This is a genomic window from Caballeronia sp. SL1002 (assembly GCF_057814995.1).
The window spans coordinates 574411-805096 of record NZ_JBYMUW010000003.1; the positions used below are offsets into that span (position 1 = coordinate 574411).

The 230686-nt window shown below is 61.2% G+C and carries 195 protein-coding genes and 9 pseudogenes (1 of these 204 cut by a window edge); 112 read left to right on the top strand and 92 right to left on the bottom strand.

From position 1 onward, the window contains the following. Positions 1–453: 453 nt before the first annotated feature. Positions 454–1068 carry a hypothetical protein gene (locus tag AC3D25_RS20025; protein WP_488890188.1) on the bottom strand — a complete coding sequence of 205 codons (615 nt, stop codon included), beginning with the start codon at positions 1066–1068 and terminating at the stop codon, positions 454–456. A gap of 102 nt (positions 1069–1170) precedes the next feature. On the opposite strand from AC3D25_RS20025, the gene AC3D25_RS20030 reads away from it, so the two are divergent. After that, positions 1171–1551, top strand: a complete 381-nt coding sequence (locus AC3D25_RS20030) for a hypothetical protein (protein ID WP_488890189.1) — start codon at positions 1171–1173, stop codon at positions 1549–1551. A 417-nt stretch (positions 1552–1968) separates the two neighbouring features. Here AC3D25_RS20030 and AC3D25_RS20035 read toward each other — a convergent pair whose 3' ends face one another. Together AC3D25_RS20035 and prpR are read right to left on the bottom strand one after the other, a co-directional pair. Further along, positions 1969–2892, bottom strand: coding sequence for a sterol desaturase family protein (locus AC3D25_RS20035; protein ID WP_488890483.1), 924 nt, complete (start codon positions 2890–2892; stop codon positions 1969–1971). Between the two features lie 137 nt (positions 2893–3029). Then, the gene (prpR, locus tag AC3D25_RS20040) at positions 3030–4991 is read right to left on the bottom strand and encodes a propionate catabolism operon regulatory protein PrpR (protein ID WP_488890190.1); all 1962 of its coding nucleotides are present in this window, start codon (positions 4989–4991) and stop codon (positions 3030–3032) included. 194 nt (positions 4992–5185) lie between these two features. Between prpR and prpB the strand changes: the two genes are divergently transcribed. The 4 genes from prpB (at position 5186) to prpF (ending at position 11218) form a co-directional block, all read left to right on the top strand. Continuing rightward, on the top strand, positions 5186–6082 hold the full coding sequence (gene prpB / locus AC3D25_RS20045) for a methylisocitrate lyase (protein ID WP_488890191.1): 897 nt from the start codon (positions 5186–5188) through the stop codon (positions 6080–6082). Positions 6083–6127: 45 nt separating this feature from the next. Next, a complete protein-coding gene (gene prpC / locus AC3D25_RS20050; protein WP_488890192.1) occupies positions 6128–7294 on the top strand; it encodes a bifunctional 2-methylcitrate synthase/citrate synthase in 1167 nt (388 codons plus the stop codon). Between the two features lie 68 nt (positions 7295–7362). Then, positions 7363–9960, top strand: coding sequence for a Fe/S-dependent 2-methylisocitrate dehydratase AcnD (acnD, locus tag AC3D25_RS20055; RefSeq protein ID WP_488890193.1), 2598 nt, complete (start codon positions 7363–7365; stop codon positions 9958–9960). 61 nt (positions 9961–10021) lie between these two features. Then, a complete protein-coding gene (gene prpF, locus AC3D25_RS20060; RefSeq protein WP_488890194.1) occupies positions 10022–11218 on the top strand; it encodes a 2-methylaconitate cis-trans isomerase PrpF in 1197 nt (398 codons plus the stop codon). A 164-nt stretch (positions 11219–11382) separates the two neighbouring features. On the opposite strand, the gene AC3D25_RS20065 is transcribed toward prpF, so the two are convergent. Continuing rightward, positions 11383–11904 (bottom strand): hypothetical protein, encoded by a 522-nt coding sequence (locus AC3D25_RS20065; RefSeq protein ID WP_488890195.1) that lies wholly within the window; start codon positions 11902–11904, stop codon positions 11383–11385. A gap of 334 nt (positions 11905–12238) precedes the next feature. Here AC3D25_RS20065 and AC3D25_RS20070 point away from each other — a divergent pair, with 334 nt between their 5' ends. Next, a complete protein-coding gene (locus AC3D25_RS20070) occupies positions 12239–12883 on the top strand; it encodes an ureidoglycolate lyase (RefSeq protein WP_488890196.1) in 645 nt (214 codons plus the stop codon). A gap of 44 nt (positions 12884–12927) precedes the next feature. On the opposite strand, the gene AC3D25_RS20075 is transcribed toward AC3D25_RS20070, so the two are convergent. The 3 genes from AC3D25_RS20075 to AC3D25_RS20085 all read right to left on the bottom strand — a co-directional run bounded on the left by AC3D25_RS20075 (position 12928) and on the right by AC3D25_RS20085 (position 16757). Next, a complete protein-coding gene (locus AC3D25_RS20075; RefSeq protein ID WP_488890197.1) occupies positions 12928–14415 on the bottom strand; it encodes a SulP family inorganic anion transporter in 1488 nt (495 codons plus the stop codon). A gap of 1019 nt (positions 14416–15434) precedes the next feature. Beyond that, entirely contained in the window at positions 15435–16052 is a 618-nt protein-coding gene (locus AC3D25_RS20080) for a DJ-1/PfpI family protein (protein ID WP_488890198.1), read from the bottom strand. Positions 16053–16085: 33 nt separating this feature from the next. Continuing rightward, the gene (locus tag AC3D25_RS20085) at positions 16086–16757 is read right to left on the bottom strand and encodes a TetR/AcrR family transcriptional regulator (protein WP_488890199.1); all 672 of its coding nucleotides are present in this window, start codon (positions 16755–16757) and stop codon (positions 16086–16088) included. A 193-nt stretch (positions 16758–16950) separates the two neighbouring features. Here AC3D25_RS20085 and AC3D25_RS20090 point away from each other — a divergent pair, with 193 nt between their 5' ends. After that, positions 16951–17241 (top strand): hypothetical protein, encoded by a 291-nt coding sequence (locus AC3D25_RS20090; protein ID WP_488890200.1) that lies wholly within the window; start codon positions 16951–16953, stop codon positions 17239–17241. Between the two features lie 162 nt (positions 17242–17403). On the opposite strand, the gene AC3D25_RS20095 is transcribed toward AC3D25_RS20090, so the two are convergent. The 6 genes from AC3D25_RS20095 to AC3D25_RS20120 all read right to left on the bottom strand — a co-directional run bounded on the left by AC3D25_RS20095 (position 17404) and on the right by AC3D25_RS20120 (position 24414). After that, the gene (locus tag AC3D25_RS20095; protein WP_488890201.1) at positions 17404–17670 is read right to left on the bottom strand and encodes a hypothetical protein; all 267 of its coding nucleotides are present in this window, start codon (positions 17668–17670) and stop codon (positions 17404–17406) included. Continuing rightward, the gene (locus AC3D25_RS20100; RefSeq protein ID WP_488890202.1) at positions 17648–18175 is read right to left on the bottom strand and encodes an SET domain-containing protein; all 528 of its coding nucleotides are present in this window, start codon (positions 18173–18175) and stop codon (positions 17648–17650) included. The genes AC3D25_RS20095 and AC3D25_RS20100 overlap by 23 nt, the downstream gene beginning before the upstream one ends. Before the next feature lie 305 nt (positions 18176–18480). Further along, the gene (locus AC3D25_RS20105) at positions 18481–18756 is read right to left on the bottom strand and encodes an HU family DNA-binding protein (RefSeq protein ID WP_488890203.1); all 276 of its coding nucleotides are present in this window, start codon (positions 18754–18756) and stop codon (positions 18481–18483) included. Positions 18757–18911: 155 nt separating this feature from the next. Then, on the bottom strand, positions 18912–19337 hold the full coding sequence (locus AC3D25_RS20110) for a hypothetical protein (RefSeq protein WP_488890204.1): 426 nt from the start codon (positions 19335–19337) through the stop codon (positions 18912–18914). A 2879-nt stretch (positions 19338–22216) separates the two neighbouring features. Further along, positions 22217–23170 (bottom strand): ParB/RepB/Spo0J family partition protein, encoded by a 954-nt coding sequence (locus AC3D25_RS20115; protein ID WP_488890484.1) that lies wholly within the window; start codon positions 23168–23170, stop codon positions 22217–22219. A gap of 26 nt (positions 23171–23196) precedes the next feature. Further along, on the bottom strand, positions 23197–24414 hold the full coding sequence (locus AC3D25_RS20120) for a ParA family protein (RefSeq protein WP_488890205.1): 1218 nt from the start codon (positions 24412–24414) through the stop codon (positions 23197–23199). A gap of 1122 nt (positions 24415–25536) precedes the next feature. On the opposite strand from AC3D25_RS20120, the gene AC3D25_RS20125 reads away from it, so the two are divergent. After that, positions 25537–27027, top strand: coding sequence for a replication initiation protein (locus AC3D25_RS20125; RefSeq protein ID WP_488890206.1), 1491 nt, complete (start codon positions 25537–25539; stop codon positions 27025–27027). 27 nt (positions 27028–27054) lie between these two features. Here the strand turns inward: AC3D25_RS20125 and AC3D25_RS20130 are convergent, their stop codons facing one another. Continuing rightward, the gene (locus AC3D25_RS20130; protein WP_488890207.1) at positions 27055–27294 is read right to left on the bottom strand and encodes a hypothetical protein; all 240 of its coding nucleotides are present in this window, start codon (positions 27292–27294) and stop codon (positions 27055–27057) included. 113 nt (positions 27295–27407) lie between these two features. On the opposite strand from AC3D25_RS20130, the gene AC3D25_RS20135 reads away from it, so the two are divergent. Further along, positions 27408–27698, top strand: a complete 291-nt coding sequence (locus AC3D25_RS20135) for a hypothetical protein (protein WP_488890208.1) — start codon at positions 27408–27410, stop codon at positions 27696–27698. A 30-nt stretch (positions 27699–27728) separates the two neighbouring features. Here the strand turns inward: AC3D25_RS20135 and AC3D25_RS20140 are convergent, their stop codons facing one another. Then, complete coding sequence (locus AC3D25_RS20140; protein ID WP_488890209.1) at positions 27729–28544, bottom strand: PhzF family phenazine biosynthesis protein; 816 nt, start codon at positions 28542–28544, stop codon at positions 27729–27731. Positions 28545–28811: 267 nt separating this feature from the next. On the opposite strand from AC3D25_RS20140, the gene AC3D25_RS20145 reads away from it, so the two are divergent. Further along, a complete protein-coding gene (locus AC3D25_RS20145; RefSeq protein WP_488890210.1) occupies positions 28812–29069 on the top strand; it encodes a hypothetical protein in 258 nt (85 codons plus the stop codon). A 62-nt stretch (positions 29070–29131) separates the two neighbouring features. Here AC3D25_RS20145 and AC3D25_RS20150 read toward each other — a convergent pair whose 3' ends face one another. Genes AC3D25_RS20150 through AC3D25_RS20165 form a run of 4 tightly spaced genes read right to left on the bottom strand, consistent with a single transcriptional unit; the run spans position 29132 to position 33117 of the window. Then, a complete protein-coding gene (locus AC3D25_RS20150; RefSeq protein WP_488890211.1) occupies positions 29132–30205 on the bottom strand; it encodes an ABC transporter ATP-binding protein in 1074 nt (357 codons plus the stop codon). A gap of 25 nt (positions 30206–30230) precedes the next feature. Further along, the gene (locus AC3D25_RS20155; protein WP_488890212.1) at positions 30231–31100 is read right to left on the bottom strand and encodes an ABC transporter permease; all 870 of its coding nucleotides are present in this window, start codon (positions 31098–31100) and stop codon (positions 30231–30233) included. Further along, the gene (locus AC3D25_RS20160; RefSeq protein ID WP_488890213.1) at positions 31097–32026 is read right to left on the bottom strand and encodes an ABC transporter permease; all 930 of its coding nucleotides are present in this window, start codon (positions 32024–32026) and stop codon (positions 31097–31099) included. The genes AC3D25_RS20155 and AC3D25_RS20160 overlap by 4 nt, the downstream gene beginning before the upstream one ends. Next, positions 32023–33117 (bottom strand): extracellular solute-binding protein, encoded by a 1095-nt coding sequence (locus AC3D25_RS20165; RefSeq protein WP_488890214.1) that lies wholly within the window; start codon positions 33115–33117, stop codon positions 32023–32025. Before AC3D25_RS20165 ends, AC3D25_RS20160 begins: the two co-directional genes overlap by 4 nt. Positions 33118–33481: 364 nt before the next feature. Here AC3D25_RS20165 and AC3D25_RS20170 point away from each other — a divergent pair, with 364 nt between their 5' ends. Genes AC3D25_RS20170 through AC3D25_RS20180 form a run of 3 tightly spaced genes read left to right on the top strand, consistent with a single transcriptional unit; the run spans position 33482 to position 36264 of the window. Then, on the top strand, positions 33482–34954 hold the full coding sequence (locus AC3D25_RS20170; protein WP_488890215.1) for a TIR domain-containing protein: 1473 nt from the start codon (positions 33482–33484) through the stop codon (positions 34952–34954). 38 nt (positions 34955–34992) lie between these two features. Next, positions 34993–35481: an RT0821/Lpp0805 family surface protein gene (locus tag AC3D25_RS20175; RefSeq protein WP_488890216.1), complete on the top strand. Its 489-nt coding sequence runs from the start codon at positions 34993–34995 to the stop codon at positions 35479–35481. A 24-nt stretch (positions 35482–35505) separates the two neighbouring features. Beyond that, entirely contained in the window at positions 35506–36264 is a 759-nt protein-coding gene (locus tag AC3D25_RS20180; RefSeq protein WP_488890217.1) for a S1 family peptidase, read from the top strand. 96 nt (positions 36265–36360) lie between these two features. Here AC3D25_RS20180 and AC3D25_RS20185 read toward each other — a convergent pair whose 3' ends face one another. Together AC3D25_RS20185 and AC3D25_RS20190 are read right to left on the bottom strand one after the other, a co-directional pair. After that, on the bottom strand, positions 36361–37230 hold the full coding sequence (locus AC3D25_RS20185) for a tyrosine-protein phosphatase (protein ID WP_488890218.1): 870 nt from the start codon (positions 37228–37230) through the stop codon (positions 36361–36363). A 164-nt stretch (positions 37231–37394) separates the two neighbouring features. Then, positions 37395–38039, bottom strand: coding sequence for a TetR/AcrR family transcriptional regulator (locus tag AC3D25_RS20190; RefSeq protein WP_488890219.1), 645 nt, complete (start codon positions 38037–38039; stop codon positions 37395–37397). An 86-nt stretch (positions 38040–38125) separates the two neighbouring features. Here AC3D25_RS20190 and AC3D25_RS20195 point away from each other — a divergent pair, with 86 nt between their 5' ends. Beyond that, the gene (locus AC3D25_RS20195) at positions 38126–39001 is read left to right on the top strand and encodes an oxidoreductase (protein ID WP_488890220.1); all 876 of its coding nucleotides are present in this window, start codon (positions 38126–38128) and stop codon (positions 38999–39001) included. A gap of 15 nt (positions 39002–39016) precedes the next feature. On the opposite strand, the pseudogene AC3D25_RS20200 reads toward AC3D25_RS20195, so the two are convergent. Continuing rightward, positions 39017–39666, bottom strand: a pseudogene (locus tag AC3D25_RS20200) (Rossmann-fold NAD(P)-binding domain-containing protein); the annotation flags it as partial. Positions 39667–39927: 261 nt separating this feature from the next. Between AC3D25_RS20200 and AC3D25_RS20205 the strand changes: the two are divergent. From AC3D25_RS20205 to AC3D25_RS20215, 3 genes are read left to right on the top strand one after another with little or no spacing between them, the layout of a single operon-like run. Then, complete coding sequence (locus AC3D25_RS20205) at positions 39928–40386, top strand: (2Fe-2S)-binding protein (protein WP_488890485.1); 459 nt, start codon at positions 39928–39930, stop codon at positions 40384–40386. 10 nt (positions 40387–40396) lie between these two features. Continuing rightward, positions 40397–41401: an FAD binding domain-containing protein gene (locus AC3D25_RS20210; protein ID WP_488890221.1), complete on the top strand. Its 1005-nt coding sequence runs from the start codon at positions 40397–40399 to the stop codon at positions 41399–41401. 33 nt (positions 41402–41434) lie between these two features. Beyond that, entirely contained in the window at positions 41435–43669 is a 2235-nt protein-coding gene (locus AC3D25_RS20215; protein ID WP_488890222.1) for a xanthine dehydrogenase family protein molybdopterin-binding subunit, read from the top strand. Positions 43670–43686: 17 nt separating this feature from the next. On the opposite strand, the gene AC3D25_RS20220 is transcribed toward AC3D25_RS20215, so the two are convergent. The 8 genes from AC3D25_RS20220 to ftrA form a co-directional block, all read right to left on the bottom strand. Continuing rightward, the gene (locus tag AC3D25_RS20220; RefSeq protein WP_488890223.1) at positions 43687–46029 is read right to left on the bottom strand and encodes a hybrid sensor histidine kinase/response regulator; all 2343 of its coding nucleotides are present in this window, start codon (positions 46027–46029) and stop codon (positions 43687–43689) included. Between the two features lie 385 nt (positions 46030–46414). After that, positions 46415–47353 carry a Solitary outer membrane autotransporter beta-barrel domain gene (locus AC3D25_RS20225; protein ID WP_488890224.1) on the bottom strand — a complete coding sequence of 313 codons (939 nt, stop codon included), beginning with the start codon at positions 47351–47353 and terminating at the stop codon, positions 46415–46417. Between the two features lie 421 nt (positions 47354–47774). Next, on the bottom strand, positions 47775–48986 hold the full coding sequence (locus AC3D25_RS20230) for a c-type cytochrome (protein ID WP_488890225.1): 1212 nt from the start codon (positions 48984–48986) through the stop codon (positions 47775–47777). 71 nt (positions 48987–49057) lie between these two features. Then, positions 49058–50791, bottom strand: a complete 1734-nt coding sequence (locus AC3D25_RS20235) for a methanol/ethanol family PQQ-dependent dehydrogenase (protein WP_488890226.1) — start codon at positions 50789–50791, stop codon at positions 49058–49060. A 267-nt stretch (positions 50792–51058) separates the two neighbouring features. Further along, positions 51059–51346: a pyrroloquinoline quinone biosynthesis peptide chaperone PqqD gene (pqqD, locus tag AC3D25_RS20240; RefSeq protein WP_488890227.1), complete on the bottom strand. Its 288-nt coding sequence runs from the start codon at positions 51344–51346 to the stop codon at positions 51059–51061. Positions 51347–51416: 70 nt separating this feature from the next. Further along, positions 51417–51491 (bottom strand): pyrroloquinoline quinone precursor peptide PqqA, encoded by a 75-nt coding sequence (pqqA, locus tag AC3D25_RS20245; RefSeq protein WP_008347847.1) that lies wholly within the window; start codon positions 51489–51491, stop codon positions 51417–51419. Positions 51492–51708: 217 nt separating this feature from the next. After that, positions 51709–53667: a sigma-54-dependent Fis family transcriptional regulator gene (locus AC3D25_RS20250; protein WP_488890228.1), complete on the bottom strand. Its 1959-nt coding sequence runs from the start codon at positions 53665–53667 to the stop codon at positions 51709–51711. A gap of 144 nt (positions 53668–53811) precedes the next feature. Next, positions 53812–54777 carry a transcriptional regulator FtrA gene (ftrA, locus tag AC3D25_RS20255; RefSeq protein WP_488890229.1) on the bottom strand — a complete coding sequence of 322 codons (966 nt, stop codon included), beginning with the start codon at positions 54775–54777 and terminating at the stop codon, positions 53812–53814. 103 nt (positions 54778–54880) lie between these two features. Here ftrA and AC3D25_RS20260 point away from each other — a divergent pair, with 103 nt between their 5' ends. From AC3D25_RS20260 to AC3D25_RS20270, 3 genes are all read left to right on the top strand, one after another. Beyond that, a complete protein-coding gene (locus AC3D25_RS20260) occupies positions 54881–55300 on the top strand; it encodes a rhodanese-like domain-containing protein (RefSeq protein ID WP_488890230.1) in 420 nt (139 codons plus the stop codon). A 68-nt stretch (positions 55301–55368) separates the two neighbouring features. Continuing rightward, positions 55369–55674: an NIPSNAP family protein gene (locus tag AC3D25_RS20265; RefSeq protein ID WP_488890231.1), complete on the top strand. Its 306-nt coding sequence runs from the start codon at positions 55369–55371 to the stop codon at positions 55672–55674. 249 nt (positions 55675–55923) lie between these two features. Beyond that, a complete protein-coding gene (locus AC3D25_RS20270) occupies positions 55924–56346 on the top strand; it encodes a lysozyme inhibitor LprI family protein (RefSeq protein ID WP_488890232.1) in 423 nt (140 codons plus the stop codon). Positions 56347–56588: 242 nt separating this feature from the next. Here the strand turns inward: AC3D25_RS20270 and AC3D25_RS20275 are convergent, their stop codons facing one another. Further along, on the bottom strand, positions 56589–57422 hold the full coding sequence (locus tag AC3D25_RS20275; protein WP_488890233.1) for a class II glutamine amidotransferase: 834 nt from the start codon (positions 57420–57422) through the stop codon (positions 56589–56591). A gap of 169 nt (positions 57423–57591) precedes the next feature. Here AC3D25_RS20275 and AC3D25_RS20280 point away from each other — a divergent pair, with 169 nt between their 5' ends. The 12 genes from AC3D25_RS20280 (at position 57592) to AC3D25_RS20335 (ending at position 70935) form a co-directional block, all read left to right on the top strand. Further along, the gene (locus tag AC3D25_RS20280) at positions 57592–58095 is read left to right on the top strand and encodes a hypothetical protein (RefSeq protein WP_488890234.1); all 504 of its coding nucleotides are present in this window, start codon (positions 57592–57594) and stop codon (positions 58093–58095) included. 453 nt (positions 58096–58548) lie between these two features. Continuing rightward, entirely contained in the window at positions 58549–58758 is a 210-nt protein-coding gene (locus tag AC3D25_RS20285) for a hypothetical protein (protein WP_488890235.1), read from the top strand. Positions 58759–58828: 70 nt separating this feature from the next. Beyond that, positions 58829–59992 carry a DNA polymerase IV gene (gene dinB, locus AC3D25_RS20290; RefSeq protein WP_488890236.1) on the top strand — a complete coding sequence of 388 codons (1164 nt, stop codon included), beginning with the start codon at positions 58829–58831 and terminating at the stop codon, positions 59990–59992. A 114-nt stretch (positions 59993–60106) separates the two neighbouring features. After that, positions 60107–60691 (top strand): glutathione binding-like protein, encoded by a 585-nt coding sequence (locus tag AC3D25_RS20295; RefSeq protein WP_488890237.1) that lies wholly within the window; start codon positions 60107–60109, stop codon positions 60689–60691. Between the two features lie 121 nt (positions 60692–60812). After that, on the top strand, positions 60813–61802 hold the full coding sequence (locus tag AC3D25_RS20300) for a zinc-dependent alcohol dehydrogenase family protein (protein ID WP_488890238.1): 990 nt from the start codon (positions 60813–60815) through the stop codon (positions 61800–61802). A 306-nt stretch (positions 61803–62108) separates the two neighbouring features. After that, on the top strand, positions 62109–63119 hold the full coding sequence (locus tag AC3D25_RS20305) for a hypothetical protein (RefSeq protein ID WP_488890239.1): 1011 nt from the start codon (positions 62109–62111) through the stop codon (positions 63117–63119). A gap of 12 nt (positions 63120–63131) precedes the next feature. Continuing rightward, positions 63132–63569, top strand: coding sequence for a type 2 periplasmic-binding domain-containing protein (locus AC3D25_RS20310; protein ID WP_488890240.1), 438 nt, complete (start codon positions 63132–63134; stop codon positions 63567–63569). Between the two features lie 22 nt (positions 63570–63591). Further along, positions 63592–66798 (top strand): bifunctional diguanylate cyclase/phosphodiesterase, encoded by a 3207-nt coding sequence (locus AC3D25_RS20315; protein WP_488890241.1) that lies wholly within the window; start codon positions 63592–63594, stop codon positions 66796–66798. Positions 66799–66954: 156 nt separating this feature from the next. Continuing rightward, complete coding sequence (locus AC3D25_RS20320; RefSeq protein WP_488890242.1) at positions 66955–67461, top strand: sugar dehydrogenase complex small subunit; 507 nt, start codon at positions 66955–66957, stop codon at positions 67459–67461. A 21-nt stretch (positions 67462–67482) separates the two neighbouring features. Beyond that, positions 67483–69081, top strand: coding sequence for a GMC family oxidoreductase (locus tag AC3D25_RS20325; RefSeq protein WP_488890243.1), 1599 nt, complete (start codon positions 67483–67485; stop codon positions 69079–69081). Positions 69082–69089: 8 nt separating this feature from the next. Further along, positions 69090–70505: a c-type cytochrome gene (locus AC3D25_RS20330; protein WP_488890244.1), complete on the top strand. Its 1416-nt coding sequence runs from the start codon at positions 69090–69092 to the stop codon at positions 70503–70505. Between the two features lie 157 nt (positions 70506–70662). Further along, the gene (locus tag AC3D25_RS20335) at positions 70663–70935 is read left to right on the top strand and encodes a hypothetical protein (RefSeq protein ID WP_488890245.1); all 273 of its coding nucleotides are present in this window, start codon (positions 70663–70665) and stop codon (positions 70933–70935) included. A gap of 27 nt (positions 70936–70962) precedes the next feature. On the opposite strand, the gene AC3D25_RS20340 is transcribed toward AC3D25_RS20335, so the two are convergent. Together AC3D25_RS20340 and cls are read right to left on the bottom strand one after the other, a co-directional pair. Then, a complete protein-coding gene (locus tag AC3D25_RS20340; RefSeq protein WP_488890246.1) occupies positions 70963–71118 on the bottom strand; it encodes a hypothetical protein in 156 nt (51 codons plus the stop codon). A gap of 286 nt (positions 71119–71404) precedes the next feature. Next, positions 71405–72706: a cardiolipin synthase gene (gene cls, locus AC3D25_RS20345; protein ID WP_488890486.1), complete on the bottom strand. Its 1302-nt coding sequence runs from the start codon at positions 72704–72706 to the stop codon at positions 71405–71407. A gap of 726 nt (positions 72707–73432) precedes the next feature. On the opposite strand from cls, the gene AC3D25_RS20350 reads away from it, so the two are divergent. From AC3D25_RS20350 to AC3D25_RS20370, 5 genes are read left to right on the top strand one after another with little or no spacing between them, the layout of a single operon-like run. Beyond that, positions 73433–74536: an AI-2E family transporter gene (locus tag AC3D25_RS20350; protein WP_488890247.1), complete on the top strand. Its 1104-nt coding sequence runs from the start codon at positions 73433–73435 to the stop codon at positions 74534–74536. Beyond that, positions 74536–76095 carry a TolC family protein gene (locus AC3D25_RS20355; RefSeq protein ID WP_488890248.1) on the top strand — a complete coding sequence of 520 codons (1560 nt, stop codon included), beginning with the start codon at positions 74536–74538 and terminating at the stop codon, positions 76093–76095. The genes AC3D25_RS20350 and AC3D25_RS20355 overlap by 1 nt, the downstream gene beginning before the upstream one ends. Then, entirely contained in the window at positions 76092–77216 is a 1125-nt protein-coding gene (locus tag AC3D25_RS20360) for an HlyD family secretion protein (protein WP_488890249.1), read from the top strand. Before AC3D25_RS20355 ends, AC3D25_RS20360 begins: the two co-directional genes overlap by 4 nt. Positions 77217–77235: 19 nt before the next feature. Then, entirely contained in the window at positions 77236–78249 is a 1014-nt protein-coding gene (locus AC3D25_RS20365; RefSeq protein ID WP_488890250.1) for a DUF2955 domain-containing protein, read from the top strand. Positions 78250–78271: 22 nt separating this feature from the next. After that, a complete protein-coding gene (locus AC3D25_RS20370; RefSeq protein ID WP_488890487.1) occupies positions 78272–78652 on the top strand; it encodes a potassium channel family protein in 381 nt (126 codons plus the stop codon). Here AC3D25_RS20370 and AC3D25_RS20375 read toward each other — a convergent pair. Together AC3D25_RS20375 and AC3D25_RS20380 are read right to left on the bottom strand one after the other, a co-directional pair. After that, on the bottom strand, positions 78649–78927 hold the full coding sequence (locus tag AC3D25_RS20375) for an XRE family transcriptional regulator (RefSeq protein WP_488890251.1): 279 nt from the start codon (positions 78925–78927) through the stop codon (positions 78649–78651). The two genes, AC3D25_RS20370 and AC3D25_RS20375, sit on opposite strands and share 4 nt — an antisense overlap. Before the next feature lie 34 nt (positions 78928–78961). Then, positions 78962–79429, bottom strand: coding sequence for a CBS domain-containing protein (locus tag AC3D25_RS20380; RefSeq protein WP_488890252.1), 468 nt, complete (start codon positions 79427–79429; stop codon positions 78962–78964). Between the two features lie 119 nt (positions 79430–79548). Between AC3D25_RS20380 and AC3D25_RS20385 the strand changes: the two are divergent. Both AC3D25_RS20385 and AC3D25_RS20390 read left to right on the top strand, forming a co-directional pair. Further along, positions 79549–79764, top strand: a pseudogene (locus AC3D25_RS20385) (hypothetical protein); the annotation flags it as partial. Positions 79765–79941: 177 nt separating this feature from the next. After that, positions 79942–81249 carry a hypothetical protein gene (locus AC3D25_RS20390; protein WP_488890253.1) on the top strand — a complete coding sequence of 436 codons (1308 nt, stop codon included), beginning with the start codon at positions 79942–79944 and terminating at the stop codon, positions 81247–81249. Positions 81250–81257: 8 nt separating this feature from the next. Here AC3D25_RS20390 and AC3D25_RS20395 read toward each other — a convergent pair whose 3' ends face one another. After that, positions 81258–82532 (bottom strand): glucarate dehydratase family protein, encoded by a 1275-nt coding sequence (locus tag AC3D25_RS20395; protein WP_488890254.1) that lies wholly within the window; start codon positions 82530–82532, stop codon positions 81258–81260. Between the two features lie 187 nt (positions 82533–82719). Between AC3D25_RS20395 and AC3D25_RS20400 the strand changes: the two genes are divergently transcribed. The 3 genes from AC3D25_RS20400 (at position 82720) to AC3D25_RS20410 (ending at position 87024) form a co-directional block, all read left to right on the top strand. Continuing rightward, positions 82720–83424 (top strand): GntR family transcriptional regulator, encoded by a 705-nt coding sequence (locus AC3D25_RS20400; protein WP_488890488.1) that lies wholly within the window; start codon positions 82720–82722, stop codon positions 83422–83424. Between the two features lie 525 nt (positions 83425–83949). After that, the gene (locus AC3D25_RS20405; protein WP_488890489.1) at positions 83950–85161 is read left to right on the top strand and encodes a porin; all 1212 of its coding nucleotides are present in this window, start codon (positions 83950–83952) and stop codon (positions 85159–85161) included. A 96-nt stretch (positions 85162–85257) separates the two neighbouring features. After that, complete coding sequence (locus AC3D25_RS20410) at positions 85258–87024, top strand: tannase/feruloyl esterase family alpha/beta hydrolase (protein WP_488890255.1); 1767 nt, start codon at positions 85258–85260, stop codon at positions 87022–87024. Positions 87025–87112: 88 nt separating this feature from the next. Here the strand turns inward: AC3D25_RS20410 and AC3D25_RS20415 are convergent, their stop codons facing one another. The 3 genes from AC3D25_RS20415 to AC3D25_RS20425 form a co-directional block, all read right to left on the bottom strand. Then, the gene (locus AC3D25_RS20415) at positions 87113–88336 is read right to left on the bottom strand and encodes a DUF2252 domain-containing protein (RefSeq protein ID WP_488890256.1); all 1224 of its coding nucleotides are present in this window, start codon (positions 88334–88336) and stop codon (positions 87113–87115) included. A gap of 100 nt (positions 88337–88436) precedes the next feature. Then, positions 88437–90536 (bottom strand): putative bifunctional diguanylate cyclase/phosphodiesterase, encoded by a 2100-nt coding sequence (locus tag AC3D25_RS20420; protein ID WP_488890257.1) that lies wholly within the window; start codon positions 90534–90536, stop codon positions 88437–88439. 280 nt (positions 90537–90816) lie between these two features. Continuing rightward, the gene (locus AC3D25_RS20425) at positions 90817–91662 is read right to left on the bottom strand and encodes an alpha/beta fold hydrolase (RefSeq protein WP_488890258.1); all 846 of its coding nucleotides are present in this window, start codon (positions 91660–91662) and stop codon (positions 90817–90819) included. A 226-nt stretch (positions 91663–91888) separates the two neighbouring features. Between AC3D25_RS20425 and AC3D25_RS20430 the strand changes: the two genes are divergently transcribed. Next, complete coding sequence (locus tag AC3D25_RS20430) at positions 91889–92989, top strand: GlxA family transcriptional regulator (protein WP_488890259.1); 1101 nt, start codon at positions 91889–91891, stop codon at positions 92987–92989. Here AC3D25_RS20430 and AC3D25_RS20435 read toward each other — a convergent pair. Continuing rightward, positions 92941–93819 (bottom strand): NmrA/HSCARG family protein, encoded by an 879-nt coding sequence (locus AC3D25_RS20435; protein ID WP_488890260.1) that lies wholly within the window; start codon positions 93817–93819, stop codon positions 92941–92943. The genes AC3D25_RS20430 and AC3D25_RS20435 overlap by 49 nt on opposite strands. Before the next feature lie 113 nt (positions 93820–93932). Here AC3D25_RS20435 and AC3D25_RS20440 point away from each other — a divergent pair, with 113 nt between their 5' ends. Next, positions 93933–94820 carry a LysR family transcriptional regulator gene (locus AC3D25_RS20440; RefSeq protein WP_488890261.1) on the top strand — a complete coding sequence of 296 codons (888 nt, stop codon included), beginning with the start codon at positions 93933–93935 and terminating at the stop codon, positions 94818–94820. Here the strand turns inward: AC3D25_RS20440 and AC3D25_RS20445 are convergent. Beyond that, complete coding sequence (locus tag AC3D25_RS20445; RefSeq protein WP_488890262.1) at positions 94811–95425, bottom strand: TetR/AcrR family transcriptional regulator; 615 nt, start codon at positions 95423–95425, stop codon at positions 94811–94813. The two genes, AC3D25_RS20440 and AC3D25_RS20445, sit on opposite strands and share 10 nt — an antisense overlap. Positions 95426–95510: 85 nt before the next feature. Here AC3D25_RS20445 and AC3D25_RS20450 point away from each other — a divergent pair, with 85 nt between their 5' ends. From AC3D25_RS20450 to AC3D25_RS20475, 6 genes are all read left to right on the top strand, one after another. Further along, positions 95511–96626 (top strand): MBL fold metallo-hydrolase, encoded by a 1116-nt coding sequence (locus AC3D25_RS20450; RefSeq protein ID WP_488890263.1) that lies wholly within the window; start codon positions 95511–95513, stop codon positions 96624–96626. Positions 96627–96762: 136 nt separating this feature from the next. Further along, a complete protein-coding gene (locus AC3D25_RS20455; protein ID WP_488890264.1) occupies positions 96763–97638 on the top strand; it encodes a bile acid:sodium symporter family protein in 876 nt (291 codons plus the stop codon). 420 nt (positions 97639–98058) lie between these two features. Continuing rightward, entirely contained in the window at positions 98059–98568 is a 510-nt protein-coding gene (locus AC3D25_RS20460) for a Csu type fimbrial protein (RefSeq protein WP_488890490.1), read from the top strand. A 50-nt stretch (positions 98569–98618) separates the two neighbouring features. Then, positions 98619–99305, top strand: coding sequence for a fimbrial biogenesis chaperone (locus AC3D25_RS20465; protein ID WP_488890265.1), 687 nt, complete (start codon positions 98619–98621; stop codon positions 99303–99305). Positions 99306–99368: 63 nt separating this feature from the next. Continuing rightward, positions 99369–101804, top strand: a complete 2436-nt coding sequence (locus AC3D25_RS20470; protein ID WP_488890491.1) for a fimbria/pilus outer membrane usher protein — start codon at positions 99369–99371, stop codon at positions 101802–101804. Between the two features lie 42 nt (positions 101805–101846). Then, positions 101847–102815 (top strand): Csu type fimbrial protein, encoded by a 969-nt coding sequence (locus AC3D25_RS20475; protein WP_488890266.1) that lies wholly within the window; start codon positions 101847–101849, stop codon positions 102813–102815. A 31-nt stretch (positions 102816–102846) separates the two neighbouring features. Here the strand turns inward: AC3D25_RS20475 and AC3D25_RS20480 are convergent, their stop codons facing one another. After that, positions 102847–103152 carry a hypothetical protein gene (locus AC3D25_RS20480; RefSeq protein ID WP_488890267.1) on the bottom strand — a complete coding sequence of 102 codons (306 nt, stop codon included), beginning with the start codon at positions 103150–103152 and terminating at the stop codon, positions 102847–102849. A gap of 793 nt (positions 103153–103945) precedes the next feature. Here AC3D25_RS20480 and AC3D25_RS20485 point away from each other — a divergent pair. Then, on the top strand, positions 103946–105133 hold the full coding sequence (locus AC3D25_RS20485) for a hypothetical protein (RefSeq protein ID WP_488890268.1): 1188 nt from the start codon (positions 103946–103948) through the stop codon (positions 105131–105133). Positions 105134–105201: 68 nt separating this feature from the next. Here the strand turns inward: AC3D25_RS20485 and AC3D25_RS20490 are convergent, their stop codons facing one another. From AC3D25_RS20490 to AC3D25_RS20500, 3 genes are all read right to left on the bottom strand, one after another. After that, entirely contained in the window at positions 105202–106392 is a 1191-nt protein-coding gene (locus tag AC3D25_RS20490) for a porin (protein ID WP_488890269.1), read from the bottom strand. A gap of 1244 nt (positions 106393–107636) precedes the next feature. Continuing rightward, entirely contained in the window at positions 107637–107900 is a 264-nt protein-coding gene (locus AC3D25_RS20495) for a PAAR domain-containing protein (RefSeq protein WP_488890270.1), read from the bottom strand. Between the two features lie 428 nt (positions 107901–108328). Then, complete coding sequence (locus AC3D25_RS20500; protein WP_488890271.1) at positions 108329–108784, bottom strand: RHS repeat domain-containing protein; 456 nt, start codon at positions 108782–108784, stop codon at positions 108329–108331. Between the two features lie 82 nt (positions 108785–108866). Here AC3D25_RS20500 and AC3D25_RS20505 point away from each other — a divergent pair, with 82 nt between their 5' ends. Beyond that, positions 108867–108968, top strand: a complete 102-nt coding sequence (locus AC3D25_RS20505) for a SymE family type I addiction module toxin (protein WP_488890272.1) — start codon at positions 108867–108869, stop codon at positions 108966–108968. 82 nt (positions 108969–109050) lie between these two features. Here the strand turns inward: AC3D25_RS20505 and AC3D25_RS20510 are convergent, their stop codons facing one another. Both AC3D25_RS20510 and AC3D25_RS20515 read right to left on the bottom strand, forming a co-directional pair. Further along, on the bottom strand, positions 109051–109377 hold the full coding sequence (locus AC3D25_RS20510; protein WP_488890273.1) for a hypothetical protein: 327 nt from the start codon (positions 109375–109377) through the stop codon (positions 109051–109053). 108 nt (positions 109378–109485) lie between these two features. Next, positions 109486–109863 (bottom strand): hypothetical protein, encoded by a 378-nt coding sequence (locus AC3D25_RS20515; RefSeq protein ID WP_488890274.1) that lies wholly within the window; start codon positions 109861–109863, stop codon positions 109486–109488. A 211-nt stretch (positions 109864–110074) separates the two neighbouring features. Between AC3D25_RS20515 and AC3D25_RS20520 the strand changes: the two genes are divergently transcribed. Together AC3D25_RS20520 and AC3D25_RS20525 are read left to right on the top strand one after the other, a co-directional pair. Beyond that, positions 110075–110263, top strand: coding sequence for a hypothetical protein (locus AC3D25_RS20520; RefSeq protein ID WP_488890509.1), 189 nt, complete (start codon positions 110075–110077; stop codon positions 110261–110263). Further along, positions 110227–110307: a SymE family type I addiction module toxin gene (locus AC3D25_RS20525; protein ID WP_488890492.1), complete on the top strand. Its 81-nt coding sequence runs from the start codon at positions 110227–110229 to the stop codon at positions 110305–110307. The genes AC3D25_RS20520 and AC3D25_RS20525 overlap by 37 nt, the downstream gene beginning before the upstream one ends. Before the next feature lie 26 nt (positions 110308–110333). Here the strand turns inward: AC3D25_RS20525 and AC3D25_RS20530 are convergent, their stop codons facing one another. The 7 genes from AC3D25_RS20530 to AC3D25_RS20560 form a co-directional block, all read right to left on the bottom strand. Next, on the bottom strand, positions 110334–110609 hold the full coding sequence (locus tag AC3D25_RS20530; protein ID WP_488890275.1) for an Imm53 family immunity protein: 276 nt from the start codon (positions 110607–110609) through the stop codon (positions 110334–110336). A gap of 336 nt (positions 110610–110945) precedes the next feature. Continuing rightward, positions 110946–111422: a DUF4304 domain-containing protein gene (locus AC3D25_RS20535; RefSeq protein ID WP_488890276.1), complete on the bottom strand. Its 477-nt coding sequence runs from the start codon at positions 111420–111422 to the stop codon at positions 110946–110948. Beyond that, positions 111419–113902, bottom strand: a complete 2484-nt coding sequence (locus tag AC3D25_RS20540) for an RHS repeat-associated core domain-containing protein (RefSeq protein ID WP_488890277.1) — start codon at positions 113900–113902, stop codon at positions 111419–111421. The genes AC3D25_RS20535 and AC3D25_RS20540 overlap by 4 nt, the downstream gene beginning before the upstream one ends. A gap of 354 nt (positions 113903–114256) precedes the next feature. Then, a complete protein-coding gene (locus AC3D25_RS20545) occupies positions 114257–117427 on the bottom strand; it encodes a type I restriction endonuclease subunit R (protein ID WP_488890278.1) in 3171 nt (1056 codons plus the stop codon). Between the two features lies 1 nt (position 117428). Next, positions 117429–118637 carry a restriction endonuclease subunit S gene (locus tag AC3D25_RS20550; protein ID WP_488890279.1) on the bottom strand — a complete coding sequence of 403 codons (1209 nt, stop codon included), beginning with the start codon at positions 118635–118637 and terminating at the stop codon, positions 117429–117431. Beyond that, positions 118634–120193 (bottom strand): class I SAM-dependent DNA methyltransferase, encoded by a 1560-nt coding sequence (locus AC3D25_RS20555; protein WP_488890280.1) that lies wholly within the window; start codon positions 120191–120193, stop codon positions 118634–118636. Before AC3D25_RS20555 ends, AC3D25_RS20550 begins: the two co-directional genes overlap by 4 nt. 298 nt (positions 120194–120491) lie before the next feature. Next, complete coding sequence (locus AC3D25_RS20560) at positions 120492–121325, bottom strand: oxidoreductase (protein WP_488890281.1); 834 nt, start codon at positions 121323–121325, stop codon at positions 120492–120494. A 93-nt stretch (positions 121326–121418) separates the two neighbouring features. On the opposite strand from AC3D25_RS20560, the gene AC3D25_RS20565 reads away from it, so the two are divergent. Continuing rightward, on the top strand, positions 121419–122390 hold the full coding sequence (locus AC3D25_RS20565) for an AraC family transcriptional regulator (protein ID WP_488890282.1): 972 nt from the start codon (positions 121419–121421) through the stop codon (positions 122388–122390). Positions 122391–122418: 28 nt separating this feature from the next. Here AC3D25_RS20565 and AC3D25_RS20570 read toward each other — a convergent pair. Next, positions 122419–123871: pseudogene (locus tag AC3D25_RS20570) on the bottom strand (DHA2 family efflux MFS transporter permease subunit). Here AC3D25_RS20570 and AC3D25_RS20575 point away from each other — a divergent pair. From AC3D25_RS20575 to AC3D25_RS20600, 6 genes are all read left to right on the top strand, one after another. Continuing rightward, positions 123789–123959: a hypothetical protein gene (locus AC3D25_RS20575; protein ID WP_488890510.1), complete on the top strand. Its 171-nt coding sequence runs from the start codon at positions 123789–123791 to the stop codon at positions 123957–123959. The pseudogene AC3D25_RS20570 and the gene AC3D25_RS20575 overlap by 83 nt on opposite strands. 82 nt (positions 123960–124041) lie before the next feature. Further along, complete coding sequence (locus tag AC3D25_RS20580) at positions 124042–124494, top strand: MarR family winged helix-turn-helix transcriptional regulator (protein ID WP_488890283.1); 453 nt, start codon at positions 124042–124044, stop codon at positions 124492–124494. Positions 124495–124813: 319 nt separating this feature from the next. Continuing rightward, the gene (locus tag AC3D25_RS20585) at positions 124814–125911 is read left to right on the top strand and encodes a fatty acid desaturase family protein (protein ID WP_488890284.1); all 1098 of its coding nucleotides are present in this window, start codon (positions 124814–124816) and stop codon (positions 125909–125911) included. A gap of 1 nt (position 125912) precedes the next feature. Next, positions 125913–126257: a non-heme iron oxygenase ferredoxin subunit gene (locus AC3D25_RS20590; RefSeq protein WP_488890285.1), complete on the top strand. Its 345-nt coding sequence runs from the start codon at positions 125913–125915 to the stop codon at positions 126255–126257. Then, a complete protein-coding gene (locus AC3D25_RS20595; protein ID WP_488890286.1) occupies positions 126257–127501 on the top strand; it encodes an NAD(P)/FAD-dependent oxidoreductase in 1245 nt (414 codons plus the stop codon). Before AC3D25_RS20590 ends, AC3D25_RS20595 begins: the two co-directional genes overlap by 1 nt. Further along, complete coding sequence (locus AC3D25_RS20600) at positions 127498–128367, top strand: sugar phosphate isomerase/epimerase family protein (RefSeq protein WP_488890287.1); 870 nt, start codon at positions 127498–127500, stop codon at positions 128365–128367. Before AC3D25_RS20595 ends, AC3D25_RS20600 begins: the two co-directional genes overlap by 4 nt. On the opposite strand, the gene AC3D25_RS20605 is transcribed toward AC3D25_RS20600, so the two are convergent. Continuing rightward, entirely contained in the window at positions 128327–129334 is a 1008-nt protein-coding gene (locus AC3D25_RS20605; protein WP_488890288.1) for a LacI family DNA-binding transcriptional regulator, read from the bottom strand. The genes AC3D25_RS20600 and AC3D25_RS20605 overlap by 41 nt on opposite strands. Before the next feature lie 223 nt (positions 129335–129557). Here AC3D25_RS20605 and AC3D25_RS20610 point away from each other — a divergent pair, with 223 nt between their 5' ends. From AC3D25_RS20610 to AC3D25_RS20625, 4 genes are read left to right on the top strand one after another with little or no spacing between them, the layout of a single operon-like run. Next, positions 129558–130562, top strand: coding sequence for a sugar ABC transporter substrate-binding protein (locus AC3D25_RS20610; RefSeq protein WP_488890289.1), 1005 nt, complete (start codon positions 129558–129560; stop codon positions 130560–130562). Positions 130563–130572: 10 nt separating this feature from the next. Then, positions 130573–131553 (top strand): ABC transporter permease, encoded by a 981-nt coding sequence (locus AC3D25_RS20615; protein WP_488890290.1) that lies wholly within the window; start codon positions 130573–130575, stop codon positions 131551–131553. After that, positions 131550–132350, top strand: coding sequence for an ATP-binding cassette domain-containing protein (locus AC3D25_RS20620; protein ID WP_488890291.1), 801 nt, complete (start codon positions 131550–131552; stop codon positions 132348–132350). Before AC3D25_RS20615 ends, AC3D25_RS20620 begins: the two co-directional genes overlap by 4 nt. A 29-nt stretch (positions 132351–132379) precedes the next feature. Then, positions 132380–133189 (top strand): SDR family oxidoreductase, encoded by an 810-nt coding sequence (locus AC3D25_RS20625; protein ID WP_488890493.1) that lies wholly within the window; start codon positions 132380–132382, stop codon positions 133187–133189. 120 nt (positions 133190–133309) lie between these two features. On the opposite strand, the gene AC3D25_RS20630 is transcribed toward AC3D25_RS20625, so the two are convergent. Beyond that, complete coding sequence (locus AC3D25_RS20630) at positions 133310–133972, bottom strand: dihydrofolate reductase family protein (protein WP_488890292.1); 663 nt, start codon at positions 133970–133972, stop codon at positions 133310–133312. Positions 133973–134545: 573 nt separating this feature from the next. On the opposite strand from AC3D25_RS20630, the gene AC3D25_RS20635 reads away from it, so the two are divergent. The 3 genes from AC3D25_RS20635 to AC3D25_RS20645 all read left to right on the top strand — a co-directional run bounded on the left by AC3D25_RS20635 (position 134546) and on the right by AC3D25_RS20645 (position 138204). Continuing rightward, positions 134546–134755: a CbtB domain-containing protein gene (locus tag AC3D25_RS20635; RefSeq protein WP_488890293.1), complete on the top strand. Its 210-nt coding sequence runs from the start codon at positions 134546–134548 to the stop codon at positions 134753–134755. 12 nt (positions 134756–134767) lie between these two features. Beyond that, a complete protein-coding gene (locus AC3D25_RS20640; RefSeq protein ID WP_488890294.1) occupies positions 134768–135499 on the top strand; it encodes a CbtA family protein in 732 nt (243 codons plus the stop codon). 296 nt (positions 135500–135795) lie between these two features. Next, on the top strand, positions 135796–138204 hold the full coding sequence (locus tag AC3D25_RS20645; protein WP_488890295.1) for a glucose/quinate/shikimate family membrane-bound PQQ-dependent dehydrogenase: 2409 nt from the start codon (positions 135796–135798) through the stop codon (positions 138202–138204). 103 nt (positions 138205–138307) lie between these two features. Here AC3D25_RS20645 and AC3D25_RS20650 read toward each other — a convergent pair whose 3' ends face one another. Continuing rightward, on the bottom strand, positions 138308–139246 hold the full coding sequence (locus AC3D25_RS20650; protein ID WP_488890296.1) for a helix-turn-helix domain-containing protein: 939 nt from the start codon (positions 139244–139246) through the stop codon (positions 138308–138310). Positions 139247–139341: 95 nt separating this feature from the next. Here AC3D25_RS20650 and AC3D25_RS20655 point away from each other — a divergent pair, with 95 nt between their 5' ends. From AC3D25_RS20655 to AC3D25_RS20690, 8 genes are all read left to right on the top strand, one after another. Continuing rightward, positions 139342–140586, top strand: a complete 1245-nt coding sequence (locus AC3D25_RS20655; protein WP_488890297.1) for a DUF1479 domain-containing protein — start codon at positions 139342–139344, stop codon at positions 140584–140586. 269 nt (positions 140587–140855) lie between these two features. Beyond that, complete coding sequence (locus tag AC3D25_RS20660; RefSeq protein ID WP_488890298.1) at positions 140856–141272, top strand: NUDIX hydrolase; 417 nt, start codon at positions 140856–140858, stop codon at positions 141270–141272. Between the two features lie 112 nt (positions 141273–141384). After that, positions 141385–143118: a pyrrolo-quinoline quinone gene (locus AC3D25_RS20665; RefSeq protein ID WP_488890494.1), complete on the top strand. Its 1734-nt coding sequence runs from the start codon at positions 141385–141387 to the stop codon at positions 143116–143118. A 75-nt stretch (positions 143119–143193) separates the two neighbouring features. Continuing rightward, on the top strand, positions 143194–143526 hold the full coding sequence (locus AC3D25_RS20670) for a hypothetical protein (RefSeq protein ID WP_488890299.1): 333 nt from the start codon (positions 143194–143196) through the stop codon (positions 143524–143526). 166 nt (positions 143527–143692) lie between these two features. After that, positions 143693–143977, top strand: coding sequence for a hypothetical protein (locus tag AC3D25_RS20675; RefSeq protein ID WP_488890300.1), 285 nt, complete (start codon positions 143693–143695; stop codon positions 143975–143977). Positions 143978–144235: 258 nt separating this feature from the next. Next, positions 144236–145915 carry an ABC-F family ATP-binding cassette domain-containing protein gene (locus AC3D25_RS20680; RefSeq protein ID WP_488890301.1) on the top strand — a complete coding sequence of 560 codons (1680 nt, stop codon included), beginning with the start codon at positions 144236–144238 and terminating at the stop codon, positions 145913–145915. Positions 145916–146123: 208 nt separating this feature from the next. Next, positions 146124–148037, top strand: coding sequence for a potassium transporter Kup (locus tag AC3D25_RS20685; RefSeq protein ID WP_488890302.1), 1914 nt, complete (start codon positions 146124–146126; stop codon positions 148035–148037). Between the two features lie 544 nt (positions 148038–148581). Beyond that, complete coding sequence (locus tag AC3D25_RS20690) at positions 148582–149346, top strand: bestrophin-like domain (RefSeq protein WP_488890303.1); 765 nt, start codon at positions 148582–148584, stop codon at positions 149344–149346. A 26-nt stretch (positions 149347–149372) separates the two neighbouring features. Here the strand turns inward: AC3D25_RS20690 and AC3D25_RS20695 are convergent, their stop codons facing one another. Next, positions 149373–150260 (bottom strand): LysR family transcriptional regulator, encoded by an 888-nt coding sequence (locus AC3D25_RS20695; RefSeq protein ID WP_488890304.1) that lies wholly within the window; start codon positions 150258–150260, stop codon positions 149373–149375. Positions 150261–150432: 172 nt separating this feature from the next. On the opposite strand from AC3D25_RS20695, the gene AC3D25_RS20700 reads away from it, so the two are divergent. Beyond that, the gene (locus tag AC3D25_RS20700; protein WP_488890305.1) at positions 150433–151800 is read left to right on the top strand and encodes an amidohydrolase family protein; all 1368 of its coding nucleotides are present in this window, start codon (positions 150433–150435) and stop codon (positions 151798–151800) included. Positions 151801–151807: 7 nt separating this feature from the next. Here the strand turns inward: AC3D25_RS20700 and AC3D25_RS20705 are convergent, their stop codons facing one another. Then, on the bottom strand, positions 151808–152320 hold the full coding sequence (locus tag AC3D25_RS20705; protein WP_488890306.1) for a hypothetical protein: 513 nt from the start codon (positions 152318–152320) through the stop codon (positions 151808–151810). Positions 152321–152501: 181 nt separating this feature from the next. After that, a complete protein-coding gene (locus AC3D25_RS20710) occupies positions 152502–152870 on the bottom strand; it encodes an NUDIX hydrolase (RefSeq protein WP_488890307.1) in 369 nt (122 codons plus the stop codon). Between the two features lie 252 nt (positions 152871–153122). Between AC3D25_RS20710 and AC3D25_RS20715 the strand changes: the two genes are divergently transcribed. Both AC3D25_RS20715 and AC3D25_RS20720 read left to right on the top strand, forming a co-directional pair. After that, positions 153123–154052, top strand: coding sequence for a CHAD domain-containing protein (locus AC3D25_RS20715; RefSeq protein ID WP_488890495.1), 930 nt, complete (start codon positions 153123–153125; stop codon positions 154050–154052). 232 nt (positions 154053–154284) lie between these two features. Further along, entirely contained in the window at positions 154285–156621 is a 2337-nt protein-coding gene (locus AC3D25_RS20720; protein ID WP_488890308.1) for a two-partner secretion domain-containing protein, read from the top strand. 143 nt (positions 156622–156764) lie between these two features. On the opposite strand, the gene dld is transcribed toward AC3D25_RS20720, so the two are convergent. From dld to AC3D25_RS20735, 3 genes are all read right to left on the bottom strand, one after another. Next, on the bottom strand, positions 156765–158498 hold the full coding sequence (dld, locus tag AC3D25_RS20725; protein WP_488890309.1) for a D-lactate dehydrogenase: 1734 nt from the start codon (positions 158496–158498) through the stop codon (positions 156765–156767). Positions 158499–158699: 201 nt separating this feature from the next. Further along, a complete protein-coding gene (locus AC3D25_RS20730; RefSeq protein ID WP_488890310.1) occupies positions 158700–159506 on the bottom strand; it encodes an alpha/beta hydrolase in 807 nt (268 codons plus the stop codon). Between the two features lie 76 nt (positions 159507–159582). Continuing rightward, positions 159583–159918, bottom strand: a complete 336-nt coding sequence (locus tag AC3D25_RS20735) for a DUF4148 domain-containing protein (RefSeq protein WP_488890311.1) — start codon at positions 159916–159918, stop codon at positions 159583–159585. A 532-nt stretch (positions 159919–160450) separates the two neighbouring features. Between AC3D25_RS20735 and AC3D25_RS20740 the strand changes: the two genes are divergently transcribed. From AC3D25_RS20740 to AC3D25_RS20750, 3 genes are all read left to right on the top strand, one after another. After that, a complete protein-coding gene (locus AC3D25_RS20740; protein WP_488890312.1) occupies positions 160451–160837 on the top strand; it encodes a response regulator transcription factor in 387 nt (128 codons plus the stop codon). Positions 160838–160945: 108 nt separating this feature from the next. Continuing rightward, positions 160946–162793, top strand: coding sequence for a PAS domain-containing sensor histidine kinase (locus tag AC3D25_RS20745; protein ID WP_488890313.1), 1848 nt, complete (start codon positions 160946–160948; stop codon positions 162791–162793). After that, positions 162783–163454, top strand: a complete 672-nt coding sequence (locus tag AC3D25_RS20750; protein ID WP_488890314.1) for a response regulator transcription factor — start codon at positions 162783–162785, stop codon at positions 163452–163454. The genes AC3D25_RS20745 and AC3D25_RS20750 overlap by 11 nt, the downstream gene beginning before the upstream one ends. A 51-nt stretch (positions 163455–163505) precedes the next feature. On the opposite strand, the pseudogene AC3D25_RS20755 reads toward AC3D25_RS20750, so the two are convergent. Together AC3D25_RS20755 and AC3D25_RS20760 are read right to left on the bottom strand one after the other, a co-directional pair. After that, positions 163506–164459: pseudogene (locus AC3D25_RS20755) on the bottom strand (FAD-dependent monooxygenase); the annotation flags it as partial. Between the two features lie 93 nt (positions 164460–164552). Further along, positions 164553–165668: an aromatic ring-hydroxylating dioxygenase subunit alpha gene (locus tag AC3D25_RS20760; RefSeq protein ID WP_488890315.1), complete on the bottom strand. Its 1116-nt coding sequence runs from the start codon at positions 165666–165668 to the stop codon at positions 164553–164555. 262 nt (positions 165669–165930) lie between these two features. Between AC3D25_RS20760 and AC3D25_RS20765 the strand changes: the two genes are divergently transcribed. After that, positions 165931–166338 (top strand): ACT domain-containing protein, encoded by a 408-nt coding sequence (locus AC3D25_RS20765; protein WP_488890316.1) that lies wholly within the window; start codon positions 165931–165933, stop codon positions 166336–166338. A 49-nt stretch (positions 166339–166387) separates the two neighbouring features. Here the strand turns inward: AC3D25_RS20765 and AC3D25_RS20770 are convergent. From AC3D25_RS20770 to AC3D25_RS20790, 5 genes and pseudogenes are all read right to left on the bottom strand, one after another. Then, positions 166388–167074: pseudogene (locus AC3D25_RS20770) on the bottom strand (LysR substrate-binding domain-containing protein); the annotation flags it as partial. 30 nt (positions 167075–167104) lie between these two features. Further along, positions 167105–168352, bottom strand: a complete 1248-nt coding sequence (locus AC3D25_RS20775; RefSeq protein WP_488890317.1) for an enolase C-terminal domain-like protein — start codon at positions 168350–168352, stop codon at positions 167105–167107. 35 nt (positions 168353–168387) lie between these two features. Beyond that, positions 168388–169680 (bottom strand): MFS transporter, encoded by a 1293-nt coding sequence (locus AC3D25_RS20780; RefSeq protein ID WP_488890318.1) that lies wholly within the window; start codon positions 169678–169680, stop codon positions 168388–168390. 74 nt (positions 169681–169754) lie between these two features. Continuing rightward, complete coding sequence (locus AC3D25_RS20785) at positions 169755–170522, bottom strand: SDR family oxidoreductase (RefSeq protein ID WP_488890319.1); 768 nt, start codon at positions 170520–170522, stop codon at positions 169755–169757. Positions 170523–170646: 124 nt separating this feature from the next. Further along, the gene (locus AC3D25_RS20790; protein ID WP_488890320.1) at positions 170647–171366 is read right to left on the bottom strand and encodes a FadR/GntR family transcriptional regulator; all 720 of its coding nucleotides are present in this window, start codon (positions 171364–171366) and stop codon (positions 170647–170649) included. A gap of 242 nt (positions 171367–171608) precedes the next feature. On the opposite strand from AC3D25_RS20790, the gene pncA reads away from it, so the two are divergent. Further along, entirely contained in the window at positions 171609–172331 is a 723-nt protein-coding gene (gene pncA, locus AC3D25_RS20795; protein WP_488890496.1) for a bifunctional nicotinamidase/pyrazinamidase, read from the top strand. 132 nt (positions 172332–172463) lie between these two features. Here pncA and AC3D25_RS20800 read toward each other — a convergent pair. Continuing rightward, a pseudogene (locus AC3D25_RS20800) lies at positions 172464–172676 on the bottom strand (ester cyclase); the annotation flags it as partial. 146 nt (positions 172677–172822) lie between these two features. Here AC3D25_RS20800 and AC3D25_RS20805 point away from each other — a divergent pair. Continuing rightward, a complete protein-coding gene (locus tag AC3D25_RS20805) occupies positions 172823–173695 on the top strand; it encodes an AraC family transcriptional regulator (protein WP_488890321.1) in 873 nt (290 codons plus the stop codon). 19 nt (positions 173696–173714) lie between these two features. Here the strand turns inward: AC3D25_RS20805 and AC3D25_RS20810 are convergent, their stop codons facing one another. Then, positions 173715–174782 carry a GlxA family transcriptional regulator gene (locus tag AC3D25_RS20810; protein WP_488890322.1) on the bottom strand — a complete coding sequence of 356 codons (1068 nt, stop codon included), beginning with the start codon at positions 174780–174782 and terminating at the stop codon, positions 173715–173717. Between the two features lie 206 nt (positions 174783–174988). Between AC3D25_RS20810 and AC3D25_RS20815 the strand changes: the two genes are divergently transcribed. The 8 genes from AC3D25_RS20815 to AC3D25_RS20850 all read left to right on the top strand — a co-directional run bounded on the left by AC3D25_RS20815 (position 174989) and on the right by AC3D25_RS20850 (position 184625). After that, entirely contained in the window at positions 174989–176134 is a 1146-nt protein-coding gene (locus AC3D25_RS20815) for a branched-chain amino acid ABC transporter substrate-binding protein (RefSeq protein ID WP_488890323.1), read from the top strand. 5 nt (positions 176135–176139) lie between these two features. Further along, a complete protein-coding gene (locus AC3D25_RS20820; RefSeq protein WP_488890497.1) occupies positions 176140–177396 on the top strand; it encodes a D-amino acid dehydrogenase in 1257 nt (418 codons plus the stop codon). Next, positions 177393–178409: an asparaginase gene (locus tag AC3D25_RS20825; RefSeq protein WP_488890324.1), complete on the top strand. Its 1017-nt coding sequence runs from the start codon at positions 177393–177395 to the stop codon at positions 178407–178409. The genes AC3D25_RS20820 and AC3D25_RS20825 overlap by 4 nt, the downstream gene beginning before the upstream one ends. A gap of 91 nt (positions 178410–178500) precedes the next feature. Next, positions 178501–179628 carry an aminotransferase class V-fold PLP-dependent enzyme gene (locus AC3D25_RS20830; protein WP_488890325.1) on the top strand — a complete coding sequence of 376 codons (1128 nt, stop codon included), beginning with the start codon at positions 178501–178503 and terminating at the stop codon, positions 179626–179628. Between the two features lie 336 nt (positions 179629–179964). Beyond that, the gene (locus AC3D25_RS20835) at positions 179965–181092 is read left to right on the top strand and encodes a sugar ABC transporter substrate-binding protein (protein ID WP_488890326.1); all 1128 of its coding nucleotides are present in this window, start codon (positions 179965–179967) and stop codon (positions 181090–181092) included. 34 nt (positions 181093–181126) lie between these two features. Next, positions 181127–182677: a sugar ABC transporter ATP-binding protein gene (locus AC3D25_RS20840; protein WP_488890327.1), complete on the top strand. Its 1551-nt coding sequence runs from the start codon at positions 181127–181129 to the stop codon at positions 182675–182677. After that, positions 182674–183654 carry an ABC transporter permease gene (locus AC3D25_RS20845; RefSeq protein WP_488890328.1) on the top strand — a complete coding sequence of 327 codons (981 nt, stop codon included), beginning with the start codon at positions 182674–182676 and terminating at the stop codon, positions 183652–183654. Before AC3D25_RS20840 ends, AC3D25_RS20845 begins: the two co-directional genes overlap by 4 nt. After that, on the top strand, positions 183651–184625 hold the full coding sequence (locus AC3D25_RS20850; RefSeq protein WP_488890329.1) for an ABC transporter permease: 975 nt from the start codon (positions 183651–183653) through the stop codon (positions 184623–184625). The genes AC3D25_RS20845 and AC3D25_RS20850 overlap by 4 nt, the downstream gene beginning before the upstream one ends. 73 nt (positions 184626–184698) lie before the next feature. On the opposite strand, the gene AC3D25_RS20855 is transcribed toward AC3D25_RS20850, so the two are convergent. The 3 genes and pseudogenes from AC3D25_RS20855 to AC3D25_RS20865 form a co-directional block, all read right to left on the bottom strand. Continuing rightward, a complete protein-coding gene (locus AC3D25_RS20855; RefSeq protein ID WP_488890330.1) occupies positions 184699–185103 on the bottom strand; it encodes a nuclear transport factor 2 family protein in 405 nt (134 codons plus the stop codon). 101 nt (positions 185104–185204) lie between these two features. Continuing rightward, positions 185205–185804: an NADPH-dependent F420 reductase gene (locus AC3D25_RS20860; protein WP_488890331.1), complete on the bottom strand. Its 600-nt coding sequence runs from the start codon at positions 185802–185804 to the stop codon at positions 185205–185207. A 75-nt stretch (positions 185805–185879) separates the two neighbouring features. Beyond that, a pseudogene (locus AC3D25_RS20865) lies at positions 185880–186613 on the bottom strand (SDR family NAD(P)-dependent oxidoreductase). A gap of 105 nt (positions 186614–186718) precedes the next feature. Between AC3D25_RS20865 and AC3D25_RS20870 the strand changes: the two are divergent. Then, positions 186719–187684, top strand: coding sequence for a LysR family transcriptional regulator (locus AC3D25_RS20870; protein ID WP_488890332.1), 966 nt, complete (start codon positions 186719–186721; stop codon positions 187682–187684). A 133-nt stretch (positions 187685–187817) separates the two neighbouring features. After that, positions 187818–189386 (top strand): methyl-accepting chemotaxis protein, encoded by a 1569-nt coding sequence (locus AC3D25_RS20875; protein ID WP_488890333.1) that lies wholly within the window; start codon positions 187818–187820, stop codon positions 189384–189386. On the opposite strand, the gene AC3D25_RS20880 is transcribed toward AC3D25_RS20875, so the two are convergent. After that, positions 189367–189576, bottom strand: coding sequence for a hypothetical protein (locus AC3D25_RS20880; RefSeq protein WP_488890334.1), 210 nt, complete (start codon positions 189574–189576; stop codon positions 189367–189369). The genes AC3D25_RS20875 and AC3D25_RS20880 overlap by 20 nt on opposite strands. Positions 189577–189830: 254 nt before the next feature. On the opposite strand from AC3D25_RS20880, the gene AC3D25_RS20885 reads away from it, so the two are divergent. Next, positions 189831–191498 carry a Na/Pi cotransporter family protein gene (locus tag AC3D25_RS20885; RefSeq protein WP_488890498.1) on the top strand — a complete coding sequence of 556 codons (1668 nt, stop codon included), beginning with the start codon at positions 189831–189833 and terminating at the stop codon, positions 191496–191498. Positions 191499–191626: 128 nt separating this feature from the next. Here AC3D25_RS20885 and AC3D25_RS20890 read toward each other — a convergent pair whose 3' ends face one another. Together AC3D25_RS20890 and AC3D25_RS20895 are read right to left on the bottom strand one after the other, a co-directional pair. Continuing rightward, positions 191627–192526: an oxidoreductase gene (locus AC3D25_RS20890; RefSeq protein WP_488890335.1), complete on the bottom strand. Its 900-nt coding sequence runs from the start codon at positions 192524–192526 to the stop codon at positions 191627–191629. Between the two features lie 65 nt (positions 192527–192591). Next, on the bottom strand, positions 192592–193806 hold the full coding sequence (locus AC3D25_RS20895; protein WP_488890336.1) for an MFS transporter: 1215 nt from the start codon (positions 193804–193806) through the stop codon (positions 192592–192594). A gap of 134 nt (positions 193807–193940) precedes the next feature. Between AC3D25_RS20895 and AC3D25_RS20900 the strand changes: the two genes are divergently transcribed. Next, a complete protein-coding gene (locus AC3D25_RS20900) occupies positions 193941–194924 on the top strand; it encodes a LysR substrate-binding domain-containing protein (RefSeq protein WP_488890337.1) in 984 nt (327 codons plus the stop codon). Positions 194925–195185: 261 nt separating this feature from the next. On the opposite strand, the gene flhC is transcribed toward AC3D25_RS20900, so the two are convergent. Together flhC and flhD are read right to left on the bottom strand one after the other, a co-directional pair. Continuing rightward, entirely contained in the window at positions 195186–195794 is a 609-nt protein-coding gene (gene flhC, locus AC3D25_RS20905) for a flagellar transcriptional regulator FlhC (protein ID WP_488890338.1), read from the bottom strand. A gap of 14 nt (positions 195795–195808) precedes the next feature. Further along, positions 195809–196126: a flagellar transcriptional regulator FlhD gene (gene flhD, locus AC3D25_RS20910; protein WP_488886821.1), complete on the bottom strand. Its 318-nt coding sequence runs from the start codon at positions 196124–196126 to the stop codon at positions 195809–195811. A 528-nt stretch (positions 196127–196654) separates the two neighbouring features. Between flhD and AC3D25_RS20915 the strand changes: the two genes are divergently transcribed. From AC3D25_RS20915 to AC3D25_RS20925, 3 genes and pseudogenes are all read left to right on the top strand, one after another. Then, a complete protein-coding gene (locus AC3D25_RS20915; protein ID WP_488890339.1) occupies positions 196655–198055 on the top strand; it encodes a glycosyl hydrolase in 1401 nt (466 codons plus the stop codon). A 27-nt stretch (positions 198056–198082) separates the two neighbouring features. Further along, positions 198083–198238: pseudogene (tatA, locus tag AC3D25_RS20920) on the top strand (Sec-independent protein translocase subunit TatA); the annotation flags it as partial. A 52-nt stretch (positions 198239–198290) separates the two neighbouring features. Further along, positions 198291–198539: a hypothetical protein gene (locus AC3D25_RS20925; protein ID WP_488890340.1), complete on the top strand. Its 249-nt coding sequence runs from the start codon at positions 198291–198293 to the stop codon at positions 198537–198539. Between the two features lie 1024 nt (positions 198540–199563). Here the strand turns inward: AC3D25_RS20925 and AC3D25_RS20930 are convergent. After that, positions 199564–200892, bottom strand: a complete 1329-nt coding sequence (locus AC3D25_RS20930; RefSeq protein ID WP_488890499.1) for an NAD(P)/FAD-dependent oxidoreductase — start codon at positions 200890–200892, stop codon at positions 199564–199566. A 494-nt stretch (positions 200893–201386) separates the two neighbouring features. Between AC3D25_RS20930 and AC3D25_RS20935 the strand changes: the two genes are divergently transcribed. Both AC3D25_RS20935 and AC3D25_RS20940 read left to right on the top strand, forming a co-directional pair. After that, positions 201387–202685 (top strand): MFS transporter, encoded by a 1299-nt coding sequence (locus AC3D25_RS20935; RefSeq protein ID WP_488890341.1) that lies wholly within the window; start codon positions 201387–201389, stop codon positions 202683–202685. Between the two features lie 45 nt (positions 202686–202730). Further along, positions 202731–203513 (top strand): substrate-binding domain-containing protein, encoded by a 783-nt coding sequence (locus AC3D25_RS20940; RefSeq protein WP_488890342.1) that lies wholly within the window; start codon positions 202731–202733, stop codon positions 203511–203513. Between the two features lie 14 nt (positions 203514–203527). Here AC3D25_RS20940 and dctA read toward each other — a convergent pair whose 3' ends face one another. Both dctA and AC3D25_RS20950 read right to left on the bottom strand, forming a co-directional pair. Beyond that, positions 203528–204829: a C4-dicarboxylate transporter DctA gene (gene dctA / locus AC3D25_RS20945; RefSeq protein ID WP_488890343.1), complete on the bottom strand. Its 1302-nt coding sequence runs from the start codon at positions 204827–204829 to the stop codon at positions 203528–203530. Continuing rightward, positions 204826–205755, bottom strand: coding sequence for a LysR family transcriptional regulator (locus AC3D25_RS20950; protein WP_488890344.1), 930 nt, complete (start codon positions 205753–205755; stop codon positions 204826–204828). The genes dctA and AC3D25_RS20950 overlap by 4 nt, the downstream gene beginning before the upstream one ends. A 158-nt stretch (positions 205756–205913) precedes the next feature. Between AC3D25_RS20950 and AC3D25_RS20955 the strand changes: the two genes are divergently transcribed. From AC3D25_RS20955 to AC3D25_RS20970, 4 genes are all read left to right on the top strand, one after another. Further along, positions 205914–206351 (top strand): MarR family winged helix-turn-helix transcriptional regulator, encoded by a 438-nt coding sequence (locus tag AC3D25_RS20955; protein WP_488890345.1) that lies wholly within the window; start codon positions 205914–205916, stop codon positions 206349–206351. Positions 206352–206395: 44 nt separating this feature from the next. Continuing rightward, positions 206396–207910, top strand: coding sequence for an efflux transporter outer membrane subunit (locus tag AC3D25_RS20960; RefSeq protein ID WP_488890346.1), 1515 nt, complete (start codon positions 206396–206398; stop codon positions 207908–207910). A 42-nt stretch (positions 207911–207952) separates the two neighbouring features. Continuing rightward, positions 207953–209161, top strand: a complete 1209-nt coding sequence (locus tag AC3D25_RS20965; RefSeq protein ID WP_488890347.1) for an EmrA/EmrK family multidrug efflux transporter periplasmic adaptor subunit — start codon at positions 207953–207955, stop codon at positions 209159–209161. An 85-nt stretch (positions 209162–209246) separates the two neighbouring features. Beyond that, positions 209247–210806, top strand: a complete 1560-nt coding sequence (locus tag AC3D25_RS20970; RefSeq protein ID WP_488890348.1) for a DHA2 family efflux MFS transporter permease subunit — start codon at positions 209247–209249, stop codon at positions 210804–210806. A 151-nt stretch (positions 210807–210957) separates the two neighbouring features. On the opposite strand, the gene AC3D25_RS20975 is transcribed toward AC3D25_RS20970, so the two are convergent. Continuing rightward, on the bottom strand, positions 210958–212490 hold the full coding sequence (locus AC3D25_RS20975; RefSeq protein ID WP_488890349.1) for a methyl-accepting chemotaxis protein: 1533 nt from the start codon (positions 212488–212490) through the stop codon (positions 210958–210960). Between the two features lie 180 nt (positions 212491–212670). Here AC3D25_RS20975 and AC3D25_RS20980 point away from each other — a divergent pair. Further along, positions 212671–212970, top strand: a pseudogene (locus tag AC3D25_RS20980) (alkaline phosphatase family protein); the annotation flags it as partial. Between the two features lie 923 nt (positions 212971–213893). Here the strand turns inward: AC3D25_RS20980 and AC3D25_RS20985 are convergent. Both AC3D25_RS20985 and AC3D25_RS20990 read right to left on the bottom strand, forming a co-directional pair. Continuing rightward, positions 213894–215798: a hybrid sensor histidine kinase/response regulator gene (locus AC3D25_RS20985; protein WP_488890350.1), complete on the bottom strand. Its 1905-nt coding sequence runs from the start codon at positions 215796–215798 to the stop codon at positions 213894–213896. 672 nt (positions 215799–216470) lie between these two features. After that, the gene (locus AC3D25_RS20990) at positions 216471–218606 is read right to left on the bottom strand and encodes an FUSC family protein (RefSeq protein ID WP_488890351.1); all 2136 of its coding nucleotides are present in this window, start codon (positions 218604–218606) and stop codon (positions 216471–216473) included. A 203-nt stretch (positions 218607–218809) separates the two neighbouring features. Between AC3D25_RS20990 and AC3D25_RS20995 the strand changes: the two genes are divergently transcribed. The 3 genes from AC3D25_RS20995 (at position 218810) to AC3D25_RS21005 (ending at position 222634) form a co-directional block, all read left to right on the top strand. Continuing rightward, positions 218810–219790, top strand: a complete 981-nt coding sequence (locus AC3D25_RS20995; protein ID WP_488890352.1) for a LysR family transcriptional regulator — start codon at positions 218810–218812, stop codon at positions 219788–219790. A gap of 89 nt (positions 219791–219879) precedes the next feature. Next, positions 219880–220194: a DUF4148 domain-containing protein gene (locus AC3D25_RS21000; RefSeq protein ID WP_488890500.1), complete on the top strand. Its 315-nt coding sequence runs from the start codon at positions 219880–219882 to the stop codon at positions 220192–220194. 760 nt (positions 220195–220954) lie between these two features. After that, positions 220955–222634: a putative bifunctional diguanylate cyclase/phosphodiesterase gene (locus tag AC3D25_RS21005; RefSeq protein ID WP_488890353.1), complete on the top strand. Its 1680-nt coding sequence runs from the start codon at positions 220955–220957 to the stop codon at positions 222632–222634. Between the two features lie 124 nt (positions 222635–222758). Here the strand turns inward: AC3D25_RS21005 and AC3D25_RS21010 are convergent, their stop codons facing one another. Further along, a complete protein-coding gene (locus AC3D25_RS21010; protein ID WP_488890501.1) occupies positions 222759–223610 on the bottom strand; it encodes a LysR family transcriptional regulator in 852 nt (283 codons plus the stop codon). Positions 223611–223783: 173 nt separating this feature from the next. Here AC3D25_RS21010 and AC3D25_RS21015 point away from each other — a divergent pair, with 173 nt between their 5' ends. Together AC3D25_RS21015 and AC3D25_RS21020 are read left to right on the top strand one after the other, a co-directional pair. Further along, complete coding sequence (locus tag AC3D25_RS21015) at positions 223784–224098, top strand: EthD family reductase (protein ID WP_488890354.1); 315 nt, start codon at positions 223784–223786, stop codon at positions 224096–224098. A gap of 59 nt (positions 224099–224157) precedes the next feature. Beyond that, complete coding sequence (locus tag AC3D25_RS21020) at positions 224158–225168, top strand: alpha/beta hydrolase (RefSeq protein WP_488890355.1); 1011 nt, start codon at positions 224158–224160, stop codon at positions 225166–225168. A gap of 22 nt (positions 225169–225190) precedes the next feature. On the opposite strand, the gene AC3D25_RS21025 is transcribed toward AC3D25_RS21020, so the two are convergent. From AC3D25_RS21025 to AC3D25_RS21040, 4 genes are all read right to left on the bottom strand, one after another. Continuing rightward, positions 225191–225511, bottom strand: a complete 321-nt coding sequence (locus tag AC3D25_RS21025) for a hypothetical protein (RefSeq protein ID WP_488890356.1) — start codon at positions 225509–225511, stop codon at positions 225191–225193. A gap of 85 nt (positions 225512–225596) precedes the next feature. Continuing rightward, a complete protein-coding gene (locus AC3D25_RS21030) occupies positions 225597–226253 on the bottom strand; it encodes an O-methyltransferase (RefSeq protein ID WP_488890357.1) in 657 nt (218 codons plus the stop codon). Between the two features lie 57 nt (positions 226254–226310). Then, entirely contained in the window at positions 226311–227723 is a 1413-nt protein-coding gene (locus tag AC3D25_RS21035; protein ID WP_488890502.1) for an efflux transporter outer membrane subunit, read from the bottom strand. Positions 227724–227733: 10 nt separating this feature from the next. Further along, a protein-coding gene (locus AC3D25_RS21040; RefSeq protein ID WP_488890358.1) for an efflux RND transporter permease subunit crosses the window boundary here: on the bottom strand, positions 227734–230686 show its 3' portion. 233 nt of this gene lie beyond the right edge of the window; only the last 2953 of its 3186 coding nucleotides appear in the window; its start codon lies beyond the right edge, outside the window — the gene reads right to left on this strand; its stop codon occupies positions 227734–227736.

Below are 230686 nucleotides of genomic sequence, written 5' to 3' on the forward strand. Positions count from 1 at the left end.
GCGCATCCGCACATAGGGTTTGGCTTAGGTCCTCAGCCGCTAAAGCGGCTTCTTTGCCCTGATCTTTTGCCGGCGGCGTTAGCGGCATTCAGCGCTTCAGCGCATGCGTTTTCCCGTTGCGTAAGAGAACTAGTGTGGGTGGCAAGAATAGCGAACGATGCAAACGTTAGCCACTTTGCGAACGCTTGAGTCAGGTCGCACGAAACGTTTGCGAGATCGACGTTGAGAACTAGCGGCGTTGTCGTGCGAAGGGGATCGCGGGTGCGCTTAGACGGTCGCTTGTGTGAGCAATGCTTGAACGGTAGGACCCGTCGTCGAATTGCTAGGACCGATAGATTGAACTCTTAACTCGCGCAAAGCGACGAATCCCGAATCGATGGATCGGGACCGCGTCCATTGCACGATGCTCTCGCAATAACAGCAACGTCCCTTGTCGCTCACCTCGTTGGCAACTTACGCTTGCGTGCTGATCATGCCCGTGGTCTTGCCCGCTGCAAGCATCAGTTGGGCAAGTTCGGCCGTCGCGGTTTCGATCGCCGAGTTGATGCTTGAGATATCGTTCTGGAGACCGGACGTGGTCGCCGCTTGCTTGATGGCCTTGGCCTGATCGGCTGACAATTGCGCCGAGCCGGTGGAACTCGTGCCGTCGCTCGACTCCGCTGAACTGCTAGTCGCGGCGGAGGCACTGGACGATGCCGCGCCGCCCGATTGCGCGAGTCGTGCTTGCGCCGCTGCAAGCTGAGCTTTCAGCGCCTTGATCAGTTGTTCGAGCTGCTGCGTTTGAAGGTCGGACGTGCTCGAACTGCTGCTTGCGCCGCCACCGCCACCGCCGCCGCCGCCTGCGCCGCTGCTTGCCTGGGTCGCTTTCGACGAGCCCGCCGCGCTCGTACCGGAAGATGCCGACGACCCGGACGACGCCGACGCCGCGCTCGTCGCATCCGACTGCGAATCAGAAGACCCGGACGCTGACGCGGAAGCATCCGCAGAGGCGGCGGCCGCCGCGCTCGTAGCCGATGGACTGGCGGTGGTCTGCCATGCGGAAATGCTCGTGGAGCTTGTGATCTGCATCTGCGCACATCCTTTCAAATAATTTCGACGAAAGCGGGCCAGCACAGGCTGGCGCCAGCCTGAATCAATAACGGCAGAATGTTCGTCGATCTTTAATGCGCGATGAACCGAAAGACGAAGCGCCAGCCGAAAAAAACGGGCCGGCGCTCGGGCGTGACAGGCTATTCAGGCCAGTGTGAAGACCACGGCGCCGATCTCGGCGACCGGCGCGAAACTTCGAAAAAACCGGTACATCTGACCTTCGACGCTAATCTTGTTGATGCCCGACTGCGTGAGTTCAAGGATCTCGTTTCCGATAGCCGCCGCGATGGTTCCGCGCCCGGGCAGTTCTTCCTCGCCTGCGGGATCGCCCAAGTGGATGGAAAAAAGATCTGCGCCGCGACGCATCATCACGAGGGCCTTCCCTTCGTCGAGCGAGAGTTCGAGATACTCGGCCAGCACTCGGAGCGACTTTGGCGCATGCCCCGGCGAACCGCTAGTTGACTCTGACGTTAAAGTCATTTCATCGCCCCCTATTTAAAAACGCGCACCTTGATCCGGATTTTTATCCGACCGCAATCAGAAACTGGATACTCGCCGGAACGTCGCGGCTCGCTAATACTAACCGGCGACCGCGATTCGATTACGGACTCTTCATTGTTTGCATTTGCGCTCCCGAAACGCAATAAATTCATTATTCCTGCGGGGTTAAAAATACTAAGGTTTGCGCGGCGCGCGCCACCGAGCAGCGATACGGCTAGATCGGCGGCGATTATTCACTGTTGCACCGGCGCCCATCCGTCTGAAGCCACATCGCTGGAGAACCAGTTGCGGTGTGTCGGAAACTTGCGCGGGGTCTTTTTTGCCGTATGGGGAAAATTCTGACCGTTAGTTGCATTGAATCGCCCCGCAGCAATGCGGTCACCGACCTTGCGTAGCGGCCGGAACCGCGCGGCCCTCGGCCAGATTGCGCTCGCGCAGTGCTTCGGTCGTTTCGCCGGCGCCGTCAGCGCGCCAACCCGGCGGCCGGAGCACGTAACCGATCGCGTTCCACACGCTTTTCGCCGACGCGATATCCCGCGCGAGGCTGATCCAGTGCTCGAATTCGACGACAAGCGGATTACGCGAACGCGTCGGCGTGGTGAGGCCGTAGCGGCACGGTTCATCGGCGCGTTCTTCGACATATGTGCCGAACAGGCGGTCGAATATCACGAGCACGCCGCCGAAGTTCGCATCGAGATAATCGACATTCGACGCGTGGTGCACACGATGCGAGGAAGGCGTATTGAAAACGTATTCGAGCCAGCCGAGTTTCGGCGTCCAGGTGTTATGCAACCAGAACTGATAAAGCAGATTGAAACTCAGCGTCGCCAGCACGATTTCCGGACGCACGCCGAGCCAGACGAGCGGCGCGAAGAACATCGCCGAGCCGGTCAGCTTGCCGGTCAAGCCGAGCCGATAAGCGGACGAAAGCGTCAATTGATTCGGCGAGTGATGCACGGCATGCGTCGCCCAGAAAAAACGAATGCGGTGCGACGCGCGGTGATACCAGTAGTAGCAAAACTCCTGGCCGATAAAGAGCAGAAACACCATCAGCGCGCTGTTGAGCGTGACGGTGAATATCCGGTGATCCCAGGCGAGCGCGAAAATCGGCGTCGCGAGCGAAAGCGGCAGGAATGCGAGCAATTTGCGGCCGGCAATGTCGGCGAGCGAGATCCACACTTCATACCAATCGAAAGGCATGGCGCTGTCGCGCTGTTTGCGGGAGAGAACGATCGCCTCGATCAGCGAAACGCCGATGACGAACAACGTGACATATACCGCGATTTTTCCAATGGTCAGCATGATGGGCAGATAACGGGTGGGATGGGACGCGTTGTCTGCGGTAAATGCCGCCATCGCGCCGGGTGAAGCTAATGTAGTTGCCCGCCTCGTTAAAAACCACGCGAAAACTATGTCGCGGGATGTCATGCGCTTCGGGATCACTTCGCGTTCGTCGCGCCGTTCAGTTTCCGCCACAACGTCGTCTTGCTGATACCGAGGGCCGCGCAAACCGCTTCGCGATCGCCATTGAACGAAGCGAGCGCCGCGCGAATCTCGTCGGCTTCGACATGACGGCTGCGCTCGCGCAGCGTGAGACGTCCATCGCGTTCGGACGTATCGACGTTCAGCACTTCCGGCGCGATCGCGTAGAGATCGTCTCGCGTTAGCGCGTTTGCATCGAGACTGGTTTTGTCGGCCAGCTCGACCGCGATCCGCTCGATCACGTTCTGCAATTCACGTACGTTTCCCGGCCAGTTGTAGCCCGACAGCGGGTCGCCGACGTTCGCGAGCAAGCTCAGTGCGGTCTCGCGGTTCTTCAGCCGCGACTTGAGTTGCGGATCGCGCTTTGCCGCGTGCAGCAGAAACTCCACGGCAAGCAGAAGCACGTCGGCCGGACGCTCGCGCAGCGCCGGAAGCGCGATGTTGAGAATGTTGAGCCGATAGTAAAGGTCTGCCCGGAAAGTGCCCGCCGCGATGCCGGCCGTCAGCGCCCGGTGCGTCGCGGCGATGACGCGAATATCCACGCGCGTCGGCTCGGTGGATCCGAGGCGCACGACTTCGCGTTCCTGCAAGACGCGTAGAAGACGGCTCTGAAGCGTGAGCGGCATTTCGCCGATTTCATCGAGGAAGAGCGTGCCTCGATGCGCCGCTTCGATCAGCCCCGTCTTCCCGCCTTTGCGTGCGCCGGTAAACGCGCCCTCTTCATAGCCGAAAAGCTCGCTCTCCAGCAGCGATTCCGGAAACGCGCCGCAATTGATCGCGACGAACGCGAATTCGCGGCGCGCGCTCAACTGATGCAGGCTCTGCGCGACCATCTCCTTGCCCGTGCCGCTTTCTCCACGAATGAGCAATGTCGCGTTCGATTTCGCATAGCGCTGCACCAGCGAGCGAACGCGCTGCATCGACGCACTCTCGCCGATCAGATCGTCGATCTTGTAGCGCGCCGTGAATTGCTTCGTGCGCGGCGTCGAACGCAACGTCCGGTCGAGCCGCTCCACCGCGCGCGATTCCTGGAACGTCAGGACCGTGCCGGCGGCCATCCCGTTCGTCGCCAGCGGGCCGCGATGCACGACGTAGCTCACGCCGCGCACGGAGGCGAGCGAATCGCCATCGACTTCGGGCAACGACGCCGCCAGATCGGGCGCCAGTTCGGTCAACGTGCGGGCGACGGCCTCGTCGGGATCGATGCCGAGTACCGCGGCGAGCCGGCGATTGATCGACTCGACTCTGCCCTGAGCGTCGAGCGCGACGACGCCGTCGCGCATGTGCTGCAGCAAATTGTCGAGCCGATGACGGCGCATCGCTTCGCCGCGCATCGCCTGCGCGACTTCCAGCGCGGTATCGAACGCCGCCTTGACCGATGCGCGCGAGTAGAGAAACACGGCTTCGAGACCCGCGCGCGCGGCCAGATCCGTGACGAGTCCCGGGCCGACCACGGCGCCGACGCCACGATCGCGCAAATCGAGCACACACGATTCCGCGTCCTCCGCCGACTGATACGAGGCGAATTCGACATCGATGCCGTAGGCCGCGATGAATCGCCTGACTTCCTCCGGCGTTTCGCCGTGTGTGACGAGCGCGACCGAGCGAGCGGCGCGCCGTGCTCGCGCCAACGCATGCATCACGTCGAAACCCGTTGGGCTGATGAGCACCACCGGCACATCGACGCGCGTCTTCAGATACGCACCGTTCGATCCGCCCGCGACGATCACGTCCGGGCCATCCGCGCCCGCTGCCGCAATTTCGTGAACGGCATCTTCGAAACCGCCGGTAAGCACGCGCAATTCGGAGCGACGTTCGTATTCGCCGGTGATGTCGAGGAAGAGATGGCGCAGACGGCTGATGCTGACGGCCCAGAGTCTCGGCAGCGGGCGGCCTTCGGAAGACGTTGCGGAGGTCATGTGTACGGATCGGCAGGATTATTTCAGCCGTTCATTATGCGCGAGTAGTCTCGTTAATGAAATTGCCGATTTCATTCTTGAAACGCTTAACTTTTCCCGCGAAAAAATTATTCCATATAAAACAGAGACTTAGATAAACCAAAGCGCCTGGCCATTATCTTGCATTTAGAGAGGCCATCACTACAGGAGCAAGAATGAACTTCCCCGAATCGCAACTTGCCAGCCCGGGCCAAAAATTTCGCGTCGCCGTCGCCGAGTCTCAGCCGCTGCAAGTCGTCGGCGCGATCACGGCGTATGCCGCGAAGATGGCCGAAGCCGTCGGTTTCAAGGCGCTTTATCTCTCGGGCGGCGGCGTCGCGGCCAATTCGCTGGGCGTGCCCGATCTTGGCATCAGCACGATGGACGACGTGCTGACCGACGCGCGCCGCATTACCGATGCAAGCAGCCTGCCGCTGCTCGTCGATATCGATACCGGCTGGGGCGGCGCATTCAACATCGCGCGTACGGTCAAGTCGTTCATCAAGGCAGGCGTCGCCGCCGTGCATCTCGAAGATCAGGTCGGCCAGAAGCGTTGCGGTCATCGGCCGGGTAAAGAGGTCGTGACGACCGCGGAAATGGTCGATCGCGTGAAAGCCGCCGTCGATGCGCGAACGGACAGCGGGTTCGTCATCATGGCGCGAACCGATGCGGCCGGCTCGGAAGGCGTCGATGCGGCGATCGAGCGCGCGGTGGCTTACGTCGAGGCGGGCGCGGACATGATCTTTCCCGAGGCAATGCAATCGCTCGACGACTATCGCCGCTTCAAGGCCGCGGTCAAGGTGCCGATCCTCGCGAATCTGACGGAATTCGGCTCGACGCCGTTCTTCACCACGAGCGAGTTGCGCGACGCCGACGTCGATATCGCGTTGTACTGCTGCGGCGCCTATCGCGCGATGAACGCCGCCGCGCTGAACTTCTATCAGACGACGATGCGCGACGGAACGCAAAAAGCGGCGGTATCGACCATGCAGAGCCGCGCCGATCTGTATCAATACCTCGGCTATCACGCCTACGAAGACAAGCTCGACGCATTGTTCGCCGCAGCCAAATAAACTCGAAGCAACCTCGAAGCAACACTCGAAAAAGGAAGAGACAAAATGAGCGAAGCAGATAACAGCACGCCGAAAACCGGCGCGTTCAAACCGAAGAAATCGGTCGCGCTCTCGGGCGTGACGGCGGGCAATACCGCGCTGTGTACGGTCGGCCGCACGGGCAACGACCTGCACTATCGCGGATACGACATTCTCGATCTCGCTCGCGCCTGCGAGTTCGAGGAAATCGCTCACTTGCTGGTCCACGAAAAATTGCCGACGCAGGCCGAACTCACTGCGTACAAGACGAAGCTGAAGTCGCTGCGCGGCCTGCCCGCCAATCTCAAGCTCGCGCTCGAAACCGTGCCGGCGTCCGCGCATCCGATGGACGTGATGCGCACCAGCGTGTCCGTGCTCGGCACGGTGCTTCCCGAGAAAGACGATCACAGCGTGGCGGGCGCGCGCGATATCGCCGACCGCCTGATGGCTTCGCTCGGCTCGGCGCTGCTTTACTGGTATCACTATTCGCATAGCGGCAAGCGTATCGAGGTCGAAACCGACGACGATTCGATCGGCGGACATTTCCTGCATTTGCTGCACGGCGTCGCGCCTTCGAAGTCGTGGGTCGATGCGATGCATGTGTCGCTCAACCTGTACGCGGAACACGAGTTCAACGCTTCGACCTTCACGAGCCGCGTGATCGCCGGGACGGGTTCGGACTTCTATTCGGCGATCACCGGCGCGATCGGTGCGCTGCGCGGGCCGAAACACGGCGGCGCGAACGAAGCCGCGTTCGATATCCAGTCGCGCTATCCGACGCCGGACGAAGCGGAGGCCGATATCAAGCGCCGTGTCGAGAACAAGGAAGTGGTGATCGGCTTCGGCCATCCGGTGTATACAATTTCGGATCCGCGCAACGTCGTTATCAAGGATGTCGCGAAGAAGCTCTCGAAAGAGGCATCGAACATGAAGATGTTCGATATCGCCGAGCGGCTGGAAACGGTCATGTGGGACGCGAAGAAGATGTTCCCGAACCTCGACTGGTTCAGCGCCGTTTCCTATCACATGATGGGCGTGCCCACCTCGATGTTCACGCCGCTCTTCGTCAATTCGCGCACGGCCGGCTGGGCGGCGCACATCATCGAACAGCGTATCGACAACAAGATCATCCGCCCGAGCGCGAACTACACCGGCCCTGAAAACCTGCCCTTCGTGCCGCTCGCCAAGCGCTGACAGGGAAAGGGGCTTATCTTTCCGAGAAGCCCCTTGGCGTTCCCCACTACACACATTCTTCAGACGGTATGAACACAGCAAACCGCAAAGCTCTGCCAGGCACGCACCTGGACTTCTTCGACACGCGCGCCGTGGTCGATGCGCTCACGCCCGGCGCGTACGACACGCTGCCGTACACATCGCGCGTGCTGGCGGAGAACCTCGTGCGGCGTGCCGCGCCGCAAGCGCTCGCGGCGTCGCTCAGACAGATCATCGAACGCAAGCGCGATCTCGATTTTCCGTGGTTTCCGGCGCGCGTCGTCTGCCATGACATTCTCGGACAGACCGCGCTCGTCGATCTCGCCGGACTGCGCGACGCGATCGCTAGCCAAGGCGGCGATCCGGCGCTGGTCAACCCGGTCGTGCCGACGCAGCTCGTGGTCGATCATTCGCTCGCGGTCGAATGCGGCGGTTTCGATCCCGACGCGTTCGCGAAGAATCGCGCCATTGAAGACCGTCGCAACGAGGACCGCTTTCACTTCATCGACTGGACGAAGAAGGCGTTCAAGAACGTCGACGTGATTCCGCCGGGCAACGGCATCCTGCACCAGATCAATCTGGAGCGCATGAGCCCGGTCGTGCAGGTGAAAGACGGCATCGCGTTTCCGGACACGCTTGTCGGCACCGACTCGCACACGCCGATGGTCGATGCGCTCGGCGTGCTCGCCATCGGCGTGGGTGGGCTGGAAGCGGAAAGCGTGATGCTCGGGCGCGCGTCGTATATGCGGCTGCCGGATATCGTCGGTGTGAAACTCAGCGGCAAGCCGGGGCCGGGCATTACCGCGACCGACGTCGTGTTGTCGCTGACCGAGTTCCTGCGCAAGGAAAAAGTGGTCGGCGCGTATCTGGAGTTTTACGGCGAAGGCACCGCAAACCTCACGCTCGGCGACCGCGCGACGATCGCCAATATGGCGCCGGAGTTCGGCGCGACCGCCGCGATGTTCTACATCGACGACCAGACCATCAAGTATCTCAAGCTCACCGGTCGCGACGACGCGCTCGTGAGCCTCGTCGAAACCTACGCGAAGGAAACGGGTCTCTGGGCCGACAGCCTCGCGAATGCCGAATACGAGCGCGTGCTGACGTTCGATCTCTCGACCGTGGTTCGCACGCTCGCTGGGCCTTCCAATCCGCATCGCCGCCTGCCGGTAGCCGATCTCGCCGCGCGCGGCATCAGCGGCAAGGTGGAGAACGAGCCGGGCCTGATGCCGGACGGCGCGGTGATCATCGCCGCGATCACGAGCTGCACGAACACGAACAACCCGCGCAACATGATTGCCGCCGGGCTGCTCGCGCGCAACGCGAACCGGCTCGGCCTTGCGCGCAAGCCGTGGGTGAAAAGCTCGCTTGCGCCGGGTTCAAAAGCCGTCACGCTGTATCTCGAAGAAGCGGGTTTGATGCCGGAACTCGAAGAACTGGGCTTCGGTGTCGTCGCGTATGCGTGTACGTCGTGCAACGGCATGTCGGGCGCGCTCGATCCGGCGACGCAGCAGGAAATCGTCGAGCGCGATCTGTATGCCACCGCCGTGTTGTCGGGCAACCGCAACTTCGATGGCCGCATCCATCCGTATGCGAAGCAGGCGTTCCTCGCGTCGCCGCCGCTCGTGGTCGCCTACGCGATTGCCGGCACGATCCGCTTCGATATCGAGAAGGATGTTCTGGGCATCGACTCCGAGAACAATCCGGTGAGATTGCGGGACATCTGGCCGTCCGATGAAGAAATCGACGCGATGGTCGCATCGAGCGTCAAGCCCGAGCAGTTCCGGAAGGTGTACGAGCCGATGTTCGCGGTGTCCGTCGATACGGGACCGAAGGCCGAGCCGCTCTATGAATGGCGTGAGCAAAGCACGTACATCCGCCGTCCGCCGTATTGGGAAGGTGCGCTCGCGGGCGAGCGCAGCTTGACCGGCATGCGTGCGCTGGCCGTGCTCGGCGACAACATCACCACCGACCATCTGTCGCCGTCGAACGCGATTCTCGCGAACAGCGCCGCTGGCGAGTACCTGACGAAAATGGGCTTGCCGGAAGAGGACTTCAACTCGTATGCGACGCATCGCGGCGATCACCTGACCGCCCAGCGCGCGACGTTCGCGAATCCGACGCTCATCAACGAAATGGTGCTGGAAAACGGCAAGGTGAAGGCCGGATCGCTTGCGCGTATCGAACCCGAAGGCAAGGTCATGCGGATGTGGGAAGCCATCGAAACCTACATGGAGCGCAAGCAGCCGCTGATCGTGATCGCGGGCGCGGACTATGGACAAGGCTCGTCGCGCGACTGGGCCGCCAAGGGCGTGCGTCTTGCGGGCACGGAAGCGATCGTGGCCGAAGGATTCGAGCGGATTCACCGGACCAACCTGGTCGGCATGGGCGTGCTGCCGCTGGAGTTCAAGCCGGGCGTGAACCGCACGACGCTCGCTATCGACGGCACGGAAACCTTCGACGTAACCGGCGAGCGCAAGCCGCGCGCCGACCTCACGCTCGTGATTCACCGCAAGAACGGTGAGCGCGTCGACGTGCCGGTTACGTGCCGGCTCGATACCGCGGAAGAAGTATCCATCTACGAAGCGGGCGGCGTTTTGCAGCGATTCGCGCAGGACTTCCTCGAATCGTCGCAGGCAGCGGCCTGAGCTTCGCTCAAAGGCGGGCGCATCGCGCGCTCGCCTCACCCAATACGAACATTATTTCGCTATGACACACGCTCCGCAGATCAGGATCCCCGCCACCTACATGCGCGGCGGCACCAGCAAAGGCGTTTTTTTCCGGCTGCAGGATTTGCCCGAGGCGGCGCGCGTGCCGGGTGCGGCGCGCGATGCGCTGCTGTTGCGGGTCATCGGCAGTCCCGATCCCTACGGCAAGCAGATCGACGGAATGGGTTCCGCGACATCGAGCACGAGCAAGACGGTGATTATCGCGAAGAGCAGCAAGCCGGATCACGATGTCGATTATCTCTTCGGGCAAGTCGCGATCGATCGCGCGTTCATCGACTGGAGCGGCAACTGCGGCAACCTTTCCGCCGCCGTGGGTCCCTTTGCGATCACGAGCGGCCTGATCGATCCCGAGCGTGTGCCGGATAACGGCATCGCGACCGTCCGCATCTGGCAGGCGAATATCGGCAAGACGATCGTCGCGCATGTGCCGGTGACGAAAGGCGCAGTGCAGGAAACGGGCGACTTCGAACTCGACGGCGTCACCTTCCCCGCCGCCGAAGTCCAGCTCGAATTCCTCGACCCGGCCGCCGAGGACGACGGCTCGGGCGGCGCGATGTTCCCGACGGGCAATCTGATCGACGAGCTCGACATTCCGGGCATCGGCACCTTGCAAGCCACGCTGATCAACTCGGGCATTCCGACCATCTTCCTCAATGCCGACGCCATCGGCTATGCGGGCACGGAATTGCAGGACGCCATCAACGGCGATCCCAAGGCGCTCGCGATGTTCGAGACGATCCGCGCGCATGGCGCGGTCCGCATGGGCCTCATCAAGAATATCGACGCAATCGCGAGCCGGCAGCACACGCCGAAGATTGCGTTCGTCGCGAAACCTGCGCGCTATGCGTCGTCTAGCGGCAAGGAAGTCGGCGCGGGCGACGTCGATTTGCTGGTGCGCGCCATGTCGATGGGCAAGCTCCATCACGCGATGATGGGCACGGCGGCGGTCGCGATCGGCACGGCAGCCGCGATTCCCGGCACGCTCGTGAATCTCGCTGCGGGCGGCGAGAAACGCGACGCCGTGCGCTTCGGTCATCCGTCGGGCACGCTGCGTGTCGGCGCGCAGGCGGAATTTGTCGATGGCGAGTGGACGGTCGTCAAGGCGATCATGAGCCGGAGCGCCCGCGTGCTGATGGAAGGATGGGTGCGCGTGCCCGGCGATTCGCTCGCGGGGTGAAAGGCGCGGTGCTTTCGGACTATTAGCGCCACCAGGCGCTAACACCGGTCTGCGAGAGCAGAACTGGGACGCTCGCCGCGCGGCGATGGCCGGAAAGGCGCGGCGCGGTCGCAAGTTCGCACGCCGACGCCGACGCCGACAGCAGGAAGGCCGGCCGGGCGTCGCTAAAAGCCGCGCCGGACGGTAACCGTCGCGCCCGTGCTGTGCGAATGCAGGATCGCGAGGCGCGCGGTCGCGGAGAAGACCCACTGGTCGACGGTCACGGAGAGTTTTCGCTGCGGCTGTGCTCCGATCACGAGCGTCGTATTCGGCAAATCGACGAGCGATATCACCGGTGTCGTCGATGAACCCAGCCGGAGATAGCCCGATGTCGGCTGCGGAGAAAACTGGAGCGCCGGCGCGCTTTTAGCGGTGCCGAACTGGAGATCGCCGGTCACCTGCACGCTGTAGAAGTTTTCGATTTGCCGGTAAAACGGCGCGGCCTGGCTCGCCCGGTATTCCATTTCATAACGCTGCAAATAGCGTTCGGCCTCGGGAACGGATGGAACAACCTCCATGGGCAGAGGACCGATATTCGTCACGATCATCTCTCCAGGCGAGTCGATGACAAGACCGTCCGCGAACGCAACTTCGCCCAGCAGCAGAAGACATATTGCGCCGACAACCCTTTCGTTCAGGCACGACATGCGCATGCCTCCCATGAAGGAATTGAAACGTCACACTATTGAACGCTCTGTTTCCGACCGGCTATATCCGAACGAACTGCCTTTGCAGCTTTGCCTTTATCCAGACATTGTAGTCAGTCATTCGCATCTCGCCACTTCAATATGTAAAGCGGTCGCGCACCGGCGGCGGCGATGTCGAAGCGGTGACTTTTCGCTTTTGAATTGCGCATCCGGCGCGGTGTTTTTCAACGTCGCCGTTTCGTTTCGACGCCGGTTCGGAAGCTGTGTCCGAGCCATAAAAAAACGACCGCGCGCTCGTTGCGCCGGCCATTTTCGGCTCGTATAAACTCCCCGGATGAACCAACAAATCGACTACCTCAATCCCGATCTTCCCTCCGGTCTCCGACGTGTCGCGATGCCGGTGGTCGACGCAACCCCGGCGACGCTCGATGGCTATGGCAGGCTCGTCGCGGATCCGGGCGAATGCCCGATCGAGATAGTGCGGTGGCCGGCCGTGGGAACCAGGCCCATCGACCCGGGAACCGGCGATGAAGCCGGCACGACCGAAGGCACATTCGTGAGCGAATGGCGCGGGGACATTCTCTACGGCAGCAACGAGGCCGTGGGCGGCAAATACATCCTTGCCTATGCAAAGGAGCCGGAATCATCCCGCGACGACAGCGCCGACACACCGGAGCGCATGTTGCTCTGGCACGCGAACTATCATCCGGACGGCGGACAGCTTTTCTTCCCGCTCGACGGCCGGCCGTTCTACGTCCCGCTGGCATTACCCGGCGATGACATCGCGCCGGAGAAGTTCGTGTGCTTTCGCTTCGACGGACAGCAGGGTCTCTACATTCATCCGAATATCTGGCACGAAGGCGTGTTCGCGCTTCAGGGCACACAGCGCTTCTTCGACAAGCAGGGCGCCGTCCACGCGCGCGTCTCGGTCGACTTCGCCCGCGAGTTCGGCTGTCTGCTCGAAGCGCCGATCGCTTGACGCACGGGACGTCGGCCGCGAGCACGCGTGCGAATCACGCTGCGTCAGACGCTGATAAGCGTTACGCCGGCGCGTTCGAGAATGTGCTGGTTTCTCGTCGATAAATGCGCAAATCGCAAGCGCCTTCCCGCCTTCTGATAGCGGTCTTTCAGCGTTTCGAACGCGACGACGGCAGAATGATCGGCCACATGTAGATGCTTGCAATCGATGATGACTTCTTCGGCGTCGGCTTGAGGCTGAAAGAGTTCCTGGAAATGCGCGGTCGATGCGAAAAACAAGGTGCCATGCAGAACATAAGTGCGCGCGCCGTCATCGCTGTCGTTCACCTCGGCGCGTATTTCGCGCGCATGGTGCCAGGCGAAATTCAGCGCGGCGATGACGACGCCGCACAGGACGGCGATCGCGAGATCGGTCATGACCGTGATGACCGTCACGGCGACGATCACCAGCGCGTCGTTGCGGGGAACCTTGCCGAGCACCCCGAGCGATCGCCAGTCGAAGGTCTGCTGCGCGACAACGAGCATCACGCCGACAAGCGCAGCCAGCGGAATCTGCTCGATGAGCGGGGACAAGAACAGGATGAACAAGAGCAGCATGATCCCGCTCGTCGCGCCTGACAGGCGGCTCCGGCCGCCCGAGCTGAGATTGATCATGGTTTGACCGATCATCGCGCAACCGCCCATGCCGCCGAACAGACCCGACACCACGTTGGACACGCCGAGTGCGAGACATTCACGATTCGGCCGTCCGCGCGTCTCCGTAATTTCATCGGTGAGATTGAACGTCAGCAAGGTCTCCAGCAAACCCACGATGGCCATGAGAAGCGCGTAGGGAAAGACGATCCGGAACGTCTCCAGGTCATATGGTATTTGCGGCAGATGAAAGCTCGGAAAGGCGCCCGCGATATGCGCCATATCGCCCAGTGTGCGCGTCGGCAGATGCACGATCTGGCTAAGCAAGCCGACGCCGACGATGGCAACCAGCGCCGGCGGGACAGCCTTGGTGATTCGCGGCAGGAGATAGACGATCAGCATCGTCAGCGCGACCAGCCCGCACATGACCGCGAGCGGTGTCCCTTGCAACCAGACATCGCCTTGCGGAGTCGCGCGCTTGAAATGCTCCAGTTGCGCCATAGCGATGATGATCGCCAGACCGTTCACGAATCCGATCATCACCGGATGCGGCACCATTCGGATCAGCTTACCCAGACGCAACGCACCGAACAGCATCATGATCGCGCCGCTCAGGACGACGGCGGCCAGCAGGTATTGCGCGCCATGCTCGACAACAAGCGCAACGATGACGACCGCCATCGAGCCCGCGGCACCCGAGATCATGCCGGGCCTTCCGCCGAAGATGGCCGTCAGAGCGCAAATGATGAACGCGCCGTAAAGCCCCATTAGGGGATTCACGTGCGCGACCAACGCAAAGGCGATGCACTCGGGGACCAGTGCAAACGACGATGTAAGCCCCGCGAGTACATTGCCGGGAATGTTCGAGAGCCATTGCTCACGGACTGATTGGGTCTTCATTAACTCTGTTCCGCAGTCTGGTAAAAAGTACGCGGCGCGTGAAGCGCGCGAGAAACGCTGAATGTGCCAACGGGAGCACGTGGACCCGAAGTGCGGCGAAATGCGGCGCGACGCTTTGAAAGCGCGGCGTCGATCAAGGTCGAAAGCCGGAGTGCGTTGTTCGAATCTCGAACAAGCGAGCGCACACATACCCGAGAACCCCAAGCGGCAATCCGCTACGAACGGCGAGGAGTGCTCGAACAGCTACATGGGTATGTCGAGAAAGAAGCTGATGTGGGCGGAATGGAGCGAATTTCCGCTTGAATGCCAGGTAGTTTACCTTAGCCCGCGCGGACGCGTGAAAACTCATCAAAAATGTGGAAACCGCATACATCGGCTCCGGCGAGGCGATTTTTCTATGCGGTCTGCGCATCGCGAAGGGCACTTTTGTTCAATACGCGCTCGCGCTGAAAGCCTGGGTTTATTAGCACGCCGCGCATAGCGGCTGCAGTCACTTTCTTTGGCTAGCGCAAAGAAATTAACCAAAGAGAGCAGCTTATCCGTCTAAGTGTCCACCTCGAATAACCAGGCGGATAGGCGCGCAAGCTGATTCGGTTAGCATGCAGTCAACCTTATTGGCATAGCACTTGTCAGTTCCGTCCTCGCTGCGCTCGGACGACGGGCGTAACAAAGAACCGGCGCTTTGGTTTGGTTTGGCTTGGTTTGGTTTGGTTGTTCGGTTATGCCTTACCGGCAGGCATTTATGCCTGCGGGGATGAATGAGCGGCTCCGCTTTGTTTTGTGGCGCGATGGCCGAATCAGCTTGCGCACCACTCCGGGTTACGGGTCGTGATGGACACTTAGACGGTCACGCTGCTTTCTTTGGTTACTTTCTTTGCAGCAGCAAAGAAAGTGACTGCTGCCGCGCATAGCGGCGTGCTAATAGACCTACACGAAAGCAAGTTCACAGGAAGCGCAGGCACACAAGATCACAGAGCGCCAGCAACCCCGCGTGCATCGCCAAAAATCCACCCCAGAGATCAAACCATCGCCGGCGTATCGAACAAGAACGGAGCAATATTGCTCATCGCCCGCGCGACGTACTCATCTTTCTCGCCCACAGGTGCCACGTAATGAATCGCGCTAGCGGCTTCGTCCACGCCGACAAGCCGCGCGATAATCCACGCCGCGAGGTAATGAGAAGCGAGGCACCCGCCCGCCGTCGCGACGTTTCCACGCGCAAACATGGGCTGATTGAGAACATCGATCCCCGCCTCGATAACCCACGGCTTCGTGGTCAAATCCGTGCACGCGGGCACGTCTGCGAGCAAACCGAGTTTGGCAAGCACGAGTGTGCCCGAGCATTGCGCCGCGAGAAGCTGTCTCGATGAATCGAACTGCATTTGCGCCATCAGCGCCGGGTCCGCGACGACATCGCGCGTCCGCATGCCGCTTCCCACGATGACGGCATCCGCTTTATTGGCTTCCTGCAACGAGATGTGCGAGTGAAGCACGACGCCGTTCATCGAGCATACTTGCTCGGCCGGGCTCGCAATCGACACGCGCCAGCCCGGTCTTTTCACGCGGTTGAGAACGCCCAACGCGATAAGCGAATCGAGTTCGTTGAAACCTTCGAAAGTCAGTATGGCGATGTGCATGTGTCCGTCTGCTTTGTTGGTAAGACCTGCGCTTTACGACGCCCTCTTCTCAGCCGCCATGCGCGCCGCGACCTTGGCGCGGCCGGTTACCGGTAAAGCGGCAACGAAGGCATCGATCGCCGAATTCAGCTTTGCCCGGCCGGCGCCATCGTGGGCGTGGACGGCGAGGCCGGTGAACAGCACCGCGCACATCATCGACAACCCGTCGATGTCCACCGTCGGCGCGATTTCGCCGTCATCGACGGCCATCGCGATGCGCTTGCCGATCACGTCCACGATTTGCCGCTGCCGTTTGCGCAGCAACGCACGAAGCTCCGTCTGCTCCGCGCTGACGTTCAGCGTGCCCAGCATCACCATGCAGCCGCGTGGATGCGGACCGCGCGTGAACATATCGACACTACGCTTGAGCATCGCGGCCAGCGCGTCGCGGATATTGCGTGGCCCCGCCAACGCGGAGCGCGTGGCTTCGCCCTCGAGCGTCGAATAGAGATCGACGGCTTCGCGAAACAGGTCTTCCTTGCTGCCGAACGCGGCGTAGAGACTCGGCGAATTGATATGCATGGCCGCGGTCAGGTCGCTGATCGCGCAACCGTCGAAACCCTTCAGCCAGAACATTTCCATCGCGGATGCCAGCGCGGCGTCCCGGTCGAAGGCTCGCGGCCTGCCCGGCTTCTTCGACGCCACCGCATCGACTGGATCATTCATCGTTTTCTCCGTCTCCCTGATCGGGTCATGTCCGTATTGCTTTATTTTGTAACGAGCATAACAAAATCCTGGATTTGGGTCAATTTTTGAGGTTTAATATTGTGTATCGATCGACACATATTTAGGGCGTGAGTGTCGTCGCCCGACCAGGTGGTCACGGCATCTGCCCTTCTCAACAGAAATGGAACTCAATATGAAAACCGCAATTCGCACCTTGATTGCCGCCACTATCGCAGCGACCTCGCCAGCCGTGTTCGCACAGGCGCCGGCCGACGTCGGCCAGCAAACCGCCGCCGCGCCCGCGAAAAACTTCGATGTGTTTGTCGACAAGCCGACCGGCTTCACGTTCGTCAAACTGCCCGGCGGCTGGAAGTTTGCAGGCCAAGTCGGGCCGAACGACATGAAGCAATTGCCTTCGACGGTGCTGACGTCGGTCGTCCCCGATCAAACGATGCAAATGGCCGACGACCGCGTTCGCAAGTAAGCCGGTTCGCAGCGCTTCGTGACGTCTCGTCTAGCTGCGATTTTTTCCGCCGATGCGCGCGTGAGCGCAAAACAACGTGCGGCCGAGGCCCATCAAATAGTTGCTGATGGGCCTTTGCGATTCTGAATATCAGGCCGACCCATAACCGCCGCCGATAGCCGCTTAGTCGATATCCAGTGCGCTGAAGAGATCAGGCGTCGCCTCGCGCGCCGGTTGGGGCGGCGGAAGCTGACCGCTTCGGACCTGCGAGAGCGCGGCTGGCGGCAGCCAGGTCTCTTCCATTGCGGCGATACCATGCTCGATCATCTGCTGCAGGAAAAAGGACTGTTTACGTCCCGTCGTTTCTGCCAATAGTCGCAATCTCTGCTCGATCTGCGGATCGACGCGCACGGCAACGACTTTCAGTTTATTTTCCGCGCTCCTTTTCACTGCTTACTCCTGTGTTGAAATGCGGGCGGTCGAATCGCGAGTCGACGTTTATGCGACTCGCGGTCGATCGTGGGGCCAGCATTGTGCCTCGACATGCCGCCGATCCGCATCGACATGCATAAATTCGTTTGATTTCCGCCGTGCGACGCGCATCGACTTGCAACCGGTAGTCGATGAACAATTCTTCGCCCTTCTTGATCGAACGAAGCGCGCGGATGAATACGCGTTCGCCGTCCTGCTCCGCTTCGCAGTTTGGCGCGCAACTGTGGTTGAACCAGCGCGCGGAGTTGCCGCCTTGCGCGCCATCGATCACGCGTCCGTCGCCGAGGTCGAAGAAAAACGTGTGGCCGCCCTCGGCGTTGGAGCGCTCGTAGGCGCGTTGCGCGACCTTCCACGAAACGCGCCGCCCCTTGTATTCGATGACGGGCGATCCAGCGCGGAAAGCTGCGAGCGTGAACACGCCGCGGCCGTGTACGGGAGATTGGCGAACAACGATCCGACGCATTGAGTTTTGCCGATTGATCTGCGTTACAGCATCGTGATTGATCGAACGCCCGGATGGACGTCGCGTGACTTCTTTCGCCGGCAAAAGTAACGCGCGCCGATGCGGGGTGCGCTCGCGTGCCGCTGCGATCGTATTGTAGAAGTTCTGGGAGAAGCGCGCGGTCTGCGTGGCGATCCGGGCAATTCACCCGGACGGCGGCGAACGCCGAACCGCGGTGAAATGGATCAACCTGCTGCCTTGGGACGGACAGCTATTTTTAGCTCGGCGATCGCCCGAGCGTCACGGATTTCAACGAACGACCAAAATCACTTGTTGACGGCATCCTTGAATGCCTTGCCGGCCGTGAACTTCACCGTCTTCGACGCGGGGATATTGATCGCCTCGCCGGTCTTCGGGTTACGTCCGGTGCGTGCAGCGCGTGCGCCGGCCGCAAACGTGCCGAAGCCGATCAGTTGAACACTGTTGCCTTCGGCGACGGTCTTCGATACAGCGTCCAGTACCGCGTCGATTGCTTCGCCCGCTGCGATTTTGGTAATGCCTGCTTCGGTTGCAACCGCGTCGATCAGTTCCTGCTTGTTCATGGTGACCTCCTCTTCTTGATTAGTGCTGAGCCGCATTCGACTCGGCCCGCTACCTTACCGGACTTGCCGCCGGCGCGCAAAGGGCGCAAATATTGGCGATCGGTGGAAATTCGCGAGCCTTACGTTCCTTCGGCGCACTCTTGAATAAACGGAGATCACGCAGCGGAGCGCAAAAATGCGCTTCGCGGGGTCCATCGGCGTAACCAGCGCAGCGTTCCCTCGGCGATGTATACCAATACGGATGCCGCGTGCGGTGCGTTGACCGGTTCTGCGTTGCTGTCCGGTACGGTGTCGAGGGCGCTGGACGTGAGCGATGAATCTGCCGCATCGAGTGCCGAATCAGAGGACCAACTTTGATGCACGTTCGGCTCGGTAGAGATCGCTTGCGCGCTCGCGCAACGGCGGTTCAATCGTCGCCGCATCGACGATTCGTCGAGCAGCGTCCGCGCTTGTGACCATCCTTGTTCGTATTGCAAGGCGAAATGAATATCGCTGAAATCGTGAAAGCGGCCGGTATCGGCAAGCTCGTAGGCCAACGATTCGAGTCGGCTGAGCTTCCAGCTATCGAGCCCGCCAAGCACGCTCGATTGGTCGTGCGCGTCGGCGGTCGGTTGCGCGCGCCGGTTTTGCCAGGCTGTTCCCACTGCCAACCTCGTGGTGGTGTGATGGAAATCATCCTAACCTGACCCACCGGCTTCCAATGTCGCCCGCCTACCACAGCGTCTCAATAATTCTGGGTTGATTGTGGTGTTGATTGAGATTCGTTGCGGATTCGGATTCGGATTCAGGCGGTGCCGCGACGTCTTGCCGATGCACCGGCTAGATCGATGAACTTGCGGCGTCGGGGATGGAATATCGTGGCGCGAATCGACATCGATTGCAACGCGGGAACAGGCTCCGTCGCGGGAACGGCAGAGTGGCTGCCGTGGAGGTGCGTTGCGGCCTTATGCACTATCTCCGCATTAGGCCAATCGTGCGGATCAGTCCCAGTTCATATTCGGCGGAATCGCTACTTTTGTAAGGAGGTTACGGAATACGTAGCGGGTGCTACAACGGAGCCGCGCGATGCGTTTTTGAGCGGTAGGCGAGGGCTATGCGTCGTTTTGCTAGCGGAAAAGCGTTAATTCGCGTGAAACATTTGGTTTTATCGGGCCGAAAGGCTGCGGGAAACCTTTATCAGCTTGGCTCTGCGGTAATTCATTGAATTGATTCGATTGTTTCACGACCGGCGGGAACAATGAAGAAATGCGTTAGTTTGTGGCACTTCTGCGCTTGTTCTGATGTGTGAGTTGTTAGCGTAAGCGTGGGATTTCGTTCAATACGATAAGACGTGAGCCGGGCGAACGCCTGAAAGCTATTTGTAATTATGCTGACGCTTGCGCGGGGCAATCTTCGCGATTAGTTGGCATCGTATTGGTTGCGCGGCGCTTTGCTCGTTTTTCTCGTGTTGTACGGTTGAAGGTCGTCGTTCGGACAATGGTTTTTGAACTTGGATCCAAGCGATTCGGGTCCAGAGAGATTTCCAACTGCTCTAAGGTTGGGAGCTGTACTGGCGGAACTAGTTTCGCAAGACCCGGAGCATGCGTTGCTGCAGAGCATTGAGACTGTTTGCTTCGAAACATTCGCTGCACCGCCGCCGGTTCCGGAAACCGAAGTGGGACTAGCTGCCCGACGGGACCCTTGGCAATATCAACGATCCAGTTCGTGCGTGACCGCTGCCGCAATGAACGTGCGGCATGAGGCCGCCTCGCCGGACGTTCGATGGTGCCAACGAACTATGTCACTCGCGTCGCAACACGACGTCGCGCATTTGCTCTTCGGTTATCGTCCAGCCTTCCTTTCTGCGACTCCGTATGCGGCCGCTGGAACGCATCGCTATTTGTCGCGCTTCAACACTCCCTCTTGCCGGCAACTGTATGCGGAAGCCGCGCGATAGATTCTTCTCCTCGGTCCTAGCTGAGTTTCTCGCGCCTTCTCCAGATGCTCCCGTCGCCAGTGGGCTAACCATCTGGAACTGCCTGGCGCGACCAATGCCACGTTGCGGATTGGTGACCTCAATTATCCGAAACCTCGTACTGCGCGAGTGAATTTGAAAATGCGAAAACTATCTTGCTTGTGCGAACGCGGCCAATGGGGTCAAGGCCGATCTGGGTGCGGTGCGGCCGGGTAGCCTTATTGCCGGGCCATGCACCAGTGCGCAAACGCGGGGAAGGACGTGCAAGGGAAGCGCTCGCGCGCGTCGAAATGACGGATAGACTGCGGTGATCTCTCTCAAATAGGCGAACGAGCAAAAGAAATGCTGCCGCTGTGAACGCTCAGGCACTCTGCGATTTCCGGGTATGGGAACTTGATAGAAGCCCCTTTTCTCTCAGAAAAGCGATTTGAGAATAAACCGCTCCGTGTACAAATATCGCGTCGCTTAGTCTCGTTCCAATTTTTGATCGGACAGCACGGCAACAGCGCTGAGCCTCTTCGCAGTCGCGCGTTGGGTATCGCTCAACCAACTAACCGGGCGCTTAAAATATCGCGCCGATGCTCATTATCTAGTAGACCTGAGAACACCCGTCTGTAGGCGCTTGGGCGACCGTCGCTAAGATTGTTGTGTGACGAAGCCGCGCTCAGGTATGCAAGCAAAGAATGAGTTTTTGCGCCCTCGCCGCATTTCGATCTTGGGAAATCTTTCAAGTAGCAGCGGCGGCACTTGACTGAAGCCCAAGCCTAAAGCGGAGAAAGTTCCGCAAAGATTGCGCTTCGTCGAGCGGGGCAGCAGCTCACCAGGACTCTCGATTTTCGCCGTGATCTTCGATTCCGTTTTCGACGTGGTTTCTTTTATTTCGCGCGTTCTCTACCGCCACGAGCGTGGCATAGCCAAGTTCGGCCGGGCCGGATTATTCCGAGTCACGCTTGATTCTGAACTAGCATTGCGCATTGGCAGCTCGCTCGAAGTCGCTCTAGGAGACTTGCTCTACGACCCAACTGGGCAGGGACGTGGCAGCGAAGCGGCTGGCAATTTAGATGTAGTAACCGTGATTGGAAGAGTAGCTTCGATGGTCAAACGAGCGAAACGCCACGTAGCAATACGCGGCCGGAGTTTCCGAACGTCGTCGGTAGCTCGACCACAGTTTTAGGCAAGGACTAAATTGGCAGGGCTGAGGAGGGAAACGCCGCAGCACTGGAAAAACTTAGCTGCTGCGCTAGAGGACGTGCGCACATCTGCTCTGTAGCCACTCAAGAAACTAGTGCATCGTTCGTCTTATTAGCCGCCGACGCCAACGGATCCGACTGCACCGGTTGTCTTTAAACGGGCTATGCGATTTACAAGTGTCCCAAGTCGGGACACTCGCCTACAGGTCGAACACTCTCTATTTTTATCGCCACCTAAGTGTCCCGACTCGGGACACTCGGCCTCCGACGCTTTGCCACCTCCATCGCACAGCAATACCCAGTGTTGCAATCCGACCTATTGCCCTCTCGGTTGAGTCGAAAACAGCCGACCAATCACCTCTCTAATTTCTCTCTCCTGTTCCGCATTCAGCATTCCGGCCTTAATTTTCACAGTAAAGCTGCTCTCATCCTTCGTGATATTTCCGGCCTGCGCCTTGCCCGAAAAGAACTTGTCGATACTGCGGCCGACACCGTCTCCCACTGCCACAGGCTTAATTGCACGCGCGGCAATCGCACCCGCAAATTTGCTTTGATGCAGACGGCCATCCAGGACTTGCGGCCAAAGCTCTTCCGCAGCGCGCAATCCAACTTCACCATGCTTCTTCAAAGCCGTTACGATCTCATCCGCCGCCGACGCACCGATCAGGCCTGGTTGCAGATCAAGCTCCCGCTTAACGAACTCCGGAAGATTATCGAATGCGAAGAACCGATACAGGCCAGATCGCGACATCCCCAGTGCCTCAGCCATGCGCTTGCGATTCGGGAATTCCGACTCGGTGCGGCGGATGGACATTGACACTTCATAGTCAACAAGATCGTCACGGCTGATGTTTTCCACCAGCGCCAGCACTGCCATATCCTGATCGGTACATTCGGTCACGACCGCTTTAACTTCGTCCTGACCCAACAACTTATGAGCACGCCATCGCCGTTCGCCGGCAACTATCTGATAGCCGGACTCCACCCGCCGCACAACAACCGGCTGCATGAGTCCGACCTCGCGAATCGACTCAGCCAACTCGGCGAGTTTCGCCTCGTTGAAAACCCGCCGGGGCTGCCAAGGATTGGGGACAAGTTCAGCCACGAGGAGCTTCGATGACGTTCCTGTCGATTCAAGCTCCTTCACGCGCAACTGAGCTGCAGCCAGCGCGCCGGCCATACCCGGAGCAGTCTCGGTTCGATTAGACCGACGATTCGCGCTGGGCGTTCTTTCGTCAGTCGAACGAAGACCCGCCGTTTTCGCCAACATCTGCTCACGAATGTTATTGCTGTTGCTCACTGTGCAGGCCTCCATTGTTCGACGAATAAGTCATCAACCCACCGACAGTAGTCCACCAGCGGCTGCTTCACCCGGGCCAAAGACTTCGCCTGGCTGTGAGAGCTGCTGATATCAAAAACCGTGGTAAATGCAAGGGCGCCGGAACTCATCACGGAACTCGCGGGCACCTCGGACTGCGCGAGCCAGCTTCGGTACGCTCCCTGCGCCCACGTCCGCACCACCGGAGCTGCGGATGTATTGCTGTAATTCACTCGCGTCAGTAACACCGACACAAAGTCGTATTGCTTGTTGGCTTCGTACTTGATAAACGACTTGGCCACGTCCGAGAACAGCCGCCAGAACGAGAGTGAACTGAAGAAATCGAGATTCTCGGGGACCATCGGCATCACCATCGCGTCTGCCGCAAGTAACGCGTTCAGATTCAAATAGGATAAAGACGGAGACGTATCGAGCAAGATGTAATCGTAGTGGTTGCGCAATGGCGCAAGGCCTTCTCGGAGCACCTGCCAGAATCTAAAACCCGGCACTTTCATTTGCATCGCGGGAAGGTGATATTCCGCGCCGACGAGTTCCGTGTGAGCCGGGATAATGTCCAATCCATCCCAATAAGTTTTCTGCACTTTGCCCAACAGGCCGCCTTCGACCGTTTGATCGTAGAGGTAAGGCAGTACCGTATCGTCCGGAAAGACTTCTTTCTCAGCGTATAAACCGCACAGTTCGGATAGCGACGCCTGCGGGTCCAGATCGATCACCAGCACCTTCCGTCCGCGCAGACTTAAACCTTGGGCCAAGCACATCGTCGTGGTTGTTTTGGCCGATCCACCCTTCAGTTGGGAGGTGACGAGAACTTTGCCCTTGAATTCGCTCGGCCCCGCAACGAGCGGCGTCTGGTAAATGTCGGAGACCTGTTGCACCCAATGCCGGGCCTCAGGCAAAGTGAAAAGTCTGCTGCGGCTGCGCCCCGTGCCCGTGGATTGCCCTTCCGGCAGAACGCCATCGCCTTTTGTTGCAAGATACTGCACCTGTTGTCGAGTCAGTCCGCATAACTCCGCGATTTCCCCTGTCGTAAACATCGGCGCGGCCTTTCGGGGACGTGGAGCGAGAATCTGATCACGCAGTTCGGTCGCGTAATCCGTGACAACATCCGCGAAATCAGAGATTTCTTCGAGTGTCACCGTTCGCTTTATTGGCATCGGTTGGCTGATATTCGCCATTTCTGAGTTTTCCCTAAAAAAATACGCTAAACGGAGAATACAGGAAAACCGCATAAATAGGCTCAGATCGCGCGTAGGTGATTGACTTTAAGGCCTTAATTCATGAAATTTCGCAAATCTGCAGGCGTAGAAGCCAAGGCGCTTCGATCACAACTCACACAAAATCTCTCACCTTCGGCGCAGACCTCCGTCGTTCAGTGCTACAAGTACCGAACGACGGTGAGAGATTTTGTGCTTCCGTGGAAGCGCAGGCAATGGAAGCGGTCGAAAACTTCCACCAACCACTGTCAAGTTTGCGGTTTGACTCGATGGCGGGACACCTTTATTACGTTTTGCTTTCGCCGGTCGGCTACAAGTCTCACAAAGGTGAGAGATGTTGTGCACCTCTAATAGCGCCTCACTGAAGCCGGCGCCCTTCAGAGATGACTCTCCCGCCAATCTTGCACACTGGAGAAATCAATCAAGCCCTTTAAGCACGCGGATTCCGCTGAAAGTACACGCGGCACTAACACGTTTGTCTCAATGAGATAGCGATCGCTCGCTGAGAATCGCGTGCACACAATCTCTCACCTTTATCGACCAATCAAGAAGCCCAGTGCACAACACCCGCGCGGTTGCAGCGAGTGAACGTTGCAAAATCAACTTTCCAGTTGCAAATCCGTTGAGCATCGCGTCGGCTTACGCGAACACGTTTGAGAACTGGTTCGTAGGTTATCTTTTAAAAAAAACGAACTAACAAACCTACAGGAGCAACAAGACTCGTTATAAATCAGCGGGTTAATGCCAAAAGGTGAGACATTGTGTGCTGAAGGTGAGAGAAAATGTGCGTTTGAGGTGAGATTGGAGATCGCGCAAAGGAGATATCTAGAGGCGCAAGGTGAGAGTTAACTTCCAACAAAACCTAAAGGTGAGAGTTCTCCAATCCAGAGCTGTGGATAACAGAAAAAATCGATGAAAGTTCAATGACTTGCCTATAGCGGGCCGTTTCGAAGGTGAGACTTAATGTGCCAACGGTGAGAGATAGTGTGCGCGAACCGTCGACCAATTCAGAAGGTGAGACATTTTCATTGACTTCTCACCTTGGTAAACCTAAAGTCTGCTGAACTTTTTTAGGAAACCGGTATGGCCAGCGGTGTTGATCGGCGCGTGACCCCACTTCAGTTTGCGCTGGACCTTTTCGTCGAGATGGCGCCGACGAATCGCTCCATCGACGAAGCCGCGCCCGACAAAGACATCGGTTATCAAAAAAACCGCGTATTCGCGCGGATCATCGGATTGGGTCTTTCTGCGCGCCGCTTTGTCGATGCCGCTTATTTCATTGTTGCGCAAGATCCTGAAATCCAGGACAACTATGACGTCACGCTCAGCTTCTTTAAATGGCTGATGCGCTACGACAGCCGAAACAAGAAGCACTTTTCCAGCGTGATCCGCAGCGTGAAATCGTCGATGCTCGAAGTGATGAGCGCGCCGGTTGTATCCGTCGATTCCAGCGGCCGCATGCTGGAAGAGTCGGCAGAACCCGGCGAAGAAAAGGGCGGCCGTGGGGATCAGGGTCAGGGCGTCGAAATTGAAGACGAGGAAGGCGACTGGCTGGAACTGATCGGCCGCGTGAGCGTGAGGAATGGCCGGATCCGGTTCCGCGTTCCCGTGGAACTGCAGCGGCTTATCAAAGACCCGGAGAACTCCTATTGGAGCAGTCTTTTGGTGACCTCGCGCTTCACGCTCATTTATGCACGCGGTATCTACGATCATATTCTGCCCGCCGTTCCGAACGGCATGACGGACTGGTTGCCACTCGACCTCGTGCGCAATCTGCCCGGAAAGTCGTGGGCGAATAACGCCGAGTTCAAATACTTCAAGCGCGATTATCTGGAACCGGCAGTCGGTCAGATCAACGAATTGTCCGACATTGAACTGTCCTATGAGACTCGCGCCGGCACACCGGGCTCGCGCAAGAAAGACCAGATCCGCTTCAAACTCAAGCGCAAGGAAGCCGCCATCGCGACGAAGGCGGACATGCTCAATTCCGTCGCGCTTTTTATGACGCTCCAGAAAGAATTCGCGCTTTCCGATAGCCAGTTCGAGCGCATCGCGCAAAACCGCGCGGTTTGGACCGACGAGCGCATTCAGCAAGCAATCGAATATACGCGATGGAAAATACGGCAAGGCGAAAGGATCAAGACCGCCGCCGGCTACATGATGAAAGCGCTCTCGGACAATTACCGCGTTTCGGACGCCGATAAGCAAGTCGAGTTGATTCAGGCGCAACTGGTTGAAGCGGCGACGGCGCAGAAGGAGTCCAAATCCGAGCGGCAGAAGGCGGTCGAAGCCAGCGTGGCCGCGGTGACCGCGGCGGACGATCGTCGTCGGCACGAGGAGCTGCGCCTCGCGCGTGAGTTCTTCGACACCGCGGATAAAAACCCGCGGGAAGAACTGGTGCGCAAGTTCGTGGCATCGAGCACGATGGGCGTTCGCGCGATCGAGCGGCAAAATCTCAAACCCGCGCAGGTCACCGAGGCCAACATCCTGACCTTCCCCGACGTCGCGAACACGTTTATCCCGTTCGTTGCGGGCGAACTCAGAAAGGCCGGTCGACGCAGCGCGGCGCGGTGAATCGCGTTGCCGGGCGATCCTGCTTCGTTATGCAGCCACGCTATGTCGAGCAACCCGTTCAATCGAGTGCGCGCTGGAAGCGTGAGCATACGAGAGATGGCGCGCCATGGTTTGCGTCGGCGTCGCGCGGTCGCAGTCGGTCGGCACTCCAACGTCGGCGGTGAAGAGCGCGCGGTTCAGATCGATATCGATTGAAATCGCAAAATTTGAGGCGGGATGGTCGAGAGCTGAAGGTCGGAACGACAAGGTCTTCAACGCATCCGCCATGAACCCGAACCGCGGTACCACGCAAACCGAGGTACGCAACTAACGGTCCAGCCGTTTTCGCCACGCCGACAAAAGCCCTCGCGATGATCCGGTTACGTATCAATTACGTCGGCATGAATCCACTCCGCCCCTTGCAGCGCTTCCAGCGAGCGCGTGGCGTAGGCGCGGGACGCAACCCCGCGCTCATCGTCACCGTCACGCTGATGGCGCGCGGAACCGGCATGATCGGACTCGCGCCGACCTGCGAGATGATCGGATCCGCCGCGCCGATGCTCGTCGTGTTCGGCCGTCTGCTGCACGGCTTTTCGGCCACAGGCGAAGTTGGCGCAACCAAGCTTTTACGCGCCAGCGTGGGACATGCTGACGTGCGGCGCGATCAGCGTGCTCGGCATCGCGATGTATGACGAACGCCGGCCATTAGCCCGTCGAAGACGTCAGTCCGTTTGCGACGCTAGCTCGGGTACCTCGATAGTCCCTTCGAGATACTGCACCGCGTGGCCCGAAACGAGCACGCGGTCGTCTTCGATTTCACAGTGCAACACGCCGCTCCGGTCGGATGCCTGTAGCGCCACGAGTGTGTTCTTGCCGATCCGCTTCGACCACAACGGCGCAAGCGCCGCATGGATCGATCCGGTCACTGGGTCTTCAGCGCCGCCGTTAGCCGGCCAGAAGTAGCGCGAGACGAAATCGTGATGATCGCCCGGCGCGGTGACGACGACATCGCGCGGACCGAGTTTCGCGATCAGTTCGAGATCCGGCACGACTGAGCGGACCTCGGTTTCGTTGTCGTACATCGCGATGTACGCCTGCTGGCAGATGAAACATTCGCCGGGCCGGATCGACAGGCCGCGTACAAGTTCATCGGGAATCTCTTCGAGCCGCTCGCTGTCGCGCTGCGGAAAATTCATCTCGATGAGACCGTGCGCCCGTCGATTCACCGCGAACGGCCCGGTCGCTTTCGCATGAAAGACAAGTTGCTCGGTTTGAGAATGCTGTTGAAACAAGGCGAATGCGCTCGCGAGCGTGGCGTGCCCGCAGAACGCAATTTCCTTGATCGGCGAGAACCAGCGTATGTCGAAGCCGCCGTCGTACCGACGCACGATGAAGGCCGTTTCCGACAGGTTGTTCTCGCTGGCAATCGACTGCATCAGCGACTCGGGCAGCCACGTGTCGAGCGGAACGACGGCGGCATAGTTGCCTTTGAACACGTCGCTCGTGAATGCGTCTATCTGGTAGATCTGCAGCTTCATAGTGGGCGCTTGCCGGTGTGATGAATAGGTTCATCCTATGAGGCAAAACGCGCCGCGTACAGGGACACTTTTTCGCTCGCGCGGCAAAAAGCGGCTTGGCGTGATATCAAACGTGGGACTGGGTCACGCAACAGCAGAAGATGGGGCGCTCGCCGGTCTACGGCTATCACTTCGAGCAGACTTCGCCGTATAACCCGGTCGCGCCGCATTCGAAGGATGTTCAATACGTCTTCGGCAATTTGCCCGCGAAGGTCGCGGTGAGCGCAAGTGCGCAGGATCTGGCGCTCCGGCACGCTCCAGTCGTACTCGACCAACGTCGCGCTTGCTGCAGACCCGAACGGCAGCGGCCAACCGCAATGGCCTCGCTACGCTGGTGCGGGCACTCAGACGATGCGGCCCGGCGCGGTCATTCGGGCAGGCGCGAAAGAGGGCGCGGCGCGCTTGCAGTTTCTCGACCGGTTCCGCGCAAACGGACTGATCGATGTGACGCAGCACGAGCGCGGCGGATCTGCGTTGTACGTTTAAGCACCAGGCGCTTTATGGATGAGCGTTGCATCCGTAGCAACGCGGATTACGTGACGCGCAAATCAATGAACAGCCCTCGCCGCGATCAACTTGCACGCATGCGCGGGCAACTCCGCCAGCACCGGCATGCCCAGCGTAAGACCGGGCGTTTCGCGGGGCGTCGTGGCGGCGGTCAGCGTGAAGCCGGCGCAGTCGATCGTCGCTTCGAGCGTCGCCCCGACGTCGCGGATGAATCTGACCGTACCGGCCAGTTGATTCGGCTCGCTGGCAACCGACGCGGGACGCAGGCAGACGTCTTCCGGACGGATCAGAAGGCGGATGTCACCGGCCGCATCGGGCACGTGTGCGGGATTCGCCACTCTTATCCGCTGGCCGCCCGGCAGGCTCACACCGCCGCTGCCATCACGCGTGACCGGCAAGATGTTTCCCAGTCCGATGAAGTCCGCCACGAACTCGTTCACCGGATCCCGATAGATATCGAGCGGCTTGCCGACTTGCGCAATCCGTCCTTGCTCCATGACCACAATTTCATCGGCCATCGTCATTGCTTCGCGTTGATCGTGCGTGACCATTATCGTCGTGATGCCGAGGCGTTGCTGCAGCAAGCGGATTTCGACCTGCATGGCTTCGCGCAGTTTGGCGTCGAGCGCGGAGAGCGGTTCGTCGAGCAGCAACAATTTCGGCGACGAAGCGATCGCCCGCGCAATCGCCACACGTTGGCGCTGTCCGCCGGACAGTTGCGTGACCGGCCGGTTCGCCATGTGCGGCAACTGGATCAGATCGAGCAGTTCGGCCACACGCCGCGTTTGTGCGGCCTTAGCGGTCTTCCTGAGTTTCAGCGGATACGCGATATTTTCGGCGACGCTCATATGCGGAAACAGCGCCAGCGACTGGAACACCATGCCGAAGTCGCGCTGGTTCGCCGGCAAGCGCGTGATATCGCGGCCGGCAAACATCACGCTGCCGGAACTCGGCGTCTCAAGCCCCGCGATCATGCGCAGCAGGGTCGTCTTGCCGCAACCGGACGGACCGAGAAAGCAGACGAGCTTGCCGTCCGGGACGTTCAGGTCGACGTGATCCACGGCATACGCGGAATTGAAGCGCTTGGTCACGGCCTGAAGTGTCAGATGAGTCATGTCGATCCCTCGAATTTTTGCGCGCTCAGAGCGCCACGCCTTTGTCGCCGATCAGCTTTTCGAGCAGCCAGATCAGTGCGAAGTCGATCGCGACGATAAAGACGGCGAACGAAAACACCGTCGGATCGAGCGACGACACCGTGCGGCTGTAAAGCCACACCGGCAGCGTCATCGTGTTGATGCCATACAGGAAAAACGTCACCGTAAACTCGTTGAACGAGATGATGAAGGCGAACAGCATGCCCGCCAGAATGCCGGGACGCATCAGCGGCAGCACGACATCGAACATCGCGCGGCGCGGGCTCGCGCCCATCACGCACGCGGCTTCCTCGAACTCGGGGCCGATCGACGCCACCGACGCCGCGCAGTTCTTCACCGTGAACGGCAGCGCGAGAATCACGTGCGCGATGATGAGCCGAAAAATGCCAAGCTCGACCGGCAGCACGTTGAACACCAGCAGCAGCGACAACCCGAGCATCACAAGCGGATAGACGAGCGGCAATGCCACGAGTTGTTCGACCGCCGACTTGCCGCGAAACCGGTAGCGGCTCAACGCATACGCGGCGGGCACGGAGACGAGCGTCGCGATCAGCATCGTGGATACAGCGACGATCAGGCTCGTCGTCAAGGCGGTGCCCATCGACAGCACGTCGCTCGCGTCGGGCGAGACGAAGCTATGCCATGCCGCGCGATACCACTGCAGACTGTAGCCGGGCGGCGGGAACGCGAGCGTGTCGGATGCGCTGAACGACATGACGATCATCGTCAGGATCGGCAACGCGGCGAGGAAAAGGACAATGGCCGCGAGCAGCGCGGACGGTCTGCCGAGCTTGCCCGGCATGGTCGCGGGCAGCAGCCGGGCGCGCGAGACGGATGAGTGGACCGGGCTGCTCATGCCGACGGCTCCTTGAGACGTTGAGTGCGGCGCACGAGACGCTGCGAGATCGCCATGACGGTAAGCGTCGCGATCATCAGCACGACGCCGGACGCCGATGCGGCCGGCCAATTCAGCAGCGGCGAAACCTCATCGTGAACGAGCACCGCGAGCATCGGCACGCGTCGTCCGCCGAGTAAGAGCGGCACTGCAAACGCGCTCGCGTTGTAGGCGAAGACGAGCAGCGCGCCGGAGACGAGCCCCGGCATCGCGAGCGGCAGCATGATGTGACGCAACGTTTGCCAGCGTGTCGCGCCGAGTGTCGCGGCGGCTTCCTCATACGAGATCGAGACGGCGCGCATCGCGCTCGACAGCGGCAGCACCGCGAGCGGAAATGCGGTCTGAATCAGGCCGAGCAAGACACCATGCTCACGATAAAGCCATTGCATCGGACGCTGGATCACGCCGCTTGCGAGCAACGCGTGATTGAGCAAACCCGCCGGGCCGAGGATGATGAGCCAGCCATAACCTTGCAGCAGCAAATTGACGAGCAGCGGCAACAGAACGCCCGCCAGCAGCAAACGCCGCGCGAGACGCGACTCGGTGCGCGCCATCGCGATCGCGACGGGGATCGCCAGCAGCACCGCGCACACCATGCTCTGAAACGCGAGCCGCAACGTGAGCCATAGCGACTTCAGGAAATACGAATCCGCGAGGTTGGCGTAGTTTTGCAGCGTGAATCCGTGCCACTCGTCGCCCGGCGTGCCGAAGCTCATGCGCAGAACCACGAGCGCGGCCGCTGCAAGCACCGCGAGAAACGCGAGGATAGGCGCGAGCAGCAGCCACGGCCGCGCGCGGTCGAGCGCGGCGGCCGCCGCCGGGGCGTCCGGCTGGTCCGGTGCCTTCGGCTCGGTGCGCTGCGAGGAAAGCCCGGCCATCGCGGTCATGCCGAGAACAGCTCGGTGTAACGCTTGATCCATGCGGGTTGAACCACGGCGAGTTTCTTGTCGTCGTGGAGGATGGATTTCTCCGCGATCTGCTGCGGAGACGGCACGAACCGCAGACTGTCAGCCGGAATCGATGCCTTTGAATTCACCGGGCCGTTCAGCACGTCGACCGCCATCTTGCCCTGCACGCCGGCATCGAGCGAATGGTTGATGAACGCGTGAATCAGATCGAGGTCGCCGGGATGAGACTTCGGAATCACCGTGAACATCAACTGCGTGGCGAAGCCTTCCTTCATGCCGTAGGTCACGCCCATCTTGTACTCGGGCTTTCTGATCTGGTCGGGAAAGAACGCCGGCGAGTAGATGCCGCCGATATCGAGCGAACCGGTGCGGAAGAGGTCGGCGACCTGATTCGGGTTTTCGCCGAGCGTCATCACGCGGTCTTTCAGTTCGGCGAGCTTCTTGAACCCCGGATCGATATTCTGCTGCGAACCGCCGGACATTTTTGCGGCGATGATCGCGAGATCGACCGCCTCCGCAAACTCCGGCGGCGGCAGGAACAGGCGGCCCGCGTACTTCGGATCCCACAGCGCTTCATACGACCCGGGCGGCGTTTTGACGGTGGACGTGTTGTAGATCAGGCCGTCGGACCACAACAGATAGCCGACGCCGAAACCATCCGCGCCCGTCCGATAGCGCGCGGGCACATCCTTCAGATTCGGCAGCTTGTCGAGGTCGGGCTTGACGAGCAAACCCGCATCGCCGAGACCCGACGCGCCGACGCCCGCGAGCGTGATCACGTCGTAAGTCGGACGATCGCCCGCCGCCTTGACCTTGGCGACCATGCCGGACGTGCCGTCTGCGCGGTCGGCGATCACCTTCGCGCCGGTCTTCGCCATGAACGTCGCGGCGATGTTGCGCAGCGCGGCGGTGCCGGTGTCGTCGGACCAGGTCAGAAGGCGCAGCGTCTTGCCAGAGAAGTTTTTCTCTTGCGCTCGCAGACTGACGAAGGGCGCGGGTAGCGCGGAAGCCGCGACCGCCGCGCCGATCGTCTTGAAGGCTTGCCGCCGCCCTGTGCTGAATTTCGTCATCGCCAACTCCGTCAGTGGTTAAATAAATGTCGGGCTGCGGCGTCGCGGGAATGGCTGGATTGCTCGCGACCAAGCCGGGGACGCACGCGCATCAGCCATGTTGGTAGCCCAAAAAACGCGTCACAATCGATATATCGTCATGTCTGCCATGCGTAGCGTGCATGGGTCGCACGGCGGGACGGATCGTGATTTCGTCTTATGTTTCGTCATCCGATCGGTCGAATCGGCGCGGTTGATTCAGTAATTGGCGATCATCAGGAAAATACTTACTGCAGCCTATATTTCTGTCGGCTACCTTCTAGAATTACTGAAAACTGCGACGCGCTCTTCGCAGTCCACAGCAATGGATACCGGAGCTCCAGAGATGTCAAATCCCGTGGGTTTCTGGAGCTATGCTCGCAGCGACGACGCGCATAGCGACGGGCATCTGAGCCAGCTCCGAACGATCGTGGGGAAAGCGATCGCGTTGCAGCACGGCGCGGACATTCAGATCTGGCAGGACATCCAGGCCATTCCGCCGGGCGCCGACTGGGCCGCTCACATCGAGCGCACCATCAGCCACACGGTCTTCTTCATACCAATCCTCACGCCCCGCTACCTCAAGAGCAAGAATTGCCTGGAGGAATTGCTGTCGTTCCGCCGCCGCATGCATGAACTCGGACGCGACGACATCATTTTCCCGATTCAGTACGTCAGCGTCGATAACGTCGATCGCGAAGATTCGGTATTCGGCGCCGAATTCGATGCGCTGCATCGGCATCAATGGAGCGATTTTCGGCCGCTGCGCCACGCCGATCCGCGCTCGAACGAAGTGCATATGTGGGTCGATAATCTGGCCGCGCATATCCTGCAGGTTGCGGTGCCGGTATCGAAGGCGGAGAGCGCGATCCTCGCGGCACGCGAGCGCGAATCGAAGCCGAATGTAACCGAGCCGCCGCGCCAGGAAACAGCGGCGGACGAAACGGAGCGCGAGAAGGTTCTCGCGAAGAACGCCGAGGATCATCGCAAGCAAGACGAGGCGGCGCGTGCGGCCGACGAGTCGCGACGGCGGCAAGCGGCCGCCGAAGCCGCCGAAGCCGCCGAAGCCGCCGAGCAGACGATCGCGGCTCAGGTTTTCATGCCGCAGACGGCCGTCGTCGCGCTTGACCCAACGACGGGCGCGATGTTCGGCGCGCCGGCGCGATCAGCCGGCGCACGCAAGCCGCACACGGGAATGGTTGTCGCACTGGCGTTGGCTTTGGTCGTCGTGTGCGTAGCGGCGTGGTTCGCCATCACGCGGCAGCAGGTATCGAGCACGGCGCCGGTTCCGTCGGTGTCCGCGCCAGTCGCGTCGCCGCAAGCGGCGGTCGTGCCCGCTCCCGTACCCGTCGTCCCGCCGCCTCCGTCGATCGTTCCCGCACCGCCGCCCGCGGCCGCGCTGCCGTCCCCATCGCCATCGCCATCGCTGCCGCCATCGCCATCGCCGCCGCAACAATCGGCCGGCGCGGCGGATAGTGGAGCAACGCCGCCCGCGCGCGCGCCGGACCTTCAGGGCAGCGTCGACAAGATGCTCGATTCGGCTGCGCTGATCGTCTCAGGACGGATCGTCAATCTATACGGCGTGCGCGGTGCGGACGGCCGTCCCGCGAAAGCGATGCAGCGTTACCTGGAAAGCGAAGGGAACGTGATTCAGTGCTACGCGCGCGACGAAGCCTATCAATGCTTTGCGAACGGCCGCGACATCGCCGTACGCGCCCTCCGATCCGGCTGGGTGCGGGCACGACAGGGCGGCTCCTCGCCCTACGCGGCGGCCGAGCAGGATGCGCGGCTCGCACGCACAGGTATTTGGGGGAAATAGAAAATCCGGGCGTCCAACTGATTGGTGGAGAATAAGAAATGAACCAACTTCCGTCGATATTGATCTGCGCGGCCTTGACCACGGCAATCATCGCGGGATGCGCGGACGACGGATCGGGCGGCATGAGCAAGACCACTTCCGGTGCGCTGATCGGCGCGGGCACGGGCGCTGCGCTCGGCGGTCTGCTCGGGCATGGCAGCGCCGGCGCGATCGTCGCGGGCGGTCTTGCTGGCGGCCTGCTCGGCGGGGTGATCGGCCATCAACTGGACGAGCGCGATCGGGCCGCGCGCGAGGCCGCGCTGGCGGCCGCGCTGCAAAGCTCGAAGAATAATCAGACCACTTCCTGGCAGAACCCGAAGACGGGAAACTCCGGCAACATCAAGCCGCTCAACGGTTACACGAAGTCGCCGAGCGCTGCGACCTGCCGGCAATTCAACGAAAGTTACGTGAAGGACGGCAAGACGTATCAGCAAACCGAACGCGCGTGCCGCGACAAGAACGGCGAGTGGAAGCTGGCGGACAACTAGCGTGTTATCGGAAAGCGAGTCTCGATGCGCGTTCGATCGCTCGTGCTTTGCGTGATGGCGTTCGCCGGGGCCGCCGCCGCTGCTTCATGGCGAGATGCGAGGGCGAACGGCGACACGGAAAGCACGGCTCAGCTCTATCGCAGCGGCACGGGATTTTTCGTTGCGCAAACGGGCGAGATGCTGACGAGCGCGCATGTCGTGCGCAAATGCAGGCGCATCGAGGTGTGGCCGCAAGGTGCGGCGTCGGGCATCGCGGCCGTGATCGCAACGCGCGACGAGCGCCTGGATCTGGCGATGCTGAGCACGAACTACCGGGTGGATCGCATCGCCGGTTTCGCCATCGATCCCGCGCGCAAGGGCAGCCGCGTCGTGACGATCGGATACGGCTTCACGGCCTCCGCGCCGCTGGAGCCGGTTTTCACGCGTGGGCGGATCGACGGTCTGGCGCGAAGCGGTGGCCGGGATATCGCCATGTTGCGGGCGAGGCTCTATGAGGGAAATAGCGGCGGGCCGGTGGTCGACGAAGAGGGACGCGTGATCGGCATGGTGATCGGACGCTATGCGAGCGATCCCGAGCTTGGCGTGGCTATTCGCGGCAGCGAGCTTGCGCGATTCGTGCGCGCTTGGTACCAAATCCCGTACCAAATCCCGCACCAAATCCCGTACCAAATCCCGCACATGGCGACGAGCCAACCGGCGAGACAGGACCCGGAAAAGTATCTCAGCGAGATTTCCGCGTTGATCCAGTGCATCGGCGCGGAGCACCGGCCGTCCGTTCATTGAGACGTCGATGCGGCGCTGCCCCGAGCGTTGCCGCAATGGCGAAGGTCAATCGCCATCGCCTGCAACACCCGTGGCAGCGAGATTCAGACTGCGCGTTCAGCCGAGCAGCTTCGCCGTCAGCAGCGCCTGCGTGCTGGCGCTCAGGCCCAGACCTGTCGTGATGTAATTGCCCATCGAACCGTAGCTCGTCGCCACCTGGTCGAATCCCGCCGTGAGAAAGCTCTGCTGGACGCCGAGCACGGGATAGATAACGTCCGCGTAGGCCTTCCCATACTTCGTGACATACGCGTCGTAGGTAGCCTGAATCGACGCCGCCGAGTAGATGTTCGTGAGCAGGTAGTCCTGAACCACGACGCTCTGCGGCACGCCGACGAGCGACAACAAGACGGCCGTCACCCAACCGGTGCGATCCTTGCCGGCCGTGCAATGGTAAAGCTGAGCGTTGGCGCCGTTAGCCAGGTCCGTGAACAACTGGCCGAGACGCGAGCGTTCGCCCGCGTCGGTGACGAATTGCTGTTCGGCCAACTGCATCATCGCGATGGCGTCGGCTGCCGAATTCAGCGTCGGAACGCTGGCGCTCGATGTGCCGATGATGTTGATCTGCACGTAGTTCGCGCCGCTCGGGAGCGTGTCCGGCGACGCGGTGATTTCTGCGGGCGTCCGAAGGTCGTAGACGGTCTTGATTCCGAGCGTGTTCAGCGTTGCGAGGTCCGCCGCGGACGGCGTGAGCGCATTCGAGCGATAAAACACACCGCGCCGCAGTTTTTGTCCGCTGGCGGTCTGATAGGCGAGGCTGTCGTCGGCACCGGCTACGTCGCGGAAGTTATTGACGGTGCCGAGCACCGGGGTTTTCTGAACCGCGGCGACGGCAGCCGGCGAGGCTGCATTCGAGCTGCTGCCGCCACATGCAGCCAGCAGCGAACTGCCGGCTACCGGCAAGAGTAGGGCGCTCAGGGTTCCCTGCAACGTTTGATGCAGGATCCTGCGACGGTTGGGCGACTGAAGAGTTTGGATGTCTCGGTTCGATTCGTTATGGTTCATGCAAGCGCCCGTGCGGAAAAAATCACGAATACTTACGCAGTTGCATGACTTGTGCGTGACAACGCGGCGAATCGGCATCCAGCATCGACCTAAGCCTGAACCACCGGTCGTGCCTCGCGTTCGAGATAGCCCAGACAGAGCGATTCAAGCTGACCGGGCAGCTTGCGGATCATCGATTGCGGCGACTTTCCCTCCAGCAGCAAACGTATAGGTCCGACCAGCGCGCCCATGAACATGAACGTGGTCGCCGCGATGTCGTCGAAATGCGCGTCGGACGCCGTCATGAGCATGGCTTCCAGCGCGGCGCGATTGCGCGCTTCCACCTCGCGGACATAGGCGCGCGAGTCGAGTTCGAGCGCAACCGCGTAAAGGGCGCGCGATTCATCGAGGTTCCTGGTCTTGGATTTGACGAACGCCGTCACGACCGTCTTCACCATCGACGACAGACACGCGCCATGCGCCGACGCCGCGGCATCTTGCAGGGCGGTGGACACGGTGCCGAGATGCCGCTGCAACACGGCAAACAAAAGCGCCTGCTTTTGAGGAAAGTACTGGTAGAGCGTTCCGACCGACACGCCCGCGCGCTCCGCCACCCGGATGGTGGTGAGCCGCTGCAACCCTTCGGCCAGCAAAACCTGAATAGTCGCGTCGAAAATCGCGTCTACGGTGACTTGCGAGCGCGCTTGCTGCGGTTGTTTGCGGGCGTTCAGCCCGGGTTCCTTGCCGGTGCGCATATGCGAATTCACAATCTGAATAATTATTCGTATTCTATTCGAACCTGATGCAGCGATGGAAACAACAACCCGAACGGAGCAGAGCAATGACAGAAGCAACACGCGCCGGGACCTTTCAACTTGGCAACCGGGCCGTTACGCGCATGGGTTATGGCGCCATGCAACTCGCGGGTCCGCACGTTTTCGGGCCGCCGAAAGACCGCGCCGCAGCGTTGGCGGTGCTGCGCGCGGCGGTCGAGGCGGGCATCACGCATATCGATACGAGCGATTTTTACGGCCCGCATGTCACGAATCAACTGATTCGTGAGGCGCTCCATCCGTATCGCGACGACCTGACCATCGTCACGAAAGTGGGCGCGAAGCGCGGAAGCGATGCGTCGTGGAGCGTGGCGTCGTCGGCGGCGGAACTCGAATCGGCGGTGCATGACAATCTTCGCAATCTGGGTCTCGACGTGCTGGATGTGGTGAATCTGCGGATCATGTTCGAAGTCGGAGCGCCAGCAGAAGGCGATATCGAGGAACCGCTGACCGCGCTCGCCAGACTCCACGAAAAGGGCTTGATCCGTCACATTGGGCTGAGCAATGTGACGGCGAAGCAAGTGGCGCAAGGACGCGCAATCGCGAGCATTGTCTGCGTGCAGAACATGTACAACCTCGCGCATCGGAAGGACGAAGCGTTGATCGACAGTCTGGCGAAGGACGGCGTTGCCTATGTGCCGTTCTTCCCGCTCGGCGGCTTTTCTCCGCTGCAAGCCGACGCGCTGAGCCACGCTGCGCAACGACTCGATGCGACGCCGATGCAGGTCGCGCTCGCGTGGTTGCTGCAGCGTTCGCCCAACATCCTCCTGATACCCGGAACGTCCTCGGTCGAGCATCTGGCGCAGAACATCGAAAGTGTGAATCTGCGTTTGCCGGAGGACGTGCTCGCATCGCTGGATGAAATCGGCGCCGGGAAGGCGTAAAGATCGGACCGGCGCTCAGGCGTAGCGCGCTTCGTCGAGATCGGCGATCAGCGTCGGGCCGGTCGGACGCCAGCCCAGCCGCGCTTGCGTGAGCGCGCTCGACGCCGGCATGTCCATCCCCACGAACATGCCCATCCATCCAAAATGGGCCGCCGCGTCCGCCGAAGGGATTGACACCACGGGCAAGTTCAGCCCGCGACCGAGCGACTCGGCGATCTCGCGGCTGCCGACGCCTTCTTCGCCGACCGCGTGATATCGCGCGCCCGGTTCACGCTTTTCGACCGCGAGCCGAAAAAGGCGCGCGGCATCGAAGAGATGACCCGCTGGCCAGCGATTGCGGCCCTCGCCGACCTACGCCGACACGCCTTTCTCGCGCACAATCGCGACCAGCGGCGTGATGAGACCCTGCTTGAACGGATTGTGAACTTGCGGCAGCCGCACCACCGACACGTGGACGCCCGTCTCCAGCAAAGCGTTCCCAGCCTGTTCGGACGCGATACGCGGATTGGGATGGCTGAAATTACAGACATCTTCGGTCGCGAGCTGACCGAATTCGGCCGTGCCGACCCCGGTTCCGACGTAATGACGAGCGGACGATCGGAGCCCGCGAGCGCCGAACCGAGTGCCGCGATCGCGCGCCTGTCCTTTTCGCAATTCTCGACGAACTAAGAAAGCATAAGAAAGACGCGCGCCACCTCTCCCCGCGACGCGCGCGCTCGGGGAACGTAGTTTGCTGCACGGTTTCAGGTTGCGGCGACTTATGGAAGTTTCATCCGGCGCCTGCCGAAAAAACGATCCGTCCCCTACTGTCAGGAGTTCCCATGAACGAGCAGTCCACTCCCGCCCGTATCCTCGATTCAACCGTCGGACCCAAAGCGAAGGTCATGCCGCCACAGGGCCACACGCACGCGGCCGCGCCCGTGACCATGCCCGTCGAACTGAAAATAAACGGCAAGGATTATCAGCTCGCACTCGATCCGCGCACGACGCTGCTCGACGCGCTCCGCGAACATCTGCAGTTCACCGGCACAAAAAAGGGCTGCGATCACGGTCAGTGCGGCGCATGCACCGTGCATGTCAACGGGCGGCGCGTGAATTCGTGCCTCTGCCTCGCCGCGAATCACGCGGGCGACGAAATCACGACCATCGAAGGAATCGGCGGATCGCAAACGCTGCATCCGATGCAGGCCGCGTTTGTCGAATGCGACGGCTACCAGTGCGGGTACTGCACGTCGGGGCAAATCATGTCGGCGCTCGCATTGCTCGACGAACCGGTCGGGCCGGAGGACGCCGACGTGCGCGAAGCCATGAGCGGCAATCTGTGCCGCTGCGGCGCGTATCAAAACATCGTCGCCGCGATCCAGATCGTGCGCGGCAAGGCCTGAGGAGCGCGCGATGGAACTCTTCCAACTTTCCCGCGCCACCGATCTCGCCGATGCCATCCAGGCCGGCGCGACCGCTCATACGGCCCAACAGGGCGCCGAGGTGCGTTTCCTCGCGGGCGGCACGACGCTGCTCGATCTGATGAAGCTCGATGTCGAGAAGCCGGGCCGCGTGATCGACATCAGCCGTCTGCCACTTGGAGAAATCGAGGCGACGCCGGACGGCGGCGTGAAGATCGGCGCGACGGTGCGTAATGCCGATCTGGCGAATCATCCGTTGATCCACGATGCTTATCCGGTGCTTTCGCAGGCGCTGCTCGCGGGTGCGTCGGCGCAACTGCGCAACATGGCGACGACCGGCGGCAATCTCCTGCAGCGAACGCGCTGCGTTTATTTCCGCGATCCCGCGTTACCGTGCAACAAGCGCAATCCCGGTTCGGGTTGCGCCGCGAAGACGGGCTTCAACCGCACGCAGGCCATCCTAGGCGTAAGCGACGCGTGCATTGCGTCGAATCCGTCGGATATGAACGTGGCGCTGATGGCGCTCGAAGCGACCGTGCTCATTCAGGGCGTGCGCGGCGAGCGCAGCGTGTCGATCGACGATTTCTTCCTGCTTCCCGGCGATACCCCCGAGCGCGAGACCGTGCTCGAACCGGGCGATCTGATTACGCACGTGACGCTGCCGCCGCCCGCGAAAGGTAGCCGCTCGCTGTATCTGAAGCTGCGCGACCGGGCGTCGTATGAGTTCGCGCTTGCGTCGGCGGCGGTGATCGTGACGATCGCGGATGACAAGGTGAGTCACGCGCGTGTCGCGCTGGGCGGCGTGGGCACGAAACCGTGGCGCTCGCGCGAAGCGGAGGCGGCGCTCGCGAACGCTGCACCGAGCGCCGATGTGTTCCAGCGCGCCGCCGCCGATGCGCTCGCGAATGCGCAGCCGCAATCGGAGAACGGCTTCAAGGTCGAGCTCGCGAAACGCTGTCTGGTGCATGCGCTGACGCTCGTCACGACGCCCGCCTGACACCGTCCGAACCCCGAATACAGGAAGACAACCATGTCCGAAGTACACGATTCCGTGCATGAAGTGATCGGCCGCGCGCATTCCCGCATCGACGGGCCGGTCAAGGTGAGCGGCGAAGCCACCTACACCTCCGATATTCATCTGCCCGGCATGCTGCACGCTGTGCCGGTCTGCAGCACGATCGCCGCGGGCCGAATCGTTTCGCTCGAATTCGCCGCCGCAGAATCGATGCCCGGCGTTCACGCAGTACTGCATCGCGGGAATATCGGACGGTTTTATCGTCTGGCTGGAAACTCGATGGACACGGGCTTCGTGGATGAAGCGCGCCCGCCGTTCGAGGACGACGTGATCCGTTATTACGGCCAGTACGTGGCGCTCGTGATCGCGGAAACGGTCGAGGCGGCGAAGGCGGCGGCCGCCGCGATCAAGGTCGGTTATGAAAAAGCGCCGCACGACGTGAGCACGACGCTCGCGACGGACGACGAGCTCAACGTCGAAAGCGAGCGGGGCGACGCCGATGCGGCTTTTGCGAGCGCGCAGGTGTCGCTCGACGAGACGTATGTGACGCCTGCGGAAACGCACAACCCGATCGAACTGCACGCAACGGTCGCGCACTGGGACGGCGACAGCTATACGTTCTATGAAACGTCGCAAGCGGTCTCGAACCATCGCGGCGCGCTCATGCAGATGCTCGGCCTGCCGAAGGAAAAAGTGCGCGTGGTGTCGCGCTATCTCGGCTCGGGTTTCGGCGGCAAGCTCTGGATGTGGCCGCATTCGCTGCTCGCCGCCGCCGCAACGCGTTATACCGGGCGGCCCGTAAAACTCGTGATCGACCGGAAGATGATGTTTCAGAACGTCGGTCATCGTCCGCTCACGCAGCAGCGCGTGCGGATCTCGGCTTCGTCCGATGGCAAGCTGACCTCGCTCGCGCACGAGTATCTGAACCACGAAGCCATCGCCGATACCTACGCCGAGAGTTGCGGCGAACTCACGCCGGGCCTCTATAGCGTGCCGAATTTGCGCGTGGCGTCGGCGACCGTGAAGCGCAACGTCGGGTCGCCGACTTCCATGCGCGGGCCGGGCGCGGTGCCGGGATTATTCGCGATCGAATCGGCGATGGACGAACTGGCCGTGAAGCTCGCCATCGATCCGGTCCAACTGCGCATTCTTAACGAACCGAAGGTGGATGAATCGAGCGGCTTGCCGTTCTCATCGCGGCATCTGCTGGAGTGTCTGCGCACGGGCGCCGATAAATTCGGCTGGGCGCGGCGAACGCCCGGCGTCGGGTCGATGAAGCGCGATGACGGCGTCGTGCTCGGCTGGGGTATGGGCGCGTGCAGTTGGCCGGCGATCCGCTTCTCGGCGCAAGCGACGGTGGATTTGCGCGACGACGGGACGGCGCGCGTCGTGTCGGGCACTCAGGATATCGGCACGGGTACTTACACGATCCTCGCGCAACTGGTCGCCGCGCAAACGGGCCTGCCGCTCGCAAAGATCGAAGTCGGTCTCGGCGATACCGCGCTGCCCCTTGGGCCGATTTCAGGCGGATCGGCGGCGACGGCGTCGCTCGTGCCGGCGGTCTCGGACGCGGCGCGCGCCGCCGTGAAAATCGTGCTGACGCGTGCGGGTGCGGTGAGCGGATCGCCGTTTGAAGGCGCGAAGCCCGAGGAACTGCGCATGACCGATGGCCACGTGCATCGCAAGGATGAACCTGCGTCGAAGGGCGTGCCGTTCGAGCAGATTCTCGTGAAGGCGAAAATGCAGGCCGCGTCGGGCAGCGGGAACGCGGAAGGCGGTTTCGACGATCCGCTCAAGAAGAAGTACTCGCTGCATTCGTACGGCGCGCATTTCGCCGAGGTGACGTGGCAGCCGGAAATCGCGCAGTTGCGTGTCACGCGCGTGGTGACGGTGATCGACGGCGGCCGCATCCTTAACCTGAAGGCCGGGCGCAACCAGATCGAAGGCGCGGTGGTGATGGGCGTGGGCATGGCGCTCTTCGAGCACACGCATTACGACCCGCAATCGGGCGCGCCGATCAACAGCAATCTGGCGGACTACGTCATCGCGACGCACGCCGATGCGCCTAAGCTCGACGTGACTTTCCTCGATCACCCCGACACGATCTTCAATGAGCTCGGTGCGCGGGGGATCGCGGAAATCGGGCTGGCGGGCATCGCGGCGGCGATCACGAGCGCGGTCTATCACGCGACCGGCGTGCGCGTGCGCAAGCTGCCGGTGATGATCGAGGATCTGCTTGGCGCGGTGTAGCGGCGAGAGGCGAGGGCTTACTTGCCTCGCGCCGATTCGATCACGGCGCGCAACTCGGCCGAAGTGAATGGCTTGCGCAGAGATGCGCAGTCGAAGCCAAGCTCTTCGGGCCGGGGCGCGTCGGCGCCGGATGCAAACACGACCTTCAGTCCCGGATGCATGTCGATCGCCGCGCGCGCAAGGTCGATGCCGGATTGCCCCGGAAGCACGATATCCGTCAGCAGCACATCGAAGTTGCCCGCTTGCAGGACTTGCATCGCCTCGGATGCGTCGGCGGCCTGGCCCACGCCGTAGCCCATCTCGCTCAACAACTCGCCGACCGCTTCCTGCGACGCGCTGTCGTCGTCGACGACGAGCACCGTTAGTGTTTGCAGCGAACCGCGCGCAGACGGCGAAGGCATTTCCGCCGATACCGCGGGATTCGCCGACGCGAGCATCCGGCGGATTTTCGAGGCAAGTTGTTCGCGGCTGTAGGGTTTGCTAAGCAGCTGGACCCCCGGATCGAGCCGGCCACCGTGGACGATGGCGTTTCGCGTGTAGCCAGAGGTAAAGAGCACCTTCAAATTCGGCATGAGGCGCGTGGCGACCTTCGCGAGTTCGGTACTGCGCATCGGCCCGGGCATGACGACGTCGGTGAAAATCAAATCGATATGCAGCCCGCTCTGGACGATCACGAGCGCGCTCTGTGCATCGTCGGCTTTGAGAACGGTGTAGCCCAGTTGCCGAAGCGTATCCGTGACGGTTGCCTGAACGCGCCGGTCGTCTTCCACGACCAGGATCGTCTCCGATCCGCCCGTTACGGGCGCGGGTTGTTGGTTCTCCAGTTCGACCGCTTTTTCCAGCGAGCGGGGCAAATAGATCTTGACGGTCGTTCCGTGTCCCAGCTCGCTGTAGATCTTGGCGTGTCCGCCGCTTTGCTTGACGAACCCGTAGGCCATGCTCAAGCCGAGGCCGGTGCCTTTTCCTTCGGGCTTGGTCGTAAAGAACGGCTCGAATGCGCGTTCGAGCACTTCGCGCGTCATGCCCGATCCGGTGTCGGTGATCGCGAGGAGCACGTATTGGCCTTCGACGACATCGACTGCAGTCGCGCTGTAGTGCTCGTCCAGCATCGCGTTCGATAGTTCGAGCGTCAGCTTTCCGCCGTCCGGCATTGCGTCGCGCGCGTTGATCGCCAGGTTCAGCACGACGCTTTCTAGCTGGTTGGGATCGACCAGCGTGTTCCAGAGACCGCCGGCAATGACCGTTTCGACGTCGATGGTTTCTCCGAGCGCGCGTCTCAGCAGGTCGTCCATCGAACGAAGCATGACCGCGAGATTGACGACGTTCGGCTGGAGCGCCTGACGGCGCGCAAATGCGAGCAACTGCGACGCGAGTTTCGCGCCGCGTTCGACCGCTTCGATGGCTTTGTCGAGACGGTCCCTCGTCCACTCGTCGCGGCCGAGGCGGCCTTCCAGCAGTTCCAGATTGCCGCGCAACACTTGCAGAACGTTGTTGAAGTCGTGCGCGACGCCACCCGTCAACTGACCGATCGCCTCCATTTTCTGCGACTGCAGCAGTGACACGCGCGCCTTCTCAAGCTCGTCCTGCGCGGTCTTGCGCTCGGTGATGTCACGTGTGATCTTTGCAAAACCGATAAGCTGCCCCTGGTCGTCGCGGATGGCGTCGATCACGGCGTTCGCCCAAAACCGGCTGCCGTCTTTCCTGACCCGCCATCCTTCCGTCTCGAAACGGCCCTCCGTCGCGGCGGTGTGAAGTCCATGTTCCGGCAGGTTTTTGGCGGCATCCTCGGCGGTGTAGAACTGCCTGAAATGCGTTCCGACAACTTCGCTCGCCAGGTAACCCTTGATGCGCGCGGCGCCCGCGTTCCAGTTCGTTACGTGTCCCTCGGGCGAAAGCATGTAGATCGCGTAGTCGGTGACGCCTTGCACGAGGAGGCGGAACCGCCGCTCGCTTTCGATGGCCGATTCGTGAGCCGCGCGCTTGTCGGTGATATCCCGGACGATCTTGCCGAAACCTACGAGCGTTCCGTCGGGCATATGCAGCGGCGTAATCAGGACACTCGCCCAGAATTCGGTCCCGTCCCGGCGAACGCGCCAGCCTTCCGCTTCGTACTTTCCCGTCTCGCGCGCGGTTCGCAACGCGTTGGCCGGACCACCGGCGCGCCGCTCGTCTTCCGTGTAGAAGAGCGAAAAATGACGACCGAGAATTTCGTCCGCTTCATACCCTTTGATGCGCCGCGCACCTCGATTCCAACTCGCGACTTCGCCGCTTTCGGTGAGCCTGAAAATCGCGTATTCATCGACGCGCGCGACCAGAAGGCGCGGCCAGATCCCGTCCATCTCGTCAATCTCGACCATCATCCCGATCCTTGGCATTTTTATGTGGGGCTATCCGTGTGTTGCCGGCGAAACTTGCGTTACCTGGCGTCCCAGCCGCCGTGCACGAAAGCGCTGGAGACGAATTATCGATGGGGCGCGCCGCGACGGGCAGATCGCGGCGCGTAAATAGCAAAATGGCTGACACAATTATCACGCGAAACGAGTAGGGCAGGCCGTCCGATTTACCGGCGAACGGATCCGGTTGCTTGAACGCGGGCGGTAATTATGTTCCTAATTACTCGGGAGCATAGCCGTTACGCCGACACGAAACCGCCGGCGCGGCGCGAGGTGTCAGGCCACTCGCGCTTCTTGCTGCAGCGCGTGCAGCGTTATTTTCCCGACTTTGGCGCGACCTCGGCGACGGCCGTCAATAGTCAAGGCCCAGGTTCACGGTCCATCCGCTGACATGCGCGCCAAACAGATAAGCGGCGCCGACTCGCACACGTTTCGATTGCAGGTTGTCTCGCGAAAGCGGGACCTCGAGTCCGGCGCCGACTTTCGCTATCGATGTAAAGCCGAGCGCATCGCGATCAGGACCGAAGAATCCTCCGTATCCCGCGCTAACCACATAACCGAGCGGCCTCGCGAATAACTGCGCGCCCGTCGGGCCGGCGTAGTCCGCTTCGATCGACCACGATCCCGCGGTTTCCCTGAATCGCAATATGGGATCCGACTCGCCGAAGCTCGATACCCACGACCATGCAATATGACCGCGGACGCTCAGTGTCTGCGCCGGCGTTATGTTCGTCGTCCAGGCGAGCGCCGCGTTCGGCGTGATGAGCCATGCGTTCTCATGCCAGTTGAATAGCGGCCCGTCCGTGAGCGGTTGCAGGCTCGTGGCCGTGCCCGCGTAGCTGGCGTCGTTGAGCAGCCTTGCCAGACTAAAATCGATTCCCGGCTCGAACGTAAAGCCATAACCGAGTTTGCTGCTCAGGAACAGGCCGCCCGTGGCGCTATAGGCCGACCACTTGCTATCGATACTGCCGGGCGCGCCACCCGGAACGTTCGTGGCGACCGTGTCTTTCTGCCGGAAGTATCCGCCGGAGATTCGCCAGTTGACCGTGTTCCGATCCGAGAGCGAAAACAGATTGCCCTCGAGCGGAACCCGGGTAACGAAAAGCGATTGCGAATCGCCGCCATCCGTGACGTTGAGGTGCGCGGAACTGATATCGGGCGTCGCGGTGAGATTCAGGATCTGCGAGTACACGGCGCCGAGCCGCGCGCCGCTGATGACGTCCCGGGTGGATTGCGCAGCGGCGCCCGGTGCGTCCACGATAGCGAGAAGGACGAGAAGCCACCGGGCCATATCGACCGGTGCCTTGCCACGGTACTTTTGTGCCGAGTGTTGCACGCCGGAATTTGGCCTTTTAGCGAGTCGAGACGTTCCAGAAATCCGACGCGATGCGTGGACGCGTAAGACGCATTCTAAGCGCTGAGCGTGGTTGTGGGGACGGCGGTGCGCGTGAGCTAGGAGCGCTTCGGAAAATGGCGTTATCGGACTCAAAGCCGGTCGACGCGCGAGGAGGGCCGGCGTCGCTATTGATTGTCTGGCAAGCGGACAGGCTTAACGTTACGACCGATGTAAGCACCGCTTCAGCCTGAACGCGGCGCATGAGAGAACGATCGAATTAAGGTGTTTCGTCGCCCATAGGCGATCATCGCCCTCCGCCGGCGGTAACCGGTTCGGAAGGCGCATCGCGTTACGCGAAGGTTTGGATCGGCAATTGTTAATGCGCCGTTCCCGCGTTAAGCGGCAGCGTCGATGCCCGCGCGCTGTCGGCAGTCATCTTTCCCGCGCCCGGCTTGTAGCCATTCGAGAGAAGCAGGAAGGCCATGATATCGGCGTAGTCCTGGTCCTTGAGCTTGCCGGGACGGTCCGCGGGCATGTTGGTCGCCATGTAGCCGAAAATGCCGCCCACCGTCAGATGCGAGTTCGATACCGGCGCGAAGGCGGGGCCTTGCAAAGCGGGCGCGGTTACGCCCTGGAGCTGCGCGCCGTGACACTTGGCGCACGAGCTTGAATAAAGCGTCTTGCCGCGCGTCGTTTGCGCCTGCTCGAACGTAGGCGGCTCGATGCCCGCTTCGTTCGACACCTTGATTACGCGGCCCATGTTGCGGGCATTCGCGCCCGCGAGCATGACGCCCGCGCGGTGCGTCGAGGACATCGCGGGCATGTTCGACGAGTGTGACGTTTCGAGATCGGCAGGAAGCGCCCATTGTGTCGTGAGCGCCTGCAAACGGCCATCGTTCGTCATGTCCGTGAGCGCGGCGTCGATCCGGTCGCGATACTGCGCGCTACGCGGCCCGAATGCGAACGTCAATTGCCAGTCCGAATACGCCGACTGCGTGGCGGCCACGGTGAACTTGCGCTCAGGATGCGCGGCACGGTAGGCGACGAGCGCCGGATACCAGACGATCGCGCGCTGCGCTCGTCCGCTCGCGACGGCATCAACTGTGGACGCGGACGTATTTTCGAGGTCGAGCGTGATGTCCGTTTGCTGCACGGCGATCAATTGCGCGGGACTCGCATACATCGCGGCGACAGTGCGGCGGGCCGCGCCTTGCGGATCGGCGTCGGGAGCCTGGATGTTGACGTACCCGGCGCGCAGGTAGCCGCGTGAAAAGCGCATCTTGCCGCCGGACGCATCGGCGACACTCGAACGCGGGAAGCCCGCGATCACGTCGCAAGCATGAGCAAGCGTCTTGTCCAGTTCCTTGAGCGAGACGCCGTCGTCATCGCCGTCGCCTATGCCGTGCGTTTCGAAGCGCGCGGCAATATGGGCTTGCGCAAAGGCCGCTTGCGCGACGGTGCGGTCGAGCGCGGCCGACGGACTGCCGGGAAACGTGCATACGGTCACGGCGTAAGAACAGGCCGGTGCAAGCGCGACGCAGGTCGCCAGCGCACATGCCGCGCGTATGGGTTTGAGGGTCGGTTTCATAGTGTCGTGCATCCGATGAAATCAATGAGAGCCGCGCGCGAACGCGCGGCGCAACGGTCTTGCGTGCGAGTTCAGGTCCGGTTCAGCGCGAACACATACAACGTGCCGCCGCGCGGAATTTTTTCGCCGGCTTTCGCCATCGGACCGCCCCAGATCGGATTCGCGCCGCCGTAGCCCGCCAGCACGGCGACATATTCCTTGCCGTCGATCTCATACACGGACGGCTGCGCGATGATGCCGCTCGCCAGTTTCGGGCTTTGCCACAGCACCTTTCCGCTCGCTTCGTCGAAGGCGATCAGGTGGCCGTCGAGCGAGCCGCTGAATGCGAGGCCGCCCGCGGTGGTCGCGACGCCGCCGTTCCACGGCAGCTTGGTCCAGTGGCTCCAGACCTTCTTGCCGGTATCCACGTCGATGGCTTGCAGTTCGCCATAGCCCTTGCTGTTCGGTTCCGGCTTGATTTCGAAGCCTTCGCCGAGATACGGCAGACCTTCCATGTAGTTCACGGATTTACCCGACAGCGACATGCACGCGTGCAACGCCGGAACGATCGCGAGATGCTTCTCCGGGTCATACGAGACCGACCACCAGTTCTTGCCGCCGAGGAAGCTCGGACAGGTCTCGATGGTCGTGCCGGCCTTCGGATATTTCGCGGGGTCTTGAATGGGCGCGCCTTTGTCGTCGTAGCCCGTGACCGAGGACACCGTAACGAACGGCCGCGCATAGATCAGCTTGCCGTTGCTGCGGTCGATCGCGTGGAAGAAGCCGTTGCGATCCGCGTGGATGATGGCGTCGTAATCCTTGCCCTGATACTTGATGTTGGCGAGCACGGGCGTGTTGACGCCGTCGTAGTCCCACGTGTCGTGCGTCGTGTATTGGTAGTGCCACTTGAGGTCGCCGGTTTTCGGATCGAGTGCGAGCAGCGAGTCCGAATAGAGGTTGTCGCCGGGACGAAGGTCGGCGAGCCACGGACCGGGATTGCCCACGCCCCAGTACAGCGTCTTGCTGGCCGAATCGTAAGTGCCGGTCAGCCACGCCGGTGCGCCGCCGTGTTCCTGCATGCCGTCGGGCCAGGTGTTGCCGCCGGCTTCCTTCGCGCCGGGCACCGTGAAGCGCTTCCAGAGCACGTGGCCGTCGGCGGGATCGAGCGCGGCGATAAAGCCGCGCGCGCCATACTCGCCGCCCGAACTTCCGACGACGATCGAGCCGTCGAGCGCAAGCGGCGCGAGTGAGAACGCGTAGCCCACGCCCGGATCGAACATGGCCTTCTTCCAGACGACCGCGCCGGTCTGCGCGTCGAGCGCTGCGACTTCGCCGTTCAGCATCGCGACATAGACGTTCTTGCCGTACAGCGCGACGCCGCGATTGACGACGTCGCAACACGCCGTCTTGAACGACTCCGCGCCGAGCTTAGGCTCGAATTTCCAGAGCTGCTTGCCGGTCGCGGCATCGAATGCATAGACGTTGTCCTTCGGCGTGGTCACGAAGAGAAAGCGTCCATTGACGATAGGCGTTGCTTCGAAGCCTTGCTGCAGATCGGCGGGAAACTTGTAGCTCCATTGCTGCTTCAGGTTCTTCACGTTGGACGTGTCGATCTGCTTGAGAGGCGAATGCCCGTGGCCGTTATAGCTGCGGTAATACGTGAGCCAGCCGGGGTCGTCCTGCGCACTCACGAGCCGGTCGTAAGTGACATCGGGATACGCCGACGCGCCCGCTGCAGCGAACGATGGGCCGGCCGCGAAGCTGAACGCAGCGACGGCCGCGGCCGCGACTGCGGAGATGCGCCACGCCATGACGGATGTCTTCATTATTGTCTCCTGTGAGTTGTGTTGTGGTGCCGCCTGGTGAGCAACCGCTCGATCGGTATGCGAATCAGTGGTGGCATCGTTAAGGCAAGTCGTATGCCATTCGACGCGACTTTCATCGTGCATGGCTGCACGCCGTCTCTGACGCCGCAGAGGCTTCATTTCGACCCGGAGAGCGAAGCGAGGAAGGTGTTGCAACGAGGCGCAGCGAGACACTCGGCTGTTGCTCGATGCAACACGCAGTGCATCGAACGTTGCATGACGCGAGGCCTAGTCGATCCACCCGCGATTGCGCGCTTCATCGAGAAAGCGATAGACGTCCGCCGCCAATCCGCATATTTGAAAGCGCAGTTCCAGTTCAGCGATGATGCCGTCGAGTTCGCGCGTGCCGTCGCAAAGCGCGAGGATTTCTCCCGCGCTGCGGTTGACTTCATGATTACCGAGCGGATGTTCGACCTCGCACGTGCGTCCGTTCGCGTGCCAGATAATCCGGACGTCGGCCTGAAGGCGCGGGCGCGCGCGAACCCTTGCGCGTGAATGCGAATGGGGTGGGTTCATGGTGAAAAGAGTAACGACTCGAGGCGCTCGCGCCGCGTCATAGCGGCGCGAGCGACATTACTTCAATCGTTCAGCGGGTAGCGATATACATCGTGATTTCGAAGCCGAAACGCAAATCGGTAAAGGCGGGTGTCGTCCATTGCATGGTTGTCTCCTGGTCGTTGCATCTGGAAAGGAGCCGCGGATTATTCCGCGGCCGGCTCTCCCAAATGCAAGCTCCATGCCCTCATGAAGGTCGCGTCTAAAGGCGACGCGTAGCTTTCAAAAATATTTCGCCAAAGAACGAGGCGCGAACGACGTGGTGTTCAGTTTCGCGACAGTACACGTTGCGAAATGGAACACCTTTGCGGCGGAATATAGGCTTAATCGGCGGCGTGCTGCGGCAACTTACGATAGATGGTGTTACGTGAGATGCCCAAGGCGCGTGCGGCGGCGGAAACGTTCCCCTGATGCCGCGCGAGCGCGGAGGTGATGACCGACGCGGTGACTTCCTCAAGGCGCTCGGGCACGTGCTTTGGCACGTTGCGCGGGCATGTTTCGACTTCGATACCGCCGACTTCGTCGAAGAAATCGTCGGGCAAGTGCTCGCGACGGATACAGCCCGCGCCGTCCGCCATCGCGGCGGCCGTGCGCAGCAGATTGGCTAGCTGCCGGCAATTGCCCGGCCACGGATAGCATTCGAACAGCGCCATGACGTCGGCGTCGATGGTAAGCGGCGCGGCGCCGTGCGTCTCGGCGCTGAGTTCGTGCAGCATCCACGTGACGACGGCCGCCAGGTCCGTACGCTCGCGCAGCGGCGGCAACTTGACGACAAGCCCGTTCAGCCGGTAGTAGAGGTCTTCGCGGAAGCGGTTCTGCACGATCATCTCGCGCAAGTTGCGATGAGTGGCGCAAATGATCGCGACATCGACCGGGATGGATTTGTTGGAGCCGAGCGGATCGACCACACGCTCCTGCAGCACGCGCAGCAAGCGCATTTGCAGCGGAAACGGCATGTCGCCGATTTCGTCGAGAAAGAGTGTCCCGCCATTGGCTTGCAGCACCTTGCCGGCGGTCCCCTTGCGTCGCGCGCCGGTGAACGCGCCTTCTTCGTAGCCGAACAACTCGGATTCGATCAGGCTCTCCGGAATGGACGCGCAGTTCACGGCAACGAACGGCGCGGCGCGGCGCGGGGAATCGTTGTGGATCGCTTGCGCGAGCAGTTCCTTGCCCGTGCCGGTCTCGCCTGTGACGAGGATTGGAATGTTCTTCCCGATCACCTTGCGCACTTTGCCGATCAGGCTTGCCATCGATGGATCGCCCGCGTCGAGCGAGGACAGTGAACAAAGTCTCGAGACGTTCTTGTTGGGAACAGGCAGGCAAACAGGCGTACCGGCAGCGCCCGCGGCCTGAACGCTCGATTGCCACGGCCCGTCGGCGAGCGACGCGCGATTCAGGCGAACGCGTCCGCAGAGCGCCGCGCCGTTGTTCAGATTGAGCGTGAAATGCGACGCGCGGCTCGCTTGCGAACGAACAATCAATTCGGCGCTCGTCATGCGAAACAAGGAGGAAAGCGTGTGCGCGCGCAGCGACGCCAGCGACAAGCCGAGCTGGAATTGCGCGCTGCGATTGGCGGAGAGAAAGCGCCCGTCGCAGGTGAAGGCGGCGATGCCTTCCATCAGCGTGCCGAGAAACTCCGGGCGGGCGTGGAAGGCGATCTGCAGCATGCCGTCGAAGGTGCTCGAAAACAGGTGGTTCTCGATCATCTGCACCGACATCTTCGCGAGCGCCATGGTGTGCCGGTGATAGCTGCGACGGTCGCCCGTCACATCGAGCACGCCGATCAGATCGCCGTACGGATCGAGGATCGGCACGCTCGAGCATGTCAGGAAATGGTTCGCGGCGAGATAGTGCTGGTCCCCATGCACGACGGTCGCATTGCGTTCGGCGATGGCCGTGCCGATTGCGTTGGTGCCCTGACGCTCCTCGGCCCAGTTCGCCCCGGCCTTCAGCGCGACCTTCTCGGCGCGGGCGAGAAAATCGTCGTCGCCGGTCGAATGGAGGATGAGACCGAGCGCGTCGGTCAGCACGATCATGCTGTGCGTGTCGGCGATCTGCGCTCGCAGCGTCTCCATCACGGGCGTCGCGTGCGTACACAGAATCCGGTTCTGTTCGAGCTTGAGGCGCAGTTCACCGACGGTCAGGACGTCGTAATCGGGACGCGTCGACGCGGATAGCCCGAACGTCTCGGAACGCTCGTGCGCCTTTTCTATCGACGGTATTCGCCAGCTGCTCTCGGGTTGACCCTGAGGCACCGCTATTTCATGGGAATGTTCGCGCATGTCTCCTCCTGTTGCACGTTCCGGTCAAGTCGCCGGGTTTTGCATCGGAAAGAGCAAGTCCCGCGCCAAATTGGGTCGCGGTCGCAACTGTCGGGAAATCGAAAGGTCTGGGGCCGGTGAATTTGCGCGTTTCGACGCGCCCAATCAGGGCTTTGTGCCCTGACCGAATTTCTCCCGATAAGCGGTCGGGCTCGTCAGCGCGATGCGTCGAAAGTGCCTGCGCAACGATTCCTCGGAACCGAAGCCCGCTAGCTCGGCGACGCGGGCAACAGGCATCGACCGCTTTGCTTCGAGCAACTCACGCGCGGCCGCGACGCGCTCGCGCACCACCCATTCGTAGGGCGCCATGCCAGTGGCATCGCGGAATTGGCGCTGTAGCGTGCGTGGGCTCATCGCCGCGCGTTCGGCGAGCGAGCGCAATGTGTGCGGCAGAGCAGGATGCCGACGTACCCAGTCCATCAACGTCGCCAGACGCCCGCTTTCGTCCGGCGGCATCGGACGCGGCACGAACTGCGCCTGACCGCCTTCGCGATGCGGAGCCACCACGAGCCTTTGCGCGACACGGTTCGCCACCGCGCTGCCGTAGTCGCACCGCACCAGATGAAGCAGCATGTCGAGGCCCGCCGCCGATCCCGCCGACGTCATGATCTGCCCTTCGTCCACGTACAGCGCGTCGGGCTGCACGCGCAACTGCGGATACCGTTCCTGCAACTTGGCCGCATAGCGCCAGTGCGTCGTGACAGTTTTGCCGTCGAGCACACCGGCGGCCGCCAGTACGAACACGCCAGAGCAGATCGAGCAAAGCCGCGCGCCACGCCGATAAGCCGCGCGGATCTTCTTGAGCAGCGCTGCCGGCGGCAACTCGTCTGCATCGCGCCAGCCGGGCACGACGATCGTATCCGCGCGATCGAGCAGCTTGAGCGTGTACGGCGCGGCGATCGTGATGCCGCCTGCCGCCCGCAACGGACCCGGCTCGCTTGCGCAAACCGCGAAGCGATACCAATCGACGTCCAGCTCAGGACGTTCGAGCGCGAACAGTTCGGTCACGCAGCCGAATTCAAAAGTACAGAGCCGGTCGTAAGCCAGCGCGACGACGAAATGTTTGTCCATGGCGCAATGTTACCGGATATAGACGATTACGCCACTTACCATGCGCACGATCCGGCGTCAGACTCAAGTCTTGGCGCTCAACCAACTTACCTGGATTTCAAACATGTCGACCCTCACCATGAACAACGCTGTCACCGCTATTCCCGCCGCTGAAAGTGCGGCCGCGCTCGCACATTTCCAGGCATCGCTGCAATTCGAAACCGATTGCTCCGATGTCGCCAGCGCGTTCGCGAGCGGCACGCCTGGCTTCGTTCTCTTGGACGTGCGCGGTCCGGCGCTGTTCGCGATGGGTCACGTGCCGGGCGCGGTCAATCTGCCGCATGGAAAAATCATTGCGTCGAAGCTCGCGCCGTATCCGCAGGACACGCTGTTCGTTACGTACTGCGCGGGTCCGCATTGCAACGGCGCCGCGCGGGGTGCGTTGCGTCTGGCGCAATTGGGGCGTCCGGTCAAGCTGATGATCGGCGGCGTGACGGGCTGGCTGGATGAAGGCTTCGCGCTCGTTGCGGGCAACGTGCAATAACGGGCGGCGCGAGTTGCACCGTTCGATAGAATGGCGGCATTATCAATTCATCGTGTATCGGACAAGCCATGATTACCTGCTACTTGCGTTACGTTATCGAACCGCATCTGCTTGATGAGTTCGAAACGTACGCAAAACTCTGGATTCCGCTCGTGGAGAAATTCGGCGGAAAGCACCATGGTTACTTCTTGCCGTCCGAGGGCGCGAACAACATTGCGCTGGCACTGTTTTCGTTCACGAGCCTCGCGGCCTACGAGACGTACAGGAGCGACTCCCAAAGCGACGCCGAATGTCAGGCTGCCTATCGATACGCCCTCGATACGCGTTGCATCGTGAGCTACGAACGCAGCTTTTTTCGGCCGGTGTCTGGCTAGTTCGCACGGGCGATAAGATCCTGTAGGAGTTGGTAAGGCCTGCATGGTTTAGCGTATTGATTGCTCAATTGACCTTGAAAGAACGCACTAGTCTTAGGTGGTGAACGAAACCGGTGTCGAGTAGAAAGCTATCCGCCTGGTTTCGAAAGCCCAAGCTAAGTCTTTCTTTCTTTCGAGGTCACCATGATGAAAAAACAGAACGCTCTCGCTAAACCGAATTTTAATGTCGGATGGACAGCAGGATTCGCCTTGGCCGGGGCCACGCTCCTGTTCTCGGCTTCCGCGTCCGCGACGAGTTTCAAATGCACCGCGAAGCTTTCGTCTTCCGAGCACATTGTCTGCGGCGATCCGCAGTTGTCGGCACTCGACGATCAACTTGCGCGCGCTTACGATCGCGCGAAATTCAGCGCGATCGATCCTCGTCCGATTGAAGCGGACCGGACGCAGCAATGGCTCTGGCGTCAGCATAACTGCTCGGAAAAATCGTGCGTTGTCGCGTGGTACAAGCGCCGGATTGCCGAACTCAAAGCCGACTACGCGCAGAATGGAATCGCACGGGACGAGGCTTTCGAGACTGATCTCTCCGCGCAGGATTTGTCGGCCGCGACGAAAATGGCGATGAGGCGAATTCGTACAGAGGCGGGCGACGTCTCTCTCCCGGTCGCGAAGTAGGGCGGCGTTCACCCATGCCGCAGGGCAGCATGTCCTGATGCACTGCATCCACTAATCCCGGCGGACTCGCTGATCGCCTCGCCCACCATTCGTGAACTGCGCGCATAAGGCCATGCAAGCCACCGACCTTCTTTAAGCGCGACACCGCTCTTAAGATCGGAAATTCTCTGGCGGTCGATAGAACGAGATCTTGTTCCGCCCAACCCGCCGGGGGTTTCGAGCTTCGCTTGTCAACGGATCGCTCACGGCAGCGCCGGCGTAAACGCACGATGTTCGATGCTTGCGCCTCGCGCCACGATCGCTTCGCTTTCGGCGATCTCGTTCCATACGCCGGGAAGGTCGACCAACGGCTCGGACAAAACGAGAAAGGCGTCGTCGCCCCCGGCCTTGATGCGCGGATCCTCCGGATACAACTCCCGCAAGTGCCTGAACGACGTGCTGTGAAACAGCGACCTCGAAGCGGCCTCGCTCGAATAGCGGACGGCGACGATCTGCTCGCCGTCGGTCGCACACACGGTCATGTTGATCGGAAATTCAATGCCGTGGCGACGCCCCGCTTCCTCGATGACTGCCACCATGCGCTCCAATGCCTGCACGGGTTCGGTTTGCAGGCCGAACGTGAGCGCGAGAAAGAACATGACCTCGGAGTCGGTGGAGCCCTCGACCGACGCGAACAAATCCGGATCGATCGCGAGCATCAGATCGCGTCTGACCTTCGGGTATTCGCGTATGAGGCCGTTATGCATGAACAGCCAGCGGCCGTATCGAAACGGGTGACAGTTGGTTTCCTGAGCGGGCGTGTCGGTGGCGGCGCGTATGTGCGCGACAAAAAGCGGCGCGTGTATGGCGCGCGCTGCTTCGCGCAGATTGCGGTCGCTCCAGGCCGGCTGCACGCATCGATAGCGATACGGCTCGTCCGACGCAGGCGCATACCAGCCGACGCCGAAGCCATCGCCGTTCGTGGTCGTGTGACCCAGACGTGAATTCAGGCTTTGATCGATCAGCGAATGCTGCGCGCGAAACAGAACCGTTTCGAGTTGAATGGGGTTGCCTTTGTACGCTAGCCAGCGGCACATGACGCGTCTCCTGAGGAACATCAATGCACTTACTTCAAAGGACATTCTCGTTGCGACAGCATCGCCCGATGATATGCCATCGCGCCGGATCATCTATCGCATACACTAAAATCTGCGTCGACGAGAGGACTGCGCCTGCATCGGCGCGTCGCCGTCGCGGAGGATACTCATGTCGATTCGAATCGCAAGAAGGCTGCTCTCGCTCGGAGCGCTCGCGCTCGTCGCCTGTGCGCAGCCGCATGAGCAGGTCTCGCCGGGCGAGGACCAGTCCGCGTTGATTGCGCGGTTCGGGCCTCCGCGCGAAACCTACGATCTGCCCAATGGCGCGAAGCGCCTGATGTGGCCGACCCAGCCCATGGGTTCGACGACGACCGCAGCGGACGTCGATGCATCCGGCAAAGTGATCGGCGTTCGCCAGGTGTTGCAGGAGACCGAGTTCTATCGCGCCGAAGTCGGAAAATGGACGCGTGACGACGTGCTCGCGAACTTCGGCAAGCCCTTCGAAACCGCGTATTTCAAGCGCATGGACCGGCAAGTGTGGTCGTATCGATATATGGAGAACAACATCGATCACATGATCTTCAACTACTACTTCGACGACCAAGGCGTCTTGCGTCAAACTCAAAAGCAGCCCGACCCCCAATACGAACGCAACCTGCGCGGTCGTTTCTAGATCGTGTTCGTGCTTCGTTCGACGGAAGCGAATGAAATCCCGGTCCTTACTGCAACACGACGACCCGGTTCTCGGCCTCGATTCCGAGTTGACCATTGCTGAGCGATGCAGTTGCGTCACGCGATGGCGCACGGCATAAATCAGCAACGGAAGTCATTTGCGGACCTGTGTCGATATTTCTCCACGCATCGAGCGGCGCTCTTTTCGCCGGCGCACGTTGACGGCCGCTGCGGCTATCTGGAAAGCTGTACGTTTATACAGTATCCTAGAGCGGCGTCCACGCGGCCGAATCCTCGGCTGAATAATTTTGAATCGATCGCGGTCTGGCGCCGTCGATGCGCGGCTCTTGTCCGGCAAATGCCACTGCTAGAATTTCGGTTTCCGTGCCGGATCGCGAAAATTGCGTGACGCGCGCCATGCCCACGGACAGTAACCAGCGAGGATGGAAAGGCGATGGCGAGGACGATCGAAGTCGCACCCGGCGTTGAATTTTCAGCCGACGTGCTGGCGCTAGACTGGATCTTTACCGCATCGGGGCGACCGAAACCCGAACCCGAGTCGGCCACGCACGCAAAGCGCTCCGGCAACGGCGTCTCGGCTGCGTCGTCGGGTTTTTCCGGATCGCATCCAATCAGCGTCCTTGAGCAGATCGATCTTCTCTAGGCGTGGCCACCACTCATCGTCATTGCAATCTCACTCAACGTCAGCCCGCCAGTCGTCGGCGCCGCCGAACATGACTCAGTCACACCGCCGCATTGCCCACCTCGACATGGACGCGTTTTTCGCTTCTGTCGAACTGCTTCGCTACCCCGAGTTGCGGGGAAAGGCCGTGGTCGTGGGAGGAGGGCATCGCGGCGAGCCGACCGTGCTCGCGGACGGCACGCGGCAGTTCGTCAGCCTGCGTGACTATGCCGGGCGGGGCGTCGTGACGACCTCGACCTACGAAGCCCGCAAGCTCGGCGTTTTTTCGGCGATGGGCATGATGAAGGCCGCGCAACTCGCGCCCGACGCCATTCTGCTGCCGAGTAATTTCGATTCTTATCGTCATTACTCGACGCTTTTCAAGGAAGCGGTCGCGACCATCGCTCCGCGCATCGAAAACCGGGGTATCGACGAGATCTATATCGATCTGACGGACATTCCCGGCGAAACGCGGATCCTCGCGCAAAGGATCAAGCGGGTCGTCGGCGATGCCACCGGTCTGTCGTGCTCGATCGCGGTCGCGCCGAACAAACTGCTGGCGAAAATCGGCTCCGAACTGGACAAGCCGGACGGCCTCACCATCCTGTCGATGGAGGACGTAGAGACGCGCATCTGGCCGCTCGCCGCGAAAAAGGTGAATGGCATCGGGCCGAAGGCGAGCGAGCGGTTAGCCGCGCTCGGCATTCTCACCGTGGGCGACATCGCGCGTGCGGACGCCGCGTTTCTTCAGGAGCACTTCGGTCTCAGTTACGCGACGTGGCTGACCCGCATTTGCCGGGGTATCGACGATCGCGACCTCGAAACCGCGTCCGTTCCGCGCTCGAAATCGCGCGAGACGACGTTTTCGCGCGATCTCCATCCACGACGCGACCGCGCCGAACTCTCCGAGCAATTCACAGCTTTGTGCGTGCGCCTCGCGGAAGATCTGGAAAAGCGCAAGCTCATCTCCGGTTGCATCGGTATCAAGGTGCGGTTCGCGGACTTCTTTACGGTCACGCGCGACCTCACGCTCGACGCACCGATTGCGGATGCCAGGTCGATCCGCCGCGCGGCGACGGAGTGTCTGAAGCGTGTTCCGCTCGACCGCAGCATCCGCTTGCTCGGCGTGCGGGCCAGCACGCTGTCGGACATGACCGAGGGCGCGCAGTCGGCGCGCTGGGTCCAGTCGCAGATTCAATTTTCCAGCGACGATTAAATCGTTTCTAAGTATTTGTTGCCGATAGCACTTCACTTATCTGCACGAACGCAGCGCGGCATATCCCTTGCTGCTCTCCGTGGGTACCGACCAGTCCACAAGGAGACGCAGATCATGAAACTCTATTATTCGCCCGGTGCTTGCAGCCTCGCCGACCACATCGCGATGCACGAAGCCGACCTCACCTTCGACCGCGTTCGCGTCGATCTGAAAACGAAGCTGACCGAGGCCGGACAGAAATTCGAAGCAATCAATCCGAAGGGTTATGTACCGACCGTCGAACTAGACGACGGCCAGATACTGACCGAGAACGTCGCGATCCTCTCGTGGGTCGCCCAGCAAAAACCGTCGCTCGCGCCGACTGGCGAACACGCCGCGTTGCGTTTGATTGAAACGCTTGCGTTCATATCGACCGAAATCCACAAGCAATTCGCCCACGTTTTCAAACCGACGTCCGATGCCGGCGAGGCCGCCGCACGCGAGAAGATCGGCCAGCGGTTCCAGTTGATCGCCGGCATGCTCAAGGGCGACTACCTGTTCGGCAGCGAAGCGAGTGTGGCCGATGCTTATCTCTTCACCATGCTGCTCTGGGCAAACAAGGTGGGAATCGACGTGCCGCAGCGGCTGACGGAATTCGCGCAACGCATGCGCGCGCGGCCCGCCGTGCAACTGGCGCTGAAACACGAAGGGCTCGAATGATCGAACCAAGGCCCGCAAGGGCCTTTTTGCCGTTCACGCGTGCCGTGCGGAAAAAGAAGAGTTTTGATTAGCTGGGTACTATGAGTACCCGCAGTTCGTCATCATCACTCTGGAGTTTTCCATGTCACGCGTGATTCAATTTTCCAAGGCTGGTGGCCCCGAAGTTCTCGAATTTATCGAGACCGACGTGCGCGCCCCGGGTCCAAAGGAAGTTCGCATCGATGTGAAGGCAATCGGCATCAACCGGGCGGAAGCGATGTGGCGCGCCGATACCTACATCGAGCCGCCCACGTTTCCAGCCGGACTGGGGTACGAGGCGGCGGGCGTGATCGACGCGGTCGGTGCGGACGTCGCCGGATTGAAGCCGGGCGACAAGGTCAGCGTGATTCCGTCGTTCTCGATGAACCAATATGGCATGTATGGCGAGGCGGTCATCGCGCCGGACTATGCGGTCGTGAAGCATCCTGAATCGCTTTCCTTCAGCGACGCGGCGTCGGTGTGGATGATGTTCGTGACCGCCTACGGCGCGCTGGTCGAAGACGCGAAAATCGGGCGGGGCGACTTCGTCATTATCCCGGCTGCGTCGAGCAGCGTGGGACTCGCCGCGATCCAGATCACGAATTACGCGGGCGCGACGTCGATTGCGCTCACGCGTACCGCGGAGAAAAAGCAGGCATTGCTCGACGCGGGCGCGGCTCATGTTGTCATCACGGAAGAAATGGATCTCGTCGATGAAGTCAAACGCATTACGGGCGGGCAGGGCGCGCGCGTGGCGTTCGATCCCGTGGGCGGCCCGAACTTCGCCAGGCTTATTTCGGCCTTGTCGTTCGGCGGCATCGCGTACATCTATGGCGCGCTCAGTGAAGCGCCGACGCCGCTCCCGGTGCTCGACATGATCGCGAAAGTGCTGACGGTCAAGGCGCACAATATCTGGCTCACCAGCGGCGACGAAACGCGGCGCAAGGCCGCCGTGGAGTACGTGTTGAAGGGTCTGGAGAGCGGCGCGCTCAAGCCGGTGATCGACCGAATCTTCACGTTCGATGAAATGGTCGATGTGCATCGCTATCTCGAAGCCAACGGTCAGTTCGGGAAGATCGTCGTGACGGTGTGAGATCCGAGCCGGGCAATTCGCTTTCGAACAAATCCCCGCGCGCCAACGTTTGCGCGGGGCGCGGCATGCTTCGCGCGTCGCGAGCCGTAGCCGGAAATTGCAAACTCGCGAAATTCGCCATTTCTTCCTAAAGGTCTGACGAGAACGCGCCGTTACTTCGGTGGCAGCACTGGCGCTGTACTACCGAAGCAGACCGTATAGATGAACAGGTTCCACCCTCGCCGCCGTTCGCGGATGGCGGTCTCTGCCCTTTTGCTCGCCACCGCGAGTTTTACCTCTGTAGCGCGCGGCGAAGAGCCGTCGCGGATGTTTTCCGTCAGTGGCTTCGGCACACTGGGCGTGACGCATTCCACGCTCGATACCGCCGACTTCGCGAGCACCGCGTTCGAACCGAACGGAGCGGGATACAGCCGGAAGTACGATTTCGCCAGCGATTCGAAGGTGGGCGTGCAGGTGCAGGGGCAGTTCACGAACCAGCTTTCGGCCGTCGTCCAGGTGGTGTCCGAGCATCGTTACGACAACTCTTTCAGGCCCGCTATCGAGTGGGCGAACCTGCGATACGCGTTCACGCCGGACTTTAGCGTGCGTATCGGCAGAATCGAGTTGCCTACTTTTCTGAATTCGGATTATCGCGACGTCGGCTACGCGAATCCGTGGGCGCGCGTGCCGCAGGAGGTTTACAGCGCACAGCCGATCACCAACAGCGACGGCGCGGACGCCTCGTACCGCTTTCACCTGGGCACGGCGATCAACACGATCCGCGCGACCTACGGCGTGTCCTCGTTTCACATCAGCCCGGGCAATCTGAAGGTCACTGGACGCGGTATTTTCGGCATATTCGACACGCTGGAATACGGCGCGCTCACTGCGCGCGCGGGCTATTTGCGCGGCAACGCGACGCTTTCGACGCTGCCGGCCGAATCGACTGCCGTCTACACGCTCGCGCTTGCCTACGATCCCGGCCATTGGTTCGTGCAAGGGGAACTGGCCCGCGTGACCGTCGACCAGCTCACGCCCGGCTATCTGAGCGGCTATGTCACGGCCGGATATCGGATCCACAGCTTCACGCCCTACGTGACCTTCGCCCGCGAGCAGTCGCTCGGCCACGCCACGGTGGCGCCGAACTACAACCTCGGGCAAACGGACGGCTCGGTCGGCGTGCGCTGGGACTTCGCGAAGAACCTCGACCTGAAGCTGCAATACGACCATCTCTGGTTGCCGTCGAACTCCGCAGGGTCGTTCGTGAACATCCAGCCGTCGTACCGGCTTGGCAGCGGAACGAATGTGTTCTCCGCTGTCCTCGACTTCGTTTTCTGAGCGGTGCGCACGATGCGATACTCCCTCAGGCACCTTTCCTACCCGCTCGTCGCGCTCGTTTTGCTGGGGCTCGCGAACCGCTCGGATGCGGAAGTCGTCGTGGTCGTGTCGCCGCAAAATCCGCTCGTGTCCCTCACGCAAACCGAGATCGCCGATATTTTCCTCGGGCGAACCGGCTCGTTCTCGAACGGTCGCGACGCGCTGCCGATCGATCAGTCGCCCGATATGCTCGCCTACGCCGAGTTCTATACGCGCATCGCGGGCAAGTCGCCCGCGCAGCTTCGGGCGTACTGGTCGAAGCTTATTTTTACGGGACGCGGACAGCCGCCGCGCGAGGTGAGCGGCGGCGCGGAGGTGAAGCGCGTGATCGCGTCGAATCGCAATGCAGTCGGCTACATGGACAAGAGCGATGTCGATGCGAGCGTGAAGGTCGTGCTCGATCTCCACTGAGCGAAACGGAAGCCAGCACGCCATGTCAGCCACCCTCGACCACGGACGCCCGCCCGCGCGATCTCACATGATCGGCGTGTTGCGCAAGTTCGTCCGCCGCGTGGTCGATGTGCATCTTCTTTTTCCGCTGTTCACGGCGGCTGTGCTGTTGATCGGATGGAGCGCGGTGCTGCATACCATTGCGATCGAAGAAGCGTCGACGCGCACGGCGATGCTGGAATCGACGCGCGAACTCGCGGACACCTACGAAGCGCAACTCGGGCGCAACCTCGTCGCGATCGATCAGACGCTCAAGACCATTCAGTACGCGTACATGCTGAACGGTGTCGCGGCGCTCTCGCAGATGCGCGAGCGCGGCCTGTTGCCGCCCGCCATGCTGTTTCGCGTGTCCATCTTCGACGCCGACGGCGAGCTCGTCGGCGCGACGCGCACGCTGTCGCTCATCAACGCGGAAAAGGCGCCGTGGTTCGCCGAGCAGCGCAACCGCAGCAACGACTATCCGTCGCCGTTCGTCGGCAAGACCGCCGACAATCGCTTGAGCGGCGCGGGCGAAATCACCTTCAGCCGGCGGCTCAGCAACAGCGCTGGCGCGTTCGCGGGCGTCGTCGCGGTGACGGTGGACCCGGAATATTTCACGAGCGGCTACGATCTCGCGCGCATGGGCAGCGACGGCATGCTGGCGCTTCTCGGCACCGACGGCGTGGTGCGTGCCGAGCGCCGGGGCGATAACGCTTCGTGGGGCGCGCTCGTCGCGAGCGACGAACCGTTGCGCGCGCGGTCCGACGCCGCGCATTCGCCGATCCGCGATCACTGGAATCGCGATGTGCCGCGCGTCGTCAGCGTGCGCGAACTGCACGGTTTTCCGCTGCTTGCCGTGGCGGGGCTCGGCGAAGACGAGCAGATGACCGACTTCCTTCGGCATCGCAAGACGTATCTCGAAGCAGCGGCAATGGGCAGCGTGCTGCTGGTGATCCTTGCGTATTTCGTCAGCCGCGCAAGCCTTCAACTCACGCTGAGCCGCGAGCGCGCGCGCCGCGCGCAACAGACGTTTTACGCAGCATCCGAGGGGAGTCTCGACGCGTTCTTCATCTTGCAAGGCCGTACTTCCGCGGACGGCCGCGCGCGGGTCTTTCTGATCCAGGAGTCGAACCGGCGCGCGGCGGAATTGCTCGGCATCGCGCGGGAAAGGCTGGTCGGGCAACCGCTTTGCAGCGCGTTCAAAGGCTCGGAAAGCGACGCGATGCTCGACGAATTCGCGCAGGTCGAGCGCACCGGCGTGACCGCCGAATACGAGTGGCGACACGAGCGGCCCGACGGCACGTCGATCTGGCTGCAACGCCAAGCGGTCAGGGTGGACGGCGGCGTGGTCGCGATCATGCGCGACGTAAGTACGCGCAAGCACACCGAACTGCGGCGCGCGGAACAAAGCCGCGTGCTCGAAATGATCGCGACCGGCGACTCCCTCGACAGCATCCTGAACTACCTGATCCGCGTGCTGGAAGCGCAGATTACCGGCTCCGTCGGCGCAATCCTGCTGTGTGACGAGGACAGCCGCCGTTTCGATATCGGCGCGGGACCAGGCCTGCCCGAAGCGTATTTCCGATCCGCGGCGTTCTCGGTCGTCGGCGCGGAAAGCGGGCCGACGGGGCGCGCGATTCACGGGCAAAGCCCGGTGCTGATATCCGATGTCAAGCGCGACCCGCTCATGAGCGCGATGTTCTGGGACGCCGGACTGAGCGCGTGCGGCGCGTGCTGGTCATGGCCGATCCTCTCGCATCGCGGCGGTGCTATCGGCGCGATAACGCTCTATCTCGACCACGCGCGCGAGCCGACTACGCTCGAAACCGAAAGCATCGCGACCTCCACGCGGATTGCCGCCATCGCGATCGAGCGGCGGCGCGCGGAGAGCCGCATCCAGCACATGGCGAATCACGATTCGCTGACAGGCCTGCCGAATCGCGCGCTGCTGACCGACCGGCTCGAACGGTTTTTGCAGACGCCGCATTGCGAACGGCGCGGTTTGTCCGTGCTGTTCGTCGATCTCGACAACTTCAAGCTCATCAACGACAGCCTCGGGCATCGCGCGGGTGACGAACTGTTGCGCACGATCGCGCAGCGCATGGTGGAGTCCGTGCGTGCAAGCGATACCGTCGTGCGGCTGGGCGGCGACGAGTTCGTGGTCGTGCTGATCGACGAAACGCCCGCGCGCGAGCCGGGCATGGTCGTGGTCGAGACGCTCAGGACGGCGATCCTGCGGCCGGTCGTGCTGGACGGGCAGACGTATCGCGTGACGAGCAGCATGGGACTCGCGAGCTATCCCGGCGACGGCACCGATACCGAGACGCTCTTGATGAACGCCGACGCCGCGATGTATCGCGCGAAGGAACTCGGCCGCAACAATTTCCAGACCTATGCAGCCGAACTGAACTCGAAGGCGCGTGCGCGCTTGCGCTTGCGCGAACAGATGCGCGAGGCGCTCGACAACGACGAGTTCCATCTTCTCTATCAACCGCAGATCGCGCTGAAAACGAACGCGCTCGTGGGCGTCGAAGCGCTGTTGCGATGGAATCATCCGCTCGACGGCGCCATGTCGCCCGCCGATTTCATTCCGGTGGCGGAAGAAAACGGCCTCATCATCGAGATCGGCGACTGGGTGCTGCGCACCGCGTGCCGGCAGGCGCAGCAGTGGCTCGCCGCGGATCTCGGGCCGGGCACGATGTCGGTCAACGTCTCGCCGCGACAGTTCGCGGACAGCGACTGGGTCGGGCGAGTCGAACACGCGCTCGCGGAAAGCGGCTTGCCGCCGAGCATGCTCGAACTGGAAATTACCGAAGGCGCGATCATGCAGGATCTCGACGGCGCCATCGTCACGATGATGAAGCTGCAGACGATGGGCGTACGGCTCGCGATCGACGATTTCGGCACCGGGTATTCGAGCCTGAGCGCGCTAAAGCATTTCCCGATCCGCCGTCTCAAAGTGGATCAGTCATTCGTGCGCGGGCTGCCCGACAGCGAGGACGATTGCGCGATCGCGCGCGCGGTGATTCTGCTCGGACAGCAGTTGCATCTGACGGTGATCGCGGAAGGCGTCGAGACCGAGGCGCAGCTCGATTTTCTGCGCCGCTGCGACTGCGACGAGATACAGGGGTATCGGTTCAGCAGGCCACTGCAGGCGCATGAAGTCGAACAGTTGGCGCGCGGGCCGGTCGTCTGGCCCGAGATAGGCTGACGTCTGAAACGCTGCATTGAGGGCCGGCGACATGGCGTCATTTTGTGATGCACGCGCCCAGGATTTCAACATTCTGGAACCGATACCATATAATGCTGCCCCTACGCAGCGTCCTAGTGTCGCAAAAGCGGAAAAATCACAATAGAGTTTTTCCCCATGTCTCAAGAAGAAGTTGCCCCGGACGCGACCCGCCGACGGTTGCTTACTGCATTGATGGCGAGCTATGTCTCGACCTTCATTCCCTCGGCGAAAGCGACCGATGTCGCATCGAACGCGCCGCTCGCCGATTTCGTCGCGGTGTCGGGCTTGCTCACCGGCCGCGCACCGGACCCGGTTTCCGCGCGGGCGCTTCATTCGGCGCTCGTGACAGCGGTGCCCGACTTCGACGCGCGCCTGCGCGATCTGGCGGCGTTCATCAAGACCCGCGCGTCCACCGCGGCGAGCCTTCAGGCCGACCTCGACAGCGCCGCCGCGCCGTTCGCCAAGCTGCCCGCGACGATCGCAACCGCGTGGTACGTCGGCACGGCAGGCAGCGGTGTGCCGGCGCGCTGCGTCACGTACGAAACCAGCCTGATGTTCACCGTGGTCGCCGACCGGCTGAAGCCGCCGAGCTATGCCTACGGTCCGTACGGAAGCTGGGGCCGCAACCCGGCTGCGGTTTAACGAATCTCTGCAGGAAAAATAATGTCCGAACAGTTGTCGGCCGATGTCGTTGTCATCGGCTCCGGGATCGTGGGTTCGCTCGCCGCGCATCGCCTCGTGTCGCAAGGTGCGTCCGTCATCATTCTCGAAGCGGGATCGCGTAACGATCGCGGCCGCATCGTGGCGAACTTCCGCAATTCGCCGCGCAAGAACGATTTCATGTCGCCGTATCCGCCGAGCGCGTGGGCGCCGCATCCCGTCTACCAGCCCGTCGATAACGAGTATCTCGTGCAGGCCGGGCCGTATCCGTACAAGGCCGAATATATCCGCATGGTCGGCGGCACGACGTGGCACTGGGCGGCGCAGGCGTGGCGCATTCTGCCGAACGATTTGCGCATGCAAAGCCTTTACGGCATCGGTCGCGACTGGCCCATTTCCTACGACGACCTCGAACCGTTTTACTACGAAGCCGAAGTCAAAATGGGCGTCTCGGGCGCGCCCAATAACGGCTCGCCGCGCACGAAACCGTTCCCGATGCAGCCGGTCGCGGAATCGTTTCTGGAACAGCGCTTCCGTGAGCGGCTCGCACCGGGCGGCTATTCGGTGATCACCAACACGACCGCGCGCAACAGCCGCAACTACGATGGCCGCCCGGCCTGCTGCGGCAACAACAACTGCATGCCGATCTGCCCGATCGACGCGCAGTATCACGGCGGTCTCGCGGCCGACGCCGCCGAGGCAGCGGGCGCCAAGTTGATTCCGGATGCGGTCGTGTATCGCATCGAGCACGATGCCAGCGGGCGCATCGCGGCGGTGCATTACTTCGATCCCGCGAAGAACAGCCATCGCGTGACGGGCAAGACTTTTATAGTCGCGGCGAACGGTATCGAAACGCCGAAGCTGTTGCTGCTGTCCGCCTCCGACAAGTTCAAGAACGGGCTGGCGAACAGTTCCGGCATGGTGGGTCGCAACCTGATGGATCACCCGAGCAACGGTCTCGTTTTCGATGCCGACGAGGAGTTGTGGCCGGGGCGCGGACCGATGAGCCCATCGTCGATCAACGCCATGCGCGATGGCGCGTTCCGTTCCGAACACGCCGCGTACCGGATCGACATTTCGAACTCGTCGCAGGTGCTGTCGGTGACGCAGGCGCTGATTGCGAAGGGCGTGTACGGCGCTGAATTGGACAAGCAGATTCGTTATCACGCGGCGCGTCAGTGCAGCCTGAAGAACGTGCTGGAGATTCTTCCCGATCCGAATAACCGCGTCGTGCTCAGCGGCAAGAAGGACGCAATGGGTATACCGAAGCCCGAGGTCCACTACGCGATGAGCGACTACGTGCATCGCGGCATGCTGGCCGCGCGCGAAGACTACACGCGGATCGCCGCGTTGATGGGCGGCACGAATCTGCGATATTCGCCCGACGGCGTCTATAGCAACAACCAGCACATCACCGGCACGGTCAGCATGGGCGCGGACGCGGACACTTCGGTCGTGGACGGTTACGGTCGCACGCACGATCACGAGAATCTCTACATCGCGAGCACCGGCGTGATGCCGACCGCCGCGACGGTCAATTCCACGCTGACCGCTGTCGCGCTCGCGCTGCGTTCGGCCGAGCATATCCACGCCAACCGATGAGCACGCGCATGTCATTTGTCACCCGTATCGCGCTTCTCCTCCTGGCGACGTGCGCCTTCGCCCCACTTGCCCGCGCCGACGACGCCGACGCCGCGCTGCTCGCCCGTGGCCAGTATCTCGCGACCGCCGGCGATTGCGTCGCGTGTCACAGCGCGCCGAAAGGCTTGCCGTTTGCAGGCGGCTTGCCGCTCGATACGCCGCTCGGCAAGATCGTCTCGACGAACATCACGCCGTCGAAACGCTTCGGTATCGGCAATTACACGCTCGATCAGTTTTCGGCGGCCTTGCGCGAGGGCGTTCGCTCGGATGGCGCGCATCTTTATCCCGCGATGCCGTACACGTCCTACGCGCAAGTCAGCGACGACGACGTGAAGGCGCTCTACGCGTATTTCATGCACGGCGTGAAGCCGGTTGAGGTTGCGTCGAAGGAAACCGCGTTGCCGTTCCCGTTCAACATCCGGCTCTCGATGATGGGCTGGAATTTGCTCTTTCTGGACCGCAAGCCGTTCGTGCCGGACCCGGCAAAATCGGTCGAGTGGAATCGCGGCGCTTACCTCGTGAACGGTCTCGCGCACTGCAGCACCTGTCACACGCCGCGCAATTTGCTGATGGCCGAGAAACCTTCGCTGGGACTGAGCGGCGGCGCGGTGGGTACGTGGTATGCGCCGAACGTCACGTCCGATCGAACAAGCGGGATCGGCGGCTGGAGCGAAACGGAAATCGCCGATTACCTGCGCAGCGGCCATGTGGTCGGCAAGGCGCAGGCGGCGGGTCCGATGGCCGAAGCGGTGGACAACAGTTTCCGTCATCTCAACGACACGGACCTGAAGGCAATGGCCGTCTACTTGAAAACGACGCCGCCGGTCGGCAATTCCGCCGACACGACGCCGGCTTATGGCTACGGACGTCCGACCGGCGGTTTCGCGCAGATTCGCGGCGAGCCGGTTCCCACCGATGCCAATACGTGGAGCGGACCGCAGCTTTACGACGCGTATTGCGCGTCGTGCCATCAGGCACGCGGGCAGGGCGCGGGCGAGGGAATCGACGGTCCGGGCCTGCCGTCGTTGTTTCATAACACCGCGCTTGGACATACCAACACCGATAACCTCGTGATGGTGATGCTGGATGGCGTGCATCGTCAGGCGGATGTATCGGATGTCCTCATGCCCGCGTTCGGCCGCCTGCTGTCCGACGAGCAGATTGCTACGCTCGGCAATTACCTGCTTGCGACCTACGGCAATCCGCGAGCGACTGTGACGTCACATCAGGTCGCGACGTTGCGGGCAGGCGGCGCGCCTTCGATGCTCGTGCCGCTTGCGCGTACGGGGATGGTTCTGGCTGTGATCGTCGTTCTGGCGCTTGCATGGTGGTTCATTCGCAAGCGCCGCGATGCACGGTCGCGTGTTCGCCCGACATCGGCCTAAAAAAATACGCCCGATGCCGCGATGCGCTCGCGGCATTGGAGGACGCGCGAGCGCATGCGCGTGCGGCGCCTGAATGCCCTTTCCCGAGTTGGAGCGACTTCCAGACCACCGTGCTGATGGTGTCGTAAATTGGAATGCCTGTTTCTGCTTCGAACCCGTGCTCGCGAGCGTATATGCGACGCTGATCGCGAAAGTGCATCGCGTGCGCGGCGCAGCGAATGCGGACACGCTGCGCTGGGCCGAATCTGCGAGCGAGAACGAGGCCATTCTCGCGGCGCTGACCGATAAAGACCAAGACGATCTGCCGCGCATCCTGCATGAGCACGCGGAGAATGCGGCCCGCGAAGTGCTGGCCTTGTTGAGACGGGCGAATCTCGACGGCGCCGATCCCGCATTTAGCGATCGCGAGCAGGAACGCGCGTCGAGCTAAGCGAGGTCGTGCGAGCCGCGCAACGCGCTATTCCCACTCTCGCGGATACGGCTCGCGATGCTGGCGTTCAACTTCGATAGCCCGCGCAATCGCGTACTCCAGTTCGTCGGCGGTATAAATCAGAAGCGGCGTTGAGAAGACATCGGCGTGGCGTTGTTGCGCCACTTGATGTTCGCTTGGCATCCGGCCGCGCGTCAAAACGGCCGGGCTCGTCCGCGCGAACCGACCGCCTTCGCGGCTTCTGAATACGCTCGTTAAGATCGCGTCGCGCAAGCGTGTCTTGAACGTTGGTCCCCGCGTTCCGACAGCGATCCGAGTGGAAACAATCCCGAATAAGGTCACTTTTTACTTTCTTGTCTGAAGTCACTTCTACCGACGATACCCGAACGATTTCTCTATCGAAAGCATTTATTGCCGGGTATTTCCCCTTGGATGCGCACAAACGTTTGCGACATGACGGCCCCGCGCATCAGAGCTGCCAGTCGAGCATCCACACGAACTTGTCGATCAGCTTTTCGGTCAGAGGGCGGTTGAGCCACATGTCGAGCGTCACTTGCTGGGACTTCGCGATGTCGCCTTCGAGAATGGCCGCCTGCTCGCGCGCGAACGCGCGATCGTAGATATTGAGGTTGGCTTCGTCATTGAGCTTGAAGGAGCGGCTGTCGAAGTTGGTCGAGCCAACCGAGACGAGCAGATCATCCACCACGAGAAGCTTGCAGTGGAACATGGTCGGCTGGTACTCGAACATCTCGATGCCTGCCTTTAACAAGTCGCCCCAGCAAGCACGAGACGCCTCGCGCACGGTGTGCGTGTCGATGCGCTTGCCGGGCGTCACGATGCGCACTTTGACGCCGCGCCGCGCGGCTTCGACGAGGGCATTGATCGCGAGGCCGTCCGGGACGAAGTACGCGCTTGCCAGGTAAATCGAATGCGTCGCGGCGGTGATGGCCATCAGGTACATGAGCTCCATGTCGTCGCTGCCGCTCGTGGGCGAACTGCCGAACATGTGGGCCGCGCCGTCGCCGCGCGCTTCGAGTTCCGGGAAGTAGGCCGGACCGTGCAGGACGTCGCCGGTTGCCTTGATCCAGTTGTCCATGAACACGGATTGCATGTGAGCGACGGCGGGCCCTTCTAGCCTGAAGTGCGTATCGCGCCAGTGCTTGGGGTCTTGCGCGCGACCGGTCCATTCCTCGGCGATCCCGACGCCGCCGGTGAAGCCAATGCGGCCGTCGATCACGAGAAGCTTGCGGTGCGTGCGGTTGTTCATGCGGCCGAGACCGGTCCAGTGAGGCTTGTGATACTGGATGACTTCGGCGCCGGCCTGCCGTAGTTCGTCGAGATAACGCTTGTCCATTTTCTTGCATCCTACCCAGTCGAGCAGAACGTGGACCTTGACGCCGGCGCGCGCCTTGTCGGCGAGCGCGCTCGCGAAGGCCTGGCCGATCGCGCCCGACCAGTAGATGAACGTCTCGAACGTGATGGTCTCGCGAGCCGAGCGGATGCCGGCCAGCATCGCGGGAAAGATCTGGTCGCCGTTCAGCAAGACTTCGTAGCGGTTGCCTTGCACGACAGGCGGCCCGAGCAGCGTGCTCATCGAACGGATGAACTGGGGGTGATCGCTCGGGTAAAGGCGGTCGATGTTGTGCTCGACTTTCTTCTCACCGCTCGTGAAGTTGGCGACCAGCAGGACGACGATCAGCGTGACGACGACCGCGATCAGGACGGCGAGGGCGACCGGTGTGAAATGTGAAGCGAACAGTCCGGCGATCATTGACATGGGCAGGGATCAGGATGAAACCGTTAGAGGAATGAGTTCGGATGAGTCGCAAGGTGCGGGCAACGAAGGTAGCACGAGCAACATTCGCGCCGCGGGGTTTAAGGCGAGGATATCCGATGCCGCTTTGCAGGGATCGCAGATGGCGCGATTCAGCTTGCGCGAGCGGATTAATGCGGTCCTCCTTGCGCCTTTCAGACTCACCCAATGCACTACGCGTAACTACAATTGCCGTCACATTCATTTCGTATCCTCGATCCAACTTCGACGGACACAGAATCCCGGCGACACGAAACGGGACTCGTGGAGCGCGTCCCTCTTTTTGTCGGCGGATTGCCTTGCACGATTTGCTCTCGCCAACGAAAAGACCGCAACGATCCGCCGGCCAGCGTCATTGCCGCAACAATGCTTCTGAATAACCGGACGTTGGAGCGTCCGGTCGTTCGCATCCGCGACATAGGGCCAAAGTCCAATATCTGACGCCGCGCATCGGGCATATCCTTGATCCGTTGCATTTCCGATCGATGCGATAGATAGAGCATTTTCAACAGGCCGGATTCGCAGGCGCGGGGACGCCAAGCCACGCCGGTCGCCGGTCGGCTTCGCTAAACGTGGACGGGTTGACGCGCGAGAAGACATTCTTGAGCGCTGACTTTCCTGGCAATCGACTTGGCGCTCGATTGTCGCTGGCAGTTCCTCCAGGTGACCTGCGGGAGACACGCGATGCTGCTCACACCGATTACCGAACGCGTGTTGTCCCGGGAACTGCTCGATGTCCTGATCCGCGCCGGACTCGTTGCCGTGCTGGCCGTTTTTTGCTATCGGATTTTCGCCCCGTTTCTGGACCTCATGGTGTGGGCGCTGATCCTCGCGATCACGCTGTATCCGCTTCAAGTGACACTGCGGCGCAGGCTCGCCAACAAGGATGGTTTGGTCGCCACGCTGATTATTCTCGTGGCTTTTGGCGTCATCCTCGTGCCGACTTATCTGCTGGGCGTCGCGGTGGCGGATTCGATCGAGCACGGCATGGCGATCTTCAAAAGCGGCAGCTTTCGCATTCCGCCGCCAGCGGAGTCGGTGTCCACCTGGCCGATTGTCGGCCAGCGTGTCTACGATTTCTGGCAGCAGGCCTCGATCGATCTCACGGGCGTGGCTCAACGATTCGCTCCCCAACTCAAGGACGTCAGTCTCGCCGTGCTCGGCGCGGTAACCGGACTCGGCGCCGGGCTGCTGGTTTTCTTTGTCGCGTTGATCGTGGCCGGGATCTTGATGGCGCACGGAGAAAAAGGCCACGCCAGCGCTGTCAAGATCGCGTCGCGCATCTCGGGTCCAGAGAATGGTCCGCAGATCACCGAACTTTGCACCTCGACCATTCGCGCGGTCGCGCAAGGCGTGGTCGGTATCGCGTTCATCCAGATGCTGCTCATTGGCGTTGCGTTCGTCGTCATGGGCGTGCCCGGCGCGGGTTTGCTCGCGCTTGCGGTGCTGCTGGTCGGCATCATGCAGTTGCCCGCCACGCTCATTACCGTTCCTGTGATCGTCTTCGTGATCGTCACCTCGGGCGCGAACACCATGACGATCATCTTTTCCATCTACGTGTTCGTGGCGGGCCTTGCCGACAATGTGCTCAAGCCGCTGCTGCTGGGTCGAGGCGTCGCGGTTCCCATGCCTGTCGTGCTGATCGGCGCGCTTGGGGGAATGGTCACGGGCGGCGTTATCGGCTTGTTTATCGGACCCGTCATGCTCGCAGTCGGCTACCAGCTGTTCTGGCGATGGGTAGAAGATCACGGGAAACAAGGGCGCTTGAAAGAAAAGCAGCCGGTCTGATGCGTGGCGGGGATGCCCGGCGCGATACGCGCTTTTACTGGCTGCCGGTCGTCGTCGGCTGTCTGAGCGGCTGTCTGCGTGTCGGTCCCGACTTTCGTCCGCAGCAGGAGAGCTGGACCGAGCACTGGCGCAGCGCGTCCATCGAGGAAGTGACACGGCAGGCCGCACAGCCCGACATTCAGCAATGGTGGCGGGTTTTCGCGGATCGAAACCTGGAGGCGCTGATTGCCCAAGCCGATGCAAACAACGGCGACGTGACGATTGCCGGTCTGCGCGTGCTCGAAGCGCGCGCGCAATTGGGTATCGCGGTCGCGGGCCGCTATCCGCAGGTGCAGCAAGCGAGCGCCGACGCCTTGTACTCGGCGGGCCGGCGCTCGGATGGATTCAATACGCGCTCGGGCGGCTACTGGCAGGTCGGCGCGGGGTTCGGTATCGGCTGGGAGCTGGATTTCTGGGGCCGCTTCAGCCGTGCGATCGAATCGGCGAACGCGGCGTTTTTCGCCGCGCAAGCCAACCGCGATGACGCGCTGGTTCTGCTGCACGCACAGGTCGCCGATACGTATTTCACGCTCCGCACGGCAGAGGCGCGTCTGCGCATCGCTCGCGAGAACGCGCAGTTGCAAAAGCGCAGCTACGACATCGCGCAAAAGCTCTTCAAGAGCGGCGACACCGACGAACTCGACCTGCAGCAGGCGAAAACGCAGTATCTCGGCACGTTGAGCAGCATCCCGGATTTCGAGAGCCAGATCGTGTTTGCGCAACATGCGCTTGCCGTGTTGCTTGGACGGCCGCCTGGTCCATTACCGGAATTGAATGTGCAACCGGGCAAGGAGAATGTGGTGCCGCTCGTGGATCGGGCCGTTCTGCAGGACGTCCCCGCAGATCTTCTGCTGCGCCGCCCCGATGTGCGCGCGGCCGAATTGCAGATGGCGGCGCAATCGGCGCTGATCGGCGTCGCGAAGGCGGACTTTTATCCGTCCGTGTCCTTGCTGGGTTCGCTCGTCTGGAGCGCCGGTTCGCTGACGGGCGCGGCGAGCACGCTTGCCGTGATCGGTGGGCCGAGCGTGACGTGGAACCTCTTCGATCACGGCAAGATCGCGAACAACGTGCGCGTTCAGGACGCCCGGTTGCAGCAACTGACGGTCGCCTATCAGAACACCGTGCGCCAGGCCGCGCGCGAGGCCGACGACGCCGCGACGGCGCTCGTCACCGCCTTGCAACGCGACGCGGTCCTGAACGACGCGCAGGAGGCCGCGCAGCGCTCGCTCAAGCTGGCGAACACGATCTACAGGGAAGGGTATTCGGACTTCCAGCGTGTGCTCGATGCCCAGCGCGCGCTGTTCGCGCAGCAGGACGCGTACATCGTCAACCGCAGCAACGCAGTGGGCAGTCTGATTGCGCTCTATAAAGCGCTTGGCGGAGGCTGGTACTCGGCGCAGCCGCTGATCGATGCAGCAACGCGCCAGCAGATGCAGCAACGCACCGACTGGGGCGATTTGATCGACGAGTCGAATGCGCCCTCCGCCGCTAGCGGCGCATCTGAAGGTGCGTCCCGATGAGCGACAAGCCCGAACCCGCCGCCGCGTCGCCGGACGCTCGACCGTCCCCCGCCGATCCCTCGGGCAAGGCGGTGAAGTGGGTCGTCGTCGCGATCGCGGTCAGCCTGATCTGGTATCTGCTTGCCGATCGCTTTACGCCTTATACGCAACAGGCTCGGGTTCAGGCCTACGTCGTATCGGTGGCGGCGGAAACCTCCGGGCGCGTGACGCGCGTCCTCGTTCACAACAATCAGGAAGTCAGTGCGGGCGACCTGCTCTTCGAGGTCGATAGCGAGCCGTACCGGATCGCCGTCGATCGCGCGCGGGCCGACCTCGACTCCACGCGCAGGCAGATCGGCGCGGGCAGCGCCGGGATCGATTCGGCGCTCGCGTCCTTGCGCGCGGCTATCGCGAATGAAGTCAAGGCGCGCCAGGACAGCGACCGTCTTGAAAGGCTTTATAGCGACGATGAAGGCACCGTCTCGCTGCGTCGTCTCGAAGTGGCGCGGGCGACGCACGAACAGGCGCGGAGCCAGGTCGCGGCGGCGCGTGCCGAAGTGGAGCGGGCGCGCGAGCAGCAAGGCGGTCACGATGCCGATAACGCCCAGTTGCGGGCTGCTCTGGCGGTACTCGAAAAGGCGGAGCTCGATCTTGCCAGTACGCGCATCAAGGCGCGCTCGGGTGGCGTCATCACGGATCTGCGTACCGAGGTCGGCCAGTTCGCGGCGGCCGGGAACCCCGTGTTGACATTGATCGCGATCCGCGATGTCTGGGTCAGCGCGGACATGACCGAAAACAATCTGGGGCATCTGCGGCCCGGCACGCCCGTGGCGATCGTGCTGGACGCGCTTCCGGGCGAAGTGTTCAAGGGACGGCTGCGCAGTATCGGATACGGCGTGAGCGTAGGACCGAGCACGCCGCCCGGCGCGCTGCCCACCGTGCAGAACAGCCGCGACTGGCTTCGGCCCGCGCAGCGCTTTCCTGCGATCGTCGAGTTCGAACCGGACGAACGGGCGCGCCTGTCCAACGTACGCGTCGGCGGTCAGGCCGAGGTGATGGCGTTTCCGGATCCGGCGAGTCCGCTCAATGCGCCGGGCCGCCTGTTTCTGCGCGCGATGAGCTGGGTTTCCTATCTTTACTGAATGACTATCGGCCGCTTGTATGGATGACAGGCTCCCGCTTCTCGGCCGCCGCGCGCTACGCGTCGCAACAGGGACGGCGCTTTGCCTCGCGATCAGCTTCGCGCTGGATCTGGCGGTGCCCGTCGTCGCGCCGGTGTTCGCCGTCTTTCTTCTCGCGACGCAGAACCGGCCGCTGTCGTTCAAGGCCAGCGTCGCTTTCGCGCTGGTCGTGGCGCTGACGACGGGTAGCGGGCTGCTCCTTGTCCCGTTGCTGCGCCACTACGCGTTCGCTGGCGTGCTGCTCGTCGGCCTCATGCTTTTCTTCGCATTTCGCTTCGGATTGCGTGGCGGGAATAATCTCGTCTCGACCTTTCTCGTCGCCGGGTTGACGATGATTTCCGCCGCGGGAACGGCTGACTTCCAGCTGGCCGTGACGGTCGTCGGCGCGTTGGTGAAGGGCTTGTTGCTGGCGATGCTGGTCTCTGCACTCGCTCACCGGTTCTTTCCGGAACCCGTCGGCACGCAGCCAAAGGCGGCCACGCGGCTCGTTCCCGCCGATCAGGCCGCGCGCATCGCACTACGCGCCGCGCTCGTCGTCATGCCGGCCTATCTGCTTGCCATCGCCGATCCCGCCAGCTACATGCCGATCGTCATGAAGTCGGTCAGTCTCGGCAGACAAAGCTGCACCACGACCGCGCGCGGCGCGGCGCGCGATCTGATCGGTTCCACGTTACTGGGCGGCGTGCTGGCGATCGTCTTCTGGTTTGCGCTGAGGCTTTTCGTCGGGCTGTGGATGTTCTATCTGTGGATGCTGCTGTTCGGTCTCGTGGTGGCGCGCAAGCTCTATCGCATCAGCCCGACGCGTTTCTCGCCGGGCTTCTGGCTGAACACTCTGGTCACGATGATCATTCTGCTCGGGCAATCGGTGCAGGACAGCGCGGCGGGCAAGGACGTCTATACGGCGTTCGCGGTCCGTATGGGGCTATTTCTTGCCGTCACGGTCTACGCCTGTCTGATGCTGCAGATTTTCGAGCGACGCCGCCCCGCGCGATGACATATCAAGGAGGTGCATGGCGATGAACAATACGACGAACGACGCGGTCGTCCGCATCCGGGCGCGCGATATCTTGCGGGAATCGTGCAGAACGCTTTGGTATCTGCGCTCGATCCTCGCTGGACTTCTCGTGCTGTTCGTGTTGCTGACGATCATCATGTGCTACGTCGGCGACCCCGTGGAGACGGCGAAGCGAACGCCTTCGCCGCTCGGCGAAACCCTGTACTTTTGCGCGATTACTGCGCTGACCATCGGCTATGGCGACGTCGTCCCGACCTCGACGCTCGGCCGCATCGACGCGGTATTGCTGGGTCTGCTTGGCATGGTCTCCACCGGCCTTATCGTTGCGGCGGCCGTGCGGGGCGTGCAGGAAGCCGCGCGCCGGGCGAGTGTTATGGATTAGAAGCGCAACGCTGCTGGCGGCGCCACGCAGAGCCACGCCACATCGATCGACAAGAACTGCGACAAGCGCCGGCACTGCGCGCCGTGCGGCAGCGTGATCCCGGCGCGCCAGAAATTCACGTCGCGCTCCTTGACGCCGAGGTACGACGCCACCAGGCGCGACGTCGTCTTCGCGCGCTTGATGGTCATGTCGAGCCGGGTCGAGAAGCCCTTGCGGAATTTATCCGAATGGGCGTTCGTCTCAAGATGAAGGTCGAGCGTGTTCGCGCCTCGCATGGCAGTCGGCTCCGAAGTGAAGGTCGGTCACTTTTCACGCGAGCACCGCTGTGCGCGCCGTTTCCGCGCTGCCGCCGCGTACATACACTTCAAGCTGATCGATTTCGAACTGCTGCTCTTCGATCAGATTCTTTACCAGGTCGCCAATGGAAACGAGTCCGACCAGCACCCCGCCATCGATCACCGGCAGATGGCGGATGCGGTGTTCGGTCATCAACGCCATGCAATCATCCGATGTCTGCGTGGAGCGCACGTAACGCACCGCGGTCGACATGATGTCGGCTACCGGCGTGTTTCTCGACGACCGGTCCTGGAGAATGACCTTCCTTGCGTAGTCGCGCTCCGTCACCATGCCGCACACGTCGACGCCGCGCGTCACCACCAGCGCGCCGATCCGCATACGCGACATCAGGCCGATAGCGTCGAACACGCTGGCGGCGGCATCGATGGTATAGAACGAACGATCGGTCTTGGACTTCAACACATGCGCAACGCTTGCCATAACTGGACACTCCGAAGGTGATCAAGAACAAGCTTTCAATAAGCCTTCACGAGTCACCAATGTAGCTGAGCGCTTCGCGTCACAAAACTCGTATTTTTAATGTGTTCACTTCGGGAAAACCGATGGATGGCGGCGCGATGGTGCTGATTCTCGGCATCGACCGGTTCATGTCCAAATGCCGCGCGTTGACCAATTTCGTGGGCAATAGCGTGGCGACGATGGTCGTGTCGAACCGGGAAGGCGCGCTCGATCGAACGATGCTGTCGGCGACGTTAGGCGCGAGCGGCGGCGGCTGGTCTTTGCGGCGCGCGCGTCGGCCGCGGGTTCGGCCATGATATGCCGCAAGCCGAAACCGTCCGTGGCTATCGGCCGTTCACACGACGAACCGGCTTTCCGAAGGCTTTGCCGGAAACCGCTAAAATGGGTCCGCCTTGATGAACACGTCAGGCCGCAGCCCCTTGAGCAGGACCACCGTTCGCCGGGTTGCCTGGCCTGCATTCCCGGGAAACCCTGTGAGCGCAATCGAAAACTACTGGTACGCCGTTCAGCGGCGCGTCGACGAACCGGCAACGATTCTTGCCTTCAATACCGACAGGGACGCTCAAGACGGTTCGCGAGACCCGGCATTGCTGCCAGGCGTATCGACGGGCGGTCTCATGGCGGCGCCCGAGATCGACACCGATAACGCGCTGAGTTCGACGTTCCAGGGCCCGCCCCGGTTTTACTTCTACAAGTCGATCCGGTTCCGCAAGGACCAGGGTGAATGGGGCGTCTTCATCGTGACGGGCGGTCGCGATCACGTCGCCGAGCGATTTGCACCGTACTGCTCTTCGGTTGAAGATGCCCGCCGGGTCGCGACCGAATTTCTCATGGCGTGCGGCAAGGCGCATTACCGGTTCGACCTGTTCGCGATGTCGCTCGAAGCGACGCTGCAGCATTGGTTATATGTCCCGTATCTCACGGCGAGCAGAATCGCGAACGCGCCTCGCCTCGAAACCGCCTACGTTCATCAGGCGGCCATGGAATGGGCCGCGAAACATGGCATGACGTCGCCTGTCGCGAAGATTCTCGAACGATGGACCACCGATACGGCCGTGCACAGCATTCCGAGGCGCTCACTCGGCGCTTATCTCGCGACAGCGCTCACGGACGGCTTCGGCGCGTTGTCCGGTCCCGCGCGCTACGATCAGGCCGACTGGGCAAATACGATTCCCGATGCGTTCCTTAACGAATGTCCCGGCCCTCACATCCTCAAAGGCCAGCTTCCGGCCGAGAGCGCAGAAGATACCGAGCCGTCCTACCTGACGCCCGAGGCGTGGTTGTCGCGCTGGGGCGTGCAAAACTACACGAGGCTCGAAAGCGGGGACTACTACGTGGACGGGAATCTGACCGTATTCGGCGATGCCTTCCCGCAAGGAAAATTTCCACTGCGCATCAGGGAGATAACGGGCAACTTTATCTGCCAGGAAACCAATCTTTCGACGGTGGACGGGCTTCCGAGATCGGTCGGCGGACAGGTGGATATCGCTCGAAACAGGCAATTGCGCAATTTCCGCCGTATCCACCGGCACTTGACCTCGGTCTACGGCGGTGTCGTGCGCGTCAGTGAAGAGTGTGTCGAATGCGCCGTGCTCGGGCTTTTGCGCATCGAGGGCGTGAGCCGAATCGAGGCGACGCGCGACGCGGGTAAGCCCGCGGGGAAAAGCTGGGTTCCGATCGTCAACAGGCATCTGCCTATCGGCGACATACACCATCCGGCGCTGATCGAATGTCAGAACGAGCTTATCAGCGCCGGGCTGGAAAACCACGGCGCGATCTAGCTTGCCGCTTAGAAACGCGGATTCTTGCCGCTGAAACTCGAATCGTACTTCTGCATCTGCGTCAGGTCATCGCGATTACGCACGCCGCACGACAGATACTGAACGTGGAGTTCGGCTAGCCGGTCGCGGTCGAGTTCGACGCCCAAGCCCGGCGCGGTCGGCACGCGAATCGCGCCGTTCTCGAAGCGCACGCGGCCGCCCTTGATGACTTCTTCTTCCTGCCACGGGTAATGCGTATCGCACGCGTAGGTCAGGTTGGGGATGCTCGCGGCGACGTGGGTCATCGCCATCAGGCTGATGCCGAGGTGCGAATTGGAGTGCATCGACATGCCCAGATCCCACAGCCTGCACATGCGCGCGAGCGTTTGCGTCGCGCGCAGACCGCCCCAGTAGTGGTGATCGGACAGCAACACCTTGACCGATCCGATCTCCGCGCCGCGCCGGAAATCGTCCATGGTGGTGATGACCATGTTGGTCGCGAGCGGCAGGCGCGTGTGCTTCGCCAGCTCGGCCATGCCTGCTAATCCTGGACATGGGTCTTCGTAGTATTCGAGTAGTTCGTCGAGTTCGGGTGCGGCCGCGATGCTCGTTTCGAGTGTCCAGTTGGCGTTCGGGTCGAGGCGCAGCGGCAGGCCGGGGAACGCCTCATGCAGCGCACGCATGCACGCAATTTCGTGCGCCGGCTCGAACACGCCGCCCTTGAGTTTGATGCTCTGGAAACCATAAAGGCCGATCATCCGCCGCGCCTGCGCGACGATTTGCTCCGCGCTCAGTCCTTCGCTCCAGGCATCGGGTGCATACGGCTTGTCTACATGCTCGGCGTACTTGAAAAACAGATAAGCGCTATAAGGCACGGCGTCGCGAACCTTGCCGCCGAGCAGATCGACTATCGGCGCGCCGACGACTTGCCCTTGCAAATCGAGCATCGCGACTTCAAGCGTGCTGATGACTTTCGGCGCGTTCTTCGCCGAGTGCGAACCCGGCGCAAGCTCGAATTCGACCGCGCCGACACTTGGCCTGATTGCCGTGCGTACGCGCTCTTCCATTAAGTTGAGGTCGAACGGCGACAGACCGATCACCAGCGGCTTCGCCTGTTCGAGGACGCGCAACATCGGCTCGTCACCATAGGTCTCCGAGATGCCGACGCGGCCATCGCTCGTCTCCAGTTCGACGATCGCGCGCAGCGCCCAAGGCTCATGGATGCCCGCAGCGTTGAGCAAAGGGCCGTCGCGGAAGGCGATCGGCGTGATTCTCATCTGGGTGACGGTGATGTCGCGAGTCATGGCAGCATTCCGGAAAAGGAAGAGTTCGAAGCGAATCGGCTCATTGTAAAGCACTAATGTATTAGTGCGTCAGTGGGAAAATTACTCACTTCCCCACGCTCGTGTGCATGCGGGGCTCGGCTATAGTACTAATATTTCAGTGGGTAAAAGCGGCGCCTATGCCAGCCCACCTCGTTTTGGTCCTGCCATGAAAATCAGCGATTCCCCGTCGAGGGCGACCCGGCTCGACCGGTCCCGGCATGCCGCACCGCAAGTATTCGAGCGCCTGCGCGAAATGATTTTGTCGTTGGAACTGGCGCCCGGAACGGTGCTCTCACGCGCCGATCTGGCGACCCGGTACGGCCTCAGTCAGACACCCGTGCGCGACGCGCTGATGAAGCTCGGAGCGGAGGGTCTGGTCGACATATTCCCGCAGCACGCCACCGTCGTCAGCCGGATCGACGTGACTTCCGCGTTGCAGGCGCACTTCCTGCGCCGCTCGATCGAACTGGAAATCGTGCGCACGCTCGCGGAGCAGCGCGACGACGCGCTTATTGGCCAGTTGCGCGCGACGATCGCCGCGCAAAGGGCGGTGCGCGATTTGAAGACTTATGAGCAGTTTGCTCTGCTGGATCAGACCTTTCATCGTCAGATGTACGACGCGGCAGGCGTGCCGCAACTCTGGGATCTGGTGCGCCAACTAAGCGGCCATATCGACCGGCTGCGGCACCTGCATTTGCCCGTCAAGGGCAAGACGTTGGCCGTGGTGCGCGATCACACCGCCATTGTCGACGCTATCGAAAGTGGCGACGCCGACGCCGCGCAGGCGGCGTTGCGCAAACATCTCTCGGGTACGTTGAGCCAGGTCGATCAAATCCGCACGCGCCATCCGGATTTCCTGACAGACGCTTGATACGGTTTTCGAACTCGCTCTCTGAAGCAACGCCTGAATTCCCACCCGAAACGCCAAGCTCGTTGCCAGCGTCTAAACACGCTCGGCAGCGTCGATTAGGCGGCGAATCTCCCTCGTCAAGTGAACCTTCCGGCAAGACTCAAGAGCCGTTCTGCCTGCGCGACCGGCTTCGCTTGTTCAATTCAAAAATGTTCCTTTTGCCATCTAATCTAGTTATCGGATAGCCAGCTTATTTCGCCGACGATCACGGCGATGCCGCCGCTTAAAAGGCCGCAGACTCCCATAAAGACTAAGTTTCAAGCCTCCTGGCGGAAACATCTGAAGCCTTCCCCCAACGACCTTAAATGGTTAACCCGATCTTTCTCGGCCGCAGCGTCGGAGTACGTTCTGATCCGCAAGCAACGCATCCGCCGTCGTATCGCTCGTGGGGAGACCACGTGGATTCAGACGCGCTATTCACGAGCGCGTAGCAGACCGACTTCAACCGACAAGGGAATCGAAAAAGTGAAACGTCAACTTAAGCGCATGAGTGCAGGTGTAGTGGCGGGTGCCGCGGTCATCGCGAGTCCAGCGTTCGCACAGAGCAGCGTGACGCTCTACGGTATCGTCGACGATTCGATCGTCTACCAAAGCAGTCAGACGAACTTGGCTAAGACCAATCCGGGCCGTTCGAACGTCAAGACCGGTTCGGGCGTCTGGGCGGGTAGCCGCTTCGGCCTGAAGGGTTCCGAAGATCTGGGCGGCGGCACCAAGGCCATCTTCCAGTTGGAGTCGGGCTTCGATACCAACTCGGGTTCGGGTCAGTTCACCAACGCGCTGTTCGCGCGTCAATCGTGGGTCGGCGTGACGAACGCCGCCTACGGTACGGTTTCCGCAGGTCGCCAGTACGCGTCGTACTACACCATCATGTCGCCGTACAGCCCGACCAACTGGCTGACGGGCTACTACGGCGCGCACCCGGGCGATCTGGATGGTCTCGACACGATCTACCGCGCAAACAACTCCATCGTCTACACGTCGCCGGTGCTTTACGGCCTGACGCTGAGCGGTTCGTACTCGTTCGCGGGCGTCCCGGGCAGCGTGTACCAGGGCTCGACGTGGGCGACCGGCGCGCGATACACGGCAGGCCCGATCGGCCTGGCGGTGGCGTTCTCGCGTATCAACAACGCAGCCAACGGCGGTGGTATCTATAGCGGCGCATCGACGACCGTCAACGACCCGACGAGCACGACGGGCGGCGGTCAGGCTGGCGTGTCGGCGATCACGGCTGGTTACCAACGTGCGCAAGCGCAACAGCGCTTCGCGGTCGGCGGTGGCTACACATTCAACAGCGCGTGGGACATCACGGCGACCTACACGAACGTTCAGTACATCCCGGGCGTGAATTCCGGCTTCGCGAGCGAAGCGGTCTTCAACACGGCTGGCACCGTGCTGCACTGGAAGGCATCCCCGACGTGGGACTTCGGCGCTGGCTACAGCTACACGTGGGCAAGCAAGGCGAACGGCATCAACGACGCAGCGTCGTACCACCAGTTCACCTTGTCCCAGTACTACTCGCTGTCGAAGCGCACGGGTCTGTACGCGCTTGAGGCATTTCAGCGCGCGAACGGCCGGACGTTGTTGGCAAACGGCAATCAGACGGCTGCCAACGCGTCGATCGGCGACGGCTTCCAAAGCGCACCGTCGGCATCGCGCAGCATGTTCGCAGGCGGCGTCGGCATTATTCACCGCTTCTAAACCTTGAGCCGGTTGGCGGGAGCCAGTTGCGCTCCTTGCCTGCTGGAGGTCGTCGTTATCTAAACGTTCGAAAAGAATCATGAGAAGGAGACAAAGATGAGAGTCCCGTATCCTGTTTCGTTGCTTGTGCGAGTGCCCGCGTGGGCGACCTCGCTGCTGACACTGTTTGCCATTTGCATGACGGCCACGATCGTCGCTGCGTGCGGTAGCGACGGCGGCAGCAGCACGCCGTCGAACACGCCTTTGGCCGTCGTGAAGCCAGTGGTCGATTGTTCCAAACTGGCCGCGATCGATATAACCGACATCGGCGGAGCCGGAAGTTCGATCACCTCGGCGACCGTCACCGCCGCAACCGTCAACGGCGTCAGCGTCAATTTCTGCACGGTGAAAGGAACGCTTGCACCTTCGAATACGTTCGAAGTCGCCTTGCCGGTCAGCTCGTGGACGCAACGTTTCGCGGCGCTCGGCTGCGGCGGCTTGTGCGGCAATCTGAGCGATCCGACGCAGCAAACGTCGTTCAGCTTCAGCTACACCTGCCCGCTCGTTCAGGAAGCCGGCTTCGTGACGGCCGCGACCGACATGGGTCACTCGGGACCGAGCTCGGCATGGACCACGGATCCGCAGCAGCAAGCCGACTTCGCCTATCGCGGCCAGCACATCACCACGCTCGCGGCGAAGAAGTTGATCCAGGCCTACTACGGGCAAGCGCAGAAGTATTCGTATTTCGTAGGCTGTTCCGACGGGGGCCGCGAAGCCCTGATGGCCGCGCAGCGCTACCCGAAGGACTACAACGGTATCGTCGCCGGCGCGCCCGCTGCACACTTCCAGATCCAGAACTCGCTTTATCACGGCTGGAGCGTCGAATCGAACAGCACGACGGGTACGAGCAGCGGTCAGGCTGTGTTGTACGCCGACAAAGCCACGCTGCTTCACCAGGCTGTCGTCGCGGCTTGCGGCGGTCAGGCGGGCGTGCCCGACGGCTTGCTGGCAGATCCGCGCACCTGTCATTTCGATCCGGCAACGATCCAGTGCGCGGCCAACGCCTCAAGCACGAGCAACTGTCTGACCGCTGCCGAAGTCGCCACCGCCACCAAGATCTACAGCGGACCGACCGACACTGCGACGGGCGTGCGCATGCTGGCCGGATCGCCGCAATACGGCTCCGAAGCGAACTGGATCGGCGTGGAAGTGCCGACGTCGAACTCGACGGACGCCCCGGTGCCTGTCACGAGTCTGTTCAGCTACCTGATCGTATCGGGCGCGTACAACCTGATCTTTACCGGCTCGCCGACCATGCCGACCGTCGACACGTTCGGCTATCACGACGCGAGCTTCTATCCCAACTACCTGCAGGCCAACCACGCGCTCAACGACGCGACCAGCCCGGACTTGTCGGCGTTCAAGAATGCTGGCGGAAAGCTGATTCTCTGGCACGGTTGGGCGGATCAGCATATCTCGCCGCTCTTCACGATCGCCTACTATCAGGCCGTGCAAAACACGATGGGCGAGTCGAGCGCGAATGAATTCTCGCGCCTGTATCTGGTCCCGGGTGTGGCGCATTGCGGCGGCGGCGAGGGCTTCCCCAACATCGATCTGATTTCGCAGATCACGGGTTGGGCGGAGCAGGGAACGGCGCCGAACGCCGTCATGACTTATCAGACCGACTCGGCCAACAAGGTGACCGCATCGCGCCCTGTCTATCCGTATCCGGCGGTCGCCAAGTACACCGGAACCGGCGATTGGCACAGCGGCGCGAACTTTACCCAAGGCCCGGCGCTGTACACCGACACCGCACCCGCGTGGGCAGGTGCCAGCTTCTACACGTCGTATAGCGCGAAAACGCAGGGCGTAGCTGCGCCGTAAGGCAGCGTCCGGCTTCCGGGGCCGACCTTTTTCGCGAAGGGGCGGCCCCGGAGCCGCTTTAAAAGATCCGCAGTCGCGCGGGATCCAGTCAAACCATCGCCGTCGCATACCGCCGGCAGTGTTCAAGATAACCCGCTTCATGGCTGCTCACGAGTTCCACGATGCTGGCCCACAACCACGAGGGCGCGTCGAGACTCTTCGATCGATTGCGCTGAAGTTCGGCGAGCCAATCCTTGCGCGTCGCGCTGTCCATTTGCCGGGCGTGGGCCTTGCCGACAACATAGGCAAGATAGCGGGCGACACGCATCGCTTCCGCCTGATCGAGTTGATCGACTTCGAGCTTGATGTCTTGCGGAAGCAATTCGCGGATCATCACGGGCTTGTCCATCAATCGCGCCGAGCGCATCCGCTCACCGAGCGAAGGGGAAAGATGACGCGCGCCCTCGACGACGCGCTCCGCGTTGTCGCGCGGCATACCCGAGTTCGAATATCGCGGCGCCGCAGCGGTGACGCCTTCCTTGATATCGATAAGACACAGATCGTCTCCTTCGATCACGCCGCCGTCCACATCGAGCAAGACTGCATAGCGCAGCCGGCCCAGCGAACTGCAGCCCTTAACCCAGTAAGCAGCGTCGAGCACTTCGACTGCTCCGTTGTTCGCGCGGCCCCGCAGGCTCGTTGCGAGCTGGGCGATCGTGTCTCTTTCGAACAGCGCCTTTATCTCCGCGTCCTCCTGCTTCGTCGGGCGCCAGAAGCGCTTGCCGAGCGGGATGGTCGGCTGCACGTCCTCAAGGCGCTCCAGCGCCAGATGCCGCCACGAGCGCCGAACCGCTTCGCGCATCACCACACGGACGACCTCCGGCTTCTTGCCGAGCCGCTTGACGTCGGCGGTCCGGTCGAAGGCATGCTCGTATCCTTCGAATAGCGTCTCCATCATGCGAACCGTCGTCACGCCCGGGAGATCCGAGCCTCGCGCGGCTGTCGCGAGCGACAAGCCGAGGCGAATGAGGTCATGCGCGGGATTGCCGATCACGGCTTGATCGAAGTCCCGGATTTGAATCTCGGTGCGGCCTTGCGCGTCCGCCACAGGGCCGAGATTGCCGGTGTGGCAGTCCCCGCAGATCCAGATGGCGGGGCCCTGCGGCATGGAGCGGACGTTCGCGTCGTTGAGCCAGTCGTAGAACTTCGAGGTATTGCCGCGCACATAAGCGTGGACCGAGCGGGCCATTTTGGCGTTGCGCTTGGCCGTTAGCACCGCTTGCCGCTGTCCCGCTTCGATTACGTCTTGCTTTCGCGTTGCTTTCTTGTTCATGGCGTATTTAAATTTCGTGTGCGGATGGACCAGTGCGGCTGATAAGCCGATGCTGTCTACAGCACGAAATACGCCTGAGCGATCGCGGTTTTGCCGGGTGTTAAACGGCCGGTGCGGCGCATTCGCCTTCACCGGTTACGATCCGGTGCGCGGCGGATCGAAGAAACGCGAGGAACTCCGCAGCGGGTAACGGCCGGCTCAGCAAGAAGCCCTGCATCTGATCGCAGGCCAGTTCGCTGAGCGTGCGGTATTGCGATTCCGTTTCCACCCCTTCCGCGACGACCTCGATCTTCAACGCACGCGCGAGCATCACGATGGCCGACAACAAAGCGCTGGCTCGCTGGTCCGGCGCGTCGAGATCGCGCATGAACGAGCCGTCGACCTTGATCTGATCGAACCGGAAACGCTGCAGATAGCCGAGGCTCGAATATCCCGTGCCGAAATCGTCGATAGCGACGGTATAGCCGCGCGACTGCAGCGCTTCGATCGTGCGGCTCGTATTCTCGACGTTGTGCATCGCCGTCGTTTCGGTGATCTCGAACATCAGGCGCGACGGCGCGACGCCGGCTTCGGCAAGCAACGCGTCGAAGCGGGTCACCAGGTTCGGCACGTTGAACTGAATGGGCGACAGATTGACCGCGACGGAAATACACGGAAGCCCTTGCGCGTCCCACAGGGCGATATTGCGGCAGACCTCGGACAGCACCCAGTCGCCGATCGCAACGATCAAGCCCGAGCGCTCCGCGATGGGAATGAATTCGAGCGGAGGAATTTCGCCGAGTTCCGGATGACGCCAGCGGATCAGCGCCTCGACGCCCGTCACCGATTGCGACGCGACGCTGAACTTCGGCTGGAACGCCACGCTGAGTTCGCCGTCCGTCAATGCGCGGTGCAGATCGCGTTGCAGGATCAGCGACTTGAGCGCGGTATGGTTCATTTGCGGCTCGAATACGCGGTACGTGTTGCGCCCGCTTTGCTTGGCGGCGTACATCGCGGCGTCCGCGCTATGAAGCAATTCGTCGACGTTGCGGCCATCGCGCGGATAGAGCGCGATGCCGATGCTCGCACTCACGCGCAACGGCAATCCGCTTACGACGATCTCATGGCTTAAGCGCCGCAATACGCCATTGGCGACGGCTACGGCAGACGACGCGTCGTCGGCGTTCTGGACCACGATCACGAATTCATCGCCGCCTAGCCGCGCGACCATGTCGGCATGGTCCAGCTCCTGACGCAGACGTTCGGCGCAGGCTCGCAATAACTCGTCGCCGATGCTGTGGCCTAGCGAATCGTTGATCGCCTTGAAGCCGTCGAGGTCGATAAAGATCACGGCGAATGCCGGTTTTCCTCGTGTGGCTTCGACGACTGCCTGTGCGATCCGCAAAGAAAGCTGCTGACGGTTCGGGAGTTTCGTCAGCGCGTCGTGCGTGCCGAGGTATCGCAACTGCCGGTTCGCGCGCTTGAGCGAGATGGAGAGACTGCTCGTGTGGAACCCGAGTAGCGCGAGCGTACCAACCAGCACGGTGAACGATGTCACCGTAACGATCAGCGCAAGCCAGCTCGCATCGAGCGTTGTGCCGGAATGGCAAAAGCTGCCCGCGGCAAAATTCGCCGCGCTCATGCCGAAATAATGCATGCCGGTGATGGCGATTGCCATGACGAAGGCCGCGCCGAGCCGCTTGACGACGAGGTGCTCGCCGCGCGGCGCTCGAAGCGTGAAGGCGAGCCAAAGCGCTGCAATCGAAGCGATGATCGCAACGCCCACCGACACCGCGACTTTCCAGATCGAATACTCGATTTCCGGCGACATCTGCATGGCTTGCATGCCGGTGTAATGCATGGCGGCCACGCCGGCGCCCATGATCGTTCCGGCGACCACCAGGCGCTTGCGCGACAACGCACCGCGGCTCGCCGTCACGAGCGCGATCAGCGACGCGCCGATCGCAAGGAACAGCGACGCAGCCGTGATGGCGAAGTCGTAGCCGACTGCAATCGGCAGCGTGAACGCGAGCATGCCGATGAAGTGCATCGACCAGATGCCTACGCCCATCGATACCGCGCCGCCGGCGAGCCAGAACGGTCTTTGTTTTGCGGCGGCAAGCGCGCTTAGGCCGCCGGACAACTCGACCGCCGTGTAGGAGGCAAGAAATGCAACCACAAGCGACAGGCAGACCAGCAGCGGATCGTAGATTCCAGTCATCGGCCCTCTCTCGTTTTCTATTCTTTTGTTCGTCCTGTGCGACTGCTCTTGTTCTTGCGCCTCGGCATTCGTGGCGCCGCGACAGTGCTCGACGTATGCTCTTCTATCGGCAGACAAAAGTAGAACTTGATCTTTTGGGCCGCGTTTAGAGGGTTTCGTAGATAACGGGAAGGTTCGGCATGGCAGGGTTCGGCTAAGCCACGGCGTCTCGTTGGAATCCACAACGAAGTTCAGCCGGCTACGCCCTCGGCAGGCGTAGCCGGCTGTCGGCTAACGGTTGTCAGGACTTGATGAACGCCAGCAAGTCGGCGTTGATCCGGTCCGCGTGCGTGGTCGGCATGCCGTGCGGCAATCCGGGATACGACTTGAGCGTCCCGTGTTTCAGCAGTTTGACGGACTTGGCGCCGGTGGTCGGGAACGGGCAGATCTGATCGTCTTCACCGTGCATCACGAGCACCGGGACGTCGATAATCGCCAGATCGTCGTAGAACTCGGTCTCCGACAGGACCTTGACGCAATCGTACTGAGCGCGGATGCCGCCCATCATGCCCTGCCGCCACCAGTTCTCGCGGATGCCTTCGGACACCGTCGCGCCGGGGCGATTGAAACCATAGAATGGGATCGTGATGTCCTTGTAGAACTGGGAACGATGGTTGGCCGTGCCCTGGCGGATCGCATCGACAGCTTCCTTGGGTACGCCCTCGGGATTCTTCTCCGACTGCATGAAGAGCGGCGGAATCGCGCTGATGAGGACCGCCTTCGCGACGCGTCCATTACCGGTTCCGTGCCGCGCGACGTAACGGGTCACTTCGCCGCCGCCCGTGGAGTGCCCGATATGCACCGCATTCTTGAGATCCAGTGCTTTCACGAGCTCGGCGACATCGGCGGCGTAGGTGTCCATGTCGTTGCCGCGCACAGTCTGGGTCGAGCGCCCGTGACCCCGTCGATCATGCGCGATCACGCGATAACCCTGATCCAGAAAGAACATCAGCTGTGCATCCCAATCGTCCGCGGAAAGAGGCCAGCCGTGGTGAAAGACCAGCGGTTCGCCCGTGCCCCAGTCTTTATAGAAAATCTGCGTTCCGTCCGTGGTCGTGAGGTATGCACTTCCAGTATTCGTTTCCATCTCGTATCCTTTGAAGTCGGTTTTGACGAAGGGATAAACGTTGTACGAGCGCAGACGCTGCTCCTAAAAGCCGGTCAGCTGATCTTGAACTGAATGTCGGAAAGGTAAGGACTTGCCGTTTCGAACTCGGGCACACCGGCTCCCCGGCCGCTACTGCCTTGGCTTTTTGATATTGGTCTGCGGTAGTCAGGGTATCCGGGGCGCCCGAACACTACAACGGACGAAAGTGACAAAAAACCTAGCAAAAACGGCGCTGGTCCCGGGTCCGCGAATCGAGTTCGGGCTGGCTTGCGATGCGGGCACATCGCACGCGGGTGTCTTCGGTCTAACCGATCTATTTACCTACGCGAGCGAGTTCGCCGCTAAACGGAACAGCAGCGCTGCGCGGCCTAGCGTGCGCATTTCGCACTGGCGCGCGGACGATTGCGACGATGAAGTCCGCTGCACCTATGACAGTTGTCCCGGCACGCCGCACGCGCTCTCGCTGCTGGTGATCCCGGGCAACGCGCAGGCACCCGAGGCGACCGCGTACAAGAATCCGCTGCTGGATTGGCTTAGGGAGAGACACGCGGACGGCGTCGTCCTCGCGGCGGTATGCGGCGGCGTTTTCATTCTGGCTAGAACGGGGCTATTAGCCGGCCGGCAGGCGACGACGCACTGGGCATTCAACGACCAGTTCGCCGAAGAATTCCCTGATGTGCTTACGGAAACCGATCGGATGGTGATCGACTATGGCGATGTGGTGACGGCGGGCGGTGTGCTCGCCTGGGCAGACCTCGGCCTGAGGCTGACCGAGCGATTCCTGGGCACGGCGGTCATGCTGGAAACCGCGCGTTACATGCTCGTCGATCCGCCCGGCCGCGAGCAGCGCCTTTATAGCGAATTCGATCCGCGAACCAAGCACGGCGATAAAGCAATCCTGAAGGCGCAGCATTGGCTGTTCACGCAACGCGACCGTCCGGTCAGCATCGTGGATATCGCCCGGCACGCGGGGCTTGAATCGCGGACCTTCCTCCGTCGATTCGTGGCCGCCACCGGCATGAAGCCGAGCGAGTACCAGATGAGGCTTCGGATAACCCGGGCACGCGAGTTACTGGAGTTTTCCCAAGCCACCGTCGAAGAGATTTCCTGGAGCCTCGGCTACGGCGACGTCGCGGGATTTCGCCGTGTGTTCCGCAAAGTGATGGGCCTGACGCCTTCCGATTACCGCCGACGTTTCTGCCAGCCGGCTTTTCACCAGGTTTCTCACCAGGTCTCATCGGACGAGGCCCCTGTCGATTATTCCTTGGCCCAGGCCGTGGCCGTCGATATGGCGAAGTCGCGATAGGATCGCGGCTGCCGCCCGAGCAGCGCGGCGAGACGCTCCGACTCGGCCTTGGACGCGACCGCGCCGTCCTGCTGATACCTGCCCATCATGAGCCGCATGTCGTAGGCAAGCCAGGCAGGCGCCACCGATTTGAGCCGCTGTTCCAGCATGTCGAGATCGTCGCCGCCATAACGGACAGGACGCCCGAGCGCTTCGGCCCAGATCGACGCCACCGTCTTTGCATCGATCGCATCGGGGCCGACGAGTTCGTAGGTCTCGCGCGGCAAAGGCGCGTCGGCGCGCTCGCGGCGCAGGAGTTCGCGCGCGGCGGCATCGCCGATATCGCGCACGTCGACCATGGAAATCCCTTTATCGCCGATTGGCATGCCGTAGACCCCGTGCTTCAGCAGCGGCTCTTTTTGCTTCACGTCGTTCTGGATGAAATACGCGGGGCGCAACACGGTGGCCGGAATATCCAGATGTTCGATCATGCGTTCGACCGCGTATTTGCCGGTGAAATGCGGCACATCCACGTACTCGGCGCCCTTGAACACCGATAAATAAACCACGCCTTTCACGCCCGACTCGCGCGCGGCGCTCAAAGCCTGAAGCGCCAGTGTCAGTTCGTCCGCGGCGTTGGGCGCGAGGAGAAACAGCGTGCTGACGCCGTCGAGTGCTTGCCGCACGGCGTCGATGTCCGACAAATCGCCCTTGATTGCCGTGACGCCGGCCGGGAATTGCGCTTTCTCGGGTGTACGGGTCATCGCCCGGACTTCCGCGCCGCTGCCGTTCAAATGTTCGAGGACCTGCTGACCGATCACACCTGTGCTGCCCGTAACGAGAATTGCCATGACGATCTCCCTGTTGAATGAGCTGAGTCAGCCCGTGAGAGAAACATTAACCGTTCCGTCGAATGCCCGAAAGTGCCAAAATCCGAACACTTCGTCTCGAATACGGAACGATCATGGATCTGACTTCGCTTGCGGATTTCAATGCGGTCGCGCTTCACGGCGGTTTCGGTCCGGCGGCCCGCGCGCTCGATCGACCTAAGGCGACGCTGTCGCGGCGCGTGGCCGAACTGGAAGAGAGCCTCGGCGTACGGTTGATCGAGCGGGGCGCGCGCCGCCTGCGTCTGACGGAAGAGGGCGTCGCGCTCCATGAGCGCACCCGAGCGCTGATGGAGGAGATTCAGGAGGCGGGCGAAGCGGTGGCCTCGCGCGCCCCGGTTGCGCGCGGACGGTTACGCATCAGCGCGCCGGTCGTGTTCGCCCATGTCGTACTGTGCCCGATCGCCGCGCGATTTGCGCTGGCCTATCCGCAGGTCGAGCTTGAAATGATCGCGGAGGACCGCGTCGTGAATCCGGTCGACGAAGGCTACGATCTCGTCATTCGGATCGATCCGCCTTCCGACGAACGGCTGATGGGACGGCGCATCTACGCCGACCAACGGGTCGTGGTCGCCGCGCCCGCGATGTCGTTGCCGGCCGTCGCAACGCATCGTGCGGACGGGATCGCGGTGCCGGCGGTCATGTTCGCCGCGGCGTCAGCGGGCGCGCAATGGGACATGCGCACGAAAGAGGGCGACACGATAACGCTGACGCCGGTTCCGGTGCTGCGGCTTTCGTCGCTGTTGATGGTCCGCGAGGCCGTGCTGCAGGGAGCGGGCGCGGCGCTGCTGCCCGGTTTGCTGGTCGAGGGCGATGTAGCGGCGGGACGCCTGAAGTGCTGGGGAATGGCGGGTCCGACCGTGGAGATCTGGGCGCTCTACAATTCGCGTCGATTGCTCAGCGCGAAAGTGCGCGCATTCATGGACATGCTGCGGGATTTGCCGCGCGACCCGGCTCAGGCATAGCGCGCGAGGAACATATCGGCGGCCGCTTCGGCGACCTGCTTCTGCGCTTCTTCACCGAGCGGCGCCTGGCCCATGGTCACTTGCGGCCAAAACGCAAAAGCCTTCACCAGCGCCTGCAATTGCAACGCCGCGAAGGCCGCGTCGCCGGTCTTGAGGCGCTCATCCGCGACGGCTGCCCGGACCCACACGGTCAAGTCTTCCTCGCGTTCGCCGAGGCGCTCGACCATGTCCCGCGCCCGTTCCGGCGAATGAATGCCTGCCGCGATCGCCACCCGCGCGAGCGACAAAAACGACTCGTCGTTCATCAGCCGCAGCTTGCGATCCAGAAGGCCGAGCAACTGTGCGCGCAACGGTTCGTCACTGCGATAAGCGGGCGCATCGCCGCCCTGGCTCGCGTCCCACAACTGATGGAGGATCGCCGCAAACAATACTTCCTTGCTCGGGAAATGGTTATAGACGGTACGTTTCGAAACGCTCGCACGAGCGGCGATACGGTCCATGCTCGTCGCATCGTAACCGGACGCGAGGAATTCCTCGATCGCCGCGTCGACGATAGCCAGACGCTTGCGGTCACTCAGCCGTTGATGGGGTGTTCTGGGATCCATCCAAAGATTTTACACCGGGCAGTTTACTTTTCTCGTCGATAAACTACACTGCTCAGTGTACATTTTTCTTTGGATGACCTATCTCATGGCGTCGATTCCCGCTTTCATCAGCCGCGCGCTCGGCGTCACTGCCGCGCAACGCGGCCGCGCATTGTCCAGTCATTCGCCGCAGCACGACGGCGAGCGTTTTCGCAATGTCGCGCCGCGTCCGGCCGAGGGCTTGGGCAAAACGCTCGGCATCGTGTGGAATATGCTGCTCAACAAGCCGCGCGATACCGCGCCGGCCGGCGCGTTGCCCGTCGATGCGCTAACGCGTTCGCAACTCGATGCCGCGCCCGACCGCAGCCTCTACCGGCTCGGTCATTCGTCCATGCTGCTGAAACTGCGCGGCCAGTTCTGGCTGACCGATCCCGTGTTCGGCGAACGCGCGTCTCCGTTTCGCAATCTCGGACCGAAGCGCTTTCATGCGCCGCCGATCGCACTCGCCGATTTGCCGCCGCTGCGTGGCGTGATCCTGTCGCACGACCATTACGATCATCTGGATCGCGAGACCGTGCTCGCGCTCGCCGCGACGACCGAGGTGTTCCTGACGCCGCTCGGCGTCGGCGACCGGCTGATCGAATGGGGCATCGACGCCGCAAAAGTGCGGCAGTTCGACTGGTGGCAAGGCACCGAAGTGGACGGCGTGCAGTTCACCGCGACGCCCGCGCAGCATTTTTCCGGCCGCAGCCTGTTCGACGGCAACAGTACGTTGTGGGCGTCGTGGGTGATCGTCGATCACGAACTGCGCGTGTTCTTCAGCGGCGACACGGGCTACTTCGACGGCTTCCGGACAATCGGCGAGCGCCTCGGACCATTCGACGTCACGCTGGTCGAGACCGGCGCATACGACGCGCAGTGGCCGTACGTCCACATGCAGCCGGAAGAGACCGTGCAAACGCATCTCGACCTGCGCGGCCGCTGGCTCGTGCCGATTCACAACGGCACCTTCGACCTCGCGATGCATCGCTGGCAGGAGCCGTTCGAACGCGTGACGGGGCTGGCGCTCGCACGCGGTGTCGCGTTGTCGACACCGCGCATGGGCGAACGGCTGGATCTTGCCGCGCCGCATCGCGGGGAATTCTGGTGGCGTCATGCCGCCGAGACTGCCGCTGCGCCCCGGGCCGCTTGGCGTTTGTGCGCGTCGCGCAAGTCTTCGTGATCGCTTGAGCAGGAAACTTGTCCCGATTCCAGTTGACAGGCGGGCGGGGTACTGTGGCACGTTACAGGCTCAGTGAGCTTGCCGACGCGAGGTAGCTGACGCTGTCGGCTCGCAGACCTTCCGGGACAAGACATTCATGACACTGGCTGAACTGGTGCCGCTGGCCCTGCAGATCAGCATCACGACCATGATCTTCGCGATGGGTCTCGGCGCGACGCCCGCCGACCTGATCTACCTTGTGCGGCGGCCGAGGAAACTCGTGCGGTCGCTGGCGTCCATGTTCGGCGTGATGCTGGTGCTCTCGGTGGGTATCTGCAAGATCACGACCCCGGACCGGGCGGTCGAGATCGTGATCGTCGTTCTCTCTCTCGCTGCCATTCCGCCGCTTCTGCCCAAGAAACTGATCAAGGCTGGTGGCGACGCTTCATACGGCGTCGGGCTGGTCGTCGTCGCTTCGCTGTTCTCCGTCGTGTGGATCCCGCTCGCCGTGGCGATGCTGCAGGACGTCTTCCACATGCCGCTGACGGTGTCGTCGAGGCAGATCGCATCGATCGTTTTCTTGAACATTCTCACGCCGCTCGTCAGCGGGGCGCTCGTGCGTTACTTCGCCCCTACGCTTGCCCGACGGATCGAGCCCGCTCTCGCGCGGATCGGCGGCCTGTTGCTCCTCGCCGTACTCTTGCCGATCGTCTACCGGATGTGGCAGCCGATGTTCGCGCAGATCGGCGGCGGCACGGTCGCTTCGCTGGTGGGATTCATCGTCGGCGGGCTGGTGTCGGGGCAGTTGCTTGGCGGCCCCGAGCCGGACGACCGCACGGTCCTCGCGATGGCGTCTTCGTCCCGGCATCCGGGAATCTCCATGGCGCTCGCTCATCTCAACTTTCCCAACGACCGCGCGGTGATCGGCGTGGTGGTGCTGTACCTGCTTCTCTCGGCCATCCTCGCGCTTCCCTATGTGGCATGGCGCAAGCGCGTTTCGACGAAGCCGACACCGACAGCGGAACGGCATTAGTCCTGCTGGTTTAAACAGGGCGTTCGGCTCAAATGCCGCCGCCCAAAGCGCGCTCACGTCGATTAGGCAGGCAATCGCGCCTCTTACCGGCGTTTTGAGCGCGGCGGTTCGGTGCAAAATCGAAACCAATGTAGGAACTCCAGAAAAGGGTAGGTATTTCCGCCCATCGAATAGATTTATTCTATATTTAAGGTAAGAATTACCTTTACTAAGGGTTTACCCCTATCAGTTTTCCCGTTTTCGCGTCGTAAAAAGATGGACAGAGTCGTTCACGAAAGTCAACCGTCGTTCGGAACGCTCCACCGGATCAGAAGTGAAACGAATCGCAATCAAGCGGTCACACACTTCGGTCCGTTTTTAAACTTGGCGACTGGTAAAAACCAGCGCTATGCCTGAGAGAGGGCCGTTGTGAATAAAACCTTGTCATCCGCCTTGATAGGCGTCCTGATCCTTAGCCTGAATGCGCCGGCCGTCCAGGCCGCAACCTATTCGAATGGCACGTCCACCGCGACCTTCAACGTATCGCTGACACTGCAGGCGAACTGCACCATCAGTGCCAACGCACTCGCCTTCGGCACGAACGGTGTGCTGACCACCGCGCTCAACCAGCAATCCGCGCTGGCCGTCACCTGCACGAACACGACGCCTTACAACGTCGGCCTCGACGCCGGTAACGTCAGCGGATCGACGGTCACGAGCCGCCTGATGGCAGGCACGAGCGCCGGCAACACGACGACCACCATCGCGTTCCAGCTCTATCAGGACTCCGCACGCACCGTTCCGTGGGGCACGACGCAGGGCACGAATACGGTCGGCGGTACGGGTAGCGGCGGCGCGCAATCGATCTCGGTCTACGGTCAGGTTCCGGCACAGGCGACGCCCAAGCCGGACACGTATCAGACTACCGTCACCGCAACCGTCTATTTCTGATGCGTGCCGCTCCTATCGCCGCCCTGAGAACGGTGCTGACGGCCGCCTGCATGCTGACGGCCACACTGACGGGCGCATACGGCGCGACCTTGCAGATCTCGCCGGCCATGGTGGATCTGCCGCCCGATTCCAACGCCTCCGGCTTGACGCTGAGAAACCCCAGCGACAAGCCGCTGTATGGACAAGTACGCGTCTATAAATGGGATCAGGAAAACGGCGAGGACAAGCTCACGCCGACCCAGGCCGTGGTCGCCAGTCCGCCGCTCATCCAGATTGCTGCGCGCTCGGAACAACTGGTCCGGCTGGTGCGCACGACGCCGTCGCCGAAAGGCAGCGAGGAAAGCTATCGCGTGCTGATCGACGAACTGCCCGAACCGGATGCCGCGCCCGCTAACGGCGTGACCATTCGCTTGCGCTACTCGATGCCGGTGTTCCTGGAATCCGGCGGCGATGCCGGTACGCCGCAGCTCGCGTGGCATCTGAGCCGCGTCGCCGATGGCTGGGTCCTGCGTGCGGAAAATACCGGCAAACGTCGCGCGCAAATCGCGGCAGTGCAACTGGTGAACGGCGCGGGCGAAGCGTTCGATATCAACAAGGGATTGCTCGGCTATGCATTGCCCGGGCGCGAACGGGTCTGGCATTTGCCGCTGCCCGGCAATTCCGATCTGAGTGGCACGGTGAAAGTCCGCGCGGCTATCAACTCAACGCCTGCGGAAGCCGTTGTCGATGTCAAATGAGTTGTACGTCTCGCCGTCCGCCCTAACTGATGACTATCGGACCGTGCCCCGCACTGCTTAATGATGAGGGCAGCAATTGGGGGAGCAACTGCGGCTACAGGGCACGGGCATGAGCGCTGGAGGTTGTCGGCTATCGCACTGGCGGCCGCACTGGCCGTAGTCGGGCCGGGCGCAGCCAATGGTTCGACCGCGCGCGGGCAAGCCGTTCCGGCGGCCACGCCCGTTGTATCCGATACAGCGCGCGATCTCTATCTCGAGGTCATCCTGAACGGTCAACACACCGCACTGATCGCGCATTTCCGCGAGCATGGCGGCCGCCTGTTCGCCAGCGCCCGCGATCTCGACCAGATCGGCCTTATCGTTCATCGCGACGCTCCCAGCGCAAATCGCGTCGTGCCGCCGAATGCGGTCAACATGTCGAATCCCGAGAATGAGGCGCTGTCGGATGTCGCCGACGTCGCGCTCGATTCGCTGAGCGGCCTGCGCTACGACTACGACGCATCCAATCAGTCGATCAGCCTCGATGCGCCCGACGCGCTGCGTCGTCCGTACCAATTCGACACGCGCGCAGCGACGCAATTGCCGGTCGCGACGTCGTCACGCGGCTTCGTGGTGAACTACGACGCCTACGCGCAATCCGAGGCCGCCGCGCGATTCGCGCTGTGGAGCGAGGAGCGTTATTTCGACGCGTCCGGCGTATTCAGCGAGACGGGCATTCTCTATCTGTATCGCGATTCGCACCGCTATATGCGTTACGACACATCGTGGAGCCGCTCGGATCCGGCGACGCTCACTACCCAGCAATACGGCGACACGATCTCGTCATCGCTCGACTGGACGCGTTCGGTGCGAATCGGCGGCTTTCAGTGGCGCAGCAACTTTGCGCTGCGTCCCGACCTCGTCACGTTCCCGATTCCGACGCTCTCGGGCACCGCTGTCGTGCCGTCGTCGGTCGATCTTTATGTGAACAACGTGCGCCAATCGAGCGGCAGTGTGCCGAGCGGACCCTTTGTCGTCAACTCGGTTCCCGGCATCGTCGGCGGCGGTCAGGCGACCGTGGTCACTCACGACGCGCTCGGCCGGTCTTTCTCGACATCCATACCGCTCTATCTCGACACGCGAATGCTTGCACAAGGCTTGTCGAGCTATTCGTTCGAGGCGGGTTTCCTGCGCCGCGCCTACGGCATCGAGTCGTTCGACTACAACCCGTATCCGGCGATCAGCGCGTCAGCGCGGCGCGGCGTCAGCGACGCGCTGACGCTCGAAGGCCACACCGAAGCAACCAAAGGCCTCGCGAACGCGGGCGGCGCGGCGTTGGTGCGGCTCGGCATGGCGGGCGTGGTGAGCGGATCGCTTGCCGGGAGCGCGGGACATCAGAACGGCGCACAGGTAGGACTCGGTTATCAGATCATCGAGCCGTCCTTTTCGATCGACGCGCAAACGTTACGCACCTTGCGCGACTACGGCGACATCGCCTCCACCGACGGCACGCCGGTAGCGCAACAGACCGACCGCGCGACCGTCGCGCTGCCGTTGTTCAGCGGCCAGACGCTCGCGCTCAGCTATATCGGCTCGCGGTATCCGCAAGCGGCGGCTTCGCATATCGGCTCCGTGTCGTATACGCGCAACTTCGGCAATCTGGCATCGATGACGCTATCCGGTTATCGTGACTTTCATGGAGCGGCGAAATCCGGCGTCTTCCTGAGCGCGAGCATTTCGCTCGGCAATAACATTTCGATCAGCACAAGCGCGGGCCGGCAAGGCGGGCAGTCGACCTACAACGCTAGTGCGGCACGTCCGCCGGACTACGACGGCGGCTTCGGCTGGGCCGCGCAGGCAGGCGGCACCGGCAACATCCTGTACCGGCAGGCGCAGGCGCAGTACCTCGGCAAGGACGGTGCAATGACGGTCATCGCGCAACAGGTGGATCGGCAGGTCAGCGCTTCGCTCGACATGAACGGCGCCCTCGTGTTCATGGACGGCGCGGCGTTGCCCGCACGGCGGATCAGTGACGGCTTTGCGCTGGTATCGACGGGCGTCGCCGGCATTCCGGTGCTGCATGAAAATCGCGATATCGGCATCACCGACCGCAACGGCCATCTGCTCGTGCCCGATCTGAACGCGTACCAGTCGAACCGCATCGGAATCGACGGCATGAAGCTGCCCGCCGACGCGCAGATCGTTTCGACGGCGCAGAACGTCGTACCGAAGTCGCAATCCGGCGTCCTCGCGGCGTTTCGCGTCAGGCAATACAGCGCGGCATCGGTCATTCTCGAAGGCCCGGATGGCGCGCTGTTGCCGACCGGCGCACGCGTGCATCATCGGGAAAGCGGCGGTAATACAATCGTGGGTTATGACGGCCTGGCTTTCATCGAGAACCTGCAAGGCGACAATCACCTCGATGTCGACGCGGGCGCGCTGCATTGCACGACTACATTTGAGTACACGCGGCCGGCGAACGGCGCGCTGCCCACTTACGGACCGTTGAGCTGCCATTGACCGGCGACTGAGCGATCCGCTGGACCTTTCGAGGAGTGGACGATGAAGACCCTGTTTCTCGCGCTTTGTCTGCTCGTCGCATTGGCGATCGCACCGCAGCGCGCCGATGCGCAGACCTGCACGGCCAACATGTCGACGGTCGATTTCGGCAGCGTTTCGCCGATCACGTCGGCACCGGTCAACGCGACCGCGACGCTCGTCGTCTCGTGCAACTGGACGCTGGTGAACCTCTCGCCGACGGTGCTCGTCTGTGTGAACCTGACGCCGTCCTCGCCGCGCTATATCAGCAACACGAACAACAACCGGCTGCGATTCGATCTGTATCAGGACAGCGCACGTTCGCTGCCGTGGGGCTCGACCGCGGCGGGCACCACGCCGATATCCGTGTCGCTGTCGCAGCCGGTTCTCGGCACCACGGCGACCGCGACGATCAACGTATACGGGCAGATTGCCGCCAACCAGCCGACCGCGCCGGTCATCAACAACGGCAGCACAACGTACAGCCATACGTTCAGCGGAGGCGAAACGTCGCTGAACTATGCGTACTACGTGCTGGGTATTTTAGGTCCGCCAGGATGTGGCGCGATCGGTGCAAACGGGACATTCAGCTTCGCGGCGACCGCGTCGGTGATCAATAACTGCAACATCAGCGCGACCAATATTGCGTTCCCGGCCGCCGGGATCCTGAATTCCGAGCTGAACGCCACCGGCACGATCACCGCTCAATGCACGGCGGGCGATGCCTACCAGATCAGCTTGAGCAGCGGCACGAGCGGCAGGATGGCCGCGCGCACGATGCAGCGCTCAGGCGGCGGCACCGTGTCTTATCAGCTTTACACGGATTCGGCGCACACCGGCGTGTGGGGAGACGGGACTGCGGGGACGACCGTCGCGGCCGGCGTCGGGACGGGCAACGCCTCTTCAGTCACCGTGTACGGCGTCGTCCCGGCGCAGACGACGCCCGCGCCGGGCAACTACAGCGACACGATTACCGCGACGATCAGCTTTTAAGATTCTGCTTTTCGACCGCCCGGCGCGCGAACTAGAAGGTCACGATCCAGGCCTGGCGACGCGGCTGTCCCGACAATGTCGCGGACGAAAGCGCCTGGGCCGGCGCGCCGGGCGGCGTATCGGATTCGGCGATCGGATCGACGTCAGCTCGTTCGATATGGAACGGCTGACCGTGCATGCACGCGACAACAGGCTGGACCGCCGTGTCGAGCGTGCTATCGGAATGGATCTCGCAGCTCTCCTGAACGACGAGTCTGATCGCCATGGAGGCCACTTCAGCAGAAGACAGGCGGCGCAGCGGCAGCACAAGCAGCACGACGAGCGCGGGGGTGGCCAATGCGACCAATCGGGTACGACGTAGCATAGGCGGAAATTATCAGGTCAATTGCCGGTCATGGAACCTGCCCGGTCATGCAGCTATTGACGGCAAGAAATCGCGGGACTTGAGTCTTGACAAGCGCTGGAAACGCCGCGGGCCTTTACGACTCGTCAATTGGCGACCGCACTTCGTTGCAGGGCGGTGGGGCCGCTCTCAGGCGCGTGTCATTTCTGATGGCCGCCGTCGTGCCGACGCCGACGCCGACGCCGACGCCAATCTGGTCGGCCCGGCGCCGACGATCAAAACGGGGGTGCGAGGATCCATGACACGTTCCTTTCGGAATTGACAGTGAAAGGCGCGAGCGGTACGGACTGCAGATGCGCGACGCTGATAATGCATGGTAGGGGACGCGAGCGGAGTATGCAGAACGCAGGATCGAAGGGACTGATTTAGAACTGCGGACCACGTTATCGGCACCCGTCATATCGCAACCGTGGAACTGCATGAGCGCAAGCGGGCGGCGTATACTCGCCGCGTGCGGTCTCACGGCATCGCATTAGAAATCGGTCGACACATCGGGGCGCACGACAAGCCAGAACAGGTTGACAGGTAGTGTCGTCCCTACATGGCGAGCGCAAATTTAATCGGGAGTGTTTTATCTATGGGTCAAGCTTATGGGCGCGCGGGCGCGCGCGGCAGAAACGCACGCGCGCCACGCCAGCACCCGCAGTCGCCGGGCGCCGCTCCACAAAAGAAGCAATACGCCAAACCTGCACCGTCAAAAGATCCTGCACAGACAGCGTCGATCCTCATGACGCGAGCTTTCAAGCTGCTCGTTGACGCCGCCGGCGCCGAAAATATCGCGCTCGGTCTCGATTCAAATCTGAACCGGATCGCCGAATTGACCAATGGAGAGCGCTTCACCGCAGAGACCGCTTTTCATATGGAGACAGCGCTTGGATTGCCGGATGGCTATTTCTACCAGCCGAATCCGGTGCTGACGGCTGACTTGATTGCTCGTTTGCGCGCGCCGTTGAAGCATCGCCCGCCGGAGGATGAAGCGAACGATTTCGAAGATCGCGCAGCGAACTATCGCGCGGTCGCACCCGCGCCTGAGCACGTCCTAAACAAATCCGCAGCGGTCGAGGAAGTCGAAATGGCTAAAAGAGCAAACAGAACGAACAGAACAAACGGTACGAACGGTACGAGCAGCGCGGTGGATAAAACGCACCGCGCGGCGGGATCGGAGCGTAGCGCCGTGTCCGCGAGCGCGTCGAGAGCGAAGGGCGTGTCGCGTAGCCGTAGTGCAGAAATCCAACCGTCGCTTGCATTGATCGAGGCGCCTTCGGTTCTGGAAATTCGCCGCGCAAACTTGCATGTTCTGACTGCGCGCAATGGCTCGAAGGCGTTGTTGGGCCGGATGCTGAATATCAGCCAGTCGAATATGGCTCACCGTCTGCATGGCAAGAAGCGACTGGACGACACCGAGGCTACGCGTTTTACCGAAGTGCTGGGATTGCCCGCGGGCTGGCTGGACACGCCGCGCCAGTCGGGCGACGTGCCGCCTGCTGTCGAGGAAATGCTCACGCCAGCGTCGCGAGCACGCGTTGCAGCACAGGCTGCAGACACGACGCCTCAGCAAGAAGCCTCTCCCATTACGAATGGCTTTGCGCTCGACGTGACGGAAGCGTCCGAGTCCGAGTCCGCGTTCGATTCCGATTCCGACCGCAACTCGCAGCCGACACTGGATGAAGCGCCGCTCATCGCGCAGGAAAACGGTACGGCTGGCACCGTCGGCGAGCCGCGGGAAGTGCCGGGCAACAATGCTTCATCGGCGCCCGATGCCTTTCCCTCGACTAGCATGACCGATCTGACGGGCTTGATCGGCATTTCGCCGATCGCGGAAGCGTTGCTCAAGACTTTGGCCGGTAAAGCCCGGACCGGACGCCTGAACGAATCTCAAGCGTTGCAGCTATTGCAGCAGGTAGTTTTGCTGTAGCGGATCGGGAAGGGATGTGTCGTCACGACCGGCATTGAAGTGCCGGTCGTGACATGCACAGAACGTGCTCAGAACTTGTGGCGAATGCCGATGCGTGCAACGAACTGCTTGCCATTCGACGAGAAGGCGGTGGTATCGGTGATGGCCGAGACGGAAGGGCCGCCTGTCGAGTCGTCGCCGAGCGCGCGCTGGTAGAGCGCCATGACGTACACGTCGGTGAGCTTGGACAGGAAGTAGTCGAGCGAGGCGTCGTATTGCAGATACTTACCCTTGTCGACCGCGGTTCCGTTTCTCTCCGTCAGTGAATTGCGCTCGACGTAATCGGATGCGACGAGCAACTGCAGCGCCGGCGAGATCCGGTACACGACATTGACCTGCACGTCGTTGAAGGTTGCCGTGCTGCCTGTCGTGTAGCCGCCGGCCGGGCCGCGGGCGCCAGCCGGCATCGCATTGCTGCCCAGATTCATGAACTTGGCGTTCGTATAAGTCACGCCGACCGTCGCCGGACCGAACGCATAGGATCCGCCGAAGTCGATCACCTGAAACGTGTTCGCGCTCATGAAGCCGGAGTAGATCGGCGTCATCAGGGCTTCGGGCAAGCTCGACGCGGCAGTGCTGAACATGCCGGTGCCTGGGTTGCGCGCGTTCACGTAGGCCGCGCCGAGGGCGACCGGTCCATGGCTATACGAGGCGCCGAGCGACCAGATCTGATTGTTCGCGAAGCTGCCAGCCGTGCCGCCGAGACTGTAGGTTCCGCCAAACTTGAAGCCCGAAAAGTTCGGGCTTGCATACTTGATGGTGTTGTTGTCGTGGTAGTCGATGTTCGAGTTGTCGAGGTCGCCCGGGTGAGCGCCGTACACGCCACCGCCGAGTTGGCCGGCCGCGAGCGGTGCCGCGTAGTCGAATACCGAGTCGTACTGGCGGCCGAAAGTGACCGTGCCGTAGTGAGTCGAGAGGCCGACCCATGCCTGGCGGCCGAACAGCAAACCGTTTTGGCTGAGTCCGCCCGTGTTGACGTTAAAGCCGTTTTCGAGCTGGAATATTGCCTTGACGCCGCCGCCGAGATCTTCGGTGCCGTTCAAGCCCCACCGGTTCCCCTGCATCACGCTGCCGGCCATCTGGTATACGTGGCTGCCTTGTTTGTTGGTGATCATGTCGAGACCTTCGTCGATGACCCCGAACAAGGTGACACTGCTCTGTGCGTGTGCGACGCCGGCTAAGGTGCTAAGCACGGAGAACGCGATAAGCGATTTTTTCATGTGGTAGTTGATTGTTGTTTATTTGACTCAAAACGCCGATCGGAATGCGCCGGGCTTAATTCCTTTTTTGCCGCCAGCGCGTAACCCCTCGATAACCGTCAAGTTAAGCGAGGTAATTCAGTTACGGCTAGAGAGCGAATTGCTATCCAGACCATCTTGCATACCGATACGATTCACACAAAAGCGATCGTTCCATTAACCGTGGAAGCACCGCTTGTCAATCGTGGGCTGCAGAGAAGCGACTGATGTGTTGTGAAATGTTCGCGCTACGCGGCTGGAAAAGAAAATGTAAGCTTGCACCCGCGACGTAATGAATAAAACGATGCCACCATTCAGAGGTCTGTCAAATCAGGGTAAATTCGAAGAACAATGTTGTATCGGGTAATGCGATAACTTTGCTATGCTTTGCGGCGAGGCGCTAAGTGGAGTTTGGTGGTGGATGTTTGCCAGGCTGTTGCGCCGTTTGAGATGGATGTTGTACTTGTCAACGCTCCATTTGCAGTGCAGAGGTCTAGCGGCTTTTCTTTTTTTAGCGCGCTTCTCATCCTTAGGTTCGTACGCGGTTTCGTGAACAGGCGACGGTTCCTGTCCAAGCGTCCTTCGATGCGTGCGGGATCGTCCGGGTAGTACTCGTCTTAAGTGCGAGGAACCATTTACAGGCCCTGCGCCGTGCGCGCGATCGATCTACCTCTGTTAGCGCTCCGCCTTTCGACACGGCCGCAATTTCATTGAATCTCGAACATATGGATGCCCGCCGTCGAGTTAGGGAAGGTCCCGTTTCGTCGAAACCTTGCGTGCGCGCTTTTGTAAAACGATGGCAATTGCCCCTGCGGGACGTTGCCGGGATTACGGTTTCCGCGCCTCTTTGGGGTTCGTTTATGTCCGACGCGGTTGAACAAGCGGCGCTCACGCGAGCTCGATTTAGTCGCATGGTCCAATCCGCCGCGACGCGTTCGATGCAGCCTCGCGGAGCTCGAAATTGATGCCACGCGAAGCCTTGGAGATGCGTACGCTTTAAGCGCGGCATCAACAATGCTTAGTGGTCCCACGGGAGCGCGAAGACGAGCGTCCCAACGGCCAGTTCTGGCTCCGTCGTTCACGGGACGCGACCTCGTACCCCGTTCGAATACTCGAAACAAGACACTTCATCTGCCTTCAATTCTTGAGACCGCGCGGCTTGTCGTCGGCCCATTTCACTTGGGATGAATGCTGCGCGAGTGCGCCCCGTCTCCGATGCAACTTGATTACATCGTCGTCGCGTGAGCGGATAACGCGATAAGCGTGCAACCGCACGCTGTCCGATGCCCATCGAGCGCTACGGGGACGCCGTTATCGAGAATCATGTCTGAACCTTCGATGATCGGATTGACGCCGTGTCCTGGCAGTGGGCAAGACACCAAATCGCCGCGGCGCGCGACCTTGCGCCCTAGTACGTCCATCGTTTCTGAACCGCTGATAATGAAGCCACCGTGGGTGGTGGAGTCGCCTACACAAGCAATAGATGACATGCGGAAAAATCCTTTAAAGATTACGCGAAGACATACGCGATGGGGCGATAGTGATCAAATCGATTTGCGTCATGATGATGCCTGGTCGATCGATTGCGCGGGCCGGACTGCGCGTGTACTCGGCGCGTACCTCGCCTTCACGCGATGCGCCGAGTCGCCTTGCCGCGTCGTAGGCTTCGTCTGACCGGCGAAGCCGGTTTCCTCGATCAACTGGCGGGCGCCTTGCCATTCTCGATGACAGCCGTATTGATTCGCCGACGCTCGTTCGTCACCGGATCTCTTACTGATTTTCCAGCCGCATTCCACAAATAGCATTCGCTTTGAATCGTAGCATTCGGACGTTTCAACTTGATCTGCGCATTGAAGACCTGATGGCGCCGATTACCTTCGACTGCATTTGGAATGCGATCCAGCCCGAGCGGGTCAATTCACCCAAGCGGATTGGGCGCGTATTGATAAACGTTGACGCCACCCGCGAGCCCAATCGGATCTTTACTTATAAACCTTCCGGTCTGCGGATCATAATGCCGATGCCGATTGTAAAACAGCCCCGTCTCAGCGTCCTCATACTGCCCCGGCGCCTGAACAGCACTCCCCACCGCTTCAAGACTACTACTCGCCCGCGCCTTATCCTGCTTGCCGCCTTTAAGCGCACCCCACGCCTTGTACCGCGCAAGCCACACCACTTTCCCCGACTCATCGACCATCTCCTGCGGCGTACCCAGATGATCGTTCTGATAAAAGTACGTCGCATGCCGGGTAGTCGGCGGATATTCGATGAACCGTCCATCCGTACCCGTCTTAAACTGCGCCGCCTCGACCAGAATCTCGTCGAGCTTCGCCAGCGGAACAAACGTCCCCGGTTCGTGCAGATACAACGACATCGTCTGCCACAAATCCTTCGACTTTCAGTGTAACTGGAGCAGGCTCGCGCATCTGCGCACCGAGCCGCCGCTTTATCCGTGGATGAAACTCGCCGGGCGATGGATCGAGCAAGCAGGGTTTGAAGCAAGGCAACGCGTTAGAGTCGCCGTTGAACAGGGGCGGCTCATCATTACCGCCGAGTAGATGCGCGAAGGGCCGCGTAAGCGGCCCTTCATTTTAGCGAGCAAAACTGATAGACGACTCACTTAATGCGTTTCCTGCACTTTTATTTATAAATCGCTGTACAAGTTTTCGTATTAAAAGTGATCTTTACGGATGAGCCGAGTTTCGAAGACCATGGAATGCTTTCATCTTCCTTGCTCACCAACTTTTGAGGGATAAACAACTCATAATCACAGGCACCGAAAGACGAATCTTTAGTGTGAGCACTGTTTTCATCGTAAATTTTGTTTACCCGGTTCCCGTTAGCCGGCTGCATCGTCGTGTTTAACTCATAATGCCAGCCATCGCTAAGTGTTACAGTGGACGTTTCAGCAAACGCAAATTGCGAGGAAAGAGCCAAAAAACCAGCGGCAAGTATTATTTTTTTCATAGAGTACACCCCAGCTTCAAGCAAATAAAAATCCCGGCAGTCGTCAGGGAGAGCTTCGAGACAAAACGGCCCGGCCTGCGGATCATAACACCGGTGCCGATAGTAAAGTTAGCACAAAGGATCGTCGATCGATGACTCTATACAGGGAAATTTAACATTTTTTATCTTCCAAAATAAATCACTTGGCGCGGCCACGATTTCTAGACGCTCACCCACCAATACATTTCCCGTAAAAATATATGGCGAGCTAAAAAATTCTATCCTTAAAGTATCCAAATCATCCAAACCGTCAATAGAAATTTTCGAACAAATCGCCGCCTCCGTCTCTTTGCTTATGTCCATAAAGGCATAGCCCCGGCGTAGGGTATCTGGATAAAAAGCAATCATCGCTCCCCACATGCGTCCGGTATCGTGAGTTAAAATTCCAGAGACAAATTCATCGTACCATTCAAAAATATCCGTAGAAACGACATGTATCTCTTTCATTTTGGCACCTGAAATACGCCATTAAATTCGAGGCGCTTTCATGGCTTGACGCCGACCAACGTCAAGTCATGAAGGAATTGATCGATGGCATGCTGCTCAAGTACACAGCTCGCAGACTTGAAGCACGCTAAGCGGTAAACGAAGCGCGGGCGGTGAGTGCACTAACACTCACCGCCCGCTGACCACCACCAACTCAACCAAGGAGTTGACTATGGCTGACGCCAATCTTAAAGCACGTCCACCCGTTACGGAACGCTTCGTGACCATTCAGCAGTCGCCACGCTTTCAGCGTAACTGGACCAAGCCCGCGCATTTGCGCGCCAAGCCGCCGCTTTATCCGTGGATGAAGCTCCCGGACGATGGATCGAACACGCTGGATTTGAAGCAGGCCAGCGCGTAAAAATCGACGTTGAACACGGGCGGCTCACCATTACCGCCGAATGAACGGAGGGGGCCGCGCGGCCCTTCGTCTATCGGAGCCAATCAACAGCTAGGGTTAGTAGCTCCTGCATATTGCAAGGCCCACCGAAACCATTGAACTCTGTTTCTGTGGCCTTAACCGTAATCCAATCGGTTTCACTGCGATCAATGTCTGTAATCGCTGAATTCCGTGCTGTCGCACCGGTTATTTTCACCTTCCATCCAGGATTGTCGATGTTGGCAATCTCAATGCCGAATGAATGCTCCCAAACTTCATTACATCGCTCGGCGTACCAATTCTGCAAAGCATCAATTAAGTCTTTCATCGGCACAACCCTTGTCGTCTTGCAAGCTCTCGGGCTACTCGGACATCTTGCTTGGTCGCAGCTCTCGTAACTTCCTTTTTCTTGGATGTCGTTACCATGCCGCTCGGCGCGATGTTGATCTTTCTTGTCTGTACATGCGGAGTCGGAATATCAACACCGGTTGCTTTATCAAAGCGCGATGCCCCTTGCAAATCAATATGCCCCTACGTTGCCGGCGTAGCGAACGTAACCGAATTTCGGCCGATCTGATCAGATAGCTCTTGCGCCATCTGGGTCTCGTCTTTCGGACCTTGGATCGTGCTGTCAGTGCATTTCGTAAGGCGGCCCTATTGTTTGTCAAACTTCTTTAAGTAGCATCGCAGGAAATTTTTTCGCGTCATTCAATTTTCGGATTATGTGTCTATCGTGGTTTTTCTCCATGAACGACAACAATCTAAGTAACGTATCTCGAATAAGCTCTGCCAACTTATCTGAGTCTTCCTGCTCAACACAACGATCAATAAGATTAACTAAATTATCTGGCATGCCTGGACAGTTTTCAACTCGGAAACTGACATGCGGCCAAACCGGAGCACTGCTCTTGAATGCGTTCTTTACATCATCATCACTCAACGGACGCACCAGTATTTCTTTATAAAATAAACTAACATTTATATAAAAATACGGGCTGTATGCCGATTTTTGGTGATTAATCAACAACCAATAGTCAGAATACTCAATAAAACGCGTTCCGCCACTACCTTTGAAACCTTCATCCTTGGCCGCTTGTCCAAAGACCTTACCGGTTGCAATACCCTTGCGCTCTGCGATCATTTCGGCACCACCACTTGCTGAGTAGTTTTACCTGTTTGAGGGTCAAGAACCTCTAAGATCCCCTCATAATCTTTACCAGTCATCTTTTTCATGGCGGCACAATAGCGTTTCAGTTGCGCCTTACCTCTTTGAACAGTGGCTGATCGACATGTGCATTTTCTTTCAATTATCGAGCATTCATCATTGTTAATCGCATCAGCCCTCCCTGCATTCGGAATCGACTGTTCCGCTTGATAACCCGACGGATATGGATTAAGACTCGGATTATGATAATCCTTACCTTTTTGTGCATAGGTATTATTTCCGCTGGTCGACGATTTCGCCAATCCGAGCGGGTCAATCCACCCAGTCGGGTTAGACGCATACTGATACGGGTGAATCCCGCCCGCCAACCCAATCGGATCCTTCGAGATGAACCTACCCGTCTGCGGATCATAATACCGATGCCGATTGTAATGCAGCCCCGTCTCCGCATCCGCATACTGCCCCTGCGCCCGAACAGCACTCCCCACCGCCTCAAGGCTACTACTCACCCGCGCCTTATCCTGCTTCCCGCCTTTGAGCGCACCCCACGCCTTATACCGCGCCAGCCATACCACTTTCCCCGACTCATCGACCATCTCCTGCGGCGTACCCAGATGATCGTTTTGATAAAAGTACGTCGCATGCCGGGTAGTCGGCGGGTATTCGATGAACCTTCCATCGGTCCCCGTCTTGAACTGCGCCGCCTCGACCAGAATCTCGTCGAGCTTCGCCAGCGGAACAAACGTCCCCGGTTCGTGCAGATACAACGACATCGCCTGCCACAAATCCTTCGACGTATGCTGCCGCTGCGCGACCGGCACCGAATACTGATCGGCTGGATCGTCGCGAATGAGTTCGATGCGCCGAAATTCCCGTTGCTGGTAAAAGCCTCGACGCGGCGGCGGTGCGTGGAAGCGCTCCTCCATCAGTAGCACGTCGCCGTCCCAAGTGAACACCGTCCGGTCGATGCTCCCGTTCGGGTGCTGAACCTCCTTCAACGTCCGACGCCCGAACGCATCGTACTGAAACTCGACCGTGAGTTCGGGCTCCGACGTGCCTGAAACATACCGCTGCACGCCGTCTGCGCGCTCGACACGATCAACCTCATTGGCGTGCGGCGTCTTCGCGAACCGCTGCACTTCTTTAAGCCGATTCAGCGGGTCATACCGATACAACCACGTCGGCCCGTTCCACTCGACACGACGCGTCAAATTGCCGTACTCGTCGTAGTCGTAGCGCGTGCCGAGGTGTTCGCGCATCAGGTTATCGAGCCACTTCGGCAACGCCTTCTCGTAGTCACGCAGCTTCTGTGCGTCTTCGATACCTCGTTCGTTGTAGTGCAGAGGCGGGCACATCTCGCCGGGATGCGCGCGCAGCCACGCTTCGTCTTCGGCTTTATCCCGTGCAAAGCGCGCCGCGCGTTCCGCCGCGCTTTCGACTTCAGGGCGCACGGGGATCTTCTTCGGATCGACCGGATTGCCGGCGGGATCGAAGGCGAAGATTTCGCTCAGATCGGGACTCACGGCCTTGAGCAATCGACCCACCGGGTCGTAGCCATACTCGGTCACGCCGCGCGTGCGATCGTCGATGCGCGTCAGATGGCCCGCTGCGCTGTACCGCAAGCGCCGCTCGGCGAGCATGTCGTTCGACGCGCTCGGTCCAGCACGACTCACTTCCAGCCGCGCAAGCCGTCCGGTCGGATCGTAGCTGCGACTCTGAGTAAAAGCCGCATGCGACCGGCCCGTCTCCCGATGCAGCTTGTCGCGCTCGAAATCCAGTAGCGGCCGGCCATCGAGCAGGACGCCATGCACGTGCCCCGAGCCGTAACGCAGCCAATCGACCGTGCGCGTATTCGGCAACACGGTCCGTGTGCGGTTACCCAGTGCGTCGTATTCGTGACGCGTTACCGTCACATATTCGGCTTCGTAATCGATGTGAACGCGCTGTTCCTCGGCGATCAGGTTGCCCGCGTCGTCGTAGTGAAAACGCACCGTGCTGCCTTCGGTCTGCGCGGTGCTCAAACGCGCGCGCTGATCGTAGAAGAAACGCTCGCTGATGGTTCCCGAGGGACCGCGCGTGTCGCGCCGGGTCAGTTGACCCAGCGGATTGCGCGTGTACTCGGTGCTGATCCCGCCTCCACGCGATGCGCCGAGTTGTCCCGCTGCGTCGTAGGCGTGGTAGGTCGTCTGACCGTCGAAGCCAGTCTCTTCGATCAATTGGCCTAGCGCATCGTAGCGAAAGCTCATCGCCTGATCGCTTTCGTTGGTCAGTTGAGTGAGCCGCCATTGACGGTCGTATCGATACCCGAGTTTGCGGCCGGCGGCGTCGGTGCGCGAGTACGGCTGGTGGTTGCCATTGTAGTGATAGCGCGTCGGTTGCCCCGCGCCGTCCGTGTAGGTGAGCAGGTTGCCTTCACCATCGTAGGTGAAGCGCTCTTCGATGCCGTCCGCTCGCACGATGTGCGTGAGTTGTCCGCGTGCGTCGTGCCGGAACGAGGTCGCGTTGCCCTCGGCGTCCATGCGCTGAAGCAGATACGGGTCGCCCAGCCGCTCGATCGCCTTGAACGAAACAACCGAGAGCGTGGCAGAAGCGGCGCTTTGTACGTCGAGAAAGCAGGTCTCGTGCGCCGGCGGCGCGACGGATTGACGCTGCGCGCCGTGGTTCTCGATTGTCGACATCTGAAAGGCGATCTCCCGCGTGTAATTTTTTTATGTACACGGGAATCCTAACGATTAGGTGACATCCTATTTCACTAGATAAATCTTAAAAGTGTGGGGAAATACGCATACGGTCGGTTGCGTCGGACACGATCACTGAATGCGCCAGCCATCGCCCGCATAGCGCCGCGTTACGAACTCCCACACTTCGCTGACCTTCGCCTTCCACAGGGCATCCGGATACGGCTCCTGTGGCAAATCGTCCAACCTCGATCGTATTTCCGACCAAACCGCGCCGCGGGTTTCCTGGCCGCGCATCCAGTCCACGCCGTCCACCAGTTCGTGGAGCCTGGCTAGAAGCACCCTAGCCACGCGCTTTACGTCCGTCTTCTCGGCGCTGGTCAGCTTCGGCCCCGGGCTGGCAAGCAGGTCGAAGATCGCCAGTTCTTCCTCCGTCAGTTCTTCGCGGGCGGCGCGCTGTTCCTCGCTGGAGAGGCCGGCGACGAATTCCTTAAGCGCCTCGAAGAATCTCGCCGCGTCGATGGAGCCCGCGTTGTACTCGGCCACCAGCTTTTCCAGTTTCTCGATTAGACCGCCGCGGGTCGGATTGGCTTCGGCCATCTTCTTGACCTTTTCTTCTGCCTTCTCCCGCGCGCGTTCGGCCGCGACCTTCGGGCTCTTCTCGAACAACCTGGACAGCGCGCCGAAATCGATGCCGGAGAGATCGACGCGTCCCTCGGACCCAGCGCCCTCCACGATGGGCGTCAGAATGGCGACACCCTCCAGTTTTTCGTCCAGCAGTTCGGCAATCTTCGCTTGAATGGCGGAAATATCCGTCGGGCCGAGCTTTGCCCTCACGGCGTCCGCCAGCATGTGGAACACCGCAACAGGCTTGAGATAAGGTGCAGCGCGCTCATCGGGCAGCAACGCCTTATAGGCCTTGGTCACCGCACCGGCGAGCTTGCCGAATTCCCTGCGCCGCTCGTCAGGTGCGACCAGCGCTTCTACCGACTTGGCGATAAGGCCGAGACGAACAAGGGCGCCTGCCGCCATGATCGCTTCTGTATCGACGCCCAGCGGCTCCGTGAAACTCTGGACCCGTTCCAGAGCCATTTCCAACGCCTTGACCAGTGCTTCCTTGCCTTTGATCGGCGTTTCGTCCCTATCGGCGCGGCGCGTGCTGCGGGCGTAGATAGCCAACGCCCTCTGGAGATTGTTGAACACACCCACATAATCGACGATTACGCCGCTGGTCTTGCCCGGTGCGTTGCGGTTGGCGCGCGCGATCGTCTGCATCAGCGTGTGGTTCTTCATCGGCTTGTCGAGATAGATAGTGCCGATGCTGGGCACGTCAAAGCCAGTTATCCACATCGCACACACGAAAACGAGCCGCAGGGGATCGCGTTCGTTTTTGAACTTTTTCTCGAGGTCTTCTTTCTGCATCCGCTCGCGATGAAGAAGGATATCGAGGCCTTTCCTTTTCAGGTCGCCGATTTCGTTCTGGCTCTGGCTGACGACAACGGCCATATCGAGCTCGCGCAACCACCACAGCCGCTCCGCAATAGCCGCGCCTCCAGCTTCGTGCGCCGTCTTGAGCGCCTTTTCATCTGCGGCAATGAGCCGGGCAACTGCCGCCTTGACGCGATCATGCATGGAAACGGCAGTTGCCTTGTCGATGGCAACGAACATTGCCTTTCCGCGATAACCGCGCATGGCGAAGTGCAGCGCTACATCGGCGGCGACCTTGTCGAGCCGGTCGGAGTTGGTAATGAGCGTGTATTGACGGCCGAATTCGCGTTCGAGCTTCTTCTCCTGCTCTTCGCTCAACTCCGCGTCGTCGAGTAGCTCGTCGAGTTCTTCCTTTAACTCGTCAGCGTTGAGCTGTAGCTCGGGTTTGCGTGATTCATAGTAAAGCGGCACCGTCGCCCCATCGCGGACGGATTGTGCGAAGTCGTAGACCGAGACGTAATCGCCGAACACCTCACGCGTGCGGCTATCCTCGCCGTGGATCAGCGGCGTGCCGGTGAAGCCGATGAAAGCGGCATTGGGCAAGGCCGCCCGCATGTTGGCGGCGAGCTGGTCATACTGGCTGCGGTGCGCCTCGTCCGTGATCACGATGATGTCGGAACGCTGCGAGAGCACCGGCATCCGCTCACGATCGGCAGTCGAGAACTTCTGGATGAGAGTGAAGATGTAACGTTCGTTCCCCGCCAGCAATTCCCGAAGATGCGCCCGGCTATTCGCCTGCACTTGATGCGTATCCTTCGTGAGAGCGCCGGCGCTAGCGAATTGTCCGGCGATCTGGTCGTCCAACTCGTTCCGGTCGGTCACGACCACAAACGTGTAGTTACCGCCCAGGCGCCGCAGCACCTTTTGGGCGAACATCACCATCGAGAGAGACTTGCCCGATCCTTGTGTATGCCAAAACACGCCGAGGCGGCCTTTATTCCGGGTGACATGCTGCACTGCCGTGACCGCGCGGTTCACGCCGAGCACTTGATGGTATTTGCCGACGACCTTGCGAAGACCTCCCTTGGCTTCATCGAACAGCAGGAAATTTTCGATCAAATCGAGGAATCGGGCTGGCTCGCAAGTGGCTCGCAGCATCGTTTCAAGACTCGGGTCTTCCGGGCCGTCCTCGTCAATGCGTTTCCACGGTGCGAAGGAATCGAAATCGGTATGAGCGCCGCCCATCAGCGATCCATGACCGTTGGAGATGATCACGAAGCCGTTGAACGGAAACAACTGCGGGATGGTGTCGCGATAATCGCGGAGGTTCTCTTCGTAGGCGCTGAAGATCGGTTTGGAAAGCGCTTTCCACTCCGCATGAAGCAGCGGCAGGCCATTGACGAAGCCGATGGTGTCCGGACGACGCCTGTACAGCAGGCCCTCCACCCAAATCTGACTGGCGACATGGAAATCATTGGCCGCGACCTCGCACCAGTCGATGGCGCGAACGGTGACGGTCTCGTTATTGCCGTCAGTCGGGCGCTTGACTTCCACACGGACACCGTCGCGCAGCAAGTAGTAAAACTCGCGATTAGCAGCGATGGGGGAGAGGGCAGAGCGATCCTGCACCAGCGCCTCTTCGGCCAGCTTCAGCGCTTCTTCCGGCAAACCGGGGTTTAGCTTCGTGAGTGCCGCACGCAGGCGGGCCGGGAGCCAGGCCTGGCGGAAGCTGGTCCGACCGGTGGGATTGCTGGGCCCCGGCTTTTCGTCCCTGAGGTTGATGTGCTGCCAGCCCAGGTGCTGCAATAGTGCCAGCGCCGGCTGCTCCACGGCGCCGTCTTCGGAGAATTCGCTGGAGAGGGACGGCTGCGCCATCTTAGGCGGCCTCCAGTTCTCGCTCGGCCTGAGGTACGGAGAGCTGGCCGGAGATCAGGCGGGGGAGGAGGAGGTCGCGCGCGGCGGTGAGGTTGCGATTGGATTGCTCAATATCCCAAAGCAATGCGTAGAGTGGGCTAAGTTGCTTTTCGACCTGATCACGGATCGCCAATGGTGGCAACGCAATTCCAACTCGCTCGATATCCTCACGGCCGACTGCTTTGTATATGGCTCCATTACCGATCAGGTCGGTCGAGTGAAAAGTTGCGCGCAGATGTGCCAATAGAAAGGACGGCGTGCCGATCTTGCTGCGGATCGAGCACACGCCCCGACCGAGTACAACTTCTTCAGTCGCCACGTTGATCCGCCCAACGGGTGCCCTAACACTGAAAAGAATGTCGCCTGCAATAGCGACTTTCTTCCTGTTTTGCGGAGTGCAGAACACGCGGTTACCTGGGAAAAGAACACCAAAATCCGTTACGCCTTGATGAAACGGCAATCCAACCCCGTCCTTGTTCAACAGTTCGGATGGCGGGGATTGGCCCATTAACAGATCGGCCACATTTCCTAAGGACACGATTTGCCACCCGGCAGGCACAACGATTCTGCCGTTATCACCTGCCGCTTGCGGCAGAGTGCCTAACGGTGCAGTAACAAGGAGATGAAACAGCCCCCGCGCCATATCCTCCAGCAACGCGACCCGCCGCCGATTGACCTCGATCAGATCGTCATAAGCCGTCAAAATCCCTGCGATGCGGCGTTGGGTTTCGAGGGATGGCGCTGGCACGAGGGTCTCTGCTACAACCTTGGCATCCGCTCGCTGACGCCCAGACGCACCAGCCATACTTAGAATTGCTGGTTCTCGAATTTCCTTGCTGACAGCAAGGCAGTGGATAAAGCCCGGATCTGCAATGCCCGGCTTCGCTCGCAACACGATGAACTCTGTCGAGCCAAAACCCGGTTTCCCGGCGAGATCGTATTGCGCGATCTTTCCGTTCTCAAGACAGGGTGTGATCCGTGCTAGCAAAGTATCCGCGGGCTCAAATCTGGCGCCGCCAGTCGGTTTGCGCTTTTTGCTGGAGTAAACATACCGACGTCCTGGCGTGACATCTTCCATTGCGACGAAAGGATATTCGACATCGTTCAGCAGCTTGGTTTTAGGGTTGATATCTACGAGCTCGCCAAACGGGCGAAGAGGAAAGGTCGTCATCCTGCCAGCACCTCGGCAACATTTCCCGCGATCACCGCCTGAAACCGCGCCGCCTCGGCGTTAAGCCGCTCCAACTCCTCATGCAAAACCCTCAGCCGCTGGCGGAAATCCTCATCGTCCGTTTTTTCGCCCGGTGCGACGCCCACGTATCGCCCGGGGTTCAGACTCCAATCCTGCGCGGCGATCTCGGCGCGGGTCGCGACTTTGCACAGGCCCCGAACGTCCTTGTAGCCTCCACCACCGAAATACGCGGTCATATCCGTGCCGCTTCCCGCCGTCAATTCCACAGTCGCGCCGCGCCACAAGCGCACGATATTGCCCAAGAACTCGATCTGTTCGAGCGTGAAATCCCGATGGGCGCGCGTCAACTGCCGGAAAATATGGCGCGCATCGATAAACAGCACCTGATCCTCGCGCGCGCTGCCCGTCTTGCCCTTGTCGAGGAACCACAGCGTCACCGGCAGGGTGACGGTGAAGAACATATTGGGCGAGGTTGAGATAATCACATCCACCGCCCCGCTCTCGATCAGCTTGCGCCGCATCTCTCGCTCGGATCCGCCTGCGTCCGAAGCGGAATTCGCCATCACGAAGCCGGCCCGGCCGCCATCTTTGAGCGCTGCATTGAAGAGGCCAATCCACAGGTAGTTGGCGTTGTTGACACTCGGCACGCCCAGTGAAAAGCGCGCGTCCACGTGCCCCGCCTCGTTCACCAAGCGGGCGGCATCGACCTCTTTCTGGTTGAAGGGAGGATTAGCCATCACGAAGTCGAACTTGCCCACCATCTGATGCGGGTCTTCATAATAGCTACTGGCAACGCGAATATCGCCGGAAAGGCCGTGGACCGCGAGATTGAGCCGACACAGCTTCTGCGTATCCGCCATCTTCTCCACGCCGTAGACGCTGATTTCACGCGCGGGATTTGCATTGTGCCGCTTCACGAATTCGGCGGAATGGACAAACATGCCGCCGGAGCCGCATGCCGGATCGAGGATGCGGCCGTGGAAAGGTTCGATCACCTCGACGATCAGTTTCACGATGCTCGAAGGCGTGAAATACTCGCCGCCTTTCTGCATGAAGGCGGAGGCGAACTCGCCCATGAAAAATTCGAAGATCAGGCCATAGGCGTCGCCTGCGATCGCGAGCGGTTGCAAGAGCCTCAGCAGTTCACGCAGCACCGAACTGGGCAGAGAGCCGTAGCCTTCGGGCAGCACACCGGAGGAAAGGTCCGGATTGTGCTCGGCGATGACCTTCATCGCCTCGTTTAGCACCTCGGCCAGATTCTCTGTCTCGGGCAGCCCGAGCAGATAGGAAAAGCGGGCATGCGGCGGCAGGAAAACCGCGCCCTTCGCATGATAATCCGGGGGCGTGGGATTGCCGCGCCGCCCGCCGCGCGGAAGCTCGGCATCCACTATATCGAACCGCGCTTCCATTTGCCGCAGCGCGATTAGTGCAAGCACCGGCTGCGCATACTGGTCCGGTCTCAGTTCGGTATTCGTCCAGAGCTGGTTCGCCGTGGCGAAAAGGCGCCGCGAAAGGTCTTGAAGATCAACTGCCAATTATTTTCCATTGTAGTCATACGTCACCTATAAGTTGGATCCCGGCGAGCGCGGTCGCGATCATATCATTACGGATTACTAAACACGTGTGCGTATTGTTACATCTCTTCGCATCCGCGGGGTATATCAATGCTTCACGGCTTGCGTCGGCGGAGGCCCGCTTTGGTGTCGGCATGCGCCCTTCGACCGTATCCGGTGGTCGAACCACCGTTTCGTGGCTCTCGTTAATGCCACCGATGGGGCGGGGTGGCTGAATGATGCCTTCTACGGGCGCGCTCCGCTCAAAGCCCAAGAACCACTAACCATCCGTCGATCTCGTCACACTTTCCCACGCCTGAAATTCCGCATCGAGTAACGAGAGCTTCTCGCGGACCAACCCAAGCGCGTCGCTTCCGAGCAGAAGATGCGCTGGCGGCTCGTCGCTTTCGATCACGGACAACATCGCCCGCGCCGCTTTCACGGGATCCCCGAGTTGCTGGCCGCTTTTTTCTTCCCGCGCTTTTCTGATCGGATCGAACAGCGCGTCGTAATCCGGAATCACGCGCGCGGTTCGAACCATCGAGCGCCCGGCCCATTCGGTGCGGAACGATCCTGGCGCCACGGCGGTCACGCGGATCCCGAACGGTTTGACTTCCTTGCCGAGGACCTCGGAGATCCCTTCGAGCGCGAATTTGCTGCCGCAGTAGTAGGCGATTCCCGGCATGGTGACGAAACCGCCCATCGATGTGATGTTGAGAATATGTCCGCGTCGTCGCTCGCGCATATACGGCAGCACGCCTTTCATGACCGCCACGGCGCCGAACACGTTGACATCGAATTGCCGGCGCATTTCTTCTAGCGACGACTCTTCCATGACGCCTTCGTGACCGTAGCCAGCGTTGTTCACCAGTACGTCGATCGGTCCCACATTTGCCTCGATTTCCTCGATCACATCGCCGATTGAGTCGAAGTCTGTAACGTCAAGTAGCCGACCGAATGCGTTGGCGGCGTCGAGCGATTCGAAGCGCTGCTTCGCTTCTTCACTGCGTACCGTGCCGACGACCCGATACCCTGCGGAAAGCGCTTCTTCGGCCAGCGCGCGTCCGAATCCGCTACTGACACCCGTAATAAGGATCATTTTGGTTTGTGCCATGACATGAGTCCCAGGCTGATTAAGGAGCTTGCATGTTATTCTCGGAACGCTACGGAAATTAGACCGGATTCTTGCTTTGTATTGCCTATTTCTATGAAACGAGCACACCTCAAGGAACGCGCTTCGTCGGCTGGCGTGTGCGACCAGCGCCGGATGGTTGCGCTGCTGGCTGCGCTCGCGCCGCAGGAAGGCTACAACCTGACTGCGCTGCGGGATGTGCGCGTTTTGCGTTCGGACCGCGCGTTGTCTCGCACGCCGGTGCTCTACGATCCGGGCATCGTCATCGTCTGCCAGGGCAGCAAGCGCGGATTTCTGGGTGACCGTGTCTATGTGTACGATGAGCAGCACTATCTCGCGGTGGCGGTGCCGGTTCCGTTCACGATGGAGACCGACGCGACACCCGAGCGACCGTTGCTAGCCCTTTACCTGCATCTGAACTTTCAGGTGGCGGCCGAGTTGATGATTCAGATCGATCAGCACGGCGCGACGTCGCCTAACGATGCGCCCGAGACCATGATGTCGAGTCCGATGGACGCGTCGATGAGCGCGTCCGTGTTGCGATTTCTGGAAGCACTGAGCCGGCCTCTCGACGCGGCGATTCTAGGGCCCGGCCTCATGCGTGAGGTGTATTTTCGCGTTCTTAGCGGCGCACAAGGCAACGCAATGCGCGCGGCGTTAGCCATGCAAGGGCAGTTCGGCAAGATCGGCCGGGCGCTGGAGCGTATTCATGCGACGTATGCGGAGCCGCTCGACCTTCCGGGTCTGGCGCATCAGGCCGGGATGAGCGTGCCGACGTTCCATAGCCACTTCAAAGCCATCACGAGTACATCGCCGATGCAGTACGTGAAATCCACTCGATTGCATCAGGCTCGCTTGCTCATGGTGCGCCAAAGCATGACTGCCGAGGCGGCATGTCACGCCGTCGGCTATGCCAGCGCCTCGCAATTCAATCGAGAGTTCAAGCGGCTTTTTGGCAGGACGCCTGCCGCTGAAACGAAGCGCCTTCGCGAAAATTTTGCGCTGCCTCCCGCGTTTCCGGATTCACGGTTCGTCTCGTCGCATTGAAGTGCGGCTAAAGGAAGGGCGCGCCGGTTCATTCCATCGCGGCGTGCGCGAGCGTCTCGTCGGGCACTTTCTTCGCCGGGCGAATCAGCAAGACTAGCGGCACGACGAGCAGCGTTGCGATGAACATCAGCTTGAAGTCGTTCAAGTACGCGATCATCGCGGCTTGCTGGTTGATCGAGCGGTCGAGCAGCGCGACGTCGTAATTCGAGCCGCTTGCGAGCATCGGCTGAATTGCGGGGTTGAAGACGTTGATATTGGCGGCGAGGTCCGAGTGTGCAACCTGCGTTCCGCGCGTGATCAGCGTCTGCACGATCGAAATACCGATACTGCTGCCGATATTTCGCATCAAGCTGTAGGTTGCGGTGCCGTCGGCGCGCAACTCGGGCGTGAGCGTCGAGAACGAGAGCGCCGACAGCGGCACGAATACGAGCCCGAGGCCGAAACCCTGGACCACGCCGGGCCACACGATGTCCGATGCCGAAAGCACGATCGTGTACTGCATCATCTGCCACAGCGCGAACGCCGAGATCAGGAAGCCCGCGAGCAGCAACAGCCGCGCGTCGAAGCGCTTGAGCAAGCGGCCGGCGAACAACATGGCGATCATCGTGCCCGCGCCGCTCGGCGCCGTGACGAGGCGTGGTCGCGACGGGATAGTTCATCAGGTTCTGCAACATCGGCGGCAAGAGCGCGCGCGTGGCGTACATGACCGCGCCGATGATAAAAATGAAGCACACGCCGGTCGCGAAGTTGCGGTCCTTCAGCAACTCGTAGCGAAAGAACGACTTCGCGCCGGCTGTCGCGGTGTGCGCGAGAAAAAACGCGAAGCTGATCGCGGCAAGCAGCGCCTCGATGCGAATTTCGAGCGAGCCGAACCAGTCGAGTTGTTCGCCGCGATCGAGCATCGCCTGGAACGCGCCGATCGCGAGGCTCAACGTGGCGAAGCCGAACGCGTCGAACTTCACGCCGTGTTTCGGCTCCTTCGCGGGCAAAAACGTCAACACGCCGAACAGCGCGAAGGCGCCGATCGGCACGTTGATGAAGAAGACCCAGCGCCAGTTGTAGCTGTCGGTGAGCCAGCCGCCGAGCGTCGGTCCGAGGATCGGCCCGACCATCACGCCCATGCCCCACACGGCCATCGCCTGCCCTTGCTTTTCGCGCGGATTGATATCGAGCAGGATGGACTGCGAGAGCGGCACGAGCGACGCCCCGAAGATGCCTTGTAAAAGCCGCGAAGCGACAATTTGCGTGAGTGTCTCCGATAGCCCGCAAAGCGCCGACGCCACCGTGAACCCCGCAATCGAAAGAGCGAGCAGGCGCTTCACGCTCAGGCGGTCGGAAAGCCAGCCGGTGAGCGGCGTCGCGATCGCGGCGGCGACGATGTAGGAGGTCAGCACCCACGTGATCTCGTCCTGCGAAGCCGAGAGCGTTCCCTGCATGTGCGGCAATGCAACGTTGGCGATGGTGCTGTCGAGCGTCTGGATCAGCGTCGCGAGCATGATCGAGATGGTGAGCATGGGCCGGTTCAGCGGCGCCGCGCTCGTGGCCGTAACGGCTTCGGAAGACATGTGAAAGAGAATGGCCGGTTAGATAGTAAGCATGCTTATTATTGTACATAGCGGCGCGTCGAGTGTGAATTTTCTATAATCACGCGATGCAAACACCACTCGATAAACGCTTCGGCTTCCTCGTGTCCGACGTCGGCCGCTTATGCGGCAAACGGTTCGACGATCTCGCGAAGTCGTCGCTGGATCTCACGCGCGCGCAGTGCCGTGCGCTCGCTTACCTGTCGCACTACGGCGAGGTGAATCAGGCGCGGCTCGCCGACTTGCTGGAAGTCGCGCCGATCTCGGCCGGGCGGCTGCTCGATCGAATGGAAGACGGCGGGTGGATCGAGCGGCTTCAGAACGAAGACGACCGGCGCGCGCGGCAGGTGCGCATGACCGCGAAGGCGCACAAGGCGCTGGACAAGGCGCGACTGGTCGGCGATGAGGTCGCTGCGGAGGCGCTCGCCGGACTCAGTGCGGAGGAAAGCGAGCAGTTCATCGCGCTCCTGGCACGCGTGCGCGCGAACCTCGGACGGATCGTCGATCCGTCGAATGAGTAGCAAAACCCGGCAAGCCGAGAGCATTGGCCGCCGTTAGGACCGATGCTGGATTGCCTTCAACTCTACTTTTCTACGGGTTTCCACTACACCGCTGGCACCTTGTCCGCGTGATGTGAGCGCGCTCTGATTCGCGCCGTCTGGAACAAAATCTGCATTTCTCCGCTGCCCGGAATTCAATTTCTATTTGCGAGCCAATGATGGCGGGCGTCTCCGACCTGACTGATGGGAATCCATCATTTTCAGGGATGAGTCTGCCTGCGCGGTCCTCTATCTTTGAGCCACAGGTAGAACTTAAACAAGCCATCAGCAGGAGACATCCATGTCATCGACTTCCCGCGTCGAAGGCGGCGCGACATCGTCCCACGCGAGCGCGCAGTCCGCCGAACGGCCCTTCGACGAGCGCATGACCGAGCAGTGGTATCAACCCGTCATCCCGCGCGCGGTGCTCAAGGAATTGATGAAGCGCAGCGACGCCGAAGGCTGGAAAAACTTCGGTCCGTGGCTCGCGCTGCTGGTCGTCTCCGGCATGGTCGCGGCGTTTTCGTGGGGGACGTGGTGGGCGATTCCGGCGTTTCTTGTGTACGGAACGATCTATTCGTCGAGCGACGCGCGCTGGCATGAACTTGCGCACGGCACGCCGTTCAAGACGCGCTGGATGAACGATGCCTTCTATCACCTTTCGTCGTTCATGACGATTCGCGAGGGTTACTGGTGGCGCTGGAGTCACGCGCGCCATCACACGCATACGTATTTTCAGGAACGCGATCCCGAGATTCAGGTCGCGCGGCCGACGAAGGTCTGGCCCATCGTCATCGACTTCTTCGGGCTGATGGGATGCACGCTCGAAATCGGCAAGGTCGTGCGGCATGCCTTCGGTCGCGTGGATGCCGCCACCGACACGTTCCTGCCCGCCTCCGAAAAACCCAAGATGATCTGGTCGTGCCGCATCTACTTGATCGTGGTGACGGCGACCATCGTCGCCGCGATCCTGATGCGCAGCGTTCTGCCGCTGATGTTCGTCTGGACACCGCGTTTTTACGGCGGCTGGCTGCATCAGTTGCTCGGGCTCACGCAACATGCGGGACTCGCCGTCAACGTGAAGGACCATCGTCTCAATACCCGGACCATCATGATGAATCCGGCGTTCCGGTTCCTGTACCTGAACATGAACTATCACCTCGAACATCACCTGCTGCCGATGGTGCCGTTCCACGCGTTGCCGCGTCTGCATGAGGCGATTCGCGACCAGCTTCCTCCCGCGTATCCGAGTCTCTATGCGGCCTATCGCGAAATGCTGCCCGCGCTATGGAAGCAGCGATCCGACCCGGCGCACCTGATCGAGCGGACCGTGCCTTTGGATCGGCGGCAAGCGGCGTTCGGCACGTCGGGTCCCACGACAATTTCAAGCGGAGAGTGACGTGAGCGTGCAAACGGAAAACGTTAAGTGGGTGAGCGCATGCGGCGTCGACGATATCGACGAAGAAGACGTGCTGCGTTTCGATCATGCCGGGGCGACCTTCGCGATCTACCGTATCGAAAGCGGCTACTTCGCCTCCGATGGCTGGTGTACGCATGAACGGGCCCATCTGGCGGACGGGTTCGTGATCGGCGGCGAGATCGAATGTCCGCTGCATCAGGGCCGATTCGAGATCGCAACCGGGAAGCCGAAGAGTCCGCCGGTGTGCGTGCATCTGAAAACGTATCCGGTCAAAGTGGAAGGCGACCGCGTGCTTCTCGCGCTGCCCGAGCAGGGAGACGCGTGATGTCTCGCCCGGGAATGGTCATCGTCGGCGCGGGGCAATGCGGTGCGCGCACGGCGCACGCGCTGCGCGACAACGGTTGGGAAGGTGCGATTACGCTCATCGGCAACGAAGGCGTTGCACCGTATGATCGGCCGCCGCTTTCGAAGGCCGTGCTGCTCGGCGAGAAAAGCACGCAGCAATGCGCACTTTACGACGAGGCGTTTTATCGGGATCAACGCATCGATCTGCGCGTGGATGCGGGCGTCGAGCGGATCGATCGCGGGGCTCGGGAGATCGTGCTCGAAAGCGGTCACAAAGTTGCGTATCAACGCCTGTTGATTGCGACGGGTGCATCGGCGCGACGCTTGAACGTGCCGGGCGCGACGTTCGAAGGCGTCCACACGTTGCGCACCGCAGCGGATTCGGAGCGCATCGCGGGCGAATTGGCGGCGGGCCGCCGGATCGTCATCATCGGTGCGGGTTTTATCGGCCTGGAAATCGCGGCGACGGCGCGAGCGCGCGGCTGCGAAGTCGTCGTGATCGAGACGGCGGCGCGGGCGCTGATGCGCGCGGTGCCGGAGATCGTCGCGGGCTTTCTGATCGAGCGGCATCGGCAAATGGGCGTGGAAGTTCGCTTCGCCGTGCAAGTCGATCGCATCGTGGGGACGACGCGCGTCACAGGCGTCAAGCTTTCCGATGGCTCCACGGTCGCGTGCGATTGTGTCGTTGCGGGAATCGGCGTGAAGCCGAGGACGGAACTGGCGGAAGCCGCGGGCATCGACGTGGCCGACGGAATCGCGGTGGACGACACGCTGCGCACCAACGATCCGCATATCTTCGCGGCAGGCGACGTGTGCTCCTTCCCGCACCGCCTTTTCCGCCGCCGGATGCGGCTCGAATGCTGGAAAAACGCCGAGGATCACGCGCGGATCGTCGCGCGCAACATGCTCGAACGCGGCGAAACGTATTCCGAAGTGCCGTGGTTCTGGTCCGATCAGTACGACATGACCATTCAGATTGCCGGCATGCCCGCATTCGGCGTGACGTCCGTCGTGCGGGAGACGAGCGCGGCGTCGCGAATTTTCTTTGCGCTCGATCGCGATGGCGTTCTGGTCGGCGCGAGCGGGGTGGGCGCAATGGGCGAGATTGCACGCGATGTGCGCGTCGCGCAGGCGCTTATCGCCCGTCGCGCGATGATCGAGCCTGCCTTGCTCGCGGACCGCAGCGTCAAGCTCAAGTCCATGCTCGCGGCGGAGGCGACATGACCCAGCGTCTCGACATTTATCAGTCGCTCTGGGCGATGGAGCGGCGTCATACCGACGGCGTCGAGCGTTCGCTCGAAGAGAATATCGGCCTGATCGCGGACGCGGGCTTCAGCGGGGTAAGCGCCTCGTATGCCTCGAAAAGCGATGTGCGTGAGTTGACGAACCTGTTGAAGTCGCGAGGCTTGCAGGCGGAAGGCCAGTGCTTTCCGCGCACGGTCGGTGAACTGCAGCCGATCCTTGAAAACGCGGTGGAATTCGGTGTGCATCACATCGACCTGCAACCCGACGTGCGGCCACGGACGATCAGCGAATGCCTTGAGTTGATCGACGGCTGGACGCGTTTGTCGGAACAGGTCGATTTCCCGGTGTACATCGAAACGCATCGCGACCGGATGACGACGGACCTGCATTTCACGCTCGATCTGCTCGATGCACGCCCCGACCTGAAATTGCTCGGCGATATCTCGCACTATCTGGTGGGCCGGGAATTCGCCATGCCGGTGTCGCAGGAGAACCACGCCGCCATGCATAGAATCCTCGATCAATCGTGGGCGTTTCATGGCCGTATCGCCAGTCGCGAACAGGTGCAGATCGAGATTTCGTTCGAGCCGCATCGCGTCTGGGTCGAGCTCTTTCTCGAATGGTGGCGTTATGGATTCGCGTCGTGGCGTCGTCGCGCGGGTCCGGACGACACGCTTGTATTCACGTGCGAGCTTGGGCCGAAGCCTTACGCGATCATCGGTCGCGACGGCAACGATACGACCGACCGCTGGGCTGAATCGCTGCTGATGCGCGACTGGATTCGCGGACTGTGGGAGCGCGAACTCAATCGCTCAACGGAAGATTTTCACGCAGCAGCACAGTGACGGGAATCTGTGGGCTCAGTGCAACGCCGGCGTCGCGATGGTAATGCCGCAACACGATTTCAACGGAACGCATCGCTTCGCCGAGCGGATTTTGATCGAGCACGGCGTCGAGCGTGCCTTCGATGAGCAAGCGCCGCGAGCTTTCGTTGAGTTCATGCCCGATCAGCACTGTCGATCGGACACGGTCGAGCGCTCGTAACGCGGCGGCAATGCCTTCGTCGCCGACGGAGATGTTGTAGATCCCGCGCAGGTCGGGACAGCGCCGAAACGCATCGCGCGTCAGCGTTTCGGTGGCCGCGGATTGCTCGCGGCTTTCGACGGTCTCGACAATGTCGCAAGCGGGGAAGCGTCGCCGCAATACGGAACGAAATCCGCTTTCGCGTTCTTCATGTCCGAGGAAATCATGCATGCCCGTGAGCACGAGTACCTTGCCTCCCGCGTCGCCGAGAAAGCGGCCCATCAGTTCGCCCGCGACCCGGCCGGCGCAGCGATTGTCGATGCCGACGTAAGCGAGGCGTCCGGTGCCGGGCAAATCGCTCGCAAGCGTCACGACGGGCATCGCGGCGCTGACGCGTCGCAGCGCCGCCGTGATGTCTGGATGCTCGTAAGTCACGATGATCAGCGCATCTGCATTGCGGGTCGCGCGCTGGATAGTTCCCACGACGCTCGCCGGATCGAGACTTTCGAAGTAGGTGACAGCGCAAATCGCGCGTTGCGCCTCGAAGGTCTTTTGCGCGAGTTCGAAACCCTGCTTCAGATGCACGTAATACGGCGCGACCGGCCGTTGCAGCAGCACGGCAATGCGCAGCCACCGAACCGATACGGTCCCGAGCGCGCGGTCGATATTCAGCTTGCGCGCCCACTCCAGCACCCGCATTTCCTTCGCACGGGACACGCTGCCCCGGCCGTTCAAAACGCGGTCCACGGTCGCCTCGCTGACATCCGCCGCCCGGGCGATGTCGGCCATGGTCGTCTTGCGTCGCGTGTTTTCCGGCATGAGTGTCCGAGTGTCAAGAAGAGGTAAACCCAGCGCGATCATCGCATCAACGATACGCAAATATCAACACACGTCACGCGTATTCGCAGCAAACACTTCCCGGCAACGAACCGGGAACGCAGCACCCCGCATGACGACAACGCATCCGCACCGCGGTTGCTGCCATCGTTCGGGTCATAACAGGAGACAGGAAATGAACTCGACATGCCCGCAATTTCCCAGGCGCATCGCTATGGCCGTGTGCCTTGCAGGGTCGCTGATGACGGCGAACGCCGCTTACAGTGCAGGACCGGCGAACATCGTGATGCTCACGCATGGTGCCGCCACCAATGCCTTCTGGCAAGCCGTGAAGAAAGGCTTCGACGATGCCTGCGCGCGGACTCAGTCGCATTGCCAGATGATCTTTACCCAGACGGATGGCTCGATCGAACAGCAGACCGCGAACTTTCAGGCCGCGGTCGCGCGCAAGCCCGACGCAATCCTGACGACCATCGTCGATGACAAGGCGCTGACGCCGCTCATCAACGACGCGCGCGCGAAGAACATCATGGTGATCGCCTATAACGTCGATCAAAGCGGCGGCGCCGCTGGTTCGGCAAAACGTCAAGCGTTTATCGGGCAGAACTTCGTGCCTGCGGGACGCAGCCTTGCGCGCCAGTTGTCGAGTCAGTTTCCGAAGACCGGTCCGATCCGCATTTTGATCGGGGTCAGCGCGCCGGGACAGAACTGGGCCGAGCAGCGCGCCAAAGGCGTGATGGAAGGTCTCGATGCCTGGAAGCGGGCCAATCCGGACCGGACGGTCGTGATCGACCGGATCGACTCGGGGACGGATCTGTCGGTCACGGGAGATCGCGTAGGCGCTTACCTGACCGCTCATCCCGATACCACCGCCTACTTCGACATGGGCTTTTTCCATGCCGCCGTTGCACGGACGCTCATGGATCGCAACGTGCCGCCGGGCAAGGTGCTTCTCGCGGGCTTCGACATCGTGCCGCAGGTGCTTCAGATGATGAAGGCCGGCTACATCCAGGCTGAAGTCGATCAGCAACCGTACGCGCAGGGCTTCATGCCGGTGATGCAGGTGTACCTCGCGAAGTCGTTCGGCCTCGCGCCCGCCGACATCAACACCGGCGACTCGCTCGTCATGCCGGCGCAGGCCGAAACGGTGCTCGCGCTGTCGCAACAAGGCTTGCGCTAGGGAGCACGCGATGAAAAAGCTACTCAAGGTCTATTTGCAAAAGCCGGAACTGGCGGGCATCGTTCTGCTGGTTCTCCTTATCTGCCTGTTCCAGTTCCGCTCGCAGATGGTGTTCCTCGGCGCGGAAAATGTGCGCGGCATTCTCGGTGTTCTTCCGGAGGTCGGGCTTGTCGCGATCGGCGTGACGTTGCTCATGATTTGCGGCGAGTTCGATCTGTCGGTCGGGTCCGTATTCGCGCTCACGCCCATGTCGATCACGCTGATGATGAATGCGGGCATGCCGTTCTGGCCCGCGTTCGCGATCGGGCTCGTCGTGGCTGCGTTGATCGGACTGGCGAACGGTCTGATCACGCTGGTGTTCAACATACCGAGCTTCATTACGACGCTCGGCATGTTGTTCATCGTGCGCTCGCTGACCGTCGTGTTATCCGGCGGGTTTCCGCCCAACTTGCCGATCGAGCAAATACCCTCGCAGTTGTTCGTGAGCTTCATCGGTCCCGATGCGCTGTTCCGCACGTCGTTTCTCTGGTTCATCGGCATCGGGGCGATGGCGGCGGTTTTACTGTCGTCCACGAATCTCGGCAACTGGATGAAAGCAACGGGCGGCTTTCTCGAAGCGTCGGTGTCGAGCGGCGTTCCCGCGCGGCGCGTGAAATTGTTTTCCTTCGTGCTGTGCGCCGTGCTTGCCGGGTTCGCCGGGATGATCCAGGTCTTGCGGCTCGGCGCGGCGTTGCCGTCGATCGGCGAAGGGCTGGAGTTGCAAGCGGTAGCCGCTGCGGTGATAGGCGGGACAGCGTTGACGGGCGGGATCGGCAACGTGCTCGGCGCGGTGGTGGGCGCACTGCTGATCCGGGTGATCGACAACGGACTGGTGCTCACGCAAGTCGATGCGAACTGGTTCAAGTTCGCCGTCGGCAGCCTGACGATTTTCGCGGTCGTCGCCAATGCCTGGATGCGTCGCACGGCCCAACATCTGAAGGTGCAACTATGAACACGCTTCCCACGCAACACGCGGATCTGCTCGGCTATGCGCACGAAGGGACGGATGCGCTTGCGACCTCCGGTGCGCTGATGGCCGTGCGCAACCTGCACAAATGGTACTCCGGCGTTCACGCGTTGAAGGGCGTCAATCTGGAGTTTCGGCGCGGCGAAGTGGTGGGTCTGCTCGGCGATAACGGCGCCGGAAAATCGACGCTGATCAAAATACTCTCCGGCGTTCACAAGCCCGATCAAGGCGAGATTCTCTTTCAGGGGCAGCCGGTGCGCATCGGTACGCCGAAGGCAGCGATGCAACTCGGCATTGAAACCATCCATCAGCACAACTCGCTCGTACCGAATCTGTCCATCGCGCGAAATCTTTTTATCGGACGCGAGCCGCTGCTGTTCTCGATGTTCGGAATCGGGCCGATGAACCACGCGCGCATGCGAACGGAAGCCGTCAAGGCGCTGGGGGATGTCGACTTGCATCTGCGCTCGGCCGAAGCGCTGCTCGGTGAGCTATCGGGCGGGCAGCGTCAAGGCGTGGCGATCGCGCGCGCCATGCATTTCAAATCCAAGCTGCTGATCCTCGATGAACCGACCAACCATTTGTCGGTGAAGGAAACGGACAAGGTGATCGGCTTCGTTCGCGGACTTTCCGCGCAAGGCATCACGGGCGTATTCATCAGCCACAACCTTCAGCACGTCTTTCACTCCTGCGACCGCATCGTCGCGATGGCACGCGGCGAAGTCGTGCTGGACCGCGCGGTGGATGAAACGTCCATCGAGGAAGTGACTGAGTTGCTCTGATTGTGTTCTAGCCAATAACAGGAGGCAGGATAGGACAGTTCGACAACAAAGTAGCCGTGGTAACGGGCGGCACGCAGGGCCTCGGTGCGGCAGTCGCCCGGCTGCTCGCGGAACGTGGCGCACGCGGCATCGCGATATGCGGACGGTCGCTCGAAAAGGGGACTGCCATGGCCCGCCGACTTTCTGAAGCACACGGCGCCGACGTGCGATTCGTGCAGGCGGACTTATCGCGCGTCGAGGACTGTCGCGCCGTAATTGCGGACGCCGATGACGCGTTCGGCCGCATCGATGTACTCGTCAACGCAGCGGCAATGACCGACCGGGGCACCATTCTCGATACCGATCCTTCGTTGTTCGACCGCATATTCGCCACCAATGTGCGCGCGCCTTTCTTCCTGATGCAGGAGACCATCCGCGTGATGCTGCGCGAGCGCACGCAGGGCGCGATCGTTAACATCGGCTCGATGTCGGCCATGGCGGGGCAACCGTTTATTGCGGCGTATTGTGCGTCGAAAGGCGCGCTTGCCACGCTGACGAAAAACACCGCTTACGCGGTGCTGCGCAACCGGATTCGCGTGAACGGCCTCAATCTCGGCTGGATGGCGTCGGACGGCGAGGACCGCATTCAACGCGAATATCACGGGGCATCGGCCAACTGGCTCGAGCAGGCCGCGGCGGCGCAGCCGGCTGGGAGACTCATCGGTCCCGAGGAAGCCGCTCGTGCGGTCGCTTTTCTCGCGAGCGACGAGTCGGGGATGATGACCGGATCGATGGTCAATTTCGACCAGTCGGTATGGGGCGCTTTCGACGACGCACCCCATCCGCCTGCTGCAATGTAGCGAACGCAAGGCCTTGCGTAGGATACTCAGGGCTGGAGTTGGACCTCACCGCTTTGCGATCGGACTGCGCTCGCTCGCTCGCGTCCGCGCCCCGCTCAGCGCGGGGCGCGGGACGCCTTGTCAAACGTCGCCGCGCCCCTGGCGACGAAGTACGACGTGCGTGGCTTTCTCCGTCGCCACGAACTGAACGCATTCGTATCCGAGAGCGCGCGCGTCGATCCCTTCGAACAGCCGCTCGCCCGCGCCCAAGAGGACTGGCGAGATAGCGACATGCAGTTCGTCGATCAGGCCCGCGCGGAGATATTGCCGGATCGTATCGGCGCCGCCGCCGATACGCACTTCCATGCCGTTGGCCGCGTCGCGCGCACGCTCGAGCGCTTCATGAATACCGCCCGTGACGAAATGGAATGTCGTCCCGCCTTCCATCTCGATGGACGGCCGCCCGTGATGGGTCAGGATAAACGCGGGAACATGATAGGGCGGGTTGTCGCCCCACCAGCCCTTCCAGTTCATGTCGGGCCAGGGGCCGCGAACCGGGCCGAACATGTTTCTTCCGATAATCCACGCGCCGACGTTCTCGAAGCCTTGCGCGGCGAAGTCGTCGTCGATTCCCGTCGTGCCGCCGTCGGCGCCAAATAAAGTACGCTGAAACGTGCGCGTCGCGACTAACCACGGATGCAAATCCGTCCCGCCCACACCGAGCGGATTCTTCATATCCTGATTCGGACCCGCTGCGTATCCGTCGAGCGAGATGGTGAAACAGTGAGCGCGAACGCGTGTCATTGCATGCCCTCCTTTTGATCGACGCCTGATGATTGGTAAGCATACTCGACAAGGACCGCGACAAGACTGGCAGACAAAACCAGTCGCTATTTGCACGGCCGATTACAGCGTCGCGCGGGTTCCGATACAGTGGGCACGGGACGCGGAACGTACAAGCGACGGTCACAATCTGGACGAATGTGCCTTTATCCGGAACGGTCGTCAACAAGAAGGATTTCGCAGGTCGAGTGAGTTATCGATCGGCGCTTCGCCGCATTCCGGCTGATTCCCGCAAAGCGGAATCAGCAATGTACAAGATGGAACTTCTGAGTCTATGAAGGCTTAGGCACCGCGAGGGTTTCCGTACCGCACAGGCGGCTCTAAGGATTCTGACCTTCATCGACCGAACGGGACGAGTCCGTGAACTGAAAGGCGTAATATGCGGGCAACGATGTGCGGAAGCCGGTGGAAGCCCGGCGCGGTCGCGCCACTGTAACCCGCTCTGCGAAAGAGCAGGAAGTCAGACCCGCATGTCGTATTCATTCCCTTCCTCAAATCAGATTTTCGGGGCGCGCAACCCCTGGAGAATATGTCATGACTGATGCTGTTTTTGATCCGGTCGCCGCACCCGTGGCAATCCCGGTCCGCGATCTTTTGCCGTGGGTTATTTTTGGCGGCTTGCTCATGCTGCTGATGATCTATTTCGTGGGCGCGGAACAAGGGGCGACCTCGCTGATTTCCGGCATGTACGTACACGAGTTCTTACACGACGGCCGCCATCTGCTCGGCTTTCCTTGCCACTGACGGGAGCGCGACATGATCGGAAAATTGTTGGTTCGCGGCATGCTCACGGGCATCGTCGCGGGATTGCTCACGTTCAGCTTCGCCAAAATCGCGGGCGAACCGCAAGTGGATCAGGCGATCTCGTTCGAGGAAAAAGTCGATGCCGCCAAAGGCGAAGCGCCGGAACCCGAGCTCGTCAGCCGTCACACTCAGGCGGGCTTCGGCCTTTTCACGGGCGTGATAGTTTATGGCGCAGCAGTGGGCGGGATTTTTTCGCTGATCTTCGCCTATGCGTATGGGCGCGTCGGCAAGCTCAATCCGCGTGCGCTGTCGGGACTTCTGGCGCTCGCGGCGTTCGTTTCCGTGGTGCTCGTCCCTTACCTTAAATACCCGGCGAATCCACCGTCCGTCGGCGACCCCGACACGATCGGCATGCGCACCGGTCTGTTCTTTCTGATGGTCGCCATCTCGATTGCAGCCACGGTGTTTTCCGTGAAGCTGCGACGCTCTCTCGAGCGGCAGATGGGTAGCTGGAATGCTTCGATTTTCGGCGGTGCGGTTTTCATCGTCATCATTGCAGCCGTGCAATTTGCATTGCCCGCCATCAATGAAGTCCCGGCCGCTTTCCCGGCAGTGTTGCTATGGAAATTCCGTGTCGCGGCGCTTGGCATGCAGGCGATCATGTGGACGACGATCGGCCTGCTTTTCGGCGCTCTCGTTGAAAAGGGTTTGCGCGCGGGAACGCTACAGTACGTCGCGCGCTAGGCGAGTCGCTCGCCGCCTGCCTTCCGGGCTCTGAAGATGTGGACCGCTGTTGTCGAGCGGTCCACATCTTTTTTCCGATTTCATCTACGCCCTCCAACGCGACGCTCGCTCCGCGTATCCCCCGTATGCTCCCGCGTATGTACCCGCGTATGTACCGATTGCCAGGCAATCGTAAGCCGGTGCATGCGTCTGCATTTTGCCTCTGTTCTGATATCCTTTTTACCGTGCGCCGGCGCGTGACCTCAGCGTCGATACCAGCGGCAGGCGACATCCACTCAAGAGGCTTGGGGATCACTATGACCAGTCAGTCGAATTCGCGGGGCGTCATCGGCGTCATCACATTGCTCTTTACGGTGCTGACCGCACTCTACCTGCTGATCGGTGGCGCATGGCTGCTCTCGGTGGGCGGATCGGCGTACTACGTCATCACCGGCATCGCGATGCTCGTCGTGGCCTGGCTGCTATGGCGGCGCCGTCCCGCGGCGCTCGTGCTTTACGCGCTGGTGCTTCTGGGCACGGCGATCTGGGCGCTCTGGGAGTCGGGTCCCGACTTCTGGGCGCTCGCGCCGCGCTCCGGAGTGCTTGTCATTTTCGGCGTCTGGCTGCTGCTGCTCGTGAGCTGGCGGCTGGTCGGCGAGCGCCGGCTGGGCGTGGTATCGCTGGTGGTCGCGCTCGTGGCGTGGGCGGGCGTGCTCGTGTACGCGAGCTTCAACGATCCGCAGCAGGTCAACGGCACACTGAGCGCTTCGGCGGCGGCGAGCGGTGCGGAACATGCGGGCGCCGCCGACTGGCCCGCCTACGGCCGCACTCAGGAAGGCACGCGCTATTCGCCGTTGCAGCAGATCACGCCGAGCAATGCAAAAGATCTTCAGGTTGCCTGGACTTTCCGCACGGGTGACATGAAAGGACCCAACGATCCGGTCGAGATCACGAACGAGGTCACGCCCATCAAGATCGGCGATCTGCTTTACCTGTGCTCGCCGCACCAGAAGCTCTTCGCGCTCGATGCGAAAACGGGCGCGCTCAAATGGAAGTTCGATCCCGAACTGAAGGCCGATCCGTCGTTCCAGCACGTCACTTGCCGTGGCGTGTCGTATGTCGATTTGTCGGCCAGCGCAACAGCCGCTTCGGCGTCGCTGGCCTCACCGCCGGCAAGCGACGCCGCCGCTGTCGCCACAGCCGCCTGTACGCGCCGCATCTACCTGCCGGTGAACGACGGCCATCTCTACGCGCTCGACGCGCTGACGGGCCAGCGTTGCGAAGGCTTCGGCAACAAGGGCGATCTCGACTTGCAGCACGCCCAGCCGGTCACGACGCCAGGCATGTACGAGCCCACGTCGCCGTCGATCGTGACGAGCAAGGTGATCGTCGTGGCGGGTTCGGTCGAGGATAACTTCTCGACCCGCGAGCCGTCGGGCGTCATCCGCGGTTTCGATGTGCGCACGGGGGAGTTGCTCTGGGCGTTCGACCCGGGCGCGAAGGATCCGAATCACATTCCCGGTCCGGGCGAGCATTACTCGTGGACGTCGCCTAACTCGTGGGCGCCCGCCGCCTACGACCCGAAGCTCGACATGGTCTATTTGCCGATGGGCGTGACGACGCCGGATATCTGGGGCGGCCATCGCACCCCGGAGCAGGAGCGCTACGCGAGCGGTTTGCTCGCGCTGCACGCCTCGACCGGCAAGCTCGCCTGGTTCTACCAGAGCGTGCATCATGATCTGTGGGACATGGATCAGCCGTCGCAGCCAACCGTCGCCGACATTACCGACAAGGATGGCAAGACCGTGCCGGTGGTTTATGCGCCGGCCAAGACGGGCAACCTCTTCGTGCTCGACCGGCGCACCGGCGTGCCGGTCGTGCCGGCGCCCGAAACGCCCGTGCCGCAAGGCGCGGCCCCGGGCGATCACGTCATGCCGACCCAGCCGTTCTCGCAACTCACGTATCGTCCGTCGAAGGACCTCACCGACGCCGACATGTGGGGCGCAACGATGTTCGACCAGCTCGTCTGCCGCGTGATGTTCCACAAGTTGCGTTACGAAGGCACGTTCACGCCGCCGTCGCTGCAGGGCACGCTCGTGTTCCCGGGCAACCTGGGTATGTTCGAGTGGGGCGGCATCGCCGTCGATACCGATCGTCAGATTGCAGTGGCGAACCCGATCGCGCTGCCGTTCGTCTCGCGTCTGATTCCGCGCGGCCCGGGCAATCCGATGGAGCCGGTCGCCGGAGCGAAGGGCAGCGGCACCGAAGTCGGCATTCAACCGCAATACGGCGTGCCGTTCGGCGTCACGATCAACCCGTTCCTCTCGCCGCTCGGCTTGCCGTGCAAACAGCCGGCTTGGGGCTACATCTCCGCGATCGATCTCAAGACCAATGAGATCGTATGGAAGAAGCGCATCGGCACCGTGCGCGACAGCTCGCCGGTTCCGCTGCCGTTCAAGATGGGCATGCCGATGCTGGGCGGCCCGATCGTCACTGCGGGCGGCGTCGCGTTCATCGGCGCGACGGCGGACAACTACATCCGGGGCTTCGACGTGAACGACGGCAAGCAGGTCTGGGAGGCACGTCTTCCGGCCGGCGGCCAGGCCACGCCGATGAGCTACTCCATCGACGGCCGTCAATACGTCGTCATCGCGGCGGGCGGGCATGGCTCGTTCGGTACGAAGCTCGGCGACTATGTCATTGCTTACGCGTTGCCGCAGCGATAGGCGGCGCCGGCCGCTTCGCGTGACAGGCGAGCGGTTTCCTCTGTGGCGAAGCAAGGTTGTTCAGCCGGTCCGAAGGACGAAGTGCGCGGCCGCGCCGCGCACTTCATCGCGCGCGACGTTGCAAGGAAGGTGACCGTTGAGTGATCGGCGGACCGGCGTCTGTTTCAGCGATATCGCCGGCCGCAAGTTGCCTGCGATAAGCCGCGGGCGTCAACGCCTTCAACGCCTTGAACTGGCGGTTGAAGTTCGATACGTTCGGAAATCCGGAACGCGCCGCAACGACGGAGACCGGCGCGGACGTATGCGCGAGCATCCGGCAAGCATGTCCGATCCGGATCCGCGTGATGTATCGCCCGACGGTCTCGCCCATGTGATGCTCGAAATACCGCGCGAGCGACCGTTCGGTGACGTTTGCCGCCTCGCAGAGTTCGGAGAGCCGCAACGGCTCGGCGAAGCGTTGATCGATCGTCGCGAGCACGCGGTTGATGCGCTCCGGTTCGTGGCCGGACGGTCCCTCTTTCCGGTCGCTGAACGCCGCAGGCGAGGCGAGCGGCTCGCCGGGCGCTTCCGCCAGCATGCACAAGATGTTCAGCGCGGCGGCAAGACGTTCTCGCGGTGCGCTGGAGAGAAGCGTGTCGAGCCGGGCGTGCATCGCAGCGGCCGCCTCGGGACCGAATGCCAGTCCGCAGGCGGCGCGGCGCAACAGGTGACGCAAGGGCGCATATTCCGGGCAGACATCCGATAACCGCCGCGCCCAGTCGCCCGCGAACCAGATCACGATGGCAACCTGAGGCGATGCCGCGTCGAGCGAGCGGTTCGACGCCCACGTATGCGGAAGATTCGGCGGCACGAGGACGAGGTCTTGGTCGACGTAATCGGCGATCGAATCGCCAATATAGCGTTTGCCGTAACTGTTCAGCGTCAGTGTCAGTTCGTATTCGGGATGGCGATGCCATTCGAACGGGATGCGCGGCAGACGCCGGTGGTATACCCGGACTGAACAGTGGTCGCCGAATTCGACGCGTTCGAATGCTGGTTTCATGACTGGAATTGCAAATAATCTGTCTGGATCGTATCACTTTTAGGGGCGCGCCCGTCCTATCCTGCGGACATAGCAGAACCCACAAGGAGACGACCATGGCACTCAACGTTGACGATTTGCCGGCAGCCATCCGGCAAGCCAAACAGGAGCTTCGCAAGCGGCTTCCGAACTATCGGGAAGTCTTCGCCGAAGTGGACGAGGCAATCCGCGCCGAGGCGAGCAAGATAGCCGAACTGCGTGATCGCGGCGATAACGTGATTCCTGAAATCGCGTTCTCCGACATCGCCGAGCGCCGCGTTACTGCCGAGCAGATCGAACTCGTCAAGTCGCGCGGGGCGTGCGTGATCCGCAATGTGTTCGACCGCTCGCTGGTGGATCAATGGGATCGCGACATCGCGAATTACGTCGAGCGCAACGACCTGGACACGCGACTGAAAACGCGCGCGGAGGACCAGTATTTCGGCCAGCTTGCGTCGAGCAAGCCGCAGATCTACGGCGTGTATTGGTCGAAGCCGCAGGTGCTCGCGCGTCAGGCGCCCTCGCTGACGGCGGCGCGCGTGTTTTTGAATCGTTTGTGGCGCAGCGAAAGCGAGGGCCGCGTTCACTTCGACCCGGACCGCGTACCCGTTTATGCGGACCGGATGCGGCGGCGGCCGCCGGGTTCCGCGTCATTGGGCCTGTCCGCGCATTGCGATGGCGGTTCGGTCGAACGTTGGATCGAGGAGAACTTCCGGAAGGTGTACCGGCATGTGTTCAGCGGCAACTGGCGTCGATACGATCCGTTCGACGCGGCGTTCCGGCCCGACGTCGAGGAGATCGCGTCGCCCGCCGTGTGTTCGATGTTCCGCACGTTTCAGGGCTGGACCGCGCTGACACCGCAAGGTCCCGGCGACGGCACGCTGCAACTCGTGCCCATCGCGAATTCAATGGTTTATATCCTGCTGCGCGCGCTTCAGGACGATGTCGCCGACGACGATCTGTGCGGCGCGATGCCCGGCCGCGCCCTTTCCATCAAGCCGGAATTTCACGCGCCGCTTTTCGACGCGCTGTCGTCGATTCCGCACATGCAGGCGGGCGACACCGTGTTCTGGCACAGCGACGTGATTCACGCGGTGGAGGACGCGCATCGCGGCACAGGCTACAGCAACGTGATGTATATCGCCTCCGCGCCCGCATGTGCGAAGAACGATGAATATCTCAAGCGCCAGTTGCCCAGCTTCCTCGAAGGCCAGAGTCCGCCGGATTTCCCGGCGGATCATTTCGAAGTCGACTTCATCGGGCGAGCGAACGCCGAAGATCTGACGCCGCTGGGTAAAGCCCAACTCGGATTCGGCCTGTGAGCATTTATTAGCAAGCGGTATCGCGCCTTGCGCCGGTTTCGGTACCGATGAAAATAGCGATCGAGGCGGCAGCGATTGTCCGAATATGGCCCGCCAGCCGAGCGGGCCTTTTTATGTCCGAAGGTCAAAAAGCCTGTTGATCCTTCTCGACCGATCCGTCCGCCTCCAGCGCGCCATTTTGATAACGCTAAACTACGCGAATTGCCAATCGCCCGAGTGAGCGCGCCCCGGCCTGAATGGACCTCGCACGAGCTAGCGGACAAGGAAAAATGAAAGACCGGGCTACTGTTTTGTGCGTGCGTGACGACCGCATTTTGCTGGTCGCCAGAGCCAGGTCGAGATGGGCGTTGCCGGGCGGACGAATCCGCCGTAACGAAGCGCCCCACGAGGCCGCGTTGCGTGAGCTCGCGGAAGAAACCACGCTCGTCGCCGATGAGCTGACTTACCTCTTCCAGTTCAACGGATTCAGTACGCAGCATCAGGTTTTCTTCGCGGAGGTGGGACTCCATCAGGTCGCCTTGCCCAGCAATGAAATCGCGCGATGCAGATGGTTCGCGCCCCGCAAGATAGCGACGCTTTCTGCGAGCGTCCCGACACGCGGCATCGTGGAGCTATTTTTCCGGCACATCGGCGTGACGGGACCGGATGAGCTCTCAAGCGACGCAAACGCGTTAAAAGCGCATTGACGAACTGAAGCCCGCAGGCGTGCGGATTGCTTCCGAGTGTTCGTCGGGCCGCTGGATTCGAACGACGTCGAACGACCTCCCGGCAATTCAGCAGGAGGCGTCCATGAATCGCATGGAGCGTGTGAATAACAAGGCTCTCGCGCAAGCCAGCAGAATCTCGATCGGATTCCTCGCCCTTTTCTTCGTCAGTTGCGGAGGAGGGAGTTCCGATACCCACACAGCCAGCGTCGGCCCGACCTCAAGCCCGAGTTCGATCCCCGCATCGAGCCCGAATTCAAGCACGACTTCGGCTCCGCAAACCGGCGCGAGCAACGTCCCCGCCACGACCGGCACGCCGACTCCGGTAAGCGACGTGCTGACCTATCACAACGATCTCGCGCGCACGGGGCAGTATCTGGCCGAAACCGTGCTGACGCCGGCAAACGTGAGAAAGGCCACCTTCGGGAAGGTCGCGCTTCTTGCGACCGACGGCAAGGTCGATGCCGAGCCGCTCTACGCAAGCGGCGTGATGATCGGCGGCGTGGGACATAACGTGGTCTATGTGGTCTCCGAGCACGCGACAGCCTATGCGTTCGACGCAGACAGCAACGCGGAACTGTGGCATCGCTCGCTGCTGGGCGCGGGCGAAACCACGTATGTCGATCGCAATTGCGGACAGATCGCGCCTGAAATCGGCGTTACCTCGACGCCGGTGATCGACCGCACGCGCGGCGCGGCCGGCGTGCTGTATGCGGTCGCGACGAGCAAGGACGCGAACGGCGCGGTGCATCAGCGGCTGCATGCCGTCGATCTCACGACGGGCAGCGAGGCATTGAGCGGTCCCGTGGACATCGCCGCGCAATATCCGGGGACGGGTGCGAACAGCACGAACGGCGTGACCGTCTTCGATCCCGCTCAATACGCGGAACGCCAGGCGCTTACGCTAGTGGGCGGCAGCGTGTATCTAGGCTGGACGTCGCATTGCGATCTGGGCGCTTACGGCGGTTGGGTGATGGCGTACAACGCCGGCACGCTCGCGCAGCAAAGTGTCCTGAACGTGACGCCGAACGGCATCCGAGGGTCGGTCTGGATGAGCGGCGCGGGGATGGCGTCCGACGGCACGTTCCTTTATCTGCTCGATGCAAACGGCACTTTCGACGCCACGCTCGACGCGAACGGCCGCCCCGCGAATGCCGACTACGGCAACGCGTTTCTGAAACTTTCGGGATCGCCAGCGTTGGCGGTGGCGGACTATTTCGCCACCTTCGATACAGTCGCGCAATCCGCGAAGGACGCCGACCTGGGTTCTGGCGGCGCGCTGCTGTTGCCCGACGTGACGGACGCGAACAACGCCGTTCGTCATCTGGCGGTCGGCGCGGGCAAGGACTCGAAAATCTATATAGTCGATCGCGATTCGATGGGCGGATTCTCGCCGAGCGCGAACCGTATCTGGCAGGAGATCGACGGACAGCTTGCAGGCGGCATCTTCAGCATGCCCGCGTATTACAACAACGTAGTGTTTTTCGGCGCGGTCGGCGACACGCTGAAGGCGTTTCCGATCAACGCGGCGAAACTGGCGACGAGCGCGTCGTCGCATAGCCCGAGCGCCTTCGCCTATCCCGGCACGACGCCGAGCATTTCGGCGAACGGCGGGTCGAATGGCATCGTCTGGGCCGCCGAGAACGGCACGGCCGGCGCCTTGCACGCGTTCGATGCCAGCGACTTGACGCAGGAAATCTACAACAGCAATCAGTCGGGGACGCGCGACACGTTCGGCGCGGGTAACAAGTTCGTCACGCCGATGATCGCGCATGGGCACGTCTATGTCGGCGCGACGAACGGCGTGGTCGTGTTCGGGCTGTTGTAAGAGGCGCGGCACGACGTTTGCGAGGATGAAAGCGTCGGTCCATCGCGACCGCAATCATCCAGATGGGAGAAAGCCATGAAGACTTTGACCAAGAAATTCCTGATCGCCACCCTCGTTGCAGGACTTTCGGGCGGCGCATTTGCGCAGGCGGGCGGTGCGGGAGGTGCGGGCGGCGGTGCCGGAGGCGGCGGATCGGCGGGCGCCGGTGCAGCTGGCGGCAACGGCAGCGGCGGATCGGGTGTCGGTATGAGCACGCCCAAGAAGTCCGCTAACGACAATAGCGGCATGGGCATGGACACGAACGGCAAGACCGCCACGGGCGGCGGTATGGGCACGGGCACCGGGTCCACCCCCGCCAAGCCGAACGCGCAGTCGCACGGAACCGGCTCCACCAAGGGCGGCAACTAGGTCGGCGCCGTAAAAAGTTCATGCTGATGAAAAAAGGCCGCGCTCAAGTGAGCGCGGCCTTTCTCGTCGGGCTGTCGTTGAAAAACTCTCTTCGTGTACGCGAATCGCGAACCGATCCGCGCCGGCACGGACGCAGAAATGAGCAAATATCGATTGAGGAGTTGTCGTGAGAGAGTTAAGCATGCGCCTTGGCGCAGCAGTTTTTTTGACCGGCGTCTGCGTCTGCGCGCTGGCCCAGACGCCCGCGACGACATCGTCTAAAAGCAGCGAGACCGGCAAATCGGCGGGCGTGAGTGGCGGCGCGGGCGCGGCGGGACAGGGCGGCACGGATCCGGCGACGTTGACGCGGACCGAAGAACAGCGGGTTGCAAAGGAGAAATCGCAGCACGGCGCGACGAACGCAAAACCAGCGAAAAATGGCGATAACCGTTACGGCGCGGGCAGCAATTGAAGCATCGTCGGCGGGCGGGGATAGAGTCCGCGCGTGCAGACGATGCGGTGAGGAGCGGTCGAGGCATAACGCGCCGGTCGCCGCTTTGATTCCGTGGACCGGTGACGAATGGCGATCGCCCGGCGCGCCAATACCCGCCTCGCTTTGCGGCGGGTTAGCGTTGCAAAGTGCGCGCAGCGCTTTGCCCGTGCGGCTGGAAAAGAGGCGGTCTGTGCTTCTGGTCGGCTATCATGCGTGTCCTCTCCGAAGTAGCTTCTTATGATTTCCATCCGTAATGTCACGCTGCGCCGCGGCGTGAACGTCGTTCTCGACCAGGCATCCGTCACTTTCACTCCCGGCGAAAAAATTGGCCTTGTCGGCCGTAATGGTGCCGGGAAGTCGTCCTTTTTCGGCCTTCTCAACGGCACGCTGCACGAAGACAGCGGCGAGTTTTCCATTCCCGCTGCATGGAAAATGGGCCAGGTTGCGCAAGAGATGCCGGAGACCGAGCAGAGCGCGACAGACTTCGTGATCGAGGGCGACACCGGATTGCTGGCCGCGCAGGCCGAAGTCACGGCCGCCGAGGCCACCGACGACGGCATGCGGATGGCGCACGCCTACATGGCCCTGCACGACGCCGGTGCGCACGATGCCCCCGCACGCGCGCAAGCGCTGATTCTGGGCTTGGGCTTCAGCGCCGCGCAGCTCAGCCAGCCGGTCAACAGTTTCTCCGGCGGCTGGCGTATGCGTCTGCAATTGGCGCGCGCGCTCATGTGTCCGTCCGACTTGCTGCTGCTCGACGAGCCGACCAATCACTTGGACCTCGACGCGCTGGTCTGGCTCGAAGCGTGGCTCACGCGCTATCAAGGAACCCTGGTCATGATCAGCCACGATCGCGAATTTCTCGACGCGGTGACGCAGGTGACGGTCCACGTCGATAACGCCAAGCTCGTGCGTTACGGCGGCAACTACAGCAAGTTCGAAGACATGCGCGCCGAGCAACTCGTGCTGCAGCAGGCCGCGATGGCCAAGCAGGTGGACAAGATCGCCCACCTGCAGAAATTCATCGACCGTTTCAAGGCCACGGCCTCGAAAGCGAAGCAGGCGCAGAGCCGGGTCAAGGCGCTCGAACGCATGGAGAAGATCGCGCCGGTGCTCGCCGACGCCGAGTTCACCTTCGAGTTCAAGGAGCCGCTCAACGTCCCGAACCCGCTGTTGTCGATGCTGGATGCGAGCTTCGGCTACGCAGCGCCGGACGACGCAGCGCCCGGCACGCCGCCGACGGTCATCGTGCGGGGCATCAGCCGGTCCGTGCTGGCCGGGCAGCGCATCGGCATTCTCGGCGCGAACGGGCAAGGCAAGTCGACGCTGGTGAAGACGGTGGCGCACGAACTGGCGCCGATCGCCGGCGAAATCAGCGAAGGCAAGGGCCTGAACATCGGCTACTTCGCACAGCAGGAACTCGACGTGCTGCGTCCTCTCGACACGCCGATGGAACACATGATCCGCCTCGCCAAAGACACGCCGCCGAACATGCGTGCGCCCGGCCAGAGCGGCACCGAGCAATCGCTTCGCACCTTTCTCGGCACCTTCAACTTCAGCGGCGACATGGTCCATCAGGCGGTCGGCACGATGAGCGGCGGCGAAAAGGCGCGGCTCGTGTTGTGCATGATCGTGTGGCAGCGTCCCAACCTGCTGGTGCTCGACGAGCCTACCAACCACCTCGACCTCGCCACACGCGAGGCGTTGGGCATGGCGCTCAACGAATTCGAAGGCACGGTAATGCTGGTCAGTCACGACCGGTCCCTGCTGCGCGCGGTATGCGACGAGTTCTGGCTCGTCACCAAGGGCGGCGTCGAGCCTTTCGACGGCGATCTTGACGATTACCAGCAGTTCCTGCGCGAGGAAGCCCGCCGCATGCGCGAGCAGGCCGCCAGCGAGCAGAAGGTCGGCGCCTGAGTTAGTCCCGGCGGTACGGGTCTGGAGAATGCCTTGGTGCTCGCATCGGGTCGAAGGGCATCTTCAGATTGCGAACGATAGTTGAACGCGCCGGTCGAGCAGGTGACGAGCGATCCGTGCGCGACGAGCCCGATTCAAGCACGACGCACCGGCGCGGAATGGCGCTTGCTCAATGTTCGCCACTGGCAAACAGGGACGCATACTCTGAATGAGAGTGAACCCGGACGACGCTCGCGACGACAAGAAACCTACTGGCAAGGGCTCCCCGGGTCTCATGCTGGGCGCGCTCGGCGTCGTGTTCGGCGATATCGGCACGAGTCCGATCTATGCGCTCAGGCAAAGCGTGAGCGACGCCGGTACAGTCGATGCACCCACGGTGATGGGCATTGTGTCGATGATCGTATGGGCGGTCGTGATCGTCGTGACGGGCAAGTACGTCAGTTATGTGATGCGCGCGGATAACGAAGGCGAAGGCGGGATCATCGCGCTGACCGCGCTCGTGCGCTCGGGTTACGAGCGCGAGGGGCGGCGCGTGCCGCATCTGCTCTTCATGGCTGGCCTTTTCGGCGCGGCGATGTTTTACGGCGACGCAATGATCACGCCAGCGGTCTCGGTGTTGTCCGCGGTCGAGGGGCTGCGCCAGGTCAGTGCGACGTTCGATCCTTTTGTCGTGCCCCTCGCGGCGGCGATTCTGATCGCGCTGTTCGCCTTTCAGCGACGCGGCACCGCCGTGGTCGGCAAGTCCTTCGGTCCGGTGATGGCGCTTTGGTTCGTTTATCTGGCGGCGGTCGGAGTCTATCGGATCGTGCAGCATCCAGAAGTCCTGCGAGCCCTTTCGCCACTCTATGCATGGGAACTCGTGCGCGCGCAGTCTGGCCTCGCGTTCACCGTTCTTGGCGCCGTGATCCTCGCACTGACGGGCGCGGAAGCGCTGTATGCCGATATCGGTCACTTCGGCGCACGAGCGATCCGGCGCGTCTGGCTTTTCTTCGTATTACCGGCGATCATCATCGGATACTTCGGACAAGCCGCGACCATCCTGTTTCAACGGGGTTCGGCGCAACAACCGTTCTTCGCCGCAGCGCCTTCTTGGGCGCTCGTACCGACGGTGCTGCTGTCGCTGCTCGCGACAGTGATTGCGTCTCAGGCCGTGATATCGGGCGCGTTTTCGATGACTAGCCAGGCCATCGAACTCGGCTTTCTGCCGCGCTTGCGGGTGGTGGAGACGTCGGCGTCGCGGCGCGGGCAGGTGTATGTGCCTGCCGTAAACGCGCTGCTCTTCGGCGCGGTAATTCTGCTTGTGCTGACGTATCGAAGCTCGGAGCGACTGACTTCGGCGTACGGTATCGCGGTCGGTCTCACCATGCTGATCACGACGGTGCAGATGGTGAGCCTGTCGCGCAACGTCTGGCGCTGGCCGTGGATCGCCGTCGTGGCGGTGAGCGGACCGCTCTTTGTGATCGATGTGCTGCTGGTCGCGGCAAACGTCCACAAGATTCCGCATGGTGGCTGGTTTCCGGTCGCGATGGGGATCGTGTTGTTCGTGTTGATGGCGACCTGGCGCCGGGGGCTCGAACTCGCGCAGCAGCACGCGTCGCGCGCCGAGCCGCTCGCCGACTATCTGCACGGCACGCTGCAAAGCGCGGAGCCGCCCGCGCGCGTGCCGGGCACCGCCGTCTATCCGGGCAGCACGCCGGGCGCGACGCCGCTCGCGCTAACGAGCAATGTGCGCCATAACCGCGTGTTGCATCGAACGGTGGTCGTATTCGCGAATCGCTCGGAATCGGCGCCGCGCGTGGACGAGCCCGCGCGCATCGAAGTCCGCGATCTCGGCGCGGGTTGCTTCGAGGTGATTTCGCGTCATGGTTTCGTCGAGCGGCCGAATCTGCCGCACCTGCTGGCATCGCTCGACGGCCAACTCGGCGACTGGCGTTTCGACCCGAAGCACACGACCTATTTCCTGCCCCGCGACGACGCATTGCCGGGCTGCTCGCACGGCCAGATCGCGCGCTGGCGCGAGAGGCTTTTCGGCGAGATGTCGTTCCATTCGGCATCCAGCGCGGAATATTACGGGCTTCGAAGCGAAGACGTCGTCGAATTGGGCGTGCAGGTCTCGTTGTAAATCAGGCTCATGCCGAACTCGCTACTTATATCGATCGCGATGTGAATCGGTTACGGCTCACAGGTGCGCGGCCCGTGCGACGCGCGCTGTGCTTTTGCACTGTTCGCGTTGCGTTTGCTCCAGCTTGCATTGAAGCGGAACGGGGGTTTCAGTGGGTTCGTCCATTTCGTCCGGGGTGGCAAAGGGAACGTGCTTGCTTGTGCTCGGCGAATCGGCATCGTGACGGCAAACATCCGGAAAGCCCCTCGGGCGACCATCTCTAGCCTTCTGAAGCCGCTCGAAAAAGCGCTTGTCAATGTCTTAGTTAAACGCTATTGGTGCTTGTTGCGAGCGCGTGAATATCTGCCGTTCAAGTCCATGGAACTTGCTCGTCCCAGATGATGTGCGATCGATGTGCATTCGACTGGGGAAACTTTTTCGGACACATCGTGCGATCTCTAGTTGGGTGTTTCCATGTCCGGATTTTTAGATAGAAGTGAGCCGGCTGAAGTATCCCGATAGCGCTTAGGCAACTTGCTAAACAATCTCTAAAGAACCCAATCGTATGGCAGCGTTCGTCGACCATCCCGCCGTTCTTTTCCTCGTCCTTCTCGTGCTGCTTATTTCCGCAGTCGCGTTTGGCGGGGCCGTCGTGCGCCGCATGGTTGCGCTCACGGACAAGGAGCGCGAGGATTTCACCGTCGTCCAGACATCGATCCTGACTTTGCTCGCGCTGCTCGTTGGATTCTCCCTTTCGATGGCGGTCGGCCGCTACGATCAGCGCAAGAGCCTGGAAGAGGGCGAAGCCAACGCGATCGGCACCGAGTATGTGCGCGCGGACTTGGGCGACGCCGCCGTGGCGGCCAGGATCAAGTCGGGACTTGTCCGCTACACGAAGTTGCGGCTCGCCGATTTCGGGACTCGAGACGACAAAGAGCTGAGTCGCATCGAACGGGAGACGGCTGAGCTTCAATCGGCGCTATGGAATCTCGCGGTCGAGGTGGGGCGCGAGAAGCCGACGCCCATGGGCGCGCTTGTCGTCGCGGGAATGAACGACGTACTCAACTCTCAGGACTATTCGCAAGCCGCACGGATAAATCACATTCCGCTGGGCGCCTGGATTCTGATGTTCGTGATCGCGCTATTCGCTTGCGCGGTGCAGGGATACGGCGCAAAAGGAAGCCTGCGCCGAGGGTTGCTCATTACCGTGCTCCCGGTAACGGTCGCGTTGTCGCTGGCATTGATAGCGGATATCGACAGCCCCCGAGGCGGGCTTATCCACGTCGAACCGCAAAACCTGACGCGGCTTCTCCAGTCGTTGGAAAAATGACGCATCGGCGCGATCGGTTCCCCAAATCAAACGCTGATCTCGTGGCGGCTCAGTTCCGCTCGCAACCATAGCGCGCCCTTTCCCGGGGCGGCGGCGGTATTCCATATGAGGTCCGTGCCGACGGTCCATTCGGTAAACGGATAAGCCTCCAGCCGCAGTTCGATGAGTTCCCCCGACGCAAGTTCATCGGCGATAAGGCGTTTGGGCAACGTGACCCATCCCAGGCCGTCCCGGGCAGCTTCCAGCAACATCAGATAGCTTTGCACGAACCAGCAGCGAGGCGCCTTCAAGTATTCGCCGGTGGGCAACTTGCGGCCATGCGTCACGACAATCTGCCGATAATCGCTGAGATCCGCAAAACTGATTGCGTCGGCCTTTGCAAGCGGATGGTCGCGATGAACGGCGTGCGTCAGCTTGATGCTCCCCAGCCGGCAAAAGGCGATTTCCTTTGGGTAATGCGTCTGCGCGAAAGTGAGACCGAGCATCACTTCGGAGCGCTGCACGGCATGGAGAATGTCGTCTTGCGTCGGATGCCGGATTTCCAGTTCGAGATTCGGGAATTCACGCTCGAAGTGACGCAACGCGGCGGCGATGGCCGCATAGGGAATAGCGTCGTCGACCGCAACGATGAGGCGCGGCTCGACCTCGGCGTTCAGATCGTGCGCCCGATCCTGTAGCGATACGCAATGCAGCAGCACGGCCTCGGATTCAGGCATCAGCGCCCGGCCTTCGTCCGTGAGCACGGGATAGCGGCCCGAACGGTCGAACAGGCTCACACCCAGATCGACTTCCAGATTGATCACAGCCGTGCTGACGGCCGACTGCGCCTTGCCGAGTCGCCGGGCGGCCGCGGAGAAGGATCGCTCACGCGCGGTCGTCACGAACGCCTCAAGTTGCTCTAGTGAAAAGCGCATTCCCGGTCCTATCTAAAAATTAGATACATACCGATTTTACGGGTAATTCTTTCGTCCTCAAGCTACGAAATCCATGGCGGCGATGCGGCCAGAGCCCGGAGGACTTCTTGGGCGTTCAGTGCATCGCTCCTCAACCCTTCACTTAACGGATCATGTAATGAGGCACACCCTTTTGCGCGCCGACTACGTCGTGCCGATGACGGCCGATAACGCGGTTATCGTCGATGGCGCGGTGGTGATCGACGATGCCGGCAAGATTGTCGCGGTAGGCGCGGCCGATAGTGCTCGATGCGATTTTCCCGAGGCGTGCGTGAAGCATCTGAAAGATCGGCTCGTGATGCCGGGTCTGATCAACGCCCACTGTCATTCCGGGCTGCTTCGCGGCACGGCGGAAGGTTTGCCAGTCTGGGACTGGCTGCAGCAGTTCATCGATCCAATGCATCGCGTGCTGAATGCGGAAGAGGCGGAGGCGGCTTCCCGCTTGTGCTATGCGGAAGCCTTGCTGTCGGGCACGACGACTATCGTCGATATGTGGCGCTTCATGGACGGTAGCGCTCGCGCCGCTCAAGAACTCGGTATCCGTGCGGTGCTGGTGCCGTACGTCGCGGAGCATCCCGATCACGACTTCGAGACTCTGGATACCAACGAAGCGCTGATCCGCCGGTGGCATGGCACGGCCAATGGCCGGATCCACACATGGGTTGGGTTGGAGCACATGTTTTACGCGGTTCCGGCGGCGTGGGACCGCGCCGTCGCAATGACTCGGGACTACGGTGTCGGCTTGCACACGCACAGCAACGAGAGCCGTTTCGACATAGAGGAAACGCAGCGGCGCTACGGCATGCGTCCTGTCGAAGCACTCGAAAAGTTCGGCTTGCTCGACGCGCATCGCGTACTGCTGGCGCATTGTGTCTGGTTGAGCGACAGCGAGATCGCCACGCTCGCCGGACGTAACGTGGGTGTGACACATAACCCTGTCAGCAATATGAAACTTGCAAGCGGGGCTGCGCCGGTCGTGAAGCTGCTCGCTGCCGGTGTTGCGGTGGGGCTCGGATCGGATGGCGAAAAGGAGAACAACAACCTCGACATTTTTGAAGAGATGAAAGTGGCGTCGTTGCTCGCCAAGGTGTCCAGGCTGGATGCTTCGGCGCTGGATAGCTGGTCGATCTGCCGGATGGCAACTACCATGGGCGCACGCGCATTGGGACTTGAAAAGACTGTTGGTAGCCTTGAAGTGGGAAAGTGCGCGGACTTGATTGCCGTGCGTACCGATACGCCCCGGATGACGCCGCTGGTCACGGGGCCGTTGCTAAACCTCCACCATAATCTGGTGCACGCAGTTCAAGGCGGCGATGTCGATATGACGATGGTCGATGGTCACATCGTGGTCGAAAATGGCCAACTGAAAAGTGCCGACTTGCGGAGCGTGATCAATGACGTCAACCGGCTTGCACCGGGTTTGTTTGCGCGGCGCAGCAAATGGCTCGCGGCTCATGCGTCGGTCAATGCGTTGAGCCATGCGGCAGGCCCGGTAGTTTAAGGACGCGCTAGCGTGAACGAGGTGGCATAGGGCCGAAGAAAATGGACTTGAGCCGCCCGCGCCCAATGACGCGGGCGAGTTCGGCGATCACGCAGTACATCAGGATCAGTGTGGCGAGCAGTATCTGGATCGCCCAGAAGCGAGGCCAGTTTATCCCGGTCCACAGATTCTGATTCGCCGCCGCGAAGCTGTGCGCTTCCTTCCAGTAGTCGTAGAGCCGCTCCAGATAGTGGACGAGGAGCGCGACCAGCGTATACATCAACGTCTTCCATGCGACGTTCCAGATCAGCGGTTTGTCGGGGAAGCGGTTGATGAAGGGGAGCATGTCTGCCACGAGCACGGACTTCCCGAGGATGAGCGATGCGATCAGCACCGACGCCGAGGCGGGGATCGAAACGCCCGTTCCTTTGATCATCAGTGCCCGGATGATTGCGACGATGTGCAAAATGACGAAGAAGAAGAGTGTCGGCGGTAGCGCCTTTTTGACTTCCTCCTTGATTTTTGCACTCAGCGTAGTCATGCCGCCTCCCGCTCGATAACCTCAACTCAAGAAGGCTCACGAGGGCGTTTGAAGACCGAGGCATTGGAACCATCCGTCGTCGATTTCAAGTCTTCAGCGCCTCTGGACCGATGTACAGATCGATAACGCCATCGGCGGTATACCTCAAGTCTTTTATTGTGCTGTTGCCGACGGAAAGCAGCTATTTCCTGCGTCGTTGACCCATGAGCTTCACGATGTCGTTCGTCGGCGCGCTGGTCGTGAGGCTACGGATGTCATCGAGATGAACCCAGCGGCACCTTGATATTTCGTTGCTCGGTCGTGCCTTCGCGCGGGCCGGGATTTCACAAGAAAACACGTGATGATGTTTCTGCTTCCCACGATGGTCGAAGAGATACTTGGCCGATTTTCCCGAAAGCCGCGTCTCTTCCTTTAGCTCTCGAAGCGCGGCGTCCGAGAGATGCTCTCCACGCTTTAGAATGCCGCCCGGCAGCGCCCACTTCGATTCACTCCGGGCGACCAGAAGGATTCGCTTGCCTCTGCGACAAATCACGGTGGCGCGCTTTTTCAACCTGAACTCCCGCTTATATTTTTCAGTATCGCGAAGGTCGGCCCGACGTGGCGGTATTCCGGGCATGGCCTGATGTAACTCAGCATGCTAATACAGATTGGCCGACGCCTGACAACGTCTTTCAAGCGGGCGGCATGAACTCTACAAATCGATGTGGCTGTCATCAAGGTGTCATGCAATCCGTTGCCCAAATTGCCGCTGTGTTAAGGTCGTGTCAAAGCATTTTCTGTCCGGATCGAGGCTTAAAAAATGGTGGATATGGATGCCGACTGGCGCTTGCCGCGGCCGGTCAATTTCTTTAAGGAAGACCGGCGTCCGGGCGATTCGACGTTCTCGAAAACGAGTTCCATCGCGAGCACTTTCTTATCTTTGGCGACGCCCGTCGCTTCCGAGGCCGTGCGGCGAGCGCGGGATCTGGCGACCAACTGTAACGCGGAAGGATTCCACCAGCTTCGCGTCGCGTTCAGGAAGCTCCGCGCTATTTTCTGGGCGTACTCGCCCTATCTCGGCGAAGAGGCGACCGCGCACGCTACGGCGGAGTTCAAGCGCCTTGCCGCAATAGCAGGCGGAACGCGCGATTGGGACATCGCGAGCGAGCTTCTGAAAGCCGCAGAGAAATCACGCGCGTCGATGAAGATTCTGGTGGACGCCGCGAGTCAGAAGCGGGCGCAGGCGGTGGCGCATAGCCAGGCGATGATAAAGAGCGACGATGTTGAGACGTTCCTGAACGACGTCTTGCTGCGCGCGGAAGCGTCGTTAGCGGCGAACTGCAATGATCGTGCGGTCGGGGCGTTTGCCGAGGATCGCGTGAGCCGCGCAGAGCACGCATTGAAGAAACGAAGCAGATATGCGTCGCGCAACGAGACGGCCCTCGAAGACGATCTTCACGATGTTCGTAAGGCCGGCAAGAAACTGAGGTATCTGCTCGAGTTCTTTCAGCCCGTGATCGCGCACAAGCACGATCGCACGATCATTCGTTTGACGTCCGTTCAGAACAGGCTGGGTCAGTTCAACGACATCGCCGCAAGCGAAGCCCTGATTCGCAATGCGTCGTTCACGGACGTTCCGCCCGAAGTCGTGCAAGAGTCGCTGCAGTGGCTCGAAAAGCAAAAGTGCCGGCGCATGCGTGCCGCATCACAACGGGTTCGGGACTTGGCGCAGATGAGCCGCAAGACGCGCTAAAGAAACGTTGTCCAAGTTGCCTTCGTCCCCACGCTCGACCGTCTACTAACGCTTGGTGCTAAGGGTGACCGTTTGTTGGTCGACAAACCCCGAGCGGTGTGAATACCTACTTCATTGCCATGCACCACTAAGCCGCATCGATCACCACTACGGAATCCTTAAAGTCTCTTGCCGACTTGAATCCCTAGCCTAGAATACGTCTGCTACTTGGCGAAGCCGAGAGGAGACGACCGTGCGATATTTTAGGTGCTGGTTCAGCCCGGAAAAGGTTTCGCTCATTGCGTTGTGGGCGGCAAGTACGTACTTCATTCCAAATGCGAACGGGCAATCTCCACTGCCGCAGAACGGAAGCTTCGTAGCAGGAAGCGGAGCGATTAATACAAAGGGCAACGCGCTCGATATCGTTCAAACTACGCCGCGCGGAATTATCGACTGGCGCAGCTTTTCCATTGGCGCGGGTCGCAGTGTCAGCATAGCGAACGGCAACGGCGCGACATTGAATCGCGTGACAGGTACCGATAAGTCGCTGATAGACGGTATGCTGAAGGCGACGGGCAGCGTCTATCTCATCAACGCGCAGGGTATCGTGATTGGGCGCAACGGCGTCGTATCGACGGGCGGCCGCTTCGTCGCTTCGACACTCGACGCAAACAACGATAGTTTCATGAAGGGCGATGAACTCGTGCTAGGTCAGGGCGGCGCGGGTGGCGCGGGCGTTATTGTTAATCTCGGGAAAATCGGTTCGAGCGGCGGGGATGTATTTTTAATCTCGCGCGTGAGGACATCGAACCGGGGCAGTATCGATGCATCGAACGGTACGGCGGAACTGGTCGCGGCCGACGAAGTTTTGCTCAAGGACGTATCGAGCGGGGCGCAAGTTTTCGTCGATGCGGGCAGCGGCGGAAGCGTGTTCAATCGTGGCACGATCCGCGCGGCGCAGATCGATTTGCACGCCACGGGCGGCAATGTATTCGCGCTAGCGGGACACCATGCGGCATTGCGCGCGACAGGCACAGCGAAGCGCGACGGCCACGTATGGCTGGTTGCGGAGGGTGGGACCGTCCATGCACATGGTTCGATCGAAGCAGTCAACGCCGATGGCACGGGCGGGACGCTCGACATGCAGGCTCGTGCGTTCCACTTCGATAACCTCGCCGCGCACGCCGCGCAGTGGAATCTCACGACGCCAACGTTCACCATCGGCCCGAAGAGCGCTTCGACGATTACGCAAAATCTCTCGGCGGGCGCGTCCGTCACGGTGAACACGACCGGCCCGCGCGGCGACATCAACGTGTTGTCGGACTTGCGCTGGAGTGGCGACGCGTCGCTCGCGCTCAACGCGGCGCGCTCGGTAAAGGTGGCGAAGCCCGCGCTGATCGGCAATCGCGGTACAGGCAATCTGACGCTTCGCGCGGATGCGAATGGCATCGACAACGGCGGGAGTGTGATCAATCGCGGCACGATCGACTGGTCCGCGAGCAAAGGCGTCGTCGCCGCGCTCTACGACCTCGACGGCCAGTTCTGCGGCGGCCGCATTCACGGCAATGCGGACTGGAGCGCCGCGCCGTTCACGGGGCTGGTGACGCAGGTAACGGCCTATCAGTTGATCAATTCGTTCACTGATTTACGCGCCGTCTCGCAGAATCTGTCCGGCACTTATGCGCTCGGCAAGGATATCGCCCCTGCCGCAAACGAAAGCGGTCGAGTACGCATTGCCAACGTTGTCAGTTCCACCTTCACAGGGCAGTTCGACGGACAGGGACATCTCATCCACAACCTGGTCTTGCTTCCGCCGCTGGACGACGGATCCTGGGACGACTACGGAACCTTGTTCCCGACGATAGGCGCGAGCGGCGTCGTGCGCAATGTGAGTCTCGTCGATTCGTTCGCCAATGCCATCAACTCTCCGATGGCGATCTTGGCAGGCGTTAATAACGGGCGCATCGTCAATGTCCACACGACGGGCGACGTGATCTCCGACGGCATCGCAACCTCGGGCGGCGCCGGTCTCGCCTGGGAAAACGCCGGTACGATCGAGCGTTCGTCGAGCGTCGTCGGACTGGGCTATCAAGGCTCGGATGCAGGACTTGTTCAAAGCAACGATGGCCTCATTGTCCAGTCTTTTGCCGAAGGCTATGCGTCGGGAGGTTCGCATTCGAACGGCGCCGGGCTCGTCGGCGGGAATGCGGGAACGATCCGTCAGTCCTATGCGATCGGCGCGGTCGGCGACCTGGAAAACGGCGGTCTAGTGGGATACAACAGCGGTGTTATCGAGGAGTCTTTTGTGGCGGCAATCGTCGGCCCCGGCGGTTATCCGCAGTGGGCTGCCGGTGTCGCGGAAACGAATTTGGGCACCATTGCGAAGAACGTCTATTGGGACGTGCAGGTGACGGGGCAGCCTAAAGGCGTTGGCGACGGAACGCCCATGCCGGACGCGAACGGACTGACGACCGCGCAAATGAGCCGCGCGGCGTCATTCGGGCCGACCTGGGACTTCGGCCCGAACGGCGTATGGACCATCCCGGCCGGCGCGACACATCCGATCCTTCAGTGGCAGGTTGCGCATTGAAAGTGAGAGCGTATCGTGGGCGTGTCGGGCGTTAATCCGGCGGCTTCTTCGTGCTGCATCATCCGTAGACGCAGCCGGCGTCGGGGTTCTCGCGCATCATGGCGGCGAGTCGTTAAATCAACGAAAAATCCGCATCACGACCCTCACCGCTTTTCCTCCACAACCGAACAATCGGACTCGCAAGCGCAGCTATAGCCCGCTTTTCCCCAGTTAAAAAGCCGCGAGGTTTTTCCAATGCCCGGATTGAACGCATTGGTCGGGTCTAGTTCTTCGTAGAACTGCTTGAGGGACGCTTTCGCTTCGTACAGGTGACCGACGTTGTGCTCGGCGGGATACTCGGCGCCGCGCGCGGCGAGCAGGGCAAGAATGTCGTCCTTGATCCGGTCGCAGTCGACGCCTTTCTTGACCAGATACTCCTGGTGCAGCACATGGCAGAAAAAATGGCCGCAATACATCGTGAACTCGATGTCTTTCGAAATATGCGCCGGCAGCCGTTCGAACCAGTCGGTTGCGTTGCGAGGAAGCGCAATGTCGAGAGCGACGATATCCTCCACCGTTCGCGGATGAACCGCCCGGTAGCGCACCATTGCGCCGCCAATCGCGAAGCGGTTGAGAAACGCCGCCTTGCCTTCTTCGGGCGTGCATTCGAAATAGCTGCCCTGCTGCGTCGGAAAACGCGATTCGAGGTAGCGCCGCGCTTCCTGTATGCCGTCATTGCCCATCTTCAGCAACAGATGATGCTCGAAGCGGTCGCGGTATTCGATAAGCCGGCGCGGCAGATGTTCGGGCAACAGCCGGCTCAGTGCCTGTAGCAGACGATCGCTGATGGCGTTGCCGAGACCCGCTTTCTCGGTGATTCCGTCGAACTGGCTTTTCGCCGCGAATGCGTTCGGCACCTTGTCCGTGCCGAACGCACGAATGTACATGTACATATCCTTGCCGTAGCGGCGGCTGATATCGAACGCCCCGCGATGCATGTACTCACCGGCGATCGGCAGGCTCCGGAAGTCGCTCAGAATGTCGCGGCGGATCGTTTCGAGTTCGGCCGCATCGTTGCTGCCGATATAGAACACCTGGGTTTGTTCGTCCGCTGCGAACGTGTCGAGCCGCAGCGCAAAGACCGCCAGATGTCCAGCGGATCCCGACGCTTCGTAAAGCCTGCGCGGGTCGGCATTGAAACGCGCGGGCGTGGATGCATCGATGTCGCGCACATGTGTGCTGTATTCGTGATCGGACGCGAGCAACGCCGCTGCCGGAATATCGTCCGGCAGTTCGCCCGCGTCCAGACGCGCGAGGATGGCTTCGGCGGAATCGCCCAGATCGATTCCCAGATGATTGACGAGTTTCAACTCACCGTCCGCCGTCACCCGCGCGTGGATCGACAACTGGGTGAATGCGGGTCCGCGACGGATCAGCGAACCACCCGAGTTGTTGCAGACGCCGCCGGTCACCGAAGCGCCGATGCAACTGGAGCCGATCACCGAATGCGGTTCGCGACCCAGCGGCTGCAAGCGCTTTTCGAGTTGATCGAGCGTGACGCCCGGCTGACAGATGACCTGCTCGCCATTGCGGATCGCATCCAGCCGGCGCAATCGCATCGTGTTGAGAACGACGACAGGACGATCGTAACCGTCGGCTGCCGGTGTCGATCCGCCCGTCAAGCCGGTATTGGCGGCCTGACAGATCACGATGACGTTCGAACGATGGCAGGCTTGCAGCGCCCGCCACATTTCGACCAGCGTGCCGGGCTGGAAGGCCGCGAGCACCGTGCCGCTGCCATAGCGATAACCCTGCCGGAAGCGGCGCGTTTCAGTGGCGCCCGTGAAGACGAACCGGCTTCCGACGATGTCGCCAAGCGACTGGATGAGTTCGTGCATGGTCGAAGATTTCTAGAGCCTGAGCAGTCGTTGTTGCGAACGATGCCGTCACGTTTCATGTTCCCGTCTTTTCAGCACGCTTGCTCGCGCGGATCGGGCTTCCGGGTATCGGCGATATTGAGCTTCGCATATTTCGCGAGCTTCTGCATCGTGTATCGCGATCCGTCGAGCGAGCAGGGCCGACGCGCACACTAACGACTGCTACTCGACCGCATGCTTGGCTGCATCCTCGATGACTGCGGCGACCTGCTTCGGCCGCGACTCGTAGACGGAATGACTCGCGCCGGGGATGACCGTCGTGTGGCTGTGCGCGCGAGCGTAGTACCAGCGTTCGAGGTCAGGGTTGATGATCTTGTCCGCGCCCGCCACGATGGCCCAACTGGGCTTGGTCGTCCATGCCGCCTCGGTGAGCGGCGCCGTGAAAACCTGCGCTGCGGTAAGCATCTGGGCATGTGCCTCGAATGTCGATTGCGCGCGCGGCAAGTCAGCGGCGAAATCCTTCGGAAAATCCGCTGGGTTAAGGAACGTGTAGCCGTCGTTCGTCTTTTCAATGGCATCCGTCTGCTTCGACGTGATGCTCGGCGTCTGTTTGCCCAGCGCGCTTTCGTCTTCGCCGACATTGGGTGCGTGCGCAGCGACATACACGAGTCCCGCGACGTTCGGATGCACGCCGGCCTGCGTAATGACCGAGCCACCGTAGCTATGCCCGACGAGGATGGCCGGGCCGTCCTGCATATCCAGCACGCGGCGGGTTGCAGCCACGTCGTCGCTAAGCGAGGTGAGCGGCTCTTGCACGATGCTCACGTGATAGCCGTCTTTCGTCAGGATCGAATAGACCGGCGCCCAGCCCGAACCGTCCACCCATGCACCGTGGACGAGGACGATGTTCTTGATTGCGGTGTGAGGCGTTTTCGACGGTGTGGCGTTGTCGGCCATTGCTGTCGTCGACGATGTCAGGACGCTGAACGAGAACGCTGCGATAGCGGCTGCGCGTAAGGAAGTTTTCATGGAGACTGCTCCAGGTAGAGGCGATATCGATGCGAGAAGAAAGCGCCCGGCAAGCGGTGCCGCCGGGCGTCAGGACTCAGCTGCCGAAGTAAGGCGTGCAGAAGTCGGCAGGGCCGACGCAAGCGTCTTTGCCGGTAACGCGGTGCGCCGGACCGGACTTCATGGTTCCTTGCACGGCGCCGCCGATATCGCTCTCGCCCGATTGCCGAGCGACCTTGGCTTCGGCTTTCTGGATGTCGGCGGGGTAGGTCGCGTCATTGTTCACCGCGGGGCTGTAGCCCGCGTGTTCGAGCCGAACGAGATCGGCGCGAACTTCGGCACGCGTGACTGGCGCGGTGCTTTGAGCCAAGGCCACCGCCGGTGCTGCAACGGCGCTGATGGCGAGGGTCAGGCTGGCGAGAAGCTTGTACATGATGAGACTCCTTGTGAGATATCGGCGTGGCAAAAGCGGGCCGAATACATAAAGCAAGTTAGGAAGGGAATAACAGCTTCGAGACTCGCGAATATGCATGGACCGTTCGCATATCAGTTCGTCGCGTGCTTAAACAAGGCCGGCTTGATTTGTGCAGCGACCTTGGGATCAACGATATCGGCGATCCAAAGACTCGCCCATCCCTACATGAGGAAGCCTGATGCCAACCATCGGGCGGCTTTATCGAACATTGGGATGAGCGGCGTCATATCGACAGCGAATGTCGATACGGCGCCCGAAACAGCTGGATGAGGAAGTTCAAACTTTCCGCTCGGTCGGGTAATACCAAGGTATGACCCGCTCTTCGATTTAGACGGACGCGGTCCGCGCGCGCGATGCACTGCGGCGTGGAGAGCGCCTATACCAATATGTGATTTTCCTGTTGGGCAAGCTTCTTTAATATGGGCTCATGGGTGAATGTGGCGCTCAGGTTGCCGCACTCACGGCGCAATCACGGCAAGGACCCTGTCACGTGTTCAATAAACTAGTTGCATCCATCATCGACGATGACGAATCCGTCCGAATCGCGACGTCGAGTCTCGTGCGATCGCATGGCTGGGAGGTTCAGGTCTTCGAGTCAGGCGAACAGTTCCTCGACGCCGACGATATCGGCGCGTTCGCGTGTATCATTTCCGACGTGCAAATGCCGGGCATTTCCGGCGTAGAAATGTACCGGCGCTTGCTCGGCCGCGGCGTTGTATTGCCGGTCATCTTTATTTCCGCGTATGCGTCAGATGTAGTGCGCAGGCAAGCACTTGAAGTCGGCGCGCTTTGCATCTTGAGCAAACCTGTCGATGGAGGACGCATCGCGCAGTATCTGATCGATATCGAAGCGAGCGATGCCGCCGCGCATCCATGACGTTTCAAGCATCGGTCGCCTCGGCGCTTTTGATCGCAGGAATATCGCGCCTTCAAATCAGCGGGCCGCAGGCGGTCCGCTATCCCTGGCCCGTTCGATGAGGTTGCGATGAAGCTGGATCTCGCCGCAGAAGATGCGTTTCGCGACAACGCCAAGCTGCTTTGTTCCCTGGCAGCGATCGCGGCGCTCATCATCTTTCTTGTCGACGCATTCACACCGCTCGATATTGCGATCGCGGTGCTGTATGTCGGCGTTCTTTTGCTGGTGGCGTTAAGCGCCTCGCGCCGGATGACGATTGCCGTGATCTGGATTTGCGTCATGCTGACCGTGCTGGGATTTGTGCTCTCGCATAGCGCTCAAGATTCCGTGGCGTCGGCGGCGCGCTGTGTCGTGAGTCTGCTCGCGATCGCAACGGTGTCGATGCTGGCGTTGCGCAATCAGGCGAACACGGAAACGTTGCGCAAGCAAGTCGAGTTGCTCAACCTCACGCACGACGCGGTTGTCGTCTACGACCTCGACGACCGCATCACCTTCTGGAATCAAGGCGCGGAACAACTCTACGGCTGGACTTCGCGGCAAGCCACCGGTCAGTCCATTCACCTCCTCACGCAAACGCATGCCGCGATTCCTATCGACGAAATCCGCCGGGAAACGCTCACGAAAGGAAGCTGGCGCGGCGAATTGCAGCGCGTGCGCAAGAATGGCGACACGGTGTTCGTGTCGAGCCGCTGGACGCTTTCACGCGACCGGCGCGGCAAGCCGCTCGCCATCCTCGCTACGAATAACGACGTCACCGAAGCGAGGCGAATGGATATGGAGCGCCAGCGCGCCGAAGACGCGCTCAAGCGCAGCGAGGCGTTCCTGTCCGATGCGCAGCGTCTGAGCCATACGGGCAGCATCGCGACGCGTCTGCCGAGCGGCAAGATGTGGTGGTCCGACGAGACTTACCGCATCTTCGGGTACGCGCCGGACGCGCACGCAAGCATCGAGCTGATTCTCGCCCGCACGCACGCCACCGATAAGGCCGTCGTCGAGGGCGCTTATCGGCAAAGCATGGCGGGCGAACCTTCAATCAACGTGACTCATCGGCTGCACATGCCGGACGGCGCGGTGCGCCATGTCAACTACGTCGCGCGACTTTCCATGTCCTGTACCGAGGAAACGGAATACGTCGGCGCGTTGATGGACATCACCGATCGCGTGCAGGCGCAGGAAGCGCTGGAGCGTTCGAGGGCCGAGCTGGCGCATGTCACGCGCGTGTCGATGCTTGGCGAACTGGCGGCGTCCGTCGCGCACGAAGTGACGCAGCCACTGGCCGCCATTGCGACGGCGGGCGACGCCGCGACGCGCTGGCTCAACCGCGAGCCGCCCGAAGTGGGAGAGGCCGCGCAGTCGATCGCAATGATGTCGCGCGATGCCCGGCGCGCGACGGACATCATCCGGCGTATCCGCTCGATGGCGCAAAAGCGTGACCGGGATCCCGTCGTGGTCGATCTGAATTTAATCGTGAGAGAATCGATCGGACTCGTGCGGCGCGAGCTTGAGACCCAGCATGTCGAGATCGAAGCGGACTATGCGCATCCCGCGCCGAACGTATGCGCGGATCGCGTGCAGTTGCAGCAGGTGGTCATCAACCTTCTGATGAACGCCATGCAGGCGATGTCGGGCGTCACTGAGCGCAAGCGCTCCCTGCGCGTTGCGACGCAACGTTTCGACGAACATCATGGTCAGGTGATCGTCGAGGATTCGGGCGTCGGCATCGACGAAGCGAACGTCGAGCGGCTGTTCAATGCATTCTTCACGACAAGGAAAGAGGGCATGGGTATGGGCCTGTCGATTTGCCGGTCCATCGTCGAGGCGCACGGTGGCCGAATCTGGGCGGAATCGCGGCAAAGCCGGGGCGCGCTCGTGCAGTTCATTTTGCCGCTGGAAGAGGAAGCCTGCGATGAGCAATGAAAACGCCCAGGCCGCGGTCCAGCAGATCGTCTACGTGGTCGATGATGACGAGTCGATGCGTCAGGCGCTTGGCATGCTGCTTCGCTCGGTCGGCTTGTCGGTCGAGGCCTTCGCGACCGCGCAGGACTTTCTCTCGTTTGACATGCCCGACGTGCCGAGCTGCCTGATTCTGGATGTGCGGCTCAAAGGCCAAAGCGGCCTTGCCGTGCAGGAACAGATCATCGCGGAGCAGTTGTGCGTGCCGATCATCTTCATGACGGCGCACGGCGACATTGCGATGACCGTCAAAGCGATGAAAAGCGGCGCGGTCGATTTTCTGGCCAAACCGTTCCGGGATCAGGACATGCTCGATGCGGTGGCGGGCGCGCTCGCCAAAGACGACGCGCGCCGTCACGAGGATCGCGGTGTTGCGGAGTTGCGGCGGAAGTACGCGTTGCTCACGCCGCGCGAGCGCGAAGTGATGGGGTTCGTCGCGAGCGGCTTGATGAACAAGCAGATCGCAGCCGAAATGAGCTTGAGCGAGATCACGGTCAAGATCCATCGCGGACAGGCCATGAAGAAAATGGAGTCGCGCTCGCTCGCCGATTTTGTCCTCAAGGCGGAAGCGCTGGGCATGAAGTCGCTTGCGGTTTCGGCAACGCGAGTCCGGGGCGAACCTTGACCTTGAGATGGCATGGGCCGGGTTGCACGCGAGCCTTTGAGGACTTCTTCATTAGTGCGGCCACTTCGATTCGTCTCTGCAGACGGCTTCTAAGGCGCTCGATTGAATGCCCGTTTCGGGAACAAGTTTGCCAGGTGCGGGTTTGGCCTCATTGCATGTTTTATCCGGCGCGACATAGACCACGCGCTCCCGCCATCGGCTCGCTGGCGTCTGAAGCGTTGCGCTGGAAGCGAAATCCAGCAGAAGTCCCCGTCCGTCGCGCAGTAAGCTGCCCACTCTGGTCCCGTCGACCAGCTCGAAATCGGGCACGCTGCGGCCTGTCAACGGATGACCGTTGCCTAGATCGTAGCGAAGCGATACGCCCCATACGCGGTCAGCAGAATAAGTCGCACCATCCGGCGTCCCGACAAGATCCCGGACAATCGCTTCGAGCGCGCGCGTGCTCGGAGTGGGGCGCATGAGCGTGACCTGCGCGCACGACCAATCGAGAACGCTGGCGCCTGCCGGATGCCGTTCGAGCGAATAGCTGTCGAGCAGACCGGCCGGTGCATCGCCTCGAACGACGGCGGCCAGTTTCCATCCCGGGTTGAGTGCGTCTCCGAGCCCGAGATTCAGCCCTTGGCCGCCCAAGGGAGAATGGATATGCGCCGCATCGCCGGCGAGCAGCACGCGTCCTTTGCGATAGGCGGTTGCCTGGCAGACGCGATCCGTCCAGGTGGTCGCGAGCCCGAGATACGTCAACGTTGCATCCGTCCCGGATACGCGGCGCGGCACCACCTGCACGTGCTCCATCGTGATCGGCTGGATACGATGCAACGCGCCGCCGTCGAATGCGACCATCGCAAGCGTGCCGGGCCGCACATAGGTGTACATGCCAGTCGCCGTATAGTGCCGCACCGGCCGCAGCGCTTCGGCATTGGCCAAATCGACTTCCACGGAATAGCCCGTAAATTCCGGGTCGGTGCCGACGAATTCGAAGCCGCCTGCTTTTTTGGCGGCGGCTCGCGCTCGTCGAAATGGTCTGCACGATCAAGCGGATCGACGATGCGGATCGCGGGCGGGTGGCGGCGAGCGACGCGGGCGCTGCGGATTGGCGTTCTAGTCCGAGCCCGGCTTGATGGAAACAACCGGTATCGGATCGATAGCCCACGCGGCCGTCTCGCGCCGCGCCGGTCCCGGGATCGCACAAGCGTAACGTCCGCGATATTCCCGCTCGATGCGCGCTTCGTCGATGCGCCAGCCGCGCGCTTCGAGTTCATGCAGTCGCCGCCGAAATGCGATCTGCAACGCATCCGATTTAACCGACACCTCCTGCTGCCAATCATCGGGAACACGCTCGGGACGCACGCGCCGAAGCACAGCGTGATCCTGCTCGAAGATGCGCAGATTGCGTCGAATGGTCTGCAGGTCGAAGAGCGGCGAGCGCAGGAACGTGCGGCCCATCATCCACCAGGTTCGCGTCCGGTTCGCCGCGACGGGCACATGCGCCGACACGATGTGAATCTTCCAGCCAGCGCGCGGCGTGAGTTCGAGCGTCGAACACGGACCCGAAAAGTGAAAGCCCGGGCGCGTCGCCACAGCAACGCGTTCGCCGCTTGGCGCGCGGCGCAACAGACCCTTCCTGAGCGGCCGATGCATCGTCATCAGCGCGTCGCCGCTCCACGCGTCCGTGCGAACGTCGAAGGCGTCGATCTCGGGCCGGTCCGGATCGCCGAACGCCGATCCATGCACGAACGGCGCGTGCGCGAAGTCGAGCCCGTTCTCGATCACGCGGTCCCAGCTCGCGTGCCAATCGAAATGCCCCGACACCACGCGCACAGCCGGATCGTTCACCCAGTCGAGCGCGGGTAGCGGCGGCCGCTCTTGCTCGGGCAGATCGCCGAGGAACGCCCAGATCCAGCCGAATCGTTCGATGACCGGATATGCATCGACCCGCGCCTTCGCTGGAATGCGCAGATCCGGTTGCGCCGGAATGTGCGTGCAGACGCCGTCGCCGTCGAAGCGCCATCCGTGATACGGGCACTGCACCGCGCCACCCGCCTTCGATCCCGCCGACAACGCGCCGCCGCGATGCACGCAGATATCGGAGAGAAGACGCGCGTTGCCGTGCTCGTCGCGGAAGGCGACGAAGGGCTGACCGAGCAGTTGAACGGGCATGAGCGCCGCGCCGAGATCCGCCGATGGAGCGACGACATACCAAAGGTTTTTGAGCATGCTGAATGGACGTTGCGCGTGATGCAGCGCAGCCTAGCATGCCTGCGGATTACGGCGTATTCCCGATTGCTACGCGAAGACGGTTTTGTTCGCGGCCAACGACGCCCACAGATGCGCTGCCGTGACGCTCTCAAGTCTGTGCAGGCTATAGCCAAGTTTCGACGGAGACGCGGATATCGCTGCAGGCAGGCCGTTTCATTCGTAGAATTGCAGCGAGCCTACAGATGCCCGAGCGAAAAAACAACGCTGCACAGGAGCTTTTATGACCGCAGTTTCCGACCTATCCGTTCTATTGAAATCGTTGGAGCCGACGCTTAATCCGGGCGCGTTCGTGTTCGCTTCGGTCAAGGACGGACATGCCATCGACCCAGCCGTCATCGTCGCGTCGATCAGAGAAACCGAGGGCTTGTCGGTCATTACGAGTGAGACGGACGCGGCGCTCAACGGTTTGACGCCGATGTTCAAATGCGCCTGGATCACGCTGACCGTGAATTCTGCCTTGGATGCAGTGGGTTTGACCGCTGCATTCGCTAGCGCATTGGGTCATTCCGGCATCAGTTGCAACGTGGTGGCGGGCGCGTACCACGATCATATTTTTGTTCCTCTCGAACTGGCCGAGAACGCAATGCAAGTGCTTTATCGGTTGCAGAAGGATGGACGCACTGCATGACGACAAGCACGTCGCCATCGTTGAAAATCCGGCTTTGCGTACGTCCTCCTCAGGCGCTGTTTCCGAACAACTGCATCACGACGCCGCGCAACCACCGGTTGCCGGCCTCGTGATGATAGCGCGCGTGCCAGTGCTGCCGAACCGCGAAGCCATCGACCGCGAACGGACACGGATGAACCGTGACGTCATTCACTCTCGCCAGCGTCTCGCCGATGTTACGAGGCAAGGTCGCGATCAGATCGGTCGTCTTGATGATCGATCCGAGCCCTAGAAAGCCCGGTAATTCCAGCACGACATCGCGCTCTATCTGCTCGCGCAACAGCGCCTTTTCCAGTAGCTGCGCGCCAGTACCCGCCGCAATCGCCACATGTCCGGCCGCGCGATATTGCTTGACGCTGAGCCGCGCGCGCAGACGCGAATGACCGGCATTGGACAGGCACACCCAGTCCTGCATATAGAGCTGCTGCTGGTATATCCCGCCGCCGAGCCAAGGCACATGGCCGATGGCGAGATCGGCTTCGCCGGACTCCAGGGCCCGTTCCGTATTGCCGTCGATACGCGCGGCTTCCAAACGGACACCCGGTGCCTGCGCACGCACGTGCGCGAGGATCCGCGGCAGCAGCGTGATGTGACTCGCGTCGGTCATACAAATGCGAAAGCGGCGTTTCGCGGTGGCGGGATCGAAGGCAATTTCCCACGCAGCAAACCGCCGTAACGACTCCAGAATCTCCCGGCACGCCGGACGCGCCCCAGTATCGCTATAAAACTACGGCGTCTGCAACGTGCCGTCCTTCAAACGGGTTTGCGTCCAGGTCGTAACGGTATGCTCGCAGGGATACTTCGCGGCTTCGGTTTCATCGATATCGACGCCGAGTCCGGGCTTCTCATTCGCATACACGTGACCGTTCCTGAACTCGGGCAGGCCGGGAAACACGTCGAGCAACGCGGCTCGCGGTCCTTTGAGTTCCTGAATCACGAAGTTCGGCGGCTCCGTGCCCGACCATTCCTGCACGCCGAAATTGCGCGACGCCAGATCGATGTGAATATTCGCGGCATGCGCGAGCGGCGACATATCGCCCGGGCCGTGCCATGCGGTCCGCACGCCGAACTGCTCCGCGAAAATCTGCAGCTTGCGGCCGGCCGTGATGCCGCCGATCTGACTCAGATGAACGCGTATGAAGTCGATCAACCGTTCGGTGATCAAAAAGCGCCACTCCGACGGATTGTTGAATAGCTCGCCCTGAGCCAACGGCGTGGTGGTCTTCGCCCGGAGTTGGCGCATCCATTCGCCTTCTTCGAGTGCGATCGCGTCTTCGAGAAAAAAGAGGTCGTACTGTTCCAGTTCGCACGCGAACCTGATGGCTTCGACAGGCTTTAGCCGTTCATGCACGTCGTGACACAGCGCGACGTCGAAGCCCACTTTGCTGCGCAGACCATCGAACAGTTTGAGCGTGTCACGCATGTACTTGCGGCTGTCGAGATACACGCCATCGAGTGCGCCTTGCGGTGCGCCTGACGGCGCGTGACCGAAGCCACCGCCGCCATAACCGCCGCTTTGGCAACGGATATGCGTGATGCCTTGCTCGCGGTATCGCTGGATGTTCTCGCACAATTCGCTGAGATCGCGTCCATCCGCGTGACGATAAATCGGCACGCCTTCGCGGCACTTTCCGCCGAAGAGCTGATAGAGCGGCATGTTCGCCATCTTGCCCTTGATGTCCCATAGCGCCATGTCGATACCGGAGATCGCGTTGTTCTCGATCGGTCCGTTGCGCCAGTAAGCGTTCTGATGCATCAACTGCCAGAGTTCCTCGATCGCCTCGGCGTCGCGGCCGATCAGAAGCGGCCGCAGATATTCCTCGATCAAACATTTGACCGCGACATGCCGATAAGCAAACGTCGCGCATCCAAGGCCATACAGGCCGGCCTGATTCGTCTCCACCTTCACGACGATCAGATTGATGCCTTCCGGCGCGGTCAGGACGACCTTTACATCGGTAATGAGGGTTGCCATATCGTGTCTGTCTGTTTGATGGGAGTCACGTGCGCTTAAGTGCGGCCCACGGCAAGCGGCGCGTCGCGGTTCGAGCGCTCGTCGGAACGCGCGGGGACGGTGATCATCAGAATGACCGAGAGCAGCAGGGCGGCCGCCATGAAGATGTACGAGGCGGCAGGGCTGCCCGTCGCGCCATTGAGATAGCCGACGACCCACGATCCGCAGAATGCGCCGAGCGCCCCGCATGCGTTGATGAGGCCGATCGCGCCGCCCAGTACGTTGCTCGGAATCAGTTCCGGGACGAGCGCGAAGAACGGTCCGTAGGGCGCATACATCGACGCACCGGCGATCACCAGCAACGCGAACGAGAGCCAGAAGTGCGTGCTGCCGAGCAGATACGAACCGACGAACGCGACGGTCCCGACAAGCAGCAGCGGCCACACGAAGAGCTTGCGGTTGCGCGTTTTGTCGGAGAGCCACGAGGCGAGCAGCATCAGGATGATCGCGCCAAGATACGGCACGGCGGCGAGCCAGCCGACCGAGACGATGTCGATGGTCGAGGCCTGCTTCAGAATGGACGGCAGCCACATGATGAAGCCATAGACGCCAATGCTCCACAGCGCGTGAATGGCGCAGAACTTGAGCACGATCGACGAACGGAACACGGTCTTGTAGTCGCGCACCGGCGCGATGTGCGCCTGCTCGGCCTTCAGGCGCGCGGCGAGTTCGGTCTTTTCGGCATCGCTCATCCACGGTGCATCGGCGGGACGATCCTTCACCGTGAACCACCAGACGATCGCCCAGATGATCGCCGGCGCGCCTTCGATCATGAACATCTCGCGCCAGCCGAAGCTATGCACCAGATAGCCCGAGACGACCGACATCCACAGCACCGTCACCGGATTGCCGAGAATCAGAAACGTGTTGGCACGCGAACGCTCGGTGCGCGTGAACCATCGGCTGATGTACATCAGCATCGACGGCATCACGGCCGCTTCCACCACGCCGAGCGTGAAGCGCAGCACCATCAGCATCGGAATGTTGCTGACCATGCCGGTCGCGGCCGCACACAGTCCCCACAGAATCAGGCTGAAGAAGATCAGCTTCTTCACGCTGTTGCGCTGCGCGTAGATCGCGCCGGGCACCTGGAACAGGCAGTAACCGAGAAAGAACAGCGAGCCGATCAGCGACGACATGCCGTGCGTGATGCCGAGATCCTTATCGATACCGGCGGCCGCCGCGAAGCCGTAGTTCGCGCGATCGAGATAGGCGAGGCTATAAGTGATGAAGATGATGGGCATCAGATACCACCATCTTTGAGGTGCCACGGGTTTGACGCTTTCCATGATGTCTCCGGATCGTTGCTGCGTACGATGGGTTGGGTACAGGCTGTTGTTCTTGTTCCCGCGAAGTCTTGAGTTCAGAGCACGGCGAGCCAGCCGCCGTCCACATAGATGATCTGGCCGTTCACATAACTCGATGCCTGCGACGACAGGTACACCGCCGTACCGACGAGTTCTTCCGGCTTGCCCCAGCGTTGCGAGGGATTGCTGCTCTTGACCCACGCGTCGAAGGCGGCGTTGTCGACCAGCGCCTGGTTCATGTCGGTGAGGATGTAGCCCGGACCGATCGCGTTCGCCTGAATGTTCGACGACGCCCACTCGGCGCTCATCGCGCGCGTGAGCATCTTGATGCCGCCCTTCGCCGCCGTGTAGGCGCCGACCGTCGCGCGTGCGCCCTCGCTCGTCAGCGACCCGATGTTGATGATCTTGCCGCCCGTGCCGCGCGCGATCATGCGCCGCGCCGCCTCGCGTCCGACGACAAACGCGCTCGTCAGGTTCGTATCGATCACGCGCTGCCAGTCGGCGAGTTCGAGTTCGACAAGGGACTTTCGAAACTGAATGCCCGCGTTGTTAATGACGATGTCGACTTGCACGCCGTCTTTGTCCCACTGCGCGAATGCGTCGGCGACGGCGGCTTCGTCGGTGACGTCGAACGCGCGGCCCTGCGCCTTGAAGCCCTTGCTTTCGAGCCGGCCAGCCGCCTCGGCAACGGTATCGGCGCGCGTGCCGTTCAGGATCACGTTGGCGCCCGCAACGGCGAGCCCTTCGGCCAGCGCGAAGCCGATGCCTCTTGCCGAGCCGGTGACGAGCGCCGTGCGGCCGCTCAAATCGAATAAAGATGTCATGCGTATTCCTTTCGCGTTTCGGGTCGTGTCGTGTCTTGTCGGGTCGATTGGAGGCGCGAGTGCGCCCCTCGCGGCCGGTTGGCCGGTCGCGATGAATGGTGTTTCGGTTGAGATGCTTAAGGCGTCAGACGGGCTTCTCGTTTGCGGCGTTGTTCAGCGCAGCGCGATCCTCGAAGTCCTTTTCGGCGCGACGGATGAGCGTGAGGACCGCTTGTTCCGCGGCTTCCGGATCGCCTCGCTCGATCGCGATGCAAAGCGCTTCGTGCATCGGTAGCGAGCGTGCCGGTCCGCCCGCGATTTCCGAACTGAGTTCGAAGCTCGTCCGAAGAATCGCCGACAACGCGTTCTGCATCTGCTGCACGAACTGGTTGTGGCAAGCGGTGAGGATCGCGCCGTGAAAAGCCAGGTCGGCGGGAACGTATTCGCCGTGGCCCGCGACCGCGCGTTCCATGGCCTTGAACGCGCGCCGGACGGCCTTGCGGTCGTCGTCTGTCGCGCGCTTGGCGGCGAGCCTGGCGGCGTTCGGCTCGATAATCAGCCGCAGTTCCATCAGGTCCTCGATGAGACCCGGGTCGAGCGTTCCCGATCGCGCGCGCCACGTGATGACGTCCGGATCGAACAGTTGCCATTGCGAGCGCGGAAGCACGATCGTGCCGTAGCGGCGGCGGACTTCGAGCATGCCTTTGGCGGAGAGCGATTTCATCGTCTCGCGGATCGTGATGCGGCTCACCTGCATCTGCTCGGCGAGTACGGGTTCGGCAGGCAAAATCTCGCCCGGCGCGAATTTGCCGGAGCAAATCTGTTCGCCCATCTGGTTCAGAACCTGCCGGTGGAGGGTCGCCATCGAAGTATCTCTCTAGGTCATACGTATGATGTAGAAGATAAACTCGTGATTTTCACCGCACAATCAGGGATGACCCGTAGTGCGCGGAATCGGGTCGTGGCTGCGGCGAAGCGGGCGCCGCAAGCCGTAAATCGAACGGTCAACCCGAGGCGCGGGCGCGCCGTGGCAAATGAATTTGGCGCCTTTATCATCTAGGTCCCGAACGAACTGGAGGCGTTGCCGTGCAAGAAAATCGTCGCAGGATGCTCGTCAAGTCGGCTGCCGCCTTTGGCGCGATCGAGCTGCTCGGGCTTCGGTCCGTGAGCGCTATCGCAGCGTCGGCTACGAAGCCGATCAAGCCGGACGGCCGGTCCGCGCTGATCGTGGTGGACGTGCAGAACTGCTTCATCGACGGCGGCACGTTGCCGGTCAAGGGCGGCGCGAAGGTCGTGCCGGTTATCAACCAACTCGCGGAACGGTTCCAAAATATCGTCATCACGCAGGACTGGCACACGCCGGGACACGCTTCGTTCGCGAGCTCGCATCCGGGCAAGAAACCGTTCGAGACCACGAAGCTCACATACGGCACGCAGGTGTTGTGGCCGGACCACTGTGTGCAGGGCACGGACGACGCCGCATTGGACCGGGACCTGCGCCTGCCGACCGCGCAGGTCATCATCCGCAAGGGTTTCCACAAGGACATGGACAGCTATTCCGCCTTCGAGGAAGCCGATCACAAGACCGAAACCGGTCTCGCTGGCTATCTGAAGCAGCGGCATATCGACACGGTTTTCGTAACTGGGCTCGCCACCGACTTCTGCGTCGCTTGGACGGCGATGGACGCGCGCCGCGCCGGTTTCGCCTCGTACGTGATCGAAGACGCGACCCGCGCGATCGACCTGAACGGCTCGCTCGCAGCCGCGTGGAAGGCGATGGAACGGGCGGGCGTGAAGCGCATCCAGTCGCAGGACATTCTCTCCGCGTGAAGCTTGATAACGGCGCAGTAAGCGGCGCGCGTCGCGCCGCTTACTGAACCCGATGGATATCGTTTCCACGAGTCTGCGATAGAGCACGCTGCGCGAGACTGAATAATCGAAACGTCCTGCCTGGCGATATCCCTCTTCGACAATCTTGCCACCGCTGAGCCGGAGCACGGTCGTGCCAGTGAAGCGCATTGTCCGTCCGGTCGCGGCGGGCAGCGATCCCACGAGGAAGTCGCTGAATGCCGCACCGGTATGTGTACCTCCGCCTTCGCAACGGCCGACTACAGAGTCCCCCTCGGCGATGAGGTTCACGGCTAACGCCGTATCCGCTAAACCCCGGCGCAACATGCGCGCGGCCGTAGGAGCGAGCCGCCCACTTTGGGGCGCGAATTGAGCCGTGTCGGGCAGGCGTCTGTGATTGAGCAAGAGCGGCTAGGCGCGAAGCCGCAACGGTGAGCGACCATAATGCAAGTCGCACGATCCAGATCCAGACCATGCAAACTCACGTTGACGCCACTAGCGCTTACACGAAACGCTTCGATACCGTCCTTGCGTACATCGAGACGAACATCGAGGGCGACCTGTCCGTCGACGCGCTAAGCCGTATCGCAAACTTCTCGAAGTTCCATTTTCATCGACAGTTTGCCGCCTATGTCGGCATGCCGGTCGCACGCTTCGTCCAGTTGACGCGCTTGCGTCACGCAGCACACCGGCTGGCTTCACGCGAATTCTGCTCGGTGCTCGATGCCGCGTTCGAGGCGGGCTTCGACAGTCCGGAAGCCTTCAGCCGGGCGTTCAAGCGCGCGTTCGGTACGTCGCCGAGTTCATTTCGGCAGGAGCCGAACTGGCAGATCTGGAGCGCGACTTTTATCGTCCCTTATCTTTCGAGGAAGCTCACGATGCAAGTGCAAATTTTCGATTTTCCCGAAACCCGCGTCGCCGCGTTCGAGCACTGCGGATCGCCTGGGCTCGTCAACGAGAGCGTACGGAAGTTTATCGACTGGCGGAAGCAAAGCGGGCAATCGCCGATTGCGTCGAGCAAGACCTTCGGCATTCCGCGCAATAACCCCGACACCACGCCGGCGGATGCATTTCGCTTCGACATCTGCGGCGAAATTGACGAGCCGGTAGCACCGAACGCCTACGGCATCCGCGAACTCGTCATTCCGGGCGGCCGATGCGCAGTGGTCCGGCATTCGGGATCGCCCGACCACATCGGCGAGACGATCTATCCGATCTATCGCGATTGGCTTCCGGCAAGCGGGGAAGAACTTCGCGACCATCCCCTGTTTTTCCATTACCTGAGCGTCTTCCCCGAAACGCCGCAGGACCAATGGCAAACCGACATCTACATTCCCCTCGTGTGACCGAGGCCGGTCCGTTGCCTCAAGCCAAACGGACCTCTAGCGAAGCCCGCAGTTTGCCGGGCGTGACGCCATAGATTTCCTTGAAGCCGCGAATAAAATGCGCGGAGTCGGCGAAGCCACATTCGTAAGCGATTACCGTGATGCGCTTTGTAGTGTTGAGCAGCAGCCAGCGCGCGTAGCGAAGTCGCATTGTCCGATAAAACTCCTTCGGCGACATCCCTGTTTCGGTCAGGAAGTTGCGTTCGAGTTGCCTCACGCTCGTCCCGGCCATCTTCGCGATCACCGTGATGTTAAGCGGCGCTTCCAGGTTTTCTTCCATCAGCACGATCGCATGCCGCACCAGCAAATCACCTACCGCGAGATAGCCTAACGCCTTGCGGCGTTCCACGAACGACGTGCCGGCCAGACGGCTGACCGTCATCTGATGGACCACCTTGGACGCTCTGTCCGGGCCGCAATGCAGGCTGATCAAACGCGTTGCCAGTTCAAGGACCGACACCCCACCGGCACACGTGATGCGGTTGCCATCGATCAGATAGTCCGAATTGGCGACGACCGGCATGTTCGGGAACATCGTTTTGTAGTCTTCCAGATGGAACGCATGGACGCACGCGACGTGACCCTGCATCAGGCCGGCTTGAGTCAGTACAAAACTGCCGGTACACAGTCCGATCAATGGCACGCCGCTCGCGTCGGCCTCGCGCAGATAGTCCCAGTAACGCCGCTCGACCTGGTCGAGTTTCGGCAGAAGGCCGCCGATCACGACGAGGTAATCGAATTGACGAGGCGAACCGTCTATCGCCCGGACGGGCACGGCCACCCCGCAACTCGCTTCCACCGTTGTGTCGGACATGCCGAGCAGCGTCCATGTACACCGGATAGGCCTGCTCTGGTCCCCGAGGTCCGCGGCATGGCGCAATGCGTCGCAGAAGCCGGCCAGGGAGAGCAACGGAAAGCTCGGCCAGAGTAGAAAGCCGATGTTGAGTTCGGCGCCTGCGCGGGAAGGGCTGATGTCCCGTTTCAACCGGGCGCGGTCGAGCCGGTCGACAAGTTTCCGGCCATCGGACGGTGTTTTCTCTGTAGCCATGCGCTTCCCTCAGACCGCTGATGGACCCAGTATAAAAGCGCGCGCCCGAGTTCTGCGAACGTGTCGCGTTTCTTCTATTTTTTTTCGGTTTGGTGCAATGCCGGCGATTTTATCGATCCTAAAGTCGGTCCTGTCGAATCTGCTCGTCGATTCCCGTCGAGCGGCGATGCGATCATTTCAGCCATGCACCAGACAAGGAGAGTCTCATGTCGACCGGAAATCACGCCAGTCTCGGCGCCCGAATTGGAGTGGGCCTGATCGTGCTCGGCTCTGCCAGCGCGTTTGCAGACGAAGTTGTCAGAATTGGACATGCCGCGCCGTTGACCGGCGCGAATGCCGAATGGGGCAAGGACACCGAAAACGGCGCGCGTCTCGCGATCGAAGAGATCAATGCCAAGGGGCTGGTGATCGGCGGGCAGAAGGTAACGCTCGAACTGGATGCACAGGACGACGCGTCCGACCCGCGCCAGGGCACGCAGATCGCGCAGAAGCTCGTCGATGACAAGGTTGTCGCGGTGGTCGGCCATATGAATTCGGGCACGACGATCCCGGCTTCGAAAATATATAGCGATGCGGGTATCGTCGAGATATCGCCTTCGGCGACGAATCCGATTTACACGCAGCAAGGATTCAAGACCGCTTACAGAGTGGTTGCCACCGACGCACAGCAAGGCCCGGCGCTGGCCGATTACGCGAAGAAGACGCTCGGGGCCAAGTCGGTCGCGATCGTGGACGACGCAACCGCTTACGGTCAGGGCCTCGCCAACGAGTTCGAAAAGCAGGCGAGGGCGCTCGGTTTGACGATCCTTTCGCACGACGCGACCAACGACCATGCGGTCGACTTCCGTTCGATCCTCACCAAGGTCAAGGGCGAACATCCCGACATCATCATGTATGGGGGAATGGACGCGACGGGCGGTCCGTTCGCGAAGCAGGCGCGCCAGCTTGCGATCGGCGCGCGGGTGCTGGGTGGCGACGGCTTGTGCGCCGATTCGCTCGCGAAACTCGCGGGCGACGCTGCCGACAATGTCGTGTGTTCGATCGCCGGCATGCCGCTCGAAAAAATGCCGGATGGTCCCGCTTTCGAGCGCCGCTACGAAGCACGGTTTCATCAGCACGTTCAACTGAACGCGCCGTTCGCCTACGACGCGGTCTATATCATCGTCGATGCAATGAAGCGCGCCGGCTCGGTCAAATCCGCGGATATTCTTGCTTCGATGCCGAGCGCGGATTTCGTCGGTGTGCTGGGGCGCACGCAGTTCGACCCGCATGGCGACCTGAAGCAGGGCGCCATTTCCTTATATGACTACAAGAGCGGCAAGCAGACGCTTCTTGCCGTCGTGAAAATGTGAGCATGATGGAAATCACCGTTCTTGGGGCGGGCGTGATCGGGCTGACGACCGCTTATTACCTGAATGCGTCGGGTCATCGCGTGACGGTGGTCGACCGCCGTTCGGAGGTCGGCCTGGAAACGAGCTACGCAAACGGCGCGCAGCTTTCCTACAGTTATGTGGCGCCGCTTGCCGGCCCGGGCGTCCTGTCGAAGATTCCCGGCTGGCTCGTGCGACGGGACTCGCCCATGCAATTTCGCCCGTCCGTCGACCCGGCTTTATGGCGCTGGTGTCTGCAGTTTTTGAGGGCGTGCATGCGAGAAAAAAATCTGCGGTCGACGCGGCACTTGCTCGCGCTTTCTTTCCTTAGCCGCTCGCTGATGCACAAGCTCGTGGACGATGAACCATCGCTCGATTTCGACTATGCCCGCTCCGGCAAGCTGGTGGTGCATCGGGAGGCGAAAGCGTTCGCGTCGGCGCTGGGCTTGCTGGACTTCCAGCGCACGCTCGGCTGCGAGCAACTGGCGCTCGACCGGGACGCATGCGTCCGACTTGAGCCCGCGCTGGAATCCCTTCGTCACAAGATTGCCGGCGGTATCTACACCGCTAGCGAAGACACGGCCGACTGCTATCGATTCTGTTTGAGTCTCGAAAAATTACTGCGCATGCGCGGCGTCGTCTTCGAACTTTCAGCCGACGTCAGCGCGTTGAAGCGCGCGCCTGGCGGACGTGTCGAAGCGTGGGCCGGGGCGCGCCGGCTGCCGGGCGAACAAATCGTCGTTGCGTTGGGGTGCGGCAGCGCGAAGCTGTTGAGGCCGCTTGGTATCGATGTGCCGGTGTACCCGCTGAAAGGCTATAGCTTGACCATTCCGGTCGGGTCCGCCGATATCGCCCCTCGAATCAGCGTGACGGATTTCGCCCGCAAGGTGGTGTATGCAAGGCTGGATAACCGCCTGCGCGTGGCGGGAATGGCCGACATAGCGGGTTATTCACCTGCGCTCAACCGCCGTCGGCTCGATACGTTGCGCCGCGAGTCGGAAGCGGTTTTTCCGCACGCGGGCGACTATGCCGCCGCCGATGAATGGGCCGGATTAAGACCCGCCACGCCAGGCGGAATGCCAATTATCGGATCGACGCCGATCGATAACCTGTGGCTCAACGTCGGCCAAGGTGCGCTTGGCTTCACGCTCGCGACAGGATGCGCTCAGTTACTAAGCGATCTGATCGTGAAACGTGCGACGGCGTTCGACTGCTCGATGTTCAACCTGAGGGCTTGCCCATGACGCGCGATACCGCGGCGGCGCGACGGAGAGCGAGGATCGTACTGATCGGCACGGGCGGAACGATCGCGGGTCGTGGCGCGTCGCCTGTCAACACCTCGGCATATGACTGTTCGGTGCTGTCTATCGACGACATTCTCGCGGCTCTGCCAGCGGCAGATTCGATCGCCGATATCACGACTGAACAGCTATTTCAGGTCGGCTCCGAGAATATCGGTAGCGTTGAACTGCTGCAGTTGGGGAAGCGGATTGCAGCGCTCCTTGAACGCGACGACATCGACGGCATCGTCGTCACGCACGGCACCGACACGATCGATGAAACGGCTTACTTCCTTCATCTGGCGCTCGACAGTCGCAAGCCCGTAGTCGTGGTCGGCGCCATGCGTCCGCCGTCCGCGCTAAGTTCGGACGGACCGCTCAACCTGTACAACGCGATTGTCGTGGCGGCGAGCGGGTTTGCACACGGCAAAGGCACCTTGGTCGTATCGAACGACGAGATCCATACAGCGCGCGACGTCGTCAAGACAAATACGTTCAAGCAGGACGCGTTCAAGTCGCCTTACGGCCCCTTGGGATTGATCGTCGAAGGCAAGCCGGTCTTTTACCGGCTGCCGGCGCGGCCTCACACCGTGGACAGCGAATGGTCGATCGGCAAGATCGATGCGTTGCCGGATGTCGGCATTCTCTATGCACATGGTGGCATGAACGAAGCGATAGCGCGCGCCGTGCTCGATTCCGGCGTCGAGGCGGTGATCTATGCTGCAACGGGGAACGGCAATGTGGCGGCTTCGATAGTGGATTCTCTGGTGGAAGCGAGAAAGCGCGGTATCCATGTCATTCGCGGATCGCGCACGGGACGAGGCGTGGTCATCCGTAATGCGGCTCAGCCTGACGATCTGTACGACTGGCTGGTCACCGACGATCAGCCTGCGCACAAAGCCCGGATTTTGATGATGCTTGCGCTAACCCGCGAGCACTCCACGCGCGGGCTGCAAGAAGTCTTTTGGCGATATTGATAAATAGAATCCACTAGATCCATTTCCTTTCGGACCCGCTCGCTTTAGCTAGAATAGGTCTCCGCGCATAACGTCTATAACGGAGGCACGCATGGCCGGATTACTCCCCGATGTCGATCCCGATGGGCTCCTCGAATACTCGGTCGTCTTCACCGACCGGTCGCTCAACCATATGTCACAGCGCTTTCAAGGCGTCATGCGTGACATTTCCGTTTCGCTGAAAAAAGTCTACAACGCGAGATCGGCCGTTGTCGTGCCCGGCAGCGGGACGTTCGGCATGGAAGCCGTCGCGCGGCAGTTCGCGACGAATAAAAAATGTCTGGTGATCCGTAACGGCTGGTTCAGCTTCCGCTGGTCGCAGATCTTCGAAATGGGTGACATTCCCTCCGAGTCGATCGTGCTAAAAGCGCGTCCGGTGGAACAAGGACGACAGGCCGCGTATGCACCGCCGCCGATCGAAGAGGTGGTCTCGGCGATCAAGGAAAACCGGCCGGATCTGGTTTTTGCGCCACACGTCGAAACCGCATCCGGGATCTTGCTGCCCGATGCTTATCTGCGCGCAGTGGCCGACGCCGTGCATGACGTCGGCGGCATGTTCGTGCTGGATTGCATTGCCTCCGGCACCATCTGGGTCGACATGCAGGCAAGCGGCGTCGACGTGCTGATTAGCGCGCCGCAAAAGGGATGGAGCGCATCGCCGTGTTGCGGACTGGTCATGCTGAGCCCGCTGGCCCGCGAAAGAATCGATGCGACAACCAGCACGAGTTTCGCTTGCGATCTTCGCAAATGGCTGCAGATCGTGGAAGCCTACGAGAACGGTGGTTTCGCGTATCACGCCACGATGCCGACCGACGGTCTCGCAACGCTGCGTGACGTCATGAAGGAGACCGAGGGATATGGTTTTGACAAGGCTAAAGCGAAGCAATTCGAACTCGGCAAACGCGTTCGCTCTCTCTTAGCCGAAAAAGGTTTCAGGAGCGTGGCGGCCGAAGGTTATGAGGCGCCGGGTGTCGTGGTCAGCTACACGGACGACGACGAAATACGATCCGGCAAGAGGTTCGCCGATGCTGGATTGCAGATCGCAGCGGGCGTCCCGCTTCAATGCGACGAGCCTGCGGATTTCAAGACCTACCGCATCGGATTATTTGGACTCGACAAACTTTACGACGTCGAAGGCGCGGTATCCCGCTTGGCAAAGGCGCTGGACTCTATTTCCTAGGGGTCTTTCGGGAGCAACTGCTTTTTCATCGTCTTCACAATCGCGTCGGCAGGAACCCCTCCAAACCTGCCGGGCGAGCTACCGGGCACACTGGTAAACCACTATCGCTTACCGATTGGCACGCCAGTAATGTCAGACCCGGACGCGCCCGCACATGCCCTTCGTTTGACAAGAGGGGCCGTCACCGACCAAGTCATTCCGCTAGTTCCGCGAGTGCGACTGATCTCCGCTGTAGCACATCCGCAAGATTCGCTGTGTCACGTGTACCGTGTCGGCAATTCACGAGAAGCCATGTGCGCCGAATCGAAAAATTCAAATCAACAGACAGGAGGCAACATGCTTTCAGGATCTCAGATGCTTGGAGCGGCGGCGGGCGCGGCACTGGCATTGTGCGCAAGCGCGGCGTTCGCGCAGGCAGCGATCGTGTCCGGGCCGCCCAGCGATCCCGGCTGCATGGTCCCATGGAAGGCCGACACGAAGTTCGTCAAATATCCGAAGAAAAACGGCCCGTACAGGATCGCGCTCGTGAACGGCTACATAGCGAACACCTGGCGCATCCAGATGATCAAGACGGCCAAGGCCTATACGGCACAACCGGCCGTCGCCGCCAAACTCAAGGAATTCAAGGTGGTCTCGACCGGCGAGGACGTGCCGGCGCAGATCTCGGCCGTCAACAGCTTCATCGATGCCGGTTATGACGCGATCGTCGTGGACGCGCAGAATCCCGCCTCATTCGGTCCCGCGATCCGGCGCGCGAAGAAGGCCGGCGTCGTGCTGGTCGCGTTCGACAACACGCTCGACAGCGAAGACGCGATCAACGTCGACGTCGACCAGTACGGGCTCGGCGTGCTGTGGGCCAAGTGGCTTGCGACCCACCTGCCGAATGGCGGCAAGGTCCTCGAGGTCCGCGGGGTGGCAGGCACGTCGGTCGATACGGACCGGCATAACGGTTTCCAGAGCACGCTCACCGCGACCGGCAAGAAGTGGGACTCCGTGCAGGTTTACGGCAAGTGGGACGACGGGGTCGCGCAGAAGGCCGTCGCCGACGCGATTGCCGTGCAGGGCCATTTCGATGCGATGTCGGCGCAGGGCGGCGACACGGGCGTCGTGCGCGCGATGATCGATGCGAAACATCCTTTCGTGCCGTTCGGCGGCGAAACGGAAAACGGCTTTCGCAAGCTGTGTGCGCAGTATGGGAGCCAGGGCTTGAAATGCACGTCGGCGGGCAGCGGTCCGGGGCAGGTGGCCGTGGCCATCAAAACGGCGCTCGCCGCGCTCGACGGACAGACCATCCCGGTCGCAATCAAGCTGCCGCTCGACGTCACCGACGATTCGAAGCTCAAGGCGGGCGTCAATTATTTCCCCAACGAGTCCGACAACTTTTTCGTCGGCAACTCGTTCCCGACTTGCGGCATCAACTTCTCCGCGCAGGAAATCATGAAGCAGGATCAGGGCAATCAGTGATCCGGTTGGCCGGCGACGCGACGGGAGGCGAAGCATGTTGCAGGACGAAGAGCGGTCGTTCTTTAAGATGTCCGGCGTCTCGAAAAGCTACGGCGGCGCCGTCGCGCTGGAGCATGCGGACCTGACGGTAAAGAGAGGCCGCATCCACGCGATCCTCGGCGAAAACGGCGCGGGGAAGTCCACGCTGCTGAAGGTGATGTCGGGCGTCGTGCGGCCCGACGAGGGAACCATGCACCTCGATGGCCGACCGGTCTCGTTCGCGTCGCCCGCCGAGGCGAATGCGGCCGGCATCGTCTGCGTGTATCAGGAGCTGTCGCTGATTCCTGACCTGAGCGTGGCGGACAACATCTTCGCATCGAATCCGCCGATCCGCTTCGGCATGATCGACCGCCGGACGCAGCGTCGTCAAGCCGAGGCCGCGCTCGCCCGCGCGGGCGCGGCCGATATCAATCCGCTCGAAAAAGTCCGGGACTTGCCGCTGTCGCGCCAGCAGATGGTCGAGCTTGCGAAGGGCCTCGCGCGCGAGCCGCGCATCCTCATCCTCGACGAGGCCACCTCGGCGCTGACGGCGGCCGATGTGGCGCGCGTCATCGACGTTCTCAAACGCCTGCGCGACGAGGGGCTCGCGCTGCTCTTCATCTCGCACCGGATGCACGAGGTGAAAGCGCTCGCCGACGAATGTACGGTCTACCGCAACGGCCGTCATGTATCGAGCTTCGAAGCAGGCACGCGCACCGACAACGACGTGATCGAAATGATGATCGGCCGGAAGTATCAGCATGCGTTTCCGGACAAGCCCGAGCGCCGGCTCGCCGCCGAGCCGGTTCTGGCCTGTCGCGATCTCGCGTGGAACGATACGCTGCACGGGATCAGCTTTTCGTTGAGGCCGGGCGAGATCCTCGGACTGGGCGGCCTCGACGGTCAAGGCCAGCGCGAACTGCTGCTCGCGTTATTCGGCGTGTTGCGCAGTTGCGCGGGCAAGGTCGAGATCGACGGCAAGGCCGTCATGATTTCGAGTCCGGTGGCCGCGCGTGCCGATGAGATCGGTATGGCGCTGATTCCCGAGGACCGCAAGACCGAAGGCCTGATGCTGTCGATGTCGGTGCGCGAGAACTTGTCGTTCGCCGCGTTCGATCGGATGTCGACGGGAGGCGTGATCGATCGCGACCGCCAGCAGGCGCTCATCGACCGGATGATGGAACTGCTCGCGATCAAGTCGTTCGGCGTCGACGCGCCCGTGAGTTCGCTGTCGGGCGGCAACCAGCAGAAGGTGGTGATCGCGAAATGGCTGATCCGGCAGCCGAGAATCCTGCTCCTGAGCGACCCGACGCGCGGCATCGATGTCGGCACCAAGCAGGAGATCTATCAACTGCTGAGACGTCTCGCCGACGAAGGCGCCGCCATCGTCTTCTACTCCACGGACTACGACGAGCTGATCGGCTGCTGCGACCGCGTGCTCGTGCTGTACGAAGGCCGGGTCAAGAAGGAACTTGTCGGGTCCGAGATCACGGAAAAAAACCTGATTGCAAGCGCACTGGATCTTCCGGTGGAACAGGTTGCGGCATCTACAGGAGTGGCGCTATGAGCGGGCTGCGTTACTGGTACGCGGAAAATCGAGGGACGACATTCGCCTTCGCCCTGTTCGTGCTGATGTTCGCGATCTATCTCTCGAACTATCCGTCGGCGTTGTCGGCAAACGTGTTTCTGACGGCGGCGAACAAGGCGGTGCTGCTTGCGCTGGTGGCGATGGGCCAGGCGCTTGTCGTGCTGACGGCCGGCATCGACCTGTCGATCGGCATGACGCTCGTGCTGACGAATTGCCTTGCATCGTGGCTCGTCAAGGGCGACGCGCTGCACGTGACGCTCGGAATCGCGGGCGTGCTCGGGGCGGGCGCGCTGTGCGGCGCGCTCAACGGCGTCATTATCATCTACGGCCGTCTGCAGCCGATCGTCACGACAATCGCGACGGGCGCGGTGTACTACGGACTGGCGCTGCTGCTGCGCCCGGTTCCCGGCGGATCGATCGAAGAGGACCTCGCTGACGCATTGACCGGCAAGGTCGCGAGCGTCGTACCGGCGAGTCTGCTGATTTTGCTCGTGACCGTGGTGATCGTCTGGATTCCCTTCAAGCGCTCGGCTATCGGACGGGCGGCGTACGCGACCGGGTCGTCCGAATCCGCAGCCTTCCTGTCCGGGATGCCGATCCTGCGTGCGAAGTTCGCGTGCTATACGCTCGCCGGCCTGCTCGCCGCCGTGGGCGGCCTCTTTCTGACCTTCTTCACGTACACCGGCGAGGCGAGCCTCGGGAGCGCCAACTCGTACACGCTGTTTTCGATCGCCGCAGTGGTGATCGGCGGGGTGTCGCTGCTCGGCGGCAAGGGCAGTGCGATCGGCGCGATCTTTGGCGCATTCGCGTTCCGCTCTATCGGCGACCTTCTGTTCGTGTTCAACGTCGACGCGCTGTGGCAGCCGCTGTTCCAGGGCGTGATTCTCCTGCTTGCCGTCGCAATCGGCGCGTGCGGACTGTTCAGAGTGCGCAACCGTCTGGAGTGGTTCCAATGAGTGGCGCTTCCGCAACCCGCCGGACCCGGCTCACGCGAAAAATCGACCGCCCGATCGTGATTGCGTTCGCGTGCATCGTCGCGCTGTTGCTCGTGGGCGGGATGTTTTCGCGCAGCTTCATGTCGCCGGAATACATTCTGCTGCAGTTGAAGGTCGGCGCGTTCCTCGGCATCATCGCGACCGGATTGATGATGGTGATCCTGCTCGGACACATCGACCTGTCGCTGCCGTGGACAATCACCGTCGGCGCGATGATGGCCTGCGCCGTCGCGGGACACGGCGGGCTCGGGCAGATCCTCGCGATCCCTGTCGGGATCGGTTGCGGCGTGCTGATCGGCATCGTCAACGGCATCCTCGTTGCGTTCCTGCGCATTCCTTCGATGATCGCGACGCTCGCGACCAATGCGGTTGCGCAGGGCATCATGATCGTCTACACGGGCGGATCGTCGCCCCAGGATTCCGCGCCGAACGTGATGCGCTGGCTCTCCGCGGGCGCGCTCGTACCGGGCGTGCCGAACGCGGTTGCGCTGTGGGTGCTGATCGGCGGCGCCACGATGTTCCTTCTGGCGCGCACGACCTTCGGCCGCACGCTCTACGCGATCGGCAACACCGAACGCGCGGCGTATCTTTCGGGCATCAACACGCGGCTCGTGACGGTGGCCGCGTTCGCCGCGTGCAGCGGGTTCGCGGCGTTCGGCGGTGTGCTCCTTGCGGGTTATGCGTCGAAAGCGGCGCAATCGATGGGCGATGCCTACCTGTTGCCGGCGATCGCAGCGGTCGTGCTCGGCGGCACATCCATTCTCGGCGGCCAGGGTTCGTACCTCGGCACCGTCGCCGGCGCGATCCTCATCACACTGCTGCAGTCGATCCTCTCGGTCGCGCAGATGCCGGAAGCGGGCCGCCAGATCATCTACGGCGTCGTGATCGCCGCGATGCTGCTGCTCTATGGGCGGAGCAAACGGGAAAGATAGCGAGACATGGTGTTCGCTTTTCCATGGCGTGCAGCAGGCCGTCGGCGTTAGAACCGTGTTGTGAACATCGGTCTCAGAGTGACATCTCGGAGGCCCGCGCCAATGCCTGAGTGTCGATGTACTCGCGGATCTTCGTCACTTTGCCCTCGCGAACGGTCATGTCGAAAACCCAATCGTCCTTGAACGGCTTGTTCGTGGCTTTGATTGTCCCCGTAGCGACGCCGATCACCACAACCCGGTCTCCCTGCGCCACGAATTCGGGAGGCGTCGGATAAGTCATTTCCACCTCGTCCGACGCCTTCCGAAGCACGGCCTCCAGTTCCGCGTGCCCGCGATGCGTGCCGGCCAGCGGCCAGTCCTCGCCCGGAATGATCCACTCGATATCTTTGGCAACCAACGCGAGCAGATCCTGCTTGTTGTACGCGCCCATCGCTGCAAAGAAGCCCTTCACGATCTGAACATTCTCGTCGATGCTCATCGAATCTCTCCTTTTTCATTACGCCGGACCGTGCCCGATCTGATCGGACATGTTGTTGGTCCACGAGGCGCGATCGCATCGAAATTCGCGATCACGATTCATCAGTCGAACTTGACCAGGTCCTTGAAGATCAACCGGCCCCAGCTATTTCCCCGCGCCTGCACGAGCAGTCCACCTTCCGAAAGTCCACCGAGTTTGACCGGCGCGAAACCGAGATTTTCCGCGAGCTTACCGATCTCCTCAGCGGCACTGTCGTCGTCGCTCGCCAGGAACACGACTCTCCGGCCACCCTGTACGGACGGATCCTGATCGAGGACCGCTGCGCCTAGATGATTGAAGCCCTTGACCAGTCTGCCGCCAGCGAACGCCTGCGCGACGGCCTTGGAGGACGGTTGTCCACCCAGTTCCTCGGGCGGCACGCCGTAGGCGTTGGTCATATCGACGATAGTCGTACCCTGCCAGTTGGACCGCGCCTTCGCGACGTCCCGGTGCGCCTCGAAACGGACAGCCAGAAAGACAACGTCCGCCTTGACCGCTTCCGCCAGTTGCTTGGGAACGATCGTGGGTCCGATCGCGGCGGCGGCGGAAGCAAAGCTTTCCGGATCGCGCGTGGTTGCAACGGCTATTTCGATGCCGCTTCGGGCAAATGCCTTGGCAAGTGCCTGGCCAATCTTGCCGAAGCCGATAATTGCGTAGTTCATCTATTTCCTTGGTGTAACCAGCCCGACTGCGCTCCGAATGATCGAACGATGGAGCGTGCGGCCGGGCGTAGCGTGTCAGAGTTGTGCAAGTCCGCCGTCGACGGCGAGCTCGCTTGCGGTCATGAAACTGCTGTCCGGCGACGCGAGGAAGGCAGCCGCTGCCGCGATTTCCGCCGGATCGGCCATGCGCTGGAGCGGAGTCATCGAGGCGAAGACTTTCTGGCCTTCCTCACCTAGCGCTTGCTTCGCGAGTTCGGTCGCGGTCGCGCCGGGCGACAACACGTTCACCCGGATGCCGGTGCCCTTCAGATCCTCCGCCCAGGTCCGCGCGAGGTTGCGCACTGCCGCCTTGCTCGCGCTGTAGGCGCTCATTGCCGGAGCACCCGTGGTGCCGGCGCTCGATCCGGTCAGGATGATCGAGCCGCCCTGGCCCATCAGCGGCAGCGCCTTCTGGACCGTGAAGATCGGCCTTTCACATTGGTGTCGAAGGTTTCGTCGATGTGCTCAGCGGTGATCTCGCCGAGCCGAAGCTGGGTTCCCGCCCCGGCATTGGCAAAGACGATATCGACGGTTCCGCGCTCGGCCTTCACTGCCGCGTAAAGCCGGTCGAGATCGGCCGGATCGGAGACCGAGCCTTTCACCGCGCGCGCATTGGACCCGAGGTCGGCCACGGCGGCGTCGAGCGCGTCCTGGCGGCGGCCGAAGATGAAGACGAAGGCGCCTTCCTCGATAAAGCGCTTCGCAGCGGCGAGGCCAATGCCGGTCGCGCCGCCGGTGATGACGGCGGTCTTTCCATTCAATCTGTTCATGTCATGCGTCCTTCGAAGAAAAGCGGGAAATTCGATTCTGGACCTCTTGATTCATGAAGCCAATTGACTAAATATGCATTAATCTCATCTACTCTTTAGATACCCATGCTCGACAACGTCACCATCAATCAGCTTCGGGCCTTCGTCGCCGTGTGTGACCACGGAAGCTTTTCCGGGGCTGCGCGGGAACTGGGACGCGCGCAATCGGCGATCAGTCACGCGATTGCCGCGCTCGAGAGCGCCTTCGATGTGATGCTGTTCGAGCGCAACACGCGCAAAGCGACGCTTACGGCCGCTGGGCGCAGTCTCCTGCCCGATGCTCGCGGCGTCATTTCGCGCACCGAGGAGATGAAGATGCGCGCGGTATCGATCGCTGAAGCGGGCATCCCCGAGGTCTCTTTTGCAGTCGATACGTACTTTCCGCGTGCGCACCTGATCGAATGCCTCCGCACCTTGCAGGCCGGCTTCCCGACGATTGCAATCAATCTGCGCATGACGACCATGCAGGGCGGCGAGCATTGGGTTCTCGAAGGCACCTGCGGATTGGCCGTGACGATCGCGGACGTGCCGGAGCTCAGCCCAGGCAGCATCGAAAGGCAGCATTTATGTGAGGCGCAAATGGTGACCGTCTGTGCGCCATCGCATCCGCTGGCCGCACTCGCGGGGCCGATCCCGCGAGAGGAATTTGGCCGGCACATTCAGCTTGTCGTCACCGACAATCAGCCCGATGCGCAGAAGACACAGCAGGGCGTCGCCAGTGAGCGACAGTGGCGGGTGAATGACCTCGGCGCGAAGCACGATCTGCTCAAGGGGAGCTTGTGCTGGGGGCACATGCCGCATCATCTGGTGGCGGAAGATCTCGCCAATGGAACGCTTGTCGAACTGCGACGGCGCGCATGGCATATGCGCGCCCTCACTTTCATGGTCTCGCAACGGCGCGGATATTCGTTTTCCGAATGCGAGACACGATTGGTCGAGCTTCTTGGCGATCCTGAACGCTTGCCGAAGGATGCCAGCCCGCGTTCTGTCTCACGCAAAGGCAAGGCAAGTCCGAGGGTTCGCCGCGCATGAGCAATAGTCGGCACGGCCTGCCGCTTCAGCCTCGAGCGGCTTCAGTCCCGAACGCGATTCTGCCGTGCACTCTCAAGACTTGCGCTGCGATGCCGTAATGGAGGTGTAAGCACCTCCGCGAAAATCTGACAATATGAAAAATATGAAGCTCTCAGTCCGGCTTACCGTCGGCTTTTCTGTGCTGACGGCACTGTTGATCGGCGTCGCCATTGTCGCGTTCTATGGCCTTTCCGCGCTCGACGGAAAAATCGACGATATTGCTCGCGTGAACAATACGGAAACGCGCCTTGCCAACGTTCTTAAATCGTCGATTGAAGACCGCGCGATCGCCGTTCGAAATATTGTCCTGGTCAGCAGCCGGCAAGACGTGTTGGCAGAGGCCGATCGCATAAAGAAACAAGCGCAAATCTACGACGAAGCCGCGAAGCAACTGCGGACGATGTTCTCGGCGGAGGCAGGGACGACAGAACAAGAGCGCCGGCTGTTAGCCGACATCGACCGCGACGAAGCGCTCGCCGTTCCTCCCATGAACAAGGCCGTCGAACAGGCGCTCGCCAATGACGTAGATGCTGCGGCCAAAACGCTGATGATCGAGGCGCGCCCGGCGCAGCGCGCATGGCTTGCTCGCGCCGTCGCGCTTTCGGATCGGGAAGACGAGGAAAACGCGCAATCGCGACAAGACGCCCTGGATACGTACACTACGATCCGCACGCTTGTCGCGTCGATGGTCGCCGTGGCCATTCTTATTGCAATTGGAACGGCAATTCTTCTGACTCGAAGCGTCCTTCGCCAAGTGGGCGGAGAGCCCGCCGACGCCCAAGCGATCGCAACGCAAATCGCTGGAGGCAATCTCCTTGCGCGTATCGAACTGGCGGCCGGCGACAACCATAGCTTGATGGCGTCGCTAGAAGCAATGCGACGCCAATTGACGACCATCGTAACGGGTATCAAGGCTTCCGCCGAGTCGATCGCGGTCGCGGCAGGCGAAATTGCCGAAGGCAATATCGATTTATCTCAGCGGACAGAAGAGCAGGCCGCGTCCCTTGAAGAAACCGCTGCGAGCATGGAAGAGCTGACTTCGACTGTCAAAGCCAATACAGATAACGCGCGCCAAGGGAGCATGCTGGCGGAAAATGCGTCGCGCACGGCGGCGGCAGGCGGGGAGGCGGTCTATCGCGTGGTATCGACGATGGAGGACATTTCATCGAGTTCGTCGAGAGTCGCCGAAATTATCGCCGTCATCGAAGGTATCGCATTTCAGACTAACATCCTTGCGCTGAACGCCGCAGTCGAAGCCGCGCGCGCAGGCGATCAAGGCCGAGGTTTCGCGGTCGTGGCAGGCGAGGTCCGCTCGCTCGCTCAGCGTAGCGCCCATGCGGCAAGAGAGATCAAGGGCTTGATCGAGACGTCGGTTTCGCATGTCAAGAGCGGCTCTGAACTCGTTCGCGATGCCGGCCAGACGGTGGCCGACGTCGTACGCTCTGTCCAGAGCATGACGGATATCATGGGCGGGATCGCATCCGCGTCGGCGGAGCAGACGACCGGCATCGAGCAAGTGAACCTTGCCGTGACGCAAATGGATGAAGTCACTCAGCAAAACGCAGCGCTCGTCGAGCAGGCCACAGCCGCGGCGCAGGCGATGGCGGATCAGGCTGCGGCCTTGAGGATCGCGGTGTCGATTTTTAAGGTGAGCGACGCGTAGTGTTTATCGCCGCGATATCCACAGTGACAATCTCGTAACCGGAAGCGGCGTCCTTATTCGCCGCTTCCTCGGCTTCTTCGCGTGATGGAAAGCGCTTTGCTTCTTCTATTTCCGGCGCGAGGCCGATATCACCGTCCTCCCCGCTGCAGAGAAATTTTCCCCCGGTTTTGACGACATAAGCGCTGGTCATTGCAATCTCCAGGAAATTGGCAAACGAGTCTCAAGTCTAGCACCGCGGAAAAATTGCAAGGGTTGTCGCCATGATGGATCTCAACGCTCGCCGGAAACTGGAATCGCGCCGCACACGCTATCGGCCAACGCTCCCGCAGACAGCAATTCAACCGATCGATCGAACTGTGTAACATTAATGTCATACATTATTGTTTCGTGGATAAATCGCGGAGCAATGCATTTGACACCGTTCGCCGGGGAGATCGATCCACAGTGCTGATACTTCTTAACCTGTTGTCCGGCGTGGCGCTCCTGGTTTGGGGATCACACATCGTTCGCACAGGCATTTTGCGTGTGCTCGGGGCGGACCTTCGCGCGATTCTTGGCCGCAGTACGGGGAGCCGTGTGCGCGCGTTTCTTGCGGGTATCGGCGTGACTAGCCTCGTGCAAAGCAGCAACGCAACGGCGGTCATCATCACGTCGTTCGCCGCGCAGGGGCTTGTGCCGCTGGCTGCGGGACTGACCGTGCTGCTCGGCGCCGACGTCGGCACCGCGCTGATGGCGCGCGTGCTTACGCTCGACCTGTCATGGCTGTCACCGCTGCTGATCCTGTCCGGCGTCCCGTTGTTCCTCACCCGCAAGCAGACGCGGGCAGGACAGGCGGGAAGAACGATCATTGGACTTGGACTGATTCTCCTAGCGCTTCATCTGATCGTCGAGGCGGCACAACCGATGACCCAAGGTGCCGGCGTGCGCGTCATGTTCGGCGCGCTCACGGGCGACACCATGCTCGATGCACTCGTCGGCGCAGGGTTCGCGATGCTTTCGTATTCGAGCCTGGCCGCCGTTCTGCTCACCGCCACCTTGGCGTCGTCGGGCGTGATCTCGTTGAAAGTAGCGCTATGCCTCGTGGTTGGCGCGAACGTGGGCAGCGGCCTCCTGGCGTTGCTGAACGCCTTGCCACAAAACGCAGCGGCACGGCGGCTATCGGTAGGCAGCTTTGTGTTCAAGCTGGGTGGCGCTATCGTCATCCTGCCATTTGCGTCTCTGCTGGCTCGTGGACTGCCCGTCTTGATCAGCAATCCGCGAGAAGCGGTCGTTGGATTTCATGTGATCTACAACACAGTGCGTTGTTGCGCGTGCTTGACGCTTGTCGATCGCGTTGCGGCCATCAGTCAGCGGATCCTTCCGGATCGGCCCGTGGCGGCGGGAGAAATGCGACCGCTTTATCTCGATCCGGCCGGGTTGCTGACGCCGAGTCTTGCGCTCGCCAATGCATCTCGTGAAGTGCTTCGAATCGGCGATATCGTGCGCGTCATGCTGGACAAGGTTGCGAACCTGCTCAGGCATAACGACCTCACGGTCGCCCGCGAAACGATGCGCATGGATGACGACGTAGACTACCTTTACGGCGAGATAAAGACTTACTTGACGCTCATTTCGCGTGAGCAGCTCGACGAAGCGGATAGCCGCCGCTGGACGGACATCATTTCGCTGACGATCAATCTTGAACATGCGGGCGATATCATCGAGAGGATCGTCAGCGACATCGAAGAAAAAAAGATTTCGCAGCGACTCGTCTTCTCGGAGCAGGAGCTTGGTGAACTCGACGACTTGTATGCGCGGCTCGTGAGCAACCTGAGACTGGGGCTGTCGGTGTTCTTGAATAACGACCTTCGGTGCGCAGAACAGCTACTCGCGGAAAAGGAGCGTTTTCGGGATCTCGAGCGGGCTTACTCGCACAAGCATCTCGAGCGTCTGGCGGGTCACGCGCTGCGGAGCATGGAGACCAGTGCGCTGCACCTCGATCTCATCAGCAATATGAAACGATTGAACTCGCTTTTTTGCTCGACGTCCTATTCGGTGCTTGAAGCAGCGGGTGCATTGCATGACACGCGCTTGCGGAAGCGCTCGCTCGATTCGGTTCACATCAAGGAGTAAAAGCGTTAAGCGCGGTTGTGTGCTCGCCTAGTTGCAAGCCACGAGGTTCGAACGGTTAGAGATGCGCGTGATCTTCGGCTTTTGACTTCAGTCGGGCCGCGACCGCCCCGAAAACATCGGCGCCATGCTTAGCCTGGTCCGTCGCTCGCGGCCGCCAGGAGCGGCACGACGAAATCGCTGATCGGTGTCGGGATACCATGCGCGCGACCGCGTCGCTGTACGACACCGTTCCGGCTGTCCCATTCGAGAACGCGGCCGGCTTGCCGGTCGGCGAGAATCGATGTGCCGAGATCGGCCGGGTAGCGACGGAATGCATCGACGATTTCTTGCGGGACTTCGTCGCTCAGCGTCGCACCCTCCGCGCGAGCCACCGCGATACATTCCTGCAAGTAGGCCAGGGCCAACCCGGCCACGTCTGTCCGGGCGAACATGCCAGCGCGGCGGCCCGTTAAAACCATCAAACCCGCGACCGCGTTCTGTAGCAGCTTTCGCCACGCGACGGACGTGAAGTCCGCCGCTACATCGACCGCACATCGCGTGCCGCTCAAAGCCGCGAGGACCACGCCGGCCTCCGGCGTGTCGGGCAAGGTGATGCGCGCCTGGCCTCGTAACCATACCGAGGCGTCGGATTCGCGTTGCGCGGGAAACCACACCACCGAGGGCAGCACCGGATTCCCGGACACGTAGGGCGCAAGAAGTGCCTTCTGTTCGATGCCGTTCTGCAACACGCAGACTACGGTCTTCTCTCCACACAATGCAGAAAGCCACGGTGCAGCCGCTTCCACCTGTGTCGACTTGACCGCGAGAAACACCAGTTCGAACGCGCTCTCGACCTTGGCTGGATCGATGCGTACAGGCCCCGGAACGACGACACGACCGCCGTCGTAGCGTAACTTCAATCGTTCGTGTGGCGTGCGCCCGAAGATCGCCGGCGTGCGTCCGGCTTCATGGAGCGCCGCCGCCACGGTCGTGCCGATTGCTCCCGGACCTAGAAGCGCGACAGTTGGTTTTTCGGGCATGGTGTTCATCGTTTTTTCCAGATTTTCCAGCCGTCATCAAATTGCGGCAAGATGAGGCGCGCGCATTTCGCAGGCTACGTCGCGCTCAGATGAGGGCGAAGCGCAAGCACCAGCGGAAAGATGACCAGCGCCGTCGCCGCGGTCGCTATCGTGGCGCCTTGTACGCCGATCCAGTCTCCCAGGAAACCATAGGCAACCGGAGCGAGCGCTCCCGAAGCGATGGTCCCGGTATAAAAGAGCGCAAACGCTCGCTCGGTACGATCCACCGGGGCGAGTTCGGGCACGGTCCCATAGAGTACGGACGACGTGCCGTTGAGCATCACGCCAAGCAGCGGCAACACGATCATGGCGGGTGTTAGTGGAAGGAAAAGCACCGCAAGAATCAACGCGGCCGTCCCGCCTTCCGTTGCAAGCACGGTGCCGCTCACGCCCACGCGCGCGCCAAGCCATCCGCAAACGAATTTGCCGGCCGCGCCACCCATGAAAACGAGCGCGAGCGCCGTTCCCATCATGGGTTGCGAAATGCCTTTCGCTTTCAATAGAAATGGCAGGAAGGTCAACAGCCCCATTCGCACGGCGGTGTCGAGCACGCCGATCGAAAACAGCACCGAAAAGCCGGAGCGCGAACCCTGGCCGCCTTCATTGGGCGCTTCCTCTGCGGAAGCCCCGGCTTTCGGTATCGACGGGAGAAAAAGTGCGATCATCGTCGCGACCAGGATGCCGATTGTCGACACGGCCCATAGCGCGTGGCGCCACGGCATGACGGTGACAAGCAGCGAGATCGCGGCCGGAAGCGCGGATTTTCCGAGGTCGCCCGCAAAGTTGTAGACGCTGAGGGGTCCGCGCGCATTGCGCCCGTAGACACGGGAGATTGCGCCGGATGCCAGTGGATGTTGCGTGCTGGAGCCGCTTCCCGAGATGGCGAGCGCGATGCACAAGCCCACTAGGGTTCCAGACGCGCCGGCAGCGGCGTAACCGATCGCTGCCAGCAAGGTGCCGAGCGCGAGCGTAGCGCGCGTGCCCAGTACGCGCGCGAGCCGCCCGGCGGGCAATTGAAGGGACGCCATCGTGCCCGCGTAGACGCCGCGCAAAACTGCCAGGGCGCCGTAACTCAGGCCAAAGTCTGTCTGCCACAACGGGAGCAGGGCATAGATCATGTCGGTGTAGCCGTCGTGCAGTGCGTGCGCCGTGCATGAAAGCCACAAGATACGTGTGCGCGAAACGGAAAGCGATGGACCCGGTTTGTCTGACAGCCCGGTCACCGAAGAGGAAAAGGAAAAAAGTCGCATGGTTTGATCGCCTCGCCGTAACGCACGCCCCGGCGAAAGTTCGAAAGCGCCTTACAGGAAACCGTTAGTCTAGGTTCAGACATAACGCGCCACCACTGAAGTAAAATTGAGTCAGACGGGAGAAAAAATCACGTATGGCTACGAACAAGCGCGCTGGCACGGATGCAGACAAGCTGCCCCCACTCAATGCGTTGCGGCACTTCGAGGCGGTCGCGCGCCTGGGGAGCTTCGCGGCTGCGGCCGTCGATCTGCACGTCACGCATTGGGCAGTTGGCAAACAAATCCGTCTGCTGGAGAACTGGTTTGGCGTTCCGCTTTTCGAGCGTCGTCCGCGTGGCGTCGTTCTGACTGACGAAGGCGCGGCGCTGCTCAACGATGTGAAGGGTGCTTTTGCGCGTCTTTCCACTTCGGTCACGCGACTGCGGCAGGAATCCGGCACGCGTCGTATTTCGGGCGTGGTGCGCGTCAATGCGCTGGCGAGCTTTGCGTTGTGCTGGCTGATACCGCGTCTTGCTGATTTCCAGGCGCGCTATCCCGACATCGACGTGCGGCTTTCGACGACCTCACGCAAATTGCGCTACGTCGGCGATGCTTTCGATATCGGTATTCGTTCGGGATCCGAGGACGCAGCAGGCCTGATATCGACGACGCTCATGCCCGATTTGCGTCTGCCCGCTTGCAGTCCCATCGTGCTTCAGAGTCACCCGATCAGAACCGTCGCCGATCTGCGAAATCACACGCTGCTTCATTCGACGAGCACACGCACAGCCTGGTCCGACTGGCTGCGGGAGGCCGGGGGACCCGGCTTGCAGGGAGTCCGACATCTAGACTTCGACCATGTCTATCTTCAACTGAGCGCAGCGGCCGAGGGCCTTGGCGTGACATTAGCGTCGCTGCCGCTCATCGAGCGTGAGATCGCGACCGGGCGGCTCGTAGTTCCGATATCGGAGCCGGCATGGCGCGGACCCGATTACACGCTGGTCGTCAACGCGGATCGCGCGGAGGAGGATGCTGTTGTTGCTTTCAGGGAGTGGATTATTTCCAGGGCGACGCAGAGTTTGGAGATTCCTGGTCGATCTGAATTGTCCCGGAAGGGTTCGGCGCGCAAAAAGCGATAGCAGCACTAGCGCGACTTTCGCTCGATGTACGGGGCGCGGGTGAGGCGGGATCTGGCACGCCCATCGCAGGCTTGCGGAGGTCGCCGCGCTAGGCGACTTCGACGGTTATTTCCGGGAGTACGTGCCGTTTCGCGACGCAGAACTGCGAGCCGGATTCGTCCGTATCGCGACGCGCAGCAGATTTGACGAACAAAGCTGTCGCCTGCATCGTATTCAGCTACGTAAAGATTGGGCCTTGAGTGGCTTAAGATCTCGGCGCGCCTACGCAGCGAGCTCGACCACCGGATACAGTGTCGTCGCGTCGTCCTGCGCATCCTTTTCCGCCGCCGCCAGCGCCGCTTCGCGCGCGGCGGCTGCCTTCTTGGTTTTGCCTGCCCGCGAAGGCGGCTGGCACGCGCCGCACACCACGTTGTTCTGCAAGTCGTGCTTGTGCGCGACGAACTTGCCCGTGCAACGGCAGCACGGCGTCATCTGCAGCATGCCGGCATCGAAGAAACGGACCAATGTCCACGCGCGCGTCAGATCGAGTACCGGCTCGACTTCGCTGTGCGTGCAATGTTCGAGATACAGCCGATAGCCCTTGGTCAACGCATCGAGGTGCGAGCAGCCCGCCTCTTTCTTCAAGAACACATACGTGTTGTAAAACAACGATGCGTGGATATTGGCCATCCACGTCATATACCAGTCGGCCGAGAACGGCAGCATGCCCTTCGGCGGCGACATGCCTTTCACTTCACGATAAATCCGGATCATCCGGTCGCGCGAGAGCGTCAATTCGCTTTCGAGCACCTGCATGCGCGCGCCCAGCTCGATCAGGGCGATCGCGCGAAACACTTCTTGTGCGTCTTCGGTCAGGCTTTTCTTCAACATGGCGTGCTCCCGATTTAAGCGAATTGTTCGGCTTGACGGCCGGCCAGCAGGATCGCGGCGTGGGTCGGCGCGATGTCCGCGTGCTTCGCCGGCTGCGTGAGCGCGCAGAGCATCGAGTGGTCGTTAAAGCGGAAGAAGCACAACAGTTGATCGGAGGCGGCGAGCTTCACGACCTGAGCGAGCGTCAGGCCCGAGAGCAAGTCGGCGAGTTCGGCCGACAAACCGAGCCGGAACATGCCGATGGCGCGGTCTTCGCGCAGCACGCGCTGCGCCAACATCAGATACGACAGATTGATTTCGCGGATGGAGTCCAGCGTTTCACGACCGTTCATGTTCCAGCGTTTCCAGATAAATCCCCGAACGTTGACGGCATTTTTTGCCGGTTATCTCTTATGCGTTCGCCGATGCCTCTCAGAGCATGGGAGTTGTTACGCGAAAGTATTACGCTGCGTTACATCTCGAAATGGATTCTAAGGAGTCCCATTGGACAGATCAATACGGAAAAGCGCTTTTTTTCACTGTTTGGTTAACGCCACGGTAAAGAATGCCGTTTCGGTAACAAGCGCCGAACGACCGTCCTATAAGGCCGGGGCGGAAAGAGACGAACGTCCTGGATACGGTAAAAAAATCTATCGCAGCGAAAGACCCTACAGGAACCAGGGATGATCGATCCGTAATTTTTGCTCATTAGCCAAACGTTTGCCCGTAATACTTGGAAAGAATCGGCAAATGATCCTGCTCATACCATAGGTATAAAGGAAAATTTTTTTACTTTCATTTTTTCCGATTCAAACGGGTCGATCGGTAGGAATGCTACGCATATACTTCGGGCTTCCAAGTAATTACGTAACTTCTACTCCATGACCGCCCGCAAACGTTTCGCTCTCAAGCAAATTGTACCGACTCTCGCTTCCGACCTGACCGCGGGCGATGTCGCCCCCCGGCGCCACTTCCTCGGCGCCCTCGCCGCCGGCGCGGGCTCGATCGCGCTGGCCGCCTGCGGCGGCGGCAGCGAAGCCGATGCGCTCTCGGCCAGCGCCGATGCAGCCACCGCCAAAGCCAGCAAAACCGCGTCGGCAGACGGCACGGCGATCCCGCCGGCGGCCTCCATTACCGATGCGAGCGGCGCGGTCTGGACCGTGGTCGGCGGCGTGGTCTACAAGAACGGCGCGAAAGCGGGCAGCACCCACAGCGTGACGCTGCTGCTGTGGATGAACAGCAAAATTTATCAGGAAGGCACCAACAGCCAGTTCTACTACTGGACCGGCAGCACCTGGACCAAGTGTACGGACCCGCGAAAGGCAGTGGCCGCCACGTCGTCCTCGAGCGCCAAGAAGATTTTTTACGGCATGAACGGCCACATGGCCTACAACAGCGGCATCTACAACACGACGCCGGTCGCCACCCAACTCGCGATGCTGCAAGACCTGGGCGTCACCAACTACCGTTGCGACGTGGCCAGCGACGGCATGTCGCAAGTGCTCGCCGATGCGCTGAACGGCCCGTTCAAGAACAGCGGCGTCGCGATCATGCCGGTGCTCAACCCGCGCTCGGCGCACTGGGACCCGACCAGCTCGGAATCGGCTGCTTACACGCTCGGCTACAACCTCGCGGTGAACTGCACGAAGGTGCTTAAAGGTCTTGTCACGCACATCGAATGCGGTAACGAACTCGATACGGTCGGCTTGAAGATCGCCGGCAACGGCAGCCAGACGACCGACTGGAGCCCGGCGCTGTGGCCGTCGTTTCGCGGCGTGATTCGCGGCATGATCGACGGGGTGAAGGCGATCGATCCGACCATCAAGGTTGGTGTGAACGTGGGCATTCCGCTCGCTTATCGCGCCCAGCAGATGCTGTGGAACGGCATTACGCCCAACGGCACGTCGGCGGGTGCGTCGGGCGCGGCGCTGGTGCGCTGGGATTACACGACGTGCCACTGGTACAAGAGCTACTACAACATCGAAGGGGCGGGCCCGACGGGCAGCATCAACGTGCTGCAGATTCTGAAGGACTCGTTCGGCGTGCCGATCTGGATCACGGAATTCGGCTGGTCGGGCTCGCAAGACACGCCCGACACGGGCGCGGCGTATCTCACCAAAGCGCTCACGCAGTATCACTCGATCAAGGACAAGTACGACGTCGAATCGATCATGATGTATTGCATCATCGACAAAGCCTACGGCTTGATCCAGGCCGACGGCAAGACCAAGAACCCGGCCTACGCCGCGTACAAGAGCTTCGTCGCCGCTAACCCGGTTTGAGTTTTAATTTTTAGAGAGAGACACGTGATGGGTTCATTGAGTATCGGACATTGGTTGATCGTGCTGCTGGCCGTGGCGTTGATCTTCGGCACCAAGAAGCTGCGCAATATCGGCGGCGATCTGGGCGGCGCGCTTAGCGCGTTCAAGGCGGGCGTGAAGGACACGGACGTCCCTCAGGCCAAGTAGGAAGCTGGCATACGCGGCTGCTCCGTCCCGATCATTACACATTGGCGCCATGGAAGCTCGACAAATCAACTATCGCGGGTTCACTGTCACTTCCATCGTAGGAACGAATGGCGAAGGCAAGCCAATTTCAATCGCGATGATAACCACGCCTGACGGACGGACACAGATTTCTCCTTTGCTCGGTGTGTTCACGGATCGCGAAAGCGCCTTCGAGGCGGCTAGTGATTACGGTATCGAACTTGTTATCACTCTGATAGCCGAGCAGCCGCACGGGTCGGTCAACCCAAGTCGGGATTGAACGGATGTGCGGGCGACTTTAGCGGTTTGGCATCTTTAAAGCACGGAAAATGCCGCCGCGCGCTGACCTTTAGTTTCGACTGCATCCACGGTGCTAACACGGCGTGTCGAACTTCGTTGGACGACGTCCGAAAACGCGCCCTTCGACATACCTCGAAGTGCAGATCATCGTTCGCTCTTTAGCAAACCGGAGTCTTACCGCTAGCGGCAATGCCCGCGATTCTCATCCCGGCGCATAAGCAAGCGGATTAGGTCTACGCCCAATGAGTCCGACAATCTCACCACTTTTGGCGTTGGACTAACTCGGTGCCCAGCGACATGGCTTAGCAGAAAGTTTCCTATCCTAATTGTTCATCTTCACTAAAGACGTTCATCCTCGATGAAGTGCAGATGTGAGCCCGGAAAAGATCTCAACGAGCTCCATTTAAAAATGGCCCACGAAGACGTTTTACTCTCGATTCAGAGAAAATTGCAACTCACGCTGGCTGGGCGTTGGCAGTGAGCCGCGTTTCGCTCCGCGCGCTAAAGGGGCGCCTCGGCAGCGTTGTTCCCACGGTATGCAAAAGTGCTTGAGGCAGAACTTCGCGACCCGCCCGAACCCAACGGGATCTGGCTGGTACGGCCAGAAGGATATGTCGCGGCGGTCGCAAGACATGACGACATCCTGACGATCGAGAGCAGTCTCGCGGCTTTTGTGAGGTAATCGAAGGTCCGTAATCCACGAGCTGACCTCGACCTCTTGTCTCAACCGGCCGCTTTTGAAGTGCAAACAACAGTCCAGTGTCCAAGTGAGCGGACCAGCGTGCGGCTGTTCATGGCCGTTCAGAGATGATGACGAACAAACGGCCTGGGTCGCCGTCGCCCGGACCATGGCCGTCGCGTCCAGACCCGTCTTCGTCATGCGAGGTCGATCAAGGTCTCCGGCCGTTTTTCGAAGTGCAACGGCCGTTATTCAAAACGTTGCATCGTGCTGGAGGTTCAATCGCCCAAGAGTGGCTGCCGCGATAGCCCGCCGCGACCTCGACTCACATCATTTCGGGGCTGCCCAGTTTCGTTCCGTCGGAAAAACGGGCCAGTCTGTAGGGTCTAAGGTCGAACTGCGGCGCCTCGTCCATGACCAAACGGCCCACAAGAAGGCCCGCGCCTGGCCCTAGTCCGAAGCCGTGTCCGCTGAAGCCGGATGCGATCACGAGACCGGGTTTCGCATCGACCTTCGAGATGACGGGAACGAGGTCCGGCGTCGTGTCGATCGCGCCCGCCCATGCGTGAGCGATTCGCAAGCCTGCGAGCTCGGGAAACACGCTGGCCACGTTGTGCAGAGCACGTCCGAGCCATTCGGTATCGGGCCGGGGATCCAGCACCCGCGTTTCTTCGAACGGCGAGGCGTCATCGTCGCGCCAGGTTGCGCGGGCTTCCGGTCCGTGGAAGAAGCTGGCGCCGACCCGAATCTTGAGTTTTTTCTTCAACTGGCTGCGGAACATGGCGCGGAACTTCACCGAGTGCCGCAGGTTCTGCGGCGCGAGTTCCACGCGTCCATAGCCGGGAACAGCGATGGTGTAGCCGCCGTCTAACCGTCTCCTCAGCGCGAAGTTAGGCCCGGAGAAACAGCCGTCGATGACCCCCGGCGCCTCAGCGGTTCGCAACGCCGTTCCGATCACGTTAATGCAGGGTAAATCGATGCCGTGGTGCTGGCATAACAAAGCGCTCCAGGCGCCTCCCGCGAGAACGACGGTGTCGGCCGCGATCCGGCCACGCTCCGTCCAAATGCCGGAGACACGCCCCGCACTTGTGTCGAGACTTCGTACGGCGCAGTTCTGATACACCATCGCGCCGAGGCTTTGCGCGCCGCGAGCAATTGCAGGCGCAGCTTTCGAGGGCTCGGCGCGGCCATCCGTCGCCGACCACAGCCCTCCGGCCCACTTCGCACGTCCGGACGGAATGCGCGCGGCCAGCTCGCGCGCACTTAGGATCTCGCTGTTAAAGCCAACTTCCCGGGCGCGGGCGAGCCACGATTCCCATTGCGCGATGTCGGATTGGCGCTCCGTGCCGTACAGGATGCCCGCCTTACGAAAACCGATGTCCTCGCCCAGTTCCTCGCTTAACTCGCTCCAGCGTTTGAGGCTCTGCATCGCGAGGGGTAGTTCGTAGAGGTCGCGATTCTGCTGGCGAACCCAGCCCCAATTGCGCCCCGACTGCTCGCAGCCGATGACGCCCTTTTCGAGGAGAGCCACCTGGACCCCGCGTCGCGCCAGTTCATACGCGGTGCTGACGCCGATAATGCCGCCGCCAATTATCGCGACATCGCATCGCTGGGGGAAACCTTCGCTATCGGTAACCTCGTCAATCTTCAGCATTTCATACCCGTTTGTAGCCGCTTCTAAATAGGTGACTGCAGTCACGACCGTCGGAAATGCGCTTTTAAAGCGCGATTTCGCCATCTGCAGATAGCCGCTTCGATTTTGGTATGTTCACCGCTTCGCTGATAGGACGATCCTGTTGGACCCGAAAGGGAAACAGCGCTCAATCCGCCAAGCGCTGAGAGAATCTTGAATTGCGATCCTGCGGACTGGTGCCGAAACCGGGTTTTTGCTTGGCCACATCCTTACACTCTTGCTTCCTGGTTCGCAGGCGGGCAAGGCAGGATGTGCGAGCGGCGGCAGAGCGCAACATGGACACCGTACCCCCGACTCTCAATGCCGGTTCGTGGCTAGGCGCTTCGCTGACTGATAACCAGCGGACATCAATCGTTCCATAAATAGCACTTATCATGGCGCGCCGTTCGAGCGAGTATCCGACAAATAACAATCCGCCCGAACATCACAAGTTCAAAATTTCAGGAGACACCCCCATGCATTCCTCCTCAAGCATCCCGCCCCCCGGACAATCGAAGACGTCCGCCGTATTACGCGTGACGGCGGGCAATTTCCTGGAGCAGTTCGACTTCTTCTTGTTCGGCTTCTATGCAACGCAGATCGCCGCTGTTTTTTTCCCGGCAGCGAGCGAGTTCGCGTCGCTGATGATGACGTTCGCCGTTTTCGGCGCAGGCTTCCTCATGCGGCCGCTCGGTGCGATCATCCTCGGTGCGTACATCGACGATGTCGGACGCCGCAAGGGCCTGATCGTCACACTGTCGATCATGGCGAGCGGCACCATCCTGATCGCGTTCGTGCCCGGCTATGCGACGATCGGACTCTTCGCCCCGGCGCTTGTTCTTCTCGGTCGTCTGCTGCAGGGCTTCTCGGCGGGCGCTGAACTCGGCGGGGTATCGGTGTATCTCGCTGAAATGGCGACGCCGGGCCGCAAGGGCTTCTTCACGAGTTGGCAGTCGGCAAGCCAGCAAGTGGCTATCGTCATCGCAGCCGCGCTCGGCTTCGTGCTCAATCAGTGGCTCGACACGGCGACGATTGCCGCGTGGGGATGGCGCGTGCCGTTCTTTGTCGGCTGCATGATCGTGCCTTTTATTTTCATCCTGCGGCGCAATCTCCAGGAAACGGAAGAATTCAAACAGCGCCAGCATCGCCCGAGCATGAAAGAAGGCTTTACGACGCTCGTGGAGAACTGGAATGTCGTGGTCGCGGGCGTGCTGCTGGTTGCGATGACCACCACAAGCTTCTATCTGATCACGGTGTATGCGCCAACCTTCGGCAAGACGGTCCTGCATCTGAGCACTGCCGATAGCCTGCTCGTGACGCTGTGCGTAGGGATCTCCAACTTCATCTGGCTGCCGATCGGCGGCGCGCTGTCGGACCGGATCGGGCGCCGTCCGCTCCTCCTCGGGATGACGATCCTGGCGATTGCCACCGCGTACCCCGCGCTTTCCTTGCTGGCTCACGCGCCGAGTTTTATCAACATGCTGCTTGTGCTGCTCTGGCTTTCGTTCATGTACGGGATGTACAACGGCGCGATGGTTGCCGCACTCACCGAGGTGATGCCAGTCGAGGTGCGCGTAGCCGGGTTTTCCCTCGCCTACAGCCTCGCGACGGCGGTCTTCGGCGGTTTCACGCCCGTTATCTCGACCGCGCTCATTCATATCACGGGTGACAAAGCCGCGCCAGGCTACTGGATGAGCTTCGCTGCGCTGTGCGGCCTTTGTGCCACGCTCGCACTGTATCGGCGCCGTCGCATACCGCTGCATGCGGCTTCCTGAAGCATCGCTTCGCTCCTCGAACTTAAGCCTGACGCTCTAACGACCATGAAATCCATTTTCCTTGAACTCTGCACCGCAACGCTGCTAGGCACCTGCGCCGCTGTGACGAATGTGCAGGCCGCAGATCTGCATGTGATGAGTTCCGGCGGCTTTACCGCTGCCTACAAGCTGCTGGGCCCGAAGTTCGCGGCGTCCACCGGCAATACGCTCGATACCGCGCTAGGCCCGTCGATGGGCAAGTCGCCGGAGGCCATTCCGAACCGTCTTCAGCGCGGCGAGCCTGCCGACGTGGTGATCATGGTCGGCTACGCACTCGACGACCTGATCAAGCAGGGCAAGGTGATCCCCGATTCACGCGTCGAACTCGCGGATTCTCGCATCGGCATGGTCGTGCGAGACGGCGCGCCGACGCCCGACATCGGGTCCGAGGCGGCGCTCAAGGAAACCTTGCTGCATGCGCGATCGATCGCGTATTCGGACAGCGCGAGCGGCCTCTATATCGAGCGCGAGTTGTTCAAGCGGCTTGGCATCGAGGATCAGGTGAAGGCCAAGGCGAAGATGATCCCGAAGATTCCGGTGGCGTCCGTGGTCGCGACGGGCGACTACGAAGTGGGCTTCCAGCAGGTGAGCGAATTGCTTCCGGTGAAGGGCGCGGCGTACGTCGGCAAGATTCCGGAATCGATGCAGTCCGTTACGCGCTTCGCGGCGGGAATACCGGTCGGCGCGCAGCATCCGAAGGAAGCGAAAGGGCTGCTCGACTATCTCTCCTCGCCTGCCGTGCAGCCTGAAGTGAGATCGACCGGGCTCGATTCCGTCGCCGCGCATTGAGATAAACACAATCTTCAGCCCGGCAGGTCGGCGGGCCGATCGAAAGCGTCCTCGCGCTCATGCGCGAGGCTCAATGCTTCTTCAAGGCGCGCCCGGTCGCAGGCGCGCTCCCACATCGATACGAAGATCACCGCGCACGCGTTGCTGATTACGCTCGTCAGGGCGCGCGCCTCGGACATGAAACGATCGATGCCGACCAGCAGGGCAACGCCCGCAACCGGCAGATCGGGAATGACGGCTAGCGTCGCGACGAGCGCAACCAGTCCGCTGCCCGATACGCCCGCCGCGCCCTTTGACGTGAGCAACATGACCGCGAGCATCGTCGCGATCTGGCCGCCGGAGAGGTGTACGTCGCATGCTTGAGCGATGAACATCGAGGCGAGCGTCAGGTAGATCGCCGTGCCGTCCAGATTGAAGGAATAGCCAGCGGGCAGCACGAGTCCCACGATGCCTTTGTCGCAGCCAAGCGCTTCGAGCTTGACGATGAGGCGCGGCAGCACCGGTTCGGTCGACGACGTCGCCAGCACGATGACGAGTTCTTCGCGAATGTAGCGCAGCAGCCGCCAAAGCGAGAAACGATGCAGGCGTGCAAGTGGAGCGAGCAGGCAGACGATGAACAGCAAACACGCCGCATAGAACGACAGCATCAGCATGCCGAGCGAGCCAATCGAACGAATGCCGAAGCGGCCCACCGTGAACGCCATCCCACCGAATGCGCCCACGGGCGCGAGCCGCATGATCATCGCGAGGATGCGGAACAGCACGTGCGCGGTGCCGTCGATGAACTCCTCTACCCGCCGCCCGGCGCTTCGGTTCGCATTCAATGCGAAGCCAAACAGCAGGGCGAGCAGCAGAACCGGCAGCACCTCGCCTTTCTCGAAAGCACCGACGAGCGTCTCCGGAATCGCTTGCAGCGCGAATTCGACAAGTCCGTGCGACTGCGTGCGCGTCGAATACTGCGCGAGGATCGTTGCGTCCAGACGATGCGCGTCGATGTGCAGTCCCGCGCCCGGGCGGAGCGCGAAAGCGGTCGCGAGCCCCAGAACGAGCGCAGCAATGGTGAGACAGTAGAACAACGCCAGCGCCCTCAGGATGGTCCGGCCGATCTTCGAGCCGCTCGAAAGCGACGTGATACCGGTGACGATCGTGCAAAAAACGATGGGGGCAATCATCATGCGTACCAGCGCGACGAACGCATCGCTGAACGGCTTTAGCGACGCGCCGACCTGTGGCCAGAAATGGCCGACGGCCACGCCAAGCACCATGGCGAGCAGAACTTGGACGTAAAGCAGCCTGAACGCCCTTGGCAGTGTCATTTCGGGGTTTTCTTGGCCGCACTAGCCAAGCCGCTGCGCTTCGTGTCGAGGATGGTCTGATAAAAGTGTTGCGCGGCCGGCGTGAGCGGACGCCCCCGGCGCCGGAGGATCCCGACCCGTCTCGTCACGACCGGATCGACGAGCGGCACGCTGGTCAGAATCGGATGATCGCGCATGGGCATCGCCATTGAAGGCACGGCGGCCACGCCGAGTCCTGCTTCGACCAGGCCAAGCATGGTGGTGACATGGTGTGTCTCGCAGACGCTAGGCTTTCGTGGCGCCACGGCGGTCAACGCCTGATCGAGCAGCAGGCGGTTACCAGACGTCTTGTCGACGGATACATGTTCGTGCTCGTAAAGCTCGTTCCAGGTCACACGTTTTTTCTGAGCAAGGGGATGATCGCGGCGGCACGCAGCCACGTACCGTTCCTGCACCAGGACCTTGAACTCGACCTCGGTTTCCTGGGCGCCCACGAAGCTAACGCCGAAATCGGCTTCGCCGCTGATGACCGAGCCGAGCACTTCATTGGCGCTCGAGTCGAGCAACTTGACCCGGATCCGCGGATAGCGGCTGTGATAAGCGGCAATGACGCTCGGCAGGAAATAGTAGGCAACCGACGGCACGCATGCGATGGTCACGAGACCCAGGCGGCTGGTGGAGACGTCGCGGATGCCGAGCAACGCGACATCGAGGTCGTCGAGAAGTTGTTCTGCGCTCGGGGCGAACACGCGTCCAACGGTGGTGAGTTTCACGCTGCGCGTGGTCCGCTCGAAAAGCCGCACGCCGAGCGCCGCCTCGAGTTTCTCGATGCGGCGGCTGAGCGCCGGCTGCGAAATGTTGACTGCCACCGCCGCCTTGCGGAAGCTGCCTAACTCCACGACGGCTCGAAACGCCTGCAAATCGTTCAGGTCGAAATTGACGCCCACGAGCGATCCTCCGAATTTTTATGCGGCTATTTTGCATGATGTGGGCGAATGCGGCTCTTTTTGTGCACTGCGTGGACCTAGGTCGGCCTCGGCACAATTCAGACCTTGACAATATCTGACAAAGCAGATATTGTTATTTCTAACAACCGGGAGGCGATGTGGACCATTACACGGCAGAGACTTTTACGCTGACACAAAGTGTCGGTTTTGCCATCAACAAGGCGCGTAACGTTTTAGTGACGGAAATGGACGCCGCGCTCAAGGACCTGGAAATCACCAGCCAGCAGATGGGGATTCTTCTATCGATGCGGCGCGGCGTGGCTGCAACGCCATTCGAACTGTCCAAGCTGTTAGGCATCGATACGGGACTGATGACTCGAATGCTCGACAAGCTCGAGTCGAAGCAATTGCTGGAACGCTCGCGGAGCCTGGAAGATCGACGCGTCGTGAACCTTAAATTGACCGAGAAAGGTGAGGAGGTGGCGAACCTTCTGCCGGAAGTTGTGCCCGTGGTCTTGAATACGCGACTTAGGAAATTTACCAAAGCCGAGTTCCAGGAATTGCGTCGCCTGCTGTACAAGTTTCTTGAAGATTAAACGGCGCCGAGATTTTTTTGTCCATATATCTGACAGGTCAGAAAATGAAATCACAGTTAAATCAATCGGTAGCCGTGTCGCGCGTCGCGAAGGCGGGCGTGTCGGTGATCTTCGCGGCCGTGCTGTCGGCTTGCGCGAACTATGCCGGAATCGCCAGCGACAAGCAGATGGCCGAACCGCAGTCCTACGCGACTCAGCAGAGTATTCCGGCGGAAAACGGTCACTGGCCTGCGGTCGATTGGGCGGACCAGTTCGGCGATGCGCAACTGAAGGCTCTGCTCGATCAAGCACTGAGCGGCAATCCGTCCATCGATCAGGCCCGCGCCCGGGTTGCCGCGGCCGCTGCCTACAGCGACACGGCGAAGGCGAGCACGATGCCGCAGGTTGGCGCGACCTACTCGCTGACGCGTCAACAATACTCGGGAACGGCGCTCGTGCCGCCTCCGTATGCGGGTTCCTGGCAAACGGAGAACAAGGGCTTATTGTCGGCGTCTTACGATCTCGATCTGTGGGGCAAAAACCGGGAAGCGCTGAAAGCGTCGTTATCCCAGCTTCAGGCGAGTCAAGCGGACGTCGAAGTCGTCAGGCTTTCTTTGACTTCCGCCACCGCACGCGCCTACAACCAGCTTGCGCGCTTGTATGCGCTGCGCGACATCGCGCAACAGGAAATCACGCAACGCGAACGGATCGACCGCATCACCGCAGGTCGCATTGCGACTGGCCTCGATACTCAGGTCGAACGCAAGACCGCACAGGCGAACCTTGCCACGAGCCGCGCGAACCTCGCGTCAATCGACGGGAGCATCCGCAACGTTCGTTATCAATTGGCCGCGCTGCTTGGTGCCGGGCCGGATCGCGGTCTGGAGATCGCGCGGCCGCAACTCGGCGTAGGCGACGAAGTGCGGCTGCCCGACAACCTGCCCGCCGATCTCGTGAGCCGCCGCCCCGATCTCGTCGCCGCGAAATGGCGCGTCGACGCGCTCACGCATGACGTCAAAGAAGCCAAGGCAGAGTTCTATCCCGACATCAATCTGAGCGCCGCGATCGGCCTCGATGCATTCGGCTTCGGGCGCTTTCTGACCGCGGCGAGCCGCACCGCTTCGGCGGGGTCCGCGATTCATCTGCCCATCTTCGATGGCGGTCAGTTACGCGCGCAACTGAAGGGGCGCTACGCCGATTTCGACTATGCCGTCGCGACGTATAACCAGACGCTTGTGACCGCGTTGTCCGAAGTCGCGACGCAGCTTGTGCAGATCCGTTCAACCGACGAGCAACTGACCGACGCCGAGTCCGCGCAGGACGCGGCCCACGATGCCGACCAACTCGCGCTGACGCAATACAAAGGCGGTCTCGCTAATCAGCTAACCGTGTTGAACGCCGATACCACGGCACTCGCCGCCGACCAGCAGGTCGCGAATCTGAAAATGAACCGGCGCGACCAGCAAATCGCGCTGGCTGCAGCGCTCGGCGGCGGGTATGTCGACACCGAGAGCAGCGGCATGCATTCGGAGACGTCTCTATCGGCAGTATCCGCTGCCCCGATCGTCGCTACACGCTGAGGCGTTACCGCGACACTTTCCTATCCTGTCAGGAGCCTCAAAATGAGCGATACGATCAATACCGTCCGCGCGACGACGGACACGGACCCGTCCGCGCCGGTGCGAGTCCACACGAAACGCAAGCTGCTGATCTCGCTGCTTGCAGCAAGCGTGGTTCTGGCCGGTGCGGGCTATGGCGCGTACTACTTCACGAGCGGCCGGTATCATGAATCGACCGACGACGCCTACGTAAGCGGCAACCTCGTTCAACTCACGCCGCAAGTGAGCGGCACGGTGGTCGCGGTCAACGCCGACGATACGCAGATCGTCAAGCAAGGCGCGCCGCTCGTCACACTCGACAACGCCGACGCCCAAGTCGCGCTCTCGAATGCCGAAGCGACGCTCGGTCAAGTGGTGCGACAGGTCAGCGGCCTCTACGTTAACAACGACTTCTATGCGGCCACGGTCGCGCAGCGGCAGTCCGACCTCGCGCGCGCCGATAGCGACCTCAAAAGACGCCAGGCCGTGGCCGAAACGGGTGCGGTATCCGGTGAGGACATCGCCCACGCACGCGACGCAGTCAACTCGGCCCAAGCCGCGCTCGACGCCGCTCGCCAGCAGGCGCAGGCCAATCGCGCGTTGACCGACCGCACCTCGATCGAACAGCATCCGAATGTGCAGGCAGCAGCTTCAAAGGTGCGGGACGCCTACCTGAATTACGCGCGCAACACGTTGCCCTCGCCGGTAACGGGATACGTCGCGCGCCGCTCGGTTCAGGTCGGGCAGCGCGTGGCTCCCGGAACGCCGCTCATGGCTATCGTGCCGCTCGACGGCGTGTGGGTCGATGCAAACTTCAAGGAAGGGCAGCTCAAGCACATGCGGATCGGCCAGCCGGTCACGCTGACCGCCGACGTCTACGGGTCAAGTGTCAAATATCACGGCCGGGTCATTGGCTTCTCCGCCGGAACGGGCGCGGCCTTCGCCGTGTTGCCCGCACAGAACGCAACCGGAAACTGGATCAAGGTCGTGCAGCGTTTGCCGGCCCGCGTCCAGCTCGATCAGAACGAGCTAAACGCACATCCGTTGCGAATCGGGCTGTCGATGCAAGCTGAGGTCCAGACGCGCGACGAATCGGGGGCGCAACTGGGCGCTGCTGTCGGAACGTCTTATCGCACCGATGTATTCGCTCAATACGGTGCCAATGCCGACGCCGAAATCGCTCGGATCATCGCGCAGAACATGCCGATCGAACGCTCGGGGCATAGAGGGTAAAAGCCGGGATACGCTGCAGCCCGGCCTATTTTTTTATGAGAATTACTGACAAGTCAGATAAAAGTCTCTCGACACAGGTGATGAAATGAACGGATCGAACCAACTGGCGCCGCTCCCGCCGCTGACCGGAGCCAAGCTCGCGCTCGCGACGCTTGCCGTTGCGCTGGCTACCTTCATGAACGTGCTGGATTCATCGATTGCGAACGTGGCGATTCCGACCATCGCCGGCAATCTCGGCGTATCGGTCGATGAGGGCACCTGGGTGATCACGTTGTTCGCCGCCGCGAATGCAATTTCGATCCCGCTGACGGGATGGCTCACGCAGCGGGTAGGGCAAATCAAGCTGTTCGTGTGGGCAATTCTTTTGTTCGTGGTGTCGTCGTGGCTGTGCGGGATTGCGCCGAATCTGCCTGTACTGCTCGCCGCGCGCATCCTGCAAGGCGCAGTGGCCGGCCCGTTGATTCCGTTGTCGCAAGCGATCCTGCTTGGCTCGTATCCGAAAGAAAAAAGCTCGCATGCGTTGGCGTTATGGGCGATGACGGCGACTGTCGGTCCGATCGCCGGTCCGGCGCTCGGAGGCTGGATCACCGATAGTTATTCGTGGTCCTGGATCTTTTATATCAATATCCCTGTGGGCCTGTTCGCGGCGGGCGTCACTTGGGCGATCTATCGCACCCGCGAAACGCCGACCAAACGCTTGCCGATCGACATGGTGGGGCTGATTTCACTGATTGCATGGGTAGGATCGTTGCAGATCATGCTGGACAAGGGCAAGGACCTCGACTGGTTCAATTCGCCGGTCATCATTGCGCTGACTGTTTTCGCTGTCGTCAGCTTCACGTTCTTCGTCATTTGGGAATTGACGGAAAAGAATCCGATCGTCGATCTGCGGTTGTTTGGCGGACGTAATTTTCTTGGCGGCACGATTGCGATTTCAGTGGCCTACGCTGTGTTCTTTTCAAACCTTGTGTTGTTGCCGCAGTGGATGCAGGGCTATTTGAATTATCGTTCGGTGGATGCGGGACTGGTCACTGCGCCGCTTGGTATATTCGCCGTGATCCTCGCCCCGGTGATGGCGAAAATCATGCCGAAGTCGGACGCGCGGGTCCTGGCCACGTTAGCGTTTCTTGGGTTCGCGGCAGTGTTCTTCATGCGTTCGCACTACACGACCGGCGTGGATACATGGACGCTGGTATTGCCAACCTTGTTGCAAGGAATCCCGACCGCATTGTTCTTCGTACCGTTGACGGCCATTATCCTTTCAGGTCTGGCACCCGAGAAGATTCCGGCGGCCGCCGGGTTGTCGAACTTCGCCCGGGTCTTTTCCGGCGCAGTCGGGACATCGCTTGCCGCAACGGGCTGGAATGACCGCACCATCCTGCACCATGCCCGACTGGCAGAGCAGACAAGCGTTAATAATCCGACGTTCACCTTGTCACTGGACGCATTGCAAAATGCGCTCGGCGGAAGCAGTTCTCAAGCGCTCGCATACTTTGAGCACGCGCTCAATACGCAAGCAGCGATGCTTGGACTCAACGATATATTCTGGATTTCCGGAGTGATCTTCATTGTCATCATCCCGCTTATCTGGCTGACAAAGCCAGCGAAGGGAAGTGCGGGACCGGCTGGCGCAGGGGCGCATTAACCAGCTCGGCTTTTCCTGCATCAGGTGATGGAGATGCACGCGAAGTAGCCTCGGGACAAGGTCCTGCTGAAGCTTCGACACCCATGTCGCGGCCAGAGCGAGTAGTGACTTTTCAATCTAATCGCTTTTCGGCACCGGTCCACGCAACGAACTAGGCGGTATGAAAACGAGCCACCGCAGCCCGCAACTCCTGCGCCTGATTCTCGAGCGACCCAGCCGCCGCAGCGGCCTCCTCGACAAGTGCGGCATTCTGCTGCGTAACCTCGTCCATCTGCGTGATGGCCTGATTGATCTGCTCGATCCCGCGGCTTTGCTCGGTCGATGCCGACGCGATTTCGCCCATGATGGTCGTCACGCGCTGGATCGCGGATCCGATCTTTTCCATGGTCTGACCCGCGCGCGAAACCAATTCAGCGCCTTCCTCGACCCGTGAACCGGATGCCTCGATCAGCACCTTGATATCCTTGGCCGCGCTGGACGAGCGCTGCGCAAGACTCCGCACCTCGCTCGCCACGACGGCAAAGCCCCGGCCTTCTTCGCCCGCTCGCGCTGCTTCCACCGCCGCGTTGAGCGCAAGAATGTTCGTCTGAAACGCAATGCCTTCGATAATCCCGATGATCTCGCCGATCTTTCCCGAACTCTCCTGAATACCCGCCATCGTCTGCACGACCTTGCCTACGATCTGGCCGCCCTCCAGCGCCACGACGTTCGCGTCGTCCGCCAGTTCGCTTGCCTGCTTTGCGTTCTCCGAGTTCTGCTTTACTGTCGCGGTCAATTGCTCCATGGTGGCCGCCGTCTCCTGTAACGATGCGGCCTGTTCCTCCGTGCGCGACGAAAGATCCGCATTGCCTGCCGCGATCTGCGACGTCCCTGCGGTCACGGCTTCGGAACTCGCGCCGATCCGCACGATCATGTCGATCAACGCCTGACGCATGCGCGCCACCGACGCAAGCAAGCTGCTGTTGTCGCCGCGTGCAAGCACGATCGGCTCGCTCAGCTCGCCGACCGCCATCCGTTGCATGGCCTGTGCGACGTCGGCCGGTTCGCCACCGAGTGCGCCCGTCACGCGTCGGATGATCTGCCATGCGAGCGCTGCAATGCCGAGCGTCGAGATGGAGATCAGCGCGATCAAAAATCCGCCGGTGCGCCAGAACATAGCGTTGATATCGTCGGTGAAGAATCCGGTTCCGATCCACCATCCCCAGGGCTTGAATTCGACGAGACCGTTCATCTTGTCGAGCATTTCGCCGCTCGTCGGATGCTTCGCCTGCACGGTCATGACCGGGATATGCTCGCGATCCAGCATCTCGCGATACAGATCGCCATCGGGCCGTCCGTCCGGCGCTTTTCCAACATTGACCTTGCCGACCGACGACGCCTTGCGGTGCACGAGCGTCGTGCCGTCAGGCAGGCGCGCCCAAAAATAACTTTGATCGGAATAGTTGAGCAGGCTCAGCGACAGCTTGGTCGCCGTTTGCGCCTGTTCGGTCGTCATTTTTCCGGCGACTTCCTGATCGTGGTAGTAGCTCGCCAGATGTTCGGCCATCTGCAGCAGGTTCGTGATCTGGGCGCGCTTGTCCTCCAGCATCGCTCGACGGACGCTGTAGAGACTGTAGGAACCGACCGTCAGGAGCGCGATAAGCGCGGCGAGCGCCAAAATCGACAGCCGTGTAGACACCTTCATAAATTCCTCGATCATTCATCTTATTGTCGTGAAGCCGCTGGATGTGCTGCGGCGCGGGCTAGCACCTTGCTTTACGGCGAGGCAAAACGAATACTTGAGCAGGGTTACTACTGATAGCGACGGTAAGCGTCTGCTGAAGAGGCTTGACACTGGACTCCTCGCCCAGCGCGACAATGCCGTGATCCGGCCCGCAATCGCACGCCCGACATCATCGTTCAGCCAAATCCGGGCGTCATTTATACGTCGAGCAAGACGAAGGACGAAGAGCACGGCGGCAACTCGCTCGACGACAACCATCTCGGTCTGATCATCTACGTGCCGCATTCGCATCTCGCCGGCTGGACGAACGACGCGTATGTGAGAACGACGCAAGTCGCGCCGACCATCCTGCGCTTGCTCGATCTCGATCCGGCGTTGCTGCATGCTGTCGCCGTCGAGGGGACTCGCGCGTTGCCCGGATTCGATCGCCGCCGTTTCTAGGCTTTGCAAAGCGGTACGGTGGATGAACGTTGCCGATAGCGATCGACCAGGCATCCGTCCTGGCTGATCGCGCCCTAGCGGCCCTTACTAATGGCTACGTCGGCGCGCTCCCCGTCCAACGTTAGTTCCCGGATTGTCTCGGCCATTGCGCTGTCGAGCCGCGTTATTTGTCGAGTACGGAAGTTCGCCGCGCGGTGGCAGCGCTCGATCGGTGCGTGCCTTGGATTTGGCACACTGGCCAAAGACCGCCCTTCACATGCGCCGTCGTTCGTACGCTAAAGCGTCGGCTCCGCCTCTCTAACCCGCCGTCTACCTCAACTTCGTCGTCAAGAGGCCTGGCTTCCCGCCAACGTCTCTGTAAGCTCGCCCTGTGGAACGCGGAACGTTCTGATGCAAGAATGCGCATTGGAACAAGACGTCCCGCTAAGTGGGGAAGATGCCGACACCTCCGTATCGTGAATATTATAAAAATTTCCGCATTCTAATCACGGTGGAATTCATTGGAGAAGCATTTGTCCGGGTAGCGAGGCTGACAGTGCTGGACGAGTCAAGTCCCGCCGCAGCCCCTTTCGATCTCACTGGCGTCGCGCGCTGTCGCTTCGACTCGATCGAGAACGCGATCGCCGAAAGTGTTTTTATAGCGCGTGCCTGGATCGACAAAATCGCACGCTAACGCGGTGCTTTGTGGAGAGCCGGGGAAGTCAGGCGACCCTGAAGTACCGGATTCTTCACTCGGCTAGACGACGACTAATTTCACCGGGTGTTCTTCTCTTTGACCACGAAGCGAGGCGACCGTCTGATAGCGGACCGTACGTCAATTGCTAGAAAGCGACCGACTTACTGCATTCGTCATGTGAGCGGTTGTAAATCGCTTTCGTTGTTCCGTCGTTGTGATCGGGCACTTCCGCTGCCCGCCCGCTGCCCTATGCAACCGCAAAGGCGCTGGCTATCGCCTCGTTAAGCATCTCGACATCGACAGGCTTTGTGAAGTGAAAGTCGAAGCCGGCCTGAGCCGTACGCGCTCTATCCTGAGGCTGGCCCCATCCCGTTATTGCGATGAGCGTGACGTCCTTCGTTGAGCGCGTTTCGCGGATCTGACGAGCGACATCAATTCCACTGATGCCAGGCAAGCCCAGATCGAGCAGTATGACCTCGGGGCTGTAATGGTTGAGTATTTCAAGTGTTTCTTCGCCCGAGTAGACGGTACGCACTTCATGCCCTTCAAGTTGCAACAGCGCCGACAGCGCATCGCCTGCATCGACGTTGTCGTCAACAACCAGGATCCGGTGCATCGAAGTCGCTTCGGCGGCTGCGGGCACATTGCGCTTCAAGATTGGAGGTTCCAATACCTTGCAGTTCAGTGGGAGATGGATCGCAAAGCAGCTTCCTTTATCTTTGCCGGCACTTGACGCAGTAATTCGACCACTGTGCAGTTCGATGAGCGACTTCGACAGCGCAAGTCCGATACCAAGGCCGCCTTCGCGGTGGTGGTCTCGATTAACCTGTGAGAACATTAAGAAGATGGCGGACAATTTGTCCGGTTCGATTCCGATCCCGTTGTCAGCGACTGCAAGAACGATCTCCGGTCCATCGTCCGCTGCGCTCAGTTCAATGCGCCCGCCCGGAGGCGTGTATTTCGCTGCGTTTGTCAAAAGGTTGGCCAGTACCTGCGCCAGCCGGAGCCGATCGACCTCGATATGCACCGGTCGCTCTGGAAGATCAAGAATCAACTCGTGACCCTTGCCATCAATGATCGGCCTTGCAATCTCGATGGCGTCGTCAACAACGTCGCGGACGGCCACAGCCGCGCAGCGTAACGTGAGCGCGCCGCGCGTGATGCGCGAGACATCGAGCAGATCGTCCAGTAAAAGTGCCATGGCGGTAGATTGTCGACGCAGGACGTTAATGCACCAGTGTCTGCGTTCCTCTGTCAGCCTAGGCTGATCGAGAATCTCCGCAACTTGTCTAACCGGTGCTAGCGGATTGCGCAGTTCATGTGCCAGCGTGGCGAGGAACTCATCTTTACGGCGGTCGGCTTCTGATAGCGCCTGTTCTGCGCGCACGCGCGGAGTAATGTCGCCAAACCACGCGACAATCGAGCCTTCCAGCGACGCTGCCACGACGTGAAACCACTGAACCCCTTCGTTCCCTTCGACGCGCAGATCAAAGACGTCCCGGCTCGCTTGGCGGGCGAGCGGGGCAAGCCGATCCAACAGGACGCCAGCTTCCCAGCCTACCGGACGCACATACGAAGTCGAACTCCCGACGACAACCGCGGCGTCCTGGTTGAATAATTGCGCGGCGGCGTCGTTGATATACGTCCATCGAAGTTCGGCAACCTTGGCATCATGCACCACTGGGGCCAGGATGCAGAATGGAACTCCAGCGCTGTTTAACGCTACATCGAAACGATGCCGAGCGTCGCGCTCCACTCGAAGCAAATGCGCGGCTGCCTCTTGAGCAGAAGCTTCTGCGTTTGCTGCGCGTCTCGCGACCTTTGCCAGTTGGTGCCCGGCGGCCACGAGTAGCACGCCGACGACAAAGAAGGCCAGAAGGACAATCTGGTCCTCGGGTCCGTTCACCGCGAACTTACCGACAGGCTCCATCCAAACAGCGCCGAATGTAATACCGCATCCGAGAAGCAGCACTCCCGGCAATATGCCGAATAACAACGTGACCAATGGAAGCGAGGCGCCGATGAGAAGAAATGTCAGCCGCCCGTGGGCGACTATTGTCAGCAGTTGCTGGACGAGAAGCACGGCGGCAATCGAGGCGATACCCAGCAAAAGGCGCTTTTTGCCTGAATACTGTGCGATCCGAACGATCATTGCTGAGCTCCTCTCTTGTAAGAAGTCGTGAGGGCTCGCATTTTACATTCCTCCTACTACGGCAAAACGCGAATCATTCCTCGCTGTTCTATTCGTACTGAATCCCTATCGCTCTGCATGGAGTAGTTTATTCAGTCATTGCATTTGACCGGTGGGATGTCCCGTGACTTTTAGCAGTGGAGTTGACCGTCGGAGATCTTGCCGCAGCCTGGTCACGTCGTAGCGAGCGTAGGTGAAGTTTGAAAGAGCACGCGCGCGTGTAACCCGTCGCGTCGGTTTGCTCTTGTGCGGGCTGTTTTTTTCGGACTGCCCTAGACATGAGTATGACCGCCGCTCGGTGCGAAGGCTGATTGACTTAGCGGCAGCTTGCAGCGTGTAACAACTTCTACCGATTCCGTTTTTTCAGGCGCACTCAAACAACGTGATACTGCTCGATATTTCAATAAATATACGGGGGAAAATGCCATTGCGCGGCGTCACGAATTCGGTGTCTCGCCGAGCGTATTCGCATCGATGACGAAAAGACCGCCCACGGCTTTCTGCGACTCGGTACACGACTGATCGGCGATGTGCGTCTTGCCACTGCGCGCGTATGGGAAGAGGCGAGGTGACCATTAATCAGTCATCGTGGGAATCACTCTTCTCCATTGCCGTTGAACACGGATGCGCTTTTTATCGGCGTCGAAACGGGGCATCGCGATCGAGCAAAGCGGTGCGGATGGAGTGCATCGAGGCCACGATGCGCTTTATTTCGACGCGCTCGCGGTGCGGCACCGATGAACTAGCGAGCACCTGTTGCGCGGCTTCGAGCGCGGCGGCGACCGCGGCTATTGCGCGGACGCGCTGGGTTTCGTTCGACTCGGTGAATAGCAGCGCGATTTCTTGCCGCAACGTTCGCACTGCGGTCCTCCATTGACGTGGCGCGACATCGTCGCCCGGTATTCGTGCCAACGCTTCGCGCAAATCGATGACCGCCTGCCCTATTTCCAGCGCCGCGAGCATCCAGCGCAGCGCACGCCGATGCGCGCGTGAGCGATCCTCGAGCAGGCCGCGCATCTGATACATGAGGTCGTGGGTGCTCGCGTGAAAGCGATGGTTCAGACCATCGAGGCGTTCCTCGCATGCGCGCGCGACCTGCGATCGCAACTCACGCTCGGCCTTTTTAACGAGCCACTTCGCGTGCGGTGGAAGAATGGCCGCAAAGCAAAGCGCCGCCGCGAACAACGCGATCACGGCAGCGAGCCCGTTGTTGAGCAGCGTCTCGGGCGCATAGTCGATGACGTTGTCCGGACCCGCGAGCAGGCAAAAAAAGACCAGGAAACCACTGCCGAATCCGCTTGTTTCGCGCCGCGCGGCAACGAACGTACCGCCCGCGACGAGCGGCGCGAGCGCGACGCACAACAGCGGGAAGCTATCGATATTCGGGTACACGCAGCGCATCATCGTGCAACCGATCAGCACGGACGCCGCCGCGCCGATCGCCATCTGCCACGCGAGGCGCGATGGACGCGGGGACGTGGCGCACAATCCACACGCGAGCGCCGCCGCGATCACTGCCGAGCCGCCGCTCGGCCACCCGGTTGCGATCCAGAAGGCGCCCGCCGATGCCATCACCGTCGCCGTTCGCACGAAGGTCGCACCGACCAGCGTGAAAGGCGTGCGCGCGACATGTGGATAATTCACGCTATCGGACAGCGCGAACGGCTTGTCGCGCAACCACGCTTCGTGGGTACGCGCGTAGTGCGCGAGATCGTCGATAAGATGCGCGAGCAGTTCGACAGCCGTGTCGAAATCGAGCAGCGCGCCGGGCATATCAGCTTCGACTTGGCGGCGTTCAGTCTGGACGCGTTCGTCGATGTTGAGCCTCAAGCTCCGCAACGCCGCGATCAGCCCGGTGTCGTGAGCGATGCTCGCCGGCCCGCGCAAGAGCGCCGCCAATGCATCGAGGTGAACGGCGAACGTGTCGAGCAGCGCGCCGTTGTCACTCGCCTTCAGGCGCCTGAACAGTTGATGCAGCGCATGCAGACGCGCGCAGGCATCGGTGAACTCGCTATTGAGTCGCGCGAGGTGGCCGCTACGCGTGCGCATCTCTGACGATTCGCGAGCGGCATAACGCAGTTGCGCATCGAGTGCAACGGCCTCGTCCACCCACATGCCGATACGGCGCTCGAACGCATCGCGGCTGACGCTGCGCTCCAGCACGTTCGCTGCGAAAGCCTTAAAATCGTGGTCCCGTCGATGCAGCGCGGCCTCGAGCACGGTCGTCACGCGCACCGGCAGCACGAGCGTGCCGATCACGCCCGAGCACACGATGCCGAGCGTCACTTCGGCCACGCGATTCAGCGAGGCGAGCAGAAGGCTGTTCGGATCCTGGACTCCGGGAATGCCGATTAGCGCCGCCGTGTAACCCGCCAGCACGAAACCGTACCACCGAAAGTGACGATATCTCACCGCGAGCGCCGTACATATGGCCACCCATGCAGTCAGCCCCGCCATGTAAGCTTCCGGCTGCTGCACGAAAATCGCGCCAAGCAACAGCGCGGCCGTTGCGCCGAACAGCGTGCCGACGAACCGGTACACGCTTTTCGCGAGCACCATGCCGGTGAGCGGTTGCATGAGCACGACCGCGGTCGTCATCGCGACGCGCGGCTGCGGCAGTTGAAGCAGCATCGCGAGACCCATTGCGCTTGTCACGGCGGCAATCGTCTTGAACAAATGCAGCCAGGTGAGCGCATCGGTCCTGAGCCATTCGCGCAGACCTTCGCCCGCCGCATCGAGCGTTGTCTTCAACAGGTGATCGTTCGTCATGGACCGGCGGCTTTCCACAGGCAGGCGTCGCATACCCGGAGCGCGAGGTTCGCGCCGCGGGCGTGGTGGCACAGGTCCGGATTGTATGAACGTGAGCGCGCGCGATTAAGCGGGCGCGCGGCAAGCCATCTCTCTGGATTTCACAACAATAGGCGCATGCCCCCGGCGGACAATGCCGCCTTTCTTGCCACGAAGAGCCTTTGATGGATACGCTACAAAACATGCGCGTGTTTGCGCGCGTGGTCGAATCGGGTAGTTTCACCGCCGCGGCGCTCAGCATGAATTCGAGTACGGGGGCGATGTCGCGCGCTGTCTCCGAACTGGAGGCGCATCTGCGCACGCGTTTGATGACGCGCTCCACGCGCAAGCTCGCCCTGACTTCGGCCGGAGAGCGCTACCTCGAGCGTTGCCTGAAAATTCTCGCTGACATCGACGGTGCCGAGGAAGAAGCGAGTTGCGCGCACGAGCGCGCGTCGGGCCTGTTGCGCATGTTCAGTTTCGCGAGCATCGGTCAGCACTATGTCCTGCCCGCGATCGCGCGATACCGGCGCGAGTATCCGCAGGTGACAGTCGACCTCATGCTGTCGCAAAGCATGCCCGATCTCTTTGCCGGAAGCAGCGACGTCGCCATTATTTCGGCGGCGGCGCTGCCCGACTCCGAAATGGTTTCGCACCGGCTCGGCTCGACGTTCAGCATTTTGTGTGCATCGCCGGAATACGTGCGGATGCACGGCAAGCCCACGTCCCCCGCCGATCTGGCTGGTCATCAATGCCTGACGCTGCACACGCCCGCGTTTCCCGCGAACGAGTGGACCCTCGAAGGTCCCGACGGCGTGCAGACGATGCACATCAGCGGGACGGTTCAGGTGAATATCGCGGAGTCGCTCGCGGTCGCGATTCGCGAAGGTCTCGGTATCGCCATGCTGCCGCTTTATGCTGCAGTCGAGGGGCTGAAGAGCGGATCGCTCGTTCGGGTCCTCTCGCAGCACGTTCTACAAAAGACCCATATTTACGCGCTATATGTCTCGCGCCGTTTCGTCGATGCGAAAACGCGGACGTGGATCGACTTTCTGCGTACCGAGATTCCCGCGATGATCGCGCGCGATGAAGCGACGCTTGCCGACCTGAGCCACGCTGCAATTACGCCGGATCCGATAACACTGCCTTCCGGGCGCGGCGCTTAATTTTCGATCCGCGCCTACCTAGACTTCAGTCACTGGCCGCGAACAAGCAAGTCCGCGTCAGCTCTAAGTCAAACGTGAGGTAAATGAACATGAAGTCCCTGATTCAAGCCGTTGTCGTCGCCGCTGCTTTGTCCGCATCGACCGTCTCGTTCGCGCAATCGGCGAGCGCCGTCACCCGCGAGCAAGTCCGCGCGGAAATCGTTCAACTCGATAAAGCCGGTTATCACGTAGGCGACGGCGACAACGCCCACTATCCGGATGCAATCCAGGCGGCGCAGGCGCGCATCGCGGCGCAAAACGGCGCGGCTTCGGGCTATGGCGGCGCCAGCGGGTCGGCGCAGTCGGGCAGCGCGGCCCGTGCGGGCGTATCTGCCGCCGATTGGAACGCCATGTATACCCGCTGAGGTTCAGGCGCTCTTGAGCGAGGGCCGGATAAACCCGGCCCTCGCTCGCGTTGGCAACACGTCGGCGGTGCTTACGGGCCAGAACGATATTCAGGTGGCGGTCTCGTGCGACAGCCTTGCCACTGCGGATTTACCCTCGCTCTACCAGGTTGTCGTGGAGTCCGACAGCAAGGACAAGCCAGGCGCGGTGATCGAACTCAATCCCTATGTGATCGCGGTCAAGTGCGTTCACATTCATTGGCGCTTCAGCGCAGAACCTGCGAGAAGGCATACCCGGAGCGGAGGTTTTCAACAGGATCGGCCGAACCGAGCCGACGTTCGACGCGCCAAATCGGCCCGAACGGGGCGCCGTCCGCATCCTGCAACGGACGTTCAGCGCCCGGCCATCGGGACGGCAGCTTCACTTGCGCAGGAAGCGTTTCCGTCTCTCCCGCGCGCTTTTCGCCTAGTCGGCGCTTTACAAAAAGTCGATCCGAGGCCGCCGAAAAAATGGCCTCCAAGGCTTGTCATTTTGACCGCAATCATCGACCCTGAATACTGGCGGCGAACCAGCGACGATGCGGCGACAACTAATGCGGAGACAATGAATGCCCAATGCAGCGGAGCGCATGTGTCTCAACCGCGTCGAGCACCCACTGCGGGACGGCAGTGGAGAGAGCTTTCGGTTCCCAAATATATCAATTCCTCCTACGATACGCACTGGTAGCGATCGCAGACGTATCGGGGCCGTTGCACCCGTCTACAAAGGAGGGGCAAGGACGTGGAAAGTTTTCAAATACTCGATCACATCACGGACGGCGTCATGGCGCTCGACCGCGAGTGGAAGTTTCGGACCATCAACCGGACCGCTGCGCGGCTGCTGAAGCGTCGGTCCGAGGATCTTCTGAATCGCGAGATCTGGGACGAGTACCCGGATCTCATCGGGTCGAGCCACGAAGCGGCCTATCGGCAGGCGGCCGAGAGCTGTGTGCCCAGCACGGCGACCGATTTCTACGCGCCGCTAGGAACCTGGTTTGAGGTGCGGGCGTTCCCAAGCGACGACGGCATCGTCGTGCTGGTTCGCGATGTGACCGAAGCGCACGCGATCTCCGAACGTTTGTCGCGCCAAGCCACGCATGATGAACTGACCGGTCTAATCAACCGCCGGGAACTGCTGCTGCGCCTGAACAAGCTCATCGACGAAGGCGCGGCCGCTTCAGTCGATCTGCTCTTCATCGACCTTGACCGCTTCAAAGATATCAACGACTCGTTTGGCCATGCGGCGGGCGACGAAGTGCTGCGCGCCATTGGCGAACGTCTTTCCGGCATATTTACCGAAGGCGAGCACGTTTCGCGTATCGGCGGCGACGAATTTGTCATCTTGCTCGTCGACGCCCCCGAGGGCGAGGCCGCGCGCGTCGCGCGCGACGTCACAAAACGCATGCGCGAGCCGATTCAGACGCCGTGCGTGCGTGCCTCGGTGGGCGCCAGCGTCGGGGTGGCGCGCTACCCAATCTCGGCATCGAATGCGGGCGAGCTACTGCATAATGCCGACATCGCGATGTATCACGCGAAGCACGCAGGCGGTTCACACGTGTGGTCCTTTGGTAGGGAGGATGCGCAGCGCCTCTCGCATCGACGGCGACTCCGTGCGGACCTGGAGAGTGCGAGCGCTGCGCGCCAGTTCGAACTGCATTATCAGCCACAAATGGACCTGCAATCTGGCCGCGTCTACGGAGCCGAGGCGCTTCTGCGATGGAACCATCCGCAATTGGGACTGCTCACGCCGGGCGACTTCCTCGACGTGTTGCTCGATTCGCCGGCTTACGAGGCAACGGGCGACTGGCTAATCCGCCGTGCGTTCTGCCAGGCGGCGAAATGGCAGGCGGCGAACCGCATGCCGTTTAAGGTCGCCGTCAATCTCTCGGCCACGACGATCCAGAACTTTGATCTCGCCGGACTAGTTTCGGAAGCGGCGGAGGCGGCCGGCGTATGCGCTTCTGCACTCGACATCGAGGTGACGGAGACTGTCGTGATGAGCGACTTCGCCGCCGCGTCGCGCGCTCTTGCAGCTGTACGAAGGCTCGGTGCGACCGTATCGCTCGACGATTTCGGCACCGGCTATTCGAGCCTCGCATACCTCGCACGGCTGCCTGTCGATCACATCAAGATCGATAAGTCGTTCGTGCAGGAGCTTACCGTTATGGAGACGTGTCAACAGGCACGCGCGATGATCGAAGCGATGGTGGCGCTCGCGCGTGCGCTGGGCATGAGAACGGTAGCGGAAGGAATCGAGACCGAATCGCAACTCGTTCTTGTCAAAGAACTCGGTTGCGACGCCGTGCAAGGATATTTCATTGGAAAGCCGGTATCGGCAGCGCGCATAGAACCTTACGCCGAGAAACGGTTCGGGGCGGCTGGGGCTTCGCCGTTGCGCGACGCAGGACGCGGATCCCGCTAGCGGTCTATGCGCAGCCTCTCGGCGGCTTCGTTAGCAATCCCTTTGCACGATGCACCGTCGGGAAATTAGATAGCCACAACAAAAAACTTACTACACCTCGATTTACCCAAGGATGCGGGTGTGCCTAGTTGGCCAGGTGTTTGATGACAAGATCCACGAATGCGCGCAGCCGGTGTAATCGCCTTAGATCGCGGTGATAGCCCATCCACATCTCGCGATGCGGTGGCTCTTCGCTAAGCTCGAGCCTGCGAATTGTGCCGACCTGATCTCCGACAGGCCGCGGCAGCACAGCGATTCCCAAACCTATCCCACACATCTGGGCTTGCACATTACGGTTGTTCGACTGCAATACGACACCAGCGTTTGGAAACCGATTTTTTAGCCATTCGATATCAGGAAAGCTACCCGTGGACGTATCCATTGCGATTAAGCGGTTCCCCGTGCCGTCACCTTCCGTCGGATCGGCGCTCGCGCGATCCACGTAGACGCCATATCGCATCTGGGTCAACCGTCTCTGCACGATGTCGGGCCCGTCGAATGGAACTATACGAAAAGCAACGTCCGCTTCGCGCTGAGCGAGGTTGAACAGGCGCGTTCCCGTAAGGACCTCGATCTCAACATGCGGATACTCGCGCGAGTATTCCACGATCACTGGTGGCAGGACATAGGCGCCAAACCAGTCGGCCGATGACACCCGGAGCTTTCCTTCCAGCTGTTGTTGTTCACCGGCCAGCCGCCGCTCCATGGTTAGCGCGCTGTCTTCCATCTGCTCGGCGAGAGGCAGGATGGCGGTGCCTTCCTCCGTCAGCACAAAACCCTCGGCTGTTCGCTGAAACAGCATTTGCCCGGTGGCATCTTCCAGCGCGCGGAGCCGTCGTCCGATGGTCGGATGGCTAAGGTGCAGCAGTCGCGCAGCCGCGCCCAATGTTCCAGTGCGCGCTATTGCAAGGAAGATCCGCACATCGCTCCACTCCATATTCACCACCCACAAAAATGAACGGACAGTGTTCATTATATTGAATTGCCGAACAATAGTGAATGCGCGAAACTTCGCTCCGTCCATGTCGAAACGACCTCGCGGCTAGCCTGATCGGGGATCCAGATGCCGGGCCGGGACAGCTCGGGAGACATTTGCAAAGGGGAATTCTCATGTCACAACCTGCATCGCCGACCGTGTGCGTCACCTACGAGGGTGCGCCAGGCGACCGTTTCGATCGGAGCTACTACATCGAGCGTCACTTGCCGCTGGTGATGCAGGCATGGCAGCGCTACGGCCTTGAGAGCATCGCGGCTTTCTTCCCGCCGTTGACGCATGTCGGCACCCTTGTGATTTGCGAATGCCGCTTTCGGGACGAGGCGGCTGTTGCAACCGCTTTCGGATCGCCGGAAACCCAAAAGGTCATGGCCGACGTTTCGAGTTTCACGGACCTCGCGCCCGCACGCTGGCGCCTCACTCCGCTCTGAGCGTGGGAATTTCGTATCGGCGCTACGCGCCTCTCACTTGCGAACACTGGAGATATAACTTGGCCTTCTGGAAAAATTCTGCGCTCCGCACCGTGCGTCGAGGACATATGTGGATTCCGGGCGATCGCATCGAACGAGACGGACAGACCTACCAATGCGGACCGCTTTTCGTTGAATGGGAGGCGCCGGAGGAGGTCACGCGCCCGTGGCCGATTGTGCTTATGCATGGCGGCGGCTACCAGGGAACCGAGTGGTTTGACACGCCGGATGGCCGTCCGGGCTGGGCACAACGTCTGGTGGAAGCGGGCTACGCGGTGCTCGTGGTCGATCGTCCTGGACAAGGACGATCCCCGTACCACGTCGAGACGATGGGCCCAATGGGGCCGGGATTCTCCTATGAACACGGGCGCGACATCTATTTCCCGGCGAAATATGAATCTGAACACACCCAATGGCCATTTGCCCGGGACGACGAGGCAGCGATGGACGAGTTCATTGCTGGCTACGGGCCGCTTCCTGCAGACCTCGCGTTTTCCGAGGACATGGAGGCGGACAGGATTGCAAAGCTGCTGGACAGGATCGGTCCGGCGATCCTCCTGACGCACTCAGCGTCGGGACCAGTCGGTTGGCTTGTAGCAGACCGCCGGCCCGGGCTGGTTAAAGGGATTGTCGCCGTTGAGCCGATGGGCCCGCCGTTCGCACATATTCCCAATATCGGCTCGCTCACCTGGGGTCTCGCGGCGGTGCCGCTGAACTGGGAACCCGCCGTCGCGACGCCTGAAGCGCTTCGCGCCGCCACGCCTGGCGAACACCGCCTGCCTGCGCTTGCCGGGTTGCCGATCGTCGCCGTCACCGCCGAAGCCTCAGCCTTCGCCGCCGCCAGTCGACCCGCTGTTGAGCAACTGAAGGCGGCTGGCAGCCGTGCGGAAGTGTTGCATCTTCCCGACCATGGTGTGTTCGGAAACGGCCACGGGCTCATCTACGAAAAGAACTCGGACGATGCACTGGTGCCGGTATTGAAGTGGTTGGTCGAGAACACGGAAACACCCAACGGAGCGAGAGGAATATAACCAGTTCCTCTAACGGCATCAGTCAGCATCTCGCTCTGCGCGAGGACATTAACGCATGTGTCGCGAACGAGTGCCCCGCGCAGACGACCGCATGAGCCGGCATGACACTCGCGACTTCGGTGAGGATCGCCTTGGTCGCCGCGATCATCCCATCCGATAGCGACGTCAGGTCAATGACGCCCATGCCAATCCGCGCACGTCCGTCATCCACAAGCAGCACGCGAACGGACAGCGGATCGTGCACTCCGGTGAAGCCGTCGAGCGGAAAAAGACTCGGAGAAAAGTTGACATCGGCACGGCCGGCGCCCGCACCAAATGCGGAATGCTCGGACGCCAGGGCCAAGCGTGCAGCGCCCGGCAGCGTTAGCGTCGCAGCGCTCAATCCAACTGCCCCAAGCAGGAAACTACGCCTTGATTGCATGAACGCTTCAACCGACTTTCAGTGCAAGCTCGGTGCCGCGTTTGATCGGCAGCGTGGTCGAAATAAAGCCGTTAGCCGGGTCGCGGATGAACTCAAGAAAGTCCGGTTCCGCGTTGTCGTTGAGCACATAGCCGCCGACGCGTAGTTGCGGCGCGACGATTTCGATCACCGTGCGGGCGAGCGACGGACCTTCGGGTTGCGGCCAGCCGTCGATCAACGCGAAGTCGATCGGGCCGCCGAGATCGCGCAGCGTATCGCGCGCATCGCCCACGCGGATGTCAGCGAAGCCTGCGAGCCCCGCGTCGGCGAGGTTTGCGCGCGCGGTGTCGACTTTCGCCTGCACAAGTTCCGAGCCGATCACGAGGCCGCCCCCGTTATCGCGCATCGCCGCGGCGAAATAAACCGCCGACATGCCGATCGAGGTCGCGAAATCGACCACCCGTTTCGCGCCCATCGCGCGGCACAGAACATAGATCAGATTGCCTTGATCGGGATGAATGGAGAAGCCGTAGTCGGCGAAGGTTTCGGGATTGTTGCCGGATGGGCGATCGAACGTATCGCGCGAAGGAAAGCGCCGCGACGCATTCATGCGCTCGATGACTTCTCGTACGCGTGCATCGCGAATCGGGCTCGGACCCGTGCCTTGCGGAATTTCTCGTGACATATCGATTCTCCTTCGGTTTAAAAATTGAGGCAGCAGGGTTTATGCCGCATAGGCCATTCACTGCGCGGCGCTTGCGACCTGCGCCGCGTCTTGGCGCCAGCCGCCGCCGAGCGCGGTATAAAGCGTGACCATATTCGATTGCTGCGCGGCGCGGTCAGTGATGAATTGCGTCTGAGCGCTGAACAAGGTGCGTTGCGCGGTCAGCAGCGTGAGAAAGCTGTCGAGCCCGCCGCGATAACGCGCGTTCGCGATGTCGTAGTACTGCTGCGCGGCATCGACGTACTGAGCGTCGGCAGCGGTCTGATCGGCATAGGTGGCACGCGCGGCCAACGCGTTCGCCACTTCCTTGAAGGCCGTCTGGATCGTGCCTTCGTAAGCGGCAACCTGGATGTTCTTAGATATCTGCGCGGCGTCGAGCGTCGCGTGCAGGCTGCCGGATTCGAAGATCGGCACGGTAATCGACGGCTCGAACAGCCACGCGCCGGTTCCGGCCTTGAACAACGAAGATAGTGCGTTGCTTTCAGTGCCTCCAGTCGCTGTCAACGAGACGCTTGGGAAGAACGCAGCGCGCGCCGCGCCGATATATGCGTTGGCGGCCTTCAACGTATGCTCCGCTTCGACGACATCCGGTCGCTCGGTCATCAGCGCCGAGGGCAGACCTTCCGGCACGTCCGAGAAGAGCGAGACGTCGGGCAGCGCGCGGTCGTCGGGGAAACCATCCGGCAACGGCGAGCCGATCACCGCGACAAGGTTGTTGCGATCCTGCTCGACGGCGCGACGGTAGGCTGCGAGGCTCGACATCGCGCTCGTAAGAGACGTGCGCGCGGATTGCACGTCTTCCATCGATCCGCCGCCCAGTCGCGCGGCGCGCTGCGTCGTTTCATAGGTATCGCGATACGAACTGACGGTGCGCTCCGTCGTGGCGAGCAGTGCACGGTCCGACAGCCATGCGAGATAATCCGTCGCGGTCGCCGAAATAAGGCTGATCTGCGTGCTGCGGCGAGCGGCATCGGTCGAAAGATACTGTTCCAGCGCCTGATCCTTCAGGCTGCGGATACGTCCGAAGAAGTCGAGTTCCCAAGCGCTTGTGCCGAGTTCCATGCTCGCGCTTTGGCTCGTCGAGCCAGACTGATGCGAAGCGGTCTGCGTAGCCGTCGCCGTGATCGATGGTCCGAGTTCGGCGCGAACAATGCGGTATTGCGCTTCGTACTGCGCGACCTGCAGGGCCGCTTGTCGCAAGTCGCGGTTGTTCGCGAGTGCGATCTCGATCAGTTGCCGCAGCTTCGCGTCCTGCACGAAGTCGCGCCAGTCGGCGAGCACTTTGCTTTGCGTGGCTTCGACCTGCGGCGCATTCGACGACCGATACTGCGGAAAACTCGATGGAACGGGCGCGGCCGGACGCTCATAGCGAGGCTCCAGCGTGCACGCGGTCAATGCCGCGACGACCAGGAAAATCAATGCGCAGCTCAGTGTCCGGAGCTTATTCATGCGCGGCTCCTTCGGTCTTTTTGCGGTCCGATCCTATTCCTTTCACGAGCACGAAGAACACCGGTACGAACACGATCGCGAGAACCGTCGCCGCGATCACGCCGCCAAGCACGCCGTTGCCGAGACTCTGGCGGCTCGCCGCGCCGGCTCCGCTCGCAAGCGCCATCGGCAGAACGCCGAAACCGAATGCGAGCGATGTCATCGCGATAGGCCGCAAGCGCAGATGCGCGGCTTCGATTGCCGCTGCGCGCAGACTGCGGCCCCGCTCATGCAGCGACTTTGCGTATTCCACTATCAGAATCGCGTTCTTCGTCGCCAGTCCGATGGTGGTCAGAAGGCCAACCTTGAAATAGATGTCGTCGCTGAAACCGCGCATGTGCGCCGCGACGAGCGCGCCGACAATGCCGAGCGGCACGACCAGAATCACCGAAAACGGGACCGACCAGCTTTCGTACAAACCCGCGAGGCAAAGGAATACTGCGATGAGCGACAGCGCGTAGAGAAAGAGCGCCTGAGATCCCGCCAGTTGTTCCTGATACGACTCGCCCGTCCATTCCATGCCGATGCCTGACGGCAGCTTTGCGACGAGCGCTTCGACGGCTTTCATCGTGTCGCCGCTGCTGACGCCGTCCGGACTCTGCGCGGTCATTTCCATCGACAGACTGCGGTTATAGCGCTCGACTTGCGGCGCGCCCGTGGTCCAGTGCCCGGTGGCGAACGCGGAAAACGGCACCATCTGGTTGTCGTATCCGCTCGCGCCTGTCGTCGTCGCTGTCGTGCTCGTGCTCGTACTCGTACTCGTGCTCGCGGCATTGGCCGAGGTCACGAACCACTTGCCGATGTCGGACGGCATCATGCGGTATTGCGGCAGCGCCTGCACGTACACTTTCTGAATGCGCCCTGTATCGACATAATTGTTCACGTAGGTCGAGCCGAACGCGGTTTCCAGCGTGCTGTTAATGTTCTGCGCGCTCACGCCGAGCGCCGATGCTTTGAGATAATCGATATCCACTTCGTATTGCGGCTCGTCCGCCATGCCCGCTGCGCGCATGCCGCCGATACGGGCGTTCTTGGCGGCCTTCGCGAGCAACGTCTGTTTCGCGGCGACGAGCGCATCGTGACCGAGACCCGCCATGTCCTTCAGTTCGAAGTCCACGCCGCTGTAGCTGCCGAGGCCGTGTACGGCGGGCGGGTTCATGGCGAAGACCTGCGCCGTCGTGATGGATCGAAAATGCCGGTTTGCTGCGTCGATGACGTCGGCAGCGCTTTGTCCGTCGTGGGTGCGGTCCTTCCAGTCCTTGAGCTTTATCATCGCCATTGCCATGTTCTGGCCTTCGCCGGCGAAGCTGAAGCCGTCGAGCATGACGATATCGGCGATCTCCGGCAGGCTCGTGAAATACGACTCCACCTGTTTTTCGACCTCGTTTGTCTGCACGCTCGAATTGCCGGCAGGCAAGGTGATCAGCGTCATGAACGTGCCCTGGTCCTCGTCCGGCAGGAACGAGGACGGCAACTGCCAATAGAGCAGTGCGGCCACTGCGCAGATCACGGCATAGGCCGCCATCGAGCGTAGCGGACGACCAACCAGGCGCGTTACCAGCCGTTCATAGCGGCGCGTGCCTTTCTCGAACGTGCGCTCGAACCACGCGAAGAAGCCGCGTCGGTCGCGCGCCGGATCGACGGGACGCAGCAACGTTGCGCACAGTGCGGGCGTGAGCGTCAAGGCGAGCAGAACCGACAGCACCATCGCGGAGGTGATGGTCAGCGAGAACTGACGGTAGATCTGTCCGGTCGATCCCGACATGAACGCCATCGGGATGAATACGGCGGTCAGCACAGCGGTCACACCGACGAGCGCGCCGCCGATCTCGCTCATCGCCTCGATGGTCGCATCGACGGGACTCGCGCCTTCGCTCAGCAAACGCTCGACATTCTCGACCACGACGATTGCGTCGTCGACCAGAAGGCCGATCGCGAGCACCAGCGCGAACAGCGACAGCACGTTGATCGAGAAGCCGACCGCCGACATCAGCGCGAACGTGCCGAGCAGCGCGACGGGCACCACGATGGTCGGAATGAGCGTCGCGCGCAGATTGCCGAGGAACAGGTACATGACGAGAAACACGAGCACGATCGCTTCGATCAGCGTCTTCACGACTTCCGTGACGGACGCCGAGATGAACGGTGTCGTATCGTGCGGCACGCTGATCGCGACGCCCCCCGGCAACTGCTTTTGCAGCACGGCGAGTTCGGCGCGGATGGCCTTCGCGACGCTCAGCGCGTTCGCGCCGGTCGCGAGCTGGATACCCATCGATGCAGCAGGCTTGCCGTTCAGACGCGAAGTCATGCCGTATGAGTCGCCGCCGACTTCGACCGTGCCCACATCCTTCAGATAGACGCGCGAACCGTCTGTGTTGACGCGCAGCAGAATATGGCCGAAGTCTTCCGCTGTCTTGAGAAAGCCGCGCGTGACGATGGTCGCGTTGAGCGCCTGCGACTTGACCTGCGGCGCGCCGCCGATCTGTCCGACCGATAACTGCGCGTTCTGATAATCGATCGCGGTGGTGACATCGCTCGGCATCAGGCCGACGCCTTTCAGCTTGACCGGGTCGAGCCAGACGCGCATGGAATGCTGTGCGTCGAACAGCACCACCTGGCCGACGCCGCTGATCTGCGTGATGGGGTCTTCGAGCCGCGTCGCGACGAGATTGCCGAGGTCGATTGCATCGAGCCGCCCGTCGGTGGACGTGAGCGAGACCATCATCAGGAAGTCGGAGGAGGTCTTCGTAATCTGAATGCCTTCCTGCTGCACGACGGTCGGCAAGGACGCGTTCGCTTCCTGCACTTTGTTTTGCACCTGCATCGCGGCGACATCCGCGTTGGTGCCTGATTTGAAGGTGAGGGTGATGGTGGCCGTGCCTGCCGAACTGCTCGACGACGACATG

What these genes read in the sequence shown, in the direction of transcription:
- AC3D25_RS20025 (WP_488890188.1), bottom strand. Translation starts at nt 1,068, where the DNA reads ATGCAGATCACAAGCTCCACGAGCATTTCCGCATGGCAGACCACCGCC.
- AC3D25_RS20030 (WP_488890189.1), top strand. Translation starts at nt 1,171, where the DNA reads ATGAACCGAAAGACGAAGCGCCAGCCGAAAAAAACGGGCCGGCGCTCG.
- AC3D25_RS20035 (WP_488890483.1), bottom strand. Translation starts at nt 2,892, where the DNA reads ATGCTGACCATTGGAAAAATCGCGGTATATGTCACGTTGTTCGTCATC.
- prpR (WP_488890190.1), bottom strand. Translation starts at nt 4,991, where the DNA reads ATGACCTCCGCAACGTCTTCCGAAGGCCGCCCGCTGCCGAGACTCTGG.
- prpB (WP_488890191.1), top strand. Translation starts at nt 5,186, where the DNA reads ATGAACTTCCCCGAATCGCAACTTGCCAGCCCGGGCCAAAAATTTCGC.
- prpC (WP_488890192.1), top strand. Translation starts at nt 6,128, where the DNA reads ATGAGCGAAGCAGATAACAGCACGCCGAAAACCGGCGCGTTCAAACCG.
- acnD (WP_488890193.1), top strand. Translation starts at nt 7,363, where the DNA reads ATGAACACAGCAAACCGCAAAGCTCTGCCAGGCACGCACCTGGACTTC.
- prpF (WP_488890194.1), top strand. Translation starts at nt 10,022, where the DNA reads ATGACACACGCTCCGCAGATCAGGATCCCCGCCACCTACATGCGCGGC.
- AC3D25_RS20065 (WP_488890195.1), bottom strand. Translation starts at nt 11,904, where the DNA reads ATGTCGTGCCTGAACGAAAGGGTTGTCGGCGCAATATGTCTTCTGCTG.
- AC3D25_RS20070 (WP_488890196.1), top strand. Translation starts at nt 12,239, where the DNA reads ATGAACCAACAAATCGACTACCTCAATCCCGATCTTCCCTCCGGTCTC.
- AC3D25_RS20075 (WP_488890197.1), bottom strand. Translation starts at nt 14,415, where the DNA reads ATGAAGACCCAATCAGTCCGTGAGCAATGGCTCTCGAACATTCCCGGC.
- AC3D25_RS20080 (WP_488890198.1), bottom strand. Translation starts at nt 16,052, where the DNA reads ATGCACATCGCCATACTGACTTTCGAAGGTTTCAACGAACTCGATTCG.
- AC3D25_RS20085 (WP_488890199.1), bottom strand. Translation starts at nt 16,757, where the DNA reads ATGAATGATCCAGTCGATGCGGTGGCGTCGAAGAAGCCGGGCAGGCCG.
- AC3D25_RS20090 (WP_488890200.1), top strand. Translation starts at nt 16,951, where the DNA reads ATGAAAACCGCAATTCGCACCTTGATTGCCGCCACTATCGCAGCGACC.
- AC3D25_RS20100 (WP_488890202.1), bottom strand. Translation starts at nt 18,175, where the DNA reads ATGCGTCGGATCGTTGTTCGCCAATCTCCCGTACACGGCCGCGGCGTG.
- AC3D25_RS20105 (WP_488890203.1), bottom strand. Translation starts at nt 18,756, where the DNA reads ATGAACAAGCAGGAACTGATCGACGCGGTTGCAACCGAAGCAGGCATT.
- AC3D25_RS20115 (WP_488890484.1), bottom strand. Translation starts at nt 23,170, where the DNA reads ATGTTGGCGAAAACGGCGGGTCTTCGTTCGACTGACGAAAGAACGCCC.
- AC3D25_RS20120 (WP_488890205.1), bottom strand. Translation starts at nt 24,414, where the DNA reads ATGGCGAATATCAGCCAACCGATGCCAATAAAGCGAACGGTGACACTC.
- AC3D25_RS20125 (WP_488890206.1), top strand. Translation starts at nt 25,537, where the DNA reads ATGGCCAGCGGTGTTGATCGGCGCGTGACCCCACTTCAGTTTGCGCTG.
- AC3D25_RS20130 (WP_488890207.1), bottom strand. Translation starts at nt 27,294, where the DNA reads ATGGCGGATGCGTTGAAGACCTTGTCGTTCCGACCTTCAGCTCTCGAC.
- AC3D25_RS20135 (WP_488890208.1), top strand. Translation starts at nt 27,408, where the DNA reads ATGAATCCACTCCGCCCCTTGCAGCGCTTCCAGCGAGCGCGTGGCGTA.
- AC3D25_RS20140 (WP_488890209.1), bottom strand. Translation starts at nt 28,544, where the DNA reads ATGAAGCTGCAGATCTACCAGATAGACGCATTCACGAGCGACGTGTTC.
- AC3D25_RS20150 (WP_488890211.1), bottom strand. Translation starts at nt 30,205, where the DNA reads ATGACTCATCTGACACTTCAGGCCGTGACCAAGCGCTTCAATTCCGCG.
- AC3D25_RS20155 (WP_488890212.1), bottom strand. Translation starts at nt 31,100, where the DNA reads ATGAGCAGCCCGGTCCACTCATCCGTCTCGCGCGCCCGGCTGCTGCCC.
- AC3D25_RS20160 (WP_488890213.1), bottom strand. Translation starts at nt 32,026, where the DNA reads ATGACCGCGATGGCCGGGCTTTCCTCGCAGCGCACCGAGCCGAAGGCA.
- AC3D25_RS20165 (WP_488890214.1), bottom strand. Translation starts at nt 33,117, where the DNA reads ATGACGAAATTCAGCACAGGGCGGCGGCAAGCCTTCAAGACGATCGGC.
- AC3D25_RS20170 (WP_488890215.1), top strand. Translation starts at nt 33,482, where the DNA reads ATGTCAAATCCCGTGGGTTTCTGGAGCTATGCTCGCAGCGACGACGCG.
- AC3D25_RS20175 (WP_488890216.1), top strand. Translation starts at nt 34,993, where the DNA reads ATGAACCAACTTCCGTCGATATTGATCTGCGCGGCCTTGACCACGGCA.
- AC3D25_RS20180 (WP_488890217.1), top strand. Translation starts at nt 35,506, where the DNA reads ATGCGCGTTCGATCGCTCGTGCTTTGCGTGATGGCGTTCGCCGGGGCC.
- AC3D25_RS20190 (WP_488890219.1), bottom strand. Translation starts at nt 38,039, where the DNA reads ATGCGCACCGGCAAGGAACCCGGGCTGAACGCCCGCAAACAACCGCAG.
- AC3D25_RS20195 (WP_488890220.1), top strand. Translation starts at nt 38,126, where the DNA reads ATGACAGAAGCAACACGCGCCGGGACCTTTCAACTTGGCAACCGGGCC.
- AC3D25_RS20205 (WP_488890485.1), top strand. Translation starts at nt 39,928, where the DNA reads ATGCCCGTCGAACTGAAAATAAACGGCAAGGATTATCAGCTCGCACTC.
- AC3D25_RS20210 (WP_488890221.1), top strand. Translation starts at nt 40,397, where the DNA reads ATGGAACTCTTCCAACTTTCCCGCGCCACCGATCTCGCCGATGCCATC.
- AC3D25_RS20215 (WP_488890222.1), top strand. Translation starts at nt 41,435, where the DNA reads ATGTCCGAAGTACACGATTCCGTGCATGAAGTGATCGGCCGCGCGCAT.
- AC3D25_RS20220 (WP_488890223.1), bottom strand. Translation starts at nt 46,029, where the DNA reads ATGATGGTCGAGATTGACGAGATGGACGGGATCTGGCCGCGCCTTCTG.
- AC3D25_RS20225 (WP_488890224.1), bottom strand. Translation starts at nt 47,353, where the DNA reads ATGGCCCGGTGGCTTCTCGTCCTTCTCGCTATCGTGGACGCACCGGGC.
- AC3D25_RS20230 (WP_488890225.1), bottom strand. Translation starts at nt 48,986, where the DNA reads ATGAAACCGACCCTCAAACCCATACGCGCGGCATGTGCGCTGGCGACC.
- AC3D25_RS20235 (WP_488890226.1), bottom strand. Translation starts at nt 50,791, where the DNA reads ATGAAGACATCCGTCATGGCGTGGCGCATCTCCGCAGTCGCGGCCGCG.
- pqqD (WP_488890227.1), bottom strand. Translation starts at nt 51,346, where the DNA reads ATGAACCCACCCCATTCGCATTCACGCGCAAGGGTTCGCGCGCGCCCG.
- AC3D25_RS20250 (WP_488890228.1), bottom strand. Translation starts at nt 53,667, where the DNA reads ATGCGCGAACATTCCCATGAAATAGCGGTGCCTCAGGGTCAACCCGAG.
- ftrA (WP_488890229.1), bottom strand. Translation starts at nt 54,777, where the DNA reads ATGGACAAACATTTCGTCGTCGCGCTGGCTTACGACCGGCTCTGTACT.
- AC3D25_RS20260 (WP_488890230.1), top strand. Translation starts at nt 54,881, where the DNA reads ATGTCGACCCTCACCATGAACAACGCTGTCACCGCTATTCCCGCCGCT.
- AC3D25_RS20265 (WP_488890231.1), top strand. Translation starts at nt 55,369, where the DNA reads ATGATTACCTGCTACTTGCGTTACGTTATCGAACCGCATCTGCTTGAT.
- AC3D25_RS20275 (WP_488890233.1), bottom strand. Translation starts at nt 57,422, where the DNA reads ATGTGCCGCTGGCTAGCGTACAAAGGCAACCCCATTCAACTCGAAACG.
- AC3D25_RS20280 (WP_488890234.1), top strand. Translation starts at nt 57,592, where the DNA reads ATGTCGATTCGAATCGCAAGAAGGCTGCTCTCGCTCGGAGCGCTCGCG.
- AC3D25_RS20285 (WP_488890235.1), top strand. Translation starts at nt 58,549, where the DNA reads ATGGCGAGGACGATCGAAGTCGCACCCGGCGTTGAATTTTCAGCCGAC.
- dinB (WP_488890236.1), top strand. Translation starts at nt 58,829, where the DNA reads ATGACTCAGTCACACCGCCGCATTGCCCACCTCGACATGGACGCGTTT.
- AC3D25_RS20295 (WP_488890237.1), top strand. Translation starts at nt 60,107, where the DNA reads ATGAAACTCTATTATTCGCCCGGTGCTTGCAGCCTCGCCGACCACATC.
- AC3D25_RS20300 (WP_488890238.1), top strand. Translation starts at nt 60,813, where the DNA reads ATGTCACGCGTGATTCAATTTTCCAAGGCTGGTGGCCCCGAAGTTCTC.
- AC3D25_RS20305 (WP_488890239.1), top strand. Translation starts at nt 62,109, where the DNA reads ATGTTTTCCGTCAGTGGCTTCGGCACACTGGGCGTGACGCATTCCACG.
- AC3D25_RS20310 (WP_488890240.1), top strand. Translation starts at nt 63,132, where the DNA reads ATGCGATACTCCCTCAGGCACCTTTCCTACCCGCTCGTCGCGCTCGTT.
- AC3D25_RS20315 (WP_488890241.1), top strand. Translation starts at nt 63,592, where the DNA reads ATGTCAGCCACCCTCGACCACGGACGCCCGCCCGCGCGATCTCACATG.
- AC3D25_RS20320 (WP_488890242.1), top strand. Translation starts at nt 66,955, where the DNA reads ATGTCTCAAGAAGAAGTTGCCCCGGACGCGACCCGCCGACGGTTGCTT.
- AC3D25_RS20325 (WP_488890243.1), top strand. Translation starts at nt 67,483, where the DNA reads ATGTCCGAACAGTTGTCGGCCGATGTCGTTGTCATCGGCTCCGGGATC.
- AC3D25_RS20330 (WP_488890244.1), top strand. Translation starts at nt 69,090, where the DNA reads ATGTCATTTGTCACCCGTATCGCGCTTCTCCTCCTGGCGACGTGCGCC.
- AC3D25_RS20340 (WP_488890246.1), bottom strand. Translation starts at nt 71,118, where the DNA reads ATGCCAAGCGAACATCAAGTGGCGCAACAACGCCACGCCGATGTCTTC.
- cls (WP_488890486.1), bottom strand. Translation starts at nt 72,706, where the DNA reads ATGATCGCCGGACTGTTCGCTTCACATTTCACACCGGTCGCCCTCGCC.
- AC3D25_RS20350 (WP_488890247.1), top strand. Translation starts at nt 73,433, where the DNA reads ATGCTGCTCACACCGATTACCGAACGCGTGTTGTCCCGGGAACTGCTC.
- AC3D25_RS20355 (WP_488890248.1), top strand. Translation starts at nt 74,536, where the DNA reads ATGCGTGGCGGGGATGCCCGGCGCGATACGCGCTTTTACTGGCTGCCG.
- AC3D25_RS20360 (WP_488890249.1), top strand. Translation starts at nt 76,092, where the DNA reads ATGAGCGACAAGCCCGAACCCGCCGCCGCGTCGCCGGACGCTCGACCG.
- AC3D25_RS20365 (WP_488890250.1), top strand. Translation starts at nt 77,236, where the DNA reads ATGGATGACAGGCTCCCGCTTCTCGGCCGCCGCGCGCTACGCGTCGCA.
- AC3D25_RS20370 (WP_488890487.1), top strand. Translation starts at nt 78,272, where the DNA reads ATGAACAATACGACGAACGACGCGGTCGTCCGCATCCGGGCGCGCGAT.
- AC3D25_RS20375 (WP_488890251.1), bottom strand. Translation starts at nt 78,927, where the DNA reads ATGCGAGGCGCGAACACGCTCGACCTTCATCTTGAGACGAACGCCCAT.
- AC3D25_RS20380 (WP_488890252.1), bottom strand. Translation starts at nt 79,429, where the DNA reads ATGGCAAGCGTTGCGCATGTGTTGAAGTCCAAGACCGATCGTTCGTTC.
- AC3D25_RS20395 (WP_488890254.1), bottom strand. Translation starts at nt 82,532, where the DNA reads ATGACTCGCGACATCACCGTCACCCAGATGAGAATCACGCCGATCGCC.
- AC3D25_RS20400 (WP_488890488.1), top strand. Translation starts at nt 82,720, where the DNA reads ATGAAAATCAGCGATTCCCCGTCGAGGGCGACCCGGCTCGACCGGTCC.
- AC3D25_RS20405 (WP_488890489.1), top strand. Translation starts at nt 83,950, where the DNA reads ATGAGTGCAGGTGTAGTGGCGGGTGCCGCGGTCATCGCGAGTCCAGCG.
- AC3D25_RS20410 (WP_488890255.1), top strand. Translation starts at nt 85,258, where the DNA reads ATGAGAGTCCCGTATCCTGTTTCGTTGCTTGTGCGAGTGCCCGCGTGG.
- AC3D25_RS20415 (WP_488890256.1), bottom strand. Translation starts at nt 88,336, where the DNA reads ATGAACAAGAAAGCAACGCGAAAGCAAGACGTAATCGAAGCGGGACAG.
- AC3D25_RS20420 (WP_488890257.1), bottom strand. Translation starts at nt 90,536, where the DNA reads ATGACTGGAATCTACGATCCGCTGCTGGTCTGCCTGTCGCTTGTGGTT.
- AC3D25_RS20425 (WP_488890258.1), bottom strand. Translation starts at nt 91,662, where the DNA reads ATGGAAACGAATACTGGAAGTGCATACCTCACGACCACGGACGGAACG.
- AC3D25_RS20435 (WP_488890260.1), bottom strand. Translation starts at nt 93,819, where the DNA reads ATGGCAATTCTCGTTACGGGCAGCACAGGTGTGATCGGTCAGCAGGTC.
- AC3D25_RS20440 (WP_488890261.1), top strand. Translation starts at nt 93,933, where the DNA reads ATGGATCTGACTTCGCTTGCGGATTTCAATGCGGTCGCGCTTCACGGC.
- AC3D25_RS20445 (WP_488890262.1), bottom strand. Translation starts at nt 95,425, where the DNA reads ATGGATCCCAGAACACCCCATCAACGGCTGAGTGACCGCAAGCGTCTG.
- AC3D25_RS20450 (WP_488890263.1), top strand. Translation starts at nt 95,511, where the DNA reads ATGGCGTCGATTCCCGCTTTCATCAGCCGCGCGCTCGGCGTCACTGCC.
- AC3D25_RS20455 (WP_488890264.1), top strand. Translation starts at nt 96,763, where the DNA reads ATGACACTGGCTGAACTGGTGCCGCTGGCCCTGCAGATCAGCATCACG.
- AC3D25_RS20465 (WP_488890265.1), top strand. Translation starts at nt 98,619, where the DNA reads ATGCTGACGGCCACACTGACGGGCGCATACGGCGCGACCTTGCAGATC.
- AC3D25_RS20470 (WP_488890491.1), top strand. Translation starts at nt 99,369, where the DNA reads ATGAGGGCAGCAATTGGGGGAGCAACTGCGGCTACAGGGCACGGGCAT.
- AC3D25_RS20475 (WP_488890266.1), top strand. Translation starts at nt 101,847, where the DNA reads ATGAAGACCCTGTTTCTCGCGCTTTGTCTGCTCGTCGCATTGGCGATC.
- AC3D25_RS20485 (WP_488890268.1), top strand. Translation starts at nt 103,946, where the DNA reads ATGACGCGAGCTTTCAAGCTGCTCGTTGACGCCGCCGGCGCCGAAAAT.
- AC3D25_RS20490 (WP_488890269.1), bottom strand. Translation starts at nt 106,392, where the DNA reads ATGAAAAAATCGCTTATCGCGTTCTCCGTGCTTAGCACCTTAGCCGGC.
- AC3D25_RS20495 (WP_488890270.1), bottom strand. Translation starts at nt 107,900, where the DNA reads ATGTCATCTATTGCTTGTGTAGGCGACTCCACCACCCACGGTGGCTTC.
- AC3D25_RS20500 (WP_488890271.1), bottom strand. Translation starts at nt 108,784, where the DNA reads ATGTCGTTGTATCTGCACGAACCGGGGACGTTTGTTCCGCTGGCGAAG.
- AC3D25_RS20505 (WP_488890272.1), top strand. Translation starts at nt 108,867, where the DNA reads ATGAAACTCGCCGGGCGATGGATCGAGCAAGCAGGGTTTGAAGCAAGG.
- AC3D25_RS20510 (WP_488890273.1), bottom strand. Translation starts at nt 109,377, where the DNA reads ATGAAAAAAATAATACTTGCCGCTGGTTTTTTGGCTCTTTCCTCGCAA.
- AC3D25_RS20515 (WP_488890274.1), bottom strand. Translation starts at nt 109,863, where the DNA reads ATGAAAGAGATACATGTCGTTTCTACGGATATTTTTGAATGGTACGAT.
- AC3D25_RS20520 (WP_488890509.1), top strand. Translation starts at nt 110,075, where the DNA reads ATGGCTGACGCCAATCTTAAAGCACGTCCACCCGTTACGGAACGCTTC.
- AC3D25_RS20530 (WP_488890275.1), bottom strand. Translation starts at nt 110,609, where the DNA reads ATGAAAGACTTAATTGATGCTTTGCAGAATTGGTACGCCGAGCGATGT.
- AC3D25_RS20535 (WP_488890276.1), bottom strand. Translation starts at nt 111,422, where the DNA reads ATGATCGCAGAGCGCAAGGGTATTGCAACCGGTAAGGTCTTTGGACAA.
- AC3D25_RS20545 (WP_488890278.1), bottom strand. Translation starts at nt 117,427, where the DNA reads ATGGCGCAGCCGTCCCTCTCCAGCGAATTCTCCGAAGACGGCGCCGTG.
- AC3D25_RS20550 (WP_488890279.1), bottom strand. Translation starts at nt 118,637, where the DNA reads ATGACGACCTTTCCTCTTCGCCCGTTTGGCGAGCTCGTAGATATCAAC.
- AC3D25_RS20560 (WP_488890281.1), bottom strand. Translation starts at nt 121,325, where the DNA reads ATGGCACAAACCAAAATGATCCTTATTACGGGTGTCAGTAGCGGATTC.
- AC3D25_RS20565 (WP_488890282.1), top strand. Translation starts at nt 121,419, where the DNA reads ATGAAACGAGCACACCTCAAGGAACGCGCTTCGTCGGCTGGCGTGTGC.
- AC3D25_RS20580 (WP_488890283.1), top strand. Translation starts at nt 124,042, where the DNA reads ATGCAAACACCACTCGATAAACGCTTCGGCTTCCTCGTGTCCGACGTC.
- AC3D25_RS20585 (WP_488890284.1), top strand. Translation starts at nt 124,814, where the DNA reads ATGTCATCGACTTCCCGCGTCGAAGGCGGCGCGACATCGTCCCACGCG.
- AC3D25_RS20595 (WP_488890286.1), top strand. Translation starts at nt 126,257, where the DNA reads ATGTCTCGCCCGGGAATGGTCATCGTCGGCGCGGGGCAATGCGGTGCG.
- AC3D25_RS20600 (WP_488890287.1), top strand. Translation starts at nt 127,498, where the DNA reads ATGACCCAGCGTCTCGACATTTATCAGTCGCTCTGGGCGATGGAGCGG.
- AC3D25_RS20605 (WP_488890288.1), bottom strand. Translation starts at nt 129,334, where the DNA reads ATGGCCGACATCGCCCGGGCGGCGGATGTCAGCGAGGCGACCGTGGAC.
- AC3D25_RS20610 (WP_488890289.1), top strand. Translation starts at nt 129,558, where the DNA reads ATGAACTCGACATGCCCGCAATTTCCCAGGCGCATCGCTATGGCCGTG.
- AC3D25_RS20615 (WP_488890290.1), top strand. Translation starts at nt 130,573, where the DNA reads ATGAAAAAGCTACTCAAGGTCTATTTGCAAAAGCCGGAACTGGCGGGC.
- AC3D25_RS20620 (WP_488890291.1), top strand. Translation starts at nt 131,550, where the DNA reads ATGAACACGCTTCCCACGCAACACGCGGATCTGCTCGGCTATGCGCAC.
- AC3D25_RS20630 (WP_488890292.1), bottom strand. Translation starts at nt 133,972, where the DNA reads ATGACACGCGTTCGCGCTCACTGTTTCACCATCTCGCTCGACGGATAC.
- AC3D25_RS20635 (WP_488890293.1), top strand. Translation starts at nt 134,546, where the DNA reads ATGACTGATGCTGTTTTTGATCCGGTCGCCGCACCCGTGGCAATCCCG.
- AC3D25_RS20640 (WP_488890294.1), top strand. Translation starts at nt 134,768, where the DNA reads ATGATCGGAAAATTGTTGGTTCGCGGCATGCTCACGGGCATCGTCGCG.
- AC3D25_RS20645 (WP_488890295.1), top strand. Translation starts at nt 135,796, where the DNA reads ATGACCAGTCAGTCGAATTCGCGGGGCGTCATCGGCGTCATCACATTG.
- AC3D25_RS20650 (WP_488890296.1), bottom strand. Translation starts at nt 139,246, where the DNA reads ATGAAACCAGCATTCGAACGCGTCGAATTCGGCGACCACTGTTCAGTC.
- AC3D25_RS20655 (WP_488890297.1), top strand. Translation starts at nt 139,342, where the DNA reads ATGGCACTCAACGTTGACGATTTGCCGGCAGCCATCCGGCAAGCCAAA.
- AC3D25_RS20660 (WP_488890298.1), top strand. Translation starts at nt 140,856, where the DNA reads ATGAAAGACCGGGCTACTGTTTTGTGCGTGCGTGACGACCGCATTTTG.
- AC3D25_RS20665 (WP_488890494.1), top strand. Translation starts at nt 141,385, where the DNA reads ATGGAGCGTGTGAATAACAAGGCTCTCGCGCAAGCCAGCAGAATCTCG.
- AC3D25_RS20670 (WP_488890299.1), top strand. Translation starts at nt 143,194, where the DNA reads ATGAAGACTTTGACCAAGAAATTCCTGATCGCCACCCTCGTTGCAGGA.
- AC3D25_RS20680 (WP_488890301.1), top strand. Translation starts at nt 144,236, where the DNA reads ATGATTTCCATCCGTAATGTCACGCTGCGCCGCGGCGTGAACGTCGTT.
- AC3D25_RS20685 (WP_488890302.1), top strand. Translation starts at nt 146,124, where the DNA reads ATGAGAGTGAACCCGGACGACGCTCGCGACGACAAGAAACCTACTGGC.
- AC3D25_RS20690 (WP_488890303.1), top strand. Translation starts at nt 148,582, where the DNA reads ATGGCAGCGTTCGTCGACCATCCCGCCGTTCTTTTCCTCGTCCTTCTC.
- AC3D25_RS20695 (WP_488890304.1), bottom strand. Translation starts at nt 150,260, where the DNA reads ATGCGCTTTTCACTAGAGCAACTTGAGGCGTTCGTGACGACCGCGCGT.
- AC3D25_RS20705 (WP_488890306.1), bottom strand. Translation starts at nt 152,320, where the DNA reads ATGACTACGCTGAGTGCAAAAATCAAGGAGGAAGTCAAAAAGGCGCTA.
- dld (WP_488890309.1), bottom strand. Translation starts at nt 158,498, where the DNA reads ATGCACGAACTCATCCAGTCGCTTGGCGACATCGTCGGAAGCCGGTTC.
- AC3D25_RS20730 (WP_488890310.1), bottom strand. Translation starts at nt 159,506, where the DNA reads ATGAAAACTTCCTTACGCGCAGCCGCTATCGCAGCGTTCTCGTTCAGC.
- AC3D25_RS20735 (WP_488890311.1), bottom strand. Translation starts at nt 159,918, where the DNA reads ATGTACAAGCTTCTCGCCAGCCTGACCCTCGCCATCAGCGCCGTTGCA.
- AC3D25_RS20745 (WP_488890313.1), top strand. Translation starts at nt 160,946, where the DNA reads ATGAAGCTGGATCTCGCCGCAGAAGATGCGTTTCGCGACAACGCCAAG.
- AC3D25_RS20750 (WP_488890314.1), top strand. Translation starts at nt 162,783, where the DNA reads ATGAGCAATGAAAACGCCCAGGCCGCGGTCCAGCAGATCGTCTACGTG.
- AC3D25_RS20760 (WP_488890315.1), bottom strand. Translation starts at nt 165,668, where the DNA reads ATGCTCAAAAACCTTTGGTATGTCGTCGCTCCATCGGCGGATCTCGGC.
- AC3D25_RS20765 (WP_488890316.1), top strand. Translation starts at nt 165,931, where the DNA reads ATGACCGCAGTTTCCGACCTATCCGTTCTATTGAAATCGTTGGAGCCG.
- AC3D25_RS20775 (WP_488890317.1), bottom strand. Translation starts at nt 168,352, where the DNA reads ATGGCAACCCTCATTACCGATGTAAAGGTCGTCCTGACCGCGCCGGAA.
- AC3D25_RS20780 (WP_488890318.1), bottom strand. Translation starts at nt 169,680, where the DNA reads ATGGAAAGCGTCAAACCCGTGGCACCTCAAAGATGGTGGTATCTGATG.
- AC3D25_RS20785 (WP_488890319.1), bottom strand. Translation starts at nt 170,522, where the DNA reads ATGACATCTTTATTCGATTTGAGCGGCCGCACGGCGCTCGTCACCGGC.
- AC3D25_RS20790 (WP_488890320.1), bottom strand. Translation starts at nt 171,366, where the DNA reads ATGGCGACCCTCCACCGGCAGGTTCTGAACCAGATGGGCGAACAGATT.
- pncA (WP_488890496.1), top strand. Translation starts at nt 171,609, where the DNA reads ATGCTCGTCAAGTCGGCTGCCGCCTTTGGCGCGATCGAGCTGCTCGGG.
- AC3D25_RS20805 (WP_488890321.1), top strand. Translation starts at nt 172,823, where the DNA reads ATGCAAACTCACGTTGACGCCACTAGCGCTTACACGAAACGCTTCGAT.
- AC3D25_RS20810 (WP_488890322.1), bottom strand. Translation starts at nt 174,782, where the DNA reads ATGGCTACAGAGAAAACACCGTCCGATGGCCGGAAACTTGTCGACCGG.
- AC3D25_RS20815 (WP_488890323.1), top strand. Translation starts at nt 174,989, where the DNA reads ATGTCGACCGGAAATCACGCCAGTCTCGGCGCCCGAATTGGAGTGGGC.
- AC3D25_RS20820 (WP_488890497.1), top strand. Translation starts at nt 176,140, where the DNA reads ATGGAAATCACCGTTCTTGGGGCGGGCGTGATCGGGCTGACGACCGCT.
- AC3D25_RS20825 (WP_488890324.1), top strand. Translation starts at nt 177,393, where the DNA reads ATGACGCGCGATACCGCGGCGGCGCGACGGAGAGCGAGGATCGTACTG.
- AC3D25_RS20830 (WP_488890325.1), top strand. Translation starts at nt 178,501, where the DNA reads ATGGCCGGATTACTCCCCGATGTCGATCCCGATGGGCTCCTCGAATAC.
- AC3D25_RS20835 (WP_488890326.1), top strand. Translation starts at nt 179,965, where the DNA reads ATGCTTTCAGGATCTCAGATGCTTGGAGCGGCGGCGGGCGCGGCACTG.
- AC3D25_RS20840 (WP_488890327.1), top strand. Translation starts at nt 181,127, where the DNA reads ATGTTGCAGGACGAAGAGCGGTCGTTCTTTAAGATGTCCGGCGTCTCG.
- AC3D25_RS20845 (WP_488890328.1), top strand. Translation starts at nt 182,674, where the DNA reads ATGAGCGGGCTGCGTTACTGGTACGCGGAAAATCGAGGGACGACATTC.
- AC3D25_RS20850 (WP_488890329.1), top strand. Translation starts at nt 183,651, where the DNA reads ATGAGTGGCGCTTCCGCAACCCGCCGGACCCGGCTCACGCGAAAAATC.
- AC3D25_RS20855 (WP_488890330.1), bottom strand. Translation starts at nt 185,103, where the DNA reads ATGAGCATCGACGAGAATGTTCAGATCGTGAAGGGCTTCTTTGCAGCG.
- AC3D25_RS20860 (WP_488890331.1), bottom strand. Translation starts at nt 185,804, where the DNA reads ATGAACTACGCAATTATCGGCTTCGGCAAGATTGGCCAGGCACTTGCC.
- AC3D25_RS20870 (WP_488890332.1), top strand. Translation starts at nt 186,719, where the DNA reads ATGCTCGACAACGTCACCATCAATCAGCTTCGGGCCTTCGTCGCCGTG.
- AC3D25_RS20875 (WP_488890333.1), top strand. Translation starts at nt 187,818, where the DNA reads ATGAAAAATATGAAGCTCTCAGTCCGGCTTACCGTCGGCTTTTCTGTG.
- AC3D25_RS20880 (WP_488890334.1), bottom strand. Translation starts at nt 189,576, where the DNA reads ATGACCAGCGCTTATGTCGTCAAAACCGGGGGAAAATTTCTCTGCAGC.
- AC3D25_RS20890 (WP_488890335.1), bottom strand. Translation starts at nt 192,526, where the DNA reads ATGAACACCATGCCCGAAAAACCAACTGTCGCGCTTCTAGGTCCGGGA.
- AC3D25_RS20895 (WP_488890336.1), bottom strand. Translation starts at nt 193,806, where the DNA reads ATGCGACTTTTTTCCTTTTCCTCTTCGGTGACCGGGCTGTCAGACAAA.
- AC3D25_RS20900 (WP_488890337.1), top strand. Translation starts at nt 193,941, where the DNA reads ATGGCTACGAACAAGCGCGCTGGCACGGATGCAGACAAGCTGCCCCCA.
- flhC (WP_488890338.1), bottom strand. Translation starts at nt 195,794, where the DNA reads ATGTTGAAGAAAAGCCTGACCGAAGACGCACAAGAAGTGTTTCGCGCG.
- flhD (WP_488886821.1), bottom strand. Translation starts at nt 196,126, where the DNA reads ATGAACGGTCGTGAAACGCTGGACTCCATCCGCGAAATCAATCTGTCG.
- AC3D25_RS20915 (WP_488890339.1), top strand. Translation starts at nt 196,655, where the DNA reads ATGACCGCCCGCAAACGTTTCGCTCTCAAGCAAATTGTACCGACTCTC.
- AC3D25_RS20925 (WP_488890340.1), top strand. Translation starts at nt 198,291, where the DNA reads ATGGAAGCTCGACAAATCAACTATCGCGGGTTCACTGTCACTTCCATC.
- AC3D25_RS20930 (WP_488890499.1), bottom strand. Translation starts at nt 200,892, where the DNA reads ATGCTGAAGATTGACGAGGTTACCGATAGCGAAGGTTTCCCCCAGCGA.
- AC3D25_RS20935 (WP_488890341.1), top strand. Translation starts at nt 201,387, where the DNA reads ATGCATTCCTCCTCAAGCATCCCGCCCCCCGGACAATCGAAGACGTCC.
- AC3D25_RS20940 (WP_488890342.1), top strand. Translation starts at nt 202,731, where the DNA reads ATGAAATCCATTTTCCTTGAACTCTGCACCGCAACGCTGCTAGGCACC.
- dctA (WP_488890343.1), bottom strand. Translation starts at nt 204,829, where the DNA reads ATGACACTGCCAAGGGCGTTCAGGCTGCTTTACGTCCAAGTTCTGCTC.
- AC3D25_RS20960 (WP_488890346.1), top strand. Translation starts at nt 206,396, where the DNA reads ATGAAATCACAGTTAAATCAATCGGTAGCCGTGTCGCGCGTCGCGAAG.
- AC3D25_RS20965 (WP_488890347.1), top strand. Translation starts at nt 207,953, where the DNA reads ATGAGCGATACGATCAATACCGTCCGCGCGACGACGGACACGGACCCG.
- AC3D25_RS20970 (WP_488890348.1), top strand. Translation starts at nt 209,247, where the DNA reads ATGAACGGATCGAACCAACTGGCGCCGCTCCCGCCGCTGACCGGAGCC.
- AC3D25_RS20975 (WP_488890349.1), bottom strand. Translation starts at nt 212,490, where the DNA reads ATGAAGGTGTCTACACGGCTGTCGATTTTGGCGCTCGCCGCGCTTATC.
- AC3D25_RS20985 (WP_488890350.1), bottom strand. Translation starts at nt 215,798, where the DNA reads ATGATCGTTCGGATCGCACAGTATTCAGGCAAAAAGCGCCTTTTGCTG.
- AC3D25_RS20990 (WP_488890351.1), bottom strand. Translation starts at nt 218,606, where the DNA reads ATGACGAACGATCACCTGTTGAAGACAACGCTCGATGCGGCGGGCGAA.
- AC3D25_RS20995 (WP_488890352.1), top strand. Translation starts at nt 218,810, where the DNA reads ATGGATACGCTACAAAACATGCGCGTGTTTGCGCGCGTGGTCGAATCG.
- AC3D25_RS21000 (WP_488890500.1), top strand. Translation starts at nt 219,880, where the DNA reads ATGAAGTCCCTGATTCAAGCCGTTGTCGTCGCCGCTGCTTTGTCCGCA.
- AC3D25_RS21010 (WP_488890501.1), bottom strand. Translation starts at nt 223,610, where the DNA reads ATGGAGTGGAGCGATGTGCGGATCTTCCTTGCAATAGCGCGCACTGGA.
- AC3D25_RS21015 (WP_488890354.1), top strand. Translation starts at nt 223,784, where the DNA reads ATGTCACAACCTGCATCGCCGACCGTGTGCGTCACCTACGAGGGTGCG.
- AC3D25_RS21030 (WP_488890357.1), bottom strand. Translation starts at nt 226,253, where the DNA reads ATGTCACGAGAAATTCCGCAAGGCACGGGTCCGAGCCCGATTCGCGAT.